Annotated in this window: 217 protein-coding genes, 1 tRNA gene, 1 rRNA gene, 1 pseudogene and 1 riboswitch (1 of these 221 only partly in view); of the genes and pseudogenes, 114 read left to right on the forward strand and 106 right to left on the reverse strand. The window is 71.8% G+C overall.

From position 1 onward, the window contains the following. Together rrf and ACWD11_RS14110 are read left to right on the forward strand one after the other, a co-directional pair. A 5S ribosomal RNA gene (rrf, locus tag ACWD11_RS14105) occupies positions 1 to 93 on the forward strand; the annotation flags it as partial. Between the two features lie 71 nt (positions 94 to 164). Then, complete coding sequence (locus ACWD11_RS14110; RefSeq protein WP_451283141.1) at positions 165 to 710, forward strand: GNAT family N-acetyltransferase; 546 nt, start codon at positions 165 to 167, stop codon at positions 708 to 710. Positions 711 to 712: 2 nt separating this feature from the next. On the opposite strand, the gene ACWD11_RS14115 is transcribed toward ACWD11_RS14110, so the two are convergent. The 6 genes from ACWD11_RS14115 to ACWD11_RS14140 form a co-directional block, all read right to left on the reverse strand. Then, positions 713 to 2182 (reverse strand): type IV secretory system conjugative DNA transfer family protein, encoded by a 1470-nt coding sequence (locus tag ACWD11_RS14115; RefSeq protein WP_451283143.1) that lies wholly within the window; start codon positions 2180 to 2182, stop codon positions 713 to 715. A 13-nt stretch (positions 2183 to 2195) separates the two neighbouring features. Next, entirely contained in the window at positions 2196 to 3605 is a 1410-nt protein-coding gene (locus ACWD11_RS14120) for an ATP-binding protein (RefSeq protein WP_389417989.1), read from the reverse strand. Between the two features lie 9 nt (positions 3606 to 3614). Further along, the gene (locus ACWD11_RS14125; RefSeq protein ID WP_389417990.1) at positions 3615 to 5174 is read right to left on the reverse strand and encodes an SCO6880 family protein; all 1560 of its coding nucleotides are present in this window, start codon (positions 5172 to 5174) and stop codon (positions 3615 to 3617) included. Beyond that, complete coding sequence (locus ACWD11_RS14130) at positions 5171 to 6493, reverse strand: hypothetical protein (protein WP_451283145.1); 1323 nt, start codon at positions 6491 to 6493, stop codon at positions 5171 to 5173. The genes ACWD11_RS14125 and ACWD11_RS14130 overlap by 4 nt, the downstream gene beginning before the upstream one ends. Continuing rightward, on the reverse strand, positions 6483 to 7313 hold the full coding sequence (locus ACWD11_RS14135; RefSeq protein ID WP_451283147.1) for a hypothetical protein: 831 nt from the start codon (positions 7311 to 7313) through the stop codon (positions 6483 to 6485). The genes ACWD11_RS14130 and ACWD11_RS14135 overlap by 11 nt, the downstream gene beginning before the upstream one ends. 166 nt (positions 7314 to 7479) lie before the next feature. Beyond that, positions 7480 to 7788 (reverse strand): hypothetical protein, encoded by a 309-nt coding sequence (locus tag ACWD11_RS14140; protein WP_019526682.1) that lies wholly within the window; start codon positions 7786 to 7788, stop codon positions 7480 to 7482. Positions 7789 to 8208: 420 nt separating this feature from the next. Between ACWD11_RS14140 and ACWD11_RS14145 the strand changes: the two genes are divergently transcribed. Continuing rightward, positions 8209 to 9140, forward strand: a protein-coding gene (locus ACWD11_RS14145) for an IS5 family transposase (RefSeq protein WP_451283149.1) whose coding sequence is annotated in 2 segments (ribosomal slippage) — positions 8209 to 8625 and positions 8628 to 9140 — 930 coding nt in all. Because the reading frame shifts where the segments join, the coding sequence is not laid out codon by codon here. A gap of 8 nt (positions 9141 to 9148) precedes the next feature. On the opposite strand, the gene ACWD11_RS14150 is transcribed toward ACWD11_RS14145, so the two are convergent. Both ACWD11_RS14150 and ACWD11_RS14155 read right to left on the reverse strand, forming a co-directional pair. After that, a complete protein-coding gene (locus ACWD11_RS14150) occupies positions 9149 to 10237 on the reverse strand; it encodes a hypothetical protein (RefSeq protein ID WP_451283151.1) in 1089 nt (362 codons plus the stop codon). 83 nt (positions 10238 to 10320) lie between these two features. Then, the gene (locus ACWD11_RS14155; protein WP_389417994.1) at positions 10321 to 10914 is read right to left on the reverse strand and encodes a TetR/AcrR family transcriptional regulator; all 594 of its coding nucleotides are present in this window, start codon (positions 10912 to 10914) and stop codon (positions 10321 to 10323) included. A gap of 97 nt (positions 10915 to 11011) precedes the next feature. Between ACWD11_RS14155 and ACWD11_RS14160 the strand changes: the two genes are divergently transcribed. Further along, positions 11012 to 11917, forward strand: coding sequence for an oxidoreductase (locus tag ACWD11_RS14160; protein ID WP_451283153.1), 906 nt, complete (start codon positions 11012 to 11014; stop codon positions 11915 to 11917). Between the two features lie 22 nt (positions 11918 to 11939). After that, entirely contained in the window at positions 11940 to 12695 is a 756-nt protein-coding gene (locus ACWD11_RS14165) for a PIG-L deacetylase family protein (RefSeq protein ID WP_451283155.1), read from the forward strand. Here the strand turns inward: ACWD11_RS14165 and ACWD11_RS14170 are convergent. Next, a complete protein-coding gene (locus ACWD11_RS14170) occupies positions 12692 to 13036 on the reverse strand; it encodes a DUF1330 domain-containing protein (protein WP_389417997.1) in 345 nt (114 codons plus the stop codon). The two genes, ACWD11_RS14165 and ACWD11_RS14170, sit on opposite strands and share 4 nt — an antisense overlap. 253 nt (positions 13037 to 13289) lie before the next feature. On the opposite strand from ACWD11_RS14170, the gene ACWD11_RS14175 reads away from it, so the two are divergent. Both ACWD11_RS14175 and ACWD11_RS14180 read left to right on the forward strand, forming a co-directional pair. After that, a complete protein-coding gene (locus tag ACWD11_RS14175) occupies positions 13290 to 14234 on the forward strand; it encodes a C40 family peptidase (RefSeq protein ID WP_389418423.1) in 945 nt (314 codons plus the stop codon). Between the two features lie 149 nt (positions 14235 to 14383). Beyond that, positions 14384 to 15094, forward strand: a complete 711-nt coding sequence (locus ACWD11_RS14180) for a phosphatase PAP2 family protein (RefSeq protein WP_451283157.1) — start codon at positions 14384 to 14386, stop codon at positions 15092 to 15094. Between the two features lie 10 nt (positions 15095 to 15104). On the opposite strand, the gene ACWD11_RS14185 is transcribed toward ACWD11_RS14180, so the two are convergent. After that, on the reverse strand, positions 15105 to 16652 hold the full coding sequence (locus ACWD11_RS14185) for an FAD-binding oxidoreductase (RefSeq protein WP_451283159.1): 1548 nt from the start codon (positions 16650 to 16652) through the stop codon (positions 15105 to 15107). A gap of 489 nt (positions 16653 to 17141) precedes the next feature. Here ACWD11_RS14185 and ACWD11_RS14190 point away from each other — a divergent pair, with 489 nt between their 5' ends. Next, the gene (locus ACWD11_RS14190) at positions 17142 to 17957 is read left to right on the forward strand and encodes a hypothetical protein (RefSeq protein ID WP_451283161.1); all 816 of its coding nucleotides are present in this window, start codon (positions 17142 to 17144) and stop codon (positions 17955 to 17957) included. Between the two features lie 98 nt (positions 17958 to 18055). Next, the gene (locus ACWD11_RS14195; RefSeq protein ID WP_389418001.1) at positions 18056 to 18244 is read left to right on the forward strand and encodes a hypothetical protein; all 189 of its coding nucleotides are present in this window, start codon (positions 18056 to 18058) and stop codon (positions 18242 to 18244) included. Between the two features lie 9 nt (positions 18245 to 18253). On the opposite strand, the gene ACWD11_RS14200 is transcribed toward ACWD11_RS14195, so the two are convergent. Beyond that, positions 18254 to 18586: a metal-sensitive transcriptional regulator gene (locus ACWD11_RS14200; protein ID WP_389418002.1), complete on the reverse strand. Its 333-nt coding sequence runs from the start codon at positions 18584 to 18586 to the stop codon at positions 18254 to 18256. Between the two features lie 188 nt (positions 18587 to 18774). On the opposite strand from ACWD11_RS14200, the gene ACWD11_RS14205 reads away from it, so the two are divergent. Together ACWD11_RS14205 and ACWD11_RS14210 are read left to right on the forward strand one after the other, a co-directional pair. Continuing rightward, complete coding sequence (locus ACWD11_RS14205) at positions 18775 to 19395, forward strand: DUF47 domain-containing protein (protein WP_030043659.1); 621 nt, start codon at positions 18775 to 18777, stop codon at positions 19393 to 19395. 9 nt (positions 19396 to 19404) lie between these two features. Then, positions 19405 to 20403 (forward strand): inorganic phosphate transporter, encoded by a 999-nt coding sequence (locus tag ACWD11_RS14210; protein WP_389418003.1) that lies wholly within the window; start codon positions 19405 to 19407, stop codon positions 20401 to 20403. Between the two features lie 173 nt (positions 20404 to 20576). On the opposite strand, the gene pstB is transcribed toward ACWD11_RS14210, so the two are convergent. The 13 genes from pstB to mshD form a co-directional block, all read right to left on the reverse strand. Beyond that, complete coding sequence (gene pstB / locus ACWD11_RS14215) at positions 20577 to 21353, reverse strand: phosphate ABC transporter ATP-binding protein PstB (RefSeq protein ID WP_383310389.1); 777 nt, start codon at positions 21351 to 21353, stop codon at positions 20577 to 20579. An 82-nt stretch (positions 21354 to 21435) separates the two neighbouring features. After that, entirely contained in the window at positions 21436 to 22488 is a 1053-nt protein-coding gene (gene pstA / locus ACWD11_RS14220; protein ID WP_389418004.1) for a phosphate ABC transporter permease PstA, read from the reverse strand. Further along, entirely contained in the window at positions 22485 to 23489 is a 1005-nt protein-coding gene (gene pstC, locus ACWD11_RS14225; RefSeq protein ID WP_389418005.1) for a phosphate ABC transporter permease subunit PstC, read from the reverse strand. Before pstC ends, pstA begins: the two co-directional genes overlap by 4 nt. Positions 23490 to 23593: 104 nt before the next feature. After that, positions 23594 to 24718 carry a phosphate ABC transporter substrate-binding protein PstS gene (gene pstS, locus ACWD11_RS14230; protein ID WP_389418006.1) on the reverse strand — a complete coding sequence of 375 codons (1125 nt, stop codon included), beginning with the start codon at positions 24716 to 24718 and terminating at the stop codon, positions 23594 to 23596. Between the two features lie 313 nt (positions 24719 to 25031). After that, positions 25032 to 25463, reverse strand: coding sequence for an NUDIX hydrolase (locus ACWD11_RS14235; protein ID WP_389418007.1), 432 nt, complete (start codon positions 25461 to 25463; stop codon positions 25032 to 25034). Positions 25464 to 25509: 46 nt separating this feature from the next. After that, positions 25510 to 26640, reverse strand: a complete 1131-nt coding sequence (locus tag ACWD11_RS14240) for a CHAD domain-containing protein (RefSeq protein WP_389418008.1) — start codon at positions 26638 to 26640, stop codon at positions 25510 to 25512. Then, a complete protein-coding gene (locus ACWD11_RS14245; protein WP_389418009.1) occupies positions 26621 to 28852 on the reverse strand; it encodes an RNA degradosome polyphosphate kinase in 2232 nt (743 codons plus the stop codon). The genes ACWD11_RS14240 and ACWD11_RS14245 overlap by 20 nt, the downstream gene beginning before the upstream one ends. Positions 28853 to 29215: 363 nt before the next feature. Beyond that, complete coding sequence (locus tag ACWD11_RS14250) at positions 29216 to 30115, reverse strand: hypothetical protein (protein WP_451283165.1); 900 nt, start codon at positions 30113 to 30115, stop codon at positions 29216 to 29218. Further along, the gene (locus tag ACWD11_RS14255) at positions 30112 to 30264 is read right to left on the reverse strand and encodes a hypothetical protein (protein WP_451283167.1); all 153 of its coding nucleotides are present in this window, start codon (positions 30262 to 30264) and stop codon (positions 30112 to 30114) included. The genes ACWD11_RS14250 and ACWD11_RS14255 overlap by 4 nt, the downstream gene beginning before the upstream one ends. A 395-nt stretch (positions 30265 to 30659) precedes the next feature. After that, positions 30660 to 31649: an ABC transporter permease gene (locus ACWD11_RS14260; protein WP_451283169.1), complete on the reverse strand. Its 990-nt coding sequence runs from the start codon at positions 31647 to 31649 to the stop codon at positions 30660 to 30662. Continuing rightward, positions 31646 to 32548, reverse strand: coding sequence for an ABC transporter ATP-binding protein (locus ACWD11_RS14265; protein WP_451283171.1), 903 nt, complete (start codon positions 32546 to 32548; stop codon positions 31646 to 31648). Before ACWD11_RS14265 ends, ACWD11_RS14260 begins: the two co-directional genes overlap by 4 nt. Next, positions 32545 to 32931: a GntR family transcriptional regulator gene (locus ACWD11_RS14270; RefSeq protein WP_389418014.1), complete on the reverse strand. Its 387-nt coding sequence runs from the start codon at positions 32929 to 32931 to the stop codon at positions 32545 to 32547. The genes ACWD11_RS14265 and ACWD11_RS14270 overlap by 4 nt, the downstream gene beginning before the upstream one ends. Positions 32932 to 33030: 99 nt before the next feature. Next, the gene (gene mshD, locus ACWD11_RS14275; RefSeq protein WP_451283173.1) at positions 33031 to 33957 is read right to left on the reverse strand and encodes a mycothiol synthase; all 927 of its coding nucleotides are present in this window, start codon (positions 33955 to 33957) and stop codon (positions 33031 to 33033) included. Positions 33958 to 34124: 167 nt separating this feature from the next. Here mshD and ACWD11_RS14280 point away from each other — a divergent pair, with 167 nt between their 5' ends. The 3 genes from ACWD11_RS14280 to ACWD11_RS14290 all read left to right on the forward strand — a co-directional run bounded on the left by ACWD11_RS14280 (position 34125) and on the right by ACWD11_RS14290 (position 38265). Then, complete coding sequence (locus tag ACWD11_RS14280; RefSeq protein WP_451283175.1) at positions 34125 to 35942, forward strand: bifunctional metallophosphatase/5'-nucleotidase; 1818 nt, start codon at positions 34125 to 34127, stop codon at positions 35940 to 35942. Between the two features lie 198 nt (positions 35943 to 36140). Further along, on the forward strand, positions 36141 to 37766 hold the full coding sequence (locus ACWD11_RS14285; RefSeq protein WP_389418017.1) for a vanadium-dependent haloperoxidase: 1626 nt from the start codon (positions 36141 to 36143) through the stop codon (positions 37764 to 37766). A gap of 22 nt (positions 37767 to 37788) precedes the next feature. Next, positions 37789 to 38265, forward strand: a complete 477-nt coding sequence (locus ACWD11_RS14290; RefSeq protein ID WP_451283177.1) for a hypothetical protein — start codon at positions 37789 to 37791, stop codon at positions 38263 to 38265. A gap of 83 nt (positions 38266 to 38348) precedes the next feature. Here the strand turns inward: ACWD11_RS14290 and ACWD11_RS14295 are convergent, their stop codons facing one another. The 7 genes from ACWD11_RS14295 to ACWD11_RS14325 all read right to left on the reverse strand — a co-directional run bounded on the left by ACWD11_RS14295 (position 38349) and on the right by ACWD11_RS14325 (position 45898). Next, positions 38349 to 40421, reverse strand: coding sequence for a pectinesterase family protein (locus ACWD11_RS14295; protein ID WP_451283179.1), 2073 nt, complete (start codon positions 40419 to 40421; stop codon positions 38349 to 38351). 81 nt (positions 40422 to 40502) lie between these two features. Beyond that, on the reverse strand, positions 40503 to 41936 hold the full coding sequence (locus ACWD11_RS14300) for a HAMP domain-containing sensor histidine kinase (protein ID WP_389418020.1): 1434 nt from the start codon (positions 41934 to 41936) through the stop codon (positions 40503 to 40505). After that, positions 41933 to 42670: a response regulator transcription factor gene (locus ACWD11_RS14305; protein ID WP_389418021.1), complete on the reverse strand. Its 738-nt coding sequence runs from the start codon at positions 42668 to 42670 to the stop codon at positions 41933 to 41935. The genes ACWD11_RS14300 and ACWD11_RS14305 overlap by 4 nt, the downstream gene beginning before the upstream one ends. Before the next feature lie 82 nt (positions 42671 to 42752). Continuing rightward, the gene (locus tag ACWD11_RS14310; RefSeq protein WP_389418023.1) at positions 42753 to 42926 is read right to left on the reverse strand and encodes a hypothetical protein; all 174 of its coding nucleotides are present in this window, start codon (positions 42924 to 42926) and stop codon (positions 42753 to 42755) included. Between the two features lie 10 nt (positions 42927 to 42936). After that, a complete protein-coding gene (locus tag ACWD11_RS14315; protein WP_451283182.1) occupies positions 42937 to 43923 on the reverse strand; it encodes a S1C family serine protease in 987 nt (328 codons plus the stop codon). An 88-nt stretch (positions 43924 to 44011) separates the two neighbouring features. Continuing rightward, entirely contained in the window at positions 44012 to 45034 is a 1023-nt protein-coding gene (locus tag ACWD11_RS14320; RefSeq protein WP_389418025.1) for a LacI family DNA-binding transcriptional regulator, read from the reverse strand. An 84-nt stretch (positions 45035 to 45118) separates the two neighbouring features. Continuing rightward, positions 45119 to 45898 carry a winged helix-turn-helix transcriptional regulator gene (locus tag ACWD11_RS14325; RefSeq protein ID WP_389418026.1) on the reverse strand — a complete coding sequence of 260 codons (780 nt, stop codon included), beginning with the start codon at positions 45896 to 45898 and terminating at the stop codon, positions 45119 to 45121. Positions 45899 to 46071: 173 nt separating this feature from the next. On the opposite strand from ACWD11_RS14325, the gene ACWD11_RS14330 reads away from it, so the two are divergent. The 8 genes from ACWD11_RS14330 to ACWD11_RS14365 all read left to right on the forward strand — a co-directional run bounded on the left by ACWD11_RS14330 (position 46072) and on the right by ACWD11_RS14365 (position 51212). Next, the gene (locus tag ACWD11_RS14330) at positions 46072 to 46944 is read left to right on the forward strand and encodes an alpha/beta hydrolase (RefSeq protein WP_389418027.1); all 873 of its coding nucleotides are present in this window, start codon (positions 46072 to 46074) and stop codon (positions 46942 to 46944) included. Between the two features lie 58 nt (positions 46945 to 47002). Next, positions 47003 to 47257, forward strand: coding sequence for a MoaD/ThiS family protein (locus tag ACWD11_RS14335; protein WP_451283185.1), 255 nt, complete (start codon positions 47003 to 47005; stop codon positions 47255 to 47257). A gap of 3 nt (positions 47258 to 47260) precedes the next feature. Beyond that, positions 47261 to 48448 (forward strand): hypothetical protein, encoded by a 1188-nt coding sequence (locus tag ACWD11_RS14340; RefSeq protein WP_451283187.1) that lies wholly within the window; start codon positions 47261 to 47263, stop codon positions 48446 to 48448. Positions 48449 to 48564: 116 nt separating this feature from the next. Beyond that, entirely contained in the window at positions 48565 to 49290 is a 726-nt protein-coding gene (locus tag ACWD11_RS14345; protein WP_451283188.1) for an LmeA family phospholipid-binding protein, read from the forward strand. Between the two features lie 198 nt (positions 49291 to 49488). Beyond that, on the forward strand, positions 49489 to 49569 hold the full coding sequence (locus ACWD11_RS14350) for an Ms5788A family Cys-rich leader peptide (RefSeq protein ID WP_350751515.1): 81 nt from the start codon (positions 49489 to 49491) through the stop codon (positions 49567 to 49569). Between the two features lie 125 nt (positions 49570 to 49694). Further along, positions 49695 to 50540, forward strand: coding sequence for a sulfurtransferase (locus ACWD11_RS14355; RefSeq protein WP_451283190.1), 846 nt, complete (start codon positions 49695 to 49697; stop codon positions 50538 to 50540). A gap of 32 nt (positions 50541 to 50572) precedes the next feature. Beyond that, positions 50573 to 50860: a DUF1416 domain-containing protein gene (locus tag ACWD11_RS14360; protein ID WP_015659522.1), complete on the forward strand. Its 288-nt coding sequence runs from the start codon at positions 50573 to 50575 to the stop codon at positions 50858 to 50860. Positions 50861 to 50945: 85 nt separating this feature from the next. After that, a complete protein-coding gene (locus tag ACWD11_RS14365; protein ID WP_389418032.1) occupies positions 50946 to 51212 on the forward strand; it encodes a DUF3099 domain-containing protein in 267 nt (88 codons plus the stop codon). Positions 51213 to 51225: 13 nt separating this feature from the next. On the opposite strand, the gene ACWD11_RS14370 is transcribed toward ACWD11_RS14365, so the two are convergent. Beyond that, on the reverse strand, positions 51226 to 51588 hold the full coding sequence (locus tag ACWD11_RS14370; RefSeq protein ID WP_351984740.1) for a DsrE family protein: 363 nt from the start codon (positions 51586 to 51588) through the stop codon (positions 51226 to 51228). Positions 51589 to 51690: 102 nt separating this feature from the next. Here ACWD11_RS14370 and ACWD11_RS14375 point away from each other — a divergent pair, with 102 nt between their 5' ends. The 6 genes from ACWD11_RS14375 (at position 51691) to ygfZ (ending at position 57199) form a co-directional block, all read left to right on the forward strand. Further along, on the forward strand, positions 51691 to 52452 hold the full coding sequence (locus tag ACWD11_RS14375; protein WP_451283193.1) for a hypothetical protein: 762 nt from the start codon (positions 51691 to 51693) through the stop codon (positions 52450 to 52452). Positions 52453 to 53567: 1115 nt separating this feature from the next. Continuing rightward, complete coding sequence (locus ACWD11_RS14380) at positions 53568 to 54101, forward strand: hypothetical protein (RefSeq protein ID WP_389418035.1); 534 nt, start codon at positions 53568 to 53570, stop codon at positions 54099 to 54101. Further along, positions 54098 to 54958, forward strand: a complete 861-nt coding sequence (locus ACWD11_RS14385) for a hypothetical protein (protein ID WP_389418036.1) — start codon at positions 54098 to 54100, stop codon at positions 54956 to 54958. Before ACWD11_RS14380 ends, ACWD11_RS14385 begins: the two co-directional genes overlap by 4 nt. A gap of 207 nt (positions 54959 to 55165) precedes the next feature. Further along, positions 55166 to 55741: an FABP family protein gene (locus ACWD11_RS14390; protein ID WP_389418037.1), complete on the forward strand. Its 576-nt coding sequence runs from the start codon at positions 55166 to 55168 to the stop codon at positions 55739 to 55741. A gap of 32 nt (positions 55742 to 55773) precedes the next feature. Further along, complete coding sequence (locus ACWD11_RS14395; RefSeq protein ID WP_389418038.1) at positions 55774 to 56223, forward strand: Fur family transcriptional regulator; 450 nt, start codon at positions 55774 to 55776, stop codon at positions 56221 to 56223. Positions 56224 to 56233: 10 nt separating this feature from the next. Beyond that, a complete protein-coding gene (ygfZ, locus tag ACWD11_RS14400) occupies positions 56234 to 57199 on the forward strand; it encodes a CAF17-like 4Fe-4S cluster assembly/insertion protein YgfZ (protein ID WP_451283195.1) in 966 nt (321 codons plus the stop codon). 42 nt (positions 57200 to 57241) lie between these two features. On the opposite strand, the gene dtd is transcribed toward ygfZ, so the two are convergent. Further along, the gene (dtd, locus tag ACWD11_RS14405; protein WP_389418040.1) at positions 57242 to 57667 is read right to left on the reverse strand and encodes a D-aminoacyl-tRNA deacylase; all 426 of its coding nucleotides are present in this window, start codon (positions 57665 to 57667) and stop codon (positions 57242 to 57244) included. A gap of 159 nt (positions 57668 to 57826) precedes the next feature. Between dtd and ACWD11_RS14410 the strand changes: the two genes are divergently transcribed. The 7 genes from ACWD11_RS14410 to ACWD11_RS14440 all read left to right on the forward strand — a co-directional run bounded on the left by ACWD11_RS14410 (position 57827) and on the right by ACWD11_RS14440 (position 65368). Further along, positions 57827 to 58438, forward strand: coding sequence for an RsiG family protein (locus ACWD11_RS14410; RefSeq protein ID WP_389418041.1), 612 nt, complete (start codon positions 57827 to 57829; stop codon positions 58436 to 58438). A 74-nt stretch (positions 58439 to 58512) separates the two neighbouring features. Beyond that, entirely contained in the window at positions 58513 to 59757 is a 1245-nt protein-coding gene (locus ACWD11_RS14415) for a GNAT family N-acetyltransferase (protein WP_451283198.1), read from the forward strand. 275 nt (positions 59758 to 60032) lie between these two features. Continuing rightward, positions 60033 to 60941: a GntR family transcriptional regulator gene (locus ACWD11_RS14420; RefSeq protein ID WP_451283200.1), complete on the forward strand. Its 909-nt coding sequence runs from the start codon at positions 60033 to 60035 to the stop codon at positions 60939 to 60941. Between the two features lie 60 nt (positions 60942 to 61001). Beyond that, positions 61002 to 61856: a GntR family transcriptional regulator gene (locus tag ACWD11_RS14425; protein WP_451283202.1), complete on the forward strand. Its 855-nt coding sequence runs from the start codon at positions 61002 to 61004 to the stop codon at positions 61854 to 61856. Continuing rightward, positions 61856 to 62602, forward strand: a complete 747-nt coding sequence (locus ACWD11_RS14430) for an HAD family hydrolase (protein ID WP_389418045.1) — start codon at positions 61856 to 61858, stop codon at positions 62600 to 62602. The genes ACWD11_RS14425 and ACWD11_RS14430 overlap by 1 nt, the downstream gene beginning before the upstream one ends. Positions 62603 to 62693: 91 nt before the next feature. Then, the gene (locus tag ACWD11_RS14435) at positions 62694 to 63311 is read left to right on the forward strand and encodes a TetR family transcriptional regulator (protein ID WP_389418046.1); all 618 of its coding nucleotides are present in this window, start codon (positions 62694 to 62696) and stop codon (positions 63309 to 63311) included. Between the two features lie 41 nt (positions 63312 to 63352). Beyond that, on the forward strand, positions 63353 to 65368 hold the full coding sequence (locus ACWD11_RS14440; protein WP_451283205.1) for a HelD family protein: 2016 nt from the start codon (positions 63353 to 63355) through the stop codon (positions 65366 to 65368). 271 nt (positions 65369 to 65639) lie between these two features. On the opposite strand, the gene ACWD11_RS14445 is transcribed toward ACWD11_RS14440, so the two are convergent. Beyond that, positions 65640 to 66533: an NAD(P)-dependent oxidoreductase gene (locus ACWD11_RS14445; RefSeq protein ID WP_451283206.1), complete on the reverse strand. Its 894-nt coding sequence runs from the start codon at positions 66531 to 66533 to the stop codon at positions 65640 to 65642. Positions 66534 to 66575: 42 nt separating this feature from the next. On the opposite strand from ACWD11_RS14445, the gene ACWD11_RS14450 reads away from it, so the two are divergent. The 7 genes from ACWD11_RS14450 (at position 66576) to ACWD11_RS14480 (ending at position 72039) form a co-directional block, all read left to right on the forward strand. Then, a complete protein-coding gene (locus tag ACWD11_RS14450; RefSeq protein WP_389418424.1) occupies positions 66576 to 66914 on the forward strand; it encodes a winged helix-turn-helix transcriptional regulator in 339 nt (112 codons plus the stop codon). Between the two features lie 144 nt (positions 66915 to 67058). After that, a complete protein-coding gene (locus ACWD11_RS14455; protein ID WP_451283208.1) occupies positions 67059 to 67982 on the forward strand; it encodes an RNA polymerase sigma-70 factor in 924 nt (307 codons plus the stop codon). A 111-nt stretch (positions 67983 to 68093) separates the two neighbouring features. Beyond that, a complete protein-coding gene (locus tag ACWD11_RS14460) occupies positions 68094 to 69326 on the forward strand; it encodes an NAD(P)/FAD-dependent oxidoreductase (RefSeq protein ID WP_451283531.1) in 1233 nt (410 codons plus the stop codon). Then, positions 69323 to 70222, forward strand: a complete 900-nt coding sequence (locus tag ACWD11_RS14465; protein ID WP_389418050.1) for an RNA polymerase sigma-70 factor — start codon at positions 69323 to 69325, stop codon at positions 70220 to 70222. The genes ACWD11_RS14460 and ACWD11_RS14465 overlap by 4 nt, the downstream gene beginning before the upstream one ends. A gap of 90 nt (positions 70223 to 70312) precedes the next feature. Then, on the forward strand, positions 70313 to 70813 hold the full coding sequence (locus tag ACWD11_RS14470; protein WP_389418051.1) for a helix-turn-helix domain-containing protein: 501 nt from the start codon (positions 70313 to 70315) through the stop codon (positions 70811 to 70813). 86 nt (positions 70814 to 70899) lie between these two features. Beyond that, complete coding sequence (locus ACWD11_RS14475) at positions 70900 to 71571, forward strand: hypothetical protein (RefSeq protein ID WP_451283210.1); 672 nt, start codon at positions 70900 to 70902, stop codon at positions 71569 to 71571. A 132-nt stretch (positions 71572 to 71703) separates the two neighbouring features. Further along, positions 71704 to 72039: a DUF2516 family protein gene (locus ACWD11_RS14480; RefSeq protein ID WP_389418053.1), complete on the forward strand. Its 336-nt coding sequence runs from the start codon at positions 71704 to 71706 to the stop codon at positions 72037 to 72039. Between the two features lie 28 nt (positions 72040 to 72067). Here ACWD11_RS14480 and ACWD11_RS14485 read toward each other — a convergent pair whose 3' ends face one another. The 4 genes from ACWD11_RS14485 to ACWD11_RS14500 form a co-directional block, all read right to left on the reverse strand. Then, positions 72068 to 73414 (reverse strand): PP2C family protein-serine/threonine phosphatase, encoded by a 1347-nt coding sequence (locus tag ACWD11_RS14485; RefSeq protein ID WP_389418054.1) that lies wholly within the window; start codon positions 73412 to 73414, stop codon positions 72068 to 72070. 284 nt (positions 73415 to 73698) lie between these two features. Further along, complete coding sequence (locus tag ACWD11_RS14490; RefSeq protein WP_451283212.1) at positions 73699 to 74772, reverse strand: NlpC/P60 family protein; 1074 nt, start codon at positions 74770 to 74772, stop codon at positions 73699 to 73701. A gap of 185 nt (positions 74773 to 74957) precedes the next feature. Further along, positions 74958 to 75779, reverse strand: coding sequence for a class I SAM-dependent methyltransferase (locus ACWD11_RS14495; RefSeq protein WP_451283214.1), 822 nt, complete (start codon positions 75777 to 75779; stop codon positions 74958 to 74960). Between the two features lie 19 nt (positions 75780 to 75798). Beyond that, complete coding sequence (locus ACWD11_RS14500) at positions 75799 to 76203, reverse strand: CPCC family cysteine-rich protein (protein WP_389418057.1); 405 nt, start codon at positions 76201 to 76203, stop codon at positions 75799 to 75801. Positions 76204 to 76429: 226 nt separating this feature from the next. Between ACWD11_RS14500 and mshA the strand changes: the two genes are divergently transcribed. Both mshA and ACWD11_RS14510 read left to right on the forward strand, forming a co-directional pair. Beyond that, positions 76430 to 77767, forward strand: a complete 1338-nt coding sequence (mshA, locus tag ACWD11_RS14505; RefSeq protein ID WP_389418058.1) for a D-inositol-3-phosphate glycosyltransferase — start codon at positions 76430 to 76432, stop codon at positions 77765 to 77767. Then, on the forward strand, positions 77760 to 78257 hold the full coding sequence (locus ACWD11_RS14510; RefSeq protein WP_451283216.1) for a YbjN domain-containing protein: 498 nt from the start codon (positions 77760 to 77762) through the stop codon (positions 78255 to 78257). Before mshA ends, ACWD11_RS14510 begins: the two co-directional genes overlap by 8 nt. Here the strand turns inward: ACWD11_RS14510 and ACWD11_RS14515 are convergent. After that, the gene (locus ACWD11_RS14515; protein ID WP_389418060.1) at positions 78254 to 79066 is read right to left on the reverse strand and encodes a helix-turn-helix transcriptional regulator; all 813 of its coding nucleotides are present in this window, start codon (positions 79064 to 79066) and stop codon (positions 78254 to 78256) included. The two genes, ACWD11_RS14510 and ACWD11_RS14515, sit on opposite strands and share 4 nt — an antisense overlap. A gap of 49 nt (positions 79067 to 79115) precedes the next feature. Between ACWD11_RS14515 and ACWD11_RS14520 the strand changes: the two genes are divergently transcribed. Further along, positions 79116 to 79559, forward strand: coding sequence for a DUF2000 family protein (locus ACWD11_RS14520; RefSeq protein WP_389418061.1), 444 nt, complete (start codon positions 79116 to 79118; stop codon positions 79557 to 79559). Between the two features lie 16 nt (positions 79560 to 79575). Here the strand turns inward: ACWD11_RS14520 and ACWD11_RS14525 are convergent, their stop codons facing one another. Then, positions 79576 to 80832, reverse strand: a complete 1257-nt coding sequence (locus ACWD11_RS14525) for an MDR family MFS transporter (RefSeq protein ID WP_389418062.1) — start codon at positions 80830 to 80832, stop codon at positions 79576 to 79578. 151 nt (positions 80833 to 80983) lie between these two features. On the opposite strand from ACWD11_RS14525, the gene ACWD11_RS14530 reads away from it, so the two are divergent. Then, complete coding sequence (locus tag ACWD11_RS14530; protein ID WP_389418063.1) at positions 80984 to 81745, forward strand: phosphoglyceromutase; 762 nt, start codon at positions 80984 to 80986, stop codon at positions 81743 to 81745. Between the two features lie 78 nt (positions 81746 to 81823). Here the strand turns inward: ACWD11_RS14530 and ACWD11_RS14535 are convergent, their stop codons facing one another. The 12 genes from ACWD11_RS14535 to ACWD11_RS14590 form a co-directional block, all read right to left on the reverse strand. Further along, positions 81824 to 83062: a tyrosine-type recombinase/integrase gene (locus tag ACWD11_RS14535; RefSeq protein ID WP_451283219.1), complete on the reverse strand. Its 1239-nt coding sequence runs from the start codon at positions 83060 to 83062 to the stop codon at positions 81824 to 81826. Between the two features lie 76 nt (positions 83063 to 83138). Continuing rightward, positions 83139 to 83384 carry a helix-turn-helix transcriptional regulator gene (locus ACWD11_RS14540; RefSeq protein WP_451283221.1) on the reverse strand — a complete coding sequence of 82 codons (246 nt, stop codon included), beginning with the start codon at positions 83382 to 83384 and terminating at the stop codon, positions 83139 to 83141. A 458-nt stretch (positions 83385 to 83842) separates the two neighbouring features. Beyond that, complete coding sequence (locus ACWD11_RS14545; protein WP_451283223.1) at positions 83843 to 85318, reverse strand: ATP-binding protein; 1476 nt, start codon at positions 85316 to 85318, stop codon at positions 83843 to 83845. A gap of 2 nt (positions 85319 to 85320) precedes the next feature. Then, entirely contained in the window at positions 85321 to 86154 is an 834-nt protein-coding gene (locus tag ACWD11_RS14550; protein WP_451283225.1) for a bifunctional DNA primase/polymerase, read from the reverse strand. After that, positions 86151 to 86843: a class I SAM-dependent methyltransferase gene (locus ACWD11_RS14555; protein ID WP_451283227.1), complete on the reverse strand. Its 693-nt coding sequence runs from the start codon at positions 86841 to 86843 to the stop codon at positions 86151 to 86153. The genes ACWD11_RS14550 and ACWD11_RS14555 overlap by 4 nt, the downstream gene beginning before the upstream one ends. Before the next feature lie 92 nt (positions 86844 to 86935). Continuing rightward, the gene (locus tag ACWD11_RS14560; RefSeq protein WP_451283229.1) at positions 86936 to 88384 is read right to left on the reverse strand and encodes an ATP-binding protein; all 1449 of its coding nucleotides are present in this window, start codon (positions 88382 to 88384) and stop codon (positions 86936 to 86938) included. Between the two features lie 53 nt (positions 88385 to 88437). Next, entirely contained in the window at positions 88438 to 88776 is a 339-nt protein-coding gene (locus ACWD11_RS14565; RefSeq protein WP_451283231.1) for a hypothetical protein, read from the reverse strand. Between the two features lie 318 nt (positions 88777 to 89094). After that, entirely contained in the window at positions 89095 to 89403 is a 309-nt protein-coding gene (locus ACWD11_RS14570) for a hypothetical protein (protein WP_451283232.1), read from the reverse strand. Beyond that, positions 89403 to 89741: an RRQRL motif-containing zinc-binding protein gene (locus tag ACWD11_RS14575; RefSeq protein ID WP_451283234.1), complete on the reverse strand. Its 339-nt coding sequence runs from the start codon at positions 89739 to 89741 to the stop codon at positions 89403 to 89405. The genes ACWD11_RS14570 and ACWD11_RS14575 overlap by 1 nt, the downstream gene beginning before the upstream one ends. Then, positions 89741 to 90718 (reverse strand): DUF2637 domain-containing protein, encoded by a 978-nt coding sequence (locus ACWD11_RS14580; RefSeq protein ID WP_451283236.1) that lies wholly within the window; start codon positions 90716 to 90718, stop codon positions 89741 to 89743. Before ACWD11_RS14580 ends, ACWD11_RS14575 begins: the two co-directional genes overlap by 1 nt. After that, positions 90715 to 91014, reverse strand: a complete 300-nt coding sequence (locus tag ACWD11_RS14585; protein ID WP_451283238.1) for a DUF6303 family protein — start codon at positions 91012 to 91014, stop codon at positions 90715 to 90717. Before ACWD11_RS14585 ends, ACWD11_RS14580 begins: the two co-directional genes overlap by 4 nt. Continuing rightward, complete coding sequence (locus ACWD11_RS14590; RefSeq protein ID WP_451283240.1) at positions 91011 to 91268, reverse strand: DUF6284 family protein; 258 nt, start codon at positions 91266 to 91268, stop codon at positions 91011 to 91013. The genes ACWD11_RS14585 and ACWD11_RS14590 overlap by 4 nt, the downstream gene beginning before the upstream one ends. A 456-nt stretch (positions 91269 to 91724) precedes the next feature. Between ACWD11_RS14590 and ACWD11_RS14595 the strand changes: the two genes are divergently transcribed. Next, positions 91725 to 92507 (forward strand): GntR family transcriptional regulator, encoded by a 783-nt coding sequence (locus ACWD11_RS14595; RefSeq protein WP_399352674.1) that lies wholly within the window; start codon positions 91725 to 91727, stop codon positions 92505 to 92507. Then, positions 92504 to 93025 (forward strand): GNAT family N-acetyltransferase, encoded by a 522-nt coding sequence (locus ACWD11_RS14600; RefSeq protein ID WP_451283242.1) that lies wholly within the window; start codon positions 92504 to 92506, stop codon positions 93023 to 93025. Before ACWD11_RS14595 ends, ACWD11_RS14600 begins: the two co-directional genes overlap by 4 nt. A 375-nt stretch (positions 93026 to 93400) precedes the next feature. Here the strand turns inward: ACWD11_RS14600 and ACWD11_RS14605 are convergent, their stop codons facing one another. The 3 genes from ACWD11_RS14605 to phoU all read right to left on the reverse strand — a co-directional run bounded on the left by ACWD11_RS14605 (position 93401) and on the right by phoU (position 94754). After that, on the reverse strand, positions 93401 to 93649 hold the full coding sequence (locus ACWD11_RS14605; RefSeq protein WP_451283244.1) for an SCO4226 family nickel-binding protein: 249 nt from the start codon (positions 93647 to 93649) through the stop codon (positions 93401 to 93403). A 148-nt stretch (positions 93650 to 93797) separates the two neighbouring features. Continuing rightward, positions 93798 to 93962, reverse strand: coding sequence for a hypothetical protein (locus ACWD11_RS14610; RefSeq protein ID WP_389418065.1), 165 nt, complete (start codon positions 93960 to 93962; stop codon positions 93798 to 93800). A gap of 102 nt (positions 93963 to 94064) precedes the next feature. After that, positions 94065 to 94754: a phosphate signaling complex protein PhoU gene (phoU, locus tag ACWD11_RS14615; protein WP_351982500.1), complete on the reverse strand. Its 690-nt coding sequence runs from the start codon at positions 94752 to 94754 to the stop codon at positions 94065 to 94067. 233 nt (positions 94755 to 94987) lie between these two features. Between phoU and ACWD11_RS14620 the strand changes: the two genes are divergently transcribed. Together ACWD11_RS14620 and ACWD11_RS14625 are read left to right on the forward strand one after the other, a co-directional pair. Then, positions 94988 to 96265, forward strand: coding sequence for a sensor histidine kinase (locus tag ACWD11_RS14620; protein ID WP_389418066.1), 1278 nt, complete (start codon positions 94988 to 94990; stop codon positions 96263 to 96265). After that, positions 96262 to 96942, forward strand: a complete 681-nt coding sequence (locus ACWD11_RS14625; protein ID WP_127179272.1) for a response regulator transcription factor — start codon at positions 96262 to 96264, stop codon at positions 96940 to 96942. Before ACWD11_RS14620 ends, ACWD11_RS14625 begins: the two co-directional genes overlap by 4 nt. 71 nt (positions 96943 to 97013) lie before the next feature. Here the strand turns inward: ACWD11_RS14625 and ACWD11_RS14630 are convergent, their stop codons facing one another. Beyond that, positions 97014 to 97685, reverse strand: coding sequence for a DUF461 domain-containing protein (locus ACWD11_RS14630; protein WP_451283246.1), 672 nt, complete (start codon positions 97683 to 97685; stop codon positions 97014 to 97016). 636 nt (positions 97686 to 98321) lie between these two features. Between ACWD11_RS14630 and ACWD11_RS14635 the strand changes: the two genes are divergently transcribed. From ACWD11_RS14635 to ACWD11_RS14660, 6 genes are all read left to right on the forward strand, one after another. Further along, complete coding sequence (locus ACWD11_RS14635; RefSeq protein ID WP_003953493.1) at positions 98322 to 98804, forward strand: CarD family transcriptional regulator; 483 nt, start codon at positions 98322 to 98324, stop codon at positions 98802 to 98804. A gap of 281 nt (positions 98805 to 99085) precedes the next feature. Further along, positions 99086 to 99847: a 2-C-methyl-D-erythritol 4-phosphate cytidylyltransferase gene (gene ispD, locus ACWD11_RS14640; RefSeq protein ID WP_451283247.1), complete on the forward strand. Its 762-nt coding sequence runs from the start codon at positions 99086 to 99088 to the stop codon at positions 99845 to 99847. After that, complete coding sequence (ispF, locus tag ACWD11_RS14645) at positions 99837 to 100334, forward strand: 2-C-methyl-D-erythritol 2,4-cyclodiphosphate synthase (protein ID WP_389418069.1); 498 nt, start codon at positions 99837 to 99839, stop codon at positions 100332 to 100334. Before ispD ends, ispF begins: the two co-directional genes overlap by 11 nt. 52 nt (positions 100335 to 100386) lie before the next feature. Then, positions 100387 to 101787 (forward strand): cysteine--tRNA ligase, encoded by a 1401-nt coding sequence (gene cysS, locus ACWD11_RS14650; RefSeq protein ID WP_389418070.1) that lies wholly within the window; start codon positions 100387 to 100389, stop codon positions 101785 to 101787. A gap of 88 nt (positions 101788 to 101875) precedes the next feature. Further along, positions 101876 to 102817: a 23S rRNA (guanosine(2251)-2'-O)-methyltransferase RlmB gene (gene rlmB / locus ACWD11_RS14655; protein ID WP_389418071.1), complete on the forward strand. Its 942-nt coding sequence runs from the start codon at positions 101876 to 101878 to the stop codon at positions 102815 to 102817. A 117-nt stretch (positions 102818 to 102934) separates the two neighbouring features. Further along, on the forward strand, positions 102935 to 104542 hold the full coding sequence (locus tag ACWD11_RS14660) for a DoxX family membrane protein (protein ID WP_451283250.1): 1608 nt from the start codon (positions 102935 to 102937) through the stop codon (positions 104540 to 104542). A 115-nt stretch (positions 104543 to 104657) separates the two neighbouring features. Here ACWD11_RS14660 and ACWD11_RS14665 read toward each other — a convergent pair whose 3' ends face one another. The 3 genes from ACWD11_RS14665 to ACWD11_RS14675 form a co-directional block, all read right to left on the reverse strand. Next, the gene (locus ACWD11_RS14665; protein WP_389418073.1) at positions 104658 to 105389 is read right to left on the reverse strand and encodes a nucleotidyltransferase family protein; all 732 of its coding nucleotides are present in this window, start codon (positions 105387 to 105389) and stop codon (positions 104658 to 104660) included. Positions 105390 to 105498: 109 nt separating this feature from the next. Next, positions 105499 to 105954, reverse strand: a complete 456-nt coding sequence (locus ACWD11_RS14670; RefSeq protein ID WP_389418074.1) for a hypothetical protein — start codon at positions 105952 to 105954, stop codon at positions 105499 to 105501. 190 nt (positions 105955 to 106144) lie between these two features. After that, positions 106145 to 107281, reverse strand: a complete 1137-nt coding sequence (locus ACWD11_RS14675; RefSeq protein WP_389418075.1) for an ABC transporter ATP-binding protein — start codon at positions 107279 to 107281, stop codon at positions 106145 to 106147. A gap of 205 nt (positions 107282 to 107486) precedes the next feature. Between ACWD11_RS14675 and ACWD11_RS14680 the strand changes: the two genes are divergently transcribed. The 3 genes from ACWD11_RS14680 to fxsT all read left to right on the forward strand — a co-directional run bounded on the left by ACWD11_RS14680 (position 107487) and on the right by fxsT (position 113401). Beyond that, positions 107487 to 107560: transfer RNA gene (locus ACWD11_RS14680), tRNA-Thr, on the forward strand. A gap of 82 nt (positions 107561 to 107642) precedes the next feature. After that, positions 107643 to 109109, forward strand: a complete 1467-nt coding sequence (locus ACWD11_RS14685; protein WP_389418076.1) for a VMAP-C domain-containing protein — start codon at positions 107643 to 107645, stop codon at positions 109107 to 109109. 353 nt (positions 109110 to 109462) lie between these two features. Further along, complete coding sequence (gene fxsT / locus ACWD11_RS14690; protein WP_451283252.1) at positions 109463 to 113401, forward strand: FxSxx-COOH system tetratricopeptide repeat protein; 3939 nt, start codon at positions 109463 to 109465, stop codon at positions 113399 to 113401. A 6-nt stretch (positions 113402 to 113407) separates the two neighbouring features. On the opposite strand, the gene ACWD11_RS14695 is transcribed toward fxsT, so the two are convergent. The 3 genes from ACWD11_RS14695 to ACWD11_RS14705 all read right to left on the reverse strand — a co-directional run bounded on the left by ACWD11_RS14695 (position 113408) and on the right by ACWD11_RS14705 (position 116465). Beyond that, on the reverse strand, positions 113408 to 115189 hold the full coding sequence (locus ACWD11_RS14695; protein WP_451283254.1) for an HEXXH motif domain-containing protein: 1782 nt from the start codon (positions 115187 to 115189) through the stop codon (positions 113408 to 113410). A gap of 14 nt (positions 115190 to 115203) precedes the next feature. Continuing rightward, entirely contained in the window at positions 115204 to 115374 is a 171-nt protein-coding gene (locus ACWD11_RS14700; RefSeq protein ID WP_351982511.1) for a hypothetical protein, read from the reverse strand. 131 nt (positions 115375 to 115505) lie between these two features. Further along, a complete protein-coding gene (locus tag ACWD11_RS14705) occupies positions 115506 to 116465 on the reverse strand; it encodes an effector-associated domain 2-containing protein (RefSeq protein ID WP_451283256.1) in 960 nt (319 codons plus the stop codon). A gap of 180 nt (positions 116466 to 116645) precedes the next feature. On the opposite strand from ACWD11_RS14705, the gene ACWD11_RS14710 reads away from it, so the two are divergent. Continuing rightward, positions 116646 to 116822, forward strand: coding sequence for a hypothetical protein (locus ACWD11_RS14710; RefSeq protein WP_250071863.1), 177 nt, complete (start codon positions 116646 to 116648; stop codon positions 116820 to 116822). Then, entirely contained in the window at positions 116819 to 118480 is a 1662-nt protein-coding gene (locus tag ACWD11_RS14715) for an HEXXH motif domain-containing protein (protein WP_451283258.1), read from the forward strand. Before ACWD11_RS14710 ends, ACWD11_RS14715 begins: the two co-directional genes overlap by 4 nt. On the opposite strand, the gene ACWD11_RS14720 is transcribed toward ACWD11_RS14715, so the two are convergent. Both ACWD11_RS14720 and ACWD11_RS14725 read right to left on the reverse strand, forming a co-directional pair. After that, complete coding sequence (locus ACWD11_RS14720; protein ID WP_389418081.1) at positions 118464 to 118937, reverse strand: GNAT family N-acetyltransferase; 474 nt, start codon at positions 118935 to 118937, stop codon at positions 118464 to 118466. The genes ACWD11_RS14715 and ACWD11_RS14720 overlap by 17 nt on opposite strands. 9 nt (positions 118938 to 118946) lie before the next feature. Then, positions 118947 to 119753: an aminoglycoside phosphotransferase family protein gene (locus ACWD11_RS14725; protein ID WP_389418082.1), complete on the reverse strand. Its 807-nt coding sequence runs from the start codon at positions 119751 to 119753 to the stop codon at positions 118947 to 118949. A 96-nt stretch (positions 119754 to 119849) separates the two neighbouring features. Here ACWD11_RS14725 and ACWD11_RS14730 point away from each other — a divergent pair, with 96 nt between their 5' ends. Further along, complete coding sequence (locus ACWD11_RS14730; protein WP_451283260.1) at positions 119850 to 121253, forward strand: NAD(P)/FAD-dependent oxidoreductase; 1404 nt, start codon at positions 119850 to 119852, stop codon at positions 121251 to 121253. 134 nt (positions 121254 to 121387) lie between these two features. Here the strand turns inward: ACWD11_RS14730 and ACWD11_RS14735 are convergent, their stop codons facing one another. Together ACWD11_RS14735 and ACWD11_RS14740 are read right to left on the reverse strand one after the other, a co-directional pair. Continuing rightward, on the reverse strand, positions 121388 to 122368 hold the full coding sequence (locus ACWD11_RS14735) for a zinc-binding dehydrogenase (protein WP_389418084.1): 981 nt from the start codon (positions 122366 to 122368) through the stop codon (positions 121388 to 121390). Positions 122369 to 122426: 58 nt separating this feature from the next. Continuing rightward, positions 122427 to 123587, reverse strand: coding sequence for an NAD(P)-binding protein (locus ACWD11_RS14740; RefSeq protein ID WP_451283262.1), 1161 nt, complete (start codon positions 123585 to 123587; stop codon positions 122427 to 122429). Positions 123588 to 123733: 146 nt separating this feature from the next. Between ACWD11_RS14740 and ACWD11_RS14745 the strand changes: the two genes are divergently transcribed. Continuing rightward, entirely contained in the window at positions 123734 to 124420 is a 687-nt protein-coding gene (locus tag ACWD11_RS14745) for a pentapeptide repeat-containing protein (protein WP_451283264.1), read from the forward strand. Positions 124421 to 125079: 659 nt separating this feature from the next. Here ACWD11_RS14745 and ACWD11_RS14750 read toward each other — a convergent pair. Continuing rightward, on the reverse strand, positions 125080 to 125580 hold the full coding sequence (locus ACWD11_RS14750; protein WP_389418087.1) for a hypothetical protein: 501 nt from the start codon (positions 125578 to 125580) through the stop codon (positions 125080 to 125082). Between the two features lie 6 nt (positions 125581 to 125586). Here ACWD11_RS14750 and ACWD11_RS14755 point away from each other — a divergent pair, with 6 nt between their 5' ends. Beyond that, the gene (locus tag ACWD11_RS14755) at positions 125587 to 126972 is read left to right on the forward strand and encodes a M1 family metallopeptidase (RefSeq protein WP_451283266.1); all 1386 of its coding nucleotides are present in this window, start codon (positions 125587 to 125589) and stop codon (positions 126970 to 126972) included. Positions 126973 to 127003: 31 nt separating this feature from the next. Here ACWD11_RS14755 and ACWD11_RS14760 read toward each other — a convergent pair whose 3' ends face one another. After that, entirely contained in the window at positions 127004 to 127954 is a 951-nt protein-coding gene (locus ACWD11_RS14760) for a GNAT family N-acetyltransferase (RefSeq protein ID WP_451283268.1), read from the reverse strand. 72 nt (positions 127955 to 128026) lie between these two features. Further along, complete coding sequence (locus ACWD11_RS14765) at positions 128027 to 128602, reverse strand: TerD family protein (RefSeq protein ID WP_389418090.1); 576 nt, start codon at positions 128600 to 128602, stop codon at positions 128027 to 128029. A gap of 166 nt (positions 128603 to 128768) precedes the next feature. Here ACWD11_RS14765 and arfB point away from each other — a divergent pair, with 166 nt between their 5' ends. Both arfB and ACWD11_RS14775 read left to right on the forward strand, forming a co-directional pair. Next, positions 128769 to 129206, forward strand: coding sequence for an alternative ribosome rescue aminoacyl-tRNA hydrolase ArfB (arfB, locus tag ACWD11_RS14770; protein WP_389418091.1), 438 nt, complete (start codon positions 128769 to 128771; stop codon positions 129204 to 129206). Between the two features lie 116 nt (positions 129207 to 129322). After that, a complete protein-coding gene (locus ACWD11_RS14775) occupies positions 129323 to 130165 on the forward strand; it encodes a sigma-70 family RNA polymerase sigma factor (protein WP_389418092.1) in 843 nt (280 codons plus the stop codon). A 250-nt stretch (positions 130166 to 130415) separates the two neighbouring features. On the opposite strand, the pseudogene ACWD11_RS14780 reads toward ACWD11_RS14775, so the two are convergent. Both ACWD11_RS14780 and ACWD11_RS14785 read right to left on the reverse strand, forming a co-directional pair. Next, positions 130416 to 130883 (reverse strand): annotated as a pseudogene (locus tag ACWD11_RS14780) (GNAT family N-acetyltransferase). Between the two features lie 48 nt (positions 130884 to 130931). After that, the gene (locus ACWD11_RS14785; RefSeq protein ID WP_389418094.1) at positions 130932 to 131510 is read right to left on the reverse strand and encodes a flavin reductase family protein; all 579 of its coding nucleotides are present in this window, start codon (positions 131508 to 131510) and stop codon (positions 130932 to 130934) included. Between the two features lie 319 nt (positions 131511 to 131829). On the opposite strand from ACWD11_RS14785, the gene cdgB reads away from it, so the two are divergent. After that, positions 131830 to 133482 (forward strand): diguanylate cyclase CdgB, encoded by a 1653-nt coding sequence (gene cdgB, locus ACWD11_RS14790; RefSeq protein ID WP_389418095.1) that lies wholly within the window; start codon positions 131830 to 131832, stop codon positions 133480 to 133482. A gap of 118 nt (positions 133483 to 133600) precedes the next feature. After that, complete coding sequence (locus ACWD11_RS14795) at positions 133601 to 134548, forward strand: carbohydrate-binding protein (protein WP_451283272.1); 948 nt, start codon at positions 133601 to 133603, stop codon at positions 134546 to 134548. Here ACWD11_RS14795 and ACWD11_RS14800 read toward each other — a convergent pair. The 3 genes from ACWD11_RS14800 to ACWD11_RS14810 form a co-directional block, all read right to left on the reverse strand. Continuing rightward, positions 134545 to 135465, reverse strand: a complete 921-nt coding sequence (locus ACWD11_RS14800) for a 1-phosphofructokinase family hexose kinase (RefSeq protein WP_451283274.1) — start codon at positions 135463 to 135465, stop codon at positions 134545 to 134547. The genes ACWD11_RS14795 and ACWD11_RS14800 overlap by 4 nt on opposite strands. Positions 135466 to 135579: 114 nt before the next feature. Continuing rightward, on the reverse strand, positions 135580 to 136713 hold the full coding sequence (gene nagA / locus ACWD11_RS14805; RefSeq protein WP_389418426.1) for an N-acetylglucosamine-6-phosphate deacetylase: 1134 nt from the start codon (positions 136711 to 136713) through the stop codon (positions 135580 to 135582). 80 nt (positions 136714 to 136793) lie between these two features. Next, positions 136794 to 137738: an ROK family protein gene (locus ACWD11_RS14810; RefSeq protein WP_389418098.1), complete on the reverse strand. Its 945-nt coding sequence runs from the start codon at positions 137736 to 137738 to the stop codon at positions 136794 to 136796. 127 nt (positions 137739 to 137865) lie between these two features. Here ACWD11_RS14810 and ACWD11_RS14815 point away from each other — a divergent pair, with 127 nt between their 5' ends. Genes ACWD11_RS14815 through otsB form a run of 3 tightly spaced genes read left to right on the forward strand, consistent with a single transcriptional unit; the run spans position 137866 to position 140280 of the window. Further along, positions 137866 to 139113 (forward strand): ABC transporter substrate-binding protein, encoded by a 1248-nt coding sequence (locus ACWD11_RS14815; RefSeq protein ID WP_451283275.1) that lies wholly within the window; start codon positions 137866 to 137868, stop codon positions 139111 to 139113. 35 nt (positions 139114 to 139148) lie between these two features. Then, positions 139149 to 139382, forward strand: coding sequence for a DUF3263 domain-containing protein (locus tag ACWD11_RS14820; RefSeq protein ID WP_250071885.1), 234 nt, complete (start codon positions 139149 to 139151; stop codon positions 139380 to 139382). A 43-nt stretch (positions 139383 to 139425) separates the two neighbouring features. Then, positions 139426 to 140280, forward strand: a complete 855-nt coding sequence (otsB, locus tag ACWD11_RS14825) for a trehalose-phosphatase (RefSeq protein WP_451283277.1) — start codon at positions 139426 to 139428, stop codon at positions 140278 to 140280. A gap of 10 nt (positions 140281 to 140290) precedes the next feature. Here the strand turns inward: otsB and ACWD11_RS14830 are convergent, their stop codons facing one another. Further along, positions 140291 to 141679 (reverse strand): alpha,alpha-trehalose-phosphate synthase (UDP-forming), encoded by a 1389-nt coding sequence (locus tag ACWD11_RS14830; RefSeq protein ID WP_451283279.1) that lies wholly within the window; start codon positions 141677 to 141679, stop codon positions 140291 to 140293. A 62-nt stretch (positions 141680 to 141741) separates the two neighbouring features. After that, the gene (locus ACWD11_RS14835; RefSeq protein WP_451283281.1) at positions 141742 to 142686 is read right to left on the reverse strand and encodes a glucosyl-3-phosphoglycerate synthase; all 945 of its coding nucleotides are present in this window, start codon (positions 142684 to 142686) and stop codon (positions 141742 to 141744) included. Positions 142687 to 142836: 150 nt separating this feature from the next. Further along, positions 142837 to 142975: riboswitch (SAM riboswitch) on the forward strand. An 18-nt stretch (positions 142976 to 142993) separates the two neighbouring features. Here ACWD11_RS14835 and thrC point away from each other — a divergent pair. The 5 genes from thrC (at position 142994) to ACWD11_RS14860 (ending at position 148482) form a co-directional block, all read left to right on the forward strand. Beyond that, positions 142994 to 144280, forward strand: coding sequence for a threonine synthase (thrC, locus tag ACWD11_RS14840; protein WP_451283282.1), 1287 nt, complete (start codon positions 142994 to 142996; stop codon positions 144278 to 144280). Next, the gene (locus ACWD11_RS14845; RefSeq protein ID WP_389418106.1) at positions 144277 to 144552 is read left to right on the forward strand and encodes a MoaD/ThiS family protein; all 276 of its coding nucleotides are present in this window, start codon (positions 144277 to 144279) and stop codon (positions 144550 to 144552) included. The genes thrC and ACWD11_RS14845 overlap by 4 nt, the downstream gene beginning before the upstream one ends. Before the next feature lie 430 nt (positions 144553 to 144982). After that, complete coding sequence (locus tag ACWD11_RS14850; RefSeq protein ID WP_010035953.1) at positions 144983 to 145186, forward strand: cold-shock protein; 204 nt, start codon at positions 144983 to 144985, stop codon at positions 145184 to 145186. 342 nt (positions 145187 to 145528) lie between these two features. Beyond that, the gene (gene groL / locus ACWD11_RS14855; RefSeq protein WP_250071891.1) at positions 145529 to 147151 is read left to right on the forward strand and encodes a chaperonin GroEL; all 1623 of its coding nucleotides are present in this window, start codon (positions 145529 to 145531) and stop codon (positions 147149 to 147151) included. A 200-nt stretch (positions 147152 to 147351) separates the two neighbouring features. Continuing rightward, entirely contained in the window at positions 147352 to 148482 is a 1131-nt protein-coding gene (locus ACWD11_RS14860) for an NADH:flavin oxidoreductase (protein ID WP_389418107.1), read from the forward strand. Positions 148483 to 148485: 3 nt separating this feature from the next. On the opposite strand, the gene ACWD11_RS14865 is transcribed toward ACWD11_RS14860, so the two are convergent. The 3 genes from ACWD11_RS14865 to ACWD11_RS14875 are packed head-to-tail and all read right to left on the reverse strand — an operon-like array spanning position 148486 to position 151780. Continuing rightward, positions 148486 to 149862, reverse strand: coding sequence for a PTS transporter subunit EIIC (locus ACWD11_RS14865; protein ID WP_389418108.1), 1377 nt, complete (start codon positions 149860 to 149862; stop codon positions 148486 to 148488). 15 nt (positions 149863 to 149877) lie between these two features. Then, a complete protein-coding gene (gene murQ / locus ACWD11_RS14870; protein WP_451283284.1) occupies positions 149878 to 150813 on the reverse strand; it encodes an N-acetylmuramic acid 6-phosphate etherase in 936 nt (311 codons plus the stop codon). Positions 150814 to 150844: 31 nt separating this feature from the next. Further along, a complete protein-coding gene (locus ACWD11_RS14875; RefSeq protein ID WP_389418110.1) occupies positions 150845 to 151780 on the reverse strand; it encodes a MurR/RpiR family transcriptional regulator in 936 nt (311 codons plus the stop codon). 55 nt (positions 151781 to 151835) lie between these two features. Between ACWD11_RS14875 and ACWD11_RS14880 the strand changes: the two genes are divergently transcribed. Both ACWD11_RS14880 and ACWD11_RS14885 read left to right on the forward strand, forming a co-directional pair. Next, positions 151836 to 152228 carry a hypothetical protein gene (locus ACWD11_RS14880; RefSeq protein WP_389418111.1) on the forward strand — a complete coding sequence of 131 codons (393 nt, stop codon included), beginning with the start codon at positions 151836 to 151838 and terminating at the stop codon, positions 152226 to 152228. A gap of 10 nt (positions 152229 to 152238) precedes the next feature. Next, the gene (locus ACWD11_RS14885) at positions 152239 to 152532 is read left to right on the forward strand and encodes a DUF4031 domain-containing protein (RefSeq protein ID WP_389418112.1); all 294 of its coding nucleotides are present in this window, start codon (positions 152239 to 152241) and stop codon (positions 152530 to 152532) included. On the opposite strand, the gene ACWD11_RS14890 is transcribed toward ACWD11_RS14885, so the two are convergent. Both ACWD11_RS14890 and ACWD11_RS14895 read right to left on the reverse strand, forming a co-directional pair. After that, positions 152529 to 153641, reverse strand: a complete 1113-nt coding sequence (locus ACWD11_RS14890; protein WP_451283287.1) for a GNAT family N-acetyltransferase — start codon at positions 153639 to 153641, stop codon at positions 152529 to 152531. The genes ACWD11_RS14885 and ACWD11_RS14890 overlap by 4 nt on opposite strands. Before the next feature lie 9 nt (positions 153642 to 153650). Further along, complete coding sequence (locus ACWD11_RS14895) at positions 153651 to 154316, reverse strand: HD domain-containing protein (RefSeq protein ID WP_451283289.1); 666 nt, start codon at positions 154314 to 154316, stop codon at positions 153651 to 153653. 120 nt (positions 154317 to 154436) lie between these two features. On the opposite strand from ACWD11_RS14895, the gene ACWD11_RS14900 reads away from it, so the two are divergent. Then, a complete protein-coding gene (locus tag ACWD11_RS14900; protein ID WP_451283291.1) occupies positions 154437 to 155129 on the forward strand; it encodes a copper homeostasis protein CutC in 693 nt (230 codons plus the stop codon). Positions 155130 to 155232: 103 nt separating this feature from the next. Here ACWD11_RS14900 and ACWD11_RS14905 read toward each other — a convergent pair whose 3' ends face one another. Next, positions 155233 to 157275, reverse strand: coding sequence for a HelD family protein (locus ACWD11_RS14905; protein WP_451283293.1), 2043 nt, complete (start codon positions 157273 to 157275; stop codon positions 155233 to 155235). A gap of 293 nt (positions 157276 to 157568) precedes the next feature. On the opposite strand from ACWD11_RS14905, the gene ACWD11_RS14910 reads away from it, so the two are divergent. Both ACWD11_RS14910 and ACWD11_RS14915 read left to right on the forward strand, forming a co-directional pair. Beyond that, positions 157569 to 157754: a hypothetical protein gene (locus ACWD11_RS14910; RefSeq protein WP_451283295.1), complete on the forward strand. Its 186-nt coding sequence runs from the start codon at positions 157569 to 157571 to the stop codon at positions 157752 to 157754. A gap of 17 nt (positions 157755 to 157771) precedes the next feature. Beyond that, entirely contained in the window at positions 157772 to 158914 is a 1143-nt protein-coding gene (locus ACWD11_RS14915) for a glycosyltransferase 87 family protein (RefSeq protein ID WP_389418118.1), read from the forward strand. Here the strand turns inward: ACWD11_RS14915 and ACWD11_RS14920 are convergent. Next, entirely contained in the window at positions 158872 to 160515 is a 1644-nt protein-coding gene (locus tag ACWD11_RS14920) for a DNA repair helicase XPB (protein ID WP_389418119.1), read from the reverse strand. The genes ACWD11_RS14915 and ACWD11_RS14920 overlap by 43 nt on opposite strands. Before the next feature lie 60 nt (positions 160516 to 160575). Beyond that, positions 160576 to 163095 (reverse strand): helicase-associated domain-containing protein, encoded by a 2520-nt coding sequence (locus tag ACWD11_RS14925; RefSeq protein ID WP_451283298.1) that lies wholly within the window; start codon positions 163093 to 163095, stop codon positions 160576 to 160578. 154 nt (positions 163096 to 163249) lie between these two features. Between ACWD11_RS14925 and ACWD11_RS14930 the strand changes: the two genes are divergently transcribed. Continuing rightward, positions 163250 to 164248, forward strand: coding sequence for a hypothetical protein (locus tag ACWD11_RS14930; protein ID WP_451283300.1), 999 nt, complete (start codon positions 163250 to 163252; stop codon positions 164246 to 164248). Positions 164249 to 164280: 32 nt separating this feature from the next. Beyond that, on the forward strand, positions 164281 to 164919 hold the full coding sequence (locus ACWD11_RS14935) for an HAD family hydrolase (protein ID WP_451283302.1): 639 nt from the start codon (positions 164281 to 164283) through the stop codon (positions 164917 to 164919). Here ACWD11_RS14935 and ACWD11_RS14940 read toward each other — a convergent pair. Continuing rightward, positions 164898 to 165146: a hypothetical protein gene (locus ACWD11_RS14940; RefSeq protein WP_389418123.1), complete on the reverse strand. Its 249-nt coding sequence runs from the start codon at positions 165144 to 165146 to the stop codon at positions 164898 to 164900. The genes ACWD11_RS14935 and ACWD11_RS14940 overlap by 22 nt on opposite strands. A 165-nt stretch (positions 165147 to 165311) precedes the next feature. On the opposite strand from ACWD11_RS14940, the gene ACWD11_RS14945 reads away from it, so the two are divergent. Continuing rightward, entirely contained in the window at positions 165312 to 165695 is a 384-nt protein-coding gene (locus ACWD11_RS14945) for a cold-shock protein (RefSeq protein ID WP_308293238.1), read from the forward strand. Between the two features lie 9 nt (positions 165696 to 165704). Here ACWD11_RS14945 and ACWD11_RS14950 read toward each other — a convergent pair whose 3' ends face one another. The 4 genes from ACWD11_RS14950 to ACWD11_RS14965 form a co-directional block, all read right to left on the reverse strand. Continuing rightward, a complete protein-coding gene (locus ACWD11_RS14950) occupies positions 165705 to 166544 on the reverse strand; it encodes a 1,4-dihydroxy-6-naphthoate synthase (protein WP_451283304.1) in 840 nt (279 codons plus the stop codon). Next, entirely contained in the window at positions 166541 to 167212 is a 672-nt protein-coding gene (locus tag ACWD11_RS14955) for a futalosine hydrolase (RefSeq protein WP_451283306.1), read from the reverse strand. Before ACWD11_RS14955 ends, ACWD11_RS14950 begins: the two co-directional genes overlap by 4 nt. After that, positions 167182 to 167649, reverse strand: coding sequence for a DUF2771 domain-containing protein (locus ACWD11_RS14960; protein WP_451283533.1), 468 nt, complete (start codon positions 167647 to 167649; stop codon positions 167182 to 167184). Before ACWD11_RS14960 ends, ACWD11_RS14955 begins: the two co-directional genes overlap by 31 nt. A 70-nt stretch (positions 167650 to 167719) precedes the next feature. Continuing rightward, positions 167720 to 169144 carry an MFS transporter gene (locus ACWD11_RS14965; protein ID WP_389418126.1) on the reverse strand — a complete coding sequence of 475 codons (1425 nt, stop codon included), beginning with the start codon at positions 169142 to 169144 and terminating at the stop codon, positions 167720 to 167722. 273 nt (positions 169145 to 169417) lie between these two features. Between ACWD11_RS14965 and ACWD11_RS14970 the strand changes: the two genes are divergently transcribed. The 4 genes from ACWD11_RS14970 to ACWD11_RS14985 all read left to right on the forward strand — a co-directional run bounded on the left by ACWD11_RS14970 (position 169418) and on the right by ACWD11_RS14985 (position 175672). Next, entirely contained in the window at positions 169418 to 170344 is a 927-nt protein-coding gene (locus ACWD11_RS14970; protein WP_389418127.1) for a DUF3027 domain-containing protein, read from the forward strand. A gap of 90 nt (positions 170345 to 170434) precedes the next feature. Further along, positions 170435 to 173584 carry a sacsin N-terminal ATP-binding-like domain-containing protein gene (locus ACWD11_RS14975; RefSeq protein WP_451283308.1) on the forward strand — a complete coding sequence of 1050 codons (3150 nt, stop codon included), beginning with the start codon at positions 170435 to 170437 and terminating at the stop codon, positions 173582 to 173584. A 177-nt stretch (positions 173585 to 173761) separates the two neighbouring features. Continuing rightward, positions 173762 to 174622, forward strand: coding sequence for a DUF5707 domain-containing protein (locus ACWD11_RS14980; RefSeq protein ID WP_389418129.1), 861 nt, complete (start codon positions 173762 to 173764; stop codon positions 174620 to 174622). Positions 174623 to 174772: 150 nt separating this feature from the next. Next, on the forward strand, positions 174773 to 175672 hold the full coding sequence (locus ACWD11_RS14985; RefSeq protein WP_451283310.1) for a hypothetical protein: 900 nt from the start codon (positions 174773 to 174775) through the stop codon (positions 175670 to 175672). A gap of 6 nt (positions 175673 to 175678) precedes the next feature. On the opposite strand, the gene ACWD11_RS14990 is transcribed toward ACWD11_RS14985, so the two are convergent. Beyond that, complete coding sequence (locus ACWD11_RS14990; protein ID WP_451283312.1) at positions 175679 to 178072, reverse strand: cation-translocating P-type ATPase; 2394 nt, start codon at positions 178070 to 178072, stop codon at positions 175679 to 175681. A 112-nt stretch (positions 178073 to 178184) separates the two neighbouring features. Next, the gene (locus ACWD11_RS14995) at positions 178185 to 178436 is read right to left on the reverse strand and encodes a DUF2530 domain-containing protein (RefSeq protein ID WP_389418132.1); all 252 of its coding nucleotides are present in this window, start codon (positions 178434 to 178436) and stop codon (positions 178185 to 178187) included. 111 nt (positions 178437 to 178547) lie between these two features. Between ACWD11_RS14995 and ACWD11_RS15000 the strand changes: the two genes are divergently transcribed. After that, positions 178548 to 179999, forward strand: coding sequence for an NCS2 family permease (locus ACWD11_RS15000; RefSeq protein WP_451283314.1), 1452 nt, complete (start codon positions 178548 to 178550; stop codon positions 179997 to 179999). Here ACWD11_RS15000 and ACWD11_RS15005 read toward each other — a convergent pair. Beyond that, on the reverse strand, positions 179992 to 180174 hold the full coding sequence (locus ACWD11_RS15005) for a ribbon-helix-helix protein, CopG family (RefSeq protein WP_389418134.1): 183 nt from the start codon (positions 180172 to 180174) through the stop codon (positions 179992 to 179994). The genes ACWD11_RS15000 and ACWD11_RS15005 overlap by 8 nt on opposite strands. A 153-nt stretch (positions 180175 to 180327) precedes the next feature. On the opposite strand from ACWD11_RS15005, the gene ACWD11_RS15010 reads away from it, so the two are divergent. From ACWD11_RS15010 to thpR, 3 genes are read left to right on the forward strand one after another with little or no spacing between them, the layout of a single operon-like run. After that, a complete protein-coding gene (locus ACWD11_RS15010; RefSeq protein ID WP_389418135.1) occupies positions 180328 to 180765 on the forward strand; it encodes a MarR family winged helix-turn-helix transcriptional regulator in 438 nt (145 codons plus the stop codon). Between the two features lie 27 nt (positions 180766 to 180792). Continuing rightward, positions 180793 to 182133 (forward strand): MFS transporter, encoded by a 1341-nt coding sequence (locus ACWD11_RS15015; protein ID WP_389418136.1) that lies wholly within the window; start codon positions 180793 to 180795, stop codon positions 182131 to 182133. Positions 182134 to 182149: 16 nt separating this feature from the next. After that, the gene (gene thpR / locus ACWD11_RS15020) at positions 182150 to 182722 is read left to right on the forward strand and encodes an RNA 2',3'-cyclic phosphodiesterase (protein WP_451283317.1); all 573 of its coding nucleotides are present in this window, start codon (positions 182150 to 182152) and stop codon (positions 182720 to 182722) included. A gap of 159 nt (positions 182723 to 182881) precedes the next feature. On the opposite strand, the gene ACWD11_RS15025 is transcribed toward thpR, so the two are convergent. From ACWD11_RS15025 to ACWD11_RS15040, 4 genes are all read right to left on the reverse strand, one after another. Further along, positions 182882 to 183871, reverse strand: a complete 990-nt coding sequence (locus ACWD11_RS15025; protein ID WP_389418138.1) for an aldo/keto reductase — start codon at positions 183869 to 183871, stop codon at positions 182882 to 182884. A gap of 45 nt (positions 183872 to 183916) precedes the next feature. Beyond that, positions 183917 to 184537, reverse strand: a complete 621-nt coding sequence (locus tag ACWD11_RS15030) for a maltokinase N-terminal cap-like domain-containing protein (RefSeq protein ID WP_451283319.1) — start codon at positions 184535 to 184537, stop codon at positions 183917 to 183919. 14 nt (positions 184538 to 184551) lie between these two features. Next, entirely contained in the window at positions 184552 to 185139 is a 588-nt protein-coding gene (locus tag ACWD11_RS15035) for a Uma2 family endonuclease (RefSeq protein ID WP_451283321.1), read from the reverse strand. A gap of 72 nt (positions 185140 to 185211) precedes the next feature. Continuing rightward, entirely contained in the window at positions 185212 to 185898 is a 687-nt protein-coding gene (locus ACWD11_RS15040) for a GDSL-type esterase/lipase family protein (RefSeq protein ID WP_451283323.1), read from the reverse strand. Between the two features lie 94 nt (positions 185899 to 185992). On the opposite strand from ACWD11_RS15040, the gene ACWD11_RS15045 reads away from it, so the two are divergent. Further along, on the forward strand, positions 185993 to 186955 hold the full coding sequence (locus tag ACWD11_RS15045) for a WD40 repeat domain-containing protein (protein WP_451283325.1): 963 nt from the start codon (positions 185993 to 185995) through the stop codon (positions 186953 to 186955). Positions 186956 to 186964: 9 nt separating this feature from the next. Here the strand turns inward: ACWD11_RS15045 and ACWD11_RS15050 are convergent, their stop codons facing one another. Continuing rightward, complete coding sequence (locus ACWD11_RS15050) at positions 186965 to 187732, reverse strand: TetR/AcrR family transcriptional regulator (RefSeq protein WP_451283327.1); 768 nt, start codon at positions 187730 to 187732, stop codon at positions 186965 to 186967. 88 nt (positions 187733 to 187820) lie between these two features. Between ACWD11_RS15050 and ACWD11_RS15055 the strand changes: the two genes are divergently transcribed. Both ACWD11_RS15055 and ACWD11_RS15060 read left to right on the forward strand, forming a co-directional pair. Then, positions 187821 to 188783, forward strand: a complete 963-nt coding sequence (locus ACWD11_RS15055) for an ATP-binding cassette domain-containing protein (RefSeq protein ID WP_389418144.1) — start codon at positions 187821 to 187823, stop codon at positions 188781 to 188783. Beyond that, the gene (locus tag ACWD11_RS15060; protein WP_389418145.1) at positions 188780 to 189601 is read left to right on the forward strand and encodes an ABC transporter permease; all 822 of its coding nucleotides are present in this window, start codon (positions 188780 to 188782) and stop codon (positions 189599 to 189601) included. Before ACWD11_RS15055 ends, ACWD11_RS15060 begins: the two co-directional genes overlap by 4 nt. Positions 189602 to 189686: 85 nt before the next feature. Here the strand turns inward: ACWD11_RS15060 and serC are convergent, their stop codons facing one another. After that, positions 189687 to 190805, reverse strand: a complete 1119-nt coding sequence (serC, locus tag ACWD11_RS15065) for a phosphoserine transaminase (protein WP_389418146.1) — start codon at positions 190803 to 190805, stop codon at positions 189687 to 189689. A gap of 79 nt (positions 190806 to 190884) precedes the next feature. Here serC and ACWD11_RS15070 point away from each other — a divergent pair, with 79 nt between their 5' ends. Beyond that, the gene (locus ACWD11_RS15070) at positions 190885 to 193758 is read left to right on the forward strand and encodes an FAD-binding and (Fe-S)-binding domain-containing protein (RefSeq protein WP_451283329.1); all 2874 of its coding nucleotides are present in this window, start codon (positions 190885 to 190887) and stop codon (positions 193756 to 193758) included. Between the two features lie 81 nt (positions 193759 to 193839). Further along, complete coding sequence (locus ACWD11_RS15075; protein WP_389418148.1) at positions 193840 to 194778, forward strand: EamA family transporter; 939 nt, start codon at positions 193840 to 193842, stop codon at positions 194776 to 194778. A gap of 11 nt (positions 194779 to 194789) precedes the next feature. On the opposite strand, the gene ACWD11_RS15080 is transcribed toward ACWD11_RS15075, so the two are convergent. Beyond that, positions 194790 to 195068, reverse strand: a complete 279-nt coding sequence (locus tag ACWD11_RS15080; RefSeq protein ID WP_451283331.1) for a DUF397 domain-containing protein — start codon at positions 195066 to 195068, stop codon at positions 194790 to 194792. After that, positions 195028 to 195876: a helix-turn-helix domain-containing protein gene (locus ACWD11_RS15085; RefSeq protein ID WP_389418150.1), complete on the reverse strand. Its 849-nt coding sequence runs from the start codon at positions 195874 to 195876 to the stop codon at positions 195028 to 195030. Before ACWD11_RS15085 ends, ACWD11_RS15080 begins: the two co-directional genes overlap by 41 nt. 120 nt (positions 195877 to 195996) lie before the next feature. On the opposite strand from ACWD11_RS15085, the gene ACWD11_RS15090 reads away from it, so the two are divergent. The 8 genes from ACWD11_RS15090 to ACWD11_RS15125 are packed head-to-tail and all read left to right on the forward strand — an operon-like array spanning position 195997 to position 206030. Further along, on the forward strand, positions 195997 to 196791 hold the full coding sequence (locus ACWD11_RS15090) for a TIGR03084 family metal-binding protein (protein ID WP_451283333.1): 795 nt from the start codon (positions 195997 to 195999) through the stop codon (positions 196789 to 196791). Beyond that, the gene (locus ACWD11_RS15095; protein WP_451283335.1) at positions 196788 to 198461 is read left to right on the forward strand and encodes an acyclic terpene utilization AtuA family protein; all 1674 of its coding nucleotides are present in this window, start codon (positions 196788 to 196790) and stop codon (positions 198459 to 198461) included. Before ACWD11_RS15090 ends, ACWD11_RS15095 begins: the two co-directional genes overlap by 4 nt. Next, the gene (locus tag ACWD11_RS15100; RefSeq protein ID WP_451283337.1) at positions 198458 to 200056 is read left to right on the forward strand and encodes an acyl-CoA carboxylase subunit beta; all 1599 of its coding nucleotides are present in this window, start codon (positions 198458 to 198460) and stop codon (positions 200054 to 200056) included. The genes ACWD11_RS15095 and ACWD11_RS15100 overlap by 4 nt, the downstream gene beginning before the upstream one ends. 10 nt (positions 200057 to 200066) lie before the next feature. Next, positions 200067 to 201911 (forward strand): ATP-binding protein, encoded by a 1845-nt coding sequence (locus tag ACWD11_RS15105; protein WP_451283339.1) that lies wholly within the window; start codon positions 200067 to 200069, stop codon positions 201909 to 201911. A gap of 57 nt (positions 201912 to 201968) precedes the next feature. Next, positions 201969 to 203102 (forward strand): acyl-CoA dehydrogenase family protein, encoded by a 1134-nt coding sequence (locus ACWD11_RS15110; RefSeq protein ID WP_451283341.1) that lies wholly within the window; start codon positions 201969 to 201971, stop codon positions 203100 to 203102. Between the two features lie 17 nt (positions 203103 to 203119). Next, positions 203120 to 204688, forward strand: a complete 1569-nt coding sequence (locus ACWD11_RS15115; protein ID WP_451283343.1) for a 4-coumarate--CoA ligase family protein — start codon at positions 203120 to 203122, stop codon at positions 204686 to 204688. After that, on the forward strand, positions 204685 to 205419 hold the full coding sequence (locus ACWD11_RS15120) for an enoyl-CoA hydratase family protein (RefSeq protein ID WP_389418157.1): 735 nt from the start codon (positions 204685 to 204687) through the stop codon (positions 205417 to 205419). The genes ACWD11_RS15115 and ACWD11_RS15120 overlap by 4 nt, the downstream gene beginning before the upstream one ends. Beyond that, entirely contained in the window at positions 205407 to 206030 is a 624-nt protein-coding gene (locus tag ACWD11_RS15125) for a TetR/AcrR family transcriptional regulator (RefSeq protein ID WP_389418158.1), read from the forward strand. The genes ACWD11_RS15120 and ACWD11_RS15125 overlap by 13 nt, the downstream gene beginning before the upstream one ends. On the opposite strand, the gene pdxH is transcribed toward ACWD11_RS15125, so the two are convergent. Continuing rightward, positions 206020 to 206688 carry a pyridoxamine 5'-phosphate oxidase gene (pdxH, locus tag ACWD11_RS15130; RefSeq protein WP_389418159.1) on the reverse strand — a complete coding sequence of 223 codons (669 nt, stop codon included), beginning with the start codon at positions 206686 to 206688 and terminating at the stop codon, positions 206020 to 206022. The genes ACWD11_RS15125 and pdxH overlap by 11 nt on opposite strands. A gap of 298 nt (positions 206689 to 206986) precedes the next feature. Between pdxH and ACWD11_RS15135 the strand changes: the two genes are divergently transcribed. From ACWD11_RS15135 to ACWD11_RS15145, 3 genes are all read left to right on the forward strand, one after another. Then, on the forward strand, positions 206987 to 208087 hold the full coding sequence (locus ACWD11_RS15135) for a citrate synthase 2 (RefSeq protein ID WP_389418160.1): 1101 nt from the start codon (positions 206987 to 206989) through the stop codon (positions 208085 to 208087). Positions 208088 to 208500: 413 nt separating this feature from the next. Beyond that, positions 208501 to 208725: a hypothetical protein gene (locus ACWD11_RS15140; RefSeq protein WP_451283346.1), complete on the forward strand. Its 225-nt coding sequence runs from the start codon at positions 208501 to 208503 to the stop codon at positions 208723 to 208725. A gap of 143 nt (positions 208726 to 208868) precedes the next feature. Further along, complete coding sequence (locus tag ACWD11_RS15145; RefSeq protein WP_389418161.1) at positions 208869 to 210266, forward strand: PAS domain-containing protein; 1398 nt, start codon at positions 208869 to 208871, stop codon at positions 210264 to 210266. Positions 210267 to 210289: 23 nt separating this feature from the next. Here the strand turns inward: ACWD11_RS15145 and ACWD11_RS15150 are convergent, their stop codons facing one another. Beyond that, the gene (locus ACWD11_RS15150; protein WP_389418162.1) at positions 210290 to 211045 is read right to left on the reverse strand and encodes an SIS domain-containing protein; all 756 of its coding nucleotides are present in this window, start codon (positions 211043 to 211045) and stop codon (positions 210290 to 210292) included. Positions 211046 to 211314: 269 nt separating this feature from the next. On the opposite strand from ACWD11_RS15150, the gene ACWD11_RS15155 reads away from it, so the two are divergent. Together ACWD11_RS15155 and ACWD11_RS15160 are read left to right on the forward strand one after the other, a co-directional pair. Further along, a complete protein-coding gene (locus tag ACWD11_RS15155; protein ID WP_389418163.1) occupies positions 211315 to 212007 on the forward strand; it encodes a metal-dependent transcriptional regulator in 693 nt (230 codons plus the stop codon). 434 nt (positions 212008 to 212441) lie between these two features. Beyond that, entirely contained in the window at positions 212442 to 213317 is an 876-nt protein-coding gene (locus ACWD11_RS15160; RefSeq protein ID WP_451283349.1) for an alpha/beta fold hydrolase, read from the forward strand. A gap of 102 nt (positions 213318 to 213419) precedes the next feature. On the opposite strand, the gene ACWD11_RS15165 is transcribed toward ACWD11_RS15160, so the two are convergent. The 3 genes from ACWD11_RS15165 to ACWD11_RS15175 are packed head-to-tail and all read right to left on the reverse strand — an operon-like array spanning position 213420 to position 216494. Beyond that, positions 213420 to 215045: a transporter gene (locus tag ACWD11_RS15165; protein WP_451283351.1), complete on the reverse strand. Its 1626-nt coding sequence runs from the start codon at positions 215043 to 215045 to the stop codon at positions 213420 to 213422. Beyond that, positions 215042 to 215812: an ABC transporter ATP-binding protein gene (locus ACWD11_RS15170; RefSeq protein ID WP_389418166.1), complete on the reverse strand. Its 771-nt coding sequence runs from the start codon at positions 215810 to 215812 to the stop codon at positions 215042 to 215044. The genes ACWD11_RS15165 and ACWD11_RS15170 overlap by 4 nt, the downstream gene beginning before the upstream one ends. A 22-nt stretch (positions 215813 to 215834) precedes the next feature. Beyond that, positions 215835 to 216494, reverse strand: coding sequence for a bifunctional DNA primase/polymerase (locus ACWD11_RS15175; protein ID WP_389418167.1), 660 nt, complete (start codon positions 216492 to 216494; stop codon positions 215835 to 215837). A gap of 288 nt (positions 216495 to 216782) precedes the next feature. Here ACWD11_RS15175 and ACWD11_RS15180 point away from each other — a divergent pair, with 288 nt between their 5' ends. Both ACWD11_RS15180 and ACWD11_RS15185 read left to right on the forward strand, forming a co-directional pair. Further along, positions 216783 to 218168, forward strand: a complete 1386-nt coding sequence (locus ACWD11_RS15180) for a transcriptional regulator (protein WP_389418168.1) — start codon at positions 216783 to 216785, stop codon at positions 218166 to 218168. Between the two features lie 201 nt (positions 218169 to 218369). Next, the gene (locus ACWD11_RS15185) at positions 218370 to 219983 is read left to right on the forward strand and encodes a hypothetical protein (RefSeq protein WP_451283354.1); all 1614 of its coding nucleotides are present in this window, start codon (positions 218370 to 218372) and stop codon (positions 219981 to 219983) included. Between the two features lie 4 nt (positions 219984 to 219987). Here the strand turns inward: ACWD11_RS15185 and ACWD11_RS15190 are convergent, their stop codons facing one another. Next, positions 219988 to 221295 (reverse strand): ABC transporter substrate-binding protein, encoded by a 1308-nt coding sequence (locus ACWD11_RS15190; protein WP_389418170.1) that lies wholly within the window; start codon positions 221293 to 221295, stop codon positions 219988 to 219990. A gap of 117 nt (positions 221296 to 221412) precedes the next feature. Here ACWD11_RS15190 and ACWD11_RS15195 point away from each other — a divergent pair, with 117 nt between their 5' ends. Both ACWD11_RS15195 and purU read left to right on the forward strand, forming a co-directional pair. Then, positions 221413 to 221913 (forward strand): SCO4402 family protein, encoded by a 501-nt coding sequence (locus ACWD11_RS15195; RefSeq protein WP_186284491.1) that lies wholly within the window; start codon positions 221413 to 221415, stop codon positions 221911 to 221913. A 47-nt stretch (positions 221914 to 221960) separates the two neighbouring features. After that, a protein-coding gene (gene purU / locus ACWD11_RS15200; protein ID WP_451283356.1) for a formyltetrahydrofolate deformylase crosses the window boundary here: on the forward strand, positions 221961 to 222201 show its 5' portion. Its footprint extends 641 nt past the window's final position; the window shows 241 of its 882 coding nt (coding positions 1-241); its start codon is at positions 221961 to 221963; the stop codon falls past the right edge of the window.

Genomic DNA, 222201 nt, shown 5'->3' on the forward strand with positions numbered 1-222201 from the left:
ACGCCCGGTTACATTCCGAACCCGGAAGCTAAGCCTTACAGCGCCGATGGTACTGCAGGGGGGACCCTGTGGGAGAGTAGGACACCGCCGAACAAATTGTGAGAGAACCCCCGTACCGTTTATTCGGTACGGGGGTTTTCTGCGTTTCGGCTACGGTGTTCGGCATGAACTACAAGGTCCGTTCCATACACGCCGACGAGTGGCCGCGGGCCAAGGCTCTGCGGCTTGCCGCCCTTCAGGACCCCGTGGCGCATCTCGCCTTCCTGGAGACCTACGAGGCGGCCGTGGCCCACCCCGACTCGTTCTGGCAGGAGCGTGCCGCGGGAAGCGCCGAAGGGGCGTCCGGCGCGCAGCAGATCATCGCCGAAGGGCCGGACGGGGAGTGGGTCGGGACGCTGACCGTGCTGATCGAAGAGGCCGGGACGACCGACTGGGCCGGGTTCCCCGTCGAGCGCAAGCAAGGGCATCTCGTCGGGGTCTTCGTACAGCCCGAGCACCGGGGCATCGGGCTCACCGAGGTGCTCTTCGACGCCGGCCTGGAGTGGGCGTGGGCGCACGGCGCCGAGCGGGTGCGGCTCATCGTGCACGAGGACAACGGGCGTGCGCAGCGGCTGTACCGGAAGGTGGGGTTCGAGCCGACCGGGGTCACCGTGCCGCTGCCGCAGACGCCGGGCGAAACCGAGCTGGAGTTCGCGATCGAGCCCGAGTAGGGCTACACCGGCAGTTCGTCGTGCGGCCAGCGGGCGCGGGCCTGTTCCCGGGACCGCAGCAGGGCCAGGGTCGGCAGGCCCCGGTCCGCGCCGGTGGCCAGCAGCTCGGGGAGCTGGGGCAGCGGGGCGACGGCCGCGACGTCGTCCAGGACGAGCGTCAGTGGTGGGTCGAGGCGACCGGAGGATGACCGTTCGGCCATGTGCCGGCCGCGCTCGACCACGCTGGAGGCCAGGGCGGTCAGCAGTGGCATCGCGCCCGGGTTCGTGCGGGGATCCTCGATGGATTCACCCACCACATAAAGCGTGCCCCCCTCGTTCACGAAAGAATCCAATGCGAGCGCATCAGTTCGGTTGGGGGTGCACGCCTCGCGGATGTTCACCGTGAACAGGGCGGACAGTGCCCGCGTGGTCAGCTGCTGTGCCATGTCCCGGCGCTCGGGGTGCGCGGTCAGGGCGGCTTCCAGTTCGCCGGCGGCGCCGGGGGCGGCCTTCGGGCTGGTGCGGAGGATGCGGACCGCGTCCTGGAGCTGGGTGCCCTGGGACCAGCGGTGCACGTGCCGGATCGTACGGCCGTCTACGGCGGCGGCGTGCAGGGCGCTGCGCAAGAGGGTTTCGGCGGTGTCCGCCACGGCCTGGTCGATCTTCGCGGTGGGCCGGACCGGGGCGAGCAGCGCGGCCGCTCTTGCCGCTGCCGTCTGCTTGTCCTCGCAGCCCGTCGTCGGCGACCAGTGGAGGCGGGACGGGGTGTCGCAGAGGTGCGCGGGGTCGTAGAGGTGGACCGGGCCCAGTTTGGCGCGGGCGTCCTTGGTGTCCTGCCAGACCGCCGGGTTGGAGGTGATGACCAGGGCCGGGCCCTCGGCGTCGCGTACAGCCTGGGTCGCGGTGGTGCGCCGGGTCTCCCGAGGGGCCACGAAGACCTTCTCCCAGGCCGGTAGCAGCGTCGGGGATGTGAGTGCGGCAGCGGGAGCGGCGGGCTGCTGGACCGGCTCGGGTCTCGGTGCGGGTACCTCGTGCTGGACCGGGACCTGGTGCTGGACCGGCGCCGGGATCGGCCGCGGCACCGGTTCCGGGAGCGGCTCCGGCTCGGGCGGTGCCGGCCTTTCCTCCCGCCGCCGTGCCCTGACCGCACGCCACCGGGTCACCGTCCCCATCACGAACACGGTGAGCACGATCAGCACCATCAGCTGGCCGATGAACAGCCCCCAGAACAGCCCGTACCCGGAGAGCTCCGCCTCCGGTGTCTCCGGCCAGGCGCCGGTGATGTCCTGCGGGGCGCCGAAGAGGTGGCGCAGGGCGAGCGGGGTGCGGGCGAAGGTGACGCCGGTGGGCCAGGCGCCGTGGGCGAACAGGCCGGCCAGCCCTGTCGCCGCCCACACCATCGAGGTCAGGCCGAGCAGGAACGCGAGCAGGCCGAGCACCAGCCCGTCGGGGATGCCGCCCGCTGTCTCCTGCCGCCGGTCGTCTGCGCGCACGCCGTCGCCCCCTCTACGCCACCGTCGACTCGTCGCCGAGGTGTTGTTCCACGAAGGCCGCCGCCCGCTCCTCCGCCTCCAGCTCGGCGGCGCGCAGGGCGTCGTCGTGCAAGTGGTCGGCGGACGATTCGGTCATCGCGCGGTCGGTGAAGACCAGCGGCCGTTCGGTCTCCGTGACCAGGTGTTTGACCACCTGGACATTGCCGTTGACGTCCCAGACGGCGATACCCGGGGTGAGGCTGGGAATGATCTCCACCGCCCATCTGGGCAGCCCGAGCACCCGGCCGGTGGCCCTCGCCTCGTCCGCCTTCTGAGCGTAGATCGTCCTGGTCGACGCCATCTTCAGGATGGCCGCTGCCTCCTTGGCCGCCGCCCCGTCCACGACGTCGGACAAGTGGTGGACGACCGCCACGAAGGACAGACCCAGCCGTCGGCCGAACTTCAGCAGCCGCTGGAACAGCTGGGCCACGAAGGGGCTGTTGATGATGTGCCAGGCCTCCTCGACCAGGAAGATGCGCTTCTTCCGGTCGGGGCGGATCCAGGTGTGCTCCAGCCAGACCCCGACGATCGCCATGAGGATCGGCATCGCGATGGAGTTGCGGTCGATGTGGGACAGGTCGAAGACGATCAGCGGCGCGTCCAGGTCGATGCCGACCGTCGTCGGGCCGTCGAACATGCCGCGCAGGTCACCGTCGACCAGTCGGTCCAGTACCAGGGCGACATCGAGCCCCCAGGCCCGTACATCGTCTATGTCGACGTTCATCGCCTCGGCCGACTCCGGCTCGGGGTGCCGTAGCTGCTCGACGATGTCGGTCAGGACCGGCTGGCGTTCCACGATGGTCTCGTTGACGTAGGCGTGGGCGACCTTGAGCGCGAAGCCGGAGCGCTCGTCGAGGCCGTGGCCCATCGCGACCTCGATGATGGTCCGCAGCAGCGCGAGCTGCCCGGTCGTCGTGATCGCCGGGTCGAGCGGGTTGAGGCGGATGCCCTGGTCGAGCGCCGCCATCGGGTCCAGCCGGATAGGAGTTATCCCCAGCTCCTGCGCGATGAGGTTCCATTCGCCGGCGCCGTCCTCGCCCTGCGCGTCCAGCACGACGACCTGGCGGTCGCGGAAGCGCAGCTGGCGCAGGACGTACGTCTTCTCCAGCGCCGACTTGCCGTTGCCGGACTCGCCGAGGACGAGCCAGTGCGGCGCCGGGAGCTGCTGGCCGTACAGCTGGAAGGGGTCGTAGATGTACCCCTTCCCGGAGTAGACCTCGCGGCCGATGATCACGCCCGAGTCGCCGAGGCCGGGCGCGGCGGTCGGCAGATAGACGGCCTGGGCCTGCCCGGTCGAGGTGCGCACGGGCGGCCGGGTCGTCTCGACCTTGCCGAACAGGAACGAGGTGAAGGCGTCGGAGAGGATGGACATCGGATCCCGCATGCGGCGGCCCTACCTTCGAATGCCGGTGGCGAACGGGAGCGTGTTCACAAAGGCGCGGTGGTGCTCGCGGTCGCACCACTCCAGCTTCAGGTACGACTTTCCGGCCGAGGCCCGGATGGTCCGCTTGTCGCGGGCCAGGGCCTCGGGGGAACGGGAGGAGACGGTGATGTAGCCGACCAGGTTCACGCCCGCCGCGCCGCTCGCCAGGTCCTCTCCTCGCTGGTCGAGGCGGTTGTGGGCGGCGACGTCGCGCGGGTCGACGGTGCGGTTCATCTTGGCGGCGCGGGACGCCTCGGCCTCGTCGTTCGTCTTCTCCGTCAGCATGCGCTCGATGGCGATCTCGGTGGGTTCGAGGTCCATCGTGACGGCGACCGTGCGGATCACGTCCGGGGTGTGGACCAGCAGCGGCGCGAGGAAGTTCACGCCGACCGGGGTCATCGGCCACTCCTTCACCCAGGCCGTGGCGTGGCACCAGGGGGCGCGGGTGGAGGACTCGCGGGTCTTGGCCTGGAGGTAGGTGGGCTCCATGGCGTCGAGCTCGGCCGGCCAGGCGTTGCGCTTGGTCATCGCCTGGATGTGGTCGATCGGGTGGTCCGGGTCGTACATGGAGTGGATCAGCGAAGCCAGCCGCCCCTGACCGAGCGGCTGCCGTACGCGGATGTCGGCCTCCTGCAGCCGGGAGCAGATGTCGGTGAGCTCACGGGCCATGACGACGGCGAGCCCGGCGTCCTTGTCGACCTTGCGGCCCTGCTGCGGTCGCGCGGCCCGGGCCATGGCGTGCGCCTCGGCGGCCAGTTCGCGCGTGTAGTGCATGCACGCGACGAGATAGGCGCGGTGCTGCTCGCTGCTGGTGGACACCATCGACTGCAACTGGTCGTAGGACTGCTGGAGCCACGGCAGCGACTTCTCGTCCCCGCGTACGGCGACGTCCTTGGCGTGGGCGTCGGGGTCGGCGGGGAGGGTGCGGGCGAGCATCTGGATGCGGGTGACGAAGCCGTCGCCGTTGGCCACGTGCTTGAGGAGCGTGCCGAAGCGGTCGACGAGGGCTTCCTGGTCCTCGGAGTCCCGCAGACCGACGCCCGGTCCCTCGATCTCGATGGCCGCGGTGACGGTTCTGCGGTCCGCGTGCAGCAGTACGGCGATCTCGTCGGGCCCGAACGGGGCGGCGAGCCAGGTGATCCGGCCGATGCCGGGCGGCGGGCCGATCTCCACCTCGCGCCCGTCGATCCGGATGCCGGCCTCCATGACCGCCGAGCGGTAGACGGTGCCCCGGCGCACGGTGCGCTTGAAGCTGCGGTTGATCTCGAACCACTTGTAGAACGTCCGGCGCTTGTACGGCACGTAGACCGCGGCCAGCGCCAGCAGCGGGAAGCCCATGAGCAGCACGATGCGCAGGGAGAGGACGGGGACGAGGAGCCCGCACATCATGCCGAGGAACGCGCCGCCGATGATCAGTGCGATCTCGCCGGTCTCGCGATTGCGGCCGACGATCGCGTTCGGCCGGGCGCGGCCGATCAGATATGTACGGCGGGGCGTGACCGGATGGGACACGTGGGACTCGGTCGTCAACGCCCTTCACCTCCCGTGCGGTTGGTACTGCTGTTGCGGGTGTTGCCGGCGTGGGGCGAGTTCAGCGCGCTGCTGGCGGAGCGGGGCACGGGTGCGGCGGAGGGGACAGTTCCGCCGCCTCCGTTCGCGGTGCGGGAGCTGTGCGCGGCGACTCCGCCGGCCGCCTGGTTGGCGGGGCGGGGGCCTCCGGCGGACTGGCCGTTGCTGTCGGCCCGGGTGCTGTGGGTCTTGATGCCCTGGGCGACGAGGGTCGCGGGGGAGCTCATGACGGCCGCGGCCTTGCTCTCGGCGCCCTGCATGATGCGGTTGCTGCGGGAGCCGGCGATCTCGTCGCCGAAGCCCGGGACGAAACGGTAGATCATCGCCGAGGCGAAGATGGCGAGCAGGATGATGGCGAGGCCGGAGACGACGGCGGAGAAGGCGTCGGGGCCGTCGTCGGCGGAGAGCGCTCCGGCGAGGCCGAGGACGATCACGATGACCGGCTTCACCAGGATGACGGCGATCATGATGCCCGCCCAGCGGCGGACGTGGCCCCACAGGTTCTTGTCGACCAGGCCCGCGTAGACGACGGTGCCGAGCAGGGCGCCGACGTACAGCAGGGCGGCGCGGATGACGAGTTCCAGCCAGAGGACTCCGGCGGCGAGGATGCTGACGAGGGAGACGACGATCAGCATGATCGGTCCGCCGCCGATGTCCTCGCCCTTCTCCAGGGCGCCGGAGAAGGTGCCGAAGAAGGTGTCGGTCTGGTCGCCGGTGGTCTTCGCGAGGACCTCTGAGATGCCGTCGGTGGCGGAGACGACGGTGTAGAGGATCAGGGGGGTGAAGGCGGACGCGAGGACGGTGAGCCAGAGGAAGCCGATCGCTTCGCTGATGGCGGTGGTCACGGGTACGCCGCGCACGGCACGCTTGGCGACCGCCAGCAGCCACAGCAGGAGGGTGAGGATGGTCGACGCCGCGAACACGACCGCGTACTGCTGGAGGAACTTGGGGTTCGTGAAGTCGACGGTCGCGGTGTCCTCGACGGCCTCGCTGAGCTTGCCGACGGTCCAGGCGGCGGCGTCGGCGCAGCCCTTGGCGAGGGAGGAGAGGGGGTCGAGGGTGGTGGTGGGGTCGAGGGTCTTGCTGGGGCCGCTGCCACCGTCCGAGTCGCTTTCGCAGAACTCCCTCGCCTGGCCCGACAACAGGTCGCAGTTGTCGGCGGAGGGGGTGGGGGACGGTGTGGGTGCGGCCGCGGCGCGAGACGCCAGCAGCACGACGGTGGTCGGTACGGCGGCGACTGCGGCGGCGGCCTTGAGCGCGACGCGCGGCTTACCGGGCATAGGTGAAGCCTCCGTACTCCTCGACGGCCTTGGCCATCTCGTCGGCGCTGGACGCCTTGTCATCGCTGGGAACGGGGGCAGGCCCGTCCTTCTGGGAGAAGCTGTCGACCTTCCATCCGCCGTCCGCCCAGCGAAGCTGGAACGTCATGGTGAACCAGTCGCTGGTGACGGGCGTGGTCGAGCGTTCCCCCGCGGTGCCGAACACTCCGGTGCACCAGACCTCGACCGTTGCCGCGGCGTCCGAGTGGCTGGTGACCTTGGTGCCGATCGGCATGGTGCGAGAGACGTAGGTGTTGCCACCTGTGGCGTTGCCGTTCTCGTCGAGACCGAGGTTGCTCAGGAACTCCTTGGAGTACGTGGCGTCGAACTTCGTCTCCAGCTCGGCCTGCTTGTCGGCCAGGAAGACCTGCCGCACGATCCCCGCACGCCGGTCGCGCTTGAGCATGTCGGCCGAGACCAGCGTCACCGCGTAGTTCGCCGCCGCGCTCTGCGCTCCCTGCTCGTCCTGAGCGAACCCCGACGGAATCCCCTCGGCGGAAGACTCCACCGGCCGCTCCCCGCTCGCCGCCGTAGCCGCTGCCTGGGGTTTGTTCTCGGGGTCCGGGTTGGGTGATGAATCGTCTCCTCCGCGGTTCGCGAAGGCGATTGCCGCGATGAGGAGGACTACGACGCCGACCACCGTGACCAGGCTCCGGGACGACGAGCGGCCGGCTCGTCGTGGGGTGCCGTACGCGTCGCCGCCGCCCTCGGGCAGCCGTGTGCGGGTCTGGCCCGTGCCTCCGTAACCGCCGGAGGCCTCCCGCTCGTCTCCGAGACTCATGCCGCGTACGCCCCCTCACCGTCGTACCCAAAGCCGTGGAAGCCGTTGGAGTACGACGGTAGCCGTGCTGGTTCCCGCGTGGGCGCGGTGTGGTGACTCGACATCAGGGAAACGCAACCTCAGCCGGTGGGCACGACGGGGGGTGGGAGGGGAGGGGTGATCGTTGCTACACGGCCATGCCGTACACGATGGTGAAGAGCGTGCCGAGAGAGCCGATGATGAAGACTCCCGTCAGGCCCGCGATGATGAGGCCCTTGCCCTGCTCGGCGCTGAAGGTGTCCCGGAGGGCAGTGGCGCCGATGCGCTGTTTGGCCGCCCCCCAGATGGCGATGCCGAGGCACAGCAGGATGGCCACTGCCATCACCACCTCGATCATCACCTTCGCTTCGTTGCCCAGGCTGCCGAAGGGGCCCCAGTCCGGAGCGATCCCCCCGATGATGGTGTTGATGTCTCCCTCGTCGGCCGCAAAGAGCATGTAAGTCACCGCCCCTGGTGGGTAGTTCCGTATCCCCCTGCGTGGGCGCAGAGGTCAGGCCTCATTCTCGCTGACGATGACGCCGTCGTATGTCGACTTGGCGTCATTGATTGGCGGGTTTCGTACGAATACCTTGTGAGGAGTCGTATCGTCACTCTGTGTATCACGGCTGGTCACGCCGGGCAATGAAGTGGGAGCGGAACCTGCTGGGTGATTCCGTCGTTGTCCCCTCTTACCGCTGCTCGCCCGACCCGTACGGTTTCTGACGGCCGGTCGGGTGACGGGTCGGGGAGATGTTCCCCGGGTGAAGGCTATCTTCCGATCGTCCGGCGGTCGCGGTGAGCTGGACAGGGCTAGGCCGTTTCTGATGGCTCTTGGTGGGCTGGGTGGATCTCGTCGTCGGCCGGGCAGGACGCCCGTATGGTGCGGCGACATGAACTCACGGATGCGCAGTGGCGGAAGATCGAGCCCCTCTTGCCCGGCAACGGCAGGCCGGGCGGGCAGTGGGCGGATCACCGTAGAGTGATCAACGGGGTGCTGTTCCGGGCCCGTACCGGGGTGCCCTGGCCTGACCTGCCGGAACGGTACGGTCCCTGGCAGACCGTCTACGAGCGTCATCGCCGCTGGTCGGCCGACGGCACCTGGAAAGCCGTCCTCGAGGAGTTGCAGATCGAGGCCGATGCCGGTGATCCGGACGGCGCACTCGCCCGCGAGGTGTCCCCGCAGGAGTGGGCCGTGAACATTGATTCCACGTCCTGCCGTGCGCATCAGCACGCGGCCGGGGCACCTCGCAAGCCTCCGGCCGACCACCTGCAAAAGGGGGCGGAACGCGTGAGGAGGCCGATGGGCGCGAGGCGTTGGGGCGCTCACGGGGCGGGCTGACCAGCAAGGTCCATCTGCTCTCCGACGACCGGGCCCGCCCGCTGCACTGGCTGACCTCGCCCGGTCAGCGGGGCGACAGCCCGATGTTCGCCCCGGTGCTGGACGGCTTACGCATCCGGCGTCGAGGTACGGGCCGCCCGCGCAGCAGGCCGGACCGGGTGCGCGGCGACAAGGCGTATTCCAGCCGGGACAACCGCGCCTACCTGCGGCGACGCGGGATCAAGGCCACCATCGCGCAGCCCGATGACCAGCGGGACCACCGCAAGCGCCGGGGACAGGCGGGCGGCCGGCCCCCGGGCTTCGACAAGGCTCAGTACCGCCGTCGCAACGCGGTCGAGAGGTGCGTGAACAAGTGGAAGCAGTTCCGCGCGGTGGCCACCCGTTATGACAAGCGCGACTACATCTTCAACGGCACCCTGGCCGTCACCGCGATCGTCATCTGGCTCCGCGACACCGTTCAAGAGCCATAAGCAACGGCCTAGTCGCCCCCGCCCCCGCCCCCGCCGCCGTCACCGCCCCCACCTCCGCCGTCGCCTCCGCTGTCTCCTCCGTCGCCTCCGCTGTCTCCTCCGTCGCCACCGTCCGAGCCCCAGCCGTCGCTGCCGCCGGGTTCGTTGTCGTCGCGGCCGCTGCCGAGGTTGCTGAACCAGGGGCGGTTCCAGGTCTCGTCAGGGGCGAACGGCTCGCCCCCGTAGCTGCGGTGGCGCTCCGAGCGGAACCGGGCCGAGCCCGTCGTGTCCCCGAGCCCGAAGGTGACGGCGAAGGCGTGCGCCATGACGGCGTCCAGCGGGTCGATGCTCTCGTGGTGCACCGGGGAGAGGGGCACCAGGACGCTGTGCGGATCGGGGGTCCGCCTGCGCGGGGGGCGGCTCAGCAGGGCGACGCGCCGCTCGTCGCGCAGCAGCCACGAGCTGGTCGCGTTCTCCCGGCGCAGCATCCAGTGCTGTCCGGGCAGCCGCAGCTCCACGTAGTTCTTCGACTTGCGGAGCTTCCTGCTGAGGAGGGGCTGGGCGGTGACCGTGCCGACGGTCACGCGCAGGCCCTGGGAGGGGTCGGTGGTCCGCGAGCTGAAGCCGTGGGGGGCCCGGACGCGTACGACGGGCGCGTGCGGTCCCCATACGTCCACGCGCACCAGCTTCCGGTCCACGGTGACGGTGATCGGTCCGGCCGGCCCCGGCGCGTACCGCCGCGCGATCCACAGGGGTACGCCCTCGGACCGGGCCCGGTCCGCCAGCGCCGCCACCTGCCCGGGCCCACCGCACCGCCGTACCGCCAGCTCGCCCAGCTCGCGCGCGAACGGGGCGGCCTGACGGAGCTTCAGCGGGGTGCAGGTGCCGGTGATCCGGGTGACCGGGACGGTGCCGGGGCCGTCCGGCAGCCGGTTCAGCGGGCGTTCCGTCCCGCCGCCGCCGAGCCAGTACCCGCGCCGGTAGGCGTCGGCCATGGCGGCGAGGTTCAGCTCGCCGAGCGGGGTGGTCCGGCCGCCCCTGAGCAGCGCCTCCTCGGTCAGTGCCACGGTCCGTGCCAGCGGATTCCATGACTGCTCGCCGTAGAGCACGTGATGCATGCCGTCCCCCGTCCCTTGCTCCCCTACGGGAGTGACTGTCGGCCGGGGGCGTTCGGTTCCCGGCGACGGCCCCGGGGGTGCCGTCAGCGGGGTTTGAGGCCGTGCAGGAGGGTGTGGACGAGGTCCTCCAGGCCGGCCAGGGCCGCCTCGGGCGCGAGCATGCCGCCGGCGGCGAAGGCGGCGAGGCCGTGCAGGCTCGCGCCGGCGATGAGGGTGAGCTGGGCGGGATCGCCCTCGACGATCTCGCCGCGCCGCTGGGCGTCGGCCAGGACCCGCTCCAGGATGCCGACCGTGCGGTCGATCGCCGACGCCATCTGCTCATAGGCGTCGGGGTCGTGCTTGCGGGCGTACATCAGCTCCAGCAGCTCGGCGTTGTCGAGGGCGAAGCGGAGATAGGCGCGGGCCAGGGAGGTGATCCGCGGTTCCAGGGGGAGGGCGGGGTCGTCGGCGGCCTGGAGGGTCTGCTCCAGGCGGTCGTAACCGGCGAGCGCGAGCGCGTTGAGCAGGGCCTGCTTGTCCTTGAAGTGGCGGCCGGGCGCGGCATGGCTGACGCCGGCCTCGCGGGCCAGTTCGCGCAGGGAGAGCGCGGTGACGCCCTTCGTCCGCAGGGTGCGCTCGGCACCGGCGAGCAGGGTGGAGCGCAGGTCTCCGTGGTGGTAGGGGCGGCTTTCGGGCATGGGCCCATCGTAGCCGGATGTTGTCATCGTCAGCTTTGTTGTCAGCGCCATCATTGTTGTCATTGACAGCATTGTTGTCGGCGCCTACATTCGAGGCATGACCCAGACGCAGAAGTGGAACGCGACCGACCTGCCCGATCTCAGCGGCCGTACGGCCGTCGTCACCGGTGCCAACAGCGGCATCGGTCTCACCGCCGCCCAGGCGCTGGCCGGGGCGGGCGCGCATGTCGTCCTCGCCGTACGGGACCCCGAGCGCGGCCGGGCCGCCGCCGCGACCGTGTCCGGCAGCACCGAGGTGCGGCGACTCGACCTGGCCGACCTGGCGTCCGTGCGGGAGTTCGCCGCGGGGTGGGCGGGCCCGCTGCATGTGCTGATCAACAACGCGGGCGTGATGATGATCCCGCGGCAGCGGACCAAGGACGGCTTCGAGATGCAGTTCGGCACCAACCATCTCGGGCACTTCGCCCTGACGAACCTGCTCCTGCCGTACGTCACCGACCGCGTCGTCACCGTCTCCTCCTCCGCCCACCGCTGGGGCGACGAGGCGATTCACTTCGACGACCTGAACAGCGACACGGCCTACGACCCGCGGGGCGCCTACGGGCAGTCCAAGCTGGCGAACCTGCTGTTCACGCTGGAACTCCAGCGCCGGCTGACCGAGTCCGGCTCCCGGGTCCGCGCCCTGGCGGCCCACCCGGGGTATTCGGCCACCAACCTCCAGAGCCACGCCGCGAGCCGGGTGGCCCGGCTGGCGATGCGGTTCTCCAACAGGTACGTGGCCCAGAGCGACCGGGCGGGCGCCCTGCCGACCCTGTACGCCGCCACCCAAGACCTGCCCGGCGCCTCCTACGTCGGCCCCGACGGCTTGGGTGAGTGGCGCGGCGGCCCGACCCTGGTGAGCCGGTCCCGGGCGGCGAGCGATCCGGCGACGGCCCGGCGACTGTGGACGGTCTCCGAGGAACTCACGGGTGTCGTGTGTCCGTTGGAGATGCAGGTGGCCTGAGCGCCGTGGAGGTGGTCGATCGATGCCGAGTCTGCTCGCCGTGTTCGGGCATCCGGACGACGAGTCGCTGTCCGCGGGCGGAGTGCTGGCCCGCAATGCCGCGGAGGGCTCTCCTACGGTGGTGGTGACGGCGATCTGGGCCGAGCACACCCACCGGGCCGCCGAACTCGCCGAAGCGCTGCGCCTCCTCGGCATCCCCGAGCAGCCCCGGATGCTCGGCTACGCCGACTCCCGCGTGCCCGCCTCGGCCCCCGGCAGCCCCCGGCTGTGCGACGCGCCGCTGGACGAGGCGGTCGGACGACTCGTCGCCCATCTGCGGGAGTTCCGTCCGGACATCGTCGTCACCCACGACGCGTACGGCGGTGTCACCGGTCACGAGGACCATGTGCACACCCACCGCCTGACCGTGCTGGCCGTGCAGGCGGCGGGGCTGGAGCGGCTGTACCCGGAGGCGGGCGACCCCTGGCGGCCGCGGGCGCTGTATCTGGCCACCCACCCGCACTCGGCGGTCCGGGTGCTGGGCGACTTCGCCGAGGCCGGCAAGGGCATGCGGACGGTGCCGGACGAGTGGGTCACCACCACCGTGGACGTCCGCCCCTGGCTGCAGCGCAAGTGGGCGGCCGTACGGGCCCACCGCAGCGAAGCCGAGCGAGGCGCCGCGCCGGGCCTGCTCGCCGCGCTCCCGGCACAGGTACGTGAGGGCATCCTCGGCACGGAGTGGTTCATCCGCCAGGAACTCATAACCGGAGCGCGGACCGAGAGCGCACTGAGGGCCTAGGACGGCAGGGAGTCCCGCAGGGCCTTCGCGGTGGTGGCCGGGTCGTAGTCCTCCGTCACGCCCTCGACCAGGATGATGTCGCCCTCGATGTGCCGGGCGCGCAAGGGGGCGATCTCCTGATAGGCGGGCGAGTCCCACCACTGCCGTGCCTCGGCGATCGACGGGAAGCCGATCATCACCACGTCCCCGGCCCAGTCGCCCTCCATCGTCTCGTGCCGCCGTCCGTGGACGAGGAAGCGGCCGCCGTACGGCTCGAAGGTGGCGCTGATGCGCTCGATGTACTCGGCGATCTCCGGGTGCGGGGTGATCTTCCGGAGATGGGCGATGGCGTACGCGGTCATGGCGGGCGTCCTTCCGTTCGGGCGGTCGGGCTCCTTACGTCCACGATCGTGTCAGCGGGGCATGGCCCGGGTCGATGACCTCTCGGGTAATGCGCCGCGGCCGGTTGCCCGGACGGGCCCTGGTTGCGCCGGAATTCCCGTGGGAAGCTCCTAGACTGACGCGGGCGGACTCCCGGCGGGCGAGGGGCGGTTGACGGTGCGTAAGGCGTGGATCGTGGCGGGTGCCGCTCTCGCGGCGGGGCTCAGCTTCGTGATGCTGCTCGTCGTCGGGGTGTACGTCGTCGCCGGGAACCTCGCCAACGGCATCGGCGGCGGGGCCAAGGCGCTCGCCAAGGGGGCGGTGCCCGCCGCCTACCAGGCGCTCGTGCAGAAGTGGGGCAACCTCTGCCCCGCCATCAACCCGGCGCTGCTCGCCGCCCAGCTCTACCAGGAGAGCGGCTTCAACCCGAAGGCGCAGAGCCCGGCCGCCGCGCAGGGCATAGCGCAGTTCATCCCCGGGACCTGGGCCACGCACGGCATCGACGGCGACGGCGACGGCGACCGGGACGTCTGGGACCCGCAGGACGCGATCCCGTCGGCCGCGTCGTACGACTGCGAACTCGCCTCCTACGTCAAGGACGTGCCGGGCGACGCGACGAAGAACATGCTCGCCGCCTACAACGCCGGGGCGTACGCGGTCATCAAGTACGGGGGCGTGCCGCCGTACCGGGAGACCGAGAACTACGTGAAGACCATCACGACCCTCCAGGACAGCTTCGCCGCGCCCGTCGGGCGGGTCGACCCCTCGAAGCAGGCCGCGGGCGCCATCTCCTACGCGCAGCAGAAGCTCGGGACGCTCTACCTGTGGGGCGGGGACGGCACGCCGGAGGACGGCGGCCGGTTCGACTGTTCCGGACTGACCAAGGCCGCGTACGAAAGTGTCGGGATCTCGCTGCCGCGTGTGGCCAACGACCAGTACAACGCGGGACCGCATCCGGCCAGGGACGAGCTGCTCCCCGGGGACCTCGTGTTCTTCTCGGACGACCTCACCAACTCGCGGGCCATCCGCCATGTGGGGATTTATGTCGGTGGCGGGTACATGATCGATGCCCCGAGAACAGGTGCTGTGATCCGGTTCGACCCGATCGACACCCCTGACTACTTCGGGGCCACCCGGGTCACCGAAGATGGCGCGAAAGCGCTCCCCACCGAGGTGTGAGCGCAGCGTGAACCCACCCCCTGAGCTGCGGCGATGTGTCTCTCTTCGATAACGTCTGAGTGATCATTCAGTGGAGCGTGGAACGTATCAACAGGAGCCGTGCGTTCCTGATGACGTAGCGGGAGACACGACGAAGGGGCCGCAGCACCATGGCTGGACTCGCAGCATCCGGGTCGAACCCCGACGTCGACCTGCTCTATGACATCAATGGCCTGGCCAAGGACGCACCGGGGTGGTTCGACCGGGTGATGGCGTACGTCGGTGAGTACGGGCTGCTCATCGCCATGGTGCTGCTGGTGCTGTGGTGCTGGTGGTCGGTGCGCAGGCGGGGCGGGGAGGACGCCGCCCCGTCGGTCGCCGCGCTGGTGTGGGCGCCGCTCGCGGCCGGGCTCGCGGTGCTGGTGAACGTCCCGATACGGGGCTTCGTGGAACGGCCCCGGCCCTTCCTCGACCACCAGGGCCTGGACGTCCTGGTCTCCGGCAAGACCGACTTCTCCTTCGTGAGCGACCACGCGACGATCACCATGGCCATGGGGGTCGGGCTCTTCGTCGCCCACCGCAGGTTCGGGCTGTTCGGCATCGGCCTCGCCCTGCTCGAAGGCTTCTGCCGGGTCTACATGGGCGTGCACTACCCGACCGACGTCATCGGCGGTTTCGCGCTCGGTACGGCCGTGACGCTGCTGCTGTCCCCGGTCGCCGCGGCACTGCTGACCCCGCTGACGAAGGCGATCGAGCGGTCGCCCCGGGCCGGATGGCTGATCCGCTCCCGCAAGGAGCCGTCGTACGACGGACGGGACGCCCTTGTCCCGGGTGCGCGCGCGGAGAGCGCCGACGCCGCGGAGCGGGACCTGGCCGCCTGAGGCCGCCCCCTCACAGCGCCTGGGGGAAGGAGAAGAACCCCTCCGGGTCGTACTGCCTCTTCAGCCGCGTCAGGCGGGGGGCGGCGTCGCCGTAGTACGCCTCGCGCCAGTTCTTCAGGCCCGGGTCCGTGTAGTTCTGGTACGCCGCGCCGGACGCGTACGGACGCATCGCGGTGTGGGCCTCGGTCAGCCAGGACCGGGCCGTGGCGCCGCTGGTGCCCGCCCGCCAGGCGGCGATGTACTGGGCGAGCATGCGGGAGCGGCGGTGGACGAACGCCGTGGCGGTCGGCGGGACACGGTTGACCGCGCCGCCGAGGGCCGTGAGGGCGACGCTGCCGGAGCCGCCGCGGACCGACCTCATCCCGGTGAGCAGGGTCTGGATGCCGGCCGGGGAGAGCGAGCGGTCGAAGAAGTCGGACTTCGCGGCGTACGTCTCGCGGCCCAGGGCGCCCTGCGGGGAGCGGCCCGGGGTGGCGCCCGGGAGGTGGCACTGGGCGTCGGTGGCGAAGGAGGAGCAGCCGGCGTAGAGCTCCATCGACTCCTCGTAGGAGCGGCGGCGCAGGGAGACGCTGGTGGCGGAGGCGCCGACGCGGTCGGCCAGCCGGTCGACGGCGTTCTGGAGTTCGCCGTGGGTGCCGAGGGAGAAGGCGGTGACCGAGACGGTCGGGGTGCCTCCGGTGGCGTTCGCCAGATGGAAGGACGACCAGATCTCGTCGGGCTGGGCGGGGCCCCATTCCTGCCAGGCCTTCAGTACGGCGGCGGCCCTCGACCAGGGCCAGGACAGGTACGCGATGACGGCCTGGGGCGCGGGGTGGGTCGTGAACTGGAGCTCCGTGACGATGCCGAAGTTGCCGTTGCCGGCGCCTCGCAGGGCCCAGAAGAGGTCCGTGTTCGTGGTGGCGTCGGCGGTCAGCTGCTTGCCGTCCGCGGTGACGAGGGTGGCGCGGGTGAGGCTGTCGCAGGTCAGCCCGTAGGCGCGGGAGACGACGCCGTGGCCGCCGCCGAGCGTGAGGCCGGAGATGCCGACGGTGGGGCAGGAGCCGGCGGGGAGGGTGACGCCCCTGGCGGCGAGGCCGCGGTAGACGTCGATGAGTTTGGCGCCGCCGCCGATGACGGCGGTGCCCCCGGAGACGCGGATGCTGTTGAGCTGGGAGACGTCCATGACGAGGCGGCCGTTGCCGGAGGACCAGCCCGCGTAGGAGTGGCCGCCGTTGCGGATCGCTACGCGGAGGTTGTGGGCGTGGGCGTAGGAGAGGGCGGTGCGGATGTCGGCCTCGTGGGCGACGTAGGCGACGGCTGCGGGCTTCAGGGAGTCGAAGCGGGTGTTGTAGAGCTGGCGGGCGGTGGGCCAGGCCTGGTCGCCCGGGCGGACGAGGGGGCCGTCCAGGGCGCGGGCGAGGGCGGACCAGGTGGTGGGTGTGCTGGGGGTGCGGGGGGTGCTGGGGGTGGTGGCGCTGGTGGTGCGTAGTGGGGGGCGGGTGCCGGTGGCTGTGCAGGCGGCGGTTGCTGTTGCTGTGAGAGCGGCTGCGCCGCCGGCGATGAAGGTGCGCCGTTCCATGTCGCCTCCCGGGGTTACGTGGAACGAGACGGGGTGGTGGGGGTGGGGGTTCCATGTCGGGTGCGGCTATGGGTTGTTTTCGCCCCCGCCGCCCCTACCCGTCCCCTCCCTGGGGGCTGCGCCCCCAGGCCCCCGCTGTCGGCCCTGAAAGGGCCTCGTCCTCAAACGCCGGACGGGCTGATAGTGCCGGTGGTGCTCAGGGTCGTGTGGGCCTCTGCGTCTCTTCTGGCCTGGCTTCTGGCTCTTCTTGCCGGGCCCTTCCAGCCGCAGGTGCACCGGGCCGTGCAGAACGGGCCCTGTTCGATCGTGGCCGTGCGGTGGGGCGGGGGCGCGGGCGGGGCTTCGTCGTGTGCCACGGGGACAACCGTACCGAGGGGAGGTAAAGGGCTTCTATGGGCGTCGGGGTGCGTTACGGCGGGCTCCCGGCCGTCGTTAGGGACGACGACGAGGGGCCCGTGACGGACGTACCCGCTGGGGGGTAGGCAGGCGATGACGGAGCGGCGGTTCAGGCGGCGGGGAGCCGTGGTCGCGGCGGGGTTCGTGGCCTGTGTGGGGGGTTGTGGGACCGCTCCTGACGACGGGCGGGGCGGGGAGCCCGCGGAGGTCGTGCGGCGGGCCGCCTCCGCGCTGGTCGACGCCCGGAGCTCCAAGGCCCGTACGTCCATGGAGATGGCCACCGGCGGGACCCGCGTCACCATCCGCGGCGAGGGCGTCTACGACTTCCGCCGGCAGGTCGGGCGGCTCAAGGTGCTGCTGCCCCAGGATCCCGCCGGGGACTCCGCCCACCGCCCCATCACCGAACTCCTCGCGCCCGGCGCCCTCTTCATGAAGAACCGCGGCGCCGGGGTGCCCGCCGACAAGTGGGTCCGGGTGGAGACCGCTTCCATGGCGGACGGAAACCTGGTCACCGGCGGTGCCACCGACCCCCTCACCGCCGCCGAACTCCTCCTGGGCGTACGTTCCGTCACCCTCGTCGGGGAGGGGCGGCTCGGCGGGGCCGACGTCACCCACTACCGCGGTACCGCCGATCTGCGGCGCGCCGCCGACCTCGCCTCCGACGGATCCCGGGGCGCGCTCGCCGCCGCGGCGAAAGGGTTCGCCACCGCCCAGGTGCCGTTCGACGTGTACCTCGACGACCAGGGGCGCATCCGGAAGATCCGGCATCGGTTCAGCTTCGTCAACGGGCAGCGGAAGGACGCCGTCGCCGTGACCTCGACGACCCTGCTCTTCGACTTCGGCGTCCCCGTCGACGTACGGCTGCCCGACCGCGACGACATCTACGCCGGACGCATCGCCGAGGAGTGAGGATCCCCGACGGTCGTCAAGGACTAGCCCGTCCGTGCCATGCGCGGTGTGTAGGCCGCTCCCTACTCTAGGAAGCCGGTAGCGGCAGAGAAGAGGTGATGCGCGTGGCTCCGGTCGGCGGTACGGCAGTTCAGGACCACGTGGCCCTCGCCGAGATCGAGTTGTGCGGTGAGCTCATCATCGCGGCCTCGGCCGCCGAGGACCGGCTCAGCCTGGAGAGCATCGACGAGGTGCTCCGGGTCGCGGAGGAGCGGGACGCCCGCGGTCCCGGCTCCCCCGACCGATGATTTTCGGCCTCAGGTCCGCAGCAGACGGCCGATCGCCTTCGTCGCCTCTTCCACCTTCGCGTCGATCTCCTCGCCGCCCTTCACGGCCGCGTCCGCGACGCAGTGGCGCAGGTGCTCCTCCAGGAGCTGGAGGGCGAAGGACTGCAGCGCCTTCGTCGATGCCGAGACCTGCGTGAGTATGTCGATGCAGTAGACGTCCTCGTCGACCATCCGCTGCAGGCCCCGGATCTGGCCCTCGATCCGGCGCAGCCGCTTGAGGTGCTCGTCCTTCTGCTTGTGATAGCCGTGCGTGGCGTGCTCATGCTCGGAGGGCGCCGTGGCGCCGGCCTCGGTCGTCGTCATAGCGTCCTCCAGACATATACCCCTACTGGGTATATCGTACCGAACTTTGCTGGGTATAGGGCCCTTGGTACGCCCCCGTGCTGATCACTGTGCCTGATGGGCGACACTGGGGGACGGCCCATTAGCCGTGGCCGGATGATGCGCCTAGCATCAGCCTGACCGAAACCGAAGCACCCCGAGGACCCCACGTGCGCTTTCGTCTGACCCCCAGGGAGACGAGCTTCTACGACATGTTCGCCGCGTCCGCGGACAACATCGTCACGGGCTCGAAACTCCTCATGGAACTGCTCGGGGCGGACACCGCCGGCCGGGCCGAGATCGCAGAGCGTATGCGGGCCGCGGAACATGCCGGTGACGATGCCACGCACGCGATCTTCCACCAGCTGAACTCCTCGTTCATCACGCCCTTCGACCGCGAGGACATCTACAACCTCGCGTCGTCCCTCGACGACATCATGGACTTCATGGAGGAGGCCGTCGACCTCGTCGTCCTCTACAACGTCGAGGAACTGCCCAAGGGCGTCGAGCAGCAGATCGAGGTGCTGGCCCGGGCCGCCGAGCTCACCGCCGAGGCCATGCCGAACCTGCGGACCATGGACAACCTCACGGAGTACTGGATCGAGGTCAACCGGCTGGAGAACCAGGCCGACCAGATCCACCGCAAGCTGCTCGCCATGCTCTTCAACGGCAAGTACGAGGCCATCGAGGTGCTCAAGCTCAAGCAGATCGTGGACGTCCTGGAGGAAGCGGCCGACGCGTTCGAGCACGTGGCGAACACGGTGGAGACGATCGCCGTGAAGGAGTCCTGAGGCGCCTCCATGGAGACCTTCGCTCTGGTCGTGACCATCGCGGTCGCGCTGTTCTTCACGTACACCAACGGCTTCCACGACTCGGCGAACGCCATCGCCACCTCCGTCTCCACCAGGGCGCTCACTCCTCGGGCCGCGCTGCTCATGGCCGCGGTGATGAATCTCGGCGGCGCCTTCCTGGGGTCGGGTGTCGCCAAGACCGTCAGTGAGGGCCTGATCGAGACGCCCGAGGGCTCGAAGGGGATGGGAATCCTCTTCGCGGCCCTGGTCGGCGCCATCACCTGGAACCTCATCACCTGGTACTTCGGCCTGCCGTCCTCGTCCTCGCACGCCCTGTTCGGCGGCATGGTGGGCGCCGCGCTGGCCGGCGGGACCACCGTGTACTGGCACGGGGTGCTGGAGAAGGTCGTCATCCCGATGTTCATCTCGCCGCTGGTGGGGCTCGGGGTCGGCTATCTGGTCATGACCGGGATCATGTGGATGTTCCGGCGGTCCAATCCGCACAAGGCCAAGCGCGGGTTCCGGATCGCGCAGACCGTGTCCGCGGCGGGCATGGCCCTCGGCCATGGTCTGCAGGACGCGCAGAAGACCATGGGCATCGTGGTGATGGCCCTGGTCATCGCCGATGTCGAGGACTACGGCGATCCGATCCCGATCTGGGTGAAGATCGTCTGCGCGGTGATGCTGTCGCTCGGCACGTACGCCGGCGGCTGGCGGATCATGCGCACCCTGGGCCGGAAGATCATCGAGCTGGACCCGCCGCAGGGCTTCGCGGCCGAGACCACCGGCGCGGCGATCATGTTCACCACGGCGTTCCTGTTCAAGGCGCCGATCTCGACCACCCACGTCATCACCTCCGCCATCATGGGCGTCGGCGCGACCAAGCGGCTGAACGCCGTGCGCTGGGGAGTCGCCAAGAACATCGTCCTCGGCTGGTTCATCACCATGCCGGCCGCGGCGCTGGTGGCCGCGGCGGCGTTCGGGGTCGTGCACCTCGCGTTCCTGTAGCGGAGCGGGTGGCCGGGCCGACGTACTGAAGAAACGAATCAGCAGACCGGCGTACGGGTCTGCCGCCGCGGGAGACGACACGGGCCCGCCCCCCGGGAGCCGGGGGGCGGGCCCTTATCTGCCTCGCGGTGGCACCGCCATGCAGCACCGCGAGGGGTCTTGCGGGCTCCGGCCTAGCCGAAGCGGCCCGAGATGTAGTCCTCGGTGGCCTGGACCGACGGGTTGGAGAAGATGCGCTCCGTGTCGTCGATCTCGATCAGCTTGCCGGGCTGGCCGACGGCCGCCAGGTTGAAGAAGGCGGTGCGGTCCGAGACCCGGGCCGCCTGCTGCATGTTGTGGGTCACGATGACGATCGTGAACCGTTCCTTCAGCTCGCCGATCAGGTCCTCGATCGCCAGCGTGGAGATCGGGTCCAGGGCCGAGCAGGGCTCGTCCATCAGCAGGACGTTCGGCTCGACCGCGATGGCGCGGGCGATGCACAGCCGCTGCTGCTGACCACCGGACAGGCCCGAGCCGGGCTTGTTCAGGCGGTCCTTGACCTCGTTCCAGAGGTTGGCGCCGCGCAGGGACTTCTCGACGACGTCGTCGAGCTGGGACTTCTTGTACGAGCCGTTCAGCTTCAGGCCGGCCGCGACATTGTCGTAGACGGACATCGTCGGGAACGGGTTCGGGCGCTGGAAGACCATGCCGACCTCGCGCCGCACGGAGACCGGGTCGACCCCGGCGCCGTACAGGTTCTCGTCGTCGAGCATGACCTTGCCCTCGACCCGGCCGCCGGAGGTGACCTCGTGCATGCGGTTGAGGGTGCGCAGGAAGGTGGACTTGCCGCAGCCGGAGGGACCGATGAAGGCGGTCACGGAGCGGGGCTCGACGGTCATCGAGATGTCTTCGATGGCACGGAAGGAGCCGTAGTAGGCGCTGAGGCCGCTTACGTCGATTCGCTTGGCCATGGGTATCACTGCTTCTTTCAGGAAAGTCTTGCGATCGGTCGCTGTCTGGCCGCCGCGCGGCGGGGAGCCGCGCACAGATGCATCAGCGACCGGTGTTCGGGGCCTTCCAGCGGGCGATGCCGCGGGCCGCGAGGTTGAGGAGCATCACGATGGCGATCAGGGTGAGGGCCGCCGCCCAGGCGCGGTCGTACGCCGCTTCCGAGCCCGCGCTGTTCGCGTACTGCTGGTAGATGTACAGCGGCAGCGACGCCTGCGCCCCTTCGAAGGGGTTGTTGTTGATGAACGGGTTGCCGAACACCAGCAGCAGAACCGGGGCGGTCTCACCCGCGATACGGGCCACCGCCAGCATCACACCGGTGGTGATACCACCGACGGCCGTCGGCAGGACCACCTTCAGGATGGTGCGCCACTTGGGCACGCCCAGAGCCAAGGATGCCTCACGCAGCTCGTTCGGGACGAGCTTGAGCATCTCCTCCGTGGAGCGGACCACGACCGGCATCATCAGGATCGCGAGGGCCAGGGCGCCCGCGAAGCCCGAGAAGCTCATCTCGAAGATCAGCAGGATGCTGAGGATGAAGAGACCGGCGACGATCGAGGGGATACCGGTCATCACGTCGACGAAGAAGGTGACGGCGCGGGCGAGGTTGCCGCGGCCGTACTCGACCAGGTAGATCGCGGTGAGCACACCGACCGGCGCCGCGATCAGGGTGGCGATGCCGACCTGCTCCATGGTGCCGATGATGGCGTGGTAGATGCCGCCGCCGGGCTCGGTGTCCGCGACGACGCCCATGGAGTGGGTCAGGAAGTAGACGTCGAAGACCTTGATGCCGCGCTGCACGGTCGACCAGACCAGGGAGACCAGCGGTACCACGGCGATCAGGAAGGCGACCCAGACCAGCGAGGTCGCGATGCGGTCCTTGGCCTGGCGCGTGCCCTCGACGCGGGCGGCGAGGGCGTACGTACCGAAGACGAAGAGCAGCGCGGCGATCAGGCCCCACTGGATCTTGCTGTCGAAGCCGGCGGCCAGGCTCAGGCCGATGGAGACGGCGAGGGAACCGGCCGCGATGGCCACGGGGGACCACTTCGGCAGCCGGGCGCCCTGCAGGGAGCTGGGGTGCTTGACGACGGTGCTCATGCGTTGGCCCCCGAGTACTCCTTGCGGCGAGCGATGATCCATCGGGCCGCGCCGTTGACCAGCAGGGTGATGACGAACAGGACCAGACCGGAGGCGATCAGCGCGTCCCGGCCGAACTCGTTGGCCTCGCCGAACTTGCTGGCGATGTTCTGGGCGAAGGTGCCGCCGCCCGGGTTGAGCAGGCTGCCGTGGATGAGGAAGTCCGGGGAGAGCACGGTGGCGACGGCCATCGTCTCGCCGAGCGCGCGGCCGAGGCCGAGCATCGAGGCGGAGATCACGCCGGAGCGGCCGAAGGGCAGCACCGCCATCCGGATGACCTCCCAGCGGGTGGCGCCGAGGGCCAGGGCGGCCTCTTCGTGCATCTGCGGGACCTGGCGGAAGACCTCACGGCTCACGTTGGTGATGATCGGCAGGATCATGATCGCGAGCAGGATGCCGACCGTGAGCATCGAGCGGGCGGGCCCGCCCTCCCAGTCGAAGATGCCGGTCCAGCCGAAGTAGTCGTCCAGCCAGCCGAACAGGCCGTCCATGTGCGGTACGAGGATCAGGGCGCCCCACAGGCCGTACACGATGGACGGCACCGCGGCGAGCAGGTCGATCACGTAGGCGATCGGGCCGCTCAGCCTGCGCGGGGCGTAGTGGGTGAGGAACAGCGCGATGGCGACGGCGATCGGGACCGCGATGACCATGGCGATGATCGACGAGACGATCGTGCCGTAGGCCAGGACCGCGATGCCGAAGACCGGCTCGGTGCCGGTGGTGTTCCACTCGAAGGTCGTGAGGAAGTTGCCCTCGTCCTTGCTGATGGCGACGGCGGCCCGCCAGGTGAGGAAGACCGCGATGGCGGCCATGATCACCAGCAGGAAGATGCCGGAGCCACGGGCGAGACCGAGGAAGATCCGGTCTCCGGGACGGGTGGCGCCGCGGGCGTTGCGCTTGAGCTCGGCCTCGGACGGCTGCGGTGGTGAGGGTGCGGGAGTGTTCTTGGTGGTTATGTCCATCGGGTTCTCCGGTCTGCGGCGCCCTGCGTGGTGGAGGGCTCCTGGCGGCGGTGCACCGGACGGTGCGGCCCGGCCCCGGTGGGGAACCGGGCCGCACACTCAGGTCAGCTCAGGCCCGCGACGGTCTCGCGCACCTTGGCGATGATGTCGTCGGGCATGGGGGCGTAGTCGTTCTCGGCGAGGATCTGCTGGCCGTCCTCGCTGGCCATGTAGCCGAGGAACGCCTTGACGGTCGGCAGGGTCTCCGCCTTGTTGCCCTTGTCGCAGACGATCTCGTACGTCACCAGGGTGATCGGGTAGGCGCCGTCGGCCTTGGTGGCGTAGTTGAGCTCCAGGGCCAGGTCCTTGCCGGTGCCGACGACCTTGGCGTCCGCGATGGCGGCGGTGGCGGTGTCGACGGAGGCCTTGACCGGCTCGGCGGCGCCCGTGTCGAGGGCGACGACGGAGGTGTCCTTGGCGTAGGAGAGCTCCATGTAGCTGATCGCGCCGGCGGTCTGCTTGACCTGCTGGGCGACACCGGAGGAGCCGGACGCGGACTGGCCGCCGGGGGCGGTCCAGGCCTTGCCGCCCTCGTACTTCCACTGCTCCGGGGCGGCGGCGGTGAGGTACTTGGTGAAGTTGTCCGTGGTGCCGGACTCGTCCGAGCGGTGGAACGCCTGGATCTTGAGGTCGGGCAGCTCGGCGTCGGGGTTCAGCTTGGCGATCGCCGGGTCGTTCCAGTTCTTGATCTTGTCGCTGAAGATCTTCGCCAGGGTCGGCGCGTCCAGGACGAGGTCGTCGACACCCTCGACGTTGTACGCGAGGGCGATCGGGCCGCCGACCATCGGGAGGTCGATGCCCTGGCCGCCGGAGCAGACCTCCTTGGAGGCGGTGACCTCTTCCGGCTTCAGCGCCGAGTCGGAGCCGGCGAAGGCGACCGTGCCCTGCGTGAACGCGGTGATACCGGCGCCGGAGCCGCCGCCCTTGTAGTTGATCTGGACACCCTTGCAGGCCGCGGTGAACTGCTTGACCCAGGCGTCGATCGCGTTCTTCTGGGCGGACGAGCCGTCGGCCAGCAGCTGGCCCTTGGCGTCGTCGCACTTGATGTTGTTGGCCTGCGTGCTCGTGGTGGAGTCGCTGCTGCCGCTGTCACCGGTGTCGTCGGAGCCGCACGCCGTGAGGGCCAGGGCGCCGGAGACGGCGAGAGCACCGAGAGCGAGGGCCCGCCGGTTCATGCGCTGAAGCTTCACTTGAGGGAGTTCCTTCCAGGAGCCGCCGTCCTGAATCCGGCGGCGTGCGAAGTCTGTGAGGTGTGGGCGCCTGGCCGAGCCACGCGCCACACCGCGTAAGGCTGAAATTAGGCAGAAGAGGTGAAGGCGCCGACGGCCATAAATGAACGAGGGGTGAACCCCTGGGGACGGTGTGGTGAGGTCACGGAACGCTTACGTCGAGGACACAGGGTGATCCCGACCCGGGCCTCGAATGGTTACCCTACGCAATCGGGTGACTCCGGAAGTGGCGTGGGCGCCCGGCGTGTGCCGCCGGACCCCACATTCGGCCCAGTCATCGGCCGTTGCCTCGCTCGGCCGGGGTGACCAGCTCGTCCATCAGCTCCCGGTCCCGGGGCTGCGTCAGCCGGAGGCGGGCCGCCTCGGGGCGCAGCCAGACGATGCGGTCGACCTCGGTGGTCGGCACGAAGGTGCCGGGGCCGGCCTCGGCCGCCCAGTAGCGGACCTCCTTGGGGCGGCCGCCTGCCATGTAGGTCAGCGTGGAGAGCTCGCCGCCGGGCGTGGCCCGGTAGCCGGTCTCCTCCTCGACCTCCCGCAGGGCCGCGGCGAGCGGTTCCTCGCCGCGCTTCAGCTTGCCCTTGGGGTGCGACCAGTCGTCGTATTTCGGCCGGTGGACGAGGCAGACCTCCAGCTCGCCGTCGACCGGGGAGCGGCGCCACAGCACACAGCCGGCCGCCCGGACCGGGGAATCGTTCGTCGCGGTCACCGGGGCGCGGCCTCCTTCCTGTGTTCGGTCCTGTGCTCGGTGCCCCTCAGGGGGCGCTGACCTTCCGCAGCTGCCAGGACCCCCAGCACTGCTGGAAGGCGAAGCGGGCCGCCTCCACCTCGTGCCGCTGGTCGGCGTGGAGCACCCCGAGCGCGTACGCCGTGGCCGGGGCGATCCGCGGGGTGCGGGCCGCTGCGGCCGCCGCTGCCGCGGCCTCGGAGGCATCGCGGTGGCGGTCCAGGGCCTGGCCCGCGGTGAGCAGGCGTACGTCGACGGGGGCGTCCTCGCCGAGCAGGCACTCGCGGGCGTAGCGGTGCAGGCGGAGCAGGAGGCGGACCTGGTGCCAGGGGGCGTCCTGGGGGTGCGGGGCCGGGTCCGGGGAGAGGCCGTGGACGAGGGCCTCGGCGTTGTACGGGTTGCCCGCGGTGACCAGGGGCAGGGCGCCGACCGCGTCGGTGAGGCGTTCCTCGGCCGCGGCGGCCAGGGGGTGGAGGTCGGCGGTGGGGGCCGCGGTGGTGAGGGGGACCTCGCTCGCCAGTACGGCGATGTGGTCGGCGACCGCGTGGAAGCGGCTGGAGCCGAGCGCCTGGAGGGCGGTGCTGTGGGCCCTGGTCCGGGCGAGGGTGAGCTGGCGCTCCAGCAGGGCGCCCGCCTTCGCCGCGCCCACGGTCAGGTTGCCGCGCTCCGCGGGGGGCGCCGCCCCGGCCCGGCCGCCCGCCGCCGGGTCAGGGGTGCCGGCCGGGCTGCTCGCTGCCGCGTCGGTGGCCTGCGCCGGGAAGCTCGTCGCCCCCGACAGGCGGTGCAGCGCCAGCAGCAGGCGCTCCAGCCGGGCCGCGAAGGCGTGCTCCATGGCCAGGGTGCCCGACAGCCAGGCCAGTTCCGGGCGGATGCGTTCCGACCAGTCGGGGTCAAGGAAGGTGCGGAAGGTGTGCAGGCTGCCGCTGATGCGGCGGGCCGAGCGGCGCAGGGCGCGGGCCGCGTCCACCGACTCCGCCGAACCGTTCTCCCCGGGCCGGGCCCTCGCCCGCCCCAAGGCTCCTGAGTCGCCGCCGGTCTCCCGGTGCAGCCGCAGCGCGCGGAGGAACTCCAGGGCCTGGGTACGCAGGTATGCCTCGAGTGCCTCCCCGGTCACCGGCCCGGCCGTGGAGTTCGTCGGGTCAAGGTGTTGCTGTGCCACGCCGGCGCCTCCGGGCGTCTATGAGCATCTCCTGGACGTTCCGCAGGGGCTGGCCTTCCGCGTCGGTCGCGTGCCGGGTCCACTCGCCGTCCGGGCCGAGGTGCCAGGAGGCCGTGGCGTCGGACATGCCGGTCTCCAGCAACCGGTTGAGGGCCGCCCGGTGGGCCGGGTCGGTGACCCTGACCAGTGCCTCGATGCGGCGGTCGAGGTTGCGGTGCATCATGTCGGCGCTGCCGATCCACACCTCGGGTTCGCCGCCGTTGCCGAAGGCGAAGACCCGGGAGTGCTCCAGGAAGCGGCCGAGGATCGAGCGGACCCGGATGTTCTCCGACAGACCCGCCACACCCGGGCGCACCGCGCAGATGCCGCGCACCCAGACGTCGACCGGCACACCCGTCTGCGACGCGCGGTACAGGGCGTCGATGAGGGCCTCGTCGACCATGGAGTTGACCTTGATCCGGATGAACGCCGGGCGGCCCGCGCGATGGTGCTGGACCTCCTTGTTGATCCGGGAGATCAGGCCGTCGCGCAGGGACTTGGGGGCCACCAGCAGGCGGCGGTAGGTCTCCCGGCGCGAGTAGCCGGACAGGCGGTTGAACAGGTCCGAGAGGTCCGCGCCGACCTGCGGGTCCGCGGTCAGCAGGCCCAGGTCCTCGTACAGCCTCGCCGTCTTCGGGTGGTAGTTGCCGGTGCCGACGTGGCTGTAGCGCCGTAGCGTGTCGCCCTCCTGACGGACCACCAGGGACAGCTTGCAGTGGGTCTTCAGGCCGACCAGGCCGTAGACCACATGGCAGCCGGCCTCCTCCAGACGCTTCGCCCACTTGATGTTGGCGTGCTCGTCGAAGCGGGCCTTGATCTCGACCAGGACGAGCACCTGCTTGCCGGCCTCGGCCGCGTCGATGAGCGCGTTGACTATCGGCGAGTCGCCCGAGGTCCGGTACAGGGTCTGCTTGATGGCGAGGACGTCCGGGTCCTCGGCGGCCTGCTCCAGGAACGCCTGCACGGAGGTGGAGAAGGAGTCGTAGGGGTGGTGCAGCAGCACGTCCCGGCTGCGCAGCGCGGCGAAGATGTCGGGCGCGGTCGCCGACTCGACCTCGGCGAGATCGCGGTGGGTGCCGGCGACGAACTTCGGGTACCTCAGCTCGGACCGGTCCAGGGAGGCGAGCCGGAACATTCCGGTCAGGTCCAGCGGGCCGGGCAGCGGGTACACCTCGGCCTCGCTGATCTTCAGCTCGCGCACGAGGAGGTCCAGGACCTCGCGGTCGATGGACTCCTCGACCTCCAGGCGCACCGGCGGCCCGAAGCGGCGCCGCATGAGTTCCTTCTCCAGGGCCTTGAGGAGGTTCTCGGTGTCGTCCTCCTCGACCTCCAGGTCCTCGTTGCGGGTGACGCGGAAGGCGTGGTGCTCCAGCACCTCCATGCCCGGGAAGAGCTCTTCCAGGTGCGCGGCGATGACGTCCTCGATGGGGACGAAGCGGCCGGGGCTGGACTCCAGGAAGCGGGAGAGCAGCGGCGGCACCTTGACGCGGGCGAAGTGGCGGTGCCCGCTGACGGGGTTGCGCACCACGACGGCCAGGTTCAGGGAGAGGCCGGAGATGTACGGGAAGGGGTGGGCCGGGTCGACGGCGAGGGGGGTCAGCACGGGGAAGATCTGGTGCCGGAAGAGGGTGAACAGACGGGCCTGTTCCTTCTCCGTCAGCTGGTTCCAGCGGACCAGGTGGATGCCCTCCTCCGCGAGCGCGGGGGCGACGTCCTCGTGGAAGCAGGCGGCGTGCCGGGCCATCAGCTCGCGGGAGCGGGCCCAGATCATCTCCAGCACCTGGGTGGGCTGGAGCCCGGAGGCGGACCGGGTGGCGACGCCGGTGTGGATGCGGCGCTTCAGGCCGGCCACCCGGACCATGAAGAACTCGTCCAGGTTGCTGGCGAAGATCGCCAGGAAGTTCGCCCGTTCCAGCAGGGGTGTGGTGGGGTCCTCGGCGAGTTCGAGCACCCGCTCGTTGAACGCCAGCCAGCTGCGCTCCCGGTCGAGGAAGCGTCCCTGAGGCAAGGGGGCGCCCTCGGTCGGCGCCTCCTCGTAGGCGTCGAGGTCGGAGTCGATGTCGGGTTCGAGGTCGGAGACCGAACCGGCCACCGTGCGCGAGCGGTGGGCGGCTATGGAACCGACGGACGGCTGCGCGTGCTGGACCTGTGCCTGGGCGTTCTGCTGACTCATGGACCCATTCTTCCGCGTTCCCAGGGGAACGGGCGCGTCGGAGGACGCGGGCGGGAGCGTGGCGGTGAGACGTCGGGCGTCCCCGTTCCCCGCGGCTCCCTCGGGAGGCTGCGAAGGCTCTGGCACGGCGGGTTTCATTCGGCGAGCGTCGCAAGCCCATCTGAACCAATGGTTACGGCGACATGGCGTGCGGGACACCGGGCGGCGGCTCCCGGACGTCCGCGTGCCGGGACAGGACGTGCGGGTGACGGCTCCGGGACGTCCGCGTGCCGGGACGGACGTGCGAGCGGCGGCTCCCGGGACGTCCGTATGCCGGGACCGGACGTCCCTCCCCCCGTAGGAGGGACGTCCGGTCCCGGAGATTCAGACGGTCCGGCGGCGCAGCAGCCGGAAGGCGGTCAGCACGGCGACGGCCGCGAGGGCGAGGAGGATGCCGCTCTCCACGTACTGCAGCGGCCAGAAGTGCGACCGGGGGTGGACGCTGACCTGGGTCTGGGTGGAGGAGACCTGCATGGCCGAGCGGGGCACCTCCCAGCCGGCCTTGTCGCGGGTGACCGTCGGCCAGAGGTCCTCACGATGGCGTTCCAGCAGGTTGAAGAGGACCAGCGAGGCGGTGAGGGCGGCCCCGGCGGCGGGCAGCGCCCGTGCGAACAGCATCCCGGCGAGGGCGCCGAGGGCGAGCCCGGCGAGGGCGTGGGCGACGGCGGTCGGGCCGGTGCCGACGAAGACGTCCGGGTGGTACCAGTCCCCGACCAGGTTCGGGTTGTCCTCGCCGCGCGCCCATGCGCCCAGCAGGACCACCGCGCTCGTGCCCGCGGCGAGCAGCGCGGCGGGGACGGCGAGCTTGGCGGCCAGCCAGCGCGTGGGGGAGACGGACTGCGCCCAGGCCCATTGGGCGGTGCCGTTCTCCAGCTCACGGCCGATGAGCACGCCGCCCGCCCAGGCGGCCACCGGGAAGATCAGGAAGGCCAGGGCGCCGGTGACGAGGGCGATGCCGGTGGAGTACGTCTCGTCCGCGGTGATCGCGTCGACCGCCGCGCAGGACGGCAGCCCGTCGTGGGCCGGGATGGCGCAGGCGCCGCTGCCGCGCTCGGCCTCGTCCGCGAGGGCGGCCAGCCGGACCAGGAAGGCGGCGGCCGCGAACAGGGCGAGGCCCCACAGGACCAGCGCGGTGCGGTGCAGCCGCAGCACGGCCCAGAGCAAGCCGCCGGGGCGGAGGGCGGGGCGGCCCGCGGGGGCGGCGGTGGCGGTGAGGGCGGTCATACGGCGGCTCCGGGGCGGCGCGTCAGCGGCGCGAAGCGGGCCCGCGGCCGTCCGCCGGGGCGGCCCGTGGGGGAGGGCGTGGTGGTGAGGGCGGTCGTGCGGCGGGCGGGGTGGCCCGTGGCGACGGTCGCGGTGGTGAGGGGGGTCATGGGGAGGGTGGGGCGGTCTGTGGGGACGGGCGTGGTGGTGAGGGTGGCCGTGCGGTGGCTCCTGTGCGGTGCTTCAGGGGCGTGAAGCGGGTCCGGGGCCGTCCGCCGGGGCGGGGGGACTGGCGTCAGGGTGGCCATGTGGCGGCTCCTGTGCGGTGCTTCAGGGGCGTGAAGCGGGTCCGGGGCCGTCCGCCGGGGCGGGGGGACTGGCGTCAGGGTGGCCATGCGGTGGCTCCCGTGCGGTGCTTCAGTAGCGCGAAGCAGGCCCGCAGCCGTCCGCCGGGGCGTGGTGGTGAGGGGGGTCATGTGGCGGCTCTGGTGCGGAGCTTCTGCAGCGCGACGCAGGTCCGCAGCCGTCCGCCGGGCCGGGGGGACGGGCGTGGGGGTCAGGGGGGTCATGTGGTGGCTCCCGTGCGGCGCTTCAGTAGGGCGAAGCAGGCCCACACCGCGGCGGCCGTGATGGCGAGGACCAGGGCGGTCTCGACGAGCTGGAGGGGCCAGAAGTGGTCGGCGGGGTGGTAGTAGGCGTAGAAGCCGGTGATGTCGCGCTCGGAGAGGCAGCCGGGCATGCCCATGCAGTCCGGGATCGGGACGTGGGCGCCGTCGCTGGTGAGGGCGCCGCCCTCGACGATCAGGCCGACGTGTTCGGGGTAGTCGTCCGTGGCGGTCACCAGGTCCGTCGGCCACAGGTGCGGGCGCAGTGCGTCCAGCCGGTCGGAGAGTGCCAGTACGGCCAGGGTCGCGACCGCGAGGGCGGGCAGGGCGCGCGGCAGGAGCAGGCCGACGAGGGCGCCGACGGCCAGGCCCAGCAGGGCGTAGGCGGTGGCGGTGGTGCCGTTGGCCAGGTAGACGCCGTCCCAGGAGCGCCAGCCCATCACCCGGTGCAGGCTGCCCGAGGACCACACCAGCCGGTGCAGCAGGGTGAGCGTCAGCATGCCGGTGGTGAGCAGGGCGGCCGGCACCGCGAGCTTGGCGGCCAGCCAGCGTGCGGGGGAGACGGACTGCACCCAGGCCCACTGGGCGGTGCCGTTCTCCAGGTCGCGGCCGATGAGCGCGCCGCCCGCCCAGGCGGCGGTGAGCAGCGGCACGAGCCCGAGCAGGCTGCCACCGGCGGCGAGGATGTCGTCGTACCGGGCGAAGGCGGGGCCGGTGAGGTCGCAGCCCAGGCTCGGCTCCCCGGGGCCGCAGCCCGCGTCCTGGTACTCGGCCCAGGCGGCGTCGATGCCCGGGCCGTACGCCCACAGCAGCGCGCCCGCGGCCACTGCCACCAGCATCAGCCAGAACAGCAGCGCCGAGCGGTGCACCCGGAGCATCACCCAGACCAGCCCGCGCGGACGGCGGGAGCGCGGCGCGGTGGCGGTCGTCCGTACGGTCACGGCGGTCATACGGCCGCCTCCTGGGCGTCGGTGAGGGCGAGGGCCGGGGCGTCGGGGGAGCGCAGGTGGGCCAGGACCAGCTCCTCCAGGGTCGGCTCGGTGGGCTGCCAGGCGGGGGCGACCGGGCCCTCGGGGCGGATCAGCGCGGTGAGCTGGCGTCCGGTGGTGCGGGACTCGACGACGGTGTGCGGGGCGAGCGGGTCCCCGGCGCGGCCGGTGACGAGGGTGTGCGCGGCGAGCACGTCCTCCAGGGGCCCGGCGAGCCGGATCCGGCCGGCGCCGAGCAGCAGGAGGTGATCGCAGGAGCCTTCCAGCTCCGCCACCACGTGCGAGGACATGACAACCGTGGTGCCGTGTTCGGCGGCGTCCGCCATCAGGGTGCCGGTCAGCTGGTGCCGGGCGAGCGGGTCGAGATCGGCCATCGGCTCGTCCAGCAGCAGCAGTTCGGGGCGCTTGCCGAGGGCCAGGGCGAGGGCGACCCGGGTGCGCTGGCCGCCGGAGAGGGTGCGGATCTTGGCGTCCGGGTCCAGGTCGCCGTCGGCGACGATCCGCTCGGCGGCGGCGCGGTCCCAGCGCCGGGGGTTCAGCTCGCGGCCGAGCCGCAGGGTGGCGGCGACGGTGAGCTGGGGGTGCAGGGGCTTGTCCTGGGCCACGTAGGCGAGGCGCTCGCGGGCCGCGGCCGGGGTGGTGCCGAGGACGGTGACGGCCCCCTCGCTCGGCCGCAGCAGCCCGGCGGCGAGGGCGAGCAGGGTGGACTTGCCGGCGCCGTTCGGGCCGACGAGGGCGCACACGACTCCGGCGGGAAGCCGGAAGTCGAGCCGCTCCGGACCGGTGGTCCGCCCTTGAGGGCGCAGTCGCCGACGGAATCTCTTGCTCAGTCCCGCCGCCTCTATGGCGATCTCGCTCACGCCTCGTCCCCCTTGAAGTGTTTTTCCAGTACGGCGGTGAAAAGTGCCGCCACGTCGTCGTGCTCCAGGCCCGCCGCGCGGGCCCGCGCCGCCCAGTCCGTCAGTTCGCCGCGCAGCGGGGAGTCGGCGGGCGCGGCACCCAGTGACCGCGTCACGAACGTGCCGAGGCCGCGGCGGGCCTCGACCAGGCCCTCGCGCTCCAGCTCGCGGTAGGCCTTCAGCACCGTGTTCGGGTTGATCGCCGTCGCCTCCACCACCTCCCGCGCCGTGGGGAGCTTGTCGCCGGGCGCCAGCAGCCCCAGGCGCAGGGCCTGCTTGGTCTGCTGGACGATCTGCAGGTAGGTGGCGACGCCACTGCGCCGGTCGATGCGGTACTCGACCACTCCGTTCCACCACCCTTTCACTAATCAAGTAGTGAAAGGGTGGTGTAGGGGGGCCCGAAAGTCAAGCGTGCTTCCGTGCCCCGCGGCCCCCCTCCCGCGCTACGTCTCCGTCCGGTACATCAGATCCGTCTCATACGTCACGAACCCCATCCCCTCGTACACGGACACCGCCGCCTTGTTGTCCGCGTCGACATACAGCATCGCGTCCCGCACCCCCCGCCCCGCGAGGTGCCGCAGACCCACCGCCGTGAGGGCCTTCCCCAGCCCGCCCCCCTGCGCCCCCGGCCGCACACCGAGGACGTACACCTCACCGAGCCCCTCCTCGGCATGCACCTTGGTCCAGTGGTAGCCGACCAGTTCCCCCGCCCGCTCCGCCAGGAAGAACCCCGCGGGGTCGAACCACGGCTCGCCCATCCGGTCGTCGAGGTCACGCTGGGTGAGAGAACCCTGCTCGGGATGGTGGGAGAACGCGGCGGCGTTGACCGCGAGCCACGCCGCGTCGTCCTGTCCGGGCACAAAGGTCCGCACCGTCACCTCCGCGGGCAGTACCGGCTCGGCCAGATCCAGGTCCGCCAAGGGCCGCCGCATCTGCCGCAGTTCACGGAACAGCGTCAGCCCCAGCACCTGCGCCAGATGCCGGGCCGCCGAGTGCCCGCCGTGCGCCCACACCCGCAGCCGCTTGCCGGAGGCGGCGAGGAGGGCCGAACCGAGCGCCCGCCCGTGGCCGTGCCCGCGGTGCGCGGGGTGGACGACCAGTTCGGCGGCCGGCGCCTCCACCGGATCGGTGTCCTCCAGCTGGGCGTACCCGACGAGTTCGGAGTCGACCGTGAGCAGCAGATGCGAGACACCCTCGCGTTCGCCGCCGCGCAGTTGCAGCCGTCCCTGCTCGGACACCGCCTGCTGGCCGTCCCGCCGGGCGGCCTCGGCGAGCAGGGCGAGCACCTCCTCGGTGCGGTCGGGGGAGAGTGCGGAGTGGGTCTCGATGGAGCGGCCCCCACCGGGCCGTACGGTGTCGTCGCTGGTCATGCGTACGAGGGTAAGCCGAGGCCAGGCCGGACCGGCGGCAAAAGGGAAACCAGGATGTAACCCGGAACCGCCTTCCGCGCTACGCGCGTTGACTCTAGGCTGCGCCCCGGGCGATCACCGCCCTCTCATGACTCTCTTCCGCTCGTACGACTCACAGAGGGGGGCGTATGCCAGCCATGTCCACTCAGCCGGAGCACCGCCGCAGACGCCGGACGCAGCTGATCCTCACCGCCGCCGCGGGCCTCGCCACGGCGGGCGCCCTGGCCGCCGCGCTGCCGTCGGCCGCCAGTGCCGACGAGAAGACCGGCAAGCCCGGGACGAGCCGTTACCAGGACGTGCAGCTGCTGTCCTTCAACGACTTCCACGGCAACCTCGAGCCCCCCACGAGTTCCTCGGCGCGGCTCACGGAGATTCAGCCGGACGGCAGCGTCAAGACCATCGAGGGCGTCGGCGGCGTCGAGTACCTGGCCGGCTCGCTGCGCAAGGCCCGGGAGGGCCACCCGTACTCGATCACGGCCGCCGCGGGCGACCTGATAGGCGCCAGCCCCCTCATCTCCGCGCTGTTCCACGACGAGCCCACGATCGAGGCGATGAACGCCCTCGACCTGGACGTCACGGGCGTCGGCAACCACGAGTTCGACGAGGGCGCCGCCGAGCTCAAGCGGATGCAGAACGGCGGCTGCCACCCGAAGGACGGCTGCTACGAGGAAGGGCGGACCTTCGAGGGTGCGCAGTTCCCGTACCTGGCCGCGAACGTCGTCGACGAGAAGACCGGAAAGCCGATGCTCGACCCCACCTACGTGTGGGAGAAGAACGGCGTGAAGATCGGCTTCATCGGCGTGACCCTGGAGGGCACGCCGGGCATCGTCACCGCCGATGGCGTCAAGGGCCTGAAGTTCCTCGACGAGACCGCGACGATCAACAAGTACGCGCGCGAACTGCAGAAGCGGGGCGTCAAGTCGATCGTCGCGCTGATCCACGAGGGCGGCGCCCCGGCGTCCGAGGCGTACAACTACGACTGCGACTCGAACGGCCCCGGCTCCGGCATCTCCGGCCCGATCAAGGACATCGCCACGGGCGTGACCGCCAAGGTCGACGCGCTGGTCACCGGCCACACCCACGCCGCGTACGCGTGCACCGTCCCGGACCCGGAGGGCAACCCGCGCACGGTGACCTCCGCCGCGTCCTTCGGCCGTCTCTACACGGACACCACGCTGACCTACGACCGGCGCAGCGGCGACATCGTCCGCACGTCGGTGAAGTCCGCGAACCACGTCGTCGTCCGGGAGAACCCGGCCTCCGACCTGACCGATCTGATCGCCCGTTACAAGGCGCTGTCCGCACCGGTCGAGAACCGGCCCATCGGCTGGATCGCCTCCGAGCTCGCCCAGCCCAAGGCGCCGGACGACTCCCCGCTCGGCAACCTGATCGCGGACGCGCAGCTGGCCTACGCCAAGTCCGTGGACCCGAGCGCGGACCTGGCGCTGATGAACCCGGGCGGGGTGCGGGCCAACCTCACGTACGCCTCCTCCCCGGCCGGTGAGGGCGACGGCGTGGTGACGTACGGCGAGGCCTTCAGGGTGCAGCCGTTCGCCAACACGGTGAACCTGGTCGACCTCACCGGCGCCCAGCTGCTCACCGTGCTGCAGCAGCAGGTCTCCGGCGCCAACGCGGCCGCCCCGAAGATCCTGCAGCCGTCGGGGCTGACGTACACGCTGGACCTGACGAAGACCGGCGCGGACCGGATCGTCACCGACTCCGTCCGTGTGGCGGGAGCCCCGCTGGACCCGGCCGCGGTCTACCGGGTCGCCGCCAACTCCTTCCTCGCCGGCGGCGGTGACGGCTTCACGGAGCTGGCCAAGGGCACGAACCCGCTGGTCGGGCAGGACGACCTGATGGCCTTCGAGACCTACCTGGCCGCCAACTCCTCGGCGACCAGCCCGCTGCCGGCGCCCGCGACGGACCGGGTGAACGTCATCAAGTGACCGACCGCGCGAAGGGGTCCGGGGACGCTGTCGCCGGACCCCTTGCCGTGTTCCGAGCGCGCAGACGTCTGGCGTGATCCAGCCATGTTCACGCGGCATTTCATATTCCGAACTGGCCCCCCAGTCGGACGCTGAGCCTATGCTGCGTCTGATCTTGTCTGAACGATCAACTTTTATGATCTCTGGAGGGGCAAGACTGTGAGAGATCCTGTCAGACGCTCCATCACCGTCATCCTGGCGCTGCTTCTGGCATGTCTGGGCATATCGGCGCCCGCGCACGCCAGTTCGACGACGGGCGACCGAGTCCTCTACTGGAACCAGGCGCTGCTCGACGCCTACGTCACCACGGGCGGCGCTCCGGGACCGCTGTCACGGTACGGGGCCATGATGCATCTGGCCATGTACGACGCCGCGAACGCCAGCCGCTGCCACAGCAGCGGCGGCTTCAAGCCGGAGAACTGCCTGGGGGCGCTCTACACCCCCGGCATCAGCGTGAAGGCCGGTGTCGCGCCCAACGTCGAGGCGGCACTGGACCACGCCGCCTACAACGTCCTCAAGTCCGTCCTGCCCGCTCTCGACTTCACCCCCTACCTCACGGCGGCCCGCTCCGGCGAGCCGGTCGACGCCACCACCGCGGAGGGCAAGAGCGTCGGCGAGAAGGCCGCCGCGGCGATGATCGCCCGTCGTACCAACGACGGATCGCAGGACACCACGCCGTACACCCCGAGCACCGACCCCGGTCAGTGGCGGCCGACGGGCTCCGGTCCGGCGGCGACTCCGAACTGGGGCAAGGTCAAGAAGTTCATCGACTACGGCGACTACCCGTGGACGCACTTCAAGACCACGGCGCCCGACCTGCGCCCGCAGCAGCCCGGCGGGATCGCGACGATGCCCGAGCTGCTGAAGAGCTCCGCCTACACGGCCCAGTTCAAGGAGGTCGCGGAGCTCGGCGCGGCCAACAGCAAGACACGGACCGCCGAGCAGACCGAGATCGCCTGGTTCTGGGCGAACGACCTGAACGGCACCTACAAGCCGCCGGGCCAGCTCTTCGAGCACACCCGGATCGTCTCCCAGCAGCGCGGCCTCGACCAGCTCGCCAACGTCCAGCTGTTCGCCCTGGTCGCCGGCTCGATGGCGGACGCGGGGATCTCCGCCTGGGACGCGAAGTACCAGACCGCCATCGATCTGTGGCGGCCCGAGAGCGCGGTCCGGCTGGCCGGCTCGGACGGCAACCCGGACACCGCGCAGGACAGCTCCTGGCAACCGCTGTCCGCCGATGAAGCCGGGAACCACTTCAGCCCGAACTTCCCCGCGTACGTCTCCGGGCACGCGACCTTCGGCGGAGCGTGGGCCGAGTCGATGAAGCAGTTCTTCGGCACGGACAGCATCTCCTTCACCGGCACCACCGACGACCCCCACGCGGTCGGGGTCACCCGCACCTTCCCCACCTTCAGCGCGGCGGCCACCGAGAACGCCCGAAGCCGGGTCTACCTCGGCGTGCACTTCCAGTGGGACGGCGACCTCGGCGTCGCGACGGGCCGCAAGGCGGCCGGCCAGATCCTCAGAAACAGCTACGGCCCGACGAGTTACAACGACAAGACACCCGTCTACCGCAGCCCCGCCCTCACCACCGTGGGCAAGGAATGGCTGATCAAACCCATGGGTGCCACGAGCGTCGGCAACATGTACGACGGCCCCCACGCGTCCTGGTACTGGTGTGACGACTACGGCGCGGAGAACACCTACGGCCAGCTCATCTGGAACTCCTACGGCTGTGTGAACGGCTACGACGGCTCCACGCACGCCTACTACACACCGCGCTAGTACCGGAAAGGACGGTCTTCCCGTGATCAGGAAGCATCTCCGACGGATCGGCGTGACCGCCGGTGTGATCGCCGCGCTGGTCTCCGTCGCGGTCGCCGGCGCCAACGCGCTGGGATCGCAGGCCGACCCCAGCGTGCCGGGGACTCTCCGGGTGTTCGCCGGGCCGTACGAGCAGGCGCAGTTCTGCGAGGGCGGCCCGACCCCGGCGATCTCCGGCGCGAGCGGCGGCGCGCTCGCCGCCTCGCCCACCGAGTTCGGCAAGGACGCGGGCAAGAACAGGAGTTACTCCTCCCTGCGGGCCACCTTCGAGGTCGCCGAGCCGGGCGAGGCCCCGCTCATCACCAAGACCAAGCGGATCTGGCCGAACGGCATGGTGTTCAACCTCGCCCTCGCCGAGGGCGAACTCGAGCCGGGCGACTACCAGTTCCGGCTGCGCGCGACCGGCGGCAACAAGGTCTCGGCCTGGACACCCTGGTGCGCGTTCACCGTCACTCGGTGACTCACGTCAGGTGCGCGTGAATCTCACCTGACGGGTCAGGAAGGCCGGTTCCTCATCGGGAACCGGCCTTCTGCGGGTGGGCGTCAGGAGGCCGAAGGGGCCCAGCCCTGCAGCCAGTCCGCGACTTCCTGGTCGGCGGCCTGGGCGTCGGTCAGGTGGGGGCGGTCGGGGGATGCGGTGCCTGCGCCGGGGCCGGTGTTCTTGTACTCGGCGAAGCGGTCGTCCTTCCAGGAGAAGCCGCTCATGTCGGTCCAGGGGGTGGTCCTGATCGCGGCGCTGAGGGTGGTGTTGCGGACCGTCGTCTGCGGGTCGAGGGCCGCGTCACCGCCCGCGTGCCAGGGGCGGCCGAGGTAGAAGGTGCGGTCCGAGACGGCGCCGTTCACCGTGGAGTTGGCGATCAGGATGCCCTTGCGGCCGGCGGCCGTGCTCGGGGCCGTGACGTAGCCGGCGGAAGTGCCGTCCCAGCGCTTCTTCAGGGTGATGACCGAGCGGTCGATCACCGCGGTGGCGCGGCCGAAGATGAAGTCGACGTTGCCGGTGACGTAGGAGTTGGTCATGTAGACCCGGCCCAGGCGGTCCTTCGCGGCGGTGTCGAGGAGGAGCGTGTCCTGATCGCCCTCCACGATCACCGAGTCCAGGAACACCTTGTCCGCCGCCGTTCGCAGGGCGACGGCCTGGTGGCCGGAGAGGTGCTGGTTGGCCTTCTCGTCGAAGTCGTTGGCGATGGTCAGGTTGCGGGCCTGGAAGTCGTCCGCCTCGACGGCGACGGTGGCGCTGCCGCTGGTGCCGTACGTGCCGCCGCCCGGCTTGGGGGTGCCGGAGGCGTTGTTATGGACGATCACCGTGTCCTTGCGGCTGGCGCCCGTGCCCTGGATCGTGACGTGCGGCTTGTTCGCCGGGACCTTCACCGTCTCGCGGTACGTGCCCGGCCTGACGGCGATGACCACCCGGGCGGGGTTGTTCGCGGGTACGGCGTTCACGGCGGCCTGGACCGTGGCGTACTGGCCGCTGCCGTCCTTGGCGACCGTGAGCGTGGTCGCGGCGGCTGCCAGGGTGGTCGCGGTCCCTAGGGAACTGCGCGGGCCTGTCCCCGACTTCAGCAGCGCCGGCACGTCCGCCGTCCGGTCCGGCGTGTACGCGTAGTACGCCCTCGGGTCGAAGGCGGTGCCGCCGGACTCGTTGCGGCCGCTCGTGCCGGCGAAGGTGTTGCCCTTCTGGACGATCGCCGCCGTGCTGTCCTTGATGACGGGGTTCCTGACGCCCTGGAAGTAGGAGTTCTCCAGGACCATCCTGGTCCGGCCGCGCGCGTAATTGCCGTAGGAGGAGTTGATGGCGGTGCCCGCCGCGTCCTCCAGGTAGTTGTTGTACAGGTGCGCGTGGGCGGCGTTGTCCGTCGACGGGTTGCGCTGTTCCGTCTCGCGGAACCAGTTGTGGTGGATCGTGATGTCGGTGACGAGGTTCTCGGTCCAGCCGATGCCGAAGGTCTTGTTGTTGTTGCTCAGCCTGTTCCAGGAGACCGTGATGTTCGTGCTGTCCTTGCGGACGTCGATCAGGCCGTCCGCCATGTGACGCAGGTCGTTGTGGTCGATCCAGACGTGGTGCGCGCCGTCCATCTGGACGGCGTCGAAGTCGTGGTCCTTGTCGTTCCAGACGCCCTGGTACGAGTCCCGGATGGTGAGGTTCCGGATGATCACGTTGTGCACGCCGGTGCCGAGGAAGAAGCCGCCGCCGACGATCTGCCCGGAGGTCCCGGAGCCGACGATCGTCTTGTCGCTGGCGACCTTGATCTCCTTCCCGACCGGGTTCATGGTGATCGTGTCCGCTACGACGATGACGTACGGCTCGGCCGCGGTCGCGTACTTCTCCAGCTCCGCGAGCGTCCGCACGGTGACCGTCCGGCCGTCCCGGCCGCCGTAGGTGCCGTTCTGGCCGAGCGAGTCGACGGAGGCGAAGCCGTCCGCGGTGGCGGTCGCCCAGGCGGGGGCGGTGGCCGCGGAGGCCGTGGACTGGGCGTCGTCACCCAGGACGGGGGTGTAGGCGAGGACTCCGGCCGCGGTCAGGGTCAGCGGGAGCCCGACCGCCAGTGCGGTGTTCCTTCTGCGGTGCCGCGGCTTGCGGCGGGGGCGGTCCTCGGGGGAGGCGTGGGGGGCGTCCATGCGTCGGCTCCGTTTCGATCCGTCAGGTACGGGGCGGGTCGACGGGGAGTCGCCGCGGCGGGCGGGAAGGTTGCCGCGGACCTACGGCAGGTCCGGCGGGGGCGTCGGCGCCCCCGGCAGCCGCACCGTCGCGATCGCGCCGCCGCCCTCCGCGCGGGCCAGCGACACCTCGCCGCCCGCCTGCTGGACCGTACGGGCCACGATGGACAGGCCGAGGCCCGAGCCGGGGAGGGCGCGGGCGCTGGGGGAGCGCCAGAAGCGGTCGAAGACGTGCGGGAGTTCCTCGGCCGGGATGCCCGGGCCGTGGTCGCGGACGGTGAGGACGCCGTCGGCGAGCTGCACCTCGATGGTGCCGCCCTCGGGGCTGAACTTCACCGCGTTGTCCAGGATGTTGACCACCGCGCGTTCCAGCGCGGTCGGCTCCGCGCGGACGTACCAGGGCTGCAGGTCGGCCCTGATCGTCAGTTCCGGTCCGCGGAGCCGTGCCCGGCGCAGGGCGGACTCGACGGTGTCCTCCAGCGGCACCACCTGGACGCGTTCGCCGCGCTGGCCCTCCGAGCGGGACAGTTCCTGGAGGTCGCCGATCAGCGCGGCCAGTTCCGTCATCTGCGCCTTCACCGAGGCGAGCAGGGCCTTGCGGTCCTCCGGGGGGATGGGGCGGCCGGTCTCCTCGCTGCGGGTGAGGAGTTCGATGTTGGTGCGCAGGGAGGTCAGGGGGGTGCGCAGCTCGTGGCCGGCGTCGGCGATCAGCTGCTGCTGGAGCTCGCGGGAGCTGGCCAGGGACGAGGTCATCGAGTTGAAGGAGCGGGAGAGGCGGGCGATCTCGTCCTCGCTGTCCTCGTCCACCGGGATGCGCACGTTCAAGTCCTCGGTGCGGGCCACGTGTTCCACGGCGTCGGTGAGCTTGTCCACGGGGCGCAGGCCCGCGCGGGCGACGGCGAGACCGGCGGCTCCGGCACCGAGGACTCCGATGCCGGAGACGAGGAGGAGGATGAGGGCGAGTTCGTTGAGGGTCGACTCGGTGCCCTTGAGGGGGGTCGCCACGAGCAGGGCGACGCCTTGTGAGTCGGCCGCGTCGACGCCCAGGTACAAGGTCAGGACGCGCACGGAGTTGCCGTCCTCGTCGCTGCCGTTGCGAACGGTCGCTTCGTCGCGGGTGGCAGCCTTGATCACGTCCCTGTCGGAGCCGGTGACCTTGACGACGCCCAGGGAGTTGGGGTCGACACAGGGCTCGCCCTCCTCCTTGATCAGCTGGATGTAGTCCTTGGGAATCCACCGCCCCCCGGTGCCCGGCTGCTCGGTCGGCGAGCAGTTCTGAAGGAGCGACGCCACCGTGCCGGGCCGCTTCACCATGTCCCTGAGGTCGCTGTCCACCTGCTCGTACAGCTTCCCCTGCACAATGAACCAGCAGGTCACCGAGACCGCCGCCACCCCGAACGCGACCGCCGCCGCCACCAGCAGCGCCAGCCGGGACCGGATCGGCAGCGCCCGAAAACGCCGTAGCACCCTTCTCACTCCGCGCCGCCCTGCCGCAGCACGTACCCCACACCCCGCACCGTGTGCACGAGCCGCGGCTCGCCGCCCGCCTCCGTCTTGCGCCGCAGGTACATGACGTACACGTCCAGCGAATTCGACGACGGCTCGAAGTCGAAGCCCCACACCGCCTTCAGGATCTGCTCCCGCGTCAGCACCTGGCGCGGGTGCGCCATGAACATCTCCAGCAGGGTGAACTCCGTGCGGGTCAGCTCCACCGGCCGCCCGCCCCGCGTCACCTCCCGCGTCGCCAGGTTCATGCGCAGGTCGGCGAAGGTGAGGGCCTCGTCCTCCTGGACCGCCCCCGCCCCGGCCGCCGCCGCGTACGAGCTGCGCCGCAGCAGGGCGCGGACCCGGGCGAACAGCTCGTCCAGCTCGAACGGCTTGACCAGGTAGTCGTCGGCGCCCGCGTCGAGCCCGGTGACCCGGTCGCCGACCGTGTCGCGGGCCGTCAGCATGAGGATCGGCGTCGTGTCGCCCGCCCCCCGGATGCGGCGAGCGGCGGTCAGCCCGTCCATGCGGGGCATCTGGATGTCGAGGACGACGAGGTCGGGACGGTAGGCCGCCGCCTTCTCCAGGGCGTCCGCGCCGTCGACGGCCACCTCCGTGGCGTACCCCTCGAAGGCGAGACTGCGCTGGAGGGCTTCCCGCACCGCGGGCTCGTCGTCGACGATCAGGATGCGCTGGGGGTCACGGTCGCCATCGGCGGGGCTCATGGGCTCGGGTTCCTCGGGTGCGGAAGGACGGGTCGACGCCTTCAGCGTCGCATGTTCGCAGCGGGGGCGTCGGAGGGACAGGTCAGGCCCGTGCGGGCGTACGGCGGTGGGCGCGGCGGGTGGTCGTACGGCCCGTGGCCAGCTCGGGGGCCCGGGGCGGCGCGGGGGCGTGCAGCTCGTACGCCACCTCCAGGGCCGCCGCGAAGCGCGCCGGGTCGGTGTCGGCGGGGGCCGGGTGCGAGACCTGTTTGATCATGACGTACCCCTCAGTTCTGGGACCCCGACCGCAGCTTCGCGAGGTCGGACTTGACGGTGTTGACCGGGATGGCGAAGCCGAGGCCGACGCTGCCGGCGTCGGAGGAGGCCGAAGCCGACGAGTACATCGCGGAGTTGATGCCGATGATGTCGCCGTTCATGTCGATCAGCGCGCCGCCGGAGTTGCCCGGGTTCAGCGAGGCGTCGGTCTGCAGCGCCTTGTACGTCGTCGTGGACGAGCCGGTGTCGCCGTTGAACTCCTGGCCGCCGAACTCGAACGGCCAGCCCCCGCCGCCCTGCTGCTGTTGCTGCCGGCCCTCGCCGGTGGAGACGGTGACATCGCGGTCGAGCGCCGAGACGATGCCGCTGGTCACGGTGCCGGTCAGGCCCTCGGGCGAGCCGATCGCCACGACCGTGTCACCCACCTGGACGCCGTCGGAGTCGCCGAGGCTCGCCGCCTGCAGTCCCGAGGCGTCCGCGAGCTTGATCAGCGCGAGGTCCTTGCCGCTGTCGGTGCCGACGACCTCGGCGCTGTACTCCTTGCCGTCGCTGGTCGTCACCTTGATCGAGGAGGCGCCGGAGATGACGTGGTTGTTGGTGATGATCTCGCCGTCGCTGGTGATGATCACGCCGGAACCGGTGGACTCACCGGAGTTCGACGTCGCGCTGATCTCGACGATGCTGGGGCTGACCGCCTCGGCGATGGCCGCGATGTCGCCCTTCTTGGCGGCGGGCACCACTCTGGTGGTCGTGGAGCCGGCGGCGACGGTGTCACTGCCGGTCAGTTCCTGGACGGCGTACGCGCTCCCGCCGCCCACGGCCGCGGCCACCAGGGCGACGGCGGCGAGGAGGGCGAGGGGGCCGCGGGCCCGCTTCCTGCGCGGAGTGTCCTCGGCCCGGGTGGCCGGCTGGTATGCCGGCGGAGGCGGCCATTCCGGGTGCACGGAGGCCGAAGCGTGCTGCTCGTACTCGCCGTCGCGGCGGAAGCTCTCGGTCATGTCCATGAGCTTGTCGCCCGACGATGAGAGCTCCCTGAGCGCTTCCTGAGAAGCCCGGCAGAACCTCGTATGCCCGTTGTAAAGGCGGCTACGCGCAGCCGCAGGACTGCCGCACCACGAGCCGCGACGGGAACACCTTCAGCCGCTCCCGCCGGGAACCGGCGACCCGCAGACCGTCGTCCAGCACCAGGTCGACCGCGGCCCGGGCCATGGCGGACCGGTCGCTCGCGACCGTGGTCAGCGGCGGATCCGCCAGGTCCGCCTCCTTGATGTCGTCGAACCCGGCGACGGCCAGCTCGCCCGGCACCTCGATGCGCAGCTCCCGGGCGGCCCGCAGCACACCGATCGCCTGGTCGTCGGTGGAGCAGAAGATCGCCGGCGGACGCCGGGGCCCGGCGAGGATCTCCAGCGCTATCCGGTAGGCGTCGTACCGGTTGTACGGCGCCTCGAAGAGCCGTCCCTCGGTCGGGAGGCCGGCCTCCTCCATCGCCCGCTTCCAGCCCTCGACGTGGTCGGAGACCGGGTCGCCGACCGAAGGGGTCTCGGCGGTGCCGCCCATACAGGCGACGTAGTCGTAGCCGTGCTCCAGCAGATGCCGGACGGCGAGCTGGGCGCCGCCGAGGTCGTCGGTGACGACGGCGACGTCGTCGATCGCCTCGGGGCGTTCGTGGAGCAGCACCACCCGGGCGTCCCAGGCGTCGATCTCCGCGGCGGCCAGGTCGTTCAGCGCGTGGCTGACCAGGATCAGACCGGAGACCCGCATCCCCAGGAAGGCCCGCAGATAGTGGACCTCGCGCTCGCCGACGTAGTCGGTGTTGCCGACCAGGACCATCTTCCCGCGCTCGGAGGCGGCCTGCTCGACCGCGTGCGCCATCTCCCCGAAGAAGGGCTGGCGCGCGTCCGGGATGATCAGGCCTATGAGGTCCGTGCGCCGCGAGGCCATGGCCTGCGCGACCCGGTCGGGCCGGTACCCCAGCTCCTTGATCGCGGCGAGGACACGCTCGCGGGTGGCCGGGGCAACCGGCCGGGGTCCGTTGTTGATGACATAGCTGACGACGGCAGTGGAGGTTCCTGCCAGCCGCGCCACGTCATCCCTGGTTACCTTGGCCACGCGCGGAGTCTACGCGGATGGACCCGCTCTGGGCAGGGCGTAAAGCAGCCCGGCCGCACCCTGCCCGAGCGCGGTCCGGGAGTCCTAGGCGTCCGCACTGACCTCGACACCGTCCAGGACGGCCGTCTCGTCCGCATCCTCCGCCTTTTGCGGTGCCGCCTTGGCCCGCGCCTCCTCGGCGCCGCGCTCGCTCTTCTCGGGCGTAACGAATCGATAACCCACGTTCCGGACCGTGCCGATCAGCGACTCGTGCTCCGGGCCGAGCTTGGCGCGCAGGCGCCGGACGTGCACGTCGACCGTGCGGGTGCCGCCGAAGTAGTCGTAGCCCCAGACCTCCTGGAGCAGCTGCGCGCGGGTGAAGACGCGGCCCGGGTGCTGGGCTAGGTATTTGAGGAGCTCGAACTCCTTGAAGGTGAGGTCGAGGACCCGGCCCTTGAGCTTCGCGGAGTAGGTCGCCTCGTCGACGGAGAGGTCGCCGTTGCGGATCTCCATGGGGGAGTCGTCGTTGACGATCTGCTGGCGGCCCATGGCCAGTCGCAGCCGCGCCTCGACCTCCGCCGGTCCTGCGGTGTCCAGGAGCACGTCGTCGATGCCCCAGTCGGCGGTGACGGCGGCGAGACCGCCCTCGGTGACGACGAGGATGAGCGGGCAGCCGGGGCCGGTGGAGCGCAGCAGCTGGCACAGGCTGCGCACCTGCGGCAGATCACGGCGGCCGTCGATCAGGATGACGTCGGCGCCCGGGGTGTCGACGAGGGCGGGGCCCTCGGCCGGGGCCACGCGCACGTTGTGCAGGAGCAGGCCGAGAGCCGGGAGCACCTCCGTCGACGGCTGGAGGGCATTGGTCAGGAGCAGCAGAGAACTCATACGTCTGGTTCCTCCTCGGTCCCTGCGAGGACGTTTGCGGCACAGCGGTACAGCTCTGCCTCCCGAAGGCTCCGTACACCCGCGGTTTCCCGCGTCGTATACAACGCTTCCGAAAGCACAAAAGGACCCGGGGGCTTCGCTGCCCGAGTCCTCTGCCCAGCACAATAGCCCACATGAGGACTGGTCCGGCAGGTCATGTGGCGCGTTCGACGCCTGTTCCGAACTCTGAGACGACCAGACGCCCCCCTATGCGGACGTTTCTGCGCACCGACGACGGAGTGGCCATCGATTCCGTATACGAACCGGGCCGGTCCGTGTACGACGCCGGAACGACACCTTCCGATGGCCCGGTGTTCGTGGTCGCGCACGGCTTCACGGGCGATGTGGAGCGCCCGCACGTGCGCCGGGTGGCGACCGCGTTCGCGCAGTACGGGGCCGTGGTCACGTTCTCCTTCCGGGGCCACGGCCGCTCGGGCGGGCGGTCGACGGTGGGGGACCGGGAGGTGCTCGACCTGGCGGCCGCGGTGGCGTGGGCGCGGGACCTCGGGCACGCGCGCGTGGTGACGGTGGGCTTCTCCATGGGCGGGTCCGTGGTGCTGCGGCACGGGGCGCTGTACGGACCCGGGGGCCCGATGCGCGAGGGGCGCACGGAAGCGCGTACGGACGCGGTGGTCTCGGTCAGTGCCCCCGCCCGCTGGTACTACCGGGGCACGGCCCCTATGCGGCGCCTGCACTGGCTGGTAACCCGCCCCGAGGGCCGCCTGGTGGGCCGCTACGGACTGCGGACCCGCATCCACCACCGGGACTGGAGCCCGGTGCCGCTCTCCCCGGTGGAGTCGGTGCCGGGGATCGCCCCGGCCCCGCTGCTGATCGTGCACGGCGACCGCGACGGCTACTTCCCGCTCGACCACCCGCGCATGCTGGCCGAGGCCGCCGGTGACCACGGCGAACTGTGGCTGGAGCCGGGCATGGGCCACGCCGAGCACGCGGCCACCGACGACCTGCTGGCCCGCATCGGTCACTGGGCCGTCGGCCGGGCGGGCTAGCCTGGCCCTGCCGGCAGGTGCGGAAACCTGTCGGCGGCCGAAGGGACAGAGGAACGGGATGGCAAAGGTCACGGTGCGCTACTGGGCCGCCGCGAAGGCCGCGGCCGGGGTCGCGCAGGAGCCGTACGAGGCGGCCACGCTCGCCGACGCGCTCGCCGCGGTGCGGGCGCGACACCCCGGGGAACTCTCGCGCGTCCTGCTGCGATGCTCCTTCCTCATCGACGGTGACCCCGTGGGTACCCGCGAGCATGAGACGGTACGGCTGGCCGACGGCGGCACGGTCGAGGTGCTCCCGCCGTTCGCAGGAGGATGAGCGATGACCAACCAGCCGTACCACGGCGAACAGCCCTACCAGGGTGAGCAGTCGTACCAAGGTGAGCAGCCCTACCAGGGCGACCAGCGGTACCAGGGCAGCCAGCCGTATCAGGGCGGCCAGCCGTATCAGGGCGGGTACGACGCCTACGACCCGTACGGGCAGCAGCAGGCGCAGGCCCAGCAGGGGTGGCAGGGGTACGAGGACCCGCAGGCCGCCCAGCAGTACACCCAGCAGTGGCAGGGGCAGACCTGGGAGACGCAGGTCCAGGCACCGGTGTCGGCGGCGGAGACGGCGTACCTGCCCCAGCAGGGGCACCAGCCCTACGCGGCCCCGCTGCCCCCGGAGGCCCCGGCCCCGGAACCGGCCCGGACGCCGGCCCCGGACCCCGCGGCCGGCGAGTCCGGCTACGGCCCGGCCACCATCGCAGGCAACCCCCGCGTCACCGACGCCCAGCGGGCGCGCCTGGAGGGGCGTTCGCCGGTCATCGAGCCCGGCATGCAGCCCGCGGCGCTGACGGCCCTGCTGGGACTGCTCCTGTCGGGCACCGCCGCGATCGGCACGTACGCCCTCCTCGTCCCGTTGGTCGTCCTCCAGGCCGTCACCGCGGCCGGCTGGTTCCGGCTGAACGGCATGTGGCCGGCCCGCCAGGGCATCGCGCTGGCCTTCGCGGGCGCCCTGACGGCGGACGTGGCGCTGCTCGTCGCGGACCGCGCCCCGTCGGCGATCCTCGGCACCCTCGGCGTCTGGGTCCTGCTGGCCCTGGTCCTCCAGCTCCGCTCGCACGCCGACCCGGACGAGCGGATGTACGGCCTGATGGCGACGGTCGCCTCGGCGGCCCTGGCCATCGTGGCGGCCGGGTACCTGGCCGCGGCGGCGGACGCGGTGACGGTGGGCGCGGCGGCGGTGGCGGTCGCCCTGGTGGCCCGGGCCCTTCCGCTGCCCACCGCGGCCTCGGTGATCGTCTCCCTGCTCGCCGCGGCGGGTGCGGGCATCGCGGTCGGCGGGCTGACGGACGTGGGCGCCCAGGGCGCGCTGCTCGGCGCGGCGGCGGGCGGCTGCGCGCTGATCGGCCACCGGGTGGCGAGCTACGACTACCCGTCGAGGTTCGTCCACTTCACCGCGGGCGTGGCACTGCCGCTGGCGGCCGCGGCACCGGCGGTCTACGTGCTGGGACGGGCGCTGGGATAGCGCGTTCGCCTGTCACAGGTGATCGACAATCCGGCGGGCCCCCGACATCGCGGGGTTACTCTCCCCCCAGGGCGGCCACCCGGTCGTCGTGACCGCCTGGGTAGGGGAAACCGACAATGCGCGCACTGCGGATACTGCTGATCGTCGTCGTGGTACTCGGCGGCCTCTTCGTGCTCGCCGACCGGCTGGCCGTCGGGTTCGCCGAGGACGAGGTCGCCGAGAAACTGAAGAACACGGAGAACCTCGCCACCACCCCCGACGTGTCCATCAACGGCTTCCCCTTCCTCACCCAGGTGGCCGGCGGTGAACTGGACGACGTCGAGGTCGGCATCGCGGACTACGAGGCCGCCGCGGGCACCGGCGAGACCATCCGCATCGACGATCTCCAGGCGAACATGAGGGGCGTGCGGTTCTCCGGCGACTACAGCTCCGCCACCGCGGCCACCGCGAACGGCACCGCGAGCATCTCCTACGACGAACTGCTCAAGGCCGCCGAGTCGGAACCGCGGCAGATCTTCCCCGGGGCGACCGCCGAGGTCGTCGGCCTCTCCGACGGCGGCAACGGCAAGATCAAGGTGAACGTCAGGGTCGAGGCCGCGGGCCTGGCGCGGACCTACCCCGTGCTCAGCACGGTCACCGTCGACGGTGACATCGTGAAGGTGCACGCCGACAACCTGCCGAACCTGGTCGTCGAGGTGGCGGAGGGCGAGGTCCGCTCGATCACCGACTTCGAGCAGCGGATCGACGGGTTGCCGGGCGGCATCCAGCTGGACAAGGTCGAGGCGGCGGAGAACGGCGTGGAGATCGCGGTGCGGGGTTCGAACGTCCGGCTCGCGGGGTAATACGCCCGTTGGTGAACGCCCGGTGTCCGAGGGGCGAGACGGCGCCGTCCGCAGCGTAGATGTGACGACGGATACAGGGGGCCGAAAGCCGTACGGGGCAGGGCCCGGCCCCTCATTCATCCCACATCCCGGACGATCGTGTCTCAGCATGCGACACGCCGGTGACACGCATGGCCGTCTCTCCCTACGATCGCAGCTATGAAGCGACAGGCGGATCTCACGAAGCGGCGGGCAGTAGACCTGTGCCGCGTCGCCGCCATGCTCTGTCGCCCCTTCTGAGCGAAGAGCGCCGACTCCTCGCATCCCCCGCCGCCCTGCCCAGGGCATTCGTGCGCCGCCGCACCCGGAACGCGCACCCCTCTCACTTGCACGCCCCGCCGCAACTGCCCCGGAGGAGAACAAGCATGAGCCGCAGCGACGTCCTGGTCGACGCCGACTGGCTCCAGGAGCACCTGGACGACAGCAACATCGCGATCGTGGAGGTGGACGAGGACACGTCCGCCTACGAGAAGAACCACATCAAGAACGCGATCCGCATCGACTGGACCAAGGACCTGCAGGACCCGGTCCGCCGCGACTTCATCGACCAGGAGGGCTTCGAGAAGCTCCTGTCGGCGAAGGGCATCGCCAACGACACGCTGGTGATCCTCTACGGCGGCAACAACAACTGGTTCGCGTCGTACGCCTACTGGTACTTCAAGCTGTACGGCCACGAGAACGTCAAGCTCCTCGACGGCGGCCGCAAGAAGTGGGAGCTGGACGCCCGCGAGCTGGTCGACGGCACCGAGGTGCCCGAGCGTTCGGCGACCCAGTACAAGGCCAAGGCCCAGGACACCTCCATCCGCGCCTTCCGGGACGACGTGGTCGCCGCGATCGGTTCGCAGAACCTGGTCGACGTGCGCTCGCCCGACGAGTTCTCCGGCAAGCTGCTCGCCCCGGCCCACCTGCCGCAGGAGCAGTCGCAGCGCCCGGGCCACGTCCCGTCCGCCCGCAACATCCCGTGGTCGAAGAACGCCAACGACGACGGCACCTTCAAGTCGGACGAGGAGCTCAAGGAGCTCTACGCCGAGGAGCAGGTCGACCTGACCAAGGACACCATCGCCTACTGCCGGATCGGTGAGCGCTCGGCGCTGACCTGGTTCGTGCTGCACGAGCTGCTCGGCGTGGAGAACGTCAAGAACTACGACGGCTCCTGGACCGAGTACGGCTCCCTCGTCGGCGTGCCGATCGAGCTCGGCGCCAACAAGTAGCCCCGACCTTCCAGACCCCTCAGGAGATTCACATGTGCGGAGCGAAGGCCGGCGGCCCCGACGCCTCGACGATCAAGCCCGGTGAGACCACCATCCAGGGCCAGGTGACGAAGGACGGCGAGCCCATCGTCGGCTACGTCCGGCTGCTGGACTCGACCGGCGAGTTCACCGCGGAGGTCCCCACCTCCGCCACGGGCCAGTTCCGCTTCTACGCGGCCGAGGGCACGTGGACCGTGCGGGCGCTGGTGCCCGGCGGCACCGCGGACCGTACCGTCGTCGCCCAGCAGGGCGGCCTGGCGGAGGTCGCGATCGCGGTCTGAGGACCCCTGTACGGCCGAAGGGCCGCACCCCCGGGTTGGACGCCGGGGTGCGGCCCTTCCGCCTGTCCGGACCTACCCTGGAGGTATGTACGCACGGCGGCGTCGTCTGTACTTCGCCATGATGGGCAGCTGCATCGTGCTGTTCGTCCTGGCCTGGGCCGTCGTACGCCTGTGGTCGGTGCCGGTGGCGGTGGGCATGTGCGTGGTGGCGATGGTGATCCCGCCGCTGGCCGCGGTGATCGCCAACCGGCGGGGTCCCGACGACCGCTGGTGGGACGACCCCTCCGGTGACCCGAAGTCCGACGAGTGGTGGGACGAACTGGACGGCAGGAACCGTCCGCGGTCTCAGTAGGTCTCGGTAGGTCTCAGTAGACGAGCGCCTGCGTCTCGTCCCCCAGCGCCTCCTGGACGAACACCTGCGCGCCCGCGATGCGTACGCCGTCCAGGACGTCCTTCTCGGTGATGTCCCGGCGTGCCGCGCACTGCGTGCACAGGGTCACCCGGCCGCCCGCCAGGAGCGAGTCGAGCAGGTCGGGCAGCGGGGCCGCGTGCGGCAGTTCGAACTCGGCGGCCCGGCCCGGGAGGGCGAACCACGCGGACTCCCCGGTCAGCCACAGGGAGACCTCGACCCCGCTGGCGACGGCCACTGCCGCCACCGTGAACGCCTGTGAGCAGCGCTCGGGGGCGTCCGCTCCGGCCGTCACCTTGATCACGAGCTTCTTCGCCATGGCTGAATCGTAATCAACTCTCCTACAACCAAGAGCTTTGGCCATGGGTCTCCTGTGAACGCGCATACGGAATGCGTGCTTCACGTTCTGTGGGGGGACGTTGTGGAAGTACCCGAAGAGGCGGCCCCTGAGCCGTCCCGCCCGCGCCGCCGTGGGCGTACGACGCTGCTGCTCACCGGCGCGGCCCTGCTCGGCCTGGTGGCCGGCACCTGCGTCGGCTATCTCGTCCAGGCCGACCGCGCGCCGACACGGCTGCCGTCGCTCTCGCAGCCGGAGCTGACGCAGGCCCGGGGCAAGGGCCCGGCGCCGCTGTCCGCCGCGCACGATCGGCAGGTCAGGACCGACGGCGATCTGCGCAAGCTGCTGCTGAAGAAGCCGGCCGGAGCGAAGAAGGCCCAGTGGCTCGACGGCTCCGACGGCTGGATGGACCTGGCCAGTTACGCCGAGACCTTCGGTGGGCCGGAAGGCGCGTACCGGAACATGGCCTCCACCTTCCGCCGCGCGGCCGTCACCGCCTGGGAGACCGACTCGTACACCGTCGAGATCCGGCTGGTCCAGTACCGGCAGGAGGAGTTCATGGCCGCCAGGAACTCCGCGCGGGACGGCCAGTACTGGGCCGACGGCAGCCATCCCTGGTCCGAGGGCGACGAGAACACCGACAGCTGGACCGTCCCGGGCACCGAGGACGGCATGGCCTACGTCCACACGGTCCCGGATTCCGAGCCGGGCTACGAGCCCCTCTACGCGGCGGAGGCCCACGCCTGGCGCGGCGACATCGCCGTGGAGATCTGGGTCTACAGCCCGACCCCGATCACCAAGAAGACCATCCTGCCCCTGGCCGAACGCCAAATGGAGCGGCTGTGACCACACCAAAAACCGCCCCGGAACCCGGATCCGGATCAGATGCCGCCACCCAGCCCGGGGCAGAGGCCGGGGCTGAGACTGAGCCCGGCCCCGGGCCCGAGCCGGCGACCGAAGCCGAGACGGCAACCGAGACGGTGAGCGAGTCCGGACACGAGGCCGACGTCGAGACCACGCCCACGCCCGGGACCCGGCCTGAGACCGCCGACGAGGCTGAATCCGGAACCGAGCCCGGGATCGAGACCACACCCGCAGCGGCAACCGGGCCCGGGTCCGAGGCCGAGACCGCAGCCGCGGCGGCAACCGGGACCGGGACCGGGTCCGGGTCCGGGTCTGGGTCTGGGGCCGAGTCCGAGTCCAAGGCCGATACCGGGACCAGCGCCGGGACTGAGACCGCGATTGGGATCGGAACCGGGACCGTGACCGAGTCGGGGGTCGAGTCCGGGACTGAGGCCCCGGCCGCGATTCGATCCGAGTCGGAGACCGTGACGAAGACCGCGACCGCAGCCGCAGCGGCAACCGGGACCGCGTTCGGGTCCGGGCCCGAGGCTGGGCCTGAGGCCGCGACGGCAACCGCTCCCGCGACCGTGGTCGGGACCGAGTCCGGGGCCCCGGCCCGGTCCGGCTCCACGAAGGTGATCGGGTCCGGGGCCAACACCGGGCCCGAGGCCGCAGCCGCGACCGCGATCGGATCCGAGCCCGGGTCCGGGGTTGAGACCGCGACCGCGACCAGGATCGGGTCTGGGGTTGAGATCGCCGCCGCGACCGTGTCCGAGTCGGTGTCTCCGCCTGCCTCAGGAGCCGAGTCTGCGACCGCGATCGAGCCCGAGTCCGAGCCCGAGTCCGGGCCCGAGGCCGCAGCCGCGACCGCCGGGGTCGGGGTCATAGGCGGCGGGCAGGGTTCGGGGGGCAGGAAGGCTCCTCGGCTTGGGCGAGTTGTTCGGGTCGGTGGGGTTCTGTTGTTGGTTGCGGCCGTGGTTGTCGGGGTTGGGCATACCGTCGTGACCGTGCGGGGGGCCGAGCGGGATGCGGGGGCGCCTGTGTGGGTGTATCCGGAGGGTGACGGGCCCGCTCGTGAGAACCGGGCGGAACGGCCCTCCGGGCTTGCCGGGAGCCTCGTGCCGTATGGCACCCGGGGGTGGGAACGGGGGCCCGACCTCGGGGAGTTCGGTTCCGACGTGTCGCTCGGCGGGGCCCAGGCCACCGCCCTGCGCAAGGAGTCCCTGCGCGGTCTGCCCCGCACCCAGCGCCGGCAGCTGGAGGAGCAGATCGACAAGGCACGGATCACCGGCATGGCGATGCGCAGCTACGTCGACACGGAGAACGGCGGCGCGTTCACCGCGAGCGTCGTGCTGTCCCAGATGGAGAACCGCTCCACCGTCCGGGGCAGCTCGACCTTCCAGAGCGAGCTCCTCGACTCCCTGGGCTTCTTCCGGGACGGCCCGAAGATCAAGGGCTACAAGAACGCCCGCTGCTTCCTGTCCCCGAAGGACGAGGACGTGGCCCTGGACTACCTGTACTGCTCCGCCTACCAGGGCGACGTCCTGATCACCGTCACCGCGGACGGTGTCGGACCACTGGACACCGACGGCATCGCGGACCTGCTGCGCGTCCAGCTCGACCGCATCGCCGAACCGGGGAAGGCAGTATGAGCGTGCACGAAGACCAGGCGCCCGTGATGGTCATCGACCGCGAGGAGTCCGACGTACCGCCGCCCGTCCCGGCCCCGGCCGCCAAGGTTCCCAAGGACCGCCGGGTGCTGCGCGCCGTCCTGCGCTGGACCGCCGCCGTCACCGTCTTCGCGGCCGTCGGTGCCGCGTCCGCGTACGGCATCACACGGATGGAGCGGACCGACGTACCGGGCCTGGCGACCGCCTCGGACGGGCGCTGGGACTACCCCACGCTCACCCGGCCCCCGCTGCCCTCCGGCAGCCCGGGTCCGCTCGCCGAGGACAACCCGGCCGGCACGCACCACGCCGACCTGCGCGCCCTGCTCCTGCCCGCGCCCGAGGGCGCCACGGAGAACAAGGCGCTGCGCGGCGACGACGGCTGGCTGGCGACTAAGGAGTTCCTGTCGCTGTTCCCCGACCGGGCGGAGCGCGAGGAACTGGGGCAGAAGCTCGTCGACCACGGCCTGCGGCACATCGCCGCCCGCGGCTGGACCACCACCGACGGCACCAGCACCCAGGTGTACCTGCTGCAGTTCGGCACCGCGGAGGTCGTGGACGAGCTGACGTCCGGCAGCATCGCCCCGGCCGGCGGCCCGGCCTACCGGGTGCGCGGCGACACGTTCTCCGAGTACGACGAGGGCTTCGCGCAGATCGAACGGCTGCCGGAGATCATGCGGTACGTCTACGCGGAGGCCGAGCCGTACGGCGCCCAGCAGGTCAGGCAGGCGTACGTGACCGCCGGTGACGTCCTCGCGCTCGTCGTCCAGTCCCGCAAGGGCAAGGCGCTGACCGTCCCCTTCCGGCAGACCGTCACCCTGCAGAGCCAGCTGCTGGGCTGACCTCGCCACGTGGGCCGGGCCCCGGCCGCGTAAGCTGGGGCCCGGCCTTTGTGCAATCGCCCCGTAGCTCACCAAGGAGCGTCCCGTGATCCTCTTCTTCGAGATCCTGCTGGTTCTGGTCGCCATCGGCGTCCTCGGCTTCGCCGGACTGACCGTGAAGAAGCTGTACCAGGGCCAGCGCTGACCCCCGTCTAGGAACTGCCACCCATGATCGAGATTCCGTCCGACCTCCACAAGGACCTCGTCCCGCTCGCCTTCCTGCTCGGCAACTGGGCCGGTGCGGGCGTGCACGACTTCCCCGGCTCCGAGAAGTGCAACTTCGGACAGGAGGTCGCCTTCACGCACGACGGCCGGGACTTCCTGGAGTACCGGTCCCACACCTGGGTGCTGGACAACGACGGGAACAAGGTCAGGCCCCTGGAGTCGGAGCACGGCTTCTGGCGGATCGACGCCGACCGCAAGGTCGAGGTGACGATGACCCGCGACGACGGCGTCATCGAGATCTGGTACGGCGCGCTGGCCGACAAGAAGCCCCAGATCGACCTGGTCACGGACGCGGTGGCCCGTACGGCCGCCTCCGCCCCCTACACCGGCGGCAAGCGTCTGTACGGCTACGTCAAGAGCGACCTGATGTGGGTCGGCGAGAAGCAGACCCCCGAGGTCGAGCTGCGCCCCTACATGTCGGCGCACCTGAAGAAGGTCGTCACCCCCGAGGACGTCGAGCGCTGGGCCAAGGCCCTCCCGGACGACATGCCCGACGACGGGATCGCATTCTTCAAGTAGGCCTGTCGTGAGATAGCTCTAGACTCGTCGGTGTGGTGAGCACCGACTGGAAGAGCGACCTCAGGCAGCGCGGCTACCGGCTGACGCCGCAGCGGCAACTCGTGCTCGAAGCCGTGGACACCCTTGAGCACGCGACCCCCGACGACATCCTCGTGGAAGTGAGGAAGACGGCGTCGGGGGTCAACATTTCTACGGTGTACCGGACCCTGGAGCTCCTGGAGGAGCTGGGTCTCGTCAGCCACGCCCACCTCGGGCACGGCGCGCCGACGTACCACCTCGCCGACCGGCACCACCACCTCCACCTGGTGTGCCGCGACTGCACCAACGTGATCGAGGCGGACGTGTCGGTGGCGGCCGACTTCACGGCCAAGCTGCGGGACACCTTCGGCTTCGAGACCGACATGAAGCACTTCGCGATCTTCGGGCGGTGCAAGGACTGCTCCCGCGAGAGCTCGCTGAAGAATTCAACTACCGAGTCGTAGGCTTGCGCTTATGAAGAGCCCTCTGCTGACCCTGCCCGGCGCCGTCCCCGCCGAGGGCGTGGACGAAGGTGTCGCCGCCCACTACGGCGATCTGTTCCGTGAGCAGCGCGCCCTCGCCGGCGGCGCCGGTTTCGTCGACCTCTCGCACCGCGGGGTGGTCGCCGTGACCGGGGCGGACCGGCTGAGCTGGCTGCATCTGCTGCTCACCCAGCACGTCAGCGAGCTGCCCCCGGGCGAGGCCACCGAGGCGCTGATCCTCTCCGCGCACGGCCACATCGAGCACGCGCTGTACCTGGTGGACGACGGCACCACGGTGTGGGCCCATGTGGAGCCCGGCACCCAGGAGGCGCTGATCGCGTACCTGGAGTCGATGAAGTTCTTCTACCAGGTCGAGGTCACCCACCGGACCGCCGACATCGCCGTGGTGCACCTGCCCGCCGGGTCCATCGCCGAGGTCCCGGACGGCGTCGTCGTCCGCGAGACGGCGTACGGCCGTGATCTCTTCCTGCCGCGTGCGGAACTGGAGACCTACGCCGAGAAGACCGGCCCCGCGGCCGGGCTGCTCGCCTACGAGGCCCTGCGCGTCGAGCACCACCGCCCGCGCCTCGGCTTCGAGACCGACCACCGCACGATCCCGCACGAGCTGGGCTGGATCGGCAGCGCGGTCCACCTCCAGAAGGGCTGCTACCGCGGCCAGGAGACGGTCGCCCGGGTCCACAACCTCGGCAAGCCGCCGCGCCGGCTGGTCTTCCTGCACCTCGACGGCAGCGACGTCCACCTGCCGCCCGCCGGGACGGAGCTCCGGCTCGCGGAGGAGGGACCCGACGGCCGCAAGATCGGCTTCATCACGACGCCGGTACGCCACCACGAGCTGGGCCCGGTCGCGCTGGCGCTGGTGAAGCGGAACGTGCCGACGGACGCGCCGCTGGTGGCGGGGGAGACGGCCGCGGCGCAGGAAGTCGTCGTAGAGCCGTAGCCCGGTCTTGCCGTAGCCCCGTCTTTCAGATCTCCAGCAGGACTAGATCTCCAGCAGCACGGTGAACGGGCCGTCGTTGGTGAGGGAGACGCGCATCTGCGCGCCGAAGCGGCCCGTCGCCACCGTCGCGCCGAGGGCGCGCAGCTGGGCGACGACCTCCTCGACCAGCGGCTCGGCCACCTCGCCGGGGGCGGCGGCGTTCCAGGTGGGACGGCGGCCCTTGCGGGCGTCGCCGTAGAGCGTGAACTGGCTGATGACCAGGAGCGGGGCGTCGATGTCACTGCACGACCTCTCGTCGTGCAGCATGCGGAGCGACCAGAGCTTGCGGGCCAGTTGGGCCGCCTTCTCCTTGGTGTCCTCGTGGGTGACTCCCACGAGGACGCACAGGCCCTCCCCGTCGATCTCCCCGACGGTCCGTCCCTCGACGACGACGCTCGCGCCGTCCACCCTCTGCACCACTGCACGCATGGGCCCCATCATGCCGTGCGGCCGGAAGCGGCCCGCGAAGAGATTCTTTTTTGCTCCTTAACCCCCCATCTGGGGCCGATCGGGGGCACTCGGTCACATAGCGGCCACTTGGGGTGGCACGATGCTCCCACACGCCGGTCGAGGGGACGGTAGAGGCACATGAGCACACCGAGTACGGGGCAGCCCCCTGGGGTTGTCTCCTTGACCCACGCGGGCGGCCGGAACCGGCTCCGCCCGCCCGCCCAGCGCTCCGCGGCGGAACAGCAGCCGCGGCCGGCCGCCGATCCGCCCGGGCGCGATCTGCTGCCGCTGCGCCTGCCCGAGCTGCGCACGCTGCGCCGGGCCGCCCAGCGCGACGAGGCGGACCTGAGCTATGTACGGCGGCTGCTCCAGGGGCGGATCGACATCCTGCGGGCGGAGCTGGCCCGGCGCTCGCCGCTGGGCGCCGCGTCCGTCGTGGAGCGGCTGCCGGAGATCCTCCGGGACGCCCCGGCCCGCCACCGCTCCTCGGCCCGCCACGTCACGCTGGGCACGCCGCACAGCGAGGAGTACCGGCGGCTGGCCGCGGAGATGCTGGCGGAGGTCGAACTGTCCGACCTCGGCGCCCGCACGGACCTGGAGCTGACCGAGGCGATGGCCCGGCTGGTCCGCTACGAACAGCAGGTCTCGCTGCGCCGCCACGTCCTGCAGCGCACGGCGGACGACTGCAGCGCGGAGATCGCCCGCCGGTACCGGGAGGGGGAAGCGCAGGTGGACGATCTGCTGCTGTGAGCCGTGCGCGGGGGGTGACGAGGGCCGGAGAAATCGCCGCGACACCCCCACCGGCCCGCGCCTAACGTGAGTCCATGACCCGCGCCGCTGACATCGACGTCCGACCGATCACCGAGGCCGAGTTCACCGACTGGACCCGGGCCGTGAACATCGGCTTTCTGCGCGAACCCACCCTCACCGAGGGCCAACTCGCCGCCAGGAAGCCGTGGTTCGTCCCCGGCAGGCTCCTCGGCGCCTTCGACGGTGACCGCTGCGTCGCCACCTTCCGCTCCTTCGACCAGCAGCTCACCGCCGTCGGCGGCGCCGCCGTCCGGGCCGACGCCGTCACCAACGTCACCGTCTCCCCCACCCACCGTCGCCGAGGTCTCCTCGGCCGGATGATGGAGCGCGACCTGGCCGCCGCCCAGGAGCGCGGGGACGTCGTCGCCACCCTGATCGCCGCCGAGTACCCGATCTACGGCCGTTACGGCTTCGGCCCCGCCACCACCATGGCCGAGTGGACGATCGACGTGCCCCGCACCGGCCTCGACCCCCGCTGGTCAGGACCCGGGGACGGCGGCCGGATCGACCTCGTCGACGCCCCCGACGTCCGCAAGCTGGGCCCCGAGCTGCATGAGCGCCTGCGCCGCACCCAGCCCGGCGCCGTCAGCCGCGACGACCTGTGGTGGCAGATCACCACCGGCGCCGTCGAGTTCTTCCATCCCTTCGTCGAGCCGCACTACGCCGTCTACCGCTCACCGGCCGGTGAGGTGGAGGGCATGGTGGCGTACACCTCCGACGATCACTGGGGCGACGGCAAGCAGCCGCTGAACACCGCGAAGGTGAAGTGGCTGATGGCGGTCTCTCCGGCCGCCGAGCGGGCCCTGTGGCGGTATCTGTGCTCCATCGACTGGATCACCACCGTGAAGACCGGCTGGCGGGCCCCCGACGACCTGGTCCCGCACCTTTTCCCCGACCCGCGGGGCGCCCGCATCACCAGCCAGGCCGACTGGCTGTGGGTGCGGATCCTCGATGTCGTCCGGGCGATGGAGGCGCGGACGTACGCGGGGGCGGGGGCACTGGTGCTCGACGTCGTCGGCGGCGGCGGGCGGTACCGGGTGGAGGCGGACGCGAACGGCGCCGGGACCTGCGCGGCCACCACCGACAGCGCCGACCTCACGCTGACCCTCTCCGACCTCGCCACGCTCTGGCTCGGCGACGAGTCCACCGTACGGCTGGCCGCGCTCGGCCGGGCGGTGGAAGAACGAGCGGGCGCCGCCCGGCTGGCCGACGCCCTGCTGCGTACGTCCAGGCGGCCTTGGTGCCCGGACCTTTTCTGAGCTCCTCCCGCCGGTGACAGGCCTTGTCCTGCGTGCTCATCCGTAGCGTGCTGTTCAGTTGTGGTTGTCGCTCGGTGGTGCCGGCCGCCCGGGCTCCCGGCTCCCCTCCGGAAGGGAACCCGGTCGGCCGATGTGGATCCAGGATCGCCAACCCCGTGAACCTGTGACCAGGTTGCTCAAGTTGGCGACCAACTTCTCTGTACTTATCACCGCATGGAAGCGGCTCATAACCACCTTCCGCTGAACTGCCCAAAGATGGCGGGAAGTTGTACTGTTTGGCCGTGGACCCGAAACACGCCTCCGCCACTGGGCGGAAGAGGTCACCTCGGCCACAGACGTCACATCGTGAGGTGGCCGACGAGCTGCGCGCCCGGATCGGATCCGGCGCTCTGCGGCCCGGCCAGCGCATGCCCACCCAGGCCCAGCTGGCGCACGAGTTCGGCGTAGAGCGGGGAACCGTACGGCAGGCGCTGCGGATCCTGCAGTCGGAGCGGCTGCTCACCAATGTGTCCAAGGGCAGCCCGGCCATCGTCGCCCCCGACCTCGGCAGGGCGCTGACCGGCTCCGGAGCCCCGCCGCTGCCCACCACGGTGGCCCTCGCGCCCCGGATAGGGGCCGCCTTCGCCGCCCCGCACGTGGAGATCGACGCCCTGTGTCTGACCGCCATCTCCCTCACCCTCGCCATCGGTGAACCGCTGCGCCAGATCCACGCCGGGCGGCTGAAACCGGCCAAGGTCGACGTCCGCGTCCTGCTGCCGAGCCGCCATATCGCCCTCGCCTTCCCGGCCCCCGTGGACGCCTCGGCCGCGGGCCGGCTGCGCCGCCACTGGCTCGCCCAGCGCAACGCCCAGGGCCAGGTGCTCCGGCACAATCTGCTGGCGCTGCGGGCGACGCACGGCATCGACGTGCGGGTCACCTTCCGCGCGCTGCCCTTCACCCCGCCGGTGAAGCTGTACCTGCTCAACGGCGCGGAGGCGCTGTTCGCGTACTACACGGTGACGCGCCGCGAGGAGGAGGTCGACCACGAGTCCCTGGAGCTGTACGACGCCGAGGGCACCCGGTCCATGCTGTTCGCCTTCGAGCAGGGCACCGGGCTGCGCGACACCACGTTCGTGGAGCAGTCCAATCTGTGGTTCAACTCCCTGTGGGAGACGATCAGTTCGGAGCTGGATCTCACGAGCTGATCATCTTCCGAGCTCTGCTCAGGTCGTCCCCGTCCGGTCGTGACTCAGGAGAACGTGGCAGTGAACGGCAGCAGAAGGCTCTCGCCGCAGGAGATCGCCGACACCCTGCGGGAACGGATCCGTGCCGGAGACCTCAAGGCGGGGGACCGGCTGCCCACCCAGGCCGAACTCGCCGAGGAGTTCGGCGTGGAACGCGGCACGGTCCGCCAGGCCCTGCGCGCGCTCCAGGAGGACGGCCTGCTCAGCAACGTCAGCAAGGGCAGCCCCCCGCGGATCGCCGTGCCGGCCCCCGCCCTCGGCGAGCCCCAGCCGACCATGGTCGGACTCGCCCCGCGCCTGGTGGAGGCGTTCGCCGCCCGGCACGTGCGCGTGGACGTCGTCTGCCACTCCGCCGAGACCCTGATGCTGGCCCTCGGCGACCCGCTGCGCCGGATCCACGAGGGCACCCTGCGCCCGGAGTCGATCGACGTGCGCATCCTGCTGCCGTCCCGGGACATCACGCTCGCCTTCCCGGTCCTGATCGAGGGCGACGCCGACGACGACTCCCTGCACCGGCGCTGGCTGGGCATCCGCAACGCCCAGGCCCAGGTGCTCCGGCACAATCTCCTTGCCCTGCGAGGGATGCCGCACGGCATCGATGTGCGGGTCAGCTTCCGCGGGCTGCCCTTCACCCCGCCGGTGAAGCTGTACCTGCTCAACGGCGAGGAGGCGCTGCTCGGCTACTACGTCGTCACCGAGCGCGAGGAGGAGTACGAGAGCCGGACCCTGGAGATGTACGACGCGGTCGGTGCCCAGTCCCTGCTGTTCTCCTTCGCCCGGCGGGCCGCGGAGCGTGACCAGGCCTTCGTGGCGGAATCGCAGAAGTGGTTCGACGCCCTCTGGGAAACCATCACCAAGGACGTGACACTCTCCTAGTGACCTCTGAGGCGCAGACTGAAGCCGAGACCGACCGGACCGAGCACGCCCCCGCCGAACTGCACGACCTGGTCAGGAACGCCCGTGTGGTCCTCTGGGACTTCGACGGGCCGATCTGCCGTCTGTTCGCGAGACACACGGCGGAACGCGTGGCGACGGACCTGGTGGACTGGCTGGAGGGTCGTGGCCTGCACGATCTGCTGACGGCGGCCGAGCGGGACGCCCTCGACCCGCATGTCGTGCTGCGGGCAGTGGACCGACGGCACCCGGGCGGTGACCTGGTTGCCGAGCTGGAGGATCGTTTGACCACAGAGGAGCTGAAGGCCACCTCCTCCGCGATGCCGACGCCGTACGCCGATCCATTGATCCGTACCTTGACCGCGGTCGGCTCCCGGCTGGCCATCGCGACGAACAACTCCCCGCGGGTAGTGCGCGCCTACCTGGAGAGCCGCGATCTCACCGCGTGCTTCACCCCGCACATCTATGGCCGCACCCAGCGGCTCAACCACCTCAAGCCCGACCCGGACTGCCTCAACCGGGCCCTGAGGGCGATGGGTGTGGCCCCTGCTTCTGCGCTGATGATCGGCGATGCCCCCACGGACTATTTCGCCGCGCGGGCGGCCGGAGTCGCGTTCCTCGGCTACGCGCGTAACGACCGCAAGGCGAGGCTGCTGAACGAGGCCGGGGCGATGTCGGTCGTGAATTCGTTGCAATCGGTGTTGAGAGCGGTTCAAGGACGAGACTGACGTTGGCTCCCGGCTTCCTGCCAGCCCGGAGCTCGGCGGCAGCTCGGGTCAGCGGGACCGACCTCCTGAGCGCGGTGCGTAGGCTCGGGCCATGAGCGAGAGCGGGCTGCGGGAGCGGAAGAAGCGGCGGATGTACGAAGCCGTGTCGGAGGTGGCGATCCGGCTGTTCCTGCAGAAGGGCTTCGACGCGGTGTCGGTCGCGGAGGTGGCCGCCGCGGCGGAGATCTCCAAGCCGACGCTCTTCCGGTACTTCCCGGCGAAGGAGGACCTCGTCCTGTACCGGATCTCCGATCACGAGGACGAGGCGGCACGGGTGGTCGCGGAGGCGACGGGGTCGCCCGTGGACGCGCTGCGGCGGCATTTCCTCGCCGGGCTCGAGCGGTGCGATCCGGTGACCGGGCTCAACGACCATCCGCAGGTGCTCGCCTTCCACTCGCTGCTGTACGGGACCCCCTCGCTGGTCGCCCGCGCGTACCTCCACCAGCAGCGGGCCGAGGCCGCGCTCGCCGAGGCGCTCGGCGGGGATCTGGACGCGCGGCTGGCGGCGGGGCAGATCATCGCCGTGCAGCGGATCCTCGCGCTGGAGAACTGGCGGCGGATCGCGGCGGGGGAACGGGTGGCGGACGTGCGGGGGGACGCGGTGGCGGCGGCCGAGCGGGCATTCGGGCTGCTGGCGGCGGCAGTACCGCCGTTGCGTGATCCTCGGTAATAAATTTAACTCGGTTACATTTTTGGCGTAGGCTCGGTGGAATGACGTCCGCCGAGCCCGCCCCCAATGACCTTCTCCGCAGCGAACGCGCCCACCACGACCGCTGCCGTGCCGCCCTCGACGCGATGGTCGCCGGGGCCGGTGAACAGGTCATCGTGGGCGAGGACGTCTCCGCCTCCGGAGCCGATGCCGAAGTGCTCGGGTACCGGCTGCGCAGCCGGGCGAAGGAGATGCGGGAGCTGCCCGAAGGGCCCCTGTTCTTCGGGCGGCTGGACTTCGGCGACGGCGCGCACGCCGGGCAGGGCTATCACGTCGGCCGGGTGCGGATCACCGAGCATCCGGCCGCCCCGCCCCTCGTCGTCGACTGGCGCGCGCCCGTCTCCCGCGCCTTCTACCAGGCGAGCGCGCGTGACCCCCAGGGCGTCGCCGTACGGCGGCGGTTCGGATGGGCGCCGGGCAGCCGGGGCGACTCCGCCGACCTCACCGGACTGGAGGACGAACACCTCGGCCGGGGGGAGTCGCGGGTCAGCGAGATCGTCACGCGGGAGATCGAGCGGCCCCGGGTCGGGCCCATGCGGGACATCGCCGCGACCATCCAGCCCGAGCAGGACGACCTGGTCCGCGCCGATCTCGCCGTCTCGATCTGTGTGCAGGGCGCCCCGGGCACCGGGAAGACCGCGGTCGGCCTGCACCGGGCGGCCTACCTCCTCTACACCCACCCCCAGCGCATCCAGCGCTCCGGCCTGCTGATCCTCGGCCCCAACCGCACCTTCCTCGGCTATGTCTCCGAGGTGCTTCCCGCGCTCGGCGAGACGGGCGTACGGCAGTCGACGCTGCTGGAGGAGATCGCCCGGCAGCCGGTCACCGTCGCCGACGAGGAGCGGGCGGCCGTGCTCAAGCACGACGCGCGGATGGCGGAGGTGCTGTGCCGGGCGCTCTACGCGCGGGTGGCCGGGGAGGGTGCGGGTGCGGGTGCGCTGGTCGTGCCGGACGGCTCGTACCGCTGGCGGGTGGCGGAGGACGAACTCGCGCGGATCGTACGGGAGGTGCGCGCCGACGACCTGCCGTACGACCGGGGGCGGGAGCGGGTGCGGACGCGGATCGTGGCGGCGCTGCGCCGGCAGGCCGAGCGGCGGGCGGGGCCGCGGCCGAACGCCTGGGTGCGCCGGATGTCGGGGGCGCGGGGCGCCGGGCCGTACGTCGACGCGGTGTGGCCCCGGGTACGGCCGGAGGAGGTGCTCGCCGAACTCCTCGCGGATCCGGCGGTGTTGGCGGCGGCGGGCGAGGGGCTGCTCGACGCCGAGGAGCAGAAGGCGCTGCTGTGGGCGAAGCCGCCGCGGTCGTTCAGGTCGGCGCGCTGGTCCCCGGCGGACCTGGTCCTCCTCGATGAACTCGCCGGGCTCCTCGACCATCCGCCGGGCTACGGCCATGTCGTCGTCGACGAGGCGCAGGACCTGTCCGCCATGGAGTGCCGGGCCATCGCGCGCCGGGTGCCCTTCGGCTCGCTGACGGTGCTGGGGGATCTGGCCCAGGGGACGACCCCCTGGGCGGCCCGCTCCTGGACCGCCCTGCTCGGGCACCTGGGCAAGCCGGACGCGGCTCTGGTGCCGCTGACCACGGGATTCCGGATGCCGGCGGCCGTCGCCGAACTGGCCAACCGGCTCCTGCCCCGCCTCGACGTGGACGTACCGGCGGCCCGCTCCCTGCGCACGGACGGCGAGCTGACCCTGCGCCGAACGCGCCCCGGGCACCTGCCCGGGACGGTCGTGACCGCGGTACGGGACGCCCACGCGCGGGAGGGCGCCATCGGTGTCATCGCCGCCGACGGTGACGTCACCTCCCTGCACGCGGCCCTCACCCGGGCCGGCGTCCTGACCCCGCGCGTGACGGTGATCGCGGCGAGCGCGGTCAAGGGCCTGGAGTACGACCACGTGGTCCTCGTGGAGCCGGCGACGATCGCGGAGTCCGAGCCCCGCGGCCTGCACCGGCTGTACGTGACGCTGACCCGCGCGGTGTCACGGCTGGAGGTCGTGCACGCGAGGGCACTGCCCTTCTGAGGCACGCTGGTGGCGATGCCCCTCTTCCTCGGCACCGACGGCACGTTGCTCCCCTTCGGGGGTGCGGGAACCTGAAGAGCGCCAACGCCTGTCTCCCGCCCTGGCTCGGGCTGCCTGCGCGGGCGGGCGGCCCTTCGTCCGGGGCGACGACGAGATCGGAGAGCCCGACCGGGTGTGGGCCGCCGAGCACTGTTCCGCGCCCGCGCTGCTCCACCGCGTCGATCACCGCCCGGGCCTGACCAAGCGGACTTCGGCGTGCCGGCGCGGTGGGTCAGTGGGCGTGCCGGGTCAGCAGCTCGGTGACGCGGAGGTAGCCGTCGGTGCCGTGGCCCTCGGCGACGACCCGGCGGGCCTGGCCCTCGACGACGCGCATCAGGCTCGCGTCGATGCCGTGGGACTCGGCGGTGTGGACGATGTGGGCCATGGAGGAGACGGCCGAGGTGATGGGGTTGATCTCGCCCGAGTACGTGCCGTCGTCGGTGTCCCCGGCGAACTCCGCGAACAGCGGCGGCAGGATCGCGCCGATGCCCTGCGCGAAGGGGGCCAGCTCCCGGGCGGTGACGCCCTCGGCGCGGGCCACCGCGAGGGCGTGCGCGTAACCGGCCATCGCCGTCCAGAAGAGGTCGAGCAGGGCGATGTCGTAGGCGGCGGCCCGGCCGATGTCCTCGCCGAGGTGGGTGTGGGCGCCGCCGAGGGTGGACAGGACCGGCTGGTGGCGGTCGTAGAGGTCCTTCGGGCCGCTGAGGATGAAGACCGCTTCCGGGGTCCCGATGCTCGGCGCCGGGGTCATGATCGCGCCGTCCAGGTAACGGATGCCGTGCGCGGCGGCCCAGCCGGCCGTGTCCCGGGCGCGGTCGGGGCTGTCGGCGGTGAGGTTGACGACCGTACGGGCCTTCAGGGCGTCGGTGACCTCGTCCTGCCGCAGGATCGCGTCGGAGGCGTCGTAGTTCACGACGCAGACGACGGTCAGGGGCGCGGCGGCGACCGCCTCGGCGGCGGTGGCGGTGGACCGGGCCCCGCGGGCGACCAGGTCCCGGTCCCGGCCCGGCGTGCGGTTCCAGACGGTGGTGGCCACCCCCGCGTCGAGGAAGGCGCCGGCCAGGGCGCGACCCATCGGACCCAGGCCGAGGACGGTGACGGCAGACTGGTCGTCGTACGTGGACATGCTTCTCCCATACGTGAACATGTGTGAATAAAAGGGGCGATGATGACGCGCAGCCGTGCTCAGGATCCGAACGTCTGCGGAGTGACCGCCGCCATCGCGGTGATCGACGGCAAGTGGAAGACGAGCCTGCTGTGGCTGCTGGAATCGGGCCCGCACCGGCCCGCTGAACTGCGGCGCCGGCTGCCCGGCCTCAGCGAGAAGGTGCTGACGCAGGCGTTGCGCGAGATGGAGGAGGACGGTCTGGTGCACCGGGAGGTGCACGACGTACTCCCGCTGAAGACGGTCTACTCCCTGACCGGCTCCGGCCGTGAACTCTCCGGACTCCTCGGCCCCCTCTCCGACTGGGGTCACCGCCGGCTGGAGCGGCTGGCGGCTTCCTGATCACCTGCGTTCAGCTTCGCGGGCGGGCGCGGTGATGCCAAGTACGCACAAAAAAGTGGGTAGGGCCGCCCCCGGTGTCACAGCCGGGTGGGGCTGTCTCGTCTCAAGGGTGAGCGGCGACCGGGCCGCTCGGGAAGGAGCCGCGTGACCCGCACGGAGGAGTTCGAGGAGCTGCGCACGCTGCTGTTCGCCATCGCCTACCGGATTCTCGGCAGCGTCGGCGAGGCGGAGGACGCGGTGCAGGAGACCTGGCTGCGCTGGGAGAGCGCCGAGACGCGCCCGGCGTCCACGAAGGCCTACCTGTCGACCGTGGTCACCCGGATCTCCATCGACGTCCTGCGCTCGGCACGGGTGCGCCGGGAGCAGTACGTCGGCCCCTGGTTCCCCGAGCCCCTGCTGAACGACCCCTACGAGGACCCGGAGCGGTCGGCGGAGCTGGCGGACTCCCTGTCGATGGCGGCGCTGGTCCTGCTGGAGCGGCTCACCCCGCTGGAGCGGGCGGTGTTCGTGCTGCGGGACGTGTTCGGGTTCGGCTTCCCGGAGATCGCCTCGGCGGTGGACCGCTCGGAGCCGGCGTGCCGTCAGCTGGCGGTACGGGCGCGGCGGCACATGGACGCCGGGCGGCCGAGGTTCGAGGCGGACCGCAAGGAGCGGGAGGCGCTGGCGGAACGGTTCTTCGACGCGTTCCGGGAGGGGGACGTGGACGGGCTGCGGGAACTGCTGGCCGGGGATGTGCAGATGGTCGGCGACGGCGGCGGCAAGGCTCCGCAGTGGGCGCGAGCCATCGTGGGCGCCGAGAACGTGGCGCGGCTGCTGGTCGCGATGGCCCAGCCGTTCGAGCTGATCGGCGTCACGGCCGAGCCGCACGAGGTGAACGGGCAGCCCGGGGTGATCTTCCGGGACCGGGACGGCAAGGTCATCAACATCATGGCGATCGACATCGCCGACGGCCGCGTCCGGGCGATCCGCTCGGTGATCAACCCCGAGAAGCTGACCCACGTGGGCCCGGTGGCGGACGCGTGGGCGGTGATGCGGGAGGCGAACCGGGCCCGCCGGGCGGAGGCGTGATCTGGCTCACGTCCTGTCACAGCCGCCCCGGGCCCGGTGTCTGAAGGCCGGATCCCTGCAATCGGATCCTGCAATCGGATCCCTGCAATCGGAGGAGGCATCGTGACTTTCGTGGCCGAGAACGTCGAGGTCGTGGTCGTGGGAGGCGGGTACGCCGGGGTGATGGCGGCCAACCGGCTCACGCGGCACGGGAACGTGCAGGTGACGGTGGTCAACCCGCGGGCGGGCTTCGTCGAGCGGATCCGGCTGCACCAGCTGGTGGCCGGGACCGACGACGCCGTCGTCGAATACCGGGAGGTGCTGACCGAGGGGGTCCGGCTGGTCGTCGACTCCGTCGAGCGGATCGACGCGGCCGGGCGCCGGCTGGAGCTGGCGTCCGGGGGCAGCGTCTCCTACGACTACCTCGTGTACGCCGTCGGCAGCGGCAGCGCCGAGCCCGGCGTTCCCGGTGCCGCCGAGTTCGCCCGTCCCGTCGCCACCCTGGAGGAGGCGGAGCGGCTGCGGAACGAGCTGCACGACACGCCCGTCTCCGCCCCGGTCACCGTCGTGGGCGCCGGGCCGCTCGGCATCGAGGTCGCCACCGAGCTGGCGGAGGAGGGGCGGGCCGTCACGCTGGTGTGCGGTGGGGCGCTCGGGCCGTATCTGCACGCGCGCGGGCGGCGTTCGGTGGCGAAGCGGATGGCGGCGCTCGGGGTGAGCGTCCTCGACGGGCCCGGCAGCACGGTGACGGCCGTGACGCGGGATGCCGTACGGCTGGAGGACGGCCGTGAGGTGCCGAGCGCGGTGACGGTGTGGGCCGCCGGGTTCGGCGTACCGGATCTCGCCGCGCGCAGCGGGCTGAGCACCGACGCGCTCGGCCGTCTGCTCACCGACGAGACGCTGACCTGTGTCGACGACGTACGGATCGTCGCGGCCGGCGACAGTGCCGCCCCGTCGGACCTGCCGCTGCGGATGAGCTGCCAGGCCGCGATACCACTCGGCGCGCGGGCCGCGGACACCGTGCTCAGCCGGGTCGCGGGGGAGGAACCGGCGACCCTCAACCACGTCTTCGCCGGGCAGTGCGTCAGCCTCGGACGGAAGGCGGGCATCTTCCAGTTCGCCCGCCGGCACGACGTGGCGGTGTGGTTCCACATCGGCGGCCGGCTCGGCGCGCGGGTCAAGGAGTTCGTGTGCAAGGGCACCGTCGGGCACCTGGCCGGCGAGGCGGCCAAGCCGGGCTCGTACCGCCTGCACAACGTCTCGGGCGGCCCCCGGCGCGGCGAGCAGCTGGCGGCCCGGAGCACTGACGCCACCGTCGAACACGTGGCCTGGCGCGGGTCCGTACAGGGGAGAGAACGATCATGAGTGAGCACGTCACCGACCCGGCGACCGAGATCTTCGTCGCCCACCGCAACCTCCTGTTCACCGTCGCCTACGAGATGCTCGGCTCGGCGGCCGACGCGGAGGACGTGCTCCAGGAGACCTGGCTGCGATGGGTCGAGCTCGACCTGGACCAGGTGCGTGACCCCCGCGCCTACCTGGTCCGGATGACCACCCGGCAGTCGCTCAACCGCCTGCGCACCCTGAAGCGCCGCAAGGAGTCCTACGTCGGCCCCTGGCTGCCCGAGCCGCTGCTCACCTCGCCGGACGTGGCCGAGGACGTCGAACTCGCCGAGAGTGTCTCGATGGCGCTCATGCTCGTCCTGGAGACACTCTCGCCGACGGAACGCGCCGTCTTCGTCCTGCGCGAGGTCTTCGACGTCGGCTACGACGAGATCGCCGAGGCCGTCGACAAGACCCCCGCGGCCGTACGCCAGATCGCCCACCGGGCCCGGCAGCACGTCGACGCCCGCCGCCCCCGCGAGGCGGTCTCCGCGAGCCGGACCCGGGCGGCGCTGGAGTCCTTCCGGCACACCATCGAGACCGGCGACCTCCAGGGCCTGCTCGACGTCCTCGCCCCCGACGTGGTCCTGATGGCGGACGGCGGCGGCGTCAAGCAGGGCGGCGCGGTACGCCCGATCGTCGGTGCCGACCGGGTGAGCCGCTACATCATCGGCGGCGCCGGAAAGGCCAAGTTCACCATCGGTTACGAGCCCTGCGTGGTGAACGGCCACCCGGCCCTCGCCCTCCTGGTGAACGGCGAGACCGACGGCATCATGGCGATCCGCCTGGACGACGACCGCATCACCGGCCTCTACTACGTCCGCAACCCGCAGAAGCTGACCCACATCGACACGGAGAACCGCCTCACGCTGCGCTGAAACTCCGCCGGGGCCGCCGTCGGCATGACATGGCGCACTATTGCAAGCAGGTGCTTGCAATAGTTAGCGAGGGTGGTGCAAGGTGGGGGCATGGCAACACTCAACGTCGGCAATCTCGGTGAGTACCTGCGCGAGCAGCGGCGCAACGCCCAGCTCTCGCTGCGGCAGCTCGCCGATGCCGCCGGGGTGTCCAATCCGTATCTGAGCCAGATCGAGCGCGGGCTGCGCAAGCCGAGCGCGGAGGTCCTCCAGCAGGTCGCCAAGGCGCTGCGGATCTCCGCCGAGACGCTGTACGTGCGGGCCGGAATCCTGGACGCCGAGCGGGACCGGGACGAGGTGGAGACGCGCGCCGTCATCCTCGCCGATCCCACGCTGACCGGGCAGCAGAAGCAGGTGCTGCTCCAGATCTACGAGTCCTTCCGCAAGGAGAACGGATTCGCGATAGCGGCGGACGACGACGCCATGACGGGCACCGGCGCCGACGCCGGGCCCGTCCGGCTCGACGACGGCCCCCGCACCCCAGCCGCCGGCAAGGACGCCGGCGCACCGGACACCGAAGACCCGCGGGAGCCGCGGCCGCCGGCCGGCTGAGCCGGGCGACCGGCCGCCGTCGCACGCGCCCCGCGGGACCGCCCCCACCCACCCTCATCTGCAGTAACCCCGGGAGGACCAGCAAAATGGCCATCACCGACGACCTCCGCAAGACCCTCAGCGACCCGACCCCGCTCTACTTCGCCGCCGGCACCGCCGACCTGGCCTTCCAGCAGGCCAAGAAGGTCCCCGGCCTGGTCGAGCAGCTGCGTGCCGAGGCCCCGTCCCGGATCGAGGCCGTGCGCAACACCGACCCGAAGGCCGTGCAGGAGAAGGCCGCCGCCCGCGCCAAGGAGGCGCAGGCCCGGGTCAAGGAGACGCAGGAGACCCTGCAGTCCAGGGTCAGCGAATTCATCAGCTCCCTCGACGGGGACCTGAAGAAGCTCAGCACCACCTTCGACGCCGACCTGAAGAAGTTCGGCGAGAACGCCCAGGACTTCGCGCTGCGCGGCGTCGGCGTGGCCGCCGAGTACGCCGTGAAGGCCCGGGAGACCTACGAGAAGGTCGCCGAGCACGGCGAGCAGGCCGTGCGGACCTGGCGCGGCGAGGCGGCCGAGGAGATCGAGGAGCTCGCCATCGTCGTGGAGCCGAACGCCAAGCCCGTCGAGCCCGTCGAGGTCACGCAGGAGGACAAGCCGGCCGAGCCGAAGCCCGCCGCGTCGGCCGCGCCGAAGAAGTCCCCCACCCCCACCCCCACCCCGAAGAAGACGGCCCCGCGCAAGCCGGCCGCCAAGAAGACGACCCCGCCCGCGAAGTAACCGGGCCGGGCGATAACCGGACGGGCCGGGCACTTGGCGAGTGCTCGGCCCGTTGACCGGGTAGCGGGCCTGCGGTTGCGGGTACGGTGACCGCGTAGGGACGAGCCGAGTCGGGTGGTGGACGTTGTGCTGATGCAGGGCTTCGCAAACTTCATGTGGCTGCTGAGCATGGCCCTGATCCTTTTCAGCGGTTTCGCGCTGATCGACGCCGCCACGCGCCGCGAGGACGCCTACCGCGCGGCCGACAAGAAGACCAAGCCGTTCTGGCTGATCGTCCTCGGGCTCGCCTTCGTGGTGAACCTGATCTTCAACATCCTGTCGTTCCTGCCGATCATCGGCCTCATCGCCACGATCGTCTACATGGTGGACGTCCGCCCGGCGATCCGCTCCCTGCCCGGCGGCGGCCGCAACACCCGCAGGGGTTCGAGCAGCGACGGCCCCTACGGCCCGTGGAACGGCGGGCGCTGACCCCGCCCGCCCGGAGCGGGCCCCCGGCTCAGCGCTCCCGGTCCAGCAGCAGCACGGCCACGTCGTCCGTCAGCTCGCCGCCGTTGAGGTCCCGGACCTCGTTCACCGCCGCTCCCAGCAGCGCCTCTCCGCGCAGCCCTTCGGCCAGCTGCCGACGGACCATGGACACCATCCCGTCCTGGCCCAGCCGTTCCTTGCCCGCGCCGATCCGGCCCTCGATCAGCCCGTCGGTGTAGAGCATCAGGCTCCACTCGGCACCCAGCTCCACCTGCATCCGGGGCCAGCGGGCCCCGGGCAGCAGCCCGAGCGCCGGCCCGTTGTTGTCGTACGGCAGCAGCTGCGCCGCCCGCCCGGGGCGGGCCAGCAGCGGTGAGGGGTGCCCGGCCAGGCACAGCCCCGCCCGGCGGCCGTCCGGCGCTATGTCCACCGTGCACAGCGTCGCGAAGATCTCCTCGTCCGACCGCTCGTGCTCCAGCACCTGCTGCAGCGTGCCGAGCAGCTGGTCCCCGCAGAGCCCGGCCAGGGTCAGCGCCCGCCAGGCGATCCGCAGCTCGACACCGAGCGCGGCCTCGTCGGGACCGTGCCCGCAGACGTCGCCGATCATGGCGTGCACGGTGCCGTCGGAGGTGCGGACCACGTCGTAGAAGTCCCCGCCGAGCAGCGCCCGCGACCGGCCCGGCCGGTACCGCGCGGCGAACCGCAGGGGCGAGCCGTCCAGCAGCGGCGTGGGCAGCAGGCCCCGCTCCAGGCGCCGGTTCTCCTGCGCCCGCACCCGCCCCTCGGCGAGCCGGCGCTCCGCCGAGTCGGAGCGCTTGCGCTCCACCGCGTACCGGATCGCGCGGCTCAGCAGCCGGCCGTCCAGCTCGTCGCGATGCAGATAGTCCTGGGCGCCCACCCGGACCGCCTGCGCGCCGCGCTCGGCGTCGCCGGAGGCGGTGAGGGCGAGGACGGCGTGCCGCGGCGCGAGCTCCAGCACCTGCTTGAGCACGGCGAGCTCGTCGCTGTCGTCGCCGCGGCCCGGCGCGGGCAGCGCCAGGTCCAGCAGGATGCAGTGGACGTCGTCGGTGAGCAGCCGCTCGGCCTCGGTGAGGTTGCGGGCGGAGCGCACCCGGATCGGCCTGCCGGCCCGGTCGTGCAGTTCGGGCAGCACCGTGGAGCCGCCCGGGTCGTCCTCGATGAGCAGCAGCGTCAGCTGGGTGTGGGCGGCGCCGGTGGCACCGGTGTGGGGCGTGTTCGTCTGCTCGGTGTGCTCGACCGTGGCGTCCTTGCGCGGGGCCTCTCCGGCCGAGGGGCCGCCGACCGTGGGTGCGGCTGCCTGCGCCTGACCACTCTCCACGGCCGGGATCGCTCTCTGCCGCGGTACGGGTACGGGCATCGTCTTGGGTTCCTTCCCTCCCCCCGAGGGCATGGCGGGGACGAGGGACCTCGACCCACCGACGGGGACCATAGCGGTAGTCGGCCCCGCAACGGAATGGTGCAGGCCACGCCGTTCAGCGGCTGGCCACTGTCATATGCCGCGTTCCGTACCGCAGTTGGGCAGGGCGGCGGCCCCCGGGGGATGACGAACGTCACGCCCGCCCCCGGTTTGCACGGCCGTTGGGGTGCGGTGCGTCACGTGGCCCCGGTCACCCCGGGGCCCCGGTATGCGTGACTCCGGTCTCATACGTCCGGTCGTACGACCGCCAGGATCGGCATGGAACCGGCCCCCGCGATGGTCACCGTCCGCCCGGGGCGCGGAGAGTGCACCATCGCGCCGTCGCCGACGTACATCCCGACATGACTGGCGTCGTCGTTGTAGATGATGAGGTCGCCGGGGCGCATCTGCGCGATGTCGATGCGCGGAAGCTGCTTCCACTGCTCCTGCGAGGTGCGCGGAATCGCCACTCCGGCCGCCGCCCAGGCCTGCGAGGTCAGCCCGGAGCAGTCGAAGGTGTCGGGCCCCTCGGCGCCCCACTCGTACGGCTTGCCGAGCTGGGCGGTGGCGTACGCCACGGCCTTCTTGCCCTGCGCGGACGCCTTGCCGTCGATCTCGTCGAGTATCCCGGAGTCCAGCCAGGCCGTCTGCGCCTGGTGGGCGGCCCGTCGCTCCAGCTCGGCGAGGCGCTCCTTCTCCTCCGCCTCCAGCTCCGACTCCAGCTTCTCGGCGGCCTTGATCTGCTTCTTGATCTCCGCCTTCGCCCTGGCCTTGGTCTTGCGGTTGGCTTCCAGCTTCTCCCACTGGGCCGAGGCGTCCTTCGCGTACTGCTCCAAGTCCTGCTGGGTGCGGGTCAGTTCGCGCAGGAGGCCCTTGGTGGCGCGCTCGCCCTGGATCACCCGGCCCGCGCCGTCGAGGAACTCCTGCGGGTCGTCGCTGAGCATCAGGTGGGCCTCGTCGGGCAGTCCGCCGCTGCGGTACTGCGCGGCGGCCGCGGCACCGGCCCGCTTCTTGAGTTCGTCGACCTTCTTCTGGCCCTTGACGATCTTCTTCGCCAGGGCCACGAGCTCGGCGGACTGCTGCTCGGCCTTCTCCTCGGCGGAGTTGTACGCGTCGGTGGCGACGGCGGCGTCGTGATAGAGCCGGTCCAGCTTCTTGCGTACGACCTCAAGGTCCTTGGTGGTGGCCGGAGTCGGGGTCACGCTCGGCACCGGTGCCGGGGTCGGAGTCGCGAACGCGGTGCCCGGGGCCGCCAGCACGGTCACCGCGCAGACCACGGTGACGGCGGCGGTGATGAGGCTGCGCCTGCCCGTACCCATACCACTTCCCCCAACCTGATTAACCGTCAGTAACTTACGGATGCCTGGGGGATCGTGCCATGCCGCCGCGGAAAACGACAGAGGTCGCACACCCTGCTGCTTCCCCCCTCTCCCACCCCCGCACGACGATCTCCCCGCCTATGTGACGAACGACATACGGAGATCGTTCCCCGCAGGTCAGTGCGTTACGGCCGTGATCGCGCCGGCGCCAATGCCCCCCACGCCACCGTCACTTCGCCCTGCCGCCAGCGCGCCGGCCCGTCCAGCACCGGCCAGTCGGCCGTCAGCTCCCGCACCGCCCGGATCCAGCGCTGGCGGGCGCCGAAGGAGGCGTAGGGCGCGGCGGCGGCCCAGGCGCGGTCGAAGTCCCGCAGGAAGGCATGGACCGGCTCGCCGGGGACGTTGCGGTGGATGAGCGCCTTCGGCAGCCGCTCGGCGAGGTCCGAGGGCCGCTCCAGCGAGCCGAGCCGGGTCGCGAAGGTCACCGTCCGCGGCCCCTCGGGTCCGAGCGCGACCCACACGTGCCGCCGCCCGATCTCGTCGCAGGTCCCCTCGACCAGCAGCCCGCCCCGCGAGCCGGGGCCGGCCGGGGCCAGCCGCGCGCACAGCCGCTCCCACGCGGCGGCGACCTCGGCCTCCTCGTACTGGCGCAGCACATTGGCGGCCCGGATCAGCAGCGGCCGCCCCGGGACCGGGATCTCGAACCCGCCGTGCCGGAAGACCAGCCCCTCGCGCTCGTAGGGCCGGGCGGCAGCGACCCGCGCCGGGTCGATCTCGACGCCGACCACGCGCGCGCGGGGCGCGACGGTACGCAGCCGCTCCAGCAGTTCCAGGGCCGTCCAGGGCGCGGCGCCGTATCCGAGGTCGACCGTGACGGGGTCGGGGGCCCGCCGCAGCTCGGCCCCGTGCGTGGCCGCGATCCAGCGGTCCATGCGGCGCAGACGGTTGGGGTTGGTGGTCCCGCGCGTCACCGTTCCCACGGGGCCGGCGGGGGCGCGGGCTGTCATGTCTACGAGGGTATGCGGCTCACCGGGCGAGGTGGCGCCGCCAGTAGGTGGGCCGCCAGTAGTAGAGGACGGTCAGGTCGTCCGGCATCCGGCCGCCGGGCGCCTGCTCGAAGGGGTCCCGGGCGGGGTCGGCCGGGCGGAACCCCGGGTCCAGCGGCTCGTCGTCCTTCGGCGGGCGCGCCCGGCGCCGGACCTGCTCGGCCACCGCGCCGGTCCGCCGGTAGTTGGCCTGCGCCTCGATCAGGCTCAGCCCGTGGTTGGGGCCGAAGTCGATATGCGGGAAGCGCAGCTGGAAGGGGTCCTCCTCCCACCGGCAGACCTCGCAGATCTCGTAGGCCCACAGCTCCAGGAGCGTCAGATGGCCGCAGCAGGGACAGGGGAGCCGCTCTTCGGCGGGTAACTGGAGATCGTCCGGGTCCGGCATATGCCTGAGGGTAGGGCGGCGGCCTTGCGCCCGCGCCCTCTTTTCGGGGTTGCGCGGCCGCCCGTTCCCGGGCCACGCAGCCTGCCCTCGAACGGTTGAGCGACTGGCGGTAATGATTCGGCAAAGAACCCTCGGCCGGAAATGGAGCCGGACCTTCCGGTGTTCACCCCCGTGGAGGGCCCGCACGTCCTCCCTCAGGCATGCCCGCAGCGAGGAGGAACGCCCCGTGAGCCACTACGTCGGCAGGCTCGGGCGTCGCTCCGCGGTGACACCCCCGCGGTTGCGTCTGCACCGCCGGCCTCGCCGTATCGCGATGCTCTCCGTGCACACCTCACCGCTCCACCAGCCCGGCACCGGGGACGCCGGCGGCATGAACGTGTACATCGTGGAGCTCGCGCAGCGCCTCGCCGCGATCAACATCGAGGTCGAGATCTTCACCCGCGCCACCACCGCCGCCCTCCCGCCCACCGTGGAGATGGCCCCCGGCGTCCTGGTCCGGCACGTCGACGCGGGCCCCTACGAGGGCCTCGCCAAGGAAGAACTCCCTGCCCAGCTCTGCGCCTTCACCCACGGCGTGATGCAGGCCTGGGCCGGCCACCGCCCCGGCTACTACGACCTCGTGCACTCGCACTACTGGCTCTCCGGCCACGTCGGCTGGCTCGCCGCCCAGCGATGGGGCACCCCCCTGGTGCACGCCATGCACACCATGGCCAAGGTCAAGAACGCCAACCTCGCCGCGGGCGACACCCCCGAACCGGCCGCCCGGGTCATCGGCGAGACCCAGATCGTCGCCGCCGCCGACCGGCTCATCGCGAACACCGCGGAGGAGGCCGACGAACTCGTCCGCCACTACCACGCGGACCCCGGCAAGGTCGGCGTGGTCCACCCCGGCGTCAACCTCGACCGCTTCTCGCCGGCCGACGGCCGCGCCGCCGCCCGGGCCCGCCTCGGCCTGCCCCAGGACGCCCTGATCCCGCTCTTCGCGGGCCGCATCCAGCCCCTGAAGGCCCCGGACGTCCTGCTCCGCGCGGTCGCCGTGCTGCTCGACGAACGCCCCGAGCTGCGCTCGCGCATCCTCGTGCCCGTCGTCGGCGGCCCCAGCGGCAGCGGCCTCGCCAAACCCGAGGGCCTGCAGAAGCTGGCGGCCCGCCTCGGCATCGCCGATGTCGTACGGTTCCGCCCGCCCGTCGGCCAGGAACAGCTCGCGGACTGGTTCCGGGCCGCCTCGGTCCTCGTCATGCCCTCCTACAGCGAGTCCTTCGGCCTGGTCGCCATAGAGGCACAGGCGTCCGGTACGCCGGTGCTCGCGGCGTCGGTCGGCGGACTGCCGGTGGCCGTGCGCGACGGACGGACCGGCTTCCTCGTACAAGGCCATCAACCGGCCGCCTACGCGCGCGTGCTGCGCGAATTCGCCGACCAGCCGGAGCTGTCCGCCCGGATGGGCGCCGCCGCGGCCCGGCACGCCCAGTCCTTCGGCTGGGACACCGCGGCGGCCGCCACCGCGGACGTCTACACGGCGGCGGCCCAGGCCCACCGCCGTCGCGTACGCTCGCACCATGGGTGATGCGCAGCAGACCGTCGAGGACTTCCTCCAGGACGCGGAGCTGGCGTGGGAGAGCCCCGAGCCCGGCACCTACGTCGCGAAACTCCCCGGCACGCGCAAGCTGTCGACCACGCTCTCCCTGCGGCTCGGCCGCCACTCGCTGTCGCTGAACGCCTTCGTCATCCGCCACCCCGACGAGAACGAGCCCGGCGTCCACCGCTGGCTCCTGGAGCGCAACCTCAAGCTCTACGGCGTCAGTTACGCCGTCGACCAGCTCGGCGACGTCTACGTCACCGCCAAGCTGCCCCTCTCGTCCGTCACCCCCGACGAACTCGACCGCCTCCTCGGCCAGACCCTGGAAGCCGCCGACGGCGCCTTCAACACCCTGCTGGAACTGGGCTTCGCGAGCGCCATCCGCAAGGAGTACGAGTGGCGTGTCTCCCGAGGCGAGTCCACCCGCAACCTCGACGCCTTCACCCACCTGACCCAGCGTCCCACCGGGTCGTCCTAGGAGCGCTCCCCGTGCCGAGCCCCCGTCCCCGCGTATCTCCCCGGGGTCGTGCCCACCAGCTTGCGGAAGTGGCGGGTGAGGTGGGCCTGGTCGTAGAAGCCGGTCGCCGCCGCGACCTCGCCGAGCGGGCGGCCGTCCAGGAGGAGGCGGCGGGCGCGGTCCACGCGGCGGGAGTTCAGGTACTGGTGCGGGGCGATGCCGTAGGCGGTGCTGAACGCCCGTACCAGGTGGGCGGGATGGGCCTGGAGCAGTCCCGCCGCCTCCTGCAGTGAGAGCCCTTCGACGACCCGTTCGTCGAGGAGTTCGCGCAGGCTGCGGGCTAGGGCGGGACCGCTGCGGGCTCCGTCCGCCGGGCGCGCCCGCAGATGCGTGCGCAGCCGCTCCCCGACGAGCGTCAGCCGGCTCTCGGCCTCCAGCTCGTCGCCGGGGCGGGCCAGGGCGGTGTGCAGTTGGCCGACCCGGTGCCGCAGCAGCGGGTCGCGCAGGTCGGGAGTGTCCACGGCGGCCCCGATGAGGTCGGCGGCGAGCCGGGAGGTGTCGAGGTAGAGGACGCGCTTGCGGAAGCCGTGCGGGGTCGCCGGAGCGCCGTTGTGCGGGACGTGCGGCGGCAGCAGCGTCACCGTGCCGTGCGGGGTGCCGTGCTCGTGCCGGTCGAGGTCGTACCGTACGGCGCCGTCGTCGACGATGAGGAGCGTCCACGCCTCGTGGACGTGCATCGGATAGGCGTACTCGGTGAAGTGCGCGTGGAAGACCTCGACGACACCCGGAACCCGGGGACGCCAGGCGGTCACCTCGCGCTGAGCGGCCATGCAAAGAACGTACAAGACGCGGCTGTACGGCGGTCGGCAGTCTCGGTCCATGAACGCGACGAACCCGCTCACCGCCGAACCGATCCGCTTCGACACGAAGATCGCCGTGCTGCTGCGCGAGGACCTGGAGCCCTGGCAGCGGCTGAACGTGACCGCGTTCCTGGTCAGCGGCCTGGGCACCCAGGTCCCCGAGGTGATCGGGGAGCCGTACGAGGACGCCGACCAGGTGGCGTACCTGCCGATGTTCCGGCAGCCGGTGCTGGTCTTCCAGGGCTCCAAGGAGACGCTGACGGCGGCCCACGCGCGCGTGCTGTCGCGGGCGCTGCCGCGCGCCCTGTTCACGTCCGACCTGTTCGCCACCGGCAACGACCGGGACAACCGGGCCGCCGTACGGGCCGTGCCGACGCGGGACCTGGACCTGGTGGGGCTGGCCGTGCACGGGCCGCGCAACGCGGTGGACAAGGTGCTGAAGGGAGCCCGGATGCACCCCTGAGGGGCATTCCCGGGCGTCAGGCGGCGGCGGTCTCGGGGCGGGCCGGGGCCGGCGCCGCGGCCGGGGTCTCCGGGGCCGGCAGGCGGCGCATGAGCACGCCGTACCCGATCCCCGCGACGGTCCCGATCACCGCGCACAGCCCCCACAGCCACTCCGCGCCGTACCGGTCGATGACGACCCCGGACATCAGCGGCGCGACCAGCGAGGCGACGGCCCAGGACATGGTGTACATGCCCTGGTAGCGGCCCCGGCCGTGGGTGGGGGAGAGCCGGACGACCAGGCTGGTCTGGGTCGGGGCGTTGACGATCTCCGCGAGGGTCCAGACGCAGACGGTGAGGGCGAACAGGCCCACGGACCCGGCGAAGGCGGTCAGCCCGAAGCCGTACCCGGCGAGCACCGAGGAGATCACCAGCAGCCGCCGGGGATCGCGGTGCTCGATGAACCGGGTGACCGGGATCTGCAGGACGACGATCAGCACGCCGTTGACGGCGATGGCCATGCCGTAGTCGGCCGGGGTGAACCCGGCGTCGCCCATGGCGACGGGCAGGCCGATGTAGCCCTGCTGGAAGATGAGGGCGATCAGGAAGGACAGGCCCACGACGCCCATGAACCGCCCGTCCCGCAGCACGGTCCCGAGTCCTACGGCGGACTCCTCGGCCTTCACCGCCTCCGTGCGCTCGGGCCGGGACTCGGGCAGCTTCAGGAAGACGACGATCGCGCAGGCCAGGGTCATGACGCCCTCGGCGAGGAAGCCGACCCGGTAGCTGTACTCGGCGATGAACCCGGCGGCCATGGAGGAGACGGCGAAACCGAGGTTGATGGCCCAGTAGTTGAGCGAGAACGCGCGTACCCGGTCCTCGGGCCGGACGATGTCGGCCATCATCGCCTGCACGGCGGGCCGGGAGGCGTTGGAGGCCATCCCGACGAGGAAGGCGACGCCGGCGATGGCGGCGGGGTGCTGCACGAACCCCAGCGCGGCCACCGAGACGGCGGTGGCGCTCTGCGAGACCAGCAGCGTGGGCCGCCGCCCGAGCCGGTCGGTCATCACCCCGCCGCCGAGCGAGGAGACGACACCGCCGAGGCCGTGCAGGGCGACGACGAGACCGGCGTAGGAGGCGGAGTAGCCGCGGTCCAGGGTCAGGTACAGCGCCATGAAGGTGGCGACGAAGCCGCCGAGCCGGTTGACGAGGGTGCTGGTCCACAGCCACCAGAACTCCCGGGGCAGCCCCGAGACGGTCTCCCGGACGGCACGTCTCAGGGCGGCGACAGACATGAGGATCCCCCGGATGTGTAAGTGGCGCGAGCGGCAACCACAACTTACGAAGTGCCGTCGGCCGGGGGCCACTCAATTAACAGATCCCGTCAACCGTCCGCCTTCTGGTCGGGGGCGCAAGTGATCAGAAGGTTCGATTACGCTCCTTCTCATGGCCGACGCACCGTACAAGCTGATCCTCCTCCGCCACGGCGAGAGCGAGTGGAACGCGAAGAACCTGTTCACCGGCTGGGTGGACGTCAACCTCAACGAGAAGGGCGAGAAGGAGGCAGTCCGCGGTGGCGAACTCCTGAAGGACGCCGACCTCCTGCCCGACGTGGTCCACACGTCCCTCCAGAAGCGGGCGATCCGTACGGCGCAGCTGGCCCTCGAGGCCGCCGACCGCCACTGGATCCCGGTCCACCGCTCCTGGCGCCTGAACGAACGCCACTACGGCGCCCTCCAGGGCAAGGACAAGGCCCAGACGCTGGCCGAGTTCGGCGAGGAGCAGTTCATGCTCTGGCGCCGCTCCTACGACACCCCGCCGCCGCCACTCGAGGACGGCGCGGAGTTCTCCCAGTCCGGCGACGCGCGCTACGCCACCATCCCCCCGGAGCTGCGCCCCCGCACGGAGTGCCTGAAGGACGTCGTCGTCCGCATGCTCCCCTACTGGTACGACGGCATCGTCCCCGACCTCCTGGCCGGCCGCACGGTCCTGGTGGCGGCCCACGGCAACAGCCTGCGCGCCCTGGTCAAGCACCTGGACGGCGTCTCGGACGCCGACATCGCGGGCCTGAACATCCCGACGGGCATCCCCCTGTCCTACAGCCTCGACGCCGACTTCAAGCCCCTGAACCCGGGCGGCACCTACCTCGACCCCGACGCGGCGGCCGCAGCGATCGAGGCCGTGAAGAACCAGGGCAAGAAGAAGTAAGGTTTGTGATCATGCCCCCGACCTGCGCATACGGCGCGGGGCGGGGGCATTTTTACGACCTGGGCCCTCTGTGGGACCTCAACGCGGCGAGTCTTGCGGCGGTCGGAGTGCCTCCCCGAGTGCCTTCCGGGCCCGGTCACCGCTGCTCGGCATGAGGTGCGCGTACACCTTCAAGGTGAGTCCTGGGTCAGAGTGCCCGAGATACTCGCTGACAGCCTTGATGCTCTCTCCCGCGTCCAACAGCACCGACGCGTAGAAGTGCCTCAGGGCGTGCATGCCGTGCTCGCGCGCGGCGGAGTGCTCCCGGCTCTTGGCCTTCGGGATGACGCCCACGGACGCCAGAGCGGGCTTCCAGTGGTCCTCATTCAGCGAGGTGCGCCAGACGTGGCCACCGTTGGGCCCGGTGAAGATCAGACGCTTGGTTACGGGCCGGCCGTTCGCCCGCATCCAAGGCAGCGTGATCTCGACGGGCGGGAACCGCTTGATGTGCTCCTTGAGCGCTTCCGCCACGGGATCGGGCAGCGGGACGTCACGGAGCTTGCCCCCCTTCGGGGGTGCGAACACGGCCTTACTCAGGCTGAGCTTGAGCTGCTGCACCACGTGCAGGGTGCCGCTGTCGAAGTCCAGCTCATCCACGGACAGCCCGAGGATCTCGCCTTGCCGTAAGCCACAGCCGGCGCCCATGTCCACCATGGGTCGGAAGCGTTCGACCATGGCGGCCCGCATGGCGAAGACGCGGTCCGGCTGCCAGGGAACGACACGGCGCATCCCCATCTCGGGGAGCGTCACCGTGCGTGAGTTGCACGGGTTCCGGCGAAGGTAGCCGTCCTCTACGGCCGCAGAGAGCACCGCCCGGACGTTGGAGAAGATCACGCGGGCGTACGCGCCGGACATGCCAGACGCTTCGAGCTGCGTCACGAACGCGCGGATGTGGCTGGGTTGGAAGGAGCCGAGGGCGCGCGACCCGATGCGTGGGAAGGCGTGCAGCCTGAGTTGGGACTGCATGGACGCGCGGGTGTTCGGGTCACCACTCTGGCTCGCGAGCCAGCCTTCCGCGAACTCCTGAAACGACGTCCGCGATGCGTTCGGGTCGATGTAGTCGCCGCGCGCCACGTCCGCTGTGACCTTGCTCAGCCACTGCTCAGCGAGCCGCTTCTGTCCGTCGGGGAAGGACTTGCCCTTGCGCTTGCCGTCGGGTGCGAAGTAGCGGGCGCGGTAGCGGAGACCCGTCCCGTAGCGCTCGGTCTTGACGCGGATGGTCTTGCCGTTGGCGTCGATCTCGGTCTTGTACCAGCGGTCTTGGATGCTGCCTGCCATCGGTGGTGGAGTCCCTTCTCAGCATGGATCAGGGGTGGCCGTTCAACGGCCACCCCTGGCGGTATGCGAGGTTGCGTCAGGCCGCGACGCGGTCGACGTTCTTGAGCTGAGCGACGTACGCCCCCACTTCGGCGGGGTCATAGCGCACGTACTTGCCGACACGGAAACCGGGAGGACCGGTGCGCTTCCTGCGCCACTGGTAGACGGTTTCGAGGGGGACGCCGAAGATCTCAGCGATGTCTTCGGGAGTGAGGTAACGATCGGGGAGACCGCTGCGGAGGGTGGCGCGGGGGTCGGGCTGAGCGGAACGGGTTCGGCTCATGGAGTCCTCAAAGGTTGAGTCGGCGCTGGCTTTAGGACGTCTCTCGGACTCCGTCTGTGTCCGAGGCGTGGATTCCTGCGTCATTGCGTCATCAGCGACATTCCGCCCTCTGACCTGCACTTTTGCTTGACGCGGTGGATAGGTGCTGCGTCATCCGTGCGGCAGGGGCTTCGTCATCGGGTGACGCAGATGACGCAGGGTGACGCAGGGCCCGGTGTCTGCGTCATGAATTTCGTCGCAGGTCAGCGGCCGTTTTTCTGTCGGCGTGACGCAGATGACGCAGCGTCTTCCCTCTTAGGACAAAAGAGGGGGTGTCTGTCGTAGTGCGGTGGCGCCTCAAGCGCGAAGAAGGAGCCGCTTCGCGGCACGTCCTTTGGGCGGCGTTCCGCCGAACAGCAAGAGGAGCACGCCTGGCCGGTGGTGCTCCTCTTGCTTGTTCAGGTAGGTACGGGTGCCGGTCAGAACATGCGCCTCGGTTCCTGCGGGGTGGGCGGAGCGGGGCGGGTCATTTCGAGGTAGCGGCCCGCGCTGGTGCGCCCGGAGTCGATGAGTACGCCCCGGGCGGCGAGGGTGGGCTGTAGGCGCTTGAGACGGTCGGAGAGCACCTTCCCGGTGGTCGGCCACCCCTTCGGCAGGGGACGCAGCCCTTCACCGTTGTAGAGGCCGCTCAGGAGGTGCAGCCACTCCGTGGACGTCATCCGCTGTGCCGCGCCCGGGGAAATGGTGTCGGCGTGACGCAGGACGGTCTGCGCGAGCAGGTCACCTTCGATAACGTCGTCGTTCAGGTCGTCCAGGCTGGCCCGGTAGGCGGCGAGGACCCCGAGCCCGGTCGCGGCATCGAGCTGCGCGCACAGGTGCGCGAAGTCGGCCATCCGCAGATCCGTCGGCGTCTCGGCTTTTGCCGCGCGGACCTTGACCGTGAGGTCCAGGAGCGAGCCGAGGACGATGGGCAGCGCTTCCGCGTACTCCGCCCACAGCTCGGCTTCGGTGCGCCGCACCTTGGGGCGTTCCAGGCGCAGCGGCAGGAGCCGTTCGGCCAGGTCGGGTCGGATGACGCCGACATCGATGCCGGTCAGGAGCAGGGGGCGCCGGTAGCCGACGCGGAAGACGTCTCCGTCGGTGAACAGGGCCCGCTTGACGTTCTCGGCGCCGGTCACGATGCAGCACATCGCATCGGACAGGTCCGGGGTCATGTGGGACAGGTTGTCCAGGGCCGTGACCCATCCCGCCGACACCGCTGCGATCAGGTTCTCTTCATCCTTGGGAGCCCGGCGGAGGTCTCCGCTCATGCCCTCCACGATCCGGATCAGCATCCGCCCACCGGTGGACTTGCCCGCTCCCTGCGGCCCGGTCAGGAACGGGGCCGGGACGGGCACCGATGGACCGAGGCAGCCGATGAGCCAGGCGATGGCCAGGCACTCGGTCTCGGCGGTGGCGAAGTTGCACAGCCGCATCAGCGCGTCGATGCCCTTGCCGTCGGTGTCCTTGACCGGCAGCGGCAGTTCCCCGGTGAGCTGTGTGCGCCGCCAGCAGACTTCGCGCGGGTCGGGGGTAAGGATGTCCCAGCCCGAGGGGTGGATACGGACGGACCGCCCGTCATCGCGCCCGAGGTCCAGCCACGTCGCCCCGTCAAAGCCCGGAGCAACGCGGATGTAGACGGGCTGCACGTCCTCGCTCAGCGCGAGCGCCTCGATCAGGTCCAGCGCCTCTTTCAGCGCGCTGCCGTTGAAGACGCCTTTTCCGTCACGGAACAGTCCCACCATGAGTTCCTGCCGGTGACTTCCCGTGGTGCCCTGCGAGCGGATCGGACGGGCCACGGGGTGGCCCTTGCGCTGGGCGTACACGGTGCCGTCGGGGGTGCGGAAGTACCGGAAGTGCGCCTGTGCGTAGTCGGTGATGATCTCGCGGGCCGGGGTCTTGTCGTCGTCAGCCACGGTCACACTCCCAGCGTGGTGCGGGCGTTGGTCCAGGCGTCCGTGCAGTGCCGAGGGCTCTCTCCCTTGGTCTGCGCGGCGGTGAACAGTCGGGCGATGTGGGCATCGGTGAGGCAGCCGCACCGGCCGTGTGTGGAGAGCACGGCGAGGAACGTGCGGTAGACGGTGGCGTGCACGGCCTCCCGGGCCTGGGTGATGCGCTGCTCCGCCATGGCAATCCCACGGTCCAGGTAGGTGGGCGTGCGGTGCGGGCAGACGCCGCTCGCGCTCGACGCGGGCACCGTGACGGCCACCGGTCGGGTCGGGGCTGGCTCCTTCACGGTCAAAGCGCGCACGGCGTACGGCAGGGCCGTCATGGTGCCGGTGCCGGGTCCGAGCCACCGGGCGTAGGCCATGGTCGACTTGATGTCGACGCCGGGCCGTACGGCGTTGGCGCCCTGCATGGTGCCCTGGTAGATCCAGTGCTCGCCTCGGGTTGTCGGCACGGTCCGCGTGGCGGGCAGGCTTACACGGGCCCACGCGATGGCTTCCGTGTTGTCCAAGTCCACGACAGTGAGGCCGGCGCCACCGGGGTGGTAAGCCACGCCCGTCGCGTCCCGCCACGCCCGCGCCCACTTCGGCGCGTTGATGACGTTCGAGTCGGTGGTGGCGGCGGCCCATCCGTGGCACGGCGCGGGGCAGGTGCAGGGGCCGGGGGTCTTCATGTTCGGCCGGCCACCGCAGGTGTTCTTGGCGCAGGCCGGGCAGTTCCCGAAGGGCACCTTTCCCGCTCGTAACGGCAGTACGGGCATGCCGTGGGCCGCGAGGCTGAGGGCCGTTGCCAGGTGGGCGCTCATGCGGCCACCCCCAGCGCCGGGATGAGGGAGGCCAGGGCAGCGGTGCCGATGTGGCGGGCGTAGGCGGGCGGGATGCACTCGCGGATGCCGTCGCGGTTCATCCACGGCACTTGGAGCACCCGGCGGGCGAGGGGGACGCCGGAGAAGTTGCCGACGAACTGGCCGTAATGGCCCGGCGGTACGGGTCGGCCCATCTTCGCTTGAGGCACCGTGTGCATGGTGTGCGCGGGCTGTTCGAGGGTGAAGCCACCGCCGGCCTCGAAGAACCGGTGCCGGTAGTTGTCCAGCCCGAACATCGTCGCGCACAGCATCACCGGGGCGTGCAGCTTGGGGACTGCGCCGCGCACGTTCTCGATCACCCACGGCCGTCCTGTCGTCTCCAGCGCGGTGCGGGTAGGAGCGATCAGGTCCGGGTGGTCGTTGCCCTGGATGCGCTGGCATTCGGTGTCGTGCTGGCACGGCGGGGATGCGTGGATGAAGTCGAAGGCGGCCCCGTGCTCCATGACGAACGCGATCGCGTCGGCCTGGATGAACCGGTACGGGTAGCGCGGCTGGGGGTCCTTGTCGACGCCGGTCACGACGAATCCGGCGTCGGCGTAGCCCTTGCCTGCGCCGCCCTGGCAGCAGAACAGATCCAGCAGCGTCGGCCGGTGGCCGCGTACTCGCCGGATGTCGGTGGGTTGGGTCATGCTGGAGGTCTCCAGTTCCTAGACGTGCTGGATTGGCGGCGGCCCCGGTTCTTGGTCGGATGGGGGCCGCCGTTGTTGTTCGTCGGGGGTGGTCAGGCGGCTTGCTGGCCGGGCAGGAGCCGGCCGTCGGCGGTCCTGTGCACGGCTCCGTCGGCGGTAAGGGCTCGGATTTCGCGGGAGACGGTGCCCTTGTTCAGGCCGGTCCGGTCGGCCACGTCCTTGGCCGTTCGGGCACCGGCCTGCACGGCGGCCAGCACCTTGTCCCGGTTGGTTGCCGCGCCGGACGGTGCGGCGGCTTCTTTGACCAGGTGCAGCGGTCGCGGCGACTGCCCGCCGGTCGACTGGTCCGGGGTCCAGATCGATTTGGGCAGTGCGCGCACTCCTGCGTCGTCCAGGGTCCAGGTGCGGAGCATGCGCGGCCCGTAGCCCTTGAGGTAGCCATGGCCTCGGTACTCGCGGCCCTCGGGAATCTGGTGCGGGGCGTAGTGCGCGCAGTCATCCAGCGCCACCTGTGCTTGCGTCGTGCCGGCCACCCGCAGCGAAAACCTGGTGAGCAGGTTCGGTGCGATCAGCTTGTGCACGCCCGGCGCCCCACCGTCGGTGAGCGGGTACTGCGTCGCCCACCACAGGACAACCCCGCGCGAGCGGCCGAGCGAGGACAGTTCGATCAGGCGTTGCAGCCGATCCTTGTCCTTGCTGATCAGGGCAAGGATCACCTGCCCCTCGTCCACGACGACGGTGAGCTGACGGCCGTCCCACACGCTGATCCCGCGCTTCTTCATGTCGACCTTGCGGCGGGTCATCTCCGCGTGCGCGTCGTCCACCGTGGTGGTGATCTCGTCGCGTTCCACGGCGACGCGGCACGCGGACTCCCAGATGTTGGCCTCTTCGCCCTTGCCGTCGATGAGCAGCAGGTCACCGCGCAGATGGGCGGTCGCCATGAGCGGGCGGAACGACCAGGACTTACCGGTGCCGGACGCCCCGGACACCAACAGCCGCTCATCGAACGGGATCAGCACCTCGTCACCGGTCTCCGTGTCCAGACCGAGGCTCATCACGGTGGCATCGGCCGGGATGCGGTCCGGAGTCCACAGCGAGGAGACGCCCGCGGCTGCCGAGCGGGTGGCCAGCGTGATGACGGCCCACCCGCCGCGTGAGGCGGACGTGATCCGTATGCGCAGCGCGGTCCGGGCACCGAGCAGCGCACGGACCGAGTCGGTCTTGTCCGCGAGCGTCTTGACCGTCCACGTGCCATCCAGCCGGATCTCACACCGGATGCCACCCGGCTCCATGGCCGGGGGTGTGGTGACGGTGCCGGACAGGCCACGGTCGGGGGCGTGCTCGACCCAGTACGACGGGTCGAGCCGCTCCATGAGCTGACGCTCTTCCACCGTGACGGACTCATCGACCGGCACCCGCAGTTTGCGGCGGCCGAGCGCGAGACCAGCCACGTTCGCGCCGATGAGCGCGGCGGACGTGGCGGCCGGCCACAGGGTCAGGTTCGAGGCGGACATGACCACGGACGTGATGACCGTGGGCACGGCATGCAGCGTGTGCGCCTGGATCGCACGGGCTTTTAGGGTGCTGGGGTAGTTCACCCGTGCGGCTTTGAGCTTGGCGCGTGTGTCGCGCTCGTGCCGCGCGGCTGCTTTGCTCGCCACTCGCGCCGCACGGCGGCCGGCGGCGAATGGGTGTTCGACGCGGCGCGCGCGGTGAGTTGCTGCGACTTGGCGGTGGCGCTTGTAGACCGCGCGGCGTTGTGCTCCTTCTGCGCCGCCATCAACGCCTTGAGGTGCTCCGGGGTGCGCAGCTTGTTCCGCCGGTCCGCCTCAAGATCCCAGCGGACCGCGAACGGAACACAGACGGGCGCGAGCGAATCCAACGCGCTGTTGGTGGCGTTGGTGGTGGTCGACCATGCTTGTTTCCAGTCCACGAAAGGGTCCTCCAAGACCGTGGATGAGGGCCGGTGCGCCGTCGCATGGCGTCACCGGCCCGCCCGAGTTGCAGGGAGCGATGCCGTCGGTTGCGCCGACAGCACCGGTTGAACCCCTGCAACCGCCTTTGACCTGCGAAGTTGCAGAGTTGAGCGGCGGGGAGGGGTGGGGCCCTACGTGCACGCGCGCGTAGGGCGGCGGAAAATCGGGCCGTGCAACCCCCTCGCGGGGCCCTCAACGGCCGTTCAAGGGCCGGGGGGTCTTGCCCCACACGCGAGGGGGGTCGGACGCTCTGCGAGCCGTCTACGACTTCCCGTTCAGTGCTTGGGTCGTGCGAGGCGGAGGGTGATGCCGCCGATGCCGATCGGTCCGGCGGTCTGGGCGATGACGGTGGCCGTGTGGGCGGCGGCATCGAGCAGCGCGCACAGGGCGATGACCAGCCCCCACCCGCCCATGGCGGCTGCTGCTGCGACGACGAGGGGGAACAGGTAGCGGCGCAGCGGGCGACCGGCCGGGCCGGTGGTGTGGACGACGATGACGACGGGCTGCCCGGTGGCTTGGGCGCGGCGGTAGTCGTCTGCGGGGATGTGCGGGGCGTGGATCCCCGGCGGGTCACGGTGTGCCATCAGGACTCCTTCGGGCTGTCCGGGAACGCGCAGGGCGAGCACGTGCCGAGCGAGGGCGGGATGACGTATCCGGCATCGCGGCGGCAGGCGGGGCAGGTGCGGCGGGCGGCGTTGGCCTTGGCCAGAGCCGCCCACCGGGCCGGGGTCATCGGCCGGACCGGCTTCGCTTGGTCGATGCGGTAGAGGTAGGCGACCAACGGGCCCCGCCGACGCCGGGGCCGCTCCACCTGAGCCGCCACCCCCTGCCCACCGGGACGAAGCCCGAGAGCGCGGAGCTGGCGGTAAGTGGCGTAGCCGTCGGGGGCGAGCCGCCACCGGTAGGCGGGCAGCGCGGCCATCACTGACCCGCGATGGCGAGGTCAGCGCGACCGCCCGCAGCGGGGTCGCGGTGTTCGGCGTAGCGGTGGGAGACCCAGCCGACCGACCAGCCGCACAGCTCCGCTGCCTGGCGCACCGACAGCCCCGCGGCGAACGCGGCGGCAACGATCGGGCGCGCCTCCTCCTCCAGCAGCTTGCTCTCCGCCGGGCCGCGCTGAAGCAGCGCGGCGCGTTCACGCGCGGCCTGTTCGGCGCGCTCGCGCTGCTCGGCCTCGGCCTGCTGTCGGGCCTGCTGTTCACGCCTCAGCCGCTCTTGTTCACGCTGTTCACGCTCGCGTTCACGGCGTTCACGACTCTCCCGCTCGGCAGCCTCCGCCCGCTCGCGGGCGTCCCGCTCCTCGCGCCACTGCCGCTCTTTCCGCTCCGCTTGCTCGCGGGCCAGGGCGGCTTCGTGTTCACGCTGTTCACGCGCCAGCATCGCGGCGTGCTCGCGTTCCTCGCGGGCCCGGCGGGCGGCCTCTTCCTGCCGCTCGATGGCGGCGCGTTCGCGGGCTTCCCGCTCGGCTTGCTTCTTGGCCTCCAGCGCCAGTGCGGCGGCGGTGATCGCGCGCCGGTAGGCCAGGCCGGTCTCTGCCGTGACGATCAGCAGCAGCGGCGCGACCGCATGCACAGCCACGCCCACCAGGTCTTTCTTAAGGGCGGAGTCCGCGATGTTGAGGGCGAGGGTCATGCAGCCGGTCATCCACCGCAGGGCGATGGGCCACCGTCCGCCATCGCCCCCGAGCCGGGCGAGCACCGCGTCCAGCCGGACCACGATGACCACGGCGGCATCGACCACGAGGGGCAGGATGGGTGCGGTCCAGTCCCACCGGTCGGGGGTGTGGGCGGCGGCGAGCGGTGTGACGGTGAGGATCGAGTAGAGCATCGCGCCCGCCACGATCAGCCACGTCCCGGCCGACAGGGCGCGCTCGGCTGAACGGATCTGAACGGCGTTCACGCCCCCACCCCCGCCCGTGAACGGACCCGGGTCGCGGCGATCAGCACGACCGGGGAAGCGGGGTCGTCGGGGATCTTGCTGTCCTCGGTCCACGTCCACTCAGCGCCCGGTACCGGCTCGAACCCGAGCACGCTGAGCGCGTCCGCGCGGTCCGTGAACGTCGGTACCGTGTCGCCGCTGAACGCGCACTCGGGCCACGGCTCGGTGGTGTTCATCAGAGCGACGTACAGGCGCCAGCGGCCCTCACGGACGGACATCTGCGCGGTGAACTCCCGCGCGCTCTCCTGCCCGCTCACGCCGCACCACCCCGGTGCGCCTCCGTCGCCTGGTGTGCCAGCGCGGCGAGCAGCCGACGACGGGCCCGGCGGATCCGGCGGACGTCCAGCTCCGTCGGGGTCCGGTCCATGGTGACGATCTGCGCGTCCAGCAGCTCGACGCCGGCCAGGATGACGGGCATCTCCTGCTCGATGGCGTCCAGTTCCGCGTTCGTCGGCTCCATGTAGTCGGCGAACGCGGTAACAGCGTCCTGAACAGTAACGATGTGGCTCATTGGGTCGTGTGTCCTTCCACAGGTGAACGGCCCGAACAGCGGCTCCGGTGTTGCAGCACCGGGGCCGCGCGCCGTTGAAGTCGGAACATCCGGCTCCCCTCTGCGCTGCTCGTGCGAGACGAGCAGCGGAGGCAACCGGCCGCAGCGAAGCGCTGCGGTGGTCGTGGTCGTGCGGGTGTCTCCTTCGGGAACGCGGGCTCCCGGTTCAGGCATATGGAGACGTGACCTTTCGGTCTAAGCCCTCCGGTTGACCAGGGGTCCGGGTCCCTCGGCCCGCTCTGTCCCGGGCCCCTTCACCTCGGCCAACCCTGAGAAAGCACAGGAATGCCCGAGGCGCTGTAGCCATTGTCCGTACAATGGCTACATACGAGATGCTGGCAGAGCGGTAAGCGGATCGCAAGGGCATTGGCCACATTGACTAGACAATGGAGTCGGTGAGCGGCTTCCATGGGAGGCATGGCAGTGACTCGTCTCGGGCGAAACCCGATGTATCAGCAGATCGCGGACGCGCTGCGAGAGCAGATCACGTCCGGGAAGCTCGAACCAGATGCGAAGCTTCCGACGGAAGCGGAGTTGCGCGATCAGTACGGCGTGTCACGGGAGACCGTGCGCAAGTCGCTCGCTCAGCTCGTGAACGAGGGGCTCGTCATCTCGGCGCGTCCGCAGGGTCACTTCGTCCGACGTCGCAGGCCGATGGTGTTCCGCCCTCAAGCGGAGTTCCGGAAGCGGCCGTATTCGCCGGAGATGGACGCCTTCATGACCGAGTACTCGGCAGAGGGGCGCGAGCCACGGCAGGAAATCGAGGTGGCCATCGTGGAGCCACCGGAGGACGTAGCCAAGCGACTTCGCTTGGAGCCGGGCGAACTGGTCGCGGTGCGGAAGCGCGTGCGCTACCTCGATGGCGAGCCGTTCAACATCAATGACAGCTACTTCCCGCTCGCCCTCGTGCGTGACTCGGAGATCATGCGTCCGGAGGACATCGCTCGCGGCGCCAACCAGGTTCTAGCCGAACTCGGGTATCGGCAGGAGCGAGCGCTGGATGAGTTGTACGTCCGGATGCCCACTCCTGAGCAGGTGCATCGGCTTGACCTGGGTCCCGGGACGCCGGTCGGGGTTCATGTCGTCACCGGCCACACAGCCGAGGGGAAGCCGGTGAGGGTCGCGGTGACGGTGCTCCCGGGCGACCGACACGTGATCTCGTACGAACGACAGCGCGAAGCGCCGAACGAGGACGCATGAATGACCTGTTCATCCGCGCTGGGCGCCCCGACGAACTGGGCGCCGTGGAAGCGCTGCTGCGCGAAGCATCAGCCTGGCTTGCCTCGCGCGGCATCGACCAATGGCAGTACCCGCCGCACCGTGACCGCATCACGGCGGCCCTGGAGCGAGGAGTGTGCTTCCTCGCGTTCGAGGACGGTGAGCCGATCGCGACCATGCAGGTGGACGACTTCGCGGACCCTGAATTCTGGACCCCGGACGATCAGCCGGATGCGGCCCTCTACGTTCACCGTATGGCTGTGACACGCGAGACCGCCGGCGTAGGCGTCGGCGGCATGCTGCTGGATTGGGCGTCGGAACGTGCCGCGTCGCAGGGCAAGCGATGGTTGCGGCTGGACGCGTGGAAGGACAACCAGGGCTTGCACCGGTTCTACAAGGACGCAGGCTTCACACTTCTCCGCACCGTGGATCTCCCACACCGCAGGTCGGGTGCCCTGTTCCAGCGGCCGACCGGACTGGTGCCTGACATCAGCAGTTGACATCAACAGCCTGCCGAGTGCACACAGACGAGTGGCCCCGGAGAGATCCGGGGTCGCTCGCGTATCTCAGCAGGCGAAAAAGAGGCTGCCCGCGAGCCCGGCGGGGGGTGCTCCTCTTCGCGAGGATCCAGGGCGACACCGCTGGGCCCTCCCTGGGCCCTCCGAGGGCGACAAGCAACGGCCAACAACGACCAATCATGACAGCCCAACCGCAGGTCAGTTGGGGCATGCACCCTGCTGACCAGGCCCGGCAAACGGGCCCGCCAGACCCAGGGCAAGAAGAAGTAGTCGCCCGCTCGGAGCAACTCGCTCCAATCTCTCGGAGCAAGCCTCCTACCAGCGGTTTCCACCCCTGGTAGGGGGCTTTTTCCCGCGCTAGACGGTCAGCGGCACGGCGTGGATCTCGTCCGCCTTGTGCCCCGCGCGTTCGTGGATGCGCTGCACCGCCTCCGCCGAGGGCGCCTCGGAGAGGCAGTAGACGGTGCCGGACTCCGGATCCGCCCAGGCCCGCTCGAAGTGGACCCCCTCGTCCTTCTCGATGGCGAGGTCCGCCTTGTGGGCCTCGTGCAGCTGGTCCGACGTGATGCCCTGCATCCCGTGGTGTACGTCCATGAACCGGGCCATGGCACGCCTCCTTCCGGTCCTCCTTCCATGCTGCGCCTCCACCGGCCCGCGAGCACGACGAAGCCCGCGAGCACGACGAAGGGCCCCGGCAGCCGCGCCGGGGCCCCTCACCGTCGTACGCCCTTCACCGTCGTAAGAGCAGAAGCACTCAACCGCACTGGCACGGGTTGCCGGACTGGCAGCCGCACTGGCATCCCGACCCGCAGCCGCACGCGCCGATCAGCATCAGGTTCTGGATCTCGGCGGGCTGCTCGGTCGGGCGTTCCTGCGTGGGGTCGGGTGTGGTGCCGGGCGTGCCGGGGGAGTCGGCCATGGTCCCTCCTCGTCGAGGCTGGTGCCTGTTCCCCATTGCATGCCCGCTCCACTGGGCGCATCAACGGCGCACGGGGGCTCTCACGCACGCCCCCGAGCGGTGTCAGGCCCCTTCCACGCCCTTCACGGCCGCGATGTCCTGCTGGAGATTGTCGGCGTGCTCGCCCGTCACCAGGAACACCACCCGCTTGGCGACCGCCACCGCGTGGTCGGCGAACCGCTCGTAGTAGCGGCCGAGCAGGGTGACGTCCACGGCGGTCTCGATGCCGTGCTTCCAGCGCTCGTCCATCAGGTGCTGGAAGAGCGTGCGGTGCAGCAGGTCCATCGCGTCGTCGTCGGTCTCCATCTGGAGCGCCAGGTCGACGTCCTTGGTCACGATGACCTCGGCGGCCTTCGCCATCAGCCGCTGCGCGAGCTGGCCCATCTCCAGGATCGTGGCGTGCAGATCGTGCGGAATGGCCCGCTCCGGGTAACGCAGCCGGGTGAGCTTGGCCACGTGCTGGGCCAGGTCGCCGGAGCGCTCCAGGTCGGCGGACATCCGCAGCGAGGTGACCACGATCCGCAGGTCGGTCGCCACCGGCTGCTGACGGGCGAGCAGGGCTATCGCCCGCGCCTCCAGGTCGTGCTGGAGGTCGTCGACCTTCTGGTCGGCCTCGATCACGCTCTCGGCCAGCTTCAGGTCGGAGTCGAGGATCGACGTCGTGGCGCGTCCGATCGCCGACCCGACCAGGCGGGCCATCTCCACCAGGCTGTCGCTGATCGAGTCAAGTTCCTCGTGGTACGCGTCCCGCATGAGGGTTCCCTCTCGTACGTGTTTCTTGGGGTTCCGGGGGCCGGGGCCAGTGTGCACGTCCTGCTGAACCGGCGCTATCGCACCCCACGCTCTCACCGTCCGACCCGCACGCGTCCGTTTCTGCCACCCCAAATGAACCATCGCTGGCACCAAGGTGAACTCTGGGCGACGAGTGTTCGAGCTCGCACTCGGATGGCTGTGGCCTGGACCGAACCCGTGCCTAACCTGGAAGCATGGACGTGAACGCGGCGGTCGCCGCAGCGGCAGCGATTGCCGGGGTACTCACCGGCGTGGTCGCCATGCTGGCGTTCCGCTGGAGCGAACGCGACCAGGCGCGACCCACCAGAACCTCCCTGCACACCGATCCGGTACTGCCCCCCGGCGTCGACACGGTCCTGTCCGTACTCCGCTCCTCCGCGGTCGTACTGGACGAGGCCGACGCCGTCGTCAAGGCGAGCTCCGCCGCGTACGCCCTCGGGCTGGTGCGCGGCGGACGGCTCTCCGTGGAACCGATGCTCCAGATGGCCCGGGACACCCGGCGCGACGGCGAGATACGCCAGGTCGAACTGGACCTGCCCCGGCGCGGCACCGGCCGCGGCGAGGCCCTCGCGGTCTCCGCCCGGGTGGCGCCGCTCGGCTCCCGCCTGGTGCTGCTGCTCGTCGAGGACCTCACCGAGGCCCGGCGGATAGAGGCGGTACGGCGCGACTTCGTCGCCAATGTCAGCCACGAGCTCAAGACCCCCGTGGGCGCTCTCTCCCTGCTGTCCGAGGCCGTCATGGACGCCTCCGACGACCCGGAGGCCGTGGAGCGCTTCGCGGGGCGCATGCAGATCGAGGCGACCCGGCTCACCAACCTCGTCCAGGAGCTGATCGACCTCTCCCGGGTGCAGAACGACGACCCGCTGGAGGACGCCGAGCCTGTGCGCGTGGACGAACTGGTGGCCGAGGCCGTCGACCGCTGCCGGCACGCCGCCGGCACCAAGCAGATCACCATGGCGGCCGGCGGCACCGCCGACCTGAGCATCTGGGGCCACCGCGGCCAGCTCGCCGCGGCCCTCGGCAACCTCGTCGAGAACGCCGTCAACTACTCGCCCGCCCGGACCCGGGTCGGTATCGCCGCCCGCCGGCTGACCGCACCGGGCGGCGACCATATCGAGATCGCCGTGACCGATCAGGGCATCGGCATCTCCGACAAGGACAAGGAGCGCATCTTCGAGCGCTTCTACCGCGTCGACCCGGCCCGTTCCCGTGCCACCGGTGGCACGGGGCTCGGGCTGGCGATCGTCAAGCACGTGGCCGCCTCGCACGGCGGGGAGGTCACGGTGTGGAGTTCCGAGGGACAGGGCTCCACGTTCACCCTGAGACTGCCGGAGGCGGGCGCGGCCCGCGACCGAGCTCAGCAGCATCCCGCCCTCGACGACGAGGCCGGGCGCCCCGCCGATCCGTCCCACGACACACCCCCCGAGTCAGCCGCGTACCAGACGCTTTCCGCCCCGGAGGTCCATCCGTGACCCGAGTGCTCGTCGTCGAGGACGAGGAATCCTTCTCAGACGCCCTGTCGTACATGCTCCGCAAGGAGGGCTTCGAGGTCGCCGTCGCGTCCACCGGGCCCGACGGTCTCGACGAGTTCGAGCGCAACGGCGCCGACCTCGTCCTGCTCGACCTGATGCTGCCCGGCCTGCCGGGCACCGAAGTCTGCCGCCAGCTGCGCGGCCGCTCCAATGTCCCCGTCATCATGGTGACCGCCAAGGACAGCGAGATCGACAAGGTCGTCGGCCTGGAGATAGGAGCCGACGACTATGTCACCAAGCCGTTCTCGTCCCGCGAGCTGGTCGCCCGGATCCGGGCCGTCCTGCGCCGCCGCGGCGAGCCCGAGGAGGTCACCCCGGCCGCCCTGGAGGCGGGTCCGGTCCGTATGGACGTCGACCGCCACGTGGTCACGGTCTCCGGCTCGAAGGTCGACCTCCCGCTCAAGGAGTTCGACCTCCTGGAGATGCTCCTGCGCAACGCGGGCCGCGTCCTGACCCGGATGCAGCTCATCGACCGGGTCTGGGGCGCCGACTACGTCGGCGACACCAAGACCCTCGACGTCCACGTCAAGCGCCTGCGCGCAAAGATCGAACCCGACCCGGGCGCACCGCGGTACCTGGTGACGGTGCGGGGGCTGGGCTACAAGTTCGAGCCGTAGGCCGTCTGACGGGCGGTACGACGAAGGGCGGGACCCTCAGGGGGTCCCGCCCTTCTCCGTCGTACGGTCGCTCAGTGGCCGGCCGCGGCGTGCGACTCCGTGGCCGAGGCCGAGGCGGCGTCGGTCGGGGTGCCGGTGGCGCCCTCGGCCGGCTCGCCCGTGGCCTCGCCGGTCGCCTCGCCCGTCGGCTCCGTCGTCGGGGACGCGCTGTCCTCACCCGGCGCGGACGGGACCGCGGTCGGGCCCCAGCCGGTGAAGTAGCTCTCGGCCGGGACGACGAAGGCGCGCAGGGACACGTCGCCGGTCTCGCTGAAGGTGAAGGTCATCGGCTGGGCGTTGCCGTCCTTGACGTTCTCCGGCGTGCCGGAGAGCAGGGCGGAGGCGTTGCCCGAGCCACCGAGGGTGAGCGAGCCGCCGGCCGGGATGGACAGGCTCTTGCCCTTGGCGGGCTTGAGCTCCAGGGGCTCGTCCGCCCCCTCGATGGTGATCGACTCCAGGGTCTGGGCGCGGGTGCCCTCGTTGAAGAGGGTCGCGGCGACCACGGCCGGGTCGCTCGCCTCGGGGTCCGGCTGCGTGATGATCACGGCGTTCTGGACCTTGATGTCGCCGACCGTGGTGGCGGCGTTGTCCGGCTTGACTTCCAGGGTCTGTGCGTTGTTGCCGGCTCCGCACGCGGCGAGCGGAAGAATCGAGAACGTGATGGCGGCGGCGGCGATGACGCCGCGTCGAAGGCTGCTGCTCACGGCGGCGGCAACTCCTTGACTCGAACGGGGCGGGCGCATAAAGCCGCCCTAAGTGTCTGTCAGCGCGCTTAGGTTACCGAGCCGTTCCCGCCCCGCCGCACCCGACCCTCCCCTGGACCCCACAAGAGTCTTCGGCCGGCCCCGCGGAAGCGTCCCGCTTCACCGGTCCCGTCGCTCACAAGTGACCCACGAGTCACTTTGGCTCCGCAGCTGTCTGTCATTCACATAAGTCCCGTGGGCATACCCACGACACAGGCTCGCGAAATTTCCGTGAAGGAATGCGCGACCCTCCGGAAATTGATCACCGACCGTGCTCGCCGACCCCTCGTGATCAATTCCGGAATCGTCCGGTACCCGCCTCCGGCCCCCGAACGGAGTAGCGGAAGTCGCACACATGGAACCGGACATATCAGGATGTTCGGCCGCTTGACGGCGCCTCCTGATGTGTGTGACGGCCGCGTTTCACCTCGCCCGGAGAGCCGCTCCGACCTGCGAATTCCTTGTTCCGGTCAGCCCGCGCAGCACGTTCCTGTCGCTGTTGTCAAGCCCCGAGATATGCCCTGACCTGCGAAAACACCATTCAGAAGCTGCGGTTTCCGTGTTACTCTGGATAGCCACGGAAGGGGTACCTGTCACATGACGTTCAAGGTTGGCGACACCGTGGTCTATCCCCATCACGGGGCCGCGCTGATCGAGGCCATCGAAACTCGCCAGATCAAAGGCGTGGACAAGACCTACTTGGTGCTGAAGGTCGCCCAGGGTGACCTGACGGTACGTGTGCCAGCGGACAATGCGGAGTTCGTCGGCGTGCGTGATGTGGTCGGCCAGGACGGGCTGGACCGGGTCTTCGAGGTGCTGCGCGCGCCGTACGCCGAGGAGCCCACGAACTGGTCTCGTCGTTACAAGGCAAATCTGGAGAAGCTCGCCTCCGGCGATGTCATCAAGGTCGCGGAAGTCGTGCGTGACCTGTGGCGTCGTGAGCGTGAGCGCGGACTGTCCGCCGGTGAGAAGCGCATGCTCGCCAAGGCCCGCCAGATCCTGGTGAGCGAGCTCGCCCTCGCGGAGAACACCAACGAGGACAAGGCCGAGGCGCTCCTCGACGAGGTCCTCGCGTCCTGACGCCCGCAGCCAGCAGGCTCAGCCACTCAGCACATTGAAATGCCGCGGTGCCCGATGACATACCCACGTCGCCGGGCGCTGCGGCATGTTCGTTGGTGCGTGCCGTCTCACGCCGTGCATTCCTCGTGCACTCCTCGGGGGGAGCTTCCCCCGATACTTGGCGTGCCGGGCCCGGGCAGCTGGCTCGACCAGGGTCACGGAAGGGTCCGGTCAAGGCGTCGCGCCCGGCACTGCCCAGGCCATACCCACGCCAGGCCAGCACACAAACCTGACAGGAACCGATGTCTGACGAATCGCGCCCTTCGCCCGCGCAGGCCCGTGCGACCACCCCCACGGCTGCCGTGATCCCGGCCGCCGGCCGCGGGGTACGCCTCGGTCCCGGCGCCCCCAAGGCACTCCGCTCGCTGGGCGGCACCCCCATGCTGATCCACGCGGTGCGCGCCATGGCCGCCTCCCGAGCCGTCTCCCTGGTCGTCGTCGTGGCCCCGCCCGAGGGCGCCGCCGAGGTGAAGTCGCTGCTCGACGCACATGCCCTGCCGGAGCGCACCGACTTCCTGGTGGTCCCCGGCGGTGACTCCCGCCAGGAGTCGGTGAAGCGGGGCCTGGACGCGCTGCCGCCCGAGTACGGCATCGTCCTCGTGCACGACGCGGCCCGCCCGCTCGTCCCGGTGGACACCGTCGACGGCGTCATCGAGGCCGTACGGGACGGCGCCGGCGCGGTGGTCCCCGCGCTGCCGCTCGCGGACACCGTCAAGGAGGTCGAGTCGGCCGGCGAGGGCGAGCCCGAGCGGGTCGTCGCCACCCCGGACCGGGCCCGGCTGCGCGCGGTGCAGACCCCGCAGGGCTTCGACCGGACGACCCTGGTCCGCGCCCACGAGACGGTCACCGACCGCGTCACCGACGACGCCGGCATGGTCGAGCAGCTCGGCCTCCAGGTCGTGGTGGTCCCCGGCCACGAGGAGGCCTTCAAGGTCACCCGCCCGCTGGACCTGGTCCTCGCCGAGGCGGTCCTGGCGCGCCGGAGGCTCAACGATGGCTTCTGAGGCGCCCCTGCTGCCCCAGGTCGGCATCGGCACCGACATCCACGCCTTCGAGGAGGGCCGCGAGCTGTGGTGCGCGGGCCTGAAGTGGGAGGGCGAGGGGACCGGGCTCGCCGGTCACTCCGACGCGGACGTCGTCGCGCACGCCGCGTGCAACGCGCTCTTCTCCGCGGCGGGCCTCGGCGACCTGGGGCAGCACTTCGGCACGGGACGGCCCGAGTGGTCGGGCGCCTCCGGCGTCGTCCTGCTCACCGAGGCCGCGCGCATCGTCCGCGCGGCCGGCTTCACCATCGGCAACATCGCCGTCCAGGTCGTCGGGCCCCGCCCGAAGATCGGCAGGCGCCGCGACGAGGCCCAGAAGGTCCTCTCGGAGGCGGCGGGCGCGCCGGTCTCCGTCTCGGGGGCGACGACGGACGGACTGGGGTTCCCCGGTAGGGGTGAAGGTCTGATGGCGGTGGCGACGGCGCTGGTGGCCAGAACACCGGGCTGACAGTTGTCCACAACCGTCGGAGGCACCCGCCCGCGCCTACTACCCTGGACACGTGACTATTCGCCTGTACGACACCAGCGCCCGGCAGATCCGTGACTTCACCCCGCTCACGCCGGGTTGTGTCTCGATCTACCTGTGCGGTGCCACCGTGCAGGCGGCCCCGCACATCGGCCACATCCGGTCCGGGCTGAACTTCGACATCATGCGCCGCTGGTTCGAGTACCGCGGCTACGACGTCACGTTCATCCGCAACGTCACGGACATCGACGACAAGATCATCACCAAGTCGGCGGACCAGGGCCGCCCGTGGTGGTCCATCGGCTACGAGAACGAGCGCGCGTTCGACGACGGTTACACCGCGCTCGGCTGCCTCCCGCCGACGTACGAGCCGCGCGCCACCGGCCATGTCACCGAGATGGTCGAGATGATGCGCGGCCTGATCGAGCGCGGCCACGCCTACGAGGCCGACGGCAACGTCTACTTCGACGTGAAGTCCTTCCCCGAGTACCTGCGCCTGTCCAACCAGGAGCTGGACAACCTCCTCCAGCCCTCCGGCGAGGGCGAGACCGGCAAGCGGGACTCCCGGGACTTCGCGATGTGGAAGGCCGCCAAGCCGGGCGAGCCGAGCTGGGAGACGCCGTGGGGCCGCGGGCGCCCGGGCTGGCACCTGGAGTGCTCGGCGATGGCGCACAAGTACCTGGGCTCCGCCTTCGACATCCACGGCGGCGGCCTCGACCTGATCTTCCCGCACCATGAGAACGAGATCGCCCAGGCCAAGGCCTACGGCGACGAGTTCGCCCGGTACTGGGTGCACAACGCCTGGGTCACCATGAGCGGCGAGAAGATGTCCAAGTCGCTCGGCAACTCCGTCCTCGTCAGCGAGATGGTCAAGGCCTGGCGCCCCATCGTGCTGCGCTACTACCTCGGCACCCCGCACTACCGCTCGATGATCGAGTACAGCGAGGAGGCCCTGCGCGAGGCCGAGTCGGCGTTCACCCGCATCGAGGGCTTCGTTCAGCGCGTGGTGGAGCTGGCCGGACACGCCGTGGAACCGGCCGCCGAGGTGCCCACCGCCTTCGCCGAGGCGATGGACGACGACCTGGGCGTCCCGCAGGCGCTCGCCGTCGTGCACACCACCGTCCGGCAGGGCAACTCCGCCCTCGCCGCCGACGACAAGGAAGCCGCAGTGGCCCGCCTCGCCGAGGTGCGCGCCATGCTCGGCGTCCTGGGCCTGGACCCGCTGGACCCGCACTGGGCGGGCGACAGTGACCGCGGCGAGGACCTCAGCAGCGTGGTCGACAGCCTCGTACGCCTGGTCCTCGACCAGCGCGAGGCCGCCCGGGCCCGTAAGGACTGGGCCACCGCGGACGCCATCCGGGACCAGCTCAAGCAGTCGGGACTGGCCATCGAGGACGGTCCGCACGGGCCGCGCTGGAGCCTGACCGCGCGCTGAGCGCAGTGATCGATTGTGCCGCCCGGCCCTCCGGGCGGCACACTGCATAGACGTACGTACTTCACCGCCACACAGAGACAGGTAGGTCATGGCCGCGAACAACCGCCGCATGTCCGGCAAGAAGGGCGCGCAGGTCGGCAGTGGCGGCCAGCGACGCCGGGGCCTGGAAGGCAAGGGTCCGACGCCGCCCGCCGAGATGCGCAAGGGTCACAAGAAGAACCGCCTCGCCACCTCCAAGGCCAAGCAGACGGCACGCCGTCCCGCGCCGCGCGGCCGCGGCGGCAAGGGCACCTCCGAGATGGTCGTCGGGCGCAACCCCGTCGTCGAGGCGCTGCGCGAGGGCGTGCCCGCGGTGACGCTGTACGTCCAGCAGTTCATCGACAACGACGAGCGGGTCCGCGAGGCCCTCCAGCTCGTCGGCGAGCGCGGCGGCATCCACCTGATGGAGGCCCCCCGCCCCGAGCTGGACCGTATGACCAACGGCCTCAACCACCAGGGCCTGGTCCTCCAGGTCCCGCCGTACGAGTACGCCCACCCCGAGGACCTGGCCAGCGCCGCCTACGACGAGGGCGTGGACCCGCTCATCGTCGCCCTCGACGGGGTGACGGACCCGCGCAACCTGGGTGCCGTCGTCCGCTCGGTGTCCGCCTTCGGCGGTCACGGCGTCGTCGTGCCGGAGCGCCGCGCGGCGGGCATGACCGCCGGCGCCTGGAAGACGTCGGCCGGCACCGCGGCCCGCACCCCCGTCGCCCGCGCCACCAACCTCACCCGCGCCCTGGAGGCGTACAAGAAGGCGGGCATCGCCGTCGTCGGCCTCGCCGCCGACGGAGAGCACGAGGTCGGCGAGCTGGCGGCCCTGCACGGTCCCGTCGTCATCGTGGTCGGCAGCGAGGGCAAGGGCCTGTCCCGACTGGTCGGCGAGACGTGCGACTTCCGGGTGCGGATCCCGATGCCCGGCGGCGCCGAGTCGCTCAACGCCGGTGTGGCGGCGGGGATCGTGCTGTACGAGGCGGCGCGCCGGCGCGGCTGAACATCCGTCCGTACCGTCGCCCGTGCGGGGCGTTCCGGTCGTCCAGGCCCCGCTTGACGCGGTCCGGACAGATCCAGCAGGTCAAAGCAGTGTCCAAAACACACGTCACTCGGTTAGATGAGTGTGGACACCAGAACACCCCGCACACCCACGGGGGATCCCTCGTCGGGTTTCGACGACGCTCCCGCGCTGAGCATGGTGAAGGTGCCGAGCGATCCGGCGCAGATCATCGTCAATCATGCGAGTTTCCGCGTGCAGTTGGGCGCGTCGGCGAGGCGCAGCCAGTCGCCGCGGATCGCACGGCACTTGAGCGCCACCGAGGACACCGCCCGCGTCCCCGTGGTCGGCACCGGGACCCCCGCCCGTCGTCGGGCCGTCGTCTGGAGCGGCAAGTCGGCGCCCGACGACACCGGCGCCCACCGGCTCCTGCAGGCGGTGCGGGGCGCCGGCGTCGGCCACCCGGACGAATCGGCCGACGCGGGCGCCACCCAGGTCATCCCGCGCGTCGACGCCAACGACGGCTACCACGACGACGGTTACGACGATCTCGCGCAGACCGTCGAGTCCCCCGTGGTCGGCGCCCAGCGCACCTCGCCCGACGGCGACAGCACCCGGCTGCTGCCCGACATGCGCCAGGTCGGCAGCGCGTACGACGAGGAACGCGCTTACGACGAGCAGGAGTTCGCGGAGCCGGAGGACGGCTCCCGGCCCCGGCGGTACGGCGACGACCCCGCGCGGCACGCCTACTACCCGGGCCGCCGCATGAACCTGGGCGTCGTCCTCCTCCCGCTGCGCATCTTCCTCGGCTTCATCTCCATCTACGCCGGCATGGGCAAGCTCTGCGACCCCGTCTACTTCGACGGCGGCAAGCGCGGCTCGATGGTGAAGTGGCTGAACACCCTGCACCCCTGGGACGTCGCCGAGCCGCTGCGCCAGTTCGCGCTCGAGCACCCCGTCGGCTCCGGCCTGGTGATCGCCTTCTTCCAGGTGATCGTGGGCGTCCTCACGGTGCTGGGCTGCTGGCAGCGGGTCGCCGCCGTGGTCGGCGCGCTGCTGTCGGCCGCGCTGCTGGTCACCGTCAGCTGGAAGAGCGTCCCCGCCTACGACGCCCCCGACATCATCTATCTGGCCGCCTGGTCGCCGCTGATCATCGCGGGCGCCCCCGTCTACTCCGTGGACGGCCGCCTCGCGGGCAGCGCCTGGCGCCGCCTCGGCCCCCGCGCCGACATCTGGGACCTGCGCGCCTACGTCCTGCGCCGCGGCGCCCTGGTCTCCGCCATCGTCATCGGCCTGACCCTGCTGATCGGCTCGCTGCTCGGCGGTGCCGTCCGCGACGCCGACCGCGTGGTCGTCCCCGGCCCCGGCGAGGCCCCGCGCAACGAGCTCCCCGGCTCCCCGCTCCCCTCGGAGCCCGGCGAGCGCCGGCAGCGCACTCCGTCGGCCTCCACCGCCCCGAGCCAGGCTGCCACGTCGGCGCCCGCGACCGGGGCGGCCACCACCCCGGAGGCCACGCGGGAGACCAGCACGGCGGGCACGCCCAGCCAGACCCAGGGCACCGGCGGCGGCCAGGCGCCGCCCCAGCAGTCCTCCCCGGTGGACGAGGCCCCCAGCACCACCTCGGGTCCCACCTCGGGCGGCACCACCGGAGGCACCGGCACGCCGGGCGGCACGGGAGGCGGAGGCAACTCCGGTGAACCGGGTCTCGTAGGCGGCCTGTTGGGGTAGACGGGCCGGTGGGCGGGATCCTGGGTTAGCCCACCGGCAGCACATCAGAACCCACCGTTCCCCGCGCCCCTGAGGGGGCGCGGGGAACTGCGCGACCGGCCCTTCGCGGCCCGCGCTAGGAGCGGAGAGCCGACAGCTCCTTGGCGGCCTCGGTGAGATCCTTCGCCGTGTCGATGGCTCGCCAGTACGCGCCCTGAGGCAGCGGGAAGCCCGCGAGCCTGAGCTCCCGGGCCAGGCGCGGGAACGTGGTCCGCTCGTGATCCCCCCGCTCCGGGAGCATCCCGGCGAACTCGGCGGAGAAGACGTACACCCCCGCATTGATCTCGTACGTCGTGGGCGGCGCCTCGATGAAGTCGGTGACGTGCCCGAAGCCGTCCGTCTGCACGGCGCCCCAGGGGATCCGGGGCCGGGCCAGCGCCAGGGTGGCGACGGCGTCGCGCTCGGCGTGGAAGTCGGCCATGTCCCGCAGCGAGAACCGGGTCCAGATGTCGCCGTTCGTGGCGTACCAGGGCCGGTCGGGGTGGGGCAGATGCGCGGCGGCGTACTTGAGGCCACCGCCGCGGCCGAGGGGCTCGGTCTCCACGACCGTGGTCACCGAGCAGGGCAGCTCGGCACCCGCCAGCCACTCCTTGAGGACGTCCGCGAGGTGGCCGCAGCTGACCACCACGTCGGTCACGCCCTCCTCCGCGAGCCAGGCGAGCTGATGGCCGATGATCGGCGTCCCCGTGCCGGGGATCTCGACCATCGGCTTGGGCCGGTCGTCGGTGTACGGACGCAGGCGGGAGCCCTGGCCTCCGGCGAGAATCACGGCTTGCGTGGGGCGGGTGGCGGCGTTCGGGTCGGTCATGTGCCGAACTGTATGTGGCCCTGTGGCCCACCGGGGTGGGGGGTGCGTGTTGTGCGCGGGTACGGCGCCGAGGGGGGCCGGGCCCGCGGCCCCGGCCCCCCTTTGCTCGTCAGCGGTGGGCCGCTGCCACGCCGGTGGCGAAGGCGGTGTCGCAGACCGGGCGGGCGTAGGACTGGGCGCGTACCGGGCCGTAGACGCGGACCGCGGCGCGGCCCAGGGCGCGGGCGATGGAGGCGCAGTGCTTGGCGAGCGCCGGGCGGCCGTCGACGGCCTGCTGGAGGTGGGTGAGCGCGACGCCCGGGTTCTCCCGGGTGAGCTCGGCGATGAGCTGGTCGCGCAGGACGTCCTGGGGGGTGCGGGAGCGGGAGCCGGGCTTGGCGTCCGACACCGACGCGTCCGACGCCGTGAGCACCGAGTTCGAGGGGGTCCCCGACCAGTTGACCCGAGTGACCGCGAGGGTCCCGGAGAGCACCAGGACGACGGGCAGGACGAGGGCGAGGGAGCGGCCGATCCGATGGGCGGGGCCCCGGCCGCGTCGCGTCTGTTGGTTAGTGGAGTGCTTCACGCGAGTGAGGGTAGCGCCCGGTAATGATTTGGCGACATTTAGTCACCGGTTCGGGGGATGAAGAGGTGCCTCCTTTGGGTAAGGGGTTGACGCTCACTGCTCGAAACGGGCGGTATGCCGGGGTATTTGTCGACAACGAAAACGGGCCCCGCGGCGGTCCGCGGGGCCCTTCTCGTCAAACCTGGGCGAGTCAGTCGGAGAGACGCTCACCCGTGGAGGTCGAGAACACGTGGGTCTCGCCCGGCCGCGGCACGACGTGCAGCGTGGCGCCCTTCTCCGGAACCGCGCGGCCGCTGACGCGGACGACCAGGTCCTTGAGCTCGTCGCCGACCTTCGCGCTGCCGTAGACGTAACCGTCGGCGCCGAGCTCCTCGACGACGTTGACGGTGACCGCGAGACCGGCCGGCGCGTCCTCGGTGCTCTTGGCCAGGGCGGTGGCCGCGCCGCCACCCTGCTCGACGATGTCGAAGTGCTCGGGGCGCACGCCCACGGTGACCGTGCGGTCGCCCTTGTCGGCGGCGGCCTTGAGGGCCTCACGGTTGACCGGGACGACGCTGTTGCCGAACTTCACACCGCCGTCGGTGATCGGGACCTCGACCAGGTTCATGGCGGGGGAGCCGATGAAGCCGGCGACGAAGAGGTTGGCCGGACGGTCGTACATGTTGCGCGGGGAGTCGATCTGCTGGAGCAGACCGTCCTTGAGGACCGCCACGCGGTCGCCCATCGTCATGGCCTCGACCTGGTCGTGGGTGACGTAGACCGTGGTGATGCCGAGACGGCGCTGGAGCGAGGCGATCTGCGTACGGGTCGAGACACGGAGCTTGGCGTCGAGGTTCGACAGCGGCTCGTCCATGAGGAAGACCTGCGGCTCACGCACGATCGCGCGGCCCATCGCCACACGCTGGCGCTGACCGCCGGAGAGCGCCTTCGGCTTGCGGCCGAGGTACTCGGTGAGGTCGAGGATCTTCGCCGCGTCCTCGACCTTCTGGCGGATCTCCGCCTTGTTGACGCCCGCGATCTTGAGCGCGAAGCCCATGTTGTCGGCGACCGTCATGTGCGGGTAGAGCGCGTAGTTCTGGAACACCATGGCGATGTCCCGGTCCTTCGGCGGCAGGTGGGTGACGTCACGGTCGCCGATGCGGATCACGCCGGAGTTGACGTCCTCGAGCCCCGCCAGCATGCGGAGCGAGGTGGACTTGCCGCAGCCGGACGGGCCGACCAGGACGAGGAACTCCCCGTCCTCGATCTCGATCTCGAGCGCGTCTACGGCGGGCTTCTCGGAACCCGGGTAGATCCGGGTCGCCTTGTCGAACGAAACAGTGGCCATGGTGAAGGGCCCCCTTCTACCGGCAGGAACGTGCCGGACGATCCGTTGTAGGAAGGTGGTGGTGTAGTCCAGACGAGTGGACTGCCCTCGGACGGTACCTGCCGTTCACCTGGTCTGTCAGTACCCGGACCCCTGTGAACTTCGCGGAAATTTTCGACTGGGTCACTCCCGGTCCTGGGTACACTGCTCGGGCACGTACGTGCGCGCCTCCTTAGCTCAGCTGGTCAGAGCGCCGCTCTTGTAAAGCGAAGGTCGTCGGTTCGAATCCGACAGGGGGCTCTCCTTTCCCCTGCCGTGGCACCCTCCGCGGCCGTACCCTGGTCGGCACGACGGAACCGCGCCGGCTTGGGGAGGTCACGGGGTGAGAGGTCCGGAACGGGTCCGCAACGAGTTGGCAGTGGCCATCGTGGACACGCTTCAGGAGTCGGCGACGGTGAAGCAGGCCAGCAGCCGCGAGTTATGGCGGGAGATGCTCGCCGGCGAACTGGGCTCGCCGGTGGAGCCGTTCAGCGGTGACCGGCTGCGGCCCTGGCTCCTCCAGGTCGTCAAGGCGTGCATGACCGTCGTTGACGGTACGGCGTGTCTGGTGCGGTCGCTGGAGTACGTGGAACAGCAGTCGGCCTCGGTCGCCGCGTTATGGCCGCTCGTGGACGAGTGGGAGGCCGTCGACTTCTTCAACAGCGCCGACCTCGGCCATCTGCGGCCGGTCCTGGAGTCGGTGCGCTCCGCCGAGCTGGCCGCCATGGCCCGGCGCGCGAGCCGCTCCCGGGTGCAGGAGCTGCCGTCCTGGTGCCAGACGGGCTGGCAGGTCTTCCTCCGGCTGGCCGGTGAGAACTCCCCGCCCGGCGAGCTGCCGCCGAGCATGGCCTTCCTGGCGCTGTCCGCCGACCGGCTGATGGAGGAGGGCCGCGCGGAGGCCGCCGAGGAGCTGCGCCGGTTCAACCGCGGCCGGGCCCAGGAGCTGTGCGTGGAGGACCGGCTGGCGGAGTGGCAGCACTCGGAGTTCCCGCAGCCCCCGCCCTCGCTGGTGCCCGCCTATCTGATGATCCAGTTCGAGCCGGACCGGAACGAGGCCGACCGCTACTACCTCTCGCACTGGCGCCAGTCCGACTCCGAGGGCTGGCACCCGGTGCGCGGCGAGACGGTCCATCTGGGCCGCGCGGAGCTGCCGGGGGCGGTGGAGCTGCTGATCGAGGAGTCCGAGGAGCGCTGGGCGGACCTGCGTCAGCCGGTGATCCTGGAGTTCGTGCTCCCGTGGGAGCTGCTCAACGAGCCGGTGGAGTGGTGGGCGAAGGACTCCGGCCACCCCGAGCCGACACCGCTGGCCATGGACTACCCGGTGTTCGTGCGCTCGCTCGAAAGGCTGCAGCGCGCCGCCTGGCACCGCGCCTGGCACCACAAGTGGCGGCAGCTGAAGGAGCGCCCGGCGGACAGCCACCCGCACTGGGGCCGGCCGCCGCAGGACGGGGCGTACTTCTTCCATCTGGAGCGGGAGCTGAAGGAGGACCGGCAGGCGGTCTGCCTGGTGCTCAGCGAGCCGCCGGGCGACGACTCGGGCACCGGGCGCCGGGAGGTGCTCGCCGGGCTGCGGGCGGGGGTGCCCGCGATGATCTGGCACCGTACGGACTGCTCCGACGCCGGCTTCCAGGACGCGATCGGCGAGATCCTCCAGGACCGGGGGCTCGGCTCACTGGCGGAGAGCGTGTGCAAGTGGCGCAACGACGCGCTCGCTCTCGGGCCGGAGCGCTGGGACGGGCACGTGGGCCGGCATCTGGCCATCCTGCTGGACGATCCCGAGCGCAAGCCGGGTCCCACGGGGCCGGTGTAGCGGCGATGACGTCGCAGAGCGGGATCGGGCGTCTTCTGCCGCCCGGCGGCGGCCTGTTGCCGATCCGCGCAGCCAAGTGGCAGACGGCCTTGCACCCGACTGTGCGCGGTGCCACGCTGGACGCGAGAAAGACCGGCGAGCCAGACACCGCAGGGGGGCGCGTTTTATCCGCCGATTCATCCGCCGATCGACTGTCCCATTTGTGCTCCCTCCCCCTGTGGCCTGCCGTCTTGCACTGTATGCAGACCACTGCCAGGCTTGGCACGTGGATGTCACGCATGCCCGCGGAGTACGGGATTCCTCTTCGGTACCCCTTTCGTCCTCGGGCCTTACCGGACGCTCTGAGAGCGCTTATGCAGTGTGACGATGTCCCACGATCAGCGGCGGAAACGGCGTCTGACGAGGCGTCACTCGACGTCGTGCCGCACGTCCTGAGCGAACTGGCGCGCTCACTTCCCGCGCACCCTCCGTCCGTGCTGCTGGTCGTGGACGACCACGCGACCATGCGGGTGTGGCGGGAGACGGTCGAGAAGCTGGCCGGCGATCTCGCCCGCGAGGAGCGGCTGGGCGAGATCAACACCGTACGACTGCTCAGTTCGGATGACACCGAGCCGGCTCGGATCCGGCTCGAACAGCTGCCGCCCGCTCCTTCCGAGCGCCGGGTGGTGCTGGTGCTGACCGACGGGCTCGCCGCGGGCTGGCGGTCGGACGCGGTGCTTCCGCTGCTGCGCGAGCTCGGGCGGGCCGAACCCCTCGCGGTGCTGCATCTGCTGCCCCAGAACCTGTGGTCGCGGGCCGGCCTCGATGTGAACCGGATGCGGTTCAGCAGCGCCCGCCCCTGGGCCGCGAACGACGCGCTGCGCTGGGAACTGCGCGCCTCCCCCCTCGAACCCGTCGACGACCCGGACGCCCGCTCCGGTGTGGTCCCGGTGCCCGTCCTGGAGCCGACCGAGCACTCCCTGTCCGGCTGGGTGGACCTGGTGACCAGGGGGACCGGCGACTGGGTGGAGATGTCCGGAGTCCGGGCCCGGGACTGGAAACGCCGGGCGGACGCGGCGCGGGCCGTGCCCTGGGTGGAGGACGTGCCCGACCCGGCGAGCGGCGTACCGCCTTGGGAACGGGTCTCGGACTTCCGGGCCGCCGCCTCCCCGAAAGCCTTCAGCCTCGCCACCCGGCTGGCGGCCGCGCCGCTGACGCTGCCGGTCATGAACGCGGTCACCGCCTCGGTGCCCGGCGCCGGACCCGCCCATCTGGCCGAGCTGCTGATGAGCGGTCTGGTACGGCCCGCCGGCGCGGACGCCGAGCGCGCGGCCGACGTGGCCTTCGTGTTCGGGCCCGACATCCGCCAGGAGTTATTGGCGCTGTCCCGGCGCAGGGACACCGCCCGGGTGCTGCACGACGTACGCGGACTGCTCGCCGCCGCGCCCCAGGACGCCGAACCCGTCCTGCCCGCCCCCGAGGAACTCCTCGAAACGGTCGACGTGCCCTCGGTCACCCGCCGCAATGTCGCCTTCCTGCGCGTCGAACTGGCCGCGCTGCGCGCCCTGTCCGGGCGGTTCCTGCCCCGAGCCGAACGCCTGGCCCGCGCCCTGCGCGAGTACGACCGGCAGAACTCCGTGAGCCTGCGCAAGGGCGTGGGCTCCCGCACCTCTCCGCAGAGCGGACGCCCCGCCGTCGAACAGGTCCCGACGGGGGCCGGGACAACTTCAGAAGGAGACACGGCCATGACCGCCACGCATACGCAGCCCGCGGTGGAGAGCGGGCGTTCGACGCCGCGCATCTGGGGCAACATCCCGCCGCGCAACCCGAACTTCACCGGCCGCGTGGACCTTCTGGAGCGACTGAGCGAGCGGCTGCGCGAGGGCACCACCACCGTGCTGCCCGAGGCGATCCACGGCATGGGCGGTGTCGGCAAGACCCAGCTGGCCATCGAGTACGCCTACCGCCACCAGTCGGAGTACGACGTGGTGTGGTGGATCCCCGCCGAGCGGCCCGGCCAGATCGGGCAGGCCCTGGTGGAGCTGGCCCAGCGGCTCGGTCTGGTCACCAGCGCCGAGGCCAATGTCGCCGGGCCCGCGGTACGGGAGGCGCTGCGCGAGGGACGGCCGTACTCCCGCTGGCTGCTGATCTTCGACAACGCCGACAGCCCGGACGTGGTCCGCGACTACTTCCCGACCGGGGGCAGCGGCACGATCCTCGTCACCTCCCGCAACCGCCGGTGGAGCGTGGTCGGACCCTCCCTGGAGGTCGATGTCTTCACCCGCGAGGAGAGCAAGGAGCTGCTGCGCCGCTCCGGGCCCGGCGACCTCGACGACGCCGAGGCGGACCGGCTCGCCGACGCCCTCGGGGACCTGCCGCTGGCGCTGGAGCAGGCCGCGGCCTGGCGGGCGGAGACCGGGATGCCCGCCTCGGAGTACCTGCGGCTGTTCGAGCACAAGCGTGCCGAACTGCTGGAGGTCTCCCCGCCGCCGGACTACCAGCTGCCGGTCGCCGCCGCCTGGAACGTCTCCCTGGACCACCTGGAGATCCGCAGCCTCACCGCGCTCCGGCTGCTCCAGCTGTGCTCGTACTTCGCGCCCGACCCCATCTCGCGCTCGATCTTCTCCGGCCTGGGCGGCTCCACCATCGACCCGGCGCTCGACCGGGCCCTGAACGACCCCATGCGGCTCGCCCGCGCCATCCGGGAGATCAACCGGTACTCCCTCGCCCGTATCGACCACCGCACCAACTCGATCGAGATGCACCGCCTGGTCCAGGCCGTGCTGATCCACCGTATGACTCCCGAGGAACAGAACCGCATGCGCAACGGCGCCCACACGCTCCTGGCCGCCGCCGACCCCAAGGGCCCCAACCAGGCCGCCAACTGGCCGCGTTACGCCGAGCTGTACGGCCATGTGATCGCCTCCGACGCGATCGAGTCCGACCAGCCGTGGGTCCGCGAACTCGTGATGAACGTCGCCCGGTACCTCTGGTACTGGGGCGACCACAAGGTGGCCCGGGAGTTCACCGAGCAGGCGTGGCAGACCTGGCAGGAGCTGTTCGGCGAGGAGGACCAGCAGACCCGGCTGATGGGCTGGTGGCTGTGCTTCCTGTACCTGAAGGTCGGACGGTACGACGACGCCTCCCAGCTGGTCGCGCAGTTGAAGGACATCTACGCCCGGACCGCGCCCGAGGAGCGGGAGGACACCCGCGAGGACGCGCTGGAGGCGATGATGCTGGAGGCGGCGGTACGCCGGGTCCAGGGGGACTTCGCCGCCGGTGCGGAACTGGACGAGATGGCCTACGACCGGGCCCGCCGCGCCTTCGGTGACGACGACCCGACGACGCTGGGCACCGCGCACAACCTCGGCGTGAGCCTGCGGCTGGTGGGGGAGTTCCAGCGGGCGCTGGAGCTGGACCAGCACACGCACGCGCTGAAGACCCGGCTGTACGGCCGGGATCACCACCAGTCGCTGATCACCGAGGGCAGTATCGCCATCGACGTCCGGGAGACCGGCGACTACGTCGGCGCGCGCTCCCTGCAGGAGGCGGTGGTGGACGGTTTCCGTCCCGTCTTCGGCGCCGGGAACCCCTCCACGCTGCAGACCCTGCGCCAGCTGGGCGAGGCCTGCCGCAAGGAGGGCGACCACGCGACGGCGCTGGACCTGGCCCGGGAGTCCTTCAACCAGTTCACCCGCCGCTACGGCGACACCCACCCCGAATCGCTGACGGCGGCGCTGGCGCTGTCCGTGGCCCTGCGGCACAACGGCGAGCTGGAGGCGGCCCGGGACCGGGGCACGAAGACGAGCGAGCGTTTCCGCCGCGTGTTCCGGGCCGATCACCCCCATGTGCTGGCCGCCGATGTGGACCTCGCGGTGACGCTGCGGCTGCTGGGCCGGGCCGAGGAGGCGCGGGTCCTGGACGAGGAGGCGCTGGCGTCGCTGACGGGCCGGCTGGGCGAGAGCCATCCGATCGCCCTGGCCTGTGCCATCAACCTGGCCAGCGATCTCAGCGCGCTGGGGCGGATCGCCGAGGCGCGCGAACTGGGCGAGCGCACCCTGGAATTGAGCCGCGGCCGGCTGGGCGACAACCACCCGACGGCGCTGGTGTGCGCGGCGAACCTCTCCCTGGACCTCGCGGCGCTGGGCCTGGAGGACGAGGCGGAGCTGCTGCGGGCGGACACGCTGGCCCGTATGGAACAGGTCCTGGACGCCCCCCGGCTGCGGGCGGCGGAGCCGGCACCGCACCCGGCGACGGTGCAGGCCCGGGCCCGGGAGCGGGCCAACTGCGACATCGACCCGATGCCGCTGTAACCGGCGCTACGACGCCAGCCAGGCCGCCAGGGCGACCGGGTCCGGCGGTGTTCCGGTGGCCGCGGTCACGGCCCGGTGCACCGCTCGGGCCCGTTCCGGGTGGTGGCGCAGGAAGTGGGCCGCCGTGGGCGCCGCCCCCATGAGGGTCAGCGCCTGGGACAGGCCCGACCAGGCCGTGGGATGGTCCGGGTCGGCCAGCAGGTGGGCCGTGTAGGCCTCCCGGGCCGCCGGTGCCTCCCCCGCGGCCAGCAGGGCGTCCGCCCGCAGCGCTCCGGTCACCGTGGCCGCCGCCTTCTCCGGGTCCTCTCCCGACAGCCGGTGGCGGGTCAGGACCGCCAGGGTGTCCAGCCAGCGGGCCGATGCGTCCGTCGCCACCTCGGGGGTGGCCGCCAGGGAGCGCGGCGGAGCCGGGGCGCCGGACAGCCACGCCCGGGTCGCCTCCTCCACCGCCCGCCGCGGTGGCCGCAGATGGTGGGCGCGCCAGCGGGTGGCGTGGTCGGCGGCGCAGACGCGGGCCAGGGCCAGGGGGGAGTCGGGGACCGGTTCGTCCAGCCAGCGGGTGCACAGGGCGTACAGGCGGTCCAGGAGCTGGGCGCCCAGGGGGGTGAGGCGGGGGTTGCGGTGGACTTGGCGCAGGGCCGTGGTGACATGCGCCCGCCACAGGGCGAACTCGAAGTGCGCCATGGGGGTCGCCGCGCCGGAGGCCAGGCGGTGGGTGCGCCAGAAGCGGGCGATGCCCACGAAGGCGTAGATGCCCTGCAACAGGCCGTCCAGGGGGCGGGGGTCGTCCCGCCAGGGGGCGTACCAGAGTTCGGGGGCCTCGGCGGTCTCCTCGGTCAGCAGCGGGGTCAGGTGCAGCAGGCCGCCGAGCTTCGTGTGCTGGAACTCGTGGATCAGGGTCACCGCCAGTTGCACCGCGTCATCCGGCTCCGAGGATTCGATGCCGCCGAAGGCATCCCCAGCCGTCACACTGCGTGGCCGAAACCTTTCCCTCGCGGGGCCCGGAGTCAGGGACAACAGCCCCCTCCGCATGGCCTCAGCGGCCCTCGGCTGTTCCTCCAGCAGAACCGCCCAGGCCCGCTCCAGTACCCGCCGCCACTGCTCCGCGGTCTCCTCGGGCAGCGGACGCGGCTCCGTCGGCCGGGGATAGGTGCGGTACGGGTCGATGTCGTCCAGCGCCAGGACCAGCCGGTGGTGGGCGGGGCCGACGGTCAGGCGCCGCAGCGGATGCCAGCCCGGCGCCTGGGTGTCCGGCGGCGACGGTACGGCGACCTCGGCACCCGGTGCCGCGACGACCGCCCGGCCCGCCCGGGCCCGTACCGTCGCCGTCGTCCACGGCTCGGCCGCGGGCAGTTCCGCGCAGCCCAGGGTGGGCAGCGGGACCCGGCCGTGCCGCATCGGGACCTCGATCGAGAAGTCCAGCTCCGCGCGTAGCGCCGCCACTGCGGCCAGCGCCGCCGCATGACCCAGCACCACCCGCAGCGGGGGGCCGGCCTCGGGCGCGCTGCCGCGCAGCCGGCGCAGCGCGGTGGCCAGCCACATGCCGGTCTGCGGGTACATCAGCAGCTCGTCGACGACCTCCGGCGCCCGGCGCTGTGCCGCGCTGAGCAGTTCCCAGGCGGGGCCGATGCCGGTCGCGTCGTCGAGCATCCGTAACAGCAGCAGCCGGCGGCTGCGTTCGGCGGCGAGGAGCAGGCCGACCGTGGCCGGACCGCCCTCGCCGCAGCTCAGTTCGTCCAGGGCGGTCGACGGCAGACGGTGGTGGGGAAGCGTGGGATCAGCGCGCATCGGCGGCCCTGGGCTCAGTCGTACCGCTCCGCGCTGGGGTTGAAATCGCTGACGCTCGCCTGCGCGAGGTCGATGCGCTGCCGCAGCTCCTCCAGGGATCCGGCGAGAATCTGACAATCCATGGAGCGCAGCGTTTCAAGAGACACCCCCGCGAGATCGACTAGGTTGGACTCGACGGCGGCCACAGACGGCTCCATGACGGCCAAACCCCTTCCCCCCGGCTGCACTTGTGGTGCGGGCTTGCTCACATCCTCCTGATAATGGCCCGCCGTACAGGCGATGAAACACCGCGCCTGTGCGGCGCCGCGATATCAGGTCAGCGATGGCGCCGGGACAACTCCACCGCCTCCTGGTCCATTCGGGCCACCCCTACGGAATCGCCCTCCACCAACCGTATCGCTTCCAGGAGTTGGTCCAAGGTCCCGCGATAGCGAAGACAGGTGCGCAGGATCGCGAACACGTCCGGGCGCAGGGCGGGTGAGCGCGGGCTCATGGCCGAGATCACCGGGTCGATGCCGTCGAGGATCAGCGCGAGGCCGTTGCGGTCGCTCACCGAGGGCAGCGCGGTCAACGCCGTGACCAGGCCGTCGAGTTCGCGCAGGGGAAGATTCTCGGGCAGGTGCGCCAGGGTGACCGGGGCGGCAATGTGGCTCAGCTCGGCGGGGGTCGCGGGCAGTCCCGCGTGCTGGTGCAGCAGGGCCAGTTCGGCGCCGGTCAGCAGCTCGTACCAGTGGTCCACGCGGACAGCGGCAAGACGGCTCGGGTCGTCGCCCCGGAGGAGGGTGCTGACCAGGCCGATCAGGGTGCCGTCGTGCCACACCGCGGCGCCGGACATGCCCTCCCAGGGCGGACGACCGGAGCCGGGGTCCCCTCCCGGCGGTTCGACGGTGAGTTCGAGGACGCCTCTGTGGTGGTGGTGGGGGAGGGCCGAGATGGTTCCGCCCGTACGGCAGGCGCCGTGGGGACCGGCGTACCCGCTGGCGGTGAACGGCAGGGCGGTGGCCGTCTGCGGTACGGCGCCGTAGGGAGGCGGCTCGCAGTCCGCTACCCGGCGCGTGATCTCCAGCAGCGCCACGTCGGCCTTCTCGGAGGCGAGCGCCACGCGGGCCGGTGCGGCCTCCGTGCCGTTGAGCCGTACGGCCGTCTCCCGCGCGTCGCCGACGGCATGGGCGCAGGTGAGGACCCAGCGGTCGCCCACCAGGTACCCCGAACCGCGCCGGCGGCCGAGGCCGTCGCCGGTCCGCACCTCCGCCACCCGCTCCGGATCAGGCCCCACCCCTGCGTAACTCCTCGATCTGTCAGGCGACTTCCGTCCCGCCCCGTCCCTACCCCCATCACCGCCGCGTCACTCGATCCGGGTGGATTCGGCGGACGTGAACCCGGGCGGTGCGCGTGATGCACTAGGGTCGCGCTGGAAACCACGTAAAACACCTGAAACAGTGAAATGGACGGGGTCATGGACAAGTCCGGAGTCGAGTCCGAGCTGGTCGACCTGAGCGGTGTTCCGCTGGACGCCTGGCCCTCCCTGCCCCTTCTCCCGGCCGCCGACGGCTCCTTGCGGCGACTGCTCAGCCGTATCGACGACCCGGCCGGCAGCCTCGGCGGTTACAACCCGCAGCGCGACGAAGCGTGACCGCCCCGCACGTCCTCGCCGCCGACTCCTTCGACGAACTCCTCGGCGGCGGGGGCGGGCCCGCGACCGTGGCCGCGCTCCGGGCGAGCGAACGCAGCTGGCGGCTGCTGGTCGTACGCGCGCTGCTGGACGCCTCCGCCGCACAGCCGCCGACGGATGCCTGGCACCTGCTGATGCGGGCCCGGGCCGCGGACGAGACCGCCTTCGAGGAACTGCTCGCCTATCCGTCCGTCGGCGTGTGGGCGGCGCACACCCTGCGGCGGTTGCGCGGTACGGCGGCCGGGGACAGCCCCCCGGACACCGGTTATCTGCACGCCGTCGCGGCGAGCGCGGCGATCCGGGCCGGGCTGGACTTCCGTACCGTCATCCCCGTCCGGGACGGGTGGGCCGTACTGCCCGCCCTCGGAGCGCTGCGGGTGGCCGGTGCCGACGCGGTGGAAGTGACCGCCGCCGAGGGGCGCGTGCTCGTCGCCGGACGCCCGCTCGACGGGCCCGACTGGCACCGCCTGACCCGGCTGAGCGCCGACGGATGCGCGCTGCTCCTGGACGACGCCGACCCGTACCGCACCCTGCGCACCCCCGCCCCCACCGAGCCCGTCGCCGCCGAGGTGTGGCAGGAGCTGTTCACGGCGGCCTGGGAGATCCTGAACGCCCTGGACGCCGAGGAGGCCCGGGCGTTGGGGGACGGCCTGGTGACCCTCGTGCCCCGCCCCCGCGCCGAACGCTTCCGCCCGCACAGTGCCTCCTCCGGGGACGCCTTCGGCGCGGCCCTGGCCTCCGTCCCGGACGACGGCGAGCAGCTCGCCTCGACGCTGGTGCACGAGTTCCAGCACAACAAACTCAGCGCCTTCATGCACCTGTTCACGCTCTACGACGACCAGGGCGGCGGCCGTGGGCTGTACTACGCGCCGTGGCGGGACGATCCGCGGCCGCTCGGCGGGCTGCTGCAGGGGGTGTACGCCTTCTTCGGGGTCACCGGGTTCTGGCGGCGCCGCGAACACCCGCTCGGGTGCTTCGAGTTCGCCCTGTGGCGGGCCCAGACCGCGCACGCCCTGCGGGGGATCGCCGCGGCGGACGGGCTGACCGAGCTGGGACGGCGGCTGGTGGCCGAGCTGGCGGGGCGGCTCGCGCCCTGGCTGGCCGAGCCGGTGGAGACGCGGGCCCGGGTCGCCGCCGAGCTCGCGGCGGCCGATCACCGGGCCACCTGGCGTGCGTATCACCTGCGTCCCGACCCGCGGGTGGTACGCGCACACGCGGAGGGCCGCCCGCCGGTGGCGGGAGAACCGGAGCTGGTCCCCGGCGCTCCGGCGCGCGGGCTCGACACCCGCGCGGTGCTGCTGCGCTGGCTGCTGGCCGACCCGGACGGCTTCGAGGCCCTGCGCGAGGACCCCGGCGCCACCGTGGAGGGCGCCCGCCCCGAGGACGCCGCCCTGGTCACCGGGGACACGGCGGGCGCGCTGCGGGTCTGCCGGGAGCGCATCCTGCGCGGCCGGGGCGACCCCGAGACCTGGGTCGGACTCGGGCTCGCGGCCCGGGCGGCCGGGGACCCGGCGGGCGAGGCGCTGCTGGAGCGGCCCGAGCTGGTCATGGCGGTCCACGCCGAACTCGGCGGGGACCCGCTGGCGGTGGCCCGAGGCCTGCTCAGCCGCCCAGCGTGAGCAGCGCCTCGTCCGTCAGCCGGTACACCGTCCACTCGTCCTGCGGACGGGCGCCCAGGGACTCGTAGAAGGCGATGGACGGGGTGTTCCAGTCCAGGACGGCCCACTCCAGGCGCTGGTAGCCGCGCTCCACGCAGATCCGGGCCAGCTCGGTGAGCAGGGCCTTGCCGTGGCCCGCGCCGCGGGCGGTGGGGCGGACGTAGAGGTCCTCCAGGTAGATGCCGTGGACGCCGCGCCAGGTGGAGAAGTTCAGGAACCACAGGGCGAAGCCGACCGGTTCGCCGGTCGTGTCGTCGACGGCGATATGGGCGTAGGCGGCGGGGCGTTCGCCGAAGAGGGCCTCGTGGAGCTGCTCCTCGGTCGCGTTGGCCTCGTCCGGGGCCTTCTCGTACTCGGCCAGCTCGCGGACGAGGGCGTGGATGACGGGGACGTCGGCGGGGGTCGCGGTGCGGATCATGCCCGGAGGTTAACCGCTGAGGCCGCGCAGGCGTTCGGCAATTTCCAGCTGCTCGGGCAGCAGTGGCTCGCCCTCCTCGAGCTGCCACACCGCGTTCTGCAGCACCCGGCCCAGCGTCCAGGCGCGGGCCCGGCTGCGGTCCAGGCCCATGACGTCCGTCATCGCGTCGAAGCGCCAGCGGACTTCGCCGGCGTCGAATCGGTTCCACAGGGCGGGCAGGAGCTCGAAACCGGGGTCGCCCGCGAGGGGTTTGGGGTCGATGGCGAGCCAGGGGGCGCGCTCGGCGGCCAGGACGTTCTCGAAGTGCAGGTCCCAGTGCAGGAGCCGGTCGCCGGGTTCGTCCGCGACCTCCCGCACCGCGGCCGCGCAGTCCCTGAGCAGGGCCGGGTCCGGCAGCGAAGGGAGCAGGGCCGTCGCGCGGTCCAGCAGCCTCGGCGCGATGTCGGCGAGGCGGCGCAGTTCCGGCGGGGCGGGGGTGGCGGTCAGGTGGGCGAGCAGCCCGGCGACGACCAGGGTGGCCTCGCGGGTGTCGGGGAGGCCGTCCAGGTCCCGGCCCTCGTCGAGCCGTTCGATCAGGAGGGTGCCGTTGTCGGCGTTCAGGAGCCTGGCCGCGCCGTCGCCGTTCCAGGCCCGCAGCGCGACCGGCTCGCCCACGGTCTCGTCGTCGACGTCCTGGAGTTTGAGCACGGCGGGGGTGCCGTCCGCCTGCAGCACGGGGAGGACCAGGGCGCAACGGCCGCTCATCGGCGGGCCGTCGGGGCGCAGGTCCCACTGCTGGAGGAATCGTTCGGCGAGGTCGGCGAGGTCGGCGGTCACGGGGTGACGGTAGTGCCGTACCCGCGTCGCCCTCCAGGCGTTTTCGACGGAATCCGAAGGAGACAGTGGCCGTTGCCCCGGGTTAACGTCCAGGTCATGAGCAGCTCGGTCAGCGATCTCGTCAACGGCGGCATCTCCTTCTGGTACGCGGACGACGGCCTTCCTGCGGTGCGGGAGCCGCTGCCCGGGGACGCCTCGGCCGACGTGGTGATCGTCGGCGGCGGGTACACGGGACTGTGGACCGCGTACTACCTGAAGAAGGCGGCACCCTTCCTCCGGATCACCGTCCTGGAGCAGAAGTTCTGCGGCTACGGCGCCTCCGGGCGCAACGGCGGCTGGCTGTACAACGGCGTCGCGGGCCGCGACCGGTACGCCGCGCTGCACGGGCGGGACGCCGCCGTACGGCTGCAGCGGGCCATGAACGACACCGTCGACGAGGTCGTCGCCGTCGCCGCCGCGGAGGGCATCGACGCCGATGTGCACCAGGGCGGAGTGCTCGAAGTGGCGCGTACGCCCGCCCAGTTGGCGCGGCTGAAGGCCTTCCACGAGGCCGAGCTGGCGTTCGGGGAGAAGGACCGGCAGCTGTACGGCGCCCGGGAGAGCGCCGAGCGGATCCGGGTCGCGGACGCGGTGGGGGCGTCCTGGACCCCGCACGGCGCCCGGGTGCATCCGGTGAAGCTGGTGAAGGGGCTCGCGGCGGCCGTCGAGGCGCTCGGGGTGGTCATCCATGAGCAGACACCGGTGACGGAGATCCGCTCCAAGCACGCGGTGACGCCGTACGGCACCGTCCGCGCGCCCTACGTCCTGCGCTGCACCGAGGGTTTCACCGCCGCGCTCAAGGGTGAGCGGCGGACCTGGCTGCCGATGAACTCCTCGATGATCGCCACCGAGCCGCTGACCGACGAGCAGTGGGCGTCGGTGGGCTGGGAGGGGCGCGAGACGCTCGGTGACATGGCCCACGCCTACATGTACGCCCAGCGCACGGCCGACGGGCGGATCGCGCTCGGGGGGCGCGGAGTGCCGTACCGCTTCGGCTCGGCCACCGACAACGACGGGCGGACGCAGGGCGCGACGATCGAGGCGCTGCGGGAGATCCTGGTCGGTTTCTTCCCTTCGCTGGCCGGGGTGCGGGTGGAGCATGCCTGGTCGGGGGTGCTGGGGGTGCCCCGGGACTGGTGCGCCACGGTGACGCTGGACCGGTCCACGGGGCTGGGCTGGGCGGGCGGGTACGTCGGGTCGGGGGTGGCTACGGCGAATCTGGCGGCGCGGACCCTGCGGGATCTGGTGCAGCAGGACTCGGGGCAAGGGGGGCGTACCGAGCTGACGGATCTGCCGTGGGTGGGGCACAAGGTGCGCAAGTGGGAGCCGGAGCCGTTGCGGTGGCTCGGGGTTCAGGGCATGTACGCGGTGTACCGGGCGGCGGATCGGCGGGAGACGGTTACGCGTCGGGCGGAGTCGTCGAGGCTGGCGCGGGTTGCGGATCGGGTGGCGGGGCGCTGAGCGCTGAGCGCTTGGCTGGGGCGGGGGCGACTACGGGGGTGCCGCGGGGGGTTGGGTGTCGGGTGCGGGTGGGGGGTGGCTGGTCGCGCAGTTCCCCGCGCCCCTGGGGGGTTTGAGTTGGCCCGCGTTTTCTTCTATGGCTCCAGTACGACCTTTCCTGTCGTTGCCCTTGTTTCCAGGGCTCGGTGGGCGGTGGCTGCCTCGGGTAGGGGGAAGCGGTGGACTGCCGGGGTGAGGCGGCCCTCGGCTGCCTCGGTCAGGGCCCGTAGTTCCAGGGTGCGGACCGGGTTGGGGCCGCCCGCCCTGGCCAGCATCACCGGGCCCAGGACCTGTTCGGAGACGCCCTCGACGAGGTAGGGCTCGCCGCCCTGGATGCCCTCGCCGGACCAGCCGAAGACGATGTGCTTGCCGCCGGGTCCGAGCAGCGCCACCGCTTCCCGGGCCGCGTCGCCGCCCACCCCGTCGAAGACCACCGTGGCCGTGCGCCCGCCCAGCCAGGCGCGGACCTTCTGCGGCCAGTCGGGGTCCGTGTAGTCGACGGCGAGGTCGGCGCCGTTCGCCTGGACGCGGGCCACCTTCTCCGGGCCGCCGGCGAGGCCGACGACGGTGGCCCCGGCGTTCTTGGCGTACTGCACGAGCAGGGTGCCGATGCCGCCGGCCGCCGCCGGGACGACGGCCACGGAGTCCGGTCCCGGCTCGGCGAACTGGAGGATCCCCATCGCCGTACGCCCCGTGCCGATCATCGCGACCGCCTCCGCGAAGTCCAGGTTCTCCGGGATCTCGTGCAGCCGCTCGGCATCGGTGACGGCGAGTTCGGCGTACCCGCCGGGCGCGAAGCCGAGGTGGGCCACCACCCGCCTGCCGAGCCACGGTTCGGCCACGCCGTCCCCGAGGGACTCGACCACGCCCGCGACCTCCCGGCCCGGAATGGTGGGCAGCGGCGTCGGGGTGGGGGCCGGTCCCTGCGCACCCTCGCGCAGCGCGGTGTCCAGGAGGTGGACCCCGGCCGCGGCGACGGCGATACGGACCTGGCCGGGGCCCGGCCGGGGGTCCTCGACCTGCTCGTAGGTGAGGTTCTCGGCCGGGCCGAAGGCGTGCAGACGGATGGCGTGCATCAGGGGTTCCTCATCACTCGGTCACTCGGTGGCTCGTTCGAGTGACCACTCTTCAACCTCAAGCATGCTTGAGGTCAAGGGAGTTCTGTCCGAGGGCCAGCGACACCGCGGTGAGGGCGCTGGTGAAGGACACCTCGGAGAGCACCCCGGGCGCGGCGACCTGGTCGCCCGCGAGGTAGACGCCGTCGCCCCGGTCGATGGCGGGGCGGTCCCGCCAGCTGGTGCCGGGCAGGTCCACGGCTCCGGTACGGCCGTGCGCGAGCGCCTCCCGGCGCCAGGTGACCCGGTCCCGCCAGCCGTCGAAGGCGAGGTCCAGCAGGTGCTCGGCACGGGCGATCCCGGCGGCCTTCGACTCCTTCGGACCGAGCGGGATCTGCCCCTGGATCAGCTGCTCGCCGGCCGGGGCGAGGGTGCGGTCCTGCGCGGTGAACCGCTCGATCCACCCCGGGCGGTCCAGGTCGGACACGACGAAGGCGTCCCCACGCCGGGTGCGCAGCGCCAGGTCGATCAGTGCGGTCCGGCCGCTCGGCCAGGTCAGGCTGTCGTCCTTCAGCAGCCGCCGGGCGGAGTCCAGGGAGGTGGCGACGATGACCGGGGTGTCGGTCGGGAGGGCGTCGACGCGGGACAGGGTCTCGATCCGGACTCCGAGGTTCCAGGCGTGGTCGGCCATCCGCCCGACGACACTGCCCCAGCCGCCGCGCGGGTAGTGCGCCTCCGGGGGGAGCTTGGTGGCGCGGCGCAGCCGCTCCTGCACGAAGGCGGCGGACAGCGCGCCGGGATCGTGGTGGAAGAGGGCCACGGCCGAGTAGTGGGCGGCGGCGCGGGCGCCCTCCTCGCCGGCGATCTCGGTCGCCCAGGTCAGGAAGTCCACGTCGACGGGTGCCTGGGGCAGCCCGCGGCGCAGCAGCTTGAGCATGCCGAAGGGCGGGGTGCGGCGCAGCGCGCCCTTGTGGAGCAGCCGCAGCCGGGCGGCCTCCAGGGGCGGGATCGGGGCGAGCGCCCCGATCAGATCGCGCTGCTTGAGCCAGGCCCAGTGCGGGCCGCCGTTGTAGAGGGCGTGCGGTCCCTCGTTGGTCCGGTACGGGCCCTCGGCGGTCCGCGCCCGTCCGCCCAGCGTGTGGTGGGCCTCGTACACGGTGACCTGGGCGCCCGCTTCGGCGGCGGTGATGGCCGCGGCGAGTCCGGCGAAGCCGCCGCCGATGACGGTGATGCGGTGCATGGGGGTCTCCCTCTGCTCGGGTGGCCTGCTGCTTCGGGGCCTGGTGCTGGCCGGCCTTTCTGCCAGTACGACGCAGCGAGCGCCCCGAAGTGTGACATCGGCGGGGTTTGTGCAGGTCAGGGCCGTTGTCAGTGGTGGGGTGCAGGATGGGGCGCATGGCGACTACGGGTGGTGGCGGTACGAGGGTGAAGGCGGCCCGGCGCCCCGAGGTGCGGCTGCCGGCGCTGGAGCCGCACACCGGGGGCGGGCTGGAGCCGGACGGGGACTATGACGGGCTCGAGTTCCGGGAGGCGGATCTCGCGGGGCAGGACGGGGGCGGCGCCCGCTTCATGGACTGCGCGCTCGGGGCGTGCGTGCTGGACGGCACGAGACTGGTCCGGGCCCGCTTCCTGGACTCGGTGCTCACCGCTCCGCGCGGGGTCGGCACGGATCTCTCCGAGGCGACGTTGCGGGACGTGGAGGTGCGCGATGCCCGCCTCGGCGGTGTCCAGTTGCACGGCGCGGTCCTGGAGCGCGTCGTGATCCGCGGGGGGAAGATCGACTATCTGAACCTGCGCGGGAGTCGCCTCAGAGACGTCGTCTTCGAGAACTGCGTCCTGGTGGAGCCGGACTTCGGCGGCGCCAGGCTGGAGCGGGTCGCGTTCCCCGGCTGCGTGCTGAAGGGCGCGGACCTCGCCGGGGCGACCCTGACGGACGTGGACCTCAGGGACGCGGCCGCGCTGGAGGTCGCGCGCGGGGTGGAGCGGCTGTCGGGGGCGGTGATCAGCACGGGGCAACTGCTGGACCTGGCGCCGGTGTTGGCGGGGGCACTGGGGATCCGGGTGGAGGACTGAGCGGGGGTGGGGGCTGGGCTCGCGGGGCGGGGGAGCGCCAGGGCTGAGGGGCGGGACATGTGGGGGAGGCGCTGGTGCTGGGCTGAGGGGCACGGTTTGCGGGGGGAGGCGCTGGGGCTGAGGGTCAGGGCAGGCCGCAGGCGGCGGGCGCGGGCTGCACACGGGTCAGGGCTGGGCGGGCGCGGGCGGCGCGAGAGCCAGGGCGCGTGGGGAGGCGCTGGGGCCGGGGGGCACGGCGTGCGGGGAAGCGCCGGGGTTGAGGGGCAGGGCAGGCCGCAGGCCTCGGGCGCGGGCTGCACATGGGTCCGGGCGGCACACGCGTCAGGGCTCGTGGGGGCGCTGGGGTTGAGGGGCACGGGTTGCGGGGGAAGCGCCGGGGTTGAGGGTCAGGGCAGGCCGCAGACCGCGGGCGCGGGCTGCGCATGGGTCCGGGCGGTGTGGGCGGATGCGGGCGGCACACGCGTCAGGGCTCGCGGGGGCGCTGGGGCTGAGGGGCACGGCTTGCGGGGGCGCTGGGGCTGAGGGGCACGGTTTGCGGGGCAAGTGCCGGGGCTGAGGGGCGGGGCAGGTGGCGGACGCGGGCGGTGCGAGAGCAGGGCTCGTGGGGACGCGCCGGGGCTGAGTGGCACCGCTTGCGGGGGGAGTGCCGGGGCTGAGGGTCAAGCCATGCGGGGGAAGCGGGCCTGGAGGGTCCAGATCGCCGGGTTCTCCGCCAGGTCCTCGTGCAGGTCGCACAGGTCGGCGATGAGGTCGTGCAGGAAGTCGCGGGCCTCACGGCGCAGCTCGCTGTGGGAGAAGGTCAGCGGGGCCTCCTCCGCCGGCATCCAGTCCGCCTCCACGTCCACCCAGCCGAAGCGGCGCTCGAAGAGCATCCGGTCGGTGGACTCGGTGAAGTCCAGCTCCGCCCGCTGCGGGCGGGAGGCCCGGGAGCCCGCCGGGTCCCGGTCGATCCGCTCCACGATGTCGCACAGCGCCCACGCGAAGTCCAGCACCGGCACCCATCCCCAGGCTGTGGACAACTCCCGGTCCGCCTTGGTGTCCGCGAGGTAGACGTCACCGCAGAACAGGTCGTGCCGCAGCGCGTGGACGTCCGCGCGGCGGTAGTCCGTCTGCGGGGGGTCCGGGAAGCGGTTGGAGAGGGCGTAGCCGATGTCGAGCACCAGGTGATGGTGTCATGGCCTCGTAGGATCGCGATCGTGTCCCGGTCCGTGCGCCTTGCCCCTGCCCTGGTCGTGCTGGCGCTGACAGCGTGCGGCGGCGGCCCCGGCACCTCCGGCGCCCCCGGTGTCGGCGACCCGTACTTCCCGAAGGCGGGCAACGGCGGCTACGACGTCGGCCACTACGCCCTCGATCTCGCCTACGACCCCGCCGCCCGCCGGCTCACCGGCACGGCCACGATCACCGCCCGCGCCACCCAGGACCTCTCCGCCTTCGACCTGGACCTGCTGGGCCTGACGGTCGACGCCGTCACCGTCCAGGGCGAGACCACCCGCTGGAGCCGCAGCGGCCAGGAGCTCACCGTCCGCCCGCCCCGCGCCCTCGACGGGGGCGACACCTTCGAGGTGCGGGTCCGCTACTCCGGCACCCCCCGGACCATCACCGACCCGGACGGCTCCCAAGAGGGCTGGCTGCGCACCGACGACGGCGCCCTCGCGCTCGGTGAGCCGACGGGCTCCATGGCGTGGTTCCCCGGCAACCACCACCCCTCGGACAAGGCGACCTACACCATCGAGGTCACCGTGCCCCGGGGCCTGCGAGCCGTCTCCAACGGGGAGTTGACCGGCGAGCGGACCTCTCGGAGCGGTACGACCTTCAGCTGGCGCGTCACCGAGCCGATGGCCGGCTATGTCGCCACGGTCGCCATCGGCGGGTACGAGATCCGCCGGTCCACAGCCGGGGGTGTCCCCGTGTACACGGCCGTGCACCCGCGGGAGGAGAACGCCGACGAGCTTCCCGAGGTCATGGCGTGGGCACGGGACACCTTCGGGCCGTACCCCTTCTCCTCCACCGGCGTGATCATCGCCCGCGCCGGGGACTCCGAGTACGCCCTGGAGACCCAGAACCGGCCCGTCTTCCCCGGCACCCCCGACACCGGGCTGCTGGTTCATGAGATCGCCCACCAGTGGTTCGGCAATTCCGTCACGCCCGAGTCCTGGAAGGACATGTGGCTCAACGAGGGGTTCGCGACCTACGCCGAGTGGCTATGGCAGGAGGACCACGGCGGTGACAGCGCGCAGCGAACCTTCGAGGCGCTGTACGCCAGTGACGACACCGACCTCTGGGCCTTCCCGCCCGCCGAGCCGGCCGGCGCCGGGCACATCTCGGACCGGCCGGTCTACGACCGGGGCGCGATGGTCCTGCACAAGATCCGGCAGCGGGTGGGCGACGACGCCTTCCACGGTCTCGTCCGGGGGTGGGCGGCGGCCCGGCGCCACGGGAACGCGAGCACCGGTGATTTCACCCGGTACGTCGAACGGCGGGCGCCGGACGAGGACTTCAGCGGGATCTGGACGGACTGGCTGTACGGGGAGGGAAAACCGGACCGCCCCTGACGGCCTGAACTTCCCCTCGCCGCCCTGCCCGTCACACCGGCGTCTCCCACTCCGTCAGCAGCCGGGCCAGGTCGGGCGGCCAGAGGGGATCGGGTGCCGCGGCCAGTTCCGCGCGCGTCCACCAGCGCCAGGCGAGGATGCCGTCCTCGGCGTGCGCGGCGGCGAGATGGGGGCCGGAAGGTTCGCGGCGCGGGCCCCGGGTGACGTAGATGTGCTCGTGCTGGTGGACCGGGCCCACGGCGTGGGTGAAGTCGTGCTCCCAGGTGCACAGCAGCGGCCCCGGCTCCAGATCCGTCCAGCCCGTCTCCTCGCCCAGTTCCCGCAGGGCGCCCTCGCGCGGGCCCTCGCCGGGTTCCAGCCCGCCGCCGGGCAGCGCCCAGTGCACGCCGACCTCGATGTTGTCGTACCGGAAGAGGAACACCGCCCCCTCCGGGTCCAGCACGGCGACGCGGGCGGCGCGGCGGAGGGTGCGCAGCGGCTTGCGCAGGACCGCGCACGGGCGGTCCAGCCGGCGGTCCGCACGGTGGTCGACGGTCTCGTATCCGAGGGCGGTCCAGAAGGCCAGGGCCGCGGGGTTGCCGGCGAGGACGGCGAGGCGTACGGCGGTGCGGCCGGCCGTGCGGAAGCGGTCCTCGACGCTCTGCGCGATGCGCCGCCCGTGCCCTTGACCGTGCGCGCTCGCGTCCACCATCAGCAGACCGATCCAGGGGTCCGGGTCGGCCGGATCGGGATGCCGGGCCAGGGTGATCACGATTCCGACGAGCCGCCCCTCGCTGCGGGCGAGCAGCACCTCGGCACCGGGGTGCGCCAACTCCTCGGCCAGCGCCGCCGCCACCTGCTCGGGCCGGATGTCGTCCGGGTCCGGGAAGTCGCCGCTGAGGGCGTGGAAGTCGCGGTTGGAGGCGTAGAGCGCGGCGAGTTCGGTGAGCAGCGGGCCCGGGATGTCATGGCCGGGGGAGACGGGCAGGCGTTCGAGAAGCATGCCGAGGACGCTACTGCTTCACGACCGAACCCCCGGCCGGAGCCGGGGGTTCGGGTGCGTCGGTGCGAACGGTCAGACGCTGACGCCGAAGTCCTGGGCGATGCCGACCAGGCCCGAGGCGTAGCCCTGGCCGACCGCGCGGAACTTCCACTCCGCGCCGTTGCGGTACAGCTCGCCGAAGACCATGGCGGTCTCCGTCGCCGCGTCCTCGGACAGGTCGTAGCGCGCGATCTCGGCGCCGCCGGCCTGGTTGAGGATGCGGATGTAGGCGTTGCGGACCTGGCCGAAGTTCTGCGAGCGGTTCTCGGCGTCGTAGATCGAGACCGGGAAGACGATCTTTTCGACGTCGGCCGGGAGGCCCGCCAGGTTGACGTTGATCGCCTCGTCGTCGCCCTCGCCCTCACCCGTGCGGTTGTCGCCGGTGTGGACGATCGTCTGGTCCGGGGTCTGCTTGTTGTTGAAGAAGACGAAGTGGGCGTCGGAGTAGACCTTGCCCTGCGGGTTGACCGCGATCGCGGAGGCGTCGAGGTCGAAGTCCGTGCCGGTGGTGGTGCGGACGTCCCAGCCGAGGCCCACGGTGACGGCGGTCAGGCCCGGAGCCTCCTTGGTGAGCGAGACGTTGCCACCCTTGGACAGGCTTACAGCCATTGTTTGGGAGTCCCTTCCCTCGTTTTGCGTACGAGCACGAAGCTACAGCTACCTCTATGAACGTCGAGAGGGGTACGCGAGGTTCCCCGTCGCTTTACTTTCTTTACTCGCCCTTTCGGAGGTCCCCGGGATATTCGCGTGACGTGGACCGGACAGACGCGCGACGATGGACGGCATGTCCGGTCCTTACGTCGTTCGCGGCTCCGTCTCGCTCCCCGAGGCCGAGCTCCTGTGGCGTTTCTCGCGCTCCTCGGGGCCCGGCGGACAGCACGTCAACACCAGCGACTCCCAGGTGGAGCTCCGCTTCGACATCGCGCGCACCGAGGCGCTGCCCGAGGTGTGGAAGCAGCGCGCGCTGGAGCGGCTGGCCGGGCGCCTGGTCGACGGCGTCGTCACGGTCCGCTCCTCCGAGCACCGCTCCCAGTGGCGCAACCGCGAGACCGCGGCGGTGCGCCTCGCGGCGCTGCTGGCGGAGGCCACGGCGCCGCCGCCGAAGCCGCGCCGGGCCACCCGCATCCCCCGGGGCATCAACGAACGGCGGCTGCGGGAGAAGAAGCAGCGCTCGGACACCAAGCGGGGCCGTTCGGGCCGTGACTGGGGATAGTGACCGGCGGCAACCGTCTGCCTCAGTACCCCGTCGCCCCACCCCGTCACATCGCCCTCGTCCCGTCCGTCATGTCAGTGACCGCACGGGCCACGACGAGAGGATGTGACGGACCGATGACCACCGACCACGACGTACTCGCCCAGCGCTTCGAGGCGCACCGAGGGCGTCTGCACGCTGTCGCCCATCGCGTGCTGGGCTCCGCCGCGGAGGCCGAGGACGCCGTGCAGGAGGCCTGGTTCCGGCTCAGCCGGTCCGAGGCCGCGCGGATCGACAACCTCGGCGGCTGGCTGACCACCGTCGTCGGCCGGGTCTGCCTCGACATGCTCCGCTCCCGCGGCTCCCGGGGCGAGCGGCCCCTGGACGCCGTAGGACCGCGGCCCGCGGCCGGGGCGGACCCGGAGCAGGACGTGCTGCTCGCCGACTCGGTCGGGGTCGCGCTGCTCGTCGTCCTGGACACCCTCACCCCCGCCGAACGGCTCGCGTTCGTGCTGCACGACCTGTTCGCGGTGCCCTTCGAGGAGATCGCGACCGTGCTCGGCCGTACGCCCGCATCCACCCGGCAGCTCGCGAGCCGGGCCCGGCGCCGGGTGCGGGGCGCGGAACCGGCGCCGGGGGATCCGGCCCGGCAGCGGGCGGTCGTCGACGCCTTCCTCGCCGCCGTCCGGGACGGGGACTTCGACGCACTGGTCGGGGTGCTCGACCCGGATGTGGTGGCGCGGAGCGAGGCAGGGGTGGCGACCGGTGCCCTCGCCGTGGCCAGGGGCGCCTCCGGCTACGCCGCCCTCGCGGGCCTGACCCGGCCCGCGCTGGTCGACGGCCGGGCGGGCCTCGCGGCGCTGGTCGACGGCCGCGTGGACCGGGTGCTGGCCTTCACGGTCGTACGGGACCGGATCGCCGCGATCGACATCGTCACGTCCCCGGAGCGCCTGGCGGAGCTGGAAGTGCGGCTCGCTTGACGGGCCAGGAAGGGCCGGTGGCTCGGTTGCCCGGTCAAGCGACCTACAGGACGCCTACCGTCTGGCTCCGCTGGTCACGCCGTTCGGTCGAAGCCGTGGTCGAGGCGGCTTGGGCGGGTTGGAGGTGCGGCTGAGTCAGGGGAGCTTCCGGCCCCTTCGCGTCTGGCCTCGCTCGTCACGCCGTTCGGTCGAAGCCGTGGCCGAGGCGGTTGGGAGGTGAGTGGCCGGCCGGGCTGTAGGCGTGGCTCGGTCAGGCGACCTTCAGGACGCCTACCGTCTGGCCTCCGCTCGTCTCCCCGTTCGGTGCGAAGCCGAGGCCGAGGTAGAAGTTCTACGGGCCGGTCGGGCCGGGGTGCCAGGTGACGTACATTTCGGTGCCGCCCCGGCGGCGCAGTTCCGCCGCCACCGACTCGACCGCGAAGCGGCCGTAGCCCCGGCCCTGTTCCTGCGCCGCGATGTTCAGGCGCCACAGGCCGGAGCGGATGAGGGTGCCGTCGCCCTTCCAGTCGATGTCGAAGAACGCCATCAGGAAGCCCACCGCCCGGCCGTCGTCGACGATCAGGCGGGGCCACGCGACTTCGGGCCAGACATAGGCCTCGGCCAGCGAGTGCGCCACCGGCTCGACCGCGTCCTCCTGGTCCGGGCGGATCCGGATGGCGAGGGCGTCCTCGACATTCTTCGGCGTGAGGGTTTCCAGGCGGGGTCCGGTCGTCGTCATGCGCGCACACTAGGCAGGAAGTTCACGCCCCGTCACATGAATTCGAGCTCAGCCCAATTGGCGATAGCGACCGCGGAAATACGTCAGCGGCCCGCCCTCCGCGCTCGGCACGCCCGCCGTCAGGACCCGGCCGATCACCAGGGTGTGGTCGCCCGCCTCCACCCGCTGCTCGGTGCGGCACTCCAGGGTGGCCAGCGCGCCGCCCACCAGCGCGGCGCCGGTCGCCGCGCCGCGGACGTAGGGGATGTCCTCGAAGAGGAGACGGTCGCTGATGCGGCCCTTCATGGCGAACCGCCCGGCGATGTGCCGCTGGCTCTCGGACAGCACGGAGACCGCCCACAGGGGCTGCTCGTCGAGCAGGTCGTCCATCCGGCCGCCCGTGCGCAGGCTGACCAGGACCAACGGCGGGTCCAGCGAGACCGACATGAACGCCGTCGCCGTCATGCCCACGTCCTCCCCCTTCGGCCCGTCGGCGGCGAGCGGGGGTTCGAAGGCGGTCACCAGGACCACGCCGGCGGCCAGCCGGGACATGGCGGCGCGGAACTCGTCGTTGCTCACCCCCTCAGCATGCCCGGCGAGGGCGGGTGCGGTGATCGGGACCTGCGCGGCAGGGGGAGTGTTCGGCACGCCGGAAACGCTAGTCTCCGGGGCGAGGCCGCCGCATCGGGCCCGGGGCCGAGAACGGACCTAGGACCCCCGACCGACAGCACCCACAGTTTGCGGTCGGTAAACGCACCCGGAAAAACGCAGAAACACTGCGCAATTGTTCATCTTTAGCTGTGACTTGAGTCACAAGGGCCGGTAATTGTTGACCCTGTGTACCGGGTGGGCAGCGCGCTGTGATTCAGTGGCGGGGGACCTTCATCAAGAACAGCAAGGGCACCGTACAGAAAACACGCCGAAGACAACCCTTGATTCGCTGCGAGGTCTCGGGGGGAGGGCGAGCATGGAGACCGAGTCGGAGCCGTACGTCCGTCTTGCGACCCTGCGACAACTGCACCAGGTCATGGCGGACATGAACACCGCGCGCAGCCTGGCGGACACGCTTCAGACCGTCGCCGACGGCGTCGTCACCGGACTCGGCTACGAGCTCGCGGCCGTCAATCTGGTCCGCCCCGACGGCGACCTCGTCGTCGCCGCCCTCGCCGGGAACCCCGCCGCCGATGCGCTGATCACCGGCAGGACCGGCTCCCGCGAGTCCTGGGAGCGCCGGCTGAGCATGGGCGAGCACTGGGGCGACCTGGTGTTCATACCGCACACCGAGGGCTGGGTCCTCGACGACGACGACGTCCCGCAGTGGTACACCGACGGGCCCGCGCCCCGCTTCGAGGACGAGTGGCACCCCTCGGACCGGCTCTTCGCCCCCATGCACACGCCCGGCGTGCACGGCAGCGGCAGCGGCGAGCTGATCGGCGTCCTGTCCGTGGACCGGCCGCGCAACGGCCGGCTGCCGGGCGCGTGGGGGCGCGAGGCGCTCCAGATGTACGCGTTCCAGGCCGCCATCGCGATCAGCAACGCCCGCCTGCGGGCGAACATGCAGCGCGCGCTGGTCAGGCTGGAGCGCGAGCAGCAGGCGCTGCGGGCCAGCGAGGAAAGCTTCAGGCAGGCCTTCGAGTACGCCCCCTCCGGCATGGCCATCGCCGAGATGGGCGGCGACCAGCACGGCCGGATCCTGCGCACCAACGACGCCCTGTGCCGGCTGCTCGGCCGCCCCGCCTCCGCGATGCGCCGCTACGCCTTCTCCGACCTCGTCCACCCCGAGGACATCGGCACCCTGCTCAGGACCTCCGCCGAGGGCGGTCGCGCCGAGCTCCGCCTCGGCCGCCGCGACGGCACCTACGTCTGGGTGTCCCTGCGCAACAGCGTGGTCGCCGACGCCGCCGACGGACCGCGCTTCCTGCTGACGCACGTCGAGGACATAGAGGAGCGCAAGCGGCGCGAGCTCCAGCTCGCCCACCGCGCCTCCCACGACTCCCTGACCGGGCTGCCGAACTCCGCCGAACTGCGCGCCCGGCTCTCCTCGCGGCTGTGCCAGCGCCCCGCCCACGCCGGTGCCCTGGAGTCCCTGGACGCGGCCTACGGTCACCCGGCCTACGACGTCAACGGCCACGGCTTCGACTTCCGCCCCGGCGCCGAGGCCTTCGACGGCTACGACCACCACGTCCACACCGTCGCCCCCGAGGGTGACAAGGACGACGGCACCAAGGGCCTCGCGGTGCTCTTCTGCGACCTCGACGGCTTCAAGTCGATCAACGACCGGTTCGGGCACAACGCGGGCGACGCCGTCCTCATCGAGGTCTCGCGCCGGCTCTCCGGGGCCGTCCGGGACGGCGACACCGTGGCCCGGCTCGGCGGCGACGAGTTCGTGGTGCTCGCCGACGGGCTCGGCCGGGCCGACGCCCAGGACCTGGCCGTACGGCTGCGCAACGAGATCATCCAGCCGATCCGGGTCGACGGCCGCGCCGTGCGGGTGGGCGCCAGCTTCGGCATCGGGTGGGCCCACTGCGGCATGACCGCCGACGAGGTGCTGAAGTCCGCGGACGAGCGGATGTACGTAGAGAAACGATCTCGTCCCAAACAGCACAGACGTGCGGGATGAAGCCCAGGTCAGCGAGCTGATGCGGTCCGAGTCACCCGTTCGGGTCAGCCAGAGCGGGTAGGCTCGCCCTTCGCTACACGTACCGCATCCGCCCCGCACCTGGTGAGGAGACCAAGGGATGACGTCCGGCAACAACGGCGCCACTACGCCCGAGGACGACGACCCGTTCGGCTACCTCTACGCCGACGGGCAGGCCAACGGCGCCCAGCCACCGTCCGGTGGCTACGGCTACCCGAACTCGGTGAACCGGGTGCGCTCGGTGGGCCAGCGGCAGTACGGCCAGCAGACGGCGGCACCCTACGCACACGTGCCGCAGCAGCAGGGCGGGTACGCCCAGCCGAACGCGCACTACTCGGCCCCCGAGACCTTCCCGGGCGGCGCCCCGACCACCCAGCAGCAGATGGCCTCCTACAGCGACGGCATCGGCGGCGGCGGCCGCGGCCGGGGGCCGAACACCAGAGGGCTGCTGATCGGCGCGATCGCGGTGGTCGCCGCGGTCGTCATCGGTATCGCGGTGGCGATGGCGGGCGGCGAAGGCGACGACGACGGCGGCAACCAGGCCGACTCCACGCCGACCCAGTCCCAGAGCACGGACCCGAGCCCGTCGGCCAGCAGCAGCGCCGAGGAGAAGGAAGAGATCAAGCCGGTCGACGGCAAGTCGCTGCGCCTCGGCGGCACGGCCGCGATCGCCTCGGACGTCCAGGGCGCCCAGTCCTCCGGCGGCTTCTACGTCGGCAACCTCAACCAGGTCGGCAACTCGGTCACCTGGACCGTGGACGGCATCCCCACGGACGGCGACTACACGCTGTTCGCGCGCTACAGCGCGGCCGGCGAGAACCAGTCGATGACGCTGACGGTCAACGGCAAGCCGTTCGGCTCCAAGCTGCGCATGGACAACTTCGCGAACGCCGCCGACGGCGACTTCGCCAAGGGCTGGACCACCACGTACGCCTACCCGACCCTCAACAAGGGCACCAACACCATCTCGGTGTCCTGCGCCGAGGGCGACAAGTGCAACGTCCTGCTGGACCAGCTGTGGCTGAAGTCCGGGCAGGTCAAGGGCTAGGCCTCACCCGTCACGGCCACCCGGCCCAGCAGTTCCTCGTAGGTCCGCCGGTCGAACTCCCCGGCCACCGGTGACAGCACGCTCGCCGCGGACAGGGCCGCCGCGCGGGCCAGCCGGTCCGGCCAGGGGACACCTTCGACCAGGCCCGACAGCAGGCCCGCGACCGCCGCGTCGCCCGCGCCGGTCGGGTTGCCGCGCAGCGGTGCGGGCGGGACGGCCCGCCAGCGGCCCTCCGGGGTGTGGGCGAGCAGACCGCCGGCGCCCAGCGAGGCGACCACCGTGCGGGCGCCGCGGCGGCGGGCGTCCCGCGTGGCGCGCAACGGCTCGTGGGAGCCGGTCAGCTCGGCCAGCTCGTCGGCGTTGGGCTTGATGACATCCGGGCGGGCGGCGACGGCCCGGCGCAGGGGTTCGCCGCTGGTGTCCAGCAGCACCGGGACGCCCGCGGCGCGTGCCGCGCGGACCAGGCTCGCGTAGGCGCCGACCGGGAGGCCCGGCGGGAGGCTGCCGCAGAGGGCCACCGCGTCCGCCGACGCGAGCAGAGTGTCGTAAAACTCCTGGAAGGCGGACCACTCGGCCGGGGTGACGACCGGGCCCGGCTCGTTGAGCTGGGTGGTGTCGCCGGTGCGGCCGTCGACGACCGCGATCGTGCGGCGGGTCGTACCGGCGAGCGGGACGAGGGCGTCGCGCACCCCGGTACCGTCGGTGAGCAGGTCGCGTACGACCCCGCCCGTCGCGCCGCCCGTGAAGCCGGTGGCGGTCACCTCGTGGCCGAGGGCCGCCAGCACCCGCGCCACGTTCAGGCCCTTGCCGCCGGGGCGTTCGAGGACCTCGGAGACGCGGTGGGAGGCGTGCGGGCGCAACGCCGCTACGCGGTACGTGATGTCGAGAGCGGTGTTCAGCGTGACCGTGAGGATCACCCGGGCCGACCTCCCCGGGTCAGTGGTGCCGTCTGTTCCGGTCCTGATCATGCCAAAGACAGAGCGGCCGTCCCAGCCCTCGGAACGGCCGCCGTCGCACGGGTGCCGGACGGATCAGCCCAGTTGGGGATCGATTACCCATGCGCCCCGGCGCAGCACGCCCTTCACCTCGTAGGCGTCGTCCAGAAGCACCAGGTCGGCGTACTTGCCCGGCTCCAGCGAGCCGATCGTGTCGGACATCCCCAGCAGCCGGGCCGGGTTGGTGGACAGGGCCTTCACCACGTCCTCCACGGGCAGCTTGTCGACCGTCACCGCGCGCTTGAAGGCACGGTCCAGGGTGAGGGTCGAGCCGGCGATCGAGCCGCCCTCCACCAGCCGGGCGACGCCGTCGGCGACCTCCACCTCCAGCGGGCCGAGCATGTACCGGCCGTCGCCGAAGCCGGCCGCGTCCATCGCGTCGGTGATGAACGCCACCCGGTCCGCGCCCGCGTGACGGAACGCCAGCTGCAGGGAGGCGGGGTGCAGATGCGTACCGTCGTTGATCAGCTCGACGGTGATCCGGTCGTCCTCCAGGAGGGCCGCGATCGGTCCCGGGGCGCGGTGGCCGAGGGCGGGCATCGCGTTGAAGAGGTGCGTCGCCACGGTGGCGCCCGCGTCGATCGCCTCGACCGTCTGCTCGTACGTCGCGTCCGTGTGGCCGATCGCCGCGATGACGCCGTGCTCGGCGAGCAGGCGTACGGAGTCGATGCCGCCGGGCAGTTCGGTGGCGAGGGTGACCATCCTGGCCTTGCCGCGCGCGGCGTCGATCAGCTTGCGCACCTCGGCCGGGTCCGGGTCGCGCAGCAGCTCCTCGGAGTGCGCGCCCTTGCGGCACGGGGAGATGAACGGGCCCTCGAAGTGGATCCCGGCGATGTCGCCCTGCTCGGCCAGCTCGGAGAGGAATCCCGCGCGCTGGGCGAGGAAGTCCATGTCACCGGTGACCGTGGAGGCGACGAGGGTGGTGGTGCCGTGGCGGCGGTGGGTGTCGATGCCGCGGAGGACTTCGTCGACGGTGCCCGAGGTGAAGGAGGCTCCGCCTCCGCCGTGGTTGTGGAGGTCTACGAAGCCGGGGACCAGGTAATGGCCGGTTACGTCGATGACCTGGGCGTTCTCTTGCGCGGTCGCGGCGATTCGGTCGCCCTCGATGATCACTTGGCCGTTGTCGATCACTCCTGTGGGGAGTGCTACGTGGGCTCCCTTGAGGACCATCTGCGGGCCGGTGGGGGCTGAGCGCGCCCCGCGGCGGAGCCGCAATTGAGCACTGTCCCGCGCCCCTGAGGGGGTTGCCATCAGGTGGGTTCCTCCTGGATCCGAGTTGTAGTAGTCAGCAGGTCCCAGGCCAGGAGGCCCGCGCCCAGACAGCCCGCCGTGTCCCCCAGAGCCGCCGGGACGATCTCCGGCACCTTCTGGAAGGTGACCCTGCGCCGGACGGCGTCCCGCAGGGGTGTGAACAAGGTTTCCCCCGCCTCGGCGAGGCCGCCACCGATGATCAGCGTGCGCGGGTCCAGCAGGGTGAGGGCGGTGACCAGGCCGTCGGCCAGGGCGTCCACGGCCTCCTGCCAGACACGCACGGCGTTCGGGTCACCGGACGCGACGGCCTTGGCGCAGTCGGCCGCGTCCGCGTCCGGGTTCCCGTCCGCCCTCGCCCAGGCCTCGCTCACCGCGGCCGCGGAGGCGAACCGTTCCAGGCAGCCGCGCTGTCCGCAGGGGCAGGGAGCGCCTCCGGGGCGTACGACGACATGGCCGATCTCGCCCGCGAACCCGTGCGCCCCGGCCTCGACCCGCCCGTCCACCCCGATCGCGCCCGCGATGCCGGTGCCGAGCGCCACGAACAGGAACCGGTCGGTGCCTCGGCCCGCGCCGACCCGGCCCTCGGCGAGGCCGCCGGTGCGTACGTCGTGGCCGAGGGCGGCCGGGACGCCGAGCCGGGTGGTGATCAGCTCGCGCAGGGGTACGTCGCGCCAGCCGAGGTTGGCCGAGTAGGCGGCGATGCCGGCCGCCTCGTCGACGATGCCGGGGACGGCGACACCGGCCGCGGCGGCGGGCTCGCCGAATGTCTCGGCGCCGTGCGCGCGCAGCTCGGCGGCGAAGTCGAGGATGCCCGCCACGACCGAGTCGGGGCCGCGCTCGCGTCCGGTCGGCCGACGGGCCTGGTGCAGCAGAGCGCCGTCCGCCCCGACCAGGGCGGCCTTCATCCCGGTGCCGCCCACGTCGAGGGCGATGACATGTCTCACGGGGACAGTGTGGCCCGTCGACCCGGGAGAGGTCTAGTCCACTCACGTGGTGTAGACCTTATGGCGTCGGGTCGAAAGTTTTCGCAGGGTTGGGGCTGGAAGAGCAGTGCAGCGGCGTGGGGCAGGAATGATCGCGGTGGTGTCCGCACTGGGCATGACGGCGGTGCTGGGCGGCTGCGGCCTGACCGGAGGGTCGGACGAGGTCACGCTGCGGCTGGTCGCCGCCGACTACGGCGACAGCGCGGCGAACAGCTCCCGGAAGTACTGGGCCTCGCTGGTCGAGGAGTACGAGAAGACCCACCCGGACGTGAACATCGAGGTCAGCGTCTACTCCTGGACCGAGGTCGACCGCAAGGTCAGGGAGCTCGTGGACGCCGGGAAGGCACCTGACCTGGCGCAGATCGGGGCCTACGCGGACTACGCCAGGGCCGGAAAGCTGTACACCGCCAGCGAGCTGCTCTCCATCACCACCCAGGCCGACTTCCTCACGCAGCTGGCCGCCGCGGGCGCGGTCAACGGCACCCAGTACGGCATGCCGTTCGCCTCCTCCACGCGTCTGCTCTTCTACAACAAGTCCCTCTTCGAGCGGGCCGGCATCACTCCCCCCGAGACCTGGCAGGAACTCGCCGCCGACGCCGAGGCGCTGAAGGCGGACGGGGTGAAGTACCCGTACGCCCTGCCGCTCGGACCCGAGGAGGCGCAGGCGGAGACCATGCAGTGGCTGCTCAGCGGGGGCGGCGGTTACACCGACACCGACGCCGGTACCTACGGCATCGACTCCGCGGAGAACATCCAGACCTTCGGCTGGCTGAAGGACGAACTGGTCGACAAGGAGCTGACGGGACCGGTCGCGCCCGCCTCGCTCAACCGCGCCGACGCCTTCGAGGCGTTCACGGACGGCGACGTCGGCATGCTCAACGGGCATCCCTCGCTGATGAAGGCGGCCGCCGCGAAGGGCGTGGAGTTCGGCATGGTGCCGATGCCCGGCGAGGACGGGCCGAGCAAGGTCTCCATGGGCGTGGCCGACTGGATGATGGCGTTCAAGCAGAACGGCCACGCCAAGGAGACCGGCGACTTCCTCGACTTCGTCTACGACGAGAAGAACGTGCTCGCCTTCTCCCGCGAGTACGACCTGCTGCCCGTGACGAACTCGGTCTGGGACACCATGAGCGCCGCGGAGCAGGACGCCGGTCTCCGGCCCTTCCTCAAGGCCCTGCCCACCTCCGAGCTCTACCCGGTGGGCCGTACCTCCTGGGCCGCGGTCAGCGCGGCGGTGAAGGAGAAGATCGGCACCGCGGTCGCCCCCGGCGGCAGCCCCGCCACGGTGCTGCGCCGGCTGCAGGTGACGGCGGTGGCGGAGGAGAGCGCGGAGTAGCCGGACTGTCGGTGGCGGGGGTTACGGTGCCAGGTATGGCACCGGACCCGCTGAACCCCAGGGAACAGTCCATCCTCGCCCTGGAACGCCGCGGCTTCCCCGGCCCGGGCGCCAAGGAGCGCGCGATACGCGAGGAACTGGGCCTGGCCCCCGTCCGCTACTACCAGCTCCTCAACGCCCTCCTGGACGACGAGCGGGCCCTCGCGCACGACCCGGTGACGGTGAACCGGCTGCGCAGGGTGCGCGAGTCACGGCGAGCGGAGCGGTGAGGCCCTGCTGACCGGCGAGGGCGGAGCTGGATAGGGTCGCCGTATGGGCAGCCACACCGAATCGACCTCCCTGCCGACCCCGGTCACCCCCGCCGGCCGGGCCGGCCTCGACGCGATCCTCGCCGAACCCGCGCGGGCGGTGATCGCCATCGACTTCGACGGGACCCTCGCGCCGATCGTGCCGGACCCCGAACAGGCACGGGCGCATCCGGACGCGGTGGGCGCGCTCGCCGCGCTCGCGCCGAAGGTGGCCGCCGTCGCCGTGGTCACCGGCCGGCCCGCCGGAGTCGCGGTCCGCCACGGCGGCTTCGCCGGGGTGCCGGGCCTGGAGCGTCTCGTCGTCCTCGGCCACTACGGCGCCGAGCGCTGGGACGCCGTCACCGGCACCGTCAACGCCCCCGCCCCCCACCCCGGGGTCGCCGCCGTCCGCGCGGAGCTGCCCGGATTCCTCGACGGGGTCGGCGCCTGGCGCGGCACCTGGATCGAGGAGAAGGGCAGCGCGGTCGCCGTGCACACCCGCCGGGCCGGTGATCCGCAGGCCGCCTTCGAGGCCCTGCGCGAGCCCCTCGCCGAGCTGGCCGCCCGGCACGGCCTGATCGTCGAACCGGGCCGGCTCGTCCTGGAACTGCGTCCGCCCGGCATGGACAAGGGCGTCGCCCTCCTCGGCTACGTCGGCGAGACCGACGCCACCTCGGTCCTCTTCGCCGGCGACGACCTGGGCGACCTGCCCGCCTACGCGGCCGTCGACAAACTCCGCGCCGACGGCACCCCCGGCCTGCTGGTGTGCAGCAGGGGCAGCGAGCAGGTCCCGGAGCTCCAGGAGAAGGCCGACCTGGTGGTCCCGGGCCCCGCGGGAGTGGTGGCGCTACTGAGCGAGCTGGCGGCGCACCTGCGGTGAGCCGGCGGGATCAGCCGGTCAGCGCCCGCAGCTGGGACATGAACCACTGCGCGGGGGGCAGGGCCGTGGCCGCCGCGGCCAGCCGCTTGGAGCGGTCGGCCCGCTCGTGCGGCGGCATCGTCAGGGCCTCGTGCAGGGCGCGCGCGGTGTCCAGGACGTCGTACGGGTTCACCACGATCGCGTGCTCGCCGAGCTCCTCGTACGCACCCGCCTCCCGCGACAGCACCAGCGCGCATCCCTCGTCGGAGACGACCGGCACCTCCTTCGCGACCAGGTTCATGCCGTCCCGGATGGGGTTGACCAGGGCCACGTCGGCGAGCCGGTACGCGGCGAGGGAGCGCGCGAAGTCGTCCTTGACGTGCAGCACGACCGGAGTCCAGCCCGGGGTGCCGTACCGGGCGTTGATCTCGTCGGCGACCCGCTGCACCTCGGCCGTGTACTCCCGGTAGACGGCGAGGTCCTGCCGGGAGGGGTAGGCGAAGGCCACGTGCACGACCCGCTCGCGCCACTCGGGGTGGTCGTCGAGGAGCTGCCGGTAGGCCAGCAGCCCGCGCACGATGTTCTTCGACAGCTCGGTCCGGTCCACCCGGACGATCGTCCGGCGGCCCTCCCCGATCTCCGCGCGCAGCGCCGTCATCCGCTCCTCGACGTCCGCCTCGTGCGACCGGCGGCGCAGGAAGTCCGCGTCCGCCCCCAGCCCGTGCACCCCGACCTCGGTGTCCCCGAGCCCGCCCGCCAGCTGCGTGCAGCACGCGGTGAACGCGTCCGCCCAGCGCTGGGTGAGGAAGCCGAGCCGGTCGGCGCCGAGCATGCCCTCCAGCACCTCGCGCGCCACCCGGTCGGGCAGCATGCGGAAGTAGTCCACCGGGGCCCACGGGGTGTGCGAGAAGTGGCTGATGCGCAGGTCGGGGCGGAGCTTGCGCAGCAGCCCCGGCACCAGCGTCAGGTGGTAGTCCTGCACCAGGACCGCCGCACCCTCGGCCGCCTCGTCGGCCAGCGCCTCGGCGAAGGCCCGGTTGAAGCGGACGTAGTTCTCCCACTGCCGCCAGAACGCGGAGTCGAAGGTGGGCTCCAGCGGGGTCTGGTAGAGCATGTGGTGGACGAACCAGAGCACGGAGTTGGCGACGCCGTTGTACGCGTCCGCGTGCACCTCGGCCGGTACGGCGAGCATCCGCACGCCGTCCTCGCCCACCCCGCGCCGCACCGCCTCGCGGTCGCCGTCGGACAGCGCGGAGCACACCCACAGGGCACCGGCGTCCGGGCCGATGGCCGAGAGGCCCGACACCAGTCCGCCGCCCCCGCGCTTGGTGCGCAACGAGCCGTCTTCCTGCACTTCATAGGAGACCGGGCCGCGGTTCGACGCGACCAGCACCTGAGCGGCGCCGTACATGGAAGCCATGTGCTCCAACCTAGCCCGTGCCGTAAACGCTCAAACGTGCGATGCGCCGCGTGCGGCGTGGGTTACGCCACCTTGCGGGACGCGTACTCCGCTATCTCCGCCATCGGCGGCCGCTCCTCGGTGTCCACCGAGTACGTCCGCGGCTCGAAACCGTCCTCGCCGCGCTCGAACTGGGTGAGCGCGGGGCGGATGAGGTGTCCGCGGGCCAGCCGGAGCTGGGCCGTGCGGTAGATCGCGGCGGACATCCGGCCGAGCGCCCGGCCGTCCTGGTGCCGGTGCTTGCGCACCCCGACGTCGACCTGGGCCAGCGCGTCGAGGCCGGCCAGGTGCAGCGCGTCGACCAGCATGCCGAGCTCCACGCCGTAGCCGACGGGGAAGGGGAGCTGTTCCAGCAGGGCGCGGCGGGCGGCGTACTCCCCGCCGAGCGGCTGCACGAAGCCGGCGAGCTGCGGCCAGTGCATGTTCAGCAGCGGGCGGGCCATCAGCTCGGTGACCCGGCCGCCCTGGCCCGCCGCCTGCCCGAGCGGGCGGTCGTACATCGCCTTGACGAGGTCCACCCCGGGGTCGGTGAGCAGCGGGCCGACGATGCCGGAGACGAAGTCCGAGGAGAACTCCTTCAGGTCCGCGTCGATGAAGCAGACGATGTCGCCGCGGGTGACCAGCAGCGAGCGCCAGAGCACCTCGCCCTTGCCGGGCACGGCGGGCAGCCGCGGCAGGATCGCGTCCCGGTGCACGACCGTCGCCCCGGCCGCCGCGGCGACCTCGGCGGTGCGGTCGGTGGACCCGGAGTCGACGACGACGATCTCGTCGACCAGCGGGACCTGGTGCATCAGGTCGTGCCGGATGACGGCGACGATGTCACCGACCGTCTCCTCCTCGTCGAGCGCGGGCAGCACGACGGAGACGGACTGGCCCGAGCTGCGCTTCGCGGCCATGATCTGGTGGAGCGGGCGATCGGTCACCGACCAGGAGCGGGTGCTCAGCCAGCGCTCGACTTCTTCCAGCACGTAGGCGGCTCCTTCGCTTGTGATCCGCTGTTTGTGATCCATCTCGCCGTTCGGACGACTATCTCAACTGTCCCGGTCGTCGGTTACAGTCTTGAACAACGCGGGTGACCATCGCATGTCCTGGCCGGCCCGGCGTTCACAACTTCATACCGCTCATCCAGAGGGGCAGAGGGATACGGCCCGATGAAGCCCCGGCAACCCTCCAGCCGGTCTCGTTCACGCGAGGCTCCCGGCTAGGGAAGGTGCCAAATCCGTCTCACGGCGAGATGCGTCGTGAGGAAGATGAGGAGAAAGGGCCTCGCCTCACATGGCTGTGCAGACTGTCGCAAGCACCGGGAACACCACTGTCGATCTCGGTCCCGCCGCCGCCCTGAGCTGCCGGGAGTGCGGACACCGCGTCCCGCTCGGCCCGGTCTTCGCGTGCGAGGAGTGTTTCGGCCCGCTGGAGATCGCCTACGACTTCTCGGCGTACGACACCGAGGAACTCCGCAAGCGCATCGAAGCGGGACCCGCGAACATCTGGCGTTACGCGCCCCTGCTGCCCGTCCCCTCGGACGTGGCCGGCAAGCCCAACCTCAACCCCGGCTGGACCGCGCTCGTCAAGGCCGACAACCTGGCCCGCGAGCTCGGCGTGACCGGCGGCCTGTATGTGAAGGACGACTCCGGCAACCCGACGCACTCCTTCAAGGACCGGGTCGTCGCCCAGGCCCTGGAGGCCGCCCGGGCCTTCGGCTTCACCACGCTCTCCTGCTCGTCGACGGGCAACCTGGCCGGTGCCGTCGGCGCCGCCGCGGCCCGCGCCGGCCTCCGTTCCTGCGTGTTCATCCCGCACGACCTGGAGCAGGGCAAGGTCGTGATGGCCGCGGTGTACGGCGGCGAGCTGGTCGGCATCGAGGGCAACTACGACGACGTGAACCGCTTCTGCTCCGAGCTGATCGGCGACCCGGCCGGTGAGGGCTGGGGCTTCGTCAACGTCAACCTGCGGCCGTACTACGCGGAGGGTTCCAAGACCCTGGCGTACGAGATCTGCGAGCAGCTCGGCTGGCGGCTCCCGGACCAGATCGTCGTGCCGATCGCGTCCGGCTCGCAGCTGACGAAGATCGACAAGGGGCTGCAGGAGCTGATCAAGCTCGGGCTCGTCGAGGACAGGCCGTACAAGATCTTCGGCGCGCAGGCCGAGGGGTGCTCGCCGGTGTCGGTGGCCTACAAGGCGGGCCACGACGTGGTCCGGCCGCAGAAGCCGAACACCATCGCCAAGTCGCTGGCCATCGGCAACCCGGCCGACGGGCCCTACGTCCTGGACATCGCCCGGCGCACCGGCGGCGCGGTGGAGGACGTGACGGACGAGCAGGTGGTCGACGCGATCAAGCTGCTGGCCCGGACCGAGGGGATCTTCGCGGAGACGGCGGGCGGCGTGACGTTGGGCGTGACGCGCAAGCTGATCGAGAACGGCCTGCTCGACCCCGCCAAGACGACGGTCGTCCTCAACACCGGCGATGGCCTCAAGACCCTCGACGCGGTGGCCGGCACCGGCCTCACCGCGACGATCCGCCCGAACCTCGACTCCTTCCGAGAGGCTGGCCTCGACTCATGAGCGTCAAAGTCCGCATCCCCACCATCCTGCGCACCTACACCGGTGGTGCCGCCGAGGTGACGGCCGAGGGTGGCACCCTCGCCGAGGTCATCGCCGACCTGGAGAAGAACCACACCGGAATCGCCGCCCGGGTCCTGGACGACCAGGGCAAGCTGCGCCGGTTCGTGAATGTGTACGTCAATGACGACGACGTCCGCTTCGAGCAGGGCCTGCAGACGGCGATCCCCGACGGCGCCGGAGTTTCCATCATTCCGGCGGTGGCCGGCGGCTGATCGTTACCGTCGGTAAGGCGTATCACTCTGAGTTCATCGAATTGCCCTCTCCGTAAGACAAACGGAGGGGGCAATTCTGCTTGGTTGAGCGCGGTACAGTTGGGGAACCCGCCCCACTTCGCATGCCGGGCGCATATGAGTCCTGAAGCCCTATGCGACGAGAAGTAGCCAAAGTGTGCGCGCCTTTTGCGTCATCTGCTCCTTTTATGGGGCCCGACTTGCCCTGAGTTCGGGCGAATTCTCACTACATTCCGGACTGTGCGCGTCCAGAATTCTCGTCCGATTGACCTGTTGCAGACGGCAGTTGGACAGATACATTCAGCCGCGGTCGACGCGTTCCGGCGCACGCCCCCAAACCGTGGGGGGTGAGGTCTGACCCGGATCCGCGAAGTGCGGATCTGTGCAAGGGCCAGTAATAGGGGAGTTAGGCATGGCTCAGGGCACCGTCAAGTGGTTCAACGCGGAGAAGGGGTACGGCTTCATCGCGGTCGACGGTGGTGCGGATGTTTTCGTCCACTACAGCGCGATCCAGATGGACGGGTACCGCACCCTGGAAGAGGGCCAGCGGGTCGAGTTCGAGATCTCGCAGGGCCAGAAGGGCCCGCAGGCCGACATGGTTCGCGTATCTGCCTGAACGCGCGACCAACGAACCGCAAGCTACGTCTTCCGCTGAAGGGCTCGCACCAAGGGGACCCAACCCCCCGGGTGCGAGCCCTTCCGTGTGCCCGGCGGACCCGACGGCAACCGCATGAGAACCGCACACAGGGGGCCCGAAACCCGAGAGCCGCTTGCACTCGCCTACCCCGAGTGCTAATCATTGGCGTTAGCACTCTGAAGGTGAGAGTGACAACGAAGGACCGGGTCGGTGAGGCCCGCAGGCCAGGTGGGGCAAGGAACCACAGGCCGGCGAGCCGTCCGTCGCGGGCGCGGGCGCGGTCCGAAGGAATCACCCCCAGTCCTGGAGGGACCACTTCACATGGCCAAGATCATCGCGTTCGACGAGGAGGCGCGGCGCGGCCTCGAGCGCGGCATGAACCAGCTCGCGGACGCCGTGAAGGTGACGCTCGGCCCCAAGGGCCGCAACGTCGTCCTCGAGAAGAAGTGGGGCGCCCCCACGATCACCAACGACGGTGTCTCCATCGCCAAGGAGATCGAGCTCGAGGACCCGTACGAGAAGATCGGCGCCGAGCTGGTCAAGGAAGTCGCCAAGAAGACGGACGACGTCGCCGGTGACGGTACGACCACGGCGACCGTTCTCGCCCAGGCGCTGGTCCGCGAGGGCCTGCGCAACGTCGCCGCCGGTGCCAACCCGATGGCCCTGAAGCGCGGTATCGAGAAGGCCGTCGAGGCCGTCTCCGCCGCCCTGCTGGAGCAGGCGAAGGACGTCGAGACCAAGGAGCAGATCGCCTCCACGGCCTCCATCTCCGCCGCCGACACCCAGATCGGCGAGCTCATCGCCGAGGCCATGGACAAGGTCGGCAAGGAAGGCGTCATCACCGTCGAGGAGTCCCAGACCTTCGGTCTGGAGCTGGAGCTCACCGAGGGTATGCGCTTCGACAAGGGCTACATCTCGGCGTACTTCGCCACCGACATGGAGCGTATGGAGGCCGTCCTCGACGACCCGTACATCCTGATCGCCAACTCCAAGATCTCCTCGGTCAAGGACCTGCTCCCGCTGCTGGAGAAGGTCATGCAGTCGGGCAAGCCGCTGCTGATCATCGCCGAGGACGTCGAGGGCGAGGCCCTGTCGACCCTGGTCGTCAACAAGATCCGCGGCACCTTCAAGTCCGTCGCCGTCAAGGCCCCGGGCTTCGGCGACCGCCGCAAGGCGATGCTGAACGACATCGCCATCCTCACCGGCGGCGAGGTCATCTCCGAGGAGGTCGGTCTCAAGCTCGAGAACACCTCCCTGGACCTCCTGGGCAAGGCCCGCAAGGTCGTCATCACCAAGGACGAGACCACGATCGTCGACGGTTCCGGCTCCTCGGAGCAGGTCCAGGGCCGGGTCAACCAGATCCGCGCCGAGATCGAGAACAGCGACTCGGACTACGACCGCGAGAAGCTGCAGGAGCGTCTGGCGAAGCTGGCCGGCGGCGTGGCCGTCATCAAGGCCGGTGCCGCCACCGAGGTGGAGCTCAAGGAGCGCAAGCACCGCATCGAGGACGCCGTGCGCAACGCCAAGGCGGCCGTCGAGGAGGGCATCGTCGCCGGTGGTGGCGTGGCCCTGCTGCAGGCCTCCTCGGTCTTCGAGAAGCTCGACCTCTCGGGCGACGAGGCGACCGGCGCCAACGCCGTGAAGCTCGCGCTGGAGGCCCCGCTCAAGCAGATCGCCGTCAACGGCGGTCTCGAGGGCGGCGTCATCGTCGAGAAGGTGCGCAACCTGCCCGTCGGCCACGGCCTGAACGCCGCGACCGGTGAGTACGTCGACATGATCGCCGAGGGCATCATCGACCCGGCGAAGGTGACGCGTTCCGCGCTGCAGAACGCCGCCTCCATCGCGGCGCTGTTCCTCACCACCGAGGCCGTCATCGCCGACAAGCCGGAGAAGGCCGCCGCGGCCGCTCCGGGCGGCATGCCGGGCGGTGACATGGACTTCTGATCGACTCCGGTCGGTCGTCGTTCTGCCGAGGGCGGCACTCCCTGTTCGTCAGGGGGTGCCGCCCTCGGGCGTGTTCGTGGGCTGGGTCATACGGTCGTTTCCCCAGCGGGGGAATGGGGGCGGGGGTCCCGGAGGTTGACGCCGAGGTGTGGTAAATGCACGCGCACATACCCGTCGGTACCCCCTCAAGGAGCCCCCACGTGACCGTCGCCCCCTCCGAGGCCGCCTCGCGCGCCGCCGAGATCCTCTCCCGCCCGACCTCGATCAACGGCCTGACCGTGCCCAACCGCATCGTCATGGCGCCGATGACCCGGATGTTCTCGCCGGGCGGTGTCCCGGGCGAGGACGTGGTGTCGTACTACGCCCGCCGGGCCGCCGCCGGTGTCGGTCTGATCGTCACCGAGGGGACGTACGTCGGCCATGACTCGGCCGGGCAGAGCGACCGGGTGCCGCGCTTCCACGGGGCCGAGCAGCTCGCGGGCTGGGCGAAGGTCGCCGACGCGGTGCACGCGGCGGGCGGCACGATCGTTCCGCAGCTGTGGCACATCGGCATGGTCCGCCGCCAGGGCGAGCCGCCGTTCGCGGACGCCCCCGCGGTCGGCCCCTCGGGTCTGCGCATCGGCGCCGACGAGGTCACCGGCAAGGCCATGACCCAGCAGGACCTCGACGACGTCATCGGCGCGTTCGCCGAGGCCGCCGCCGCGGCGGAGCGGATCGGCTTCGACGGCGTCGAGCTGCACGGCGCGCACGGCTATCTGATCGACCAGTTCCTGTGGGCGGGCACCAACCGCCGCACGGATGCCTACGGCGGTGACCCGGTGTCCCGGACCCGGTTCGCCGCGGAGATCGTGGCCGCCGTCCGCGCCGCCGTCTCGCCCGGCTTCCCCGTCATCTTCCGCTACTCGCAGTGGAAGCAGGACGCCTACGACGCCCGCCTCGCCGGGACCCCGGAGGAGCTGGAGGCCATCCTCGCCCCGCTCGCCGCGGCCGGTGTCGACGCCTTCCACGCCTCCACGCGCCGCTACTGGCTCCCCGAGTTCGAGGGATCGGACCTGAATCTGGCGGGCTGGACCAAGAAGCTGACCGGCAGGCCCGCCATCACCGTCGGCTCGGTCGGCCTGAACGGCGACTTCCTCAAGGCGTTCCAGGGCGAGGGGGCCGAGACGGGCTCCCTCGACAACCTCCTGGACCGCCTGGAGCGCGACGAGTTCGACCTGGTGGCCGTCGGCCGCGCCCTGCTCCAGGACCCGCACTGGGCGCGGAAGGTCCTGGCGGGACGCGTGTCGGAACTGGCCGCGTACGACCCGGCCGCCCTGAAGTCCCTGAGCTGACGCTCACCCCGGGGGCCCGGGAGCTGCGGGAGCTGAAGTCGGATCTGCTGCTGGGCCAGCCACGGCCCGCAGACCGAAGGTGTACGTCGTCAGGAAGCCCACCGCGTACCCCGTCAGCAGCCCGCCCGCGTAGATCGCGGCCGTCGGGGCCAGGCCCCTGTTGCCCGCCAGCAGCGGGAACAGCGCCCACCCCGACGGCCCGATCGCCGTCGCGCCCACCCGCTCGCCGAGCATCGCGAACAGCCCGACGAAGGCGCCCCCGGCGGCTCCGCCCACACAGGCGGTGAGGAAGGGGCGGCCGAGCGGCAGGGAGACTCCGTAGATCAGCGGCTCGCCCACGCCCAGCAGCCCGGCCGGGAGCGCCGACCTGATCGTCGTACGCATGGTCGTGTCGTGGCGCAGCCGGACGTACACCGCTGCCGCCGCGCCCACCTGGCCGGCGCCCGCCATGGCGAGCAGCGGGAGGAGGACGGTGTGGCCCTGCTGCTCGATGAGGGTGGCGTGGATCGGGATCAGGGCCTGGTGGAGGCCCAGCATGACCAGGGGGAGGAAGAGGCCGCCGAGGACCAGGCCCGCGAAGGCTCCCGTCGTCGTCAGCAGCCAGGTCGCCGCCGTGCCGATGGCGGTCGAGACCGCGCCGGCGGTGTACATGAGGCCGTAGAGCGTGGCCAGGCCCGCGACGAGGACCGTGAGGGTGGGGGTGAGCAGGACGTCCAGCGTGGGCGGGACCCAGCGGCGGCACCACTTCTCGACGTACACGCCCAGCAGGGCCGCCGCCAGCGCCCCGAGCACTCCGCCCTGCCCCGGTGCCAGGGTCACCCCGAACGCCGTCACCTTCGCCACCCCCGGGTAGACGACGATCGCCGCCACCGCGCCGCCGAGCACCGGGGTGCCGCCGAACTCCTTCGCCGTGTTGTGCCCGACGAAGACCGCGATCAGGGACATGAAGGCGGTGGCGATCACCGACAGGGCCGGGGTCACCCCGGGCAGCCAACGGAGGTTGAGCAGCAGGCCGTTGAGCCCGGCCAGCACCCCGCAGCCGATCAGCGCCGGGATCAGCGGCACGAAGATGTTCGCGACCCGGCGCAGGGCCAGCTTCACCGGGGTCGCGTTGCGCTGCTGCCGCGCCCGCTTCAGCACCAGCGCCTGGAACTCCGGCGTCACCCGCGCCACCACCCCCGGCCCGAGCACGATCTGGTAGGTGTCGTCGTCGACCACCCCGAGGACGCCGGGCACCGCCCGCAGCGCCTCCTCGTCCACCAGGGAGCGGTCGGCCAGGCCCAGCCGGAGCCGGGTCATGCAGTGGGCGACGGAGGTGACGTTCGCGGGGCCGCCGACCAGGGGGAGGATCGCGGCGGCGGTGTCGTACGAGGTGCTCACCCCCCGAGCCTGGGGTCAGCGGACCGCCGCCGCCAGCGCGGCACGCAGATGGCCGCCGGACTCCTCCAGAAGGCGGGCGGCCGTCGGGCCGTCGACCCCGGCGAGGATCGCCAGGACGGCGTTCTTCACCTCGCCGTCGGTGGCGGCGAGCGCCCGCTCGATCTCCTCGTCGCCCGCGCCGGTGGCCAGCGCGACGATCCGGCGGGAGCGGGCCCGCAGCTTGTCGTTGGAGGCGCGGACGTCGACCATCAGGTTCCCGTACGTCTTGCCCAGCCGGATCATCGTGATCGTCGAGATCATGTTGAGGACGAGCTTCTGCGCCGTGCCGGACTTCAGGCGGGTGGAGCCGGTGAGCAGCTCGGGGCCCACCACGATCTCGATGCCGTGTTCGGCGGCGGCCGCGAGCGCGCTGTGCGCGTTGCAGGCCAGGCCGATCGTCAGCGCGCCCAGGGCGCGGGCGTGTTCCACCGCGCCGATCGCGTACGGCGTACGGCCGGAGGCGGAGACGCCGACCACCGTGTCCAGGGGCGTCAGCGTGAGCGCGTCGAGGTCGGCGCGCGCCAGCTCCCCGGCGTCCTCGGCGCCCTCCACGGAGCTCACGATGGCCTCGGGTCCGCCCGCGATCAGGCCGACGACCTGGCCGGGGCCGGTGTTGAAGGTGGGCGGGCACTCGGAGGCGTCGAGCACGCCGAGCCGCCCGGCGGTGCCGGCGCCCGCGTAGACGAGCCGTCCGCCGCGCGCCATCCGCTCCGCCACGGCGTCGACGGCGGCGGCGATCTCGGGGAGCCGAGCGGCGACGGCGGCGGGTACGGAGGCGTCCTCGCCGTTCATCAGGCGGGCGATGTCGAGGGTGGGCAGCCGGTCGATGTCGGCGAGGTCGGGGCGGAACGCCTCGGTGGTGAGGGACTCCAACTCGGCGCGCAGCTCACGGGGGTTGGACGGTGAGGTCATGGGCTCTTTCCACGGACGGAACTGATGAGGGCTACCGCCGGTGCCGGTGGGCCAGCGCCTCGTAGGACGCCGACAGGGCGGGCGCGGCGGACTCGTACGTCCGCTGCGCGACTCCTACGAACAGGCAGTCCACGACCAGCAGTTGACCGGTCCTGGACGACATGGCGGCCGGGCGCAGCTCACTCTCGCGCGCGGTGGACGTGGTCAGGACGTGGTCGGCGTACTGGGCGACCGGCCCGTCCGGCCGTCCGGTGATCGCGACGGTCGTCGCCCCGTGCTCGAAGGCGACCCGCAAGGGCTCGATCACATCGCCGGTCGACCCGGAGTGCGTGATCGCGAGCGCCACGTCGCCGCCGCGCAGCTGCACCGCGTTCGTCACGGCGAGATGCGGATCGCTGTGCGCGTGGGCTATCAGCCCTATGCGCAGCAGCTTCTGCGTCAGGTCCTGCGCGACCAGCCCGGACGCCCCGACGCCGTACACGTCGATCCGGCGGGCGGCGGCCAGGGCGGTCACGGCCGCGCCGAGCTGGGCGGTGTCGAGTCCGGCGGCGGTGTCGGCGAGGGTCTGCTGCTCGTCGTAGGCGAGTTTGGCGACGACGTCGGCGATGGGGTCGTCCACCGCGATGTCGGTGGTGATGGCGGGGGCCCGCCCGGACTGCTGCTGGGCGGCGAGACCGGCGAGCGCGAGGCGCAGATCGCGGTAGCCGGGGTAACCGAGCAGGCGGGCGGTGCGGACGACGGTCGCCTCGCTGGTGCCGGTGAGCTCCGCGAGACCGGTGACGGTGAGCGCGGCGCAGCCGGCCGGATCGCCGGCGACGGCCTCGGCGACCCGCTGCATGGAGCGGGTCATGGACGGCGCGAGCGTGCGCACCTTGGCCGCGAGGGCGGCGGGAGCGGGCGGCGGGCCGCCGGACGGACCGGCCTGTCCCGGTCCGGCTCCGAAAGTTTCCTTCACCTGCTGGGTCACGAATGAAAGATATTTTCGCTTCGGTGTTGTGGTCAAGAGTGCGCACAATGGGGGCATGGATCCCTCCGGCCACCCCGTAAGCCCCCTGGAGCAGGCGTTGCACGCGGCACGCGCCCTGGTGCTCGCCGATCTGGTCGCGGGCCAGGTCGCCGAGGCGGACGTCGTGTCGCTCGTCGAGGAGTCCGTCGCGCAGCGGCGCTGGTGGGTGGAGCAGTGGCCCGAGGGCGCGGAGTACATCGCCGGGCTGGTGGCGCAGGACGTCCAGGACGCCCTCCTCGACCGGCACGGCCGCTGGCCGCTCTGCCCGGTCTGCGGTCACGGCGACCCGCACGCGCTGGAGGTCGAGCCCGAACTGGGCCCCGATCCGCACTGGGTCTGCCACAAGGCGGGCGTGAAGGTGGCGTCGGTGGGCCTGCTGGGGACGGCGACGGGCGGGGCTGCCTCGTGAGGGGGGCGCCGTGACCGTCTACATAGACCCGCCGACCTGGCCGGGGCACGGCCGGATGTGGTCCCACCTGGTCAGCGACGTCTCCTTCGCCGAACTCCACGACTTCGCCGACCGCCTCGGCGTCCCGCGGCGGGCCTTCGAGCGCGACCACTACGACATCCCCTCGCACCGCTACGCCGACGCGGTCGCCGCGGGCGCGGTGGAGGTCAGCAGCCGGGACGTGGTGCGGCTGCTGAACGGAGCGGGACTGCGCCGGCCGAAGGGCCGCCAGCCCCGGTCCGAGCGAGAAACCGAGCGGTCCTAGGCGCTGCGGACGCTGCGGAGGTAGACGTGCAGGGGGCCGTCCGCCTCCCTGCTCTCGCCCATCGCCCGCTCCTCCTCGGGCGTGGCCCGGACGAAGCCCGACCGGGTGACCACGGCCTGGGACGGCAGGTTGGCGCGGTCTATGGTCGCCAGCAGGGTGTGTACGTCGTCCCTGGCCAGCGCCCACCGCGACAGCGCGCGCAGCGCCTCGGTCGCGTAGCCGTGGCCGCGGGCCGACTCCGCCAGGTCGTAGCCGATCTCCACGCGGCCCTCCTCGTCGGGCGCGCCGTGGAAGCCGAGGGCGCCCACGGCCCGGTCGTCCTCCGTGCGCACGAGGACGAAGACGCCGAACTCCGGCCGGTGCACGCCCGCTTCGTACGCTTTGAGCAGCATTCCGGAGGCCTCCCGGGTGCCGTCGTAGGGGCCGCCCTGCGCCCACGCGTAGCCGCCGTCGCCCCCGGCCGCGAGGTCGGCCGCGGCGGCGGGGGTCAGGCTCTCCAGGGTGAGCCGCTCGGCGGGCACGACCAGGGGGTTGATCCAGTGCCAGTCGGTGACGGGCGCACGGCCCGGAAGAGTGCCGCGGCCGGTGGCCCAGAGCAGGGTGGCCCAGGGGGTGGGGCCCGGCTGGACGTGCGGGAGGAGCCGGGTGAGGGCGAACTCGGGCAGCTCGGCGGGCGGTTCGTAGACCAGACCGAGCGCCGAGGCGATGTCGTACGTGTGCAGCAGCACCTCGCCGACGCCGAGGGCGGCGAAGCCCTCGGCGTTCGCGCTGAGGAAGGGGCAGGGGTGGTGTGCGCGGATGTGGCGCGGTGTGGTGCGCAGGGTGGCGGTGAACAGGGTGCCGGTGGTCTCGATGGCCTCCAGGAGCCCTTCGTTTCCGGCGGTGGCGTCGGGAGTGACCGTCAGGGGCACGTGAGCGGTGCGGCCCCGCGCCGCGAGCCGGCCGGCGTAGACGATGAGGTCGTGGGCGATGTGGACCGCCGCCTCCCGGCAACTCCACTCCGAACGCGCGGCCTTGACCGTGTCCCAGTCCTCCCCGGCCGCCGTCCGCAACAGGGCCACCGAGCCCGCCACGGCCTGCTGTACGCGTTCCCCGCCCATGTGTCGCATGCGGGCAGGCTATGCGGACGGGCCGGACGGGAGCGAGAGCATGTCGAGTTCCGCGGCGAGGTTGTACCGGGCGGTGGCCTCCCACTTCTCCTGCCCGTACGGCGTTCTGAACAGCCGCGGCAGGTCCAGCAGTTGGTGCAGCACCGCGGACCGGCCCGCCCGGAAGGCGTCGTTCGGCACGAAGTGGTACTCCTCGCGGACGGCGGCGGTGTAGGCGGCGTACGCGGAGGGCGGCGCGGCGAGGATCGCGAGGTCGGCGTCGCACAGGACCTGGCCGTCGCGGTCGTCGTCGGCGGGGTCGTGGGTCACGGTGAGCCGGACGAGCCGGGCGACCTCGGCGGTGCGCTCGGCGGACACTCCGGCCTCGGGCAGGGCGCGCTCGGCGAGCCGGGCGGACCGCTCCTCGTTCGTCGAGCGTTCCGGCAGGTAGACGGCGTCGTGGAACCACGCGGCCAGCCGTACGGCGGCCGGATCGGCGGCGTACTCCTCCAGTGTGTCGACGTGGTCGAGGACCGCCGCGAGGTGCTCCATGGTGTGATAGCGCCGCTGCGGCTCCGACCAGCGCTTCAATAGCGCGTCGCCGTACCGGGACGGGTCGGTGGCGCAGGAGTCGTCCTCCCGCGCCGCGAGCAGGGTGCTCAGCCAGCGGGAGCGGAGGTCGTCGAGATCTGCCATGGGCTCATTCTCCCCGGAACCGGGGTGTGGCGGGTCGGGCGGCGGGCGTAGTCTTGGAGCAGGATTGGACTAGACCTGTACACCTGGTGTCGACCCTTGGTCGCCGACGAATGGGGCCCCATGAGCAAGCGTGCACTCCTGGAGGTGATCGCCCTCGACGTCGAGGACGCGGTCGCCGCGCAGGCCGGAGGCGCGGACCGCCTCGAACTGGTCACCGACATCGCGGCCGACGGGCTGACCCCGCCGGCCGCGACCGTGACCGGGATCCGGGCCGCCGTGGACCTTCCGGTGCGGGTGATGGTGCGGTTGGCGGACGGGTTCGCGGCGGGGGACACCCATCGACTGGTGGGGGCCGCCGAGGAGATGCGGGGGGCAGGGGCCGAGGAGTTCGTGCTCGGGTTCCTCGACTCCGGCGGGGCAGTCGACCTCGATGCGGTGGAGCGGGTCGTGGGGGCGCTGGACGGGTGCCGGTGGACGTTCCACCGGGCGATCGACCGGGCGGCGGACCGGGACGCGCTGCGCAAGGCGCTGGACGGGATGACGGGGCTGGACACCTATCTGACGGCGGGGGCCGCGGCGGGGGTCGACGAGGGGTTGCCCACGTTGCTGGCGGAGGCGGCGCGAAGCGGGGAGCCGGGGTACGAGCAGCGGGTGCTGGTGGGCGGGGGATTGCGGCTGGAACACGTGCCGTACCTGCTGTCCGCCGGGATCGACGCGTTCCACATCGGCGGGGCGGCCCGGCCCACCGGCTGGTCCGGGCCGGTGTCGGAGGCGGCGGTGGGGGAGTGGCGGCGAGTGCTGGACGGGGTGTGAGCGCGCCAGGCGTTCTTCGCCCCGGCCCCAGGGGGCTCCGCCCCCTGGACCCCCGCTCCTCAAACGCCGGAGGGGCTGTTCTCAGCCCGTCCGGCGCCTGAGATCAGGCCGTCAGTTCACGCGGCAGCGGTGCCGTATGGGTCACGATCAGGCCCGACACCGCTCGCGTCAGCGTGACGTACAGCCGCCGCAGCCCCGTCCGTTCGTCCGGCTCGCCGTCCACCACCGCCCGGGGTTCGTCCAGGACCACGTAGTCGTACTCCAGCCCCTTCGCCAGCGACGCCGGGACCAGCGTCAGCCGGGTCCGCGTCGTCGTCTCCTTACCCGGGGACAGGTAACCGATCCCCGCCGCGTCCAGCGCCGCCGCCAGCTCCGGCACCCGCGCATCCGCCGCGATCAGACCCGTCGACCCCTCGTTGCGCAGCAACTCCTCGCAGGCGCCGACCACCTCCGCTGTCCCCCCTACCGCCCGCACCTCGAAGAAGCCCGGGTTCTCCCGGACCGACGCCACCGGCGCCAGCCCCGGCGCGATGTGCGGCAGCAGCCGGGAGGCGTACGTGATCACGTCCGTCGGCACCCGGAAGCCCGCCGTCAGCTCCTCCACCACGCCCTCCGGCTTGCCCAGGTGGGACAGCGCCTCCGCCCAGCTCTCCGTCGCCCACGGAGTCGTCCCCTGCGCCAGGTCCCCCAGCACCGTCGCCGAACCCGTCGAACAGCGCCGCCCCACCGCCCGGTACTGCATCGGGGACAGATCCTGCGCCTCGTCCAGCACCACATGCCCCAGCGAGTGCGTCCGCCGGATCAGATCCGTCGCCTCGTCGATCAGCACCGCGTCCGCCGCCGACCACTTCGCCGACTTCACCGACCGCACCGGCCGCTCCCACAGGATCAGCTTGCGCTCCTCCTCGCTCAGCACCCCCTCCGCGTGCTCCGCGAGGAACCCCACGTCCGTCAGCAGCCGCAGCACCAGCTTCGCCGGCTCCACCACCGGCCAGATCGCCTTCACCGCCGCCTTCACCGCCGTATTGCGCGCCACCGCGTCCTGCACCCGGTCGTCCGGCGCCTCCCCCGAGCGCTCCATCTGCACCAGCACCGCATGCGCGATCCGCTGCGGCAGCGCCTCCCGGGCCGCGCCGTAACGGATCTCCCGGTCCAGCAACTCCCGCACGAGGCCTTCGAGTTCGTACGGCGGCACCCGCCAGCGACGCGACCCGCGCACCACCACGACCGGCTCCGTCGGCATCGTCACCTGCGAGTACAGCGCCCGCCGCAGCACCTCCGCCATCCGCGCGTCCCCCTTGACGACTGCCGCCGCCGCGTCGTCCGTGCCGCGCACCTCCACCTGCCCGACCAGGTCGTCCACGGTCGCCTGCCGGACCGTCAGCTCACCGAGGGCGGGGAGCACTTGCTCGATGTAGTGCAGGAAGGACCGGTTCGGTCCGATGACCAGCGTCCCCGTCCTGGCCAGCCGCTCGCGGTGCGCGTACAGCAGGTACGCCACCCGGTGCAGGCCCACCGCCGTCTTCCCGGTACCGGGGCCTCCCTGCACACACACCGTGCCGCCCAGACCGGACCGGACGATCTCGTCCTGCTCGGGCTGGATCGTGGCGACGATGTCCCGCATCGGGCCCACACGCGGGCGCTCGATCTCCTGCTGGAGCAGCTTGCTGGTCCGCGCCGCCTCGGCCGGGTCCGAGAGGTGCTCGTCCTCGTACGCGGTGAGGTCGCCGCCCGTGTAGCCGAACCGGCGGCGCAGCGCCACGTCCTGCGGGTCCTTCTTCGAGGCCCGGTAGAACGGCTGCGACACCGGCGCCCGCCAGTCGATCACCATCGGATCGCCGGCCGCGTCGTGCACATGCCGCCGCCCGATGTAGAACTGCTCCCCCTGCGCGCCCTCCGAGCGGTCCGCGCCGGGCGCGTGCAGATAGTCGAGGCGGCCGAAGAACAGCGGGGTGTCGCTCAGGTCGGCCAGCGCCTTGATCCGCTCGTCGATCTGGTGGGCGAGGACCGCGGCGTTGACCCAGTTCGCGGTCACGTCCGCGATGTCGAGCGCCTCGACGTCCTCGCGCATCGCACGCAGGGCGGCGCGGGAAGAGGCGAGATGGGAACGCTCACGGGCCAGGGGGTCGTCGGCTGGCGTGGACAAGGGAGTGCCTCCGGTGGGCCTACGGGATCGGGCGCTGCGAGAAGCCGTCCGGTTACCGGCCGGATGGCGGCACTCCGTGAAGGGAGGCGGGCAAGAGCGGAGATTCTAGGTGAGCGGGGGAGGAGGGGGCCAACGGTTTTCCCGCCCCCCGGCCCCCGGCGGGCGTCCGTCCCCTAGGGGACCGGGCCCTCCCCCCGAGGGGTACGGCTCGGTCCACAGGTGGACGAGGACCGCGCACCGATTCGGCCCCGAGACCGATGCCCTCCTTATGTCCCGGAATCCACCATGGAGACATGAGCGCAGCAACCATCACCCCAGCCCCCGGCCGCCACCCGGCCACCGGAGCCAGCCCCCTCCTCGGCAGCCACCGCCACCGCCTCGGCGACACCCTGCGCGCCGTGAAGGTGTTCGCGGGCGCCGCCTTCGACGTCGTCATCCTCGGGGAGTACGGCGAGGAAGCGGGCGTCCGCCGCAGGTGACCCCCTAGGGTCACCCCGTGACCCGCAGCTCACCCTCCGTAACACCCCTTCTCCTCGCGGCACTTTCCGGCACCGCCTTCGCCGCCCTCTGCGTCCACCAGGGCCTCCCCATGGCCGACGCGCTGGTCTACCGGGCCGAGGGACAGGCGGTCCTGCACGGCACGGACCTGTACGGCTTCACCGTCACCGAGTGGCACCTCCCCGCCACCTACCCGCCCTTCGCGGCCCTGCTGTTCGTCCCGGCCGCGCTGGTCCCCGTCACCGCCCTGAAGGCGGCCTTCCTCGCGGGCAACGCGCTCCTGCTCGCCTGGCTCGTCCAGCTCTCCGCCCGGCTCGCGGGCCTGCCCGCCCTCCCGGTGGCCGTCCGGGCCGGCGTCGCGGCCCTCGCCCTCTGGCTCGAACCGGTCTTCCAGACCATGCTGTTCGGCCAGATCAACCTCGCGCTCGTCTGCCTGGTCCTGTGGGACCTCACCCGCCCGCCCGGCGCCCGCGCCCGGGGTGTGGCCGTGGGCATCGCGGCCGGCATCAAGCTGACCCCGGCCGTCTTCATCGCGTACCTGCTGCTGCGCGGGCACCGCCGGGATGCGCTCACCGCGACGGCCGCCTGCGCCGGGACCGTCCTGCTGGGGGCCCTGGCGCTGCCGGCCGCGACCCTCGACTACTTCACCCGCCACCTCCACGACACCGCCCGCGTCGGCAAGGCATGGATCGTCGACAACCAGTCCCTCCAGGGCCTGGTCGCCCGCGCCCTCGGCGACCCGGCGCCGGGTCCCGCCTGGCTGCTGGTGGCGCTGCCCGTCGCGGCGGCGGGCCTCCTGCTGGTACGCACCGCCGCCGCGGACCACCACGCCGTCCTGCTGACCGCCGGTACCGCCCTGCTCGTCTCCCCGATCAGCTGGACCCACCACTGGGTGTGGTGCGTCCCGCTGCTCGCCGTACTCCTCGCGGACCGCGGCCCGTGGCTCGCGGCACCGGTGGCGGCCGTCTTCACCGCCCGCACGATGTGGCTGCTGCCCCACGAGGGCGACCTGGACCTGCGGCTGCCCGGCTGGCAGCAGCCGCTGGCCTCGCCGTACGCCCTGCTGGCCGTGGCTCTCGCCGTCGCCCTGCCAGCGGCTCAGCTCTCCCCGAGGAGCTCGTCCGCGTCGACGATCCGGTAGGCGTACCCCTGCTCCGCCAGGAACCGCTGCCGGTGCGCGGCGAAGTCCTGGTCGAGGGTGTCGCGGGCGACCACGGAGTAGAAGTGCGCCTGGTGGCCGTCGGCCTTCGGACGCAGCACCCGGCCCAGGCGCTGGGCCTCCTCCTGGCGGGAGCCGAAGGTGCCCGAGACCTGGATGGCGACCGTGGCCTCCGGCAGGTCGATGGAGAAGTTCGCGACCTTCGAGACCACCAGCACGCTGATCTCGCCCTGCCGGAAGGCCTCGAAGAGCTTCTCGCGCTGGGCGTTGGAGGTCTCGCCCTTGATGACGGGGGCGTTCAGATGCTCGCCCAGTTCGTCGAGCTGGTCGATGTACTGCCCGATGACGAGGATCTGCTGCCCGGCGAACCGCCGTACCAGCGCCTCCGTGACCTTGCGCTTGGTCGCGGTCGTGGCGCAGAAGCGGTACTTCTCCTCCTGCTCGGCGGTGGCGTAGGCGAGCCGCTCGGAGTCGGTGAGGTTCACCCGCACCTCGACACAGTCGGCGGGCGCGATGTAGCCCTGCGCCTCGATCTCCTTCCACGGAGCGTCGAACCGCTTGGGGCCGATGAGCGAGAAGACGTCCGACTCGCGCCCGTCCTCGCGGACGAGGGTCGCGGTCAGCCCGAGCCGCCGCCGCGCCTGGAGGTCGGCGGTGAACTTGAAGACCGGCGCGGGCAGCAGGTGCACCTCGTCGTAGACGATCAGCCCCCAGTCCCGGGAGTCGAACAGCTCCAGATGCGGATACACACCCTTCCGCCGCGTCGTCAGCACCTGGTAGGTGGCGATGGTGACGGGCCGGATCTCCTTGCGCGTCCCGCTGTACTCGCCGATCTCGTCCTCGGTGAGCGAGGTCCGCTTCACCAGCTCGTGCTTCCACTGCCGGGCGGAGACGGTGTTGGTGACCAGGATGAGGGTGGTCGACTTGGCCTGCGCCATCGACCCGGCGCCGACCAGCGTCTTGCCGGCACCGCAGGGCAGCACGACGACCCCGCTCCCGCCGTGCCAGAAGTTCTCCACAGCCTGCTTCTGGTACGGCCGCAGCGCCCAGCCGTCCTCGGCCAGCTCGATCGGATGCGCCTCGCCGTCGACGTACCCGGCGAGGTCCTCGGCCGGCCAGCCCAGCTTCAGCAGCGTCTGCTTGATCTGGCCGCGCTCGGAGGGGTGCACGGCCACGGTGTCCGGGTCGATCCGCGCCCCGACCAGCGGAATGATCCGCTTGGACCGCAGGATCTCCTCCAGCACCGGACGGTCGGTGGTGGTCAGGACGAGACCGTGCGTGGGGTGCTTGCTGAGCGTCAGCCTGCCGTACCGGTCCATGGTCTCGGCGATGTCGACGAGCAGCGCGTGCGGCACCGGGTACCGGCTGTACTGCACGAGCGCGTCCACGACCTGCTCGGCGTCGTGCCCGGCGGCCCGCGCGTTCCACAGCCCGAGCGGGGTCACCCGGTAGGTGTGGATGTGCTCCGGCGCCCGCTCCAGCTCCGCGAAGGGCGCGATGGCCCGACGGCACTCATCGGCCTGCTCGTGGTCGACTTCCAGGAGCAGGGTTTTGTCGGACTGGACGATCAGCGGTCCGTTCACGTACGCATCCCTCCGGACTGGTCCAAACCTCCAGTGTGCCGCACCCGCCGACGATCACGCTCAGTCGTCCGCGAGCTCGGCCACCCCGGTGATCCGGTGCAGCGGATAGGTCCGGACCTCGTCCGCGGTGTGGTCGTATGCGGTGACGAAGCCGCCCTCGACGCGGACGGGGGCGATGACGCGCTGGCTGGCGGCGCCCTCGGCGTTGACGTAGCCGATCCACAGGGCGTCGCCGGTGAGGACGGCCGCCTGCATGGTGGCGAGGGTCTCGGCGGAGCTGGTGCGGGGGAGTTCGCCGCCGGCCGGCGGGGGCTGCCGGTGGGGGGTGGTGGCGGCCATGTCGCCCGCTCTGATGGCGCGGATCGCCGCCGAGAGGAGGGTCGGGTCGGGGACCGGGGGGCCGTCCGGGACCGGTTCGGGTGCGGTGCGCGGCGGGGTGCGGTGGGCGAGGGCGCGGGTGATCAGGACGTCGCCCTCGGCGGACTCGGCGGCCGGGGCGAAGCCCATCGCGCGCAGTCCGTCCAGCAGGGCGGCCGGGTCGGCCTGGGCGGCCAGGACGGTCGGGGCGAGGCGGCGCAGGCGCAGGCCCGCGGCGCGCTTGTCGGCGAGGATCTCGTTGAGCATGGCGTCGTCGTCGCAGCGGACGTAGGCGGAGGCTGCGCCGACCCGGAGATGGCCGTGCCGGCGGGCCACGTCGTCGATCAGGTACGTCAGTGGCTGCGGCACCGGCGTGCGGGAGTGGGCGCTGAGGAAGGCGTGCAGGTCGGAGGCGGACTGCCCGGCGTCCAGGGCCCGGCGTACCGAGCCGGGGGTGAAGCGGTACACCGTCGCGCCGCCCTTGGACTCCACGTCCGCCAGCACCCCGAGCATGTCCGCGAGCGGGCGCTCCAGCGGGCCGGGGGCCACCGCGGTCAGGTCCGCCTGGAGCAGCACGTGGTCCAGGGGCGCGGGCAGCAGCGGGGCCAGGAGGCGGGCGGCGGTCGCGGCGGCCGCCGCTTGCTCCGGTGGGGAGAGGGGGGCGGGGGCGGGGGTGGGGCGGTGGTGGACGGGGAGTTTGTCGCCGGGCCCCTCGGGGTGCTCCTCGGGCCGGTGCGGCCTCGCCTCCGGTGCGCCCAGCAGGGCGCGGCCGTGTGCGGACAGGGCGCCCCGGCCGGTCACGCCCAGCATCTCGGCCTCCGCCAGCGTCCACCGGGCCAGCTGTCCGCGCAGGTCGTCGTCCTTCTGGGGGCCGCGCAGCGGGCGTTCCCAGCGCAGCCGGGCGAGCACCGACTCGGCGCTCGGGGCGGCGCCCTCGGGGAGGGCGGCGAGCAGGGTGAGGACCCGGTGCCGTACCTCGGGGGCGGCCGAGCGGTCGAGGCCGGGGCCGAGGGCGGAGAGTGTCCGGTCCTTGGCGTCGCGCCCGCCGATCAGCCCCGAGGTGCGGGTGGCCGCCAGCCAGGCCGCCGCGAGCCGGGCCCAGCGCAGGTCGGGGGAGTGCTCCAGCCACTCGTCGTAGGCCGGGGTCGCCGCGTACCGCTCGTCGGCCTCGCCGTCGGAGGCGATGAGGCCCGCCGCGTAGGCGAGCTCGACCCAGAACGCGGCGACCGGTTCGGCGACGTCCAGTGCCACGGCCGTGCGCTTGAGGTCGCGGACGCTGAGGCCGCCGGCCCGCAGGACCGCCGGGCCGCCCTCGTGCCAGTCCTTCAGCAGCTCCTCGATGGTGGCCAGGGAGGTGTACGCCTGCCCGGCCGCCGTGGCGTCCACCACCTGTGGACGGTGCGTGGCGGCGGCCTCCACGGCGGGCGGCAGCGGTTCGGTGGCGCGGTGCGCGTGGCCGCCGCGCAGGTGCAGGGCCACTTCGCGGGGGAGGACGACCGTGCCCGGCGCCGTGGGCAGCAGCAGACCGCGGTCCAGGAGCCAGCGCAGGCGGGGCGTGGGGTCGGCGGTGACCTGGCCGTACGGCGGGCCCCACACCAGCCGGGTCAGCACGTCGAGGGAGTCGGCGGGGGCGCCGGCGAGCAGGGCGGCCATCCGGCGCCGGTCGGTGAACAGGTCGGTGAGCGAGGTCACGGCGGAGACGGCGTCGTGGGTGGAGGGCAGTCCGGCGGCGGTGACGATCTCCTGGATACGGCCCGGGGACATGCCCGCGGTGGCCTCCCGCACGGTCGGGCCGAGGCCGGTCGGGGAGGGGTGCTGCGGGCTGGGCGTGAGCAGCTCGCGGGCCGTGCGCACGAGCCGGAGGCGGTCGTCGTCGCCCCAGACCAGGGCCTGCTCGCGCAGCAGGGCGACGGCGCGCGGGAGGGCGCCCTCGACGGCCGGGTCGCCCTCGTCACCCGCCATCAGGGCGAGGAGTTCGGCGTAGGGGGCCGGGTCGGCGGCCACGGCCAGGGCTTCCGCGGTCTGGAGGGCGAAGCGGTCCAGGCGCTCCAGGGCGCGGACCACCGAGGCGCGGGTGCCGGCCCGGGTCGCGAGCTGGGTGAGGTCCGTCGGGACGGGGGTGATGAGGTCGGGGCGGGCGCGCAGGAGTACGGCCAGGGAGGCGTCGTCCCGCGCGCGGAGCGCTTCCGCGAGGGAACGGGGCGAGGATGCCGGGTCGCTCATCCGACCCACGTTAGCGGGTGGGTACGACGAGGGGTCCCGCCCGCGTCCCGCGGGAGCTGTGGCGGGACGCGGGCGGGCGGGTCCAAGATGTCTGCTTCGGCGCGGTACCGTCGTGCGACGGGGTTTCAACGTGCCGACCCCCGGAGGGACTTCGGTGGGGATTGAGAGCGACCAGGTCGTCTACGAGTATCTGAGCCGCGTCGGGGACGTGGCCCAGCAGCGGCAGTTGCCGTCGGGTACCCGGATGCGGCTCGTCTCGGAGCTGCGCAACGAGATCGACCGGCGCCGGGCCCGCGTTCCCGTCGACAGTCCCGCCGCCGTCCGCCGGATCATCGCCCGGCTCGGCACCCCCGACGAGGTGGTCACCGCGGCCGGTGGCGCCGGGGCGCCCCAGGCGCCGCCCGCCTCCGTGCCCGTGCAGCCGGACCGGGCGGAGAAGCGGCCGCGGCGGTTCGTGCCGCGGCCCCGGCCCGCCGAAGCCGAAGCCGACGACGCGGTCCTGGACGTCCCTTCCTCGCCCCATCTCGCCAGTACGCACGAGCTGGGGGACAGTGCCGCCCAGCCCGACTGGTGGCGGGTGGACTCCAGCCCCTTCGGGGTCGGGGACGAGGTCCCCGGGTTCGTCGGCGGCGTGGAGATTCCCGAACTGCTCAGGCCGCCGCCGCCGAGGGAGGAGAAGCAGCCGGCGGAGGCTCCGGCCGTCGTCGGGAAGGGCCTGGTGGGGAAGGGCCTGGTCGAGGACGACCTGGTCGAGGAGGAGGCCGCCCCGCGCAGGCGCCGGTTCGGTGTCCCCCTGCCCGCCGCTGCCGCCTGGAAGACCTGGCACAACCCCCTCCTGCTGTTCGCCGCCGCCCTCCTGCTCACCGGCGCCGTCATCGGCAACCTGGTCGTCCTGATCCTCGGCTGGCTCCTCGCCTACGGTTCCCGCCGGCTGACCGATGCCGAGAAGAAGGGCGCCGTCGTCGTGCTCCCCGCTCTCGCGGTCACCGCGGGCGTGGTGTGGCTGTGGGGGCGTACCGAGGGCCGCTGGGGCGATCCGATCGCCGAGGGGCACATGAACGACGCCGTGGCCGAGACCTGGCCGTGGGTCGTGCGGGGCGCCGCGGTCGCGTCGGCGCTGTACCTGATGTGGCGGTCGCAACGGCGGCGGTAGGTCCGCCGGAGGCGATGGGCACAATGGCCCCCATGGCCTCCACCGCGCACCCCGCACCCGCCCTCACCGTCGGCTTCGACCTCGACATGACCCTCATCGACTCACGCCCCGGCATCCACGCCTGCTACACCGCGCTCGCCGAGCGCACCGGGACCTTCGTCGACGCCGACCTCGCGGTCACCCGGCTCGGGCCGCCGCTGGAGGAGGAGCTGGCCCACTGGTTCCCGGCGCGGCGGGTGCGGGAGATCGCCGACCTGTACCGGTCGATGTACCCGGAGTACGCCATCACCGCCACGCCCGCGCTGCCCGGCGCGGCCGAGGCGATCGCCGCCGTGCGTGCCGCGGGTGGCCGCGCGATCGTGGTCACGGCCAAGTACGAGCCCAACGCCAAGCTGCACCTCGCCCACCTCGGCATCGAGGCCGACGCGGTGATCGGTGACCTGTGGGCCGAGCGGAAGGGTGAGGCGCTGCGGGAGTACGCCGCGGGCGTCTATGTCGGCGACCACCTGGGCGACATCCGCGGTGCCCGGATCGCCGAGGCGCTCTCGGTCGCCGTCGCGACCGGTCCCTACGGCGCCGACGCCCTGCGCGCGGCCGGTGCCGACGTCGTCCTCGCCGACCTCACGCACTTCCCGGGCTGGCTGGCGGGCTACCGGCCCGCCCGCGCCTGACGGCGCCCCGCGGCGATCGACTGGAACACCCCCGCGCCCGCGATCAGGAAACCGACGCCCATGAGCATGCTCAGTCCGAACATGTACGTCGGGAAAGGCGTCGTGCCGAGCAGCAGCGGGGCCACTGTGACCACAGTGGCCAGGGCGCCGAGGAAGAACACGACCGCTCCGACTCGGATCAGTCGGTCACCGGGCGCGGCGGAATTCGTTTGGGTTTTGTCACGCACCGGACCAGGGTAGTTCCCTGCCCGAAGGAACAACCGGGGGACGTCTTGTCACCCGCCCGAAGACCATTAGCCTTGGTACCGGCGGGTCATGGTCGACCCGCCCGAGTGCTATCAAGAGCCGTTTTCCCATGCAGTTTTCCGACGAGTACGAGGACGAGGACAGACGTGCCTACCGGCAAGGTCAAGTGGTTCAACAGCGAGAAGGGCTTCGGCTTTCTCTCCCGCGACGACGGCGGTGACGTCTTCGTCCATTCCTCGGTCCTCCCCGCCGGAGTCGAGACGCTCAAGCCGGGCCAGCGAGTGGAGTTCGGGGTCGTCGCCGGACAGCGCGGTGACCAGGCCCTGTCCGTCACCGTTCTCGACCCGACCCCTTCGGTCGCGGCGGCCACCCGAAAGAAGCCGGACGAGCTGGCCTCCATCGTCCAGGATTTGACGACCCTGCTCGAGAACATCACGCCGATGCTGGAGCGGGGCCGCTATCCCGACAAGGCCGCCGGCGGGAAGATCGCCGGTCTGCTGCGGGCGGTCGCCGACCAGCTCGACGTATAGCCGCCGCTTTTACGGGAATTCCAGCGTGTCCGGGCCGAGGGGCGGCAACAGCCCCTCGGCCGCGGCGCGGGTCAGCAGGCCGCGCACGGCCGCGTAGCCGTCCTCGCCGAGGCCCGCGGTGAACTCGTTGACGTACAGCCCGATGTGCTGGTCGGCGACGGCCGGGTCCATCTCCTGGGCGTGTTCCATCACATAGGGGCGGGAGACCTCCGGGTCGTCCCAGGCGGCCTGCACCGAGGCGCGGATCGATGCGGCGAGGAGGGTCAGGGTTTCCGCGCCCAGCGCCCGCTTGGCGATGATCGCGCCGAGCGGGATGGGCAGACCGGTGGTGTGCTCCCAGTGCTCGCCCATGTCCGCGAGCTTGTGCAGCCCGTAGGTGCGGTAGGTGAAGCGCGCCTCGTGGATGACGAGTCCGGCGTCGACCTTCCCGTCCCGCACGGCCGGCATGATCTCGTGGAACGGCATCACCACGATCTCGCCGACCCCGCCCGGCAGGGTGTCCGCCGCCCAGAGCCGGAACAGCAGATACGCCGTCGACCGCTCGCTCGGCACCGCGACGGTACGGCCGGTGAGATCCGCCCCGGCCTCCCGGGTCAGCACCAGCGGCCCGCAGCCCCGGCCCAGCGCGCCCCCGCAGGGCAGCAGCGCGTACTCGTCGAGGACGTACGGCAGCACCGCGTACGACACCTTCAGCACGTCGAACTCACCGCGCTCGGCCATGCCGTTGGTGCGGTCGATGTCCGCGAACGTCACGTCGAGCCCGGGCGCGCCGGGGATTCGGCCGTGCGCGAGCGCGTCGAAGACGAAGGTGTCGTTCGGACAGGGGGAGTACGCGATCCGGAGCCTCATACCGACTTCCAACTCTCCAGTACGGGTGTGAGCTTCCCGAAGCCCTCGGTCAGCGCGGCCAGCGCCGCCCCGATGCGCCAGGCGGCGCGGTCGCGGGGGCCGACGGGGTTGGAGACGGCGCGGATCTCCAGCACGGGAACGCCGTGCAGGGCGGCCGCCTCGGCGACGCCGAAGCCCTCCATGGCCTCGGCGAGGGCGGTGGGGTGGCGGGCGCGCAGCGCGGCGGCGCGGGCGGCGGTGCCGGTGACGGTGGAGACGGTGAGCACGGCACCGGTCAGGGCGCCGGTCGCGGCCGCGGTCTCCCGTACGAGTGCTTCGGGCGGACGGTGGGTGACGGTGCCGAAGCCGAGTTCGGTGACCGGCAGGAACCCGTCGGGTGTCTCGGCGCCCAGGTCGGCGGCGGTGATCTCGTCGGCGACGATGAGGGAGCCGAGGGGGGCGTGGGGCGCGAAGCCGCCGCCGATCCCGGCCGAGACGACCAGGTCGTACGGGGCCCGTGCGAGGGCCGTGGCGGTGCCGGCGGCGGCGCGGGCCGGGCCCACTCCGACGGCGAGGACCTCGCCCGGGAACGCCTGTGCCACCGCGTCCCGTTCGGCGGGGACCGCGGTGGCCACGAGGACGCGTACGGAAGACGTGGTCAGTCGTCCTTCTTCAGCTTGAAGGACCACAGACCGGTCGTCTCCTTCTCACCCTCCCGGATGGACACCAGCGTCGAGTTGCCCTGGGCGCCGTACTGGGCGTTGAAGAACACGCTGCCCGGGATCGTGGTGTACGTCTTCTTGAGGGGCTCCTGGAGCAGCGGCTGGCCGTTCATCATGATCGTCCAGCCGTTGTCCGCGATGTCCGGGTCGACACCGAAGCGCACGGTCTCGTCCGGGTCCACGGTGAGCGACTTGATGTCGGTCTCCTTCAGGCACTCCGTCAGGGCCGCGGTCTTCAGGGCCTCACCCTCGCCACCGCAGGTGGCCTCCTCGCTCACCGAGGACGAACCGACGGTGATCGTGGCCATCGGCGTGGGCTTCTCGCAGGCCGACAGGACGAGCAGTCCGGCGGATACGGCGCCGGCGGCGGCGACGGCGCGGCGGCGTCGCACAGCGGATTGCATGGTCATGGGGCGAAGGCTATCGGGAGCGCCCTACCGGTTCCTTACCTGGGGTGCGGCGTGCCGGTTGCGGTTAGGCAACCCGCGTGCGCGGGGGGCCGCTGTGGCGGGACGAGATGATCAGGCCGCGGACCGTGGTCAGCCAGCCCGTGGCGACGATCACCGCGCCCACCGTCATGCCCAGGCTGCCGCTCAGCGGCAGCACGATGCCGATGGCGCCGCCCAGCACCCAGGACATCTGCAGCAGCGTCTCGGAGCGGGCGAAGGCGGAGGTGCGCACCAGCTCCGGCACGTCCCGCTGGATCAGCGCGTCCAGGGACAGCTTGGCCAGCGCCTGCGAGAACCCGGCGACCGCCGCGAGGCAGGCCACCAGGGCGGCGCTGAAGAAGGCCGCCGCGATGATCGCCGCGGTCATCACACAGGCCACCACGGTCACGATGATGATCTCCGGGGCGCGTGATCTCAGCCACGCCCCGACCGCCGTGCCGCAGGCGTTGCCCACCCCGGCCGAGACGGCCACTATCCCCAGCGACACCGCGGCGCTCTGCCCGGCCAGCGGATGCTCGCGCAGCAGGAACGCGAGGTAGAAGATCAGGAAGCCGGACAGACAGCGCAGGGCGGCGTTGGCGCCGAGGGCGTGGGTGACGGCGATGCCGACCGTGCGCAGCCCGGGGCGCTTGACCGGCTTCAGGTGCGGTCCGTGCAGATGCTCCTCGTCCGCCGCCAGCAGCGCGGTGTCCTCGCCCTTGGCCGAGTCGACCTTCGGCGGCAGCGTGAACGACAGGAACGCCCCCACCATGAAGAGCACGAAGGCGCCGTACAGCGGCCAGCGGGGGCCGATCGCCTGGAGCCCGGCGCCGACCGGTGCCGCCACCCCGGTGGCCAGCAGCCCGCCGAGCGTGACCCGTGAGTTCGCCTTGACCAGGGAGAAGCCCGGTGGCAGCAGCCGGGGCACGACCGCGCTTCTGACCACGCCGTACGCCTTCGACGACACCAGTACGCCGAGTGCCGCCGGGTACAGCTCGATGCCGCCGGTGATCACCGCGGCGGACAGGACCAGCGCGAGCAGGGCCCGGGCGAGCATCGCGCCGGCCATCGCGGCCCGGCGGCCGTGCGGGACGCGGTCCAGGAGGGGGCCGATCACGGGCGCGAGGAGCGTGAACGGCGCCATGGTGATGCCGAGGTAGAGCGCGACCCGGCCGCGGGCCTCGTCGGTCGGGACGGAGAAGAAGACGGTGGAGGCGAGGGCGACCGTGATCATCATGTCGCCGGCGCCGTTCACCCCGTGCAGTTCGATCAGCTTGCCGAGCCCGGACTCGCCCGCCCCCTGTGCGTGGGTCGCCTTGCGGATGCCGCGGGCGGTGCCGGTGACCGGAAAGTGCAGGGCACGCCCGACGCGGCGGACGGCGCCGCGAAGTCGGCCCGAACCGCCGCTTCGTGTGCGGCCCCGGTCCCCACCGACTCCGGTGGCTCCCTGAGGCGTCCGCGCGGCTGCCACGACGTCATAGTGCCCCGAGATGGTCGAACGTAGTGCGGTTACCGCGCGTATGGGCGCGGCTTTGTCAGTGGTTTGCGACCGTCGGTGTAGGCCGAGCGCCGGTGAACAGGTAGCGTGCGTATCTCGGCCATCCCGCAGAATGGATGGTGACAGGTGCGCCCGAGTGCGAGGGGGCGCGGACGTCGACGCGGTCCCCCGGTCCGCTCCGTCCGCCCGTCCCGCCGCCTTCAGGCAGCCGCACCCGAGAGACGGCGTAGGAGAGAAGCGATACCTGTGAGCGCAGCGACCACGCGAAGCCGCACCCCCGACCGCCTGTGCGCCGAGGCGACCGACCTCGCCCGCACCGCCGCCGAGGAGGCAGCCGCGCCCGGCGTCGTCGGGGAGCACGTGGGTCTGGTCTCCGAGGGCGACCGCGTCGTGACGCACTTCTTCGAGTGCAAGGAGCTCGGCTACCGCGGCTGGCGCTGGGCCGTGACGGTGGCCCGGGCCTCCCGCGCGAAGCTCGTCACGCTCGACGAGGTGGTCCTCCTGCCCGGCCCGGACGCCCTCCTCGCCCCCGAGTGGGTGCCGTGGAGCGAGCGGCTGCGCCCAGGCGACATGGGCCCCGGCGATCTGCTCCCCACCGACGCCGAGGACCTGCGTCTGGAGCCCGGCTACACCGGCGAGGACGAGCCGGTGCCGAGCTCCGCCGTCTCGCACGAGATGGCCGAGCTGGTCGAGGCCGAGGACGCCGAGGTCACCGGCGGCACCCCCGCCCACCTGCCGGTCGTCCCGGCCCGTGGCTCGATCGCCGCCGTCGCCGAGGAACTGGGCATGCGCCGGGCCCGGGTCCTGTCGCGCTACGGCCTGCATGTCGCCGCCGACCGGTGGGAGGAGGCGTTCGGCGCGAAGACCCCGATGGCGCAGGCCGCCCCCGCCTCCTGCGTCAGCTGCGGCTTCCTGATGCGCCTGGGCGGCTCCCTGGGGCAGGCCTTCGGGGTCTGCGCCAACGAGTTCTCCCCGGCCGACGGCCGGGTCGTCTCCCTGACCTACGGCTGCGGCGGCCACTCCGAGGCGGCCGTCATGCCCAAGCCCCCGCAGCCGGCCCCGCCGGTGATCGACGAGACGACGGTGGATCCCTTCCCGCTGCGCCCGTCCTCGGACTCGGGGTCGGTGCCGGCGGTGTCGGACGAGGACGCGGCGGACTTGGGGCACTCGTAACCATGACGCACCCCCCGGGCCCCTCGGCCCGGGGTTAGCGGCGCCCCACCTCGCGGTACCTTCATCGTCACGCCGATGAGTGGAGTGAACGTGAGCAAGTTCGTGCGGCCGGCCGTCGAGGGAGCGGATCCGTTCGGGACCGCCCGGCTGCGACGCGGTGTACTGGACGCCTGGGCCACCAGCCCGGCCCGGTTCCGGGAGGACGCCAACGCCGAGGAGGACCTCGTCCTCGGCGGATACCGGGACCGCCTCGTCGTCGAGCTCGCTCAGAACGCCGCCGACGCCGCCGCCCGCGCGGGCGTGCCCGGACGGCTCCGGCTCACCCTGCGCGAGGGTGTCCTCGTCGCCGCCAACACCGGCGCGCCGCTGGACGCGGCCGGCGTCGAGTCGCTCGCCACGCTTCGCGCGTCCGCCAAGCGGGACACGCCCTCCATCGGCCGCTTCGGCGTCGGTTTCGCCGCCGTCCTGTCCGTCACCGACGAGCCCGCCGTGGTCGGCCGGCACGGCGGGGTGCGCTGGTCGCTCGCCGAGGCCCGGGAACTCGCCGCCGACACCGCCCGGCACAGCCCCGGCCTCGGGGACGAGATCCGGCGCCGCGACGGGCACGTGCCCCTGCTGCGGCTCCCGTTCGCCGCCGAGGGCACCGCCCCCGGCCCCTACGACACGGCCGTCATCCTGCCGCTGCGCGACGCGGCCGCCGCCGACCTCGCCGAGCGGCTCCTGGACGCCGTCGACGACGCCCTGCTGCTCGCCCTGCCGGGGCTCACCGAGGTCGTCGTCGAGACGGACACCGTGCGCACGATCAGCCGCCGCACGGACGGCGACTTCACCGTCGTGGAGGACTCCCGGGACGGCACCACCCGCTGGCGGACCATGACGGCGAGCGGGCCGGCCGCGGCCGAGCTGCTGGCCGACCGGCCCGTCGAGGAGCGGCTGCGGCCGCACTGGTCGGTCACCTGGGCCGTGCCCGCCGACGAGGACGGCGCCCCCGCCCGGCCGCGGACCAGCCCCGTCGTGCACGCGCCGACGCCGAGCGACGAGGCCCTCGGGGTGCCCGCGCTGCTCATCGCCTCCTTCCCGCTGGACACCACCCGGCGGCACGCGGCCCCCGGCCCGCTGACCGACTTCCTGGTGCAGCGCGCGGCCGACGCCTACGCCGAGCTGCTCGCCGGCTGGCGGCCGGTGACCGCGGGGATCATCGACCTGGTGCCCGGCCCGCTGGGCAAGGGCGAGCTGGACGGGGCGCTGCGCGCGGCGATCCTGGAGCGGCTGCCGCGCACGGCGTTTCTCCCGCCCGCCCTCCCGGCGTTCCTCCCGCCCGCCCCACCGGCCGTCCCGCCACCGGCCTCCGAGACCATCGACGCTCTCCCCGAGGCCCTGCGGCCCCGGGACGCGGAGGTCGTGGAGGGCGCGGGCGCCGACACCGTGCGGGTCCTCGCCGAGGTGCTGCCCACCCTGCTGCCCGCCGGGCTCGAACGGCGGGTGGAGCTGCGGACGTTGGGTGTCGGACGGGTGCCGCTGACCGACGCCGTCGACCGGCTGGCCGGCCTGGAGAAGGAACCCGAGTGGTGGCGGCGGCTCTACGACAGCCTCGCCGGGGTGGACCCCGACCGGCTCTCCGGGCTGCCGGTGCCGCTGGCCGACGGGCGGACCACCATCGGCCCGCGTCAGGTGCTGCTGCCCACCGCGGACGCCGGGATCGACCCGGAACTGCTCGCCCGGCTCGGCCTGAAGGTCGCCCACCCGGACGCCGTCCACCCGCTGCTGGAGAAGCTCGGCGCGCTGGCCGCCACGCCGCGGGCCGTGCTCACCACCCCGCAGGTGCGGGCCGCGGTGGCCGCCTCCCTGGACGACGAGGGCGGTCTCGACTGGGAGCGCGACACGCTCGACGCGGAGGAGCTGGCCGACACCGTGCTGGCCCTGGTGCGCGACGCCGACCTCGAACCGGGTGACGAGCCCTGGCTCGGCGCCCTCGCGCTGCCCGACGAGGAGGGCGAACTGGCGCCCGCGGGCGAGCTGGTGCTGCCCGGCAGCCCCTTCCACCAGGTCATGCGCGAGGGCGAACTCGCCGCCGTGGACGCCGAACTGGCCGAGCGGTGGGGCGAACAGCCGCTCGCGGCCTGCGGAGTGCTCGCGGCCTTCGCGCTGGTCCGCGCCAGTGACGTGGTCCTCGACCCGGACGAACTGGAGCCCCGCGAGGGCGACTTCGCCCAGCCCGACGACGCCGGACTGCTGGACGCCGTGGACGTGTGGAGCGAGGACATCCTCGACCGCTTCCCGGACACACCGGTGCCGCCCGTCGCCACGGAACTGGTCGCCGTGCGCGACCTGGACCTCGTCGACGACGACAAGTGGCCGCAGGCGCTGGCCCTGCTGGCCCGGCCGCCGCTCAGGGACGCCCTCACCCAGCAGGTGCGGATCCTGCTGCCCGACGGCACCCATGAGGTCGTACGGCCCTACACCGCCTGGTGGTTGCGCGGGCACCCGGTGCTCGACGGCCGCCGCCCGGCCGGACTGCTCGCCTCCGGCGGCGACCCGCTGCTGCGCGGCCTGTACGACGAGGCCGACGCGACCGGGTTCGACGACGAACAGGTGCTGCGCGCCCTGGGAGTGCGGACCTCCGTGGCCGCGCTGCTCGACGAGCCCGGCGGCGCCGCCGAGCTGCTGGACCGGCTCGCCGATCCCGCGCGGACGGTGACCGGGTCCCAACTGCACGCCCTGTACGGCGCGCTGGCCGACCTCGACCCCGAGCGGGTGACCCTGCCGGACGAGCTGCGGGCCGTGGTCGACGGCCGCATGAAGGTGGTGGACGCGGCCGACGCCGTGGTCGTCGACTCCCCCGACCTGCTCCCCTTCACCGGGGGCGTCCCGCTGCTGCCGGTACGGCCGTCGCGCGCCGCCGAACTGGCCGAGCTGTTCCAGGTGCGGCGGCTGAGCGAGTCCGTCACCGGGTCCGTCGACTCCGAGGGCACCGAGCACGACGTACCGGAGCCGGTGCGGGTGCTGCTGGGGGCGCGGACGCCGGTCTCCTACGTCGAGCACGAGGAACTCGTCGTGGACGGGGTGGAGATCGACTGGCGGCTCACCGACGACGGCGTGCTGCACGCGGCCACCCTGGAGGGGGTCGCGGCGGGGCTGGCCTGGGCGGCCCGGCAGTGGCCGCGGCGGTTCGAGGTGGCGGCGCTGCTGGAGGATCCGTCGCGGACGCAGGAGCTGGCGCGGGACCGCTGGTTCGACTGAGGTCTTCACGCGGTCCGGGAAATTTCCGCACACAATTTTCGTACGCCGTACAACCATTCACCTGCGTCATGGATCTGATCATGCGAGCCAACAGGCTCCACAGATCACTTTGGGCCCCGGCCGACGACGAGCCGTAGGGAACGACCACCGTCGGGGCCCCTCCAACGTGGGGAACACATGCGCATACGTGCCACCGTGGCCGCCGTCACCGGCGCCCTGGCCCTGTCCGCCCTTGCTGTGCCGTTCGCGCAGGCCGACTCGCGGGATGCCGCGAGCCTGGACCGGCCGAGCGTCGCCGAGCGATTCGGCGCCTCTTCCGCCAAGTCGGCGTTCAGCACGGCCGCCGCCGTTCCGACCGTCTCCAACGTGACGGTGAACGCGGGCAAGAACCTCGTCTTCGGCACCACCACGGTCAAGACCTTCGACGTGTCGCTCACCGCCACCCACGAGAGCGGCATCGCGGACGCCTACATCGACCTGTGGCACGGCACCGACGTCGAGACCGACGTCGACGGCTACCTCGCCCCCAACGAGGAGGCCGCCACCTGCACCGCGGTCAGCGACACCACGTCGACCTGCAAGCTCACCATCACCGGTGACACCTATGACGACCTGTACGCCAACACGCTGGCCGGCAACTGGCACGTCACCGCGGGTGTCCTCGCCAACGACGGCGAGATCTACTGGAACGACTACTACAAGACCCACAAGGTCCAGCGCGCGTCGAAGCTGACGGTCAACGCCTCGCCGGAGCCGGTGGCGAAGGGCAAGACCATCACGGTCAGCGGCAAGCTGACCCGCGCCAACTGGGAGACGCTCTCCTACTCGGGCATCCCCAGCGGCCAGAGCGTCGTGCTCCAGTTCCGCAAGAAGGACGCCACGACGTACTCCAACGTCAAGGGCATCAAGACCACCACCGGCGGTGCGCTGAAGACCACGGTCACGGCGTCCACCGACGGTTACTACCGTTACGTGTACAAGGGCATCACCAGCACCGCTCCGGCCACGGCCACGGGCGACTTCGTCGACGTGCAGTAAGCACCCCTCACCTCCGCCGACGCCCGGCCCCCGGAAGCCATCCGGGGCCGGGTGTCGGTGTTTTGGGGGCCGTCGGGCAACCGAACGGCACGCTTGCCCCTCTGATCATGCGGAGCATCCAGGCTCTCTTCACGACCATTTGGGGAACGCATGCGTATTCGCGCCACCGTGGCCGCCGTCTCCGGCGCCCTGGCCCTGTCCGCCTTCGCCGCGCCGGCCGCGCAGGCCGACGACTCCGCCTCCGCCCACCGCGCCGACCTCGCGAAGATCCGCGCCCAGTTCGGCAAGGACGCACGCGCGGACGCCCCGTACGACATGGACGTCACCTTCTCCGACTTCAAGATCGCCAAGTCGGTCAAGGTCGGGACGACCGCCCCCGTCTCGACGACGGTCACCTACACGATGACCCACGCCGCCGACATCGACATCGAGGCGGAGGACTTCCAGACCGGCCCGTACCTCTACAAGGGCGCCTACACCACCCCGGACACCATGCTGTTCGGCACCAAGCCGGCCACCTGCGCCTCGACCTCGGCCACCACCGCCTCCTGCACCGGCAAGATCGACATCCTCCCGGCCGAGGGCGAGCTGGTGAACTCCGACGCGGGCAGCTGGAAGGGCGCGGCCCTCGCGCTCGCCCAGAACGGCCAGGACCCGCTCGGCGAGAACTACGACATCACCAAGGTCGGGTACGCCGACCAGGGCGACCTCGGCGGCACGCTGGTGCAGCGGGCGTCGAAGCTGACGGTCAACGCCTCCCCGGAGCCGGTGCAGAAGGGCAAGACCCTCACGGTCACCGGCAAGCTGACCCGCGCCGACTGGCAGACCGAGAAGTACGTGGGCCTCCCGGCCGGCCAGAAGGTGGTGCTCCAGTTCCGCAAGGCGGGCACCTCGGCGTACACCAACGTCAAGGGCATCCAGACCACCACGGGCGGCGCCCTGAAGACGACGGTCACGGCGTCCGAGGACGGCTACTACCGCTTCACCTACGCGGGCATCACGAGCACCGCCCCGGTGAGCGCCAAGGGCGACGCCATCGACGTGCAGTAGGACTGCCTACGCCGGGAACCGGCGGTCGACCCACTTCCAGGTCACTTCCAGGGCGGCCGCCGCTCCCACCGAGATGCCCACCGCGATCCACGGCATGGTCTGCCCGACCAGCTTCAGCGCGAAGAACTCCTGCAGCCAGGGCACGGCCAGGACCAGGACGAAGCCGAGCCCCATGGACGCGACCAGGGCGATCCGCCACCAGGTGTACGGCCGGGCGATGATGGCCAGCACCCACATCGAGATCAGGAACAGGGTGAGCGTCGCCGCACTGGTCTCCGCGTCCAGCGCGCCCTCGCCCGTGTAGTGGTGACGGGCGATCAGATACGTCAGGAAGGTCGCGGCCGCGGCCACCACCCCGCCCGGGATCGAGTACCGCATCACCCGCCGCACGAACTGGGGCCTGGCCCGCTCCTTGTTGGGCGCGAGGGCGAGGAAGAAGGCGGGGACGCCGATGGTGAGGGTGGACAGCAGCGTCAAGTGCCGCGGCAGGAACGGGTACTCCACCTGCCAGCACACCACCAGCACCGCCAGCAGCACCGAGTACACCGTCTTCACCAGGAACAGCGTGGCGACCCGGGTGATGTTCCCGATGACCCGCCGCCCCTCGGCGACCACCGAGGGAAGCGTCGCGAAACTGTTGTTCAGCAGCACGATCTGGGCGACCGCCCGGGTCGCCTCGGACCCGGAGCCCATGGAGACGCCGATGTCGGCGTCCTTCAGCGCGAGGACGTCGTTCACGCCGTCCCCGGTCATCGCGACGGTGTGCCCGTGCGACTGGAGCGCGCCCACCATGTCCCGCTTCTGCTGCGGGGTGACCCGTCCGAACACCGTGCCCGCGTCGAGCGCGTCCGCCATGCCGTCCTGGTCGTGGGGCAGCTGCCGGGCGTCGACGGTGCTGCCCGCCAGGCCGAGCTTCGCCGCGACCGCGCCCACCGAGACCGCGTTGTCGCCGGAGATGACCTTGGCGCTGACGTTCTGCTCGGCGAAGTAGCGCAGGGTGTCGGCGGCGTCGGGCCGCAGCCGCTGCTCCAGCACCACCAGCGCGGTCGGCCGGGCGCCCGCGGCCACGTCGGGGGCGTCCAGCTCGTGCGCGGCGCGGGCGAGCAGGAGGACGCGCAGGCCCTGTTCGTTGAGCCGCTCGGTCTCGGCGAGGGCGGGGTCGTCCGGGGCGAGCAGGACGTCGGGCGCCCCCAGCAGCCACGTACCGGACTCGCCGTCGCTCTCGCTGAGGGTGGCGCCGCTGTACTTGCGGGCGGAGGAGAAGGGCAGGGACTCGGTGCAGCGCCAGCCCACGGCCTCGGGGCAGGCGTCGATGATGGCCTGGAGGGAGGCGTTGGGGCGGGGGTCGGACTCGCCGAGGGCGCCGAGGACCGTGCGGACGTAGGCCTCGTCGCTGCCGTTGAGGGGTCTGAGCTCGGTGACGTCCATGCCGCCCTCGGTGAGGGTGCCGGTCTTGTCGAGGCAGACGGTGTCGACGCGGGCGAGGCCCTCGATGGCCGGAAGTTCCTGGACGAGGCACTGTTTTCGGCCAAGTCGGATGACGCCGATGGCGAAGGCCACGGAGGTGAGCAGGACCAGGCCCTCGGGGACCATGGGGACGATGCCGCCGACGGTCCGGGCGATCGAGTCGTCGAGGTCCGTGTTCTTCACGAAGAGCTGGGTGGCGACCAGGCCGAGCGCGGCCGGGATCATCATCCACGTCACGTACTTGAGGATGGTGGAGATGCCGGAGCGCAGCTCGGAGTGGACCAGGGTGAAGCGGGAGGCCTCCTCGGCGAGCTGGGCGGCGTAGGCCTCGCGGCCCACCTTGGTGGCCTGGAAGGCGCCGCCGCCCGCGACCACGAAGCTGCCGGACAGGATCTGGTCCCCGGGCCGCTTGACGACCGGGTCGGCCTCGCCGGTGAGCAGGGACTCGTCGATCTCCAGGCCGTCGGCCTCCACGCAGACGCCGTCGACGACGGCCTTGTCGCCGGGGCCGATCTCCATCAGGTCGTCGAGCACGATCTCCGAGGTGCTGACCTCGGCCGGGGCCCCGTCGCGCCGGACGGTGGGCCGGGCCTCCCCGATGACGGCGAGCGAGTCCAGGGTCTTCTTCGCCCGCCACTCCTGGACGATGCCGATGCCGGTGTTGGCGAGGATGACGAAGCCGAACAGGCTGTCCTGGATCGGCGCGACGACCAGCATGATCAGCCAGAGCACGCCGATGATCGCGTTGAACCGGGTGAAGACGTTGGCGCGGACGATCTCGACGGTGGACCGGCTGCTGCGCACCGGGATGTCGTTGACCTGCCCCCGCGCGACCCGCTCGGCCACCTCGGCGGCGGTCAGCCCGCCCTTGCCCACCGGGGCGGGCAGGGGGTGGCCGGGATCGACTTCGGTGCCCGCGTCGATGTGCGTCATGCATTCGACGGTACGTGCGGATTTACGGCTTCACCCGCCGAGTGCGCGGAAGATCCGACCTGGGGAGGACGCACAACGGGGCGAAGTGGTGCCGTGGTTGTACGCCGGGCGGTTACTCGGCGGCGGCCTCGCGCTTGAGCGCCGCGTCCCGCTTGCGGACGTACCAGACGCCGATCAGGCCGAGTCCGGCGCCGGCCAGGCAGGTCCACAGCCACCACAGGTGCCCGTGGTCGTCGAGCCAGCCGTAGAAGGGGAGCTGGACCAGGAAGAGGACGAACCACAGGATCGTGCCGCCCGTGATGGTGGCGACGACGGGGCCCTCCAGGGGCTCCGGCGCCTCGTGCTGGGGTGTCCACTTCGCCATGCGCACAGCTTACGGGCCACGCCGGTCTACGCGCGGAGATAGCGCTCCCACCCTCATATGTTCATACTGAAACCGTTTGTCTTTGACCACTTCTGTTCGTAGGAAACGCCAATGACCACCTCGGCCTCCGCCAAGGTCCCCGCCCCCGAGCAGCCGGGCGGCGCGCCCGCCCATGGTGCGCTCGACCGCTACTTCAAGATCTCGGAGCGGGGCAGCACGCTCGCGCGTGAGGTCCGCGGTGGCTTCGCCACCTTCTTCGCGATGGCCTACATCATCGTGCTGAACCCGATCATCCTGGGCAGCGCGAAGGACATGTACGGCAACCAGCTCGACAACGGCCAGCTGGTCACCGCCACCGCCCTGACCGCCGCCTTCACCACCCTCCTGATGGGCGTCATCGGCAATGTGCCGATCGCGCTGGCCGCGGGGCTCGGGGTGAACTCGGTCGTCGCGCTCCAGCTCGCGCCCCGGATGTCCTGGCCGGACGCCATGGGCATGGTCGTCCTCGCCGGTTTCGTGGTGATGCTGCTGGTCGCCACCGGCCTGCGCGAGCGCGTGATGAACGCGGTGCCGTTCGGGCTGCGCAAGGCGATCTCGATCGGTATCGGCCTGTTCATCATGCTGATCGGGCTCGTCGACGCCGGGTCCGTCTCCCGCATCCCGGACGCCGCCCAGACCACCGTCCCGCTCCAGCTCGGCGGCGACGGTCACCTCAACGGCTGGCCGGTGCTCGTCTTCATCCTGGGCGCGCTGCTGACGCTGGCCCTGATCGTGCGCAAGGTCTCCGGCGCCATCCTGATCTCGATCGTCGCGATGACGGTCCTCGCGGTGATCATCGAGGCGATCGCGGACATCCCCTCCTGGGGCCTGACCACCCCGAAGTGGCCCGGCAACCCGGTCGCCTCCCCGGACTTCGGCCTGATCGGTGAGTTCAGCCTCTTCGGCGGGTTCGAGAAGGTCGGTGTGCTGACCGGCGTGCTGTTCGTCTTCACGGTCCTGCTGTCGTGCTTCTTCGACGCGATGGGCACGATCATGGGCGTCTCCGACGAGGCCAAGCTGACCGACGCCCAGGGCCAGATGCCCGGCATCAACAAGGTCCTGTTCGTGGACGGCGTCGCGGTCGCCGCGGGCGGTGCCAGCTCCTCCTCGGCCACCACGGCCTTCGTGGAGTCCACGGCCGGCGTCGGCGAGGGCGCCCGCACCGGCTTCGCGAACGTCGTCACCGGCGGCCTGTTCACCGTCGCGCTCTTCCTGACGCCCATCGCCACCATGGTCCCCTCCCAGGCGGCCACCCCGGCGCTGCTCGCGGTCGGCTTCCTGATCCTCGCGAACTCCGTCAAGGAGATCGACTGGGCCGACTACACGATCGCGATCCCGGCGTTCGTGACGATGCTGATGATGCCGTTCACCTACTCCATCACCAACGGCATCGGCATGGGCTTCATCACCTTCGTGGTGCTGCGGCTCGCGGCCGGGCGGGGCAAGGAGGTCCCCGCGGCGATGTATGTCGTGGCGGCGGTCTTCGGCTTCTACTACCTGATGCCGGCGCTGGGCCTCACGTAAGGCCGTAGAACTTCTCTGTCTCTTCCACGGCGGTCTGGAACCGCTCGTCGAAGTCGTCGCGAATGAGCGTCCGGACCACGTAGTCCTGGACGCTCATTCCTCTTTTCGCCGCATGGCGCCGGAGCCGTTCGAGCAGCTCCCCGTCCATCCGCAGGCTGAGCACGCTGGTCCCCATGGCACGAGGGTCACCTCAGGCGCCCGGACCGTGGGTCGCTTTCCGGATTCGGCTCACTCGTACGAGTGACGGCGGGGTTCAGTGGCCAGGGTCACGGGCACGTATGCGTGTCAGGGTGGTCCTTAGTCAGGGTAATGAGTTAACCTAAAGAACATGTCGGACCTTACCCATGGCGACGACGCTGCCGCCGTGAACTCCCTGCGCTCCGCGGTCATGCGGCTGTCCCGCCGGCTCAAGCACCAGCGGGTCGACGAGTCGCTGAGCCCCACCGAGATGTCGGTGCTCGGCACCCTCTCCACCTGCGGCCGGGCCACCCCGGGCGAACTCGCCCGCAAGGAGCATGTCCAGCCGCCGTCGATGACCCGCATCGTCGCGCTGCTGGAGGCCAAGGGGCTGGTCCGGCTGGAGCCGCACCCCGACGACCGGCGCCAGAAGGTCGTCACGAAGACCGAGCAGGCCGAGGCGATGCTCGCCGAGAGCCGCGCCAAGCGCAACGCCTTCCTGGCCACCCTGGTCGACGCTCTCGACGAGGACGAGTGGGCGAAACTCCGCGCCGCCGCCCCCGTACTGGAGAAGCTCGCACATCTGTAAGCAGCAGGCAGAAGGAGGCGAACCCTGTTGAGTACGGGATCCGGAGCACCCTCCGCCCCCGCACCGGCCACCCCTACCACCCCCCGCAAGTCCTCGATGTTCGGTTCGCTGCGCATCCGCAACTACCGCCTGTTCTTCATCGGGCAGGTCGTCTCCAACACCGGCACCTGGATGCAGCGCATCGCCCAGGACTGGCTGGTCCTCAGCCTCACCGGCTCCGCGACCGCCGTCGGCATTACGACGGCTCTGCAGTTCCTGCCGATGCTGCTCCTCGGCCTCTACGGCGGTGTCCTGGTCGACCGGCTGCCCAAGCGGCCCACGCTGCTGGTCACCCAGGCGTCCATGGCCCTGACCGGCCTCGCGCTCGCCTTCCTCACCCTGAACGGACACGTCGAGGTCTGGCACGTCTACCTCGCCGCCCTCGCCGTGGGCCTCGCGACCGTCGTCGACAACCCGGCCCGGCAGACCTTCGTCACCGAGATGGTCGGCCCCGACCAGCTCCAGAACGCGGTCAGCCTGAACTCCGCGAACTTCCAGTCCGCGCGGCTCGTCGGCCCGGCGGTGGCCGGCCTGATGATCACCGGCGTGGGCACGGGCTGGGCCTTCCTCGTCAACGGCCTGTCCTTCGTCGCGCCCATCGCCGGGCTGCTGCTGATGCGCACCCGGGACCTGCACGCCGTCGAGCGCGCCCCGCGCGGCAAGGGCCAGATGAGAGAGGGCCTGCGGTACGTCGCCGGACGCCCGGAGCTGATCTGGACGATCGTCCTGGTCGGGTTCGTCAGCACCTTCGGCTTCAACTTCCCCGTCTACCTCTCCGCCTTCGCCGACGACGTCTTCCACGCGGGCGCCGGCTCCTACAGCCTGTTCAACACCCTGATGGCGGTCGGCTCCCTGGCGGGCGCCCTGCTCGCCGCCCGCCGCGGCACCGCCCGGCTGAGGGTGCTGGTCGCGGGCGCGGTGGCCTTCGGCGCGCTGGAGATCGTGGCCGCCCTCGCCCCCTCGCTGTGGACGTTCGCCCTGCTCATGATCCCGATCGGGATGTTCGGCATGACGGTCAACGTCACCGCCAACAGCAGCGTCCAGCTCAGCACCGACCCGGCCATGCGCGGCCGGGTGATGGCCCTGTACATGATGGTGTTCATGGGCGGCGCTCCACTGGGCGCGCCGATCGCCGGCTGGATCACCGACGCGTACGGCGTCCGGGCGGGCCTGGCCGCCGGCGGGGTGATCGCGGCGGCCGCGGCGGTCGTGATCGGGCTGGTCCTGGCCCGCGTCGGCAACCTCCGGCTGGCGCTGAGCTGGCGCCACGGCCACCCGGTGGTCCGGTTCGTACCGAGGGAGCGGGAGCAGCCGGTACCGGTGGCCTGAGTGGCAGGGTGGGCCCATGAGACTCTTCGCCGCGCTGCTCCCGCCGGACGACGTTTCCCGTGAACTGGCCGCCGAGGTCGCCCGGTTGCGGCGGCTGCCCGGCTCGGACGCCCTGCGCTGGACCGGCCGCCCCGGGTGGCACTTCACCCTCGCCTTCTACGGCGAGGTGGACGACGACGTCGTACCGGAGCTGTCGGAGCGGCTCACGCGGGTGGCGCACCGGACGCGGCCCTTCCCGCTGGCCCTGCGCGGGGGCGGGCAGTTCGGGCACGGGCGGGTGCTGTGGGTGGGCGCGGACGGGGATCTGCCGACTCTGCGCCTGCTCGCCGGCCGGGCGGAGGCGGCGGGGCGGAAGGCGGGCGTGGCGATGGGGGAGCACCGGCGGTACACGGCACATCTGACCGTGGCCCGCAGCCGGGCGGCCGTGGACACCCGCCCCTGCCTCACGGCGCTGGACGCCTTCACGAGCCGCCCCTGGACGGTGGGGGAGCTGGTGCTCATGCGCAGCGAGCTGCCGGTGTCCGGGATGCCGGGTGAGCAGCCCCGGTACGAGGCGGTCGGCCGCCGGCCGCTCGGCGGGGCCGGTTAGGCTCGATGCCGTGGACCCGAAAACCCGGAACCGGATCATGGCCGGTGCGCTTGTGCTGATGTTCGTCGTGGTGGCCCTGGCCGCCGCCGTCGGCAGGTGAGGGGAGCGCCCCGGCACCCGGCCGGACGCGCTCCCCTCCCCGTGCCGCCGGCTCCCGCGCTACCAGGCGAACGCCTCCGGAGAGGGCCCCGGACCGGGGAAGATCTCCTCCAGCCCGGTCAGCAGCTCCTCGCTCAGCTCCAGCTCGGCCGCCTTCACCGCGGAGTCGAGCTGCTGAGCCGTGCGCGGACCGACGATCGGGCCGGTCACGCCGGGACGGGTGAGGAGCCACGCCAGGGCCGCCTCACCGGGCTCCAAGCCGTGCTTGTCCAGCAGGTCCTCGTAGGACTGCAGCCGGGCGCGGGCGGCCGGGTCGGCGAGGGTGTCGGCCGCGCGCCCGGAAGCGCGTCGCCCGCCCTCCGTCTCCTTCTTGATCACGCCGCCGAGCAGACCGCCGTGCAGCGGTGACCAGGGGATGACGCCGAGCCCGTAGTCCTGCGCGGCCGGAATGACCTCCATCTCGGCGCGCCGCTCGTAGAGGTTGTACAGGCACTGCTCGCTGACCAGGCCGTACGAGCCGCGGCGGGCGGCGGTCTCGTTGGCCTGGGCGATCTTGTAGCCGGGGAAGTTGCTGGACCCGGCGTAGAGGATCTTGCCCTGCTGGACGAGGACGTCGATGGCCTGCCAGATCTCCTCGAACGGGGTGTCCCGGTCGATGTGGTGGAACTGGTAGAGGTCGATGTAGTCGGTGCCGAGCCGCTTCAGCGAGGCGTCGACGGCCCGGCGGATGTTGAGCGCCGAGAGTTTGTCGTGGTTCGGCCAGGCCGGGCCGTCGGCGCCCATGTTGCCGTACACCTTGGTGGCGAGGACGACCTTGTCGCGGCGGCCGCCGCCCTGGCCGAACCAGCTGCCGATGATCGACTCGGTGCGGCCCTTGTCCTCGCCCCAGCCGTACACATTGGCGGTGTCGAAGAAGTTGATGCCCGCGTCCAGCGCCGCGTCCATGATCGCGTGGCTGTCGGTTTCGTCGGTCTGCGGTCCGAAGTTCATGGTGCCGAGGACGAGTCGGCTGACCTTGAGACCCGTGCGTCCGAGCTGCGTGTACTTCATGACGGTCCAGCCAACGCCGTAGAGCGGACTCGAAGCAAGCGTCCCTTACCGCAGTTCGGCGAACAGGCCCCGTACGCGGCTGCCGTCCTGGGCCGTCCAGGGCCCGGCGACATGGCCGGCGGCGCCCGGGGGAGGGGCGTCGGGCAGGCCGAGGCGCCGGTGGAGGCGGAGGGTGGTGCCGTCCTCGGCGGGCAGCTCGGTGCCGGACTCGTCGTCCACGGCGGGGCCGTGCGCCCTCAGGCCGCCGGTGCCGGTGAAGGAGCAGGCGATGTCAGGGTCCGGGGTGTTGTCGACGCTCTGCATCTGCGCCTGGGCGCTCCCCTCGACCAGGGCGAACAACTCGGCGACCAGCACCGGGTCCTGGCAGCCGTCGTAGGCCCAGCGCTTGCCCAGCACCCCGTGGTCCATGGTCCCGACGAGGGCGTGCTCGGCGCCGTCCAGCGGGGCGCCGCGGTAGGTGAGGGGGACGAGGTAGGCGGTCCCGTCGGCATCGGCCGCCACCATGAACTCGATCCCGACCTCGCCCGCCGGATCGTCCAGCCGGAAGCCACCGGCCTTGGTCAGCTCCGGGGTGCCGGTGCCTGCGTACCAGGGGCGGGTGGGCAGCCAGGTGGTGAGCAGGTCGAGCTTGGTGGGCTGCAGGGTGGTGTGATGAATGATCGCCATGTCGGCCGATTGTGTCAGTCGCGGGGGAACTCGTCGGTCCTGAGGGTGAGATCGACGACGGTGCCGGTGAGGTCCACCTCGTCCCCGAAGGGGACCTTGGTCTCGGTGGCGTAGTCGTCGCCCTTGGGGTTCGTGTAGAGGTGGCACCGGCCCTGGTAGGGGTCGACGATCAGGTAGAGGGGGACGTCGGCGACGGCGTAGGCGGACTTCTTGGGGCCGTAGTCGTTGGCGGCGGTTCCCTTGGAGATCACCTCGGCGACGAAAACGACGTCCTCGCAACGCCAGCGGCCCTCTTCCGTCTTCTCGGCTCCCTCGGCCAGCAGTGTCACGTCGGTCGCGAAGCCGTTGAGGTGGCCTGGGTAGTCGATGCGGACGTCGGATTTGATGCGCTTGCGCGGGTACTTGGTGCGAAGCTGCTCGACGATGTCCAGGATGATGTCCCAGTGATGGTCCCGCTGCGGCGACATGAAGATGTGCCCCCCGACGATCTCGGTCTTGTATCCCTCGGGGACGGGCATCTTCTCAAGCCACTCGAACATGAGGTCCAGAGTGAGCTCGTCGTTGGCTTCGGCCATCTCGATCCTGTCGTCAAGGACGGTCATCGTGGCGCTCCTCCCCGGCTGCCGCTCGAACACGGTCAGCCGCGCAGTACAACGATACGAGCGGTCACGAGGTCACGAACCGCACTCAGGGACGTATTCCCCGCCGATCCCCCACCCCTGCCACATCGCCGTCGTGAACGCCTGCGCGATCTTGTGCTCGCCGCTCGCGTTCGGATGGGTGCCGTCGTAGGTGTCGAGGGTGATGTCGTACGACGGCGGGGGCGAGGTCAGCAGCAGCGGTGAGCGGGGTTCGTCCAGGTCGGCGACGGTCTTCGCCAGGAGTTCGTTGAAGCGGGTGACCTGGGCGCCGAAATCCGGCTCGGACTCGGCCCGGATGTTGGGGACGACCGGCAGGATCGCCATCCGCACCGTCGGCCGGGCCGCCCGCGCCTCGGCCACGAAGACGCGCACGTTCTCCGCCGTCTGCTCCGGGTTCGTGTAGAAGCCCAGGTCGATCAGGCCGAGGGAGACCAGGAGCACGTCCGCCCGGTGGGTGCGCACCGCCTCGCCGATCAGCGGGGCCATGTGCAGCCAGCCCTCGCCCCAGCCGGCGAGGTGGGCCCGGGGGAAGTCGGGGTCGGCGTACGCGTACGACGTGGGCGCGTCCGTCGCCTTGTCGTACAGCGTCTCGCGCGGGCCGACGAGCGTGAAGGGGCCGCCGCAGGTGTCGCGCAGGTGCCGCCACAGCCGGTGGCGCCAGGTGTGTTCGCCCGCGCTTCCGATCGTCTGGGAGTCACCGACGGGCATGAACCTGAGCATCCGCTCATGATGGACGATCCGCGCGGCGGGTGGGGTGTGAGGCCGGACACGCCCGCCCGCCCGAACGGCGGGGCGGGATGGCAGGCTTGACGGCATGCGCCGACCCTTCGCCGTCCTCGCCGCCGCCCTCCTCGCGGGCGCGTGCGCCGTGCCCGCCGCCGCAGCCGACGGCGAAGACGGCTTCACCATCAAGGACCCGCGCATCACCGAGTCCAGCGGTCTCGCCGCCTCGCGGCAGCACCCGGGCATCTACTGGACCCACAACGACAGCGACGACGGCGCCCACCTCTACGCCGTGGACAGCGCCACCGGCGACACTGTCGCCACGATCACCATGACCGGCGTCGGCACCCCCCGTGACGTCGAGGCGATCTCCGTCGGCCCCGGCAACCAGCTCTGGGTCGGGGACATCGGCGACAACCTCGGCGGTACCTGGCCGCACGTGTGGATCTACCGGCTGCCCGAGCCCGAGGAGTTGCGGGACCTGACGGTCAGGGCCACGCAGTACGTCGTGAAGTACCAGGACGGGGCGCGGGACGCCGAGTCGCTCGTCGTGCACCCGAAGACGGGGCGCGTCTACATCGTGGACAAGCAGGACGGGGACAGCCGCCTCTACGAGGGCCCGGCCGAGCTCTCCGCCTCCGGCACCAACGTCTTCAAGCCCGGCGCCACCGTCGAGAACCTCCAGGCCACCGACGCCACCCTCGCGCCCGACGGCAGCACGCTCGTCGTCCGCAGCTACTTCGGCGCCGCCGCCTACGACTGGAACGGCGGCGACCTGAAGAAGACCGGCCGGCTGAGCGTGCCGTTCCTCGGGCAGGGCGAGTCGGTCACCTACACCGCCGACGGCTCGACGCTCATGTACGGCGCCGAGGGTGCCGAGAGTTCCGTGGAGCCGGAGGACGCCCCGGGGGACGCGGAGGGCGCCGACAAGTCGCCTTCGGGGGAGGGGAGTTCGGCGACCGGCGAGGGCGGCGGGGACTACAAGGTCGGCGCCCTGGCCGTGGCCGCCGTCCTCGCCGTCGCGCTCGGCTTCCGGCGGCTGCGGCGGCGCTGACCCCCGCTGTCACTCCTCCCGGCGCCGGGCCACGAAGACTTCGAGACCGTCCAGGATCCGCTGGAGTCCGAACTCGAAGTGGTCGAAGTCGGAGCCCCAGGTGTCCTCGGCCAGCGAGGAGAGCAGCGGGTAACGGCCGGACGTCAGGACCTTCTCCAGCATCGGCGTCTGCGCCTGCCAGAACTCCGCGTCGGTCAGGCCGGTCCGCCGCTCCGCCTCCTGCTGGTACAGCTGGGTACGCGCGGCGCCCACCACATACCCGTCGACCATGATGATCGCCGAGACCGTCTCGGGGTCGCTCAGGCCCATCGGCTTGAGCCGGGCGAGGATCTTCTCCATGCCGTCCAGGGCGCTCGGGCCGAGGAGAGGACGGGACTGGTTGACCTGGAGCAGCCATGGATGGCGGCGGTAGAGGTCGAGCGTGGCGCGGCCCAGCGCCTCCAGCGCCGAGCGCCAGCTGCCGTCGCCGAGGTCGGCGGGGTTCTCGGAGGGGCGCTGGACGCGGTCCAGCATCAGGTCGAGCAGTTCGCCCTTGCCGGGGACGTACCGGTACAGCGACATGGTGCCGGTGCCGAGTTCGGCGGCGACCCGGCGCATGGAGACCGCCTCCAGGCCCTCGGCGTCCGCCACCCGGACGGCGGCTTCCACGATCTGGTCGAGGGTGAGGGCCGGTTTGGGACCGCGGCTGGGGCGCCTGCCGGTGTCCCAGAGCAGCTCCATGGTGCGGGCGATGTCACCGCTGCCACTGGTCTCCGTACCGCCCTTGCCGCTGGTCATGCCCTTCAGCTTAAGTCCTCCGAAAAAAACTGGGTACGGCGTACGCGCAATCGGGTACGGTGTACTCAGTTACACGGAAGGAGACCCCATGAGCGACGGATACGCCGTACGGGCCGAGGCGCTGGAGAAGCGCTACGGCGACAAGCGCGCCCTCGACGGCTTCGACCTGGCCGTCCGTGAGGGCACCGTGCACGGACTGCTCGGCCCGAACGGCGCGGGCAAGACCACGGCCGTGCGCATCCTGTCCACGCTGTTGAAGCTGGACGGCGGCCGGGCGACGGTGGCCGGCCTGGACGTCGTCCGTCAGTCGCGCCAGGTGCGCGCCAGGATCGGGCTCACCGGGCAGTACGCCGCCGTGGACGAGGTGCTCACCGGGCGGCAGAACCTGGAGATGTTCGGCCGCCTGTTCCACCTCGGCGGCAAGCGGGCCAAGGCGCGCGCCACCGAGCTGCTGGAGCAGTTCGACCTGACCGACGCCGCCGAGAAGGGCGTCGCCAAGTACAGCGGCGGCATGCGGCGCCGCCTCGACCTCGCCGCCTCGATGATCCTCGCCCCCGCGGTGCTGTTCCTGGACGAGCCGACGACCGGGCTCGACCCCCGCAGCCGGGGCGAAGTCTGGGAGTCGGTGCGGGCGTTGGTGGCGAGTGGCACGACCGTGCTGCTGACCACGCAGTATCTGGAGGAGGCCGACAAGCTGGCCTCCCGGATCACCGTCATCGACCAGGGGCGGGCCATCGCCGACGACACCCCCGACGGACTGAAGAACCTCGTCGGCGGGGACCGGGTCGAGGTCGTGGTCGCCGAGCGGTCGGATATCCCGCGGGTGGTGAAGGTCGTCTCCCGGGTCTCCGACGGTGAACCCGAGGCGGACGAGGCCGAGTTGCGGGTCCATGCCCCGGTGACCGACCGGGTGAGCGCGCTCACCGAGGTCGCCCGCACCCTCCAGGACGAGGGCGTGCGGGTCGAGGACATCGGGCTGCGCAGGCCGAGCCTCGACGATGTGTTCCTGCGCCTGACCGGACACCGCACCGAGAAGGAGGCGGCGGCATGAACGCCGTGGACCTGAACACGCAGGCCCCGGGCGGCCGTACGTACTGGCTGCTCTCCGACGTCTGGAACATCGTCCGCCGCGGGCTGACCCACTATCAGCGCCAGCCGGTCAACATCGCCTGGCAGCTGGGCTTCCCGATCCTCTCCGTCCTGCTCTACGGCTATGTCTTCGGCAGCGCCATGCAGGTGCCCGGCGGCGGGGACTACAAGGACTTCCTGATGCCCGGCATGTTCGTGATGACCATGGCCTTCGGCTTCATCAACACCGCGACCGTGGTGGTCTACGACTCCACCAAGGGCGTCCTCGACCGGTTCCGCTCGATGCCCATGGCCTCCTCGGCGGTGGTCGCCGGACGCGGGGTCACCGATCTGCTGGGCGCCTGCGCCGAGTTGGCGATCATGATGCTGACCGCGGTCGCGATGGGCTGGCGGCCGGACGGCGGGCTCAACTTCCTGGCCGCGTTCGGGCTGCTGCTGTGGCTGCGGTTCTCGCTGATCTGGGTCGGGGTATGGCTCGGTCTGCTCGTCCCCAACCCGGAGGCGGCGGGCGGGCTGTTCGCGGTCGCCTTCCCGCTGACGATGATCTCCAGCATCTTCGTCGCGCCGCAGCTGATGCCGGACTGGCTGGGCTGGGTCGCGGCCTGGAACCCGATCTCCTCCACGGCCGCGGCCACCCGCGACCTCTTCGGGACCCCGGTCGGCGGCGGCGACTCCTGGATCGAGCAGCACGCCCTGCTGATGGCGGGCGTCTGGCCCCTCGTCCTGACGGCGGTCTTCCTGCCGCTGGCGGTGCGGCGGTTCCAGAAGCTCGGCCGCTGAAGGATCTTCCAGAGGCTCCGGCGGTGAAAAGCAAGGGCGCCCGGCGGTGTTCGCCGGGCGCCCTGCACTGCCGTACGGAAACTGCTTACAGCTTCTCGATCACGTAGTCGACGCACTTCGTCAGCGCCTCGACGTCCGCCGGGTCGATCGCCGGGAACATGGCGATGCGGAGCTGGTTGCGGCCGAGCTTGCGGTAGGGCTCGGTGTCCACGATGCCGTTGGCGCGCAGCACCTTGGCGACGGCGGCGGCGTCGATCTCGTCGGAGAAGTCGATCGTGCCGATGACCTGCGAGCGCTTGGCCGGGTCCGTGACGAACGGGGTCGCGTGCTTGCTCTCCTCCGCCCAGCCGTACAGCCGGGTCGAGGAGTCCTTCGTACGCGCCGTGGACCAGGCGAGACCACCCTGGCCGTTGATCCACTCCAGCTGCTGGTTCAGCAGGAAGAGGGTGGCGAGGGCCGGGGTGTTGTACGTCTGGTTCTTGCGGGAGTTGTCGATCGCCGTCGGCAGGCTGAAGAACTCCGGGACGTGCCGGCCGGACGCGTGGACGCGCTCGGCGCGCTCGATCGCGGCCGGGGAGAAGACGCCGATCCACAGGCCGCCGTCGGAGGCGAAGGACTTCTGCGGGGCGAAGTAGTAGACGTCCGTCTCGGCGATGTCGACGGGCAGACCGCCGGCGCCCGAGGTGGCGTCGACCAGGACGAGCGCGCCCTCGTCGGCACCGGCCACCCGCTTGATGGGGGCGGCGACACCGGTGGAGGTCTCGTTGTGGGTGTACGCGTAGACGTCGACGCCCGCCTCGGCCCGCGGCTCCGGGTGCGTGCCGGGGTCGCTCGCGATGACGGTCGGCTCGGCCAGCCAGGGGGCGAGCTTCGCGGCCTTGGCGAACTTCGAGCTGAACTCACCGAAGGTGAGGTGCTGCGACTTGTTCTCGATCAGGCCGTGGGTGGCGATGTCCCAGAACGCGGTCGAGCCGCCGTTGCCGAGGACGACCTCGTAGCCGTCCGGGAGCTGGAACAGCTCGCCGATGCCCGCACGGACCTGGCCGACCAGGTTCTTGACCGGGGCCTGGCGGTGAGAGGTGCCCAGCAGGGAGGTGCCGGTCGCGGCGAGGGCGTCCAGCGCCTCCGTCCGCACCTTGGAGGGGCCCGCGCCGAAACGTCCGTCCGCGGGCTTGATGTCAGAGGGAATCTGGATCTCAGCCACGGGGTGAGGTTAGCGGCTGGGGGAAACCGGGGCGAAATGCAGTCCGTCGGCTGAGACGTTTCGCTGGTTGAGTGGACGCATGACGGATCTAGAGGCCGAACTGCGCAAGGTCGTCCGGGGTGACGTCGGTTTCGGCGCCACCGCTCGCGCGCTCGTCACCATGGACGCGTCCAACTACCGGCGCGTCCCGCTCGGCGTGGTCGCACCCCGCGACGCCGACGACGTGGCCGCCGTGCTGGAGGTCTGCCGCGCCCACGCCGTCCCCGTCGTCCCCCGCGGCGGCGGCACCTCCATCGCCGGACAGGCCACCGGGACCGGCGTCGTGCTGGACTTCACGCGGCACCTGAACCGTCTGGTCTCCCTCGACCCCGAGAGCCGTACTGCCGTCGTCCAGCCGGGTCTTGTCCTCGACCGGCTCCAGGAGGCCGCCGCGCCGCACGGCCTGCGCTTCGGCCCCGACCCCTCCACCCACAGCCGCTGCACGCTCGGCGGCATGATCGGGAACAACTCCTGCGGCGCGCACTCGGTGGCCTGGGGGACGACCGCGGACAGCGTGCGCGAGCTGGACGTCGTCACCGCGCGCGGGCGGCGGCTGCGGCTCGGCCGGGACTGGTCCGGGGCGCCGGACGGGCTGCGCGGCCTGGTGGACGGTGAACTCGCCCTGCTGCGCACCGGGTTCCCGGAGCTGCCCCGCCGCATCTCCGGCTACGCCCTGGACGCGCTGCTGCCGGAGAACGGCGCCGACGTGGCCCGTTCCTTCTGCGGCTCCGAGGGCACGCTCGGGGTGCTGACCGAGGCGGTCGTGGACCTCGTGGCGGCGCCACCCGCGCGTGCCCTCGCGGTCCTGGGATACGCGCACGAGACGGCGGCGGCCGAGGCGGCGGCGGGGCTGCTGCCGTACGGCCCGCTGACGGTGGAGGGCATGGCCGCGGACCTGGTGCCCTCGGCGGTCACGCTGCCCCGGGGCGGCGCCTGGCTGTTCGTGGAGACGGGCGGGGAGTCGCCCGAGGAGGCACGCGCGCGTGCGGAGAGAATCGTGCGCGCCGCCGACGCCGTGGACGGCGTGGTCGTCACGGACCCGGCCGGGCAGCGGGCCCTGTGGCGCATCCGCGAGGACGCGAGCGGTACGGCGACCCGGATGCCCGACGGCAGCGAGGCATGGCCCGGCTGGGAGGACTGCGCGGTGCCACCGGCGCGACTGGGACCGTATCTGCGCGACTTCCGCGCCCTGCTGACCGAGCACGGACTGCGCGGCACGCCGTACGGCCACTTCGGGGACGGCTGCATCCACGTCCGGATCGACTTCGACCTGCTCACCGAGGCGGGCATCGGGCGCTTCCGGCGCTTCTCGGAGGAACTCGCCGACCTGGTCGTGGCGCACGGCGGGTCGCTGTCCGGCGAGCACGGGGACGGACAGGCGCGGGCCGAGCTGCTGCCGCGGATGTACGGCGAGCGGATGGTCGGCCTGTTCGAGCGCGCGAAGGAGGTGTGGGACCCGGACGGGCTGCTGAACCCCGGCATGCTGGTCCGCCCGGCCCCCCTGGACTCGGGCCTGCGCTTCTCCGTGCTGCCCCGCGAACCCGTCGACGTGGCCTTCGGCTACCCCGCGGACGCAGGTGACTTCGCCGCCGCCGTACGCCGCTGCGTCGGCGTCGCCAAATGCCGTACGGCCGCGGCGACCGGCCCCGCCGTCATGTGTCCCTCCTTCCGCGCGACGGGCGAGGAGGAGCACTCCACGCGCGGGCGGGCCCGGCTGCTGCACGAGATGCTCGCGGGCGAGGTCGTCACCGACGGCTGGCGCTCGACGGAGGTCCGCGACGCGCTCGATCTGTGCCTGTCCTGCAAGGGCTGCCGCTCCGACTGCCCGGTCGGGGTGGACATGGCCACGTACAAGGCGGAGTTCCTGCACCACCACTACGCCGGGCGGCGGCGCCCGATGGCCCACTACACGATGGGCCGGCTGCCGGTGTGGCTGCGCTGGGTGGCGCGGCTGCGGGCGGCGCGGGTGGTCAACGCGCTGGCGGGCGTGGGGGTGTTGGCGTCGGTGGGCAAGCGGCTCGGCGGGGTGGCGGCGGAGCGGGAGATCCCCCGGGTCGCCCCGCAGACGCTCAGCGCGTGGTGGCGGCGCAGACCGTCCGCGGGTGCTGACAGGCCGCTGGTGGTCCTGTGGCCGGACACCTTCACCGAGCATCTCTCGCCTGCCGTCGGACGGGCGGCGGTGAGGGTGCTGGAGGCGGCGGGGCTGCGGGTGGCGCTGCCGCCGACCCTGCGGATGCGAGGGCGGCCGGTGGGGGACGGCCGTACGCGGTGGGCGGTGCCGCTGCTCGGCGCGGGGCGCCGGGGGAGGGTGTGCTGCGGGCTGACATACCTCTCCACGGGCCAGCTGGACCGCGCCCGTACGGTGCTGCGCACCACGCTGGACCTGCTGGAACCGGTACTCGCGGCCGGGGTCCCGCTGGTGGTCCTGGAGCCGAGCTGCGCGGCGGCCCTGCGCGCGGATCTGCCGGAGCTGCTGCACGACGACCCACGGGCGGCCGCTCTGGCGGGCCAGGTCCTGACCTTCGCGGAGGCGCTGGAACGCCTGGCCCCGGAGTGGACCCCGCCGCGGCTGGACCGCCCGGTCACCGGCCAGACCCACTGCCACCAGCACGCGGTCCTCGGGGACGCGGCCGACCGCCGCCTGCGGGAAGCCGCGCTGCTCGCCGGCGAACTGAGCGGCGGCTGCTGCGGCCTCGCGGGCAACTTCGGCTTCGAGAAGGGCCACGCCGAGGTGTCGGCGGCCTGCGCGGAGGACCAGCTGCTGCCGGCCGTGCGGCAGGCCCCGGAGGGGGCGGTGGTCCTGGCGGACGGGTTCTCCTGCCGGACCCAGCTGGAACAGCTGGCGGGGGTGCGGGGCCGGCATCTGGCGGAGCTGCTGGCGGAAGGGCTGGACCAGGGGTCAGTATCTAATTAGCTTCACACACCTGACATGGTCCACTACCCTGGACTCAGCAGTACAGCACGATGAACGATACCCGAGCCTCCAGGACTGCCCGTGACCTCGCCAGCGCCGACCACCGCCGCCTCTGCCGCCCCCGCCCCGGCCGGTGCGCCGCGCCGCGGGGGTTCCCTCGGTCCGGTCGGGCTGGTCTTCGCCGGGGGGATCTCGGTCCAGTTCGGCGGCGCCCTCGCGGTGACCCTGATGCCGAGGGCGGGCGCGCTGGGCGTGGTGACGCTGCGGCTGGCGGTGGCGGCGGTGGTCCTGCTGCTGATCTGCCGCCCGCGCGTGCGCGGCCACTCCCGCACCGACTGGGGGACGGTCGTCGTCTTCGGCATCACCATGGCCGCGATGAACGGCCTCTTCTACCAGGCGGTGGCCCGGATCCCGTTGGGCCCCGCGGTGACGCTGGAGGTGCTGGGCCCGCTGGCGCTGTCGGTGCTGGCCTCCCGCCGGGCGGTGAACCTCATCTGGGCCGGTCTGGCGCTCGCGGGCGTCTTCCTTCTCGGCGGGGGAGGCTTCAGCAGCCTGGACCCCGTGGGCGTGGCCTACGCCCTGGGCGCCGGGGCCATGTGGGCGGCGTACATCGTCTTCAGCGCCCGTACGGGCCGACGGTTCCCGCAGGCGGATGGACTCGCGCTGGCGATGGTGGTGGCGGCGGTGCTGTTCCTGCCGCTGGGAGTGGTGGAGTCGGGCGGGAAGCTCCTGGAGCCGATGACGATCGCACTGGGAGCGGCGGTGGCGATCCTGTCCTCGGTGCTCCCCTACACCCTCGAACTCCTGGCGCTACGACGCCTTCCCGCCTCCACCTTCGCCATCCTGATGAGCCTGGAACCGGCCATCGCGGCGACGGCCGGCTTCTTCATCCTCGACCAGGCCCTCGCCACGACGGAGGCGATCGCCATCGCCCTGGTCATCGCGGCAAGCATGGGCGCGGTACGGACACAGGTGGGGCGGGGGAGGGCGAAGACGCCAGCGGTGGCGCCCGAGGCCTGAACCCGTTCGGATCAGCCGAAGGCGCCGTCGGCGGTTGCCGTCACGAAGGTGGTGAAGGTCTTCGGGGTGACGGTGAGAGTTCCGTGGGCGGGGTTCTTGGAGTCGCGGATCGCTATGTGGGGGACGAGGTCGGCGACTTCGAGGCAATCGCCTCCGGTGCTGCCGCTGGACGACGACTTGCGCCAGGTGGCGGTGCCGAGGGGGGCGCACTCGATGCACTGGCCCCCTGTATCCCCGCTGTAAGAAGACTTACGCCAGGTCGCGCCCGTCAGGTTCAGGTTCAGTTCCATACCGTTCCTCCATCACGCGGGCGATCAGGGCCGCCGAGTCGTCCACGGAGAGGGCGGCCGCCTGCAGATGATCGTAACGGACCGAACCCTCCTTGAGCGCTTCAGGATTGGCCGTCATGTGCCCCTGGACGAAGTCCTCGGTGTAGACGATGTCGGGGTCCTTGTCGAAGCGAAGAAGGTTGAACGAACCCATCAGCCCCGTGTGTGCCCCGGCTTCGAACGGCAGCACCTGGATCTCCAGCCATCGGCGCTTCTGCATGGCCAGCAGGTGCGCCAGTTGCTCGCGCATGACTTCCCGGCTGCCGATCTCCTGGTGCAGTACCGCCTCGCTCAACACGACCCACAGCACGGGCGGATGCTCCCGCTCCAGGACCCGTTGCCGGTCCAGTCGGGCTGCCACCTTGCCGTCGAGATCGCCCTCGTCCCGCGCACCCAGCACTGCGCGGGCGTACGCCTTCGTTTGAAGAAGGCCGTCCACCAACTGTGCCTGGAACGAAGAGATGAAGGTCGCCTTCGCCTCCATCTCCGCATACGGCTGAAACCAACTAGGCAACTGGCTCCGCAGAACCAACCCCACGAGCCGCGAAAACGTCCCGCCCGTCCCCAGCGCCGCATCCACCCGCTCGGAGAACTCCCGCTGCGGAACCTTCAGCGCCGTCTCGATCTGCCCGATCAACGACCCCGTACAGAACACGATCGACCCCAGCTGCGCCAGCGTCAGCCCCGCCGCCTCCCGTGACCGCCGCAGCTCGTAGCCGTAGTAGTCCAGGGGCGACGCGCTCGGATCAAGTTGCCGGATGTTGGACACAGCGACCACCTCCAATCACTGAGAGTAGCCACAAGGGTGCGCACAGGTACGGGACTTGCGGGAAAAGAAATCATGCAAGCACGCTTGATTGATTCCGGGCCCGCTGCCATGCTCAGCCCCATGGCCGACCCGACCCCCGTGTTCGACGACCTGCGTGCAGAGACCGATGAACTCGACCGGCTGGTAGCCGAGTTGAGCCCGGACCAGTGGTCCCTCGCCACGCCCGCCCCGCGTTGGACCGTCGCCCACCAGATCGCTCACCTCGCCTGGACCGATCACGCCGCCCTGCTCGCCGTCACCGACGCCGACGCCTTCGCCAAGGAGGTCGAGAAGGCGCTCGCCGCGCCCGAGACCTTCGTCGACGAGGGCGCCGAGGAGGGGGCGAAGAAGCCGCCCGCCGAGATTCTCGCCGCGTGGCGCACCGGACGTAAGGCCCTGGACGACGCCCTGCACGCCGCCCCCGCCGGTGCCCGTTTCCCCTGGTACGGCCCGCCCATGGCCGCCGCCTCCATGGCGAGCGCCCGTCTGATGGAGACCTGGGCCCACGGCCAGGACGTGGCGGACGCGTTGGGTGTGGTGCGCACACCCACCGACCGCCTCCGGCATGTGGCCCGCATCGGTGTGCGCGCCCGCGACTACGCCTTCGCGATCCGCGGACTCACCCCGCCGGTCGAAGAATTCCGCGTCGAACTCGCCGCGCCGAGCGGTGAGGTGTGGGGTTACGGCCCCGAAGGCGCCCCCCAGCGTGTCACCGGCCCCGCCCACGACTTCTGCCTGCTGGTCACCCGGCGTGCCCACCGGGCCGACCTGGCGGTGCGGGCCGAGGGGGAGGACGCCGAGCGGTGGCTGGACATCGCCCAGGCCTTCGCCGGGCCGCCCGGTGCCGATCGGGAGCCCGGGGGAGACGTCACGTGACCCTCCGTATCGGCAACGCCTCCGGGTTCTACGGCGACCGTTTCGACGCCATGCGCGAGATGCTCACCGGCGGTGAACTCGACGTCCTCACCGGCGACTACCTCGCCGAGCTGACCATGCTCATCCTGGGACGCGACCGGCTCAAGGACCCCGGCGCCGGATACGCGCGCACCTTCCTGCGGCAACTGGAGGAGTGCCTCGGGCTCGCCCACGAGCGGGGCGTGCGGATCGTCACCAACGCCGGTGGGCTCAACCCCGCCGGACTCGCCGCCGCCGTACGGGAACTGGCCGACCGGCTCGGCATCCCCGTGCGGGTCGCCCACGTCGAGGGCGACGACCTCACCGCCGCCCACCCCGGCAGCCTCGCCGCGCACGCCTACCTCGGCGGCTTCGGCATCGCCGCCTGCCTCCGGGAGGGCGCCGACGTCGTCGTCACCGGACGGGTCACCGACGCGGCCCTGGTCACCGGGCCCGCTGCCGCCCACTTCGGCTGGACCCCCACGGACCACGACCGGCTCGCGGGCGCCGTCGTCGCCGGACACGTGCTGGAGTGCGGGGCGCAGGCCACCGGCGGGAACTACGCCTTCTTCCAGGGCCGGGACCTCCGCCGGCCCGGCTTCCCGCTCGCCGAGATCCACGCGGACGGCACCGCCGTCATCACCAAGCACCCGGGCACGGGCGGCTTCGTCGACATCGGCACCGTCACCGCCCAGCTCCTCTACGAGACCTCCGGTGCCCGGTACGCCGGGCCCGACGTCACCGCCCGGCTGGACACCGTCCGGCTCGCCCAGGACGGCCCCGACCGCGTCCGTATCGGCCCGGTGCGCGGCGAGGCCCCGCCGCCCACCCTCAAGGTCGGCGTCAACCGGCTCGGCGGGTTCCGCAACGAGGTCGTCTTCGTGCTCACCGGCCTCGACATCGAAGCCAAGGCCGAGCTGGTGCGGGCGCAGCTGACCGACGCGCTCGCCAAGTCGCCGCCCGCCGAGACCCGGTGGGAACTCGTCCGTACCGACCGGGCCGACGCCCCGACCGAGGAGACGGCCAGCGCCCTGCTCCGGCTCGTCGTCCGGGACCCGGACCAGGCGGCCGTCGGGCGGGCGCTCAGCGGGGCCGCCATCGAACTCGCCCTCGCCAGCTACCCCGGGTTCCATGTGCTCGCACCACCCGGAAAGGGCGCTCCCTATGGGGTCTTCGAGGATGCGTACGTCCCCCATGGCGCCGCCGCACATGTGGCCGTCCTCCATGACGGCCGGCGGATCCCTGTGGCGCCGCCCCAGGACACCCGCGTACTGGACGACCTGCCGGAGCCCGCGCTTCCCGAACCGCCGGCGCCCGGCCCCCGTACCCGCGCCCCGCTCGGCCTCGTCGCCGGGGCCCGCAGCGGCGACAAGGGCGGCAACGCCAACGTGGGCGTGTGGGTCCGCACCGACGAGGCCTGGCGCTGGCTCGCGCACGAGCTGACCGTCGACCGGTTCCGGGACCTGCTCCCCGAGTGCGCGGAGCTGCCCGTCCGCCGCCACCCGCTCCCCGCACTGCGCGCCCTGAACTTCGTCGTCGAGGGCATCCTCGGCGCCGGAGTCGCCGCCCAGCACCGTTTCGACCCGCAGGCCAAGGCGCTCGGCGAGTGGCTGCGCTCCCGCCACGTGGACATACCGGAGGCCTTTCTGTGACGGTTCTCAGCACAGCCCTCGATCCCCGGGGCGGCGACTACCGGGCCCACCGCGAGGCCATGCTCGCCAAGCTCGCCGACCTCGACGCCGAGCACGCCAAGGCCCTCGCGGGCGGCGGCGAGAAGTACGTCGAACGGCACCGCAAGCGCGGCAAGCTCCTCGCGCGGGAGCGCATCGAGCTGCTGCTCGATCCCGACACGCCCTTCCTGGAGCTGTCCCCGCTGGCCGCCTGGGGGAGCGACTACGCCGTCGGCGCCTCCCTCGTCACCGGCATCGGGGTCGTCGAGGGCGTGGAGTGCCTGATCACCGCCAACGATCCGACCGTGCGCGGGGGTGCCAGCAACCCCTGGTCGCTGAAGAAGGCCCTGCGCGCCAACGACATCGCGCTCGCCAACCGGCTGCCCTGCATCAGCCTGGTGGAGTCCGGCGGGGCCGACCTCCCGTCCCAGAAGGAGATCTTCATCCCCGGCGGGGCCATCTTCCGGGACCTGACCCGGCTGTCCGCCGCCGGGATCCCCACCGTCGCCGTCGTCTTCGGCAACTCCACCGCGGGCGGCGCCTACGTCCCCGGCATGTCCGACCACGTGATCATGGTCAAGGAGCGCGCCAAGGTGTTCCTCGGCGGGCCCCCGCTGGTCAAGATGGCCACCGGTGAGGAGAGCGACGACGAGTCGCTGGGCGGCGCCGAGATGCACGCGCGCGTGTCGGGGCTCGCCGACTACTTCGCCGTGGACGAGCGGGACGCGCTGCGGCAGGCGCGCCGGGTCGTCGCCCGGCTCAACCACCGCAAGGCGTACCCGGATCCGGGGCCGGCCGAGCCGCCCAAGTACGACGCCGAGGAACTGCTCGGCATCGTCCCGGGCGACCTGCGCACGCCCTTCGACCCGTGTGAGGTCATCGCCCGGATCGTCGACGGCTCCGACTTCGACGAGTTCAAGCCGCTGTACGGGACGAGCCTGGCCACCGGGTGGGCGCGGCTGCACGGTTACCCGGTCGGCATCCTCGCCAACGCCCAGGGCGTGCTGTTCAGCGCGGAGTCGCAGAAGGCCGCCCAGTTCATCCAGCTGGCGAACCAGCGGGACATCCCGCTCCTCTTCCTGCACAACACCACCGGCTACATGGTCGGCAAGGAGTACGAGCAGGGCGGGATCATCAAGCACGGCGCGATGATGATCAACGCGGTGTCCAACTCCCGCGTCCCGCACCTGTCCGTGCTCATGGGGGCCTCCTACGGCGCCGGGCACTACGGCATGTGCGGGCGGGCCTACGATCCGCGCTTCCTGTTCGCCTGGCCCAGCGCCAAGTCGGCCGTCATGGGGCCCCAGCAGCTCGCCGGCGTCCTGTCGATCGTCGCCCGCCAGTCGGCGGCCGCCAAGGGGCTGCCGTACGACGACGAGGGGGACGCGGCCCTGCGGGCCATGGTGGAGCAGCAGATCGAATCCGAGTCGCTGCCCATGTTCCTGTCCGGGCGGCTCTACGACGACGGCGTCATCGACCCGCGCGACACCCGCACCGTGCTCGGCCTGTGCCTGTCCGCCGTCCACACGGCGCCCTACGAGGGCGCCCGCGGTGGCTTCGGCGTCTTCCGGATGTGAGGGATCAGCAGTGATCACTTCTGTACTCGTCGCCAACCGGGGCGAGATCGCCTGCCGGGTCTTCCGCACCTGCCACGAGATGGGGATCCGGACCGTCGCCGTGCACTCGGGCGCCGACGACAACGCCCTGCACACGCGCGTGGCCGACACCGCGGTACGGCTGCCGGGGGCGACGCCCGCCGAGACGTATCTGCGCGGCGATCTGATCGTGAAGGCCGCCGTCGCGGCCGGCGCGGACGCCGTGCACCCCGGCTACGGCTTCCTCTCCGAGAACGCCGGCTTCGCGCGTGCCGTGCTGGACGCGGGCCTGATCTGGATCGGGCCGCCGCCGGAGGCCATCGAGGCGATGGCCTCCAAGACCCGCGCGAAGGAGCTGATGGGCCTCGCGCCGCTGGGCGAGGTCACGTCGGGCGACCTGCCGGTCCTCGTGAAGGCCGCCGCGGGCGGCGGGGGACGCGGGATGCGCATCGTGCGCCGCCTCGACGAACTCGACGCCGCCCTGGAGGCCGCCCGCGCGGAGGCCACCAGCGCCTTCGGCGACGGCGAGGTCTTCGTCGAGCCCTATGTGGAGCACGGCCGGCACGTCGAGGTGCAGGTGCTCGCGGACACGCACGGCACGGTGTGGGCGCTGGGCACCCGCGACTGCTCCCTCCAGCGCCGCCACCAAAAGGTCGTCGAGGAGGCACCGGCACCCGGCCTCCCGGACCGGCTCGAAGAAGAGCTGCGCGCGCTGGCCGTACGCGCCGCGCGTGCCGTCCGCTACGTCGGCGCGGGCACCGTCGAGTTCCTCGTCGCCGACGACACCGCGCACTTCCTGGAGATGAACACCCGCCTCCAGGTCGAACACCCCGTGACGGAAGCCGTGTTCGGCGTCGACCTGGTCGCCCTGCAACTGAGCGTCGCCGAGGGGCAGCGCCTCGACGGCGAGCCCCCACGCGCGCGTGGCCACGCGATCGAGGCCCGCCTCTACGCCGAGGACCCGGCCCGCGACTGGGCCCCGCAGACCGGCACCCTGCACCGGCTCGCCGTCCCCGACGGCGTGCGCCTGGACAGCGGCTACGGCGACGGCGACGAGATCGGCGTCCACTACGACCCGATGCTCGCCAAGCTGATCGCCCACGCCCCCACCCGCGCGGGCGCGTTGCGCAAGCTCGCGGGCGCCCTGGAGAGGGCCACGATCCACGGCCCGGTCACCAACCGCGACCTCCTCGTCCGCTCCCTGCGCCACGAGGAGTTCACCACGGCCCGGATGAACACCGGCTTCTACGACCGCCACCTCCCCGCCCTCACCGACCCCGCCCCCGACCCGCACGCCCCCCTGGCCGCGGCCCTGGCCGACGCCCACCGCACGGGCTCCCGCTTCGGCGGCTGGCGCAACGTGCCCTCCCAGCCGCAGATCAAGCGCTACGCCATGGCGGGCGAGGAGCACGAGGTCCGCTACCGCCACACCAGGGCGGGCCTGGAGGCGGACGGCGTACGCGTCGTACAGGCGAGCGCGGGCCTGGTCGTACTCGAAGCGGACGGCGTACAGCGCAGGTTCGAGGTGGCGCGCTACGGCGACGCCCTGTACGTCAACAACACGGCCCTGAAACCCCTGCCCCGCTTCCCCGATCCCACGGCCCAGCTCGCCCCGGGCTCCCTCCTCGCCCCCATGCCGGGCACGGTCGTCCGCGTCGCGGAGGGACTGGCCGTAGGAGCGGCCGTACAGGCCGGAGAGCCCCTGTTGTGGCTGGAGGCGATGAAGATGGAACACAAGATCACAGCACCGGTCACGGGAACGCTGACGGCCTTGCAGGCAGTGCGCGGCCAACAGGTGACGGTGGGCGCTCTGCTGGCGGTCGTGGATCCGACCTGAGGGGCGCGGGGAACTGCGCGAGCAACCACACAAGACCCGCACCCGGGAAGGAGCCCCATGCACCCCACTCTCGAATCCGAAGAACACAAGGCCCTCCGATCAGCCGTAGCCTCCCTCGGCAAACGCCACGGCCGCAATTTCGACCGGGAAGCTCTCTGGAAAGAGGCAGCCAAACTCGGCTATCTCGGCGTCAACCTGCCGGAGGCATACGGCGGTGGCGGCGGCGGAATCGCCGAACTCTCCATAGTCCTCGAAGAACTCGGCGCAGCAGGCTGCCCTCTCCTCATGATGGTCGTCTCCCCCGCCATCTGCGGCACAGTGATCGCCCGTTTCGGAACAGACGCCCAAAAACAGGAGTGGCTCCCCGCCCTCGCCGACGGCACCCGCACCATGGCCTTCGGCATCACCGAACCCGACGCCGGTTCCAACAGCCACCGCATCACCACCACCGCCCGCCGGGACGGCACCGACTGGCTGCTCACCGGCCGCAAGGTCTTCATCTCCGGCGTCGACATCGCGGACGCGACCCTCATCGTCGGCCGCACCGAGGACGCCCGCACCGGCCATCTCAAGCCCTGCCTGTTCATCGTCCCGCGCGACGCCGAAGGCTTCCAGCGGCGGCAGATCGACATGGAACTCAACGCCGCCGAGAAGCAGTTCGAGCTGACCCTGGACGACGTACGGCTGCCCGCCGACGCGCTCGTCGGCGACGAGGACGCGGGACTCCTCCAGCTGTTCGCCGGTCTCAACCCCGAGCGCGTCATGACCGCCGCGTTCGCGATCGGCATGGGCCGCTACGCCCTCGCGCAAGCGATTGCGTACGCCCGCGACCGCACCGTATGGAAGGCCCCGATCGGCTCCCACCAGGCCATCGCGCACCCCCTCGCGCAGGCGCACATCGAGCTGGAACTGGCCCGCCTGATGATGCAGAAGGCGGCCCATCTGTACGACACCGGGGACGACATGGGGGCCGGGGAGGCCGCCAACATGGCCAAGTACGCGGCCGGGGAAGCCTGTGTGAAGGCGGTCGACCAGGCCGTGCACACGCTCGGCGGGAACGGCCTCACGCGCGAGTTCGGACTTGCGTCCCTGATCACCGCCGCGCGCGTGGCCCGTATCGCCCCGGTGAGCCGGGAGATGATCCTCAACTACGTCTCCCACCAGACCCTGGGCCTGCCCAAGTCGTACTAGGCCGTCTTGGAGGAACGATGTTCCGCAGCGAGTACGCAGACGTCCCGCCCGTCGAACTCCCCATCCACGACGCCGTCCTCGGCAGGGCCGCCGAGTTCGGCGACACACCCGCGCTGATCGACGGCACGAACGGCATGACCCTCACCTACGCGCAGGTGGACCATTTCCACCGGCGCATCGCCGCCGCGCTGGCCGAGGCGGGGGTCCGCAAGGGTGACGTCCTCGCCCTGCACAGCCCGAACACGGTGGCCTTCCCGACCGCCTTCTACGCCGCCACGCGCGCGGGTGCCTCCGTCACCACCGTGCACCCGCTCGCCACGCCCGAGGAGTTCGCCAAGCAGCTGAAGGACGCGGAGGCCCGCTGGATCGTCACCGTCTCCCCGCTGCTGGAGGTCGCCCGGCGGGCCGCCGGACTCGCGGGCGGCATCGAGGAGATCCTCGTCTGCGACAGCGCCCCCGGCCACCGCTCGCTGATCGACATGCTCGCCTCCACCGCCCCCGAACCGCAGGTCGACATCGACCCCGCCGAGGACGTCGCCGTGCTGCCGTACTCCTCCGGCACGACCGGCGTGCCCAAAGGCGTGATGCTCACCCACCGGCAGATCGCCACCAACCTCGCCCAGCTCGAACCGTCGGTACCGGCGAAACCCGGCGACCGCATCCTCGCCGTCCTGCCCTTCTTCCACGTCTACGGCCTCACCGCCCTCATGAACGCCCCCCTCAGAAAAGGCGCCACGGTCGTCGTCCTGCCGCGCTTCGAGCTGGAGACCTTCCTCGCGGCCATCCAGGACCACCGCATCACCGACCTGTTCGTGGCCCCGCCGATCGTCCTCGCCCTCGCCAAGCACCCCCTGGTCGCCCAGTACGACCTGTCGTCCCTGAGGCACATCGTCAGCGCCGCCGCCCCCCTGGACGCCCAGCTCGCCGCGGCCTGCTCGCAGCGCCTGGACCTGCCCCCGATCGGCCAGGCGTACGGCATGACCGAACTGTCCCCCGGCACCCATGTCGTGCCCCTGGAGAGCATGCGCGAGGCGCCCCCCGGCACCGTCGGCAAGCTCATCGCCGGCACCGAGATGCGGATCGTCTCCCTCGACGATCCCGGCAAGGACCTGGACGTCGGCGAGGCCGGCGAGATCCTGATCCGCGGCCCGCAGGTGATGAAGGGCTATCTCAAGCGTCCCGAGGACACCGCCGCGATGATCGACGAGGAGGGCTGGCTGCACACCGGCGACGTCGGCCGGGTCGACGCCGAGGGCTGGCTGTTCGTCGTCGACCGGGTCAAGGAGCTCATCAAGTACAAGGGCTTCCAGGTGGCCCCCGCCGAACTGGAGGCACTGCTGCTCACCCACCCCGGCATCGCCGACGCCGCCGTCATCGGCGTCCCCGACGACAACGGCAACGAGGTCCCCCGCGCGTACGTGGTCCGCCAGCCGTCGGCCGCGGACCTCTCCGAGGGGGAGGTCATGATGCACGTCGCCGAACGTGTCGCCCCCTACAAGCGGATCCGCCAGGTCTCCTTCATCGACGGCGTGCCCCGGGCCGCCTCCGGGAAGATCCTGCGGCGCGAACTCAGGGAGCGCACGTGACACTGATCGGCCGCGCACGCGCGCGGGACGTCGAGACGCTCACCCTCGACTCGCCGGACAACCGCAATGCCCTGTCGGCCGAGCTGGTCGGCGAACTCACCGACGCCCTCACCGACTGCGCCGAGGACCCGGGCGTCCGCGCGGTCCTCCTCACCCACACCGGCAACACCTTCAGCGCGGGCGCCGACCTGCGCGACCCGCCCCACCCGGACGCGCTGGTCGGCCTGCTGCGGCGGATCGTCGAACTGCCCCGGCCCGTCGTCGCCCGCGTCACCGGCCACGTACGCGCGGGCGGCCTGGGCCTGATGGCCGCGTGCGACATCGCGGTCGCCGCGCACTCGGCGACCTTCGCGTTCACGGAAGTACGGATCGGGGTGGCCCCCGCGGTCATCTCGCTCCCGCTGCTGCCACGCACCGACCCCCGCGCCCTCGCCCGCTACTACCTCACCGGCGAGCGCTTCGACGCCCCCGAGGCGGCCCGGATCGGCCTGCTGACGGCCGCCGGGGACGACGTGGACGCCGTACTGGAGCCCGTCCTCGACGGCCTGCGGCGCTCCGCCCCCGAGGCCCTGGCCGAGACCAAGCGGCTGCTCACGGCTAGGGTGCTGGAGTCATTCGACCGGGACGCGGCCGACCTCACCGCGCTCTCGGCCCGGCTGTTCTCCGCCCCGCAGGCCCGCGAGGGGATGACGGCCTTCCTGGAGCGACGGGATCCCTCATGGGTGGTGTGAGTACGGCCGAACGCGACCGCGTTCCCAAGCAGGACCGCAGCCGGGCGACCAGGCAGCGCCTCCTGGAGGCCGCCGTGGCCTGTCTCGCCGAACACGGCTGGGCGGGCTCCACGGTGTCCGTCGTCGCCGAGCGCGCCGGGGTCTCCCGGGGCGCCGCCCAGCACCACTTCCCGACCCGCGAGGACCTGTTCACGGCCGCCGTCGAGTACGTCGCCGAGGAACGCTCCACGGCCCTGCGGGCACTGTTCCCGACAGGCGCGGCGGAGGACCGGCGGGCGGTGGTGTCGGCGCTGGTCGACCTGTACACCGGGCCCCTGTTCCGCGCCGCCCTGCATCTGTGGGTCGCGGCGTCGAACGAGGAGCAGCTGCGCCCGCGCGTCACCGAGCTGGAGGCCCGGGTCGGCCGGGAGACGCACCGTATCGCCGTGGAGCTGCTCGGGGCGGACGAGTCCGCGCCGGGGGTGCGGGAGACCGTGCAGGGGCTGCTCGACATGGCCCGGGGGCTGGGGCTCGCGAACCTGCTGACGGACGACCAGGGGCGGCGCGAGCGGGTCGTGGCACAGTGGGCCGCCCTGCTGGACGGGACACTGGGCGGGACCCTCAGGGACTGAGCCGCTCCACCCGCCAGCCCCCGTCCGGCCGGATCACGTACCGCAGCCGGTCGTGCAGCCGGTTCTCGCGGCCCTGCCAGAACTCCACCGACTGCGGGGCCACCCGGAAACCGCCCCAGTTCGGCGGCACGGGCACCTGCTCGCCCTCCGGATAGCGGGCGGCCAGCTCCGCGTACGAGGCGTCCAGATCGGCCCGCGTGGTGATGACCGTGGACTGCTCGCTGGCCCAGGCACCGAGCTGGGAGCCGTGCGGGCGGGTACGGAAGTACGCGGCCGTCTCGTCCCGCCCGGTGCGCCGCGCGATGCCCTGGACGATGACCTGACGAGCCATCGGGTGCCAGGGGAACAGCAGCGAGACGTACGGGTTCTCCGCCAGGTCACGGGCCTTGCGGGAGTCGTAGTTGGTGTAGAAGACGAAGCCCTGCTCGTCGAACTGCTTCAGCAGCACCGTGCGGGAGCTGGGCCGGCCCTCGGCGTCCGCGGTGGAGACGACCATGGCGTTCGGCTCGAACAGATGAGCCTCGCTCGCGGCCTGCTTGAACCACCGCGCGAACTGTTCCACCGGCGTGGCGGCCAGCTCGTGCTCGGCGAGGCCCGCGGCCCGGTACTGCTGGCGCATCACGGCGGGGTCCGGCGGTACGGCGTCTCGGTCGGTCACGCGGTCATCTTGCCGTATACGCGCGGCCCGTTCGGCACGGTGTCCTTCATCACTGCGTGGCACTCAGTGCCGCAAGCCCTCCCCAAAGGTGGCACTCGGGGATATCGTTCTGATGCCGTTCGGTTGGGTGACCGCCAGTCGCACGGGGCATCACTGGGGTACCGCCCAGGACCGCGAGTCCTTCGAGCCACGACCGCGGATCCACCGGGCGCGCAGCCGTCCCTGCCGCACCAGAACTCGGTCCGCACCATCACCCCCACAACACCATCTGTCCCACACCTCACGAGGGAGCCGCCTGATGTCCGACTTCGTACCCGGACTCGAAGGAGTCGTCGCGTTCGAGACGGAGATCGCCGAACCCGACAAGGAGGGCGGCGCACTCAGGTACCGGGGCGTCGACATCGAGGACCTCGTCGGCCAGGTCTCGTTCGGCAACGTCTGGGGCCTGCTCGTCGACGGGGCCTTCAACCCCGGCCTGCCGCCCGCCGAGCCGTTCCCGATCCCGGTGCACTCCGGCGACATCCGCGTCGACGTCCAGTCCGCGCTCGCCATGCTGGCGCCCGTGTGGGGCCTGAAGCCGCTGCTCGACATCGATGCCGACCAGGCCCGTGAGGACCTCGCCAGGGCCGCCGTCATGGCCCTGTCCTACGTCGCCCAGTCCGCGCGCGGGCAGGGCCTGCCGATGGTGCCGCAGCGGGAGATCGACAAGGCGCAGTCCGTCGTCGAGCGGTTCATGATCCGCTGGCGGGGCGAGCCGGACCCCAAGCACGTCGCCGCCGTCGACGCGTACTGGACCTCCGCCGCCGAGCACGGCATGAACGCTTCCACCTTCACCGCCCGCGTGATCGCCTCCACCGGCGCGGATGTCGCCGCCGCGCTCTCCGGCGCCGTAGGGGCGATGTCCGGGCCGCTGCACGGCGGTGCGCCCTCGCGCGTGCTGTACATGATCGAGGAGATCGAGCGGACCGGGGACGCCGAGGCGTACGTGAAGCAGGCGCTCGACCGGGGCGAGCGGCTCATGGGCTTCGGGCACCGGGTGTACCGCGCCGAGGACCCCCGCGCGCGCGTGCTGCGGCGTACGGCGCGGGAGCTGGGCGCGCCACGCTTCGAGGTGGCCGAGGCGCTGGAGAAGGCGGCGCTGGCCGAGCTGCACGCCCGGCGTCCCGACCGGGTGCTGGCCACCAACGTGGAGTTCTGGGCGGCGATCGTCCTCGACTTCGCCGAGGTGCCGGCCCACATGTTCACGTCGATGTTCACCTGCGCGCGCACCGCCGGATGGTCGGCGCACATCCTGGAGCAGAAGCACACCGGCCGCCTGGTCCGGCCGTCCGCACGGTACGTCGGCCCCGGCTCGCGGGACCCCCGACAGGTCGAGGGCTACGCCGACATCACCCCCTGAGCCCGGGCGGCAAACGCAGACGACCCGCGAGCTCGGTTCCTCCGCCGTGAGGCGGAGAAGCCGGCCGGACGCACCGGCGAGCTCGCGGGTCGGGTGACTGCGTTGGATTGGCCGGCTGCGGGTGTCTCGCCCCCGCTGGTCCGGCGCCGAACTGAGTACGACGGCGGACTACTAGCCCGCAGTCACCTCGCGCGCCCGGGATTCATACATGTACCGGATCACCTCCTTTCAGCGATGGACCTCACCCTAGGAAGCGGCCGGGGAGCGTTCAACCGATTTTTCGGGAAGGTGACCGGGCTGCTTCAAGGCGGACGCTGTAGCCGTATCCGTCGCCCCGCTGAAGGAGCCGCAGATTGCGGTGAATCTTCCGGGCGGCGAGATTGAGGGGCGTGTGGTGCGGGGAGACGGTTCGTGTGAATGATCTTCATGTCGTACCGTCGGCGCGGATTCGGCATGGCGCTGTACGAGCACTGTCTTGCGCGCGCGGGCTGGGTGCCCGGGGCATCGAGACCGTCGTCCTCGCCGCCAACACCGACGGGCTGCGGTTCGCCGAGGCGCGGGGGTTCGTCGAGGTGGAGCGGTACGTGGCGCCCGAGGACGAGACCGAGGTGTGGCTCACGCTGCGGCTCGAGGGGTGAGTGGTACGACGTTTCCGGCGTACAACGATTCTCTCAATCTTGTGGGAACCCGGTGTGTGCTGCGTCACGTTCGAGTTGAATGATTGTTAGTGGGCGAACCGCCGCACCGTACGCGTGCGGACGCGGCTTGGCAGGGGGTCCAGGTGAGTGCTTCCCGGCGTAGTGGGACCACCGACGAGCTGGGGCCGGACGAACCCGAGGGGACCGGTCCCGAGGGCTCCGGCGGCTCCGATCTGCTCGCCGCGCTGCTGGACGGGATGGACGCGGCGCTGTGCGCCTTCGACGCCGACGGTGTCGTCACGCACTGGAACCGTGAGGCCGAGCGGATCCTCGGCTGGACCGCCGCCGAGGCGGTCGGGCGGCAGGGCTTCGCCGGCTGGGCCGTGCGCAGCGCGGACGCCGAGGAGGTCGAGGGGCGGCTGATGTCCGCCATGGACGCCCCCGGACGGCAGGTGAACGAGTTCGCGCTGCTCACCAAGGACGGCGGCCGGGTCCTCGTACGCACCCAGTCCGCGGCCGTCCGCGGCCCCGACGGCAAGCCCGCGGGCGTCTACTGCGCCTTCAGCGAGGTGCACGCGCAGATCGACCTGGAGCGGTCCATCGCGCTCAGCGAGGCCCTGTTCGAGGACGCGAGCTGGGGCGTCGTCCTCGTCGACGCCGACCTGCGCCCCGCCGTCGTCAACGCGCACGCCGCCCGCGCGCTGGGCATCGGGCGTACGTCCGTCCTGGGCCGCCCGCTCGGCGAGCTGCTCGCCCGGGGCGTCGAGGAACTGGAGAGCGCCCTCACCCACGTCCTCGCGGAAGGCGCGCCTCCGGCCCCGGCGGAGATTTGGGTGAGCGTGCGCACCCCCGACGGCGAGCAGCGGCGCTGCTGGCGCTGCGGCTTCGTACGGCTGGCCTCACCGCTGGCCGAGGAGCCGGTGCCGCTCGGTGTGGGCTGGCTCTTCCAGGACGTCACCGAGGCCAAGCAGGGCGAGCAGGAGGCGGCGCTGCTGCGGTTCCGCTCCAACCAGATGCACCGGGCCGCGCGGGCCGCGGCGGAGTGCGAGGACCCCGCGGAGGCGGCCACCGTCCATCTCGACTTCGCGCTGGCCGGGTTCGCCGACCACGCCCTGGTCGACCGGATCGCGGGCGGCACCCTGAGCGACGCCGACTCGGCCGGTCCGGTCCGCCTGGTCAGATCCGCGGCCACGCCCTCCGGCGCTCCGGGCCCGAGCCTGCCCACCGGCGCCGCCGGTCTGCCCGTGCGCTACACGGAGGGCCACCCGGCGCTGCAGTGCGTGGCGCGCGCCGGATCGGTCCGGGCCAGCGTCGGCACCGTACCGCCGGAACAGGCCCGCGCCTGGGCGGAGGCCCGCCAGTGGCCGCCGGACGCGGTGCACGCCCTGTGCGCGGTCCTGCGCAGCCGGGGCCGCACGCTGGGCGTGGTGACGTTCCTGCGGGGCGGCGGCCGGACCCCCTTCGAGCGCTCCGACGCGGCCTACGCGGAGGACGTGGCGGCCCGCATCGCGACGGCCCTGGACCTGGCGAACGCCCTCTGAGGGCTCATCGCCGGTAGCAGAGCTCAGCGCCGGTAGAAGATCCGGTCGCCGTACTCCGCGAACACCCGTCCGTTCCACTCGTGCCCGCCGTCCACGTTGCCCGAGCGCAGCAGCGGCGGCTCGATGCCCCGCTCGGCCAGGACGCCGGCCGCGGTGGCCATGACGGCCTGGAGCAGGGCCGTGGTGACGACCGTGGACGCGGGCGCGAACGGCGCCGGCACGGTGTCCAGGGTCAGCTCGGCGTCCCCGACGGCGATCTTGGAGTCGAGGACGAGATCGCAGTGGTCCTTCAGATACGTCCCGGACACGTGCCGTGACGTGGTCTCGGAGGCGTACGCCACGGACGTCACGCCGATGACCTTCACGCCCAGCGCGCGGGCGTTCATGGCCATCTCCACCGGCAGCGCGTTGCGCCCGGACAGCGAGACGATCACCAGGGCGTCCCCCGCGCGCAGCGGTGAGGTGTCCAGCACGGCGGCGGCCAGCCCATCGACCCGCTCCAGCGCGGACCCCAGCGTGGCGGGCATCACGTCGACGCCCACCACCCCCGGCACGGCCAGCAGGTTCATCAGGGCGAGCCCGCCCGCGCGGTAGACGACGTCCTGCGCGGCGAGCGAGGAGTGTCCGGCGCCGAACGCGAACAGCCGCCCGCCGTCGGCGACCGTGTCGGCGAGCAGCGTGCCGGCCGCCTCGATGGTGCCGGCCTCCTCGTCGCGGACCCGCTGGAGCAGCCCGATCGCGGCGTCGAAGAACTGGCCGGCCAGCTTGCGGTCGCTCATGCGCGGGGCCCCTTTGCCTGCGAAGTGCGGTGGTGGTGATCTGTGTCGCGGATCACCGTGCGGTCTGGACCACTGCGGTGTCAATACGGCGGTACGGCGGTCCCAGGCCCCCGGTGGGCGTGGCCCCGCGCCCCCGGCCGGGAGCGCGAAACCCCCTGGTTTCAACGGCGCGGCACGGTTGTCAGCGCTATGCGTCAGAATTGAGGCCAGGGCCAGCGCACGCGCCGCGAAGCTGTCGCGCTTCCGGCAGATCTCATCAAGGGGCACGTATGTCCGGACTGATCGACACCACGGAGATGTATCTCCGCACCATCCTCGAGCTGGAAGAGGAAGGTGTGGTCCCCATGCGTGCCCGGATCGCCGAGCGGCTCGACCAGAGCGGGCCGACCGTCAGCCAGACGGTGGCGCGGATGGAGCGGGACGGACTGGTGTCCGTCGCCTCCGACCGCCACCTGGAGCTGACGGACGAGGGGCGCCGGCTCGCCACCCGCGTGATGCGCAAGCACCGCCTCGCCGAGTGTCTGCTCGTCGACGTGATCGGCCTGGAGTGGGAGCAGGTGCACGCCGAGGCCTGCCGCTGGGAGCACGTGATGAGCGAGGCCGTGGAGCGCCGCGTGCTGGAGCTGCTCCGGCACCCCACCGAGTCGCCCTACGGCAACCCGATCCCCGGTCTGGAGGAGCTCGGCGAGAAGGACGGCGCCGACCCCTTCCTCGACGAGGGCATGGTCTCGCTGGCCGAGCTGGACCCGGGCCTGGAGGGCAAGACCGTCGTGGTGCGCCGGATCGGCGAGCCGATCCAGACGGACGCGCAGCTGATGTACACGCTGCGCCGGGCGGGCGTGCAGCCCGGCTCGGTGGTGAGCGTGACCGAGTCCCCGGGTGGTGTGCTGGTGGGCAGCGGCGGCGAGGCGGCCGAGCTGGCGGCGGACGTCGCCTCGCATGTGTTCGTCGCCAAGCGCTGACCGTAACTGCCGGGACCACGGGGGAAGTTGAGGCGAACGACGCGATCTCGTCGTTTACGAGATCCAGTCCGCCGAATCGCAGCGCTCCGGCGCTTCGCGTGCAAGGCTGTCGCGAGGGGCATATGACCTGAGGGGGCGGAGAATGCGCCGCAGACGTGTGGAGGGCCCCGGCGCCTTGCGGCGCCGGGGCCTGTCCTCCCCTGTGTCGACCCGGAGCCCCGAGCTCCCAGGGTCGTTCCCCTCGGACCGATTTCCCCGAGCGGTCCGCCTCCCGTTGAAGATCTCCCCTCGGCTGCGGCGGTCAATCCTTGAGGGAGGTCACTCGAACGAGGGGTGTTGTCCGCCCAGACAGCATTTTCGAATAGAGGTTCGATAATCTCCGGGTGACACCGACGCATTGGCACGGCAGGCGGAGCTAGGGGGGTGCCAGACCTATGGCGCGGCGTATCGACGTGACCGGGACGGACGGGGTACGCCTCGCGGCCTGGGAGTTCGCCGACCCACCCAAGCACGACCGGCCGGCGTCCGCGGAGGGCGAGCCGGGGCACGGCGTGCTGTTACTGCACGGGCTGATGGGCCGGGCCTCGCACTGGGCGGCCACGGCCCGTTGGCTCTCCGAGCGGCATCGCGCGATCGCCCTGGACCAGCGGGGGCACGGCCGCAGCGACAAGCCGGCGCAGGCCGCGTTCACCCGTGAGGCATACGTGGAGGACGCCGAGGCCGCCCTTGAGCAGCTGGGCCTTGCGTCGGCCGTCCTGATCGGGCACGCGATGGGGGCGCTGACGGCCTGGCAGCTCGCCGCGAAGCGGCCCGACCTGGTGTCGGGCGTGATCATCTGCGATATGCGGGCCTCCGTGCTGGGCGCGGCCTCGCAGCGGGAGTGGGCCGACTGGTTCAGGTCATGGCCGCTGCCCTTCGCGACGCTGGCCGACGTACGCAAGTGGTTCGGCGAGGACGATCCCTGGGTGGAGCGGCCCAATCCCGCGCGCGGGGAGTTCTACGCCGAGGTCATGCAGGAGGGCGAGGACGGCTGGCGGCCGGTGTTCGAGCCCGAGCAGATGCTGAAGTCCCGGGAGACGTGGGTGTACGACGCGCACTGGGAGGAACTGGCGCAGGTCCAGTGCCCGACGCTGGTCGTGCGCGGGCTGGACGGGGAGCTGGGGCGGGCGGAGGCGCAGGAGATGGTGCGGGTCCTTCCCAGGGGGGAGTACGCGGAGGTGGCTGACGCCGGTCATCTTGTCCACTATGACCAGCCGGAGGCTTGGCGGGGGGCGATCGAGCCGTTCCTTGACGCGGTGCGGGCGGTTTGAGGGGCGCGCTCGGAGGGGTGGGGTCCCGGATCGTCTCGCGGTTGCGGGTGGGTGGGGGCTTGTCGCGCAGTTCCCCGCGCCCCTTAGGGAGTTGTTCTCCCCTCAGCCTTTGCTTACCGCCGTCAGGATTTCCGGGAGTCTTGCCGCTGTCTGCGGGGCCGCCAGGCGTAGGCCCAGGAGCGTGATGGCCGCTCCGTACGCCGCCCCGACCGGCAGGAGCAGCCAGGTCCAGTGCTCGCCGTTCTCCGACACGTTCAGCCAGATCGTGAGGGCGATGAAGGGCGCGCAGAGCAGCGCCGCCGCGACCATGCCGCCGAAGATCGAGATCCAGGCCAGCCCCACCTGCCCCGGGGCCACGTTCTTGTAGCCCTCCTGCGGAATGGAGTACGGAAAGCGGGCCGAGGTCCAGGCGCCGGTCGCCAGCATCGCGCCGAGCAGGGCGAAGGACAGGCCCAGCGCCTCGGGCAGCCGGGACCAGTCGCCCAGCAGGGCGGCCGTCAGGACGGTCACCAGCGTGGCGTACGGCAGGGTGATCAGCAGCAGCGCGTACGCACGCGCGCGGAGTTCGACGTAGGCGTCCCGCGGCGACGAGATCGTCAACGCGACCATCCAGAACGCCGAGGTGTCCTGGCCGAACTGGTTGTACATCAGGATCCCGAGCATCCCGGCCGCGAAGCAGGCGAAGTAGATCGAACCGGTGCCCTGCACGGCGTTGAACACCGGCACGATCAGGCCGATGGCCAGCGAGGTCACCCAGGCCGCCTTGGTCTTCGGATCCCGCCACATGTACCGCAGGCCGCGCCCCATGACCGTGCCGGTGCGCCCGGCGGGCAGCAGCCGGGCCAGGCCCGTGGACTGCCGTACGGCCGTCTCGGTGGCCGCTTGCAGGGTCGAGCCGTCCGGTTCGGTCATCAGACGGGTCAGATGCCGGGACCATACGGCGATCAGGGCCGCCAGCGCCCCGGCCGCCAGGCCCAGTTGCAGCAGCGCGACACCCCAGGCGCCCTCGCTCGCCGCGTCCACCGCGCCGATCGCCGACGCCGGCGGGAGCCAGCGCACCACGTCGGCCGCCGGGTCCAGCTCCCCGAGTCCCGACGAACCGAGCCGCTGCGCGCCGAAGTTGACGACCTGGGCGCCGACCGCGATGACCAGACCGCTCAGGACCGCCAGATCCCGGCCCTTGCGGCTGGTCAGCAGGCGGATGTTGGCGGCGGCCACGGCCCGCGCGAGGGCCACGCACACCAGCAGCGCCAGGACGACTCCGACGACGCCCACCCCGTACGCCAGGGGGCCGCGCGCGACCGCGATCACCGAGCCGGTCAGCAGGCAGAGGGTGAACAGCGGGCCGATGCCGACCAGAGAGGCCGCGAGGAGGGCGCGCACCAGGGCGCGGGGGCGCAGCGGGAGCATGACCAGGCGGGTCGGATCGAGGGTCTCGTCGCCGCCGGGGAAGAACAGCGGCATCACCGCCCAGCCGAGCGCGAGCACCGCCACCAGCAGGATGGCCAGGGACGCGGCGTGCGCGTGGCCGCGCAGCGCGATCAGGCCGATCAGCTGCAACGCGGCGAACAGCAGCGTGACGACGACCGAGGCGACGTAGGCGGCGCGCCGGCCGCTGGACTGGCGCAGCCCGTTGCGCAGCAGCGACAGCTTCAGCCGCACGAAGACGGAGGTGACGGAGGTGACCGGAGCGGTCGGGGCGGCCGGCGTGGTCGTGGGCGCGCTCATCGGGCCCCGCCGCCCAGCCAGTCGAGGTCGGACCCGGCATCGCGGCCCTGGGCGCCGACCAGCTCCAGGAACGCCCGCTGGAGGGAGGGCGCGTCCCCGCGGACCTCGGCGAGGGTGCCGTGCGCCCGGATGCGGCCGGCCGCCATGACGGCCACCCAGTCGCACAGCGACTCGACGAGCTCCATGACGTGGGAGGAGAAGACGACGGTGGCGCCGGAAGCGGTGTACCGCTCCAGGACGCCCCGGATGGTCTGCGCGGAGACCGGGTCGACGCCCTCGAACGGCTCGTCCAGGAAGAGCACTTCGGGGTTGTGGAGGAGAGCGGCGGCGAGCCCGATCTTCTTGCGCATGCCGGTCGAGTAGTCGACGACGAGTTTGTGCTGGGCGCCGGCCAGGTCCAGCACGTCGAGGAGTTGCGTGGCCCGCTTGTCGACCTCGGCGCCGGGCAGACCGCGCAACCGGCCGGTGTAGGCGAGCAGTTCGCGCCCCGACAGCCTTTCGAACAGCCGCAGCCCCTCCGGCAGTACCCCGATCCGTGCCTTCACCTGGACCGGGTCCCGCCACACGTCGTGCCCGACGACCTCGACGGACCCCTGATCGGGCCGCAGCAGGCCGGTGACCATGGAGAGCGTGGTGGTCTTACCGGCCCCATTGGGCCCGACCAGGCCGATGAACTTCCCGGCGGGCAGCTCCAGATCGATCCCCGCGACGGCGACTTGCTGCCCGAACCGCTTCCAGAGCCCCCGCACCACCACAGCTGACGTCATGCCCGAACCCTACGGGCCGGGGCTAGCGGTCCCGTCCGCACGCGTAGGCGAGGGGGGAGATCAACTCCTCGGCGTCCGGGAGCCAGCGGTTGGCGGGGGTGGGGCGGCAGGCCCACTGGACGGCGCCGCGGGAACCGAACCGGGTCGGCGGAGCGGCCACCCAGCTGCCCTCGCCGAGCGCGAGGAGATCGAGCGAGGAGGGTGACCAGCCGAGCTTGCGCACCAGGTCGGGGACCTTCGCCCCGGCCCCCGGCAGCACGAAGAAGTGCATCCGGCGGTCCGGCGTCAGCGTCACGGGGCCGAGCGTGAGCTCCATGCGCTCCATGCGGGCCAGCGCGAGGAACCCGGCCGTCTCCGGCACCGAGATCGCGTCGAAGGTGCGCCCGGTGGGCAGCAGGATCGACGCCAGCGGCTGCTTGGACCACATCCGGCGGGCGACCGTCGCGCTGCCCGTGGCCTGCGTCCCCCAGTCCGCGCGCGCGGGATGCGCCCCCGGCGCATCGCACGAGGCGTCGCCGCACGAGCAGTGCTGCATCCCGTCGACGGCTTCCAGCCAGGTGCCGGGAAACACGTCCCAGTGGCGCTCCTCGGTGTAGCGAACGGCGGTCTCCAGCAGCGATTCCCCGCGCTGCTTCGGAATCTGAGCGGCTTCAGTGCCCGCGATCGTCTCTTCCACGCACATCACAACTCCCGCACCCACCTCGGGTTACGGGCGTAGCGCGCGCGGGGGAGGAGCATCGATTCGGCATCTGGGGCGCATGGATGCATGTGTGGGGGCGCGCAGGAGGATCCGTGGCGGGAGGTGGGTAGCCACGAGTGGGGTCGGACACAGGTCTTACCCCGGCAATCCTCGCATGTCTCGCATTTTCGGTATGTCCGCGGGGCATTGATCTTCCCGGCCGGATCTTTTCGGTGCGAAGACACGTCAACTCGGTGCTGTGGCAGGCACCGCAGCCACAGGGGGTACGCCATGGCCGCAAGGCCGCTCGTCGCGCGGCAGCCGAACGAAAGGTTGCAGGCGCTCATCCAGGAAGCGGGCTGCTCGAACGCCGGGCTGGCCCGCCGGGTCAACATGTGCGGCGCCGAGCACGGCCTCGACCTGCGCTACGACAAGACGTCCGTGGCCCGCTGGCTGCGCGGCCAGCAGCCGCGCGGACGTGCCCCGGCGATCATCGCGGAGGCCCTCGGCCGCAAGCTCGGCCGTACGGTCACGATCGACGAGATCGGCATGGCCAACGGCAAGAACCTCGCCTCCGGGGTCGGGCTGCAGTTCTCGCCGACCGTCCTGGGCGCCATCGAGCAGGTGTGTGAGCTGTGGCGCAGTGACGTGGGACGCCGGGACTTCCTGTCCGGCTCGTCCGTCGCCGCCTCCGCGCTCGTCGAACCCAGCCGGGACTGGCTGATCTCGGCGCCCGACTCCCAGGTGGCGCGCGCGGCGGGCCCGCGCGTGGGGCAGTCCGACGTCGCCGCCGTGAAGGCGATGACCCAGGCCCTGGTCGACCTGGACCACCAGTACGGCAGCGGGCATGTGCGCCCGGTCGTCGTGCACTACCTCAACAGCGTCGTCTCGGGGCTGCTCGCCGGGTCGTACCGGGAGGCCGTGGGGCGTGAACTGTTCGCCGCGGTCGCCCGGTTGACCGAGCTGGCCGGCTACATGGCGATCGACACCGGCCAGCCGGGCCTGGCGCAGCGGTACTACATCCAGGCCCTGCGGCTCGCCCAGGCGGCCGGGGACCGCGGCTACGGCGGTTACGTCCTCGCCGCCTCCATGAGCCATCTCGCCGCGCAGCTCGGGAACCCGCGCGAGATCGCGCAGTTGGCGCGGGCGGCGCAGGAGGGGGCACGCGGTCGCGTCACCCCGCGCGCGGAGTCCATGTTCTACGCGGCCGAGGCCCGGGGCCACGCGCTGCTGGGTGACGTACGGGCGGCGCAGACGGCGTCCGGGCGGGCGGTGAGCGCGCTGGAGGCGGCGGATCCGGCCGCCGGGGACGATCCCGTGTGGATCGCCCACTTCGACGAGGCCTATCTGGCCGACGAGTTGGCGCACTGCCACCGCGACCTCGGGCAGGCCGAGGCGGCGGCGCGGCGGGCGCAGGAGTCGCTGGCCGGGCTGCCGGAGAGCAAGGCGCGGCGGCGCGCGATCGGTTATGTGCTGCTCGCCACGGCGCAGGTCCAGCAGCGCGAGGTCGAACAGGCCTGCCACACCGGCCTGAAGGCCGTGGAGCTGCTGGAGACCCTGCGGTCCAACCGGGGCGCCGACTATCTGGAGGACTTCCAGCAGCGGCTGGAGCCGTACCGGGAGGAGCCCGTGGTAAGGGAGTTCGGCGCCCGGCTGGAGCTTCAGGCGGCTGCGTGAACGGCCCGGACACCCGGCAGTGAACACCGGGGAAACGGCGGCGGGAAAAGGGAGAGGAGGAGGGGCACAGGGAAGGGGGGACCGCTCTGTAACGGCGGTCACAGGGACGGGCGTCACGGTCTGCGCTGCGTGGCACGCGGCTCTCGGGACCCGGTAGCGTGAGCCGACGATCCCGAAGGTCCCCCATTAGTAGGAGTCCCGGTGACGCAGAGTGGACAGGGCGAGGAGCCCTCGGCGCGACCCGCGCGCGAAGGCATCGTGCTGCCCTCCGACGGAGGCGAGCCGTTGCTCCCGGGCATGACGGGCGGCCCCGGCGGCCCCCGGCAGTACGCCCAGCCGGCCCCGCCGCCCGCCCCGGCGGCCCCGCCCGGCGGCCAGGCCTGGAACGGCGCCTGGGGCCCCGAGCAGCACCAGCCCCCGGCGGCCCCGGGCCAGGGCTGGGCGCCCGAGCCCACCCAGCCGTGGGCCGGACCGGAGCAGCCCGCGGCGGCCTGGGGCACCCCGGACCGGCCGCCAGCCGCCTCCCAGCCGCTCCCGCCGGAGAACGCCCCGGCACCGGCGTACGGCACACAGGACCACGGCACACAGGACTACGACCCGCGGGGCTACGGCACACAGGACTACCGCGCGCAGGACTACGGCACTCCCGCCCCGGGCTACGACTCCCAGGGCGCCGGAGCGCTGCCGCCCGCCGCGCCCGCGCCCTACGGTGACGACGGAGCCACCCAGTACCTCCCGCCCGTCGCGGACGGCGCCACGCAGTACATACCGCCGGTCGCCGGAGACGCGGCCACCCAGTACATACCGCCGGTCGGCGGCGGCGCCCTGCCGCCCGAGGTCACCCCCGAGGCCCCCGCCGAGAGCACCCAGGTGCTCGGCCGGGTCCGGCGGAACGCGGGCCCGGTGCCGAACCCGGTGCCGAACCCCGTGCCGAGCCCGGACGCCGAGGCCACGCAGTACATCGCGCCCGTGCCCGCGGGCGAGGGCGGCGAGCGGCAGCCGCCCGCCGAGTTCGACAGCCTCTTCCGCAGCGAGCCGGGCGGCGAGCCCCCGGCCGCCGCCACCCAGCAGATGCCGCGGTTCCAGCAGCCCCAGCCGGGGCCGCACGGCGGCCCGCCGCCGACGTTCATCCCGCGGCGTGCGACCCACGACGACGAGGACCGCCGCCAGGGCGGCCGTACCGGCTCGCGGGTGACGCTCTTCGCCGCCGTCGGCGTCGCCCTCGCGGTCGTCGGCGTCGGCGCGGGCGCGCTGCTGGCCAGTGGCGGCGGGGAGGACACCGGCGACGACAAGCCCGTCGTCGCCGCGGCGACGGCGAGCGAGTCCGCCGCCTCGCCCTCCCCGTCCGTCGATCCCGTCCGCCAGCAGGCCGTGGAGCTGGACAAGCTGCTGGCCGACAGCGGCAACAGCCGGACCATGGTCATCAACGCGGTGGCCGACGTGAAGGCCTGCACCAACCTCGCCCAGGCGGCCAAGGACCTCCGGGACGCGGCCAAGCAGCGCACGGACCTGGTGACCAAGCTGTCCACGCTGGCCGTGGACAAGCTGCCGCAGCACACCGAGCTGACCGCCGCACTCAACAAGGCCTGGCAGGCGTCCGCGTCGGCCGACAACCACTACGCGGCCTGGGCCGACCAGGTCGCGCAGCGCAAGGGCAACCTCTGCAAGAAGGGGCAGGCCCGGTCCACCCCGCAGACCCAGGCCGGCAACACGGCCAGCGGCACGGCCAGCGCCGAGAAGACCAAGGCCGCGGGCCTGTGGAACTCGATCGCCAAGTCGTACGGCCTGACCGAGCGCCAGCCGACCCAGCTCTGAGCGTTCAGCCGAGGTCGGCCTGCTGGAGGGTCTTCGTCACATCGACGAAGCCCTTCCGGGCCGACACCAGCCGGCCGTCCCGTACGACCTGAAGGGTCACGTCGGCGTTGACCAGCTGCGGGAAGCCCACCGAGGCGAGGCTCTCGGTGTACTCCCAGTTCAGCGGCGGGGTGAGACCGCCGGTGCTGATCTCCAGACCGTTGTCCAGGGCCCGGCGGACCGAGCGGGCGGTCACCTCGCCGCCGCCGAGGGAGTCGATGACGGACCTGAACACGGTGTAGGCGATCCAGGTGGTCTGCACTCCGGCGTCCGCGGGGTCGATGCGGTTGTCGCCGAAGGCGTGCGCGCTGATCACCTTCTTCATCTCGTCCCAGCGCTGGTCGCTGGCGACGGGATACCAGCCGGTGATGTACGCGCCCTCGTAGGGCCCGGACTTGCCGCCGGAGGCGTCGATCACGGTCTGGTCGACGCTGCCCAGCACGGTCGCCGTGCGCACGCCGGGGTACTCCTCGCGGTCGCGCCGGAAGGAGTCCATGAAGGTGCTGGTGCGGTCCCCGAGGGCGGGCACCACACAGCCGGGCCGCGCCGGGTCGGTGCCGGTGTACTCCAGCGCCCTCGTCGAGTGCTCCGAGTACTCGGTGGCGTCCTCCGCCGCCAGCTGGTCGCCCGCGTCCGCGTGGCCGCCCGCGGAGAGGCCCGAGTTCAGCAGGGCGGGCAGCTCGTCGCCCGCGATGCTGTCCGGCCGTACGAGCGCGACGGGACCGCAGTCCTTGGCGAGCTCCCGGCCGAGACCGGCCAGCAGGCTGGGCTGGCCGCCGTTGACGGGGTAGGACAGCGGGCTGGTGAACTCGGCGCCGGTGACGCCGTAGCCGCCGATGTACGGGATTCCCGCGCTCTCCAGCGTGGGGAAGAAGGAGTCGCCGTGCTGGCTGTAGGAGCCGACGACGGCGACCACCTTCTCGTCGACGGCGCGCTCGGCGCACTTCGCCGCCGAGACGCTGTCGTTGTGGTCGTTGCAGTTCAGCACGCGCAGCTTACGGCCGTTGATGCCGCCCTGGGAGTTGATCCAGCGCGCGTACGCCAGCGCCAGCGCGGGCATGCCGGGCTTGTTGGTGGCGGTGGTGTCCTGCGGTGCCCAGGTCATGACGGTGATGGGGTCGTCCCCGGCGCCCCCCGAGACACCGGGGATGACCCCGCAACCGACGGCGAGGGACGCGCACACGGCCAGGGCCGCCGCTCTGCCGGCGGTGGCTCTGACGGGTCGGGTGAGCGCGGGGAGGTGCGTATTGCGGAAACGACGCCTGCCGGTCATGGACACGCACGATTCCGTCACACAGCTAACCCGGAAGTGATCCACGGTCAACGGAAGGTGACGTCGCGGTGAATTACGGGGGGCCGTGACCAGCGGCCGGGCGGGAACGTACGATCGATGACCGTGCAAGGTTCGGAGAACTCTTCCCGTCGCGGCCGTCGCTCCTCCACCATGGGCGGCATGCCACTGAACGACATGCCGTGGTGGCGCTGGCGCAGCAATGTGCGCTCCGCGCTGCACATGCTCTCCGACCCGGTGTTCCAGCGCGACGCCTGGCTGGCCGGCGTCGACGGTTACGGAGACGTCACCGACGCCGTGTACCGCCTGGTCGAGGACACCTGGCTGGACAACTGGTCCGCCGAGAAGTACGTCGGCACGATCTTCCGGGACTCCCAGGAGGCGGCGCTCGTCGACACCGCCGTGCTGCGGGTGCTGCGGATCATGCACCAGGTCGGACCCGACGCGCCGGTCGCCGCGTACCTGGAGCACCAGGGGTGGCCGGACGCGGTGCGCGCCGCGCGGGACGCGCACGTACGGATGGCGGCGAGCGACGGCGACGACCCGGACGCGCCCCCGCGCACCCTCGAAGTCCTGCGGATCATGACCAGGTCCGCCTAGCGGGACGACCGTGATCGGCGGGCTCGGGGTGTGGGACCCTGTGGTGCATGAACGAGCAGTCCGGCCGAGCCGCGGTCCCCACCGACCAGTACGTCCTGACCCTGTCCTGCCCCGACAAGCAGGGCATCGTGCACGCCGTGTCCAGCTACCTCTTCATGACCGGCTGCAACATCGAGGACAGTCAGCAGTTCGGCGACCACGACACGGGTCTGTTCTTCCTGCGCGTCCACTTCTCGGCGGACCCGCCGGTGACCGTGGACAAGCTCCGGGCGAGCTTCGCGGCGATCG

The sequence above is a fragment of the Streptomyces sp. NPDC002776 genome (assembly GCF_053592195.1).

What these genes read in the sequence shown, in the direction of transcription:
- ACWD11_RS14110 (WP_451283141.1), top strand. Translation starts at nt 165, where the DNA reads ATGAACTACAAGGTCCGTTCCATACACGCCGACGAGTGGCCGCGGGCC.
- ACWD11_RS14120 (WP_389417989.1), bottom strand. Translation starts at nt 3,605, where the DNA reads ATGCGGGATCCGATGTCCATCCTCTCCGACGCCTTCACCTCGTTCCTG.
- ACWD11_RS14130 (WP_451283145.1), bottom strand. Translation starts at nt 6,493, where the DNA reads ATGCCCGGTAAGCCGCGCGTCGCGCTCAAGGCCGCCGCCGCAGTCGCC.
- ACWD11_RS14135 (WP_451283147.1), bottom strand. Translation starts at nt 7,313, where the DNA reads ATGAGTCTCGGAGACGAGCGGGAGGCCTCCGGCGGTTACGGAGGCACG.
- ACWD11_RS14140 (WP_019526682.1), bottom strand. Translation starts at nt 7,788, where the DNA reads ATGCTCTTTGCGGCCGACGAGGGAGACATCAACACCATCATCGGGGGG.
- ACWD11_RS14150 (WP_451283151.1), bottom strand. Translation starts at nt 10,237, where the DNA reads ATGCATCACGTGCTCTACGGCGAGCAGTCATGGAATCCGCTGGCACGG.
- ACWD11_RS14155 (WP_389417994.1), bottom strand. Translation starts at nt 10,914, where the DNA reads ATGCCCGAAAGCCGCCCCTACCACCACGGAGACCTGCGCTCCACCCTG.
- ACWD11_RS14160 (WP_451283153.1), top strand. Translation starts at nt 11,012, where the DNA reads ATGACCCAGACGCAGAAGTGGAACGCGACCGACCTGCCCGATCTCAGC.
- ACWD11_RS14165 (WP_451283155.1), top strand. Translation starts at nt 11,940, where the DNA reads ATGCCGAGTCTGCTCGCCGTGTTCGGGCATCCGGACGACGAGTCGCTG.
- ACWD11_RS14170 (WP_389417997.1), bottom strand. Translation starts at nt 13,036, where the DNA reads ATGACCGCGTACGCCATCGCCCATCTCCGGAAGATCACCCCGCACCCG.
- ACWD11_RS14175 (WP_389418423.1), top strand. Translation starts at nt 13,290, where the DNA reads ATGCTGCTCGTCGTCGGGGTGTACGTCGTCGCCGGGAACCTCGCCAAC.
- ACWD11_RS14180 (WP_451283157.1), top strand. Translation starts at nt 14,384, where the DNA reads ATGGCTGGACTCGCAGCATCCGGGTCGAACCCCGACGTCGACCTGCTC.
- ACWD11_RS14185 (WP_451283159.1), bottom strand. Translation starts at nt 16,652, where the DNA reads ATGGAACGGCGCACCTTCATCGCCGGCGGCGCAGCCGCTCTCACAGCA.
- ACWD11_RS14190 (WP_451283161.1), top strand. Translation starts at nt 17,142, where the DNA reads ATGACGGAGCGGCGGTTCAGGCGGCGGGGAGCCGTGGTCGCGGCGGGG.
- ACWD11_RS14195 (WP_389418001.1), top strand. Translation starts at nt 18,056, where the DNA reads ATGCGCGTGGCTCCGGTCGGCGGTACGGCAGTTCAGGACCACGTGGCC.
- ACWD11_RS14200 (WP_389418002.1), bottom strand. Translation starts at nt 18,586, where the DNA reads ATGACGACGACCGAGGCCGGCGCCACGGCGCCCTCCGAGCATGAGCAC.
- ACWD11_RS14210 (WP_389418003.1), top strand. Translation starts at nt 19,405, where the DNA reads ATGGAGACCTTCGCTCTGGTCGTGACCATCGCGGTCGCGCTGTTCTTC.
- pstB (WP_383310389.1), bottom strand. Translation starts at nt 21,353, where the DNA reads ATGGCCAAGCGAATCGACGTAAGCGGCCTCAGCGCCTACTACGGCTCC.
- pstA (WP_389418004.1), bottom strand. Translation starts at nt 22,488, where the DNA reads ATGAGCACCGTCGTCAAGCACCCCAGCTCCCTGCAGGGCGCCCGGCTG.
- pstC (WP_389418005.1), bottom strand. Translation starts at nt 23,489, where the DNA reads ATGGACATAACCACCAAGAACACTCCCGCACCCTCACCACCGCAGCCG.
- ACWD11_RS14245 (WP_389418009.1), bottom strand. Translation starts at nt 28,852, where the DNA reads ATGAGTCAGCAGAACGCCCAGGCACAGGTCCAGCACGCGCAGCCGTCC.
- ACWD11_RS14250 (WP_451283165.1), bottom strand. Translation starts at nt 30,115, where the DNA reads ATGACCGCCCTCACCGCCACCGCCGCCCCCGCGGGCCGCCCCGCCCTC.
- ACWD11_RS14255 (WP_451283167.1), bottom strand. Translation starts at nt 30,264, where the DNA reads ATGACCCCCCTCACCACCGCGACCGTCGCCACGGGCCACCCCGCCCGC.
- ACWD11_RS14260 (WP_451283169.1), bottom strand. Translation starts at nt 31,649, where the DNA reads ATGACCGCCGTGACCGTACGGACGACCGCCACCGCGCCGCGCTCCCGC.
- mshD (WP_451283173.1), bottom strand. Translation starts at nt 33,957, where the DNA reads ATGACCAGCGACGACACCGTACGGCCCGGTGGGGGCCGCTCCATCGAG.
- ACWD11_RS14280 (WP_451283175.1), top strand. Translation starts at nt 34,125, where the DNA reads ATGCCAGCCATGTCCACTCAGCCGGAGCACCGCCGCAGACGCCGGACG.
- ACWD11_RS14295 (WP_451283179.1), bottom strand. Translation starts at nt 40,421, where the DNA reads ATGGACGCCCCCCACGCCTCCCCCGAGGACCGCCCCCGCCGCAAGCCG.
- ACWD11_RS14305 (WP_389418021.1), bottom strand. Translation starts at nt 42,670, where the DNA reads ATGAGCCCCGCCGATGGCGACCGTGACCCCCAGCGCATCCTGATCGTC.
- ACWD11_RS14310 (WP_389418023.1), bottom strand. Translation starts at nt 42,926, where the DNA reads ATGATCAAACAGGTCTCGCACCCGGCCCCCGCCGACACCGACCCGGCG.
- ACWD11_RS14315 (WP_451283182.1), bottom strand. Translation starts at nt 43,923, where the DNA reads ATGACCGAGAGCTTCCGCCGCGACGGCGAGTACGAGCAGCACGCTTCG.
- ACWD11_RS14325 (WP_389418026.1), bottom strand. Translation starts at nt 45,898, where the DNA reads ATGAGTTCTCTGCTGCTCCTGACCAATGCCCTCCAGCCGTCGACGGAG.
- ACWD11_RS14330 (WP_389418027.1), top strand. Translation starts at nt 46,072, where the DNA reads ATGAGGACTGGTCCGGCAGGTCATGTGGCGCGTTCGACGCCTGTTCCG.
- ACWD11_RS14335 (WP_451283185.1), top strand. Translation starts at nt 47,003, where the DNA reads ATGGCAAAGGTCACGGTGCGCTACTGGGCCGCCGCGAAGGCCGCGGCC.
- ACWD11_RS14340 (WP_451283187.1), top strand. Translation starts at nt 47,261, where the DNA reads ATGACCAACCAGCCGTACCACGGCGAACAGCCCTACCAGGGTGAGCAG.
- ACWD11_RS14345 (WP_451283188.1), top strand. Translation starts at nt 48,565, where the DNA reads ATGCGCGCACTGCGGATACTGCTGATCGTCGTCGTGGTACTCGGCGGC.
- ACWD11_RS14350 (WP_350751515.1), top strand. Translation starts at nt 49,489, where the DNA reads ATGAAGCGACAGGCGGATCTCACGAAGCGGCGGGCAGTAGACCTGTGC.
- ACWD11_RS14355 (WP_451283190.1), top strand. Translation starts at nt 49,695, where the DNA reads ATGAGCCGCAGCGACGTCCTGGTCGACGCCGACTGGCTCCAGGAGCAC.
- ACWD11_RS14360 (WP_015659522.1), top strand. Translation starts at nt 50,573, where the DNA reads ATGTGCGGAGCGAAGGCCGGCGGCCCCGACGCCTCGACGATCAAGCCC.
- ACWD11_RS14365 (WP_389418032.1), top strand. Translation starts at nt 50,946, where the DNA reads ATGTACGCACGGCGGCGTCGTCTGTACTTCGCCATGATGGGCAGCTGC.
- ACWD11_RS14370 (WP_351984740.1), bottom strand. Translation starts at nt 51,588, where the DNA reads ATGGCGAAGAAGCTCGTGATCAAGGTGACGGCCGGAGCGGACGCCCCC.
- ACWD11_RS14385 (WP_389418036.1), top strand. Translation starts at nt 54,098, where the DNA reads ATGAGCGTGCACGAAGACCAGGCGCCCGTGATGGTCATCGACCGCGAG.
- ACWD11_RS14390 (WP_389418037.1), top strand. Translation starts at nt 55,166, where the DNA reads ATGATCGAGATTCCGTCCGACCTCCACAAGGACCTCGTCCCGCTCGCC.
- ygfZ (WP_451283195.1), top strand. Translation starts at nt 56,234, where the DNA reads ATGAAGAGCCCTCTGCTGACCCTGCCCGGCGCCGTCCCCGCCGAGGGC.
- dtd (WP_389418040.1), bottom strand. Translation starts at nt 57,667, where the DNA reads ATGCGTGCAGTGGTGCAGAGGGTGGACGGCGCGAGCGTCGTCGTCGAG.
- ACWD11_RS14410 (WP_389418041.1), top strand. Translation starts at nt 57,827, where the DNA reads ATGAGCACACCGAGTACGGGGCAGCCCCCTGGGGTTGTCTCCTTGACC.
- ACWD11_RS14415 (WP_451283198.1), top strand. Translation starts at nt 58,513, where the DNA reads ATGACCCGCGCCGCTGACATCGACGTCCGACCGATCACCGAGGCCGAG.
- ACWD11_RS14435 (WP_389418046.1), top strand. Translation starts at nt 62,694, where the DNA reads ATGAGCGAGAGCGGGCTGCGGGAGCGGAAGAAGCGGCGGATGTACGAA.
- ACWD11_RS14440 (WP_451283205.1), top strand. Translation starts at nt 63,353, where the DNA reads ATGACGTCCGCCGAGCCCGCCCCCAATGACCTTCTCCGCAGCGAACGC.
- ACWD11_RS14445 (WP_451283206.1), bottom strand. Translation starts at nt 66,533, where the DNA reads ATGTCCACGTACGACGACCAGTCTGCCGTCACCGTCCTCGGCCTGGGT.
- ACWD11_RS14450 (WP_389418424.1), top strand. Translation starts at nt 66,576, where the DNA reads ATGACGCGCAGCCGTGCTCAGGATCCGAACGTCTGCGGAGTGACCGCC.
- ACWD11_RS14465 (WP_389418050.1), top strand. Translation starts at nt 69,323, where the DNA reads ATGAGTGAGCACGTCACCGACCCGGCGACCGAGATCTTCGTCGCCCAC.
- ACWD11_RS14470 (WP_389418051.1), top strand. Translation starts at nt 70,313, where the DNA reads ATGGCAACACTCAACGTCGGCAATCTCGGTGAGTACCTGCGCGAGCAG.
- ACWD11_RS14475 (WP_451283210.1), top strand. Translation starts at nt 70,900, where the DNA reads ATGGCCATCACCGACGACCTCCGCAAGACCCTCAGCGACCCGACCCCG.
- ACWD11_RS14480 (WP_389418053.1), top strand. Translation starts at nt 71,704, where the DNA reads ATGCAGGGCTTCGCAAACTTCATGTGGCTGCTGAGCATGGCCCTGATC.
- ACWD11_RS14485 (WP_389418054.1), bottom strand. Translation starts at nt 73,414, where the DNA reads ATGCCCGTACCCGTACCGCGGCAGAGAGCGATCCCGGCCGTGGAGAGT.
- ACWD11_RS14490 (WP_451283212.1), bottom strand. Translation starts at nt 74,772, where the DNA reads ATGGGTACGGGCAGGCGCAGCCTCATCACCGCCGCCGTCACCGTGGTC.
- ACWD11_RS14495 (WP_451283214.1), bottom strand. Translation starts at nt 75,779, where the DNA reads ATGACAGCCCGCGCCCCCGCCGGCCCCGTGGGAACGGTGACGCGCGGG.
- ACWD11_RS14500 (WP_389418057.1), bottom strand. Translation starts at nt 76,203, where the DNA reads ATGCCGGACCCGGACGATCTCCAGTTACCCGCCGAAGAGCGGCTCCCC.
- ACWD11_RS14510 (WP_451283216.1), top strand. Translation starts at nt 77,760, where the DNA reads ATGGGTGATGCGCAGCAGACCGTCGAGGACTTCCTCCAGGACGCGGAG.
- ACWD11_RS14515 (WP_389418060.1), bottom strand. Translation starts at nt 79,066, where the DNA reads ATGGCCGCTCAGCGCGAGGTGACCGCCTGGCGTCCCCGGGTTCCGGGT.
- ACWD11_RS14520 (WP_389418061.1), top strand. Translation starts at nt 79,116, where the DNA reads ATGAACGCGACGAACCCGCTCACCGCCGAACCGATCCGCTTCGACACG.
- ACWD11_RS14525 (WP_389418062.1), bottom strand. Translation starts at nt 80,832, where the DNA reads ATGTCTGTCGCCGCCCTGAGACGTGCCGTCCGGGAGACCGTCTCGGGG.
- ACWD11_RS14530 (WP_389418063.1), top strand. Translation starts at nt 80,984, where the DNA reads ATGGCCGACGCACCGTACAAGCTGATCCTCCTCCGCCACGGCGAGAGC.
- ACWD11_RS14535 (WP_451283219.1), bottom strand. Translation starts at nt 83,062, where the DNA reads ATGGCAGGCAGCATCCAAGACCGCTGGTACAAGACCGAGATCGACGCC.
- ACWD11_RS14540 (WP_451283221.1), bottom strand. Translation starts at nt 83,384, where the DNA reads ATGAGCCGAACCCGTTCCGCTCAGCCCGACCCCCGCGCCACCCTCCGC.
- ACWD11_RS14550 (WP_451283225.1), bottom strand. Translation starts at nt 86,154, where the DNA reads ATGAGCGCCCACCTGGCAACGGCCCTCAGCCTCGCGGCCCACGGCATG.
- ACWD11_RS14555 (WP_451283227.1), bottom strand. Translation starts at nt 86,843, where the DNA reads ATGACCCAACCCACCGACATCCGGCGAGTACGCGGCCACCGGCCGACG.
- ACWD11_RS14570 (WP_451283232.1), bottom strand. Translation starts at nt 89,403, where the DNA reads ATGGCACACCGTGACCCGCCGGGGATCCACGCCCCGCACATCCCCGCA.
- ACWD11_RS14575 (WP_451283234.1), bottom strand. Translation starts at nt 89,741, where the DNA reads ATGGCCGCGCTGCCCGCCTACCGGTGGCGGCTCGCCCCCGACGGCTAC.
- ACWD11_RS14590 (WP_451283240.1), bottom strand. Translation starts at nt 91,268, where the DNA reads ATGAGCCACATCGTTACTGTTCAGGACGCTGTTACCGCGTTCGCCGAC.
- ACWD11_RS14595 (WP_399352674.1), top strand. Translation starts at nt 91,725, where the DNA reads ATGGCAGTGACTCGTCTCGGGCGAAACCCGATGTATCAGCAGATCGCG.
- ACWD11_RS14600 (WP_451283242.1), top strand. Translation starts at nt 92,504, where the DNA reads ATGAATGACCTGTTCATCCGCGCTGGGCGCCCCGACGAACTGGGCGCC.
- ACWD11_RS14605 (WP_451283244.1), bottom strand. Translation starts at nt 93,649, where the DNA reads ATGGCCCGGTTCATGGACGTACACCACGGGATGCAGGGCATCACGTCG.
- ACWD11_RS14610 (WP_389418065.1), bottom strand. Translation starts at nt 93,962, where the DNA reads ATGGCCGACTCCCCCGGCACGCCCGGCACCACACCCGACCCCACGCAG.
- phoU (WP_351982500.1), bottom strand. Translation starts at nt 94,754, where the DNA reads ATGCGGGACGCGTACCACGAGGAACTTGACTCGATCAGCGACAGCCTG.
- ACWD11_RS14620 (WP_389418066.1), top strand. Translation starts at nt 94,988, where the DNA reads ATGGACGTGAACGCGGCGGTCGCCGCAGCGGCAGCGATTGCCGGGGTA.
- ACWD11_RS14635 (WP_003953493.1), top strand. Translation starts at nt 98,322, where the DNA reads ATGACGTTCAAGGTTGGCGACACCGTGGTCTATCCCCATCACGGGGCC.
- ispD (WP_451283247.1), top strand. Translation starts at nt 99,086, where the DNA reads ATGTCTGACGAATCGCGCCCTTCGCCCGCGCAGGCCCGTGCGACCACC.
- ispF (WP_389418069.1), top strand. Translation starts at nt 99,837, where the DNA reads ATGGCTTCTGAGGCGCCCCTGCTGCCCCAGGTCGGCATCGGCACCGAC.
- rlmB (WP_389418071.1), top strand. Translation starts at nt 101,876, where the DNA reads ATGGCCGCGAACAACCGCCGCATGTCCGGCAAGAAGGGCGCGCAGGTC.
- ACWD11_RS14660 (WP_451283250.1), top strand. Translation starts at nt 102,935, where the DNA reads ATGAGTGTGGACACCAGAACACCCCGCACACCCACGGGGGATCCCTCG.
- ACWD11_RS14665 (WP_389418073.1), bottom strand. Translation starts at nt 105,389, where the DNA reads ATGACCGACCCGAACGCCGCCACCCGCCCCACGCAAGCCGTGATTCTC.
- ACWD11_RS14675 (WP_389418075.1), bottom strand. Translation starts at nt 107,281, where the DNA reads ATGGCCACTGTTTCGTTCGACAAGGCGACCCGGATCTACCCGGGTTCC.
- fxsT (WP_451283252.1), top strand. Translation starts at nt 109,463, where the DNA reads ATGCAGTGTGACGATGTCCCACGATCAGCGGCGGAAACGGCGTCTGAC.
- ACWD11_RS14695 (WP_451283254.1), bottom strand. Translation starts at nt 115,189, where the DNA reads ATGCGCGCTGATCCCACGCTTCCCCACCACCGTCTGCCGTCGACCGCC.
- ACWD11_RS14710 (WP_250071863.1), top strand. Translation starts at nt 116,646, where the DNA reads ATGGACAAGTCCGGAGTCGAGTCCGAGCTGGTCGACCTGAGCGGTGTT.
- ACWD11_RS14720 (WP_389418081.1), bottom strand. Translation starts at nt 118,937, where the DNA reads ATGATCCGCACCGCGACCCCCGCCGACGTCCCCGTCATCCACGCCCTC.
- ACWD11_RS14730 (WP_451283260.1), top strand. Translation starts at nt 119,850, where the DNA reads ATGAGCAGCTCGGTCAGCGATCTCGTCAACGGCGGCATCTCCTTCTGG.
- ACWD11_RS14735 (WP_389418084.1), bottom strand. Translation starts at nt 122,368, where the DNA reads ATGCACGCCATCCGTCTGCACGCCTTCGGCCCGGCCGAGAACCTCACC.
- ACWD11_RS14740 (WP_451283262.1), bottom strand. Translation starts at nt 123,587, where the DNA reads ATGCACCGCATCACCGTCATCGGCGGCGGCTTCGCCGGACTCGCCGCG.
- ACWD11_RS14745 (WP_451283264.1), top strand. Translation starts at nt 123,734, where the DNA reads ATGGGGCGCATGGCGACTACGGGTGGTGGCGGTACGAGGGTGAAGGCG.
- ACWD11_RS14755 (WP_451283266.1), top strand. Translation starts at nt 125,587, where the DNA reads ATGGTGTCATGGCCTCGTAGGATCGCGATCGTGTCCCGGTCCGTGCGC.
- ACWD11_RS14760 (WP_451283268.1), bottom strand. Translation starts at nt 127,954, where the DNA reads ATGCTTCTCGAACGCCTGCCCGTCTCCCCCGGCCATGACATCCCGGGC.
- ACWD11_RS14765 (WP_389418090.1), bottom strand. Translation starts at nt 128,602, where the DNA reads ATGGCTGTAAGCCTGTCCAAGGGTGGCAACGTCTCGCTCACCAAGGAG.
- arfB (WP_389418091.1), top strand. Translation starts at nt 128,769, where the DNA reads ATGGACGGCATGTCCGGTCCTTACGTCGTTCGCGGCTCCGTCTCGCTC.
- ACWD11_RS14775 (WP_389418092.1), top strand. Translation starts at nt 129,323, where the DNA reads ATGACCACCGACCACGACGTACTCGCCCAGCGCTTCGAGGCGCACCGA.
- cdgB (WP_389418095.1), top strand. Translation starts at nt 131,830, where the DNA reads ATGGAGACCGAGTCGGAGCCGTACGTCCGTCTTGCGACCCTGCGACAA.
- ACWD11_RS14795 (WP_451283272.1), top strand. Translation starts at nt 133,601, where the DNA reads ATGACGTCCGGCAACAACGGCGCCACTACGCCCGAGGACGACGACCCG.
- nagA (WP_389418426.1), bottom strand. Translation starts at nt 136,713, where the DNA reads ATGGTCCTCAAGGGAGCCCACGTAGCACTCCCCACAGGAGTGATCGAC.
- ACWD11_RS14815 (WP_451283275.1), top strand. Translation starts at nt 137,866, where the DNA reads ATGATCGCGGTGGTGTCCGCACTGGGCATGACGGCGGTGCTGGGCGGC.
- ACWD11_RS14820 (WP_250071885.1), top strand. Translation starts at nt 139,149, where the DNA reads ATGGCACCGGACCCGCTGAACCCCAGGGAACAGTCCATCCTCGCCCTG.
- otsB (WP_451283277.1), top strand. Translation starts at nt 139,426, where the DNA reads ATGGGCAGCCACACCGAATCGACCTCCCTGCCGACCCCGGTCACCCCC.
- ACWD11_RS14830 (WP_451283279.1), bottom strand. Translation starts at nt 141,679, where the DNA reads ATGGCTTCCATGTACGGCGCCGCTCAGGTGCTGGTCGCGTCGAACCGC.
- thrC (WP_451283282.1), top strand. Translation starts at nt 142,994, where the DNA reads ATGGCTGTGCAGACTGTCGCAAGCACCGGGAACACCACTGTCGATCTC.
- ACWD11_RS14845 (WP_389418106.1), top strand. Translation starts at nt 144,277, where the DNA reads ATGAGCGTCAAAGTCCGCATCCCCACCATCCTGCGCACCTACACCGGT.
- ACWD11_RS14850 (WP_010035953.1), top strand. Translation starts at nt 144,983, where the DNA reads ATGGCTCAGGGCACCGTCAAGTGGTTCAACGCGGAGAAGGGGTACGGC.
- groL (WP_250071891.1), top strand. Translation starts at nt 145,529, where the DNA reads ATGGCCAAGATCATCGCGTTCGACGAGGAGGCGCGGCGCGGCCTCGAG.
- murQ (WP_451283284.1), bottom strand. Translation starts at nt 150,813, where the DNA reads ATGACCTCACCGTCCAACCCCCGTGAGCTGCGCGCCGAGTTGGAGTCC.
- ACWD11_RS14880 (WP_389418111.1), top strand. Translation starts at nt 151,836, where the DNA reads ATGGATCCCTCCGGCCACCCCGTAAGCCCCCTGGAGCAGGCGTTGCAC.
- ACWD11_RS14890 (WP_451283287.1), bottom strand. Translation starts at nt 153,641, where the DNA reads ATGCGACACATGGGCGGGGAACGCGTACAGCAGGCCGTGGCGGGCTCG.
- ACWD11_RS14895 (WP_451283289.1), bottom strand. Translation starts at nt 154,316, where the DNA reads ATGGCAGATCTCGACGACCTCCGCTCCCGCTGGCTGAGCACCCTGCTC.
- ACWD11_RS14900 (WP_451283291.1), top strand. Translation starts at nt 154,437, where the DNA reads ATGAGCAAGCGTGCACTCCTGGAGGTGATCGCCCTCGACGTCGAGGAC.
- ACWD11_RS14910 (WP_451283295.1), top strand. Translation starts at nt 157,569, where the DNA reads ATGAGCGCAGCAACCATCACCCCAGCCCCCGGCCGCCACCCGGCCACC.
- ACWD11_RS14925 (WP_451283298.1), bottom strand. Translation starts at nt 163,095, where the DNA reads ATGAGCGACCCGGCATCCTCGCCCCGTTCCCTCGCGGAAGCGCTCCGC.
- ACWD11_RS14935 (WP_451283302.1), top strand. Translation starts at nt 164,281, where the DNA reads ATGGCCTCCACCGCGCACCCCGCACCCGCCCTCACCGTCGGCTTCGAC.
- ACWD11_RS14950 (WP_451283304.1), bottom strand. Translation starts at nt 166,544, where the DNA reads ATGAGGCTCCGGATCGCGTACTCCCCCTGTCCGAACGACACCTTCGTC.
- ACWD11_RS14960 (WP_451283533.1), bottom strand. Translation starts at nt 167,649, where the DNA reads ATGCAATCCGCTGTGCGACGCCGCCGCGCCGTCGCCGCCGCCGGCGCC.
- ACWD11_RS14980 (WP_389418129.1), top strand. Translation starts at nt 173,762, where the DNA reads ATGCGCATACGTGCCACCGTGGCCGCCGTCACCGGCGCCCTGGCCCTG.
- ACWD11_RS14985 (WP_451283310.1), top strand. Translation starts at nt 174,773, where the DNA reads ATGCGTATTCGCGCCACCGTGGCCGCCGTCTCCGGCGCCCTGGCCCTG.
- ACWD11_RS14990 (WP_451283312.1), bottom strand. Translation starts at nt 178,072, where the DNA reads ATGACGCACATCGACGCGGGCACCGAAGTCGATCCCGGCCACCCCCTG.
- ACWD11_RS14995 (WP_389418132.1), bottom strand. Translation starts at nt 178,436, where the DNA reads ATGGCGAAGTGGACACCCCAGCACGAGGCGCCGGAGCCCCTGGAGGGC.
- ACWD11_RS15000 (WP_451283314.1), top strand. Translation starts at nt 178,548, where the DNA reads ATGACCACCTCGGCCTCCGCCAAGGTCCCCGCCCCCGAGCAGCCGGGC.
- ACWD11_RS15005 (WP_389418134.1), bottom strand. Translation starts at nt 180,174, where the DNA reads ATGGGGACCAGCGTGCTCAGCCTGCGGATGGACGGGGAGCTGCTCGAA.
- ACWD11_RS15010 (WP_389418135.1), top strand. Translation starts at nt 180,328, where the DNA reads ATGTCGGACCTTACCCATGGCGACGACGCTGCCGCCGTGAACTCCCTG.
- thpR (WP_451283317.1), top strand. Translation starts at nt 182,150, where the DNA reads ATGAGACTCTTCGCCGCGCTGCTCCCGCCGGACGACGTTTCCCGTGAA.
- ACWD11_RS15025 (WP_389418138.1), bottom strand. Translation starts at nt 183,871, where the DNA reads ATGAAGTACACGCAGCTCGGACGCACGGGTCTCAAGGTCAGCCGACTC.
- ACWD11_RS15030 (WP_451283319.1), bottom strand. Translation starts at nt 184,537, where the DNA reads ATGGCGATCATTCATCACACCACCCTGCAGCCCACCAAGCTCGACCTG.
- ACWD11_RS15035 (WP_451283321.1), bottom strand. Translation starts at nt 185,139, where the DNA reads ATGACCGTCCTTGACGACAGGATCGAGATGGCCGAAGCCAACGACGAG.
- ACWD11_RS15040 (WP_451283323.1), bottom strand. Translation starts at nt 185,898, where the DNA reads ATGCTCAGGTTCATGCCCGTCGGTGACTCCCAGACGATCGGAAGCGCG.
- ACWD11_RS15045 (WP_451283325.1), top strand. Translation starts at nt 185,993, where the DNA reads ATGCGCCGACCCTTCGCCGTCCTCGCCGCCGCCCTCCTCGCGGGCGCG.
- ACWD11_RS15050 (WP_451283327.1), bottom strand. Translation starts at nt 187,732, where the DNA reads ATGACCAGCGGCAAGGGCGGTACGGAGACCAGTGGCAGCGGTGACATC.
- ACWD11_RS15055 (WP_389418144.1), top strand. Translation starts at nt 187,821, where the DNA reads ATGAGCGACGGATACGCCGTACGGGCCGAGGCGCTGGAGAAGCGCTAC.
- ACWD11_RS15060 (WP_389418145.1), top strand. Translation starts at nt 188,780, where the DNA reads ATGAACGCCGTGGACCTGAACACGCAGGCCCCGGGCGGCCGTACGTAC.
- ACWD11_RS15070 (WP_451283329.1), top strand. Translation starts at nt 190,885, where the DNA reads ATGACGGATCTAGAGGCCGAACTGCGCAAGGTCGTCCGGGGTGACGTC.
- ACWD11_RS15080 (WP_451283331.1), bottom strand. Translation starts at nt 195,068, where the DNA reads ATGGAACTGAACCTGAACCTGACGGGCGCGACCTGGCGTAAGTCTTCT.
- ACWD11_RS15090 (WP_451283333.1), top strand. Translation starts at nt 195,997, where the DNA reads ATGGCCGACCCGACCCCCGTGTTCGACGACCTGCGTGCAGAGACCGAT.
- ACWD11_RS15110 (WP_451283341.1), top strand. Translation starts at nt 201,969, where the DNA reads ATGCACCCCACTCTCGAATCCGAAGAACACAAGGCCCTCCGATCAGCC.
- ACWD11_RS15115 (WP_451283343.1), top strand. Translation starts at nt 203,120, where the DNA reads ATGTTCCGCAGCGAGTACGCAGACGTCCCGCCCGTCGAACTCCCCATC.
- ACWD11_RS15125 (WP_389418158.1), top strand. Translation starts at nt 205,407, where the DNA reads ATGGGTGGTGTGAGTACGGCCGAACGCGACCGCGTTCCCAAGCAGGAC.
- ACWD11_RS15135 (WP_389418160.1), top strand. Translation starts at nt 206,987, where the DNA reads ATGTCCGACTTCGTACCCGGACTCGAAGGAGTCGTCGCGTTCGAGACG.
- ACWD11_RS15150 (WP_389418162.1), bottom strand. Translation starts at nt 211,045, where the DNA reads ATGAGCGACCGCAAGCTGGCCGGCCAGTTCTTCGACGCCGCGATCGGG.
- ACWD11_RS15155 (WP_389418163.1), top strand. Translation starts at nt 211,315, where the DNA reads ATGTCCGGACTGATCGACACCACGGAGATGTATCTCCGCACCATCCTC.
- ACWD11_RS15160 (WP_451283349.1), top strand. Translation starts at nt 212,442, where the DNA reads ATGGCGCGGCGTATCGACGTGACCGGGACGGACGGGGTACGCCTCGCG.
- ACWD11_RS15165 (WP_451283351.1), bottom strand. Translation starts at nt 215,045, where the DNA reads ATGAGCGCGCCCACGACCACGCCGGCCGCCCCGACCGCTCCGGTCACC.
- ACWD11_RS15170 (WP_389418166.1), bottom strand. Translation starts at nt 215,812, where the DNA reads ATGACGTCAGCTGTGGTGGTGCGGGGGCTCTGGAAGCGGTTCGGGCAG.
- ACWD11_RS15175 (WP_389418167.1), bottom strand. Translation starts at nt 216,494, where the DNA reads ATGTGCGTGGAAGAGACGATCGCGGGCACTGAAGCCGCTCAGATTCCG.
- ACWD11_RS15180 (WP_389418168.1), top strand. Translation starts at nt 216,783, where the DNA reads ATGGCCGCAAGGCCGCTCGTCGCGCGGCAGCCGAACGAAAGGTTGCAG.
- ACWD11_RS15190 (WP_389418170.1), bottom strand. Translation starts at nt 221,295, where the DNA reads ATGACCGGCAGGCGTCGTTTCCGCAATACGCACCTCCCCGCGCTCACC.
- ACWD11_RS15195 (WP_186284491.1), top strand. Translation starts at nt 221,413, where the DNA reads ATGACCGTGCAAGGTTCGGAGAACTCTTCCCGTCGCGGCCGTCGCTCC.